This window comes from Hallella multisaccharivorax DSM 17128, from assembly GCF_000218235.1.
Taxonomy (GTDB): Bacteria; Bacteroidota; Bacteroidia; order Bacteroidales; family Bacteroidaceae; genus Prevotella; species Prevotella multisaccharivorax.
Genome location: NZ_GL945017.1, coordinates 794,340 through 1,025,025, shown reverse-complemented (window position 1 = coordinate 1,025,025; position 230,686 = coordinate 794,340). Strand labels below are relative to the sequence as shown.

Genomic DNA, 230,686 nt, shown 5'->3' with positions numbered 1-230,686 from the left:
TCTTCCAAACTAAAGAAGAAGCACAGGAATATCTCAAAAAGGTGAATGATGTAAGCTATATTAAGGAATATATCACGGCAGGCGATGCTTGGTTCAAGGATATAAACGGTGCTCCTAAAAAAGAAGGCGAGGCTTACTCTGTAGGTCCGGATGGCATCGTAGATTCTTATGATATGACTTATTTGGGGAAATCGCTTCCCGGATATTTCTATGGTTTCAATCTCTCTGCTAATTGGCATAACTTCAGCTTTTTTGCCCAGTTTAGTGGAGTGGGCGATGTACAAAAGGTCAATCCTGTAAAATCAAGCTTCTTGATAACGGGTGCCTCAAATACTCATACGACCGATGCACTAAACTATTGGAGGGAGGATAACAAAAATGCACTGCTACCACGCTTGGATGCCCATTTTGCCTGCAGTCCAGGCCGCATAGCCTGGATAGAAGATGCGGATTATCTGCGTCTGGCCAATATACAATTGGGTTACACACTTCCACAGAGTGTGTACAAATGCACCAATTATATTGTCAAGAATTGCAATCTTTATTTGGGTATTTCCAATCTCTTTACCATTACAGGGTACTCTGGCTTGGATCCGGAAGATGACAATAATCCCGCTCCACGCATTTACTACATGGGATTGAATCTGACTTTTTAATACTATATATTATGAGCAAATTTCATTTAATTAAAAATATAAAAGTATCTGTTTTCCTCGGGCTTGTTTGCATGCTCATGTCCTGCAACGGTTTCTTGGAGGATGGAATCGATACCATCTATCAAGAAGATAATTATTTTGAAAATCAAAATAAGGTGGAAAGGGGAATCGGTGCTATTTATGCTGAAGTGGGAGAAATCTTCGGTCCACATTTTCAACAAGGTGTATTTGCAAAAGGACCATTAAGTGAACTTATGTTTCTTCCTGGTGATAATATAACATCAAGTAATGATAATGGCCGAGATTTTGATGGCTTTTATCTGACGACCGACAATGGTATTATTTGGAGCTACTGGTCTATTTGTTATGCCATTTTGAACAGAGCCAATTTTATGTTGGACAAATTAAGCGATCCTGACACAGAGGCTGTTTGCACGACCCCAGGATATGCAGATTGGTGCAAGGGAGAATGCTATTTTATTCGTGGCTGGGTAAATATGATGCTATGGAATCATTTTCGGAAAGCACCTAATCAAAATATGCGTATTAAGAGTCTTAGTACATCTTCGCTACCGCCTACCGTCGGCTTTGAACTTCTCGATCAGGCTATTACTGATTTGAAACAGGCAGAACAACTTTTGCCAAAATCTTGGGACGAAAAAAACAAGGGGCGTGTATTCAAGAACTCTGCACGAGGAATGTTGGTTAAGTGTTATGTTTTGCGGGCAAACTATGCCAAGTTATATAATGGAGATGCTCAGCAAGATTATAAGAACGCTATCAGCGCGTTCAATTCAATGGATGAAACGACCACTATTGTGGGAGTTCCATTTGGAGACAATTTCGACTATCGCTCAGAGAATAATGCAGAATCTCTATTTGAATATCAGGCAAGTACAAATCCGTCAGAATCAGACAATCCATGGTTGGATGGTAATATTGGCTATGGTAGTGGTCCAATAGGCATAACAAATATAGAATTTTACCAAACATATTATGTTTATGGATGCATGTTTGGTCCTAGTGACAAATTAATTAAGAGCTTTGAAAGCGATGATCCGAGAAAAGTAGAAACACTACGCTCCTCATCCATCGGAGTGGATCCACAATATAATTGGCTGACACCTTCAGATTGGGGAAATAATTTTAATGGCTGGCAATTTGTGAAATACATCAATGGTGCCCGTCGAGGTCCGCTTGATCCCGATTTTGGAATTACCTCTTGTAATAATCCGCGTATCCTGAGGTTTGCCGATGTAAAACTTCTTGCAGCCGAAGCGTATTTAGAAACAGGAGACGAGGCATCTGCCCGTAGACAAGTGAACGATATTCGTAAGCGTGCAAGGCTTTCTACGCCGGACGGGACAGAGGCTGCGGTTCCAGCGGATTATACCCGTACCATTACAATGGATGATATCATGGATGAACGTCTAAAAGAGTTAGCCGGCGAACCCTTCATACGATGGATGGACCTCTGTCGGTGGCACGCTGCCGGCTTCATCAATCTGGATGAATGGGCAAAAGCCCCTGTAGAAAAATGGGGATACTCATCTACCAAGTCCAAACTCCAGTTTGAATCTTCCACACACCTGCTATTCCCTATTCCCTACGCAGAGATGACAAGCAACTCTCTAATGATGGGAAGCGGTAATAATCCAGGATATAACTAAATAGAAAAGTCTTGTAATTATCTATATTTGGGAAAAGAGAAAGTAATTGTTTTAAATAACTTTAAAAATAATCTTTCTCTTCTTCCCTGCTATTTACATAAAAGACTTTTAAAAAATATAGTAAATAAACCTATATTTTAGCAAGAACCATTATTAAATAAAAAGACATGAAAAAGCTGATTTTGTTATGTATTCTATGTGTAAGTACAGTTTTTAATGCGAAAGCCCAGAAATGGGAAAATCTTGCGGATACCCCTTTAATGGGATGGAGTTCTTGGAACTGTTTTGCTGATAAAATCGACGAAGAAAAAATAGTAGGCATCATAGATGCCGTAGTGTCTTCCGGACTTAAAGATGCTGGCTATGTCTATGTAAATATTGATGACTGTTGGCATGGAAAGCGCGATGCCAACGGGTTTATAACAGTTAACGAGCAGAGGTTTCCCCATGGCATGAAGTGGCTGGCAGACTATGCGCATGCCAAAGGGCTGAAATTAGGTATTTATTCATGTGCAGGATATCAAACCTGTGCAGGACTTCCAGGGAGTTATGGACACGAATATCAGGATGCTTTACAATATGCACGCTGGGGTATAGATTTTCTGAAAGAGGATTGGTGTAATACCCCCGATCTGAATCCAAAGGCTGCATATCAACTCATGAGTGATGCCTTGAGAACTGCCGGCCGGCCTATTTACTTTAATCTATGCGAATGGGGACGCAACCAACCTTGGCATTGGGCCAGAGACATGGCACACTCATGGCGAACTACGGGAGACATAGGCGTAGGCTTTGCGGAACTCATAAAACACTATGAGGAAGGTGCCTGGAGACCTAATACCGTCATGAAGAATCTGGAACTTACAGACACACTTCGCCAATATGCAGGACCTGGGCATTGGAATGATCCAGACATGCTGGAAGTAGGTAATGGTATGACACAGAGTGAAGACCGCGCGCATTTCACAATGTGGTGCATGTTGGCTGCTCCTCTTGTATTGGGAAATGACATTCGCACGATGAGTGATGCAACCAAAGGAATTGTATTAAACAAAGACATGATTGCCATAGACCAGGACAAACTGGGGGTGCAAGGGCTGCATTTCTGCGATACGCAAGGACTTGCCCTCTGGTTTAAGCCTCTTGCCAACGGAGACTGGGCATTCACCATTCTTAATGCAACGAAAAATGATGTAAGGTTTGGTCTCAATTGGCAGGAATTTAATCTTACAGACTCTCAGGTTTCTAAAAAAAGCACGAACTTCAATACCACAGTTTATCGGGTGTACAATCTATGGAGCCACAAATTTGAGGGGAAAACAAGTAAAAAGAACAAGATTGAGCGGACACTTACCATACCCTCGCACGATGTGGTCTCTTATCGTCTCATGTTGAATCAATAATATTGGTATCTATGAATCTTCGTATAAAAATATCTACCATGGCATTCTCCTTTACTTTCCTGGCATTTGCATCAATGCCTAGGGAGGCAAAGGCGGATATAGTTATATATCCATCGGAATTCGTCGGATCAATTAAATTAATGAATGCCATCAACAATGGCCCCGTCAAAGCGGGGAGTGAGCAGACGCGCGGTAACTTCGATGCTTACCGAGCAGCCCATATCCCGTATGCAAGAACGCATGATGCATCATTCTGTGCTGCCTATGGCGGTGAGCATTCTGTCGATATCTCGGCTATATTCCCAGACTTCAACAAAAAGGTTACGGACGAAAAAGCTTATGACTTTACTCTTACTGATTTATACCTAAAGTCCATTCAAGATGCCGGTACAGGCATATTTTTCCGGCTGGGTCAAAAGATTGAGCATGCGCCGAAGAAATATTATATCTTGCCTCCTAAGGATTTCAAAAAGTGGGCACAGATATGTGAGCATATCATCCGTCATTATACTGAAGGCTGGAATAATGGCTATAAGTGGAATATCAAATACTGGGAAATATGGAACGAGCCCGATCTCGACTACGACCATGATGCCTGGAAAACAAACCCTAAAACCTGGGGAGGTTCCCAGGCCCAGTTCTTCGAGTTCTACAAGACGGTAGCCCTGCATCTCAAGAAAAGCTTCCCCCACTTAAAAATAGGAGGACCCGCACTCTGCTACAATGACAAATGGGCTGAGGCTTTCTTGCAATATATGCAACAGAATAACATTTCTATAGACTTTTTCTCTTGGCACAGTTATTCACGCACACCTGAAGAAATAGCTAATAACGCAGATAAAAAGAAACAGCTTCTCATAAAATACGGCTATGGCAACTCAGAATCTATTTTGGATGAATGGAACTATGTAAAAGGATGGACAGCCGACTTCCCCTATACCGTCAATGTAATCAAGGGACAAAAGGGTGCGGCCTTTACAGCAGGTGTCATGAATGCCTGTCAACAGAAGCCTGTAGACATGTTGATGTATTATGACGCACAGCCAACCATATTCAACGGTCTTTTTGATCTCTACTCCTTTGCCCCGAACCAGTGTTATTATAGCTTCTATGCATGGAACAAACTCGTTGAGTTCGGACAACAAGTAAAGGCTACGGGCGACTACGATGATATCTATTTCACGGCTGCCTGTAAGGATGGCAAGATCCGGCTGATGGTAGTCCGATATAACGACGACGACAATCAGACGGCCGCAGAAAAGGTAACCGTCCGCTTAGCGTCAAGAGCCATCCGTCAGGCCATAAGCCATGTTACCGACGGAGTCCATCTCTACACAGAAGTACCTGTGGATATTAAAGACGGGACAATAGAACTTTGGATGGAAGCCAACTCTTTTACGCTGCTCGAGTTAGAATGATAGTTTCTATCCCTTGAACTAAGGATAAAGAATGAAGATGATATGCGTGTCATTGGAATACTAAAAATTCCAGAACCCACATGCGCACACTCTACCGTACTTCATATATAACATTGATTCTATAATGCACAGCAAGAATATGGGAATATCCGGAAGAGCCTTTCTCCTCTTTCTTATGATACACCCTTCTATCACTATGATAGAAATCTCGTCGCATCCAGTCCAAGCCGACATATTGTCGCACGAAGATCGTGTCTATGACTTGGTCGGACAGATGACACTGGAAGAGAAAATATATGTACTCGAAAGTGATTTCTTCTATAGGGGATGCGAACGACTGGGAATCCCCCGCATTGAGACTGCCGACGGCCCTTCCGGAGTTGCGTCATGGGGACTTAAAGGCCGGGCTACAGCATTTCCATGCCAATTAGCTCTGGCCGCCTCATGGAATCGCAGCCTGGCTCGTCATATCGGGAGTCTGTATGCAAAGGAATGGCGCGCCAGAGGCATCAATGTGTTCTATGGTCCGGGAGTGAACATCTACCGATCGTCAAAAGACTCCAGGAATTTTGAGTATATGGGAGAAGACCCTTATCTTGCCTCGGAAATGGCTGTATCGCTTATTAAAGGAATACAGCAGGGAGGAGTCATCGCAACCGTCAAGCATTTCGTTGCCAATGATCAGGAGTTTGATCGGTATAAAGTGAGTAGTGAAGTAGATGAGCGGACTTTGCATGAAATCTATTTTCCTCCCTTTAAGGCAGCTGTTCAAAGAGCGGATGTAAAGGCTGTTATGATGGGATACAACCTTGTGAACGGCATTTATTGTGCCCAAAACAGATATCTGATGAAAGACATTCTTAGAGATTCCTGGGGGTTCAAAGGAACGATTATGTCAGACTGGGGAGCTACTCATGCTGCATACGAATCCGTTGAAGCGGGATTGGATATGGAATTGGGAACCTTCGATTATCTGAACAAGGAAAAACTCCTGCCACTTATAAAATCCGGGAAAATAAGAGAAAGCCAGATTGACTCTATGGTAACCCATATCTTCCTGCCCTGTTTTGAGCTGGGCATCTTTGACCGGAAAACGGTGAAGGACACATCGATTCCCACATTTAACGAGGAGGCAAACAAAGCTGCTTACCAAGAAGCGTGTGAAGGAATCATTCTCCTTAAGAACGAAAAAAACATACTTCCTTTGGCTTCACCAAAGACAATTGCCGTCATCGGCCCTAACGCCAATCCGAATATCGTTGATGATAATGTATACGATGTAAAAGGAGCATCTTATGGCGGAGGTGGAAGCTCTAAGGTAAGCCCCTGGTATGTAGTCAATGACATGGAAGGTATTCGCCGTGCTTTTCCGAATGCGAGGATATTATACCACGAAGGAGTCTCTAATGCCTATAAGCGCAACTTGTTCAAACACTCTTCTTTCCAGACACAAGAAGGCCGTCGTGGGCTTACGGGATCTTACTACATGCTGGATGAACAAAATCCTGAAAAGGTGCTTAAGCCAAGCATTCAAAGAGTTGATGCAACCATTAACTTCAACTGGGCGGAAGGCTCCTCTGATGTCAAGGCCTTGGGGAAGAATTACAGAATCCAATGGGATGGGTATATCGCTTCGGAAAAAGACGACTCGGTGGTATTCCTCGTGGATGCTCAAGGCGGCTACCGACTGACCGTCGACGGCAGGATTGTCATCGACGAGAGGAACTCGCAGTCGTTTGCCAACAGATATGTAAGGGTTGCTTCCAAAAGAAATGAGAGGATATCCGTCAGACTGGAATATTGGAACCAGAATTCCAATCCTGCAGAGATTCGTCTCGCATGGGACTACGCTTCCTCAGTAGACACTTCCGAAGCGATCAGGATAGCTTCCAAGGCAGACTATGTAATATTCTGCGGAGGACTCGATGCCAGCCTGGAATTCGAAGGAACAGATCGTCAATTTGAGCTTCCATATGGGCAGGATGAATTGATTAATTCCCTAACTAAAGTCAATCCCAACATCATTGTCGCCCTTCATGGAGGCGGAAGTCTTAGAATGACGCCCTGGATAGACCATGTGGCGGCGGTTATTCATTTGCTCTATCCCGGGCAAGAAGGCGGAACTGCATTCGGCGACATTTTGTCTGGCAAGGTAAATCCTTCGGCCAAGTTATCATTTACCATAGAAAAGGAATGGAAAGATTCTCCTGCCTATGGCAACTATGATGAAACGCGAAAAGAGCGGAAAGTCTACTATCGTGAAGGGATATTTGTCGGCTATAGGGGTTATGAGCATCAGGGGATAAAGCCCTTGTTCCCGTTTGGACATGGACTTTCATACACTAATTTCGACTATTCCAACTTGAAGGTTCAGGTTATTGACAGGAAAAACGGATGTGTAAAGGTAACCATGGACATTACCAATACAGGCCAGAGGGATGGTGCCGAAGTGGTGGAACTATATGTACACGACGCAAAAAGCAAGCTAAAGAGACCTTATAAGGAACTGAAGGACTTTGAAAAGGTATTCCTGAAACCCGGTGAAACGAAATCTATCGAGATGAACTTGTGCAAAGAGGCTTTCGAATATTATGATCCGGACCTGCACAAATGGGTTCTGGAACCGGGCGTTTTCGATATATTAGTAGGTTCCTCATCAGAAAATATAAGATTAAAGGGAAATATTCGTTTATAAATTTAAAAACAGTTGATATGAAGAAAAACATGAAAGGTGCGATGCACAAATGTCGGATATGCCTATGCTTGTGTCTACTGTTCGCTACATCGGCTATAAACAGTCAAAACATTATCCCGTCGCCGGTAAGCCAGAAATCATTGGGAGGAAAGATTAGGGTCAAGAGCATAGATGCCAAGATTGATAAATCGCTCAACCTCCCGGCAGAGGGATATTCTTTGAAAATTAAGGGTAACAAGGCTATTATCCGGGCAAAAGACTACCAAGGATTAGTTTGGAGCAAGGCCACCTTAAAGCAATTGGAAGATGAAAAGGGAATGACCCCACAGACTTCTATCATTGACTATCCAGCCTTCCCTATCCGCGGCTTCATGCACGACACGGGAAGAAACTTCAGGTCTGTGGCACAGTTGAAAAGGGAACTTGACCTATTTTCATTCTATAAACTGAATGTGTTTCACTGGCATCTGACCGACAATCCGGCCTCGCGCATAGAATCCAAGGCGTTTCCACAGCTCAACGATCCTAAATACCAAAGAAAAGACCGCGACCAAGGCAAGTATTATACCTACGACGAGATACGCGATGTCATAGCCTATGCCAAGGAACGGGGCATCACCGTCATTCCCGAAATCGATATGCCGGGGCATAGCGAATACTTCACGAATGCCTTCGGCTTCCCGATGGCATCCAAGGAGGGTATGAAGGTATTGGAGACATTGGTCAAGGAGTTCTTTACCGAGATCCCCCGGGCACTCTGCCCGTATATTCATTTCGGGTCAGACGAAATCACGATCGCTCACCCTGACGAGTTCATGGCCTTCTGCGAGCGGGTGGCAAAGCAGAATGACAGGGAAGTCCTGGCATGGAACCCGGGTCTGGAAGGCTCCGGCGAGGTCATCTATCAGGTATGGAGAGCTGCCGTGGGAGAAGCCATTGAAAAGACGGGATGCACCCATCGCTATATCGATTCGTACATGGGCTATCTCAATACAGGAAACCCGATATTCAACCTGTACAAATGTTTCATGCACACTCCCTGTGGCGTTGAGAGGACCGACGGCAAGGCCCTTGGAGGCATTCTGTGTCTATGGAATGATGTGCGGGTGGCGGACAAGAGCCTGACCTTCCCCCACAACGGCATGCCGGAGGCCCTGCTCCCTTTCTCCGAGAGGTTCTGGAGAGGGGGCAAAGGGGTGTCCGTGGCAGAAGAAGACCTGATACCTGGCCCGTCGACGAGCCTTTGGAAGAAGATGCATGACTTTGAAAAGAAGATGGCATACCATCGAGACAGATTCCTCAAAGACTGGAATGTAAGATGGGTTGGCAGTCTCGATGAACACTGGGAGGTGAGCCTGCCTGAGCGCAGGGGCACCAGCATCGATTCCATGAAGTGGGTAGACGCATGGGGAGGTGTGGTAGATATAAAGGCTTTGGCCCGGAAGCATCATGTGGAAATACTCCCCACCATGGACGCATGGATGAAGACCCGCATCTTCAGTCCTAAAGACACCGTGGTTTACGCATGGGTGGGATTCGAGACCCCGGCCCGTTCCAGCAGGATGTCCGACGGCATAGGCTATCAAGGACAATGGGAAGCGCAGGGGAGACTCTTCGTGAACGGAAGAGAAATCTTTCCGCCGGAGCTCTGGAACGAGCCGGGCAGATATCGCTCATTTGAGCATACATGGCACACACCGCTTAACGAAATGCCTTACACTAACGAGCAGTTGTTCTGGATGAGGAAACCTGCCGGCATACCCTTGAGAGCCGGCGAGAACACCATCCTGCTGTATTGCCCGCGGGTGTTTCCGAATGAGACATGGTTCGTTAGCTTCATCCCGCTGTCCATGGATGCCTCCGGACATGTATCAGAAGTGAAAGGCATCAGCTTTTCAAAGAACCGCCATTAAACTCCCGAGAGGTTGAGAGCATTGTAAGTTAGAGATCATAATAACGATTTAGGTGAAGCCTGCAGGCACAATGAACTGAAGCAGGTACTTGTATTTTTAAGTTGGATATCTCGTCGGGATGACGAGCGCTAATAAGCGTTGGGATCCCGGGAACATGCTTTTCTCCCGGGAATCTTTCTACACTGCCCTGGGATAAGGCGACTTGAACTGCATTTAAGTAGGGTCTACTAATTAAATGCAAACTTCTGACTATTAATTGTTCATAACATAACGTGAGTTCGATGAATTTAGAACAGAGTAAGTTGACGGTCAATGGAACGTTCAACAGCAATGGAGGGCTTCTTTGGGGAAAAACAATATGCAGCCAAGGCCGCCAGTGTATTGACCACGAAGTTCTCGACGCTTCTGTGCCTCGAATGCTCAACCTGGGCAATGTTCTTCAACTCATCATTGACGGTTTCTATGATGGCTCTCTTTCTAAGCAGGAGCTTGTCGGACACGCTCATCAAGGCTCCCCTCATGTTGTTCTTCAGTTTGGTAATCAGTTGTATCCCGTCCACAAAGAGTCGCTGGAACAAGTCCTTGCCGATATATCCTTTGTCACCGGCAAGTTTGCCATAAAGCACATCCGCGAATGCCTTGGAGTCCAGCGGTTTCCTGTCGTCTACATCACCGGGTGTAATCATGAAGCTTAACAACTCGCCTTTCTCATTACAGATCAGATGAAGTTTGAAGCCGAAGAACCACCCCATGGAGCATTTGCCCCTTTGGGCTATTCCCCTTGAAAGTCTTGTGTATGTGTATACGCTGGTTGCGGCATACCCGAAGCGGTGTGCTGTCCACAAGGCTGATTCCCGTGCACTTGCCCAAAAGTACTTCCTTGATAAATATGGCCAGAGGTATGGCCACCTCGTGCTCAAGTTCGACAAAGTGGTTATGGGAGACTACTTTTGGGAACAAATGCCTCAGGTGCTTGCATACATGCTGCAAGTAAAAATGCTTCAGGCAGCGGTAACCCGAACCATGGAACAGAATCATGATAACCATTACCTCCCCGCCTTCGACAATGTCGAATCGCGATGATATTTGCGCTTATTCTGGGGCTGTATCGTGTATTTTTTCATCTGGGCGTCAAAAACTTTGCAGAAATCATCTGCCATACAATAAATTTCAGTAACTTTGTCCTCGGTGATTATAGCGATTTTTGTCTGTATTTCTTAGTATTTCAACACTATAAAGATGCAACGAATTTTGCTAATCACCAAATTTATAAGTACTTATAATTCATCGAACTCACGTTAATATGGAAGAGACGACAAAACATATAATAGCCGATCTTATCTTCCGCAGTCTTACGGGTGAGGCTACCCCGCACGACGATGATGGACTCAAGCGCTGGCTCTCCGCCTCATCGGAGAACGAGCGTCACTTCAGGCAGTTGAAGGATCTGTGGACTTCGAGTGAGGCTGTCGGCAGCCTGACGCGCTACGATGCTGAGAAAGCCTTCGAGAAGTTCTCGACGCACGTCATGGCAGACGGTGGCTTTTCTCAGGCAGGCTCGGTGCGATCCCGTGACAGTGATATTGCCGAGCCTCTTGCCCCCAGGAAGAAATCATGGCTCCATGCGCCGGTCTGGATACGCTGGGCGGCAGTTATTCTTGTCGTAGCAGGCTGTTGCTGGCAGTTCTACAAGCATGGACAGCTGGGCGTAGAACAGCAGTTGTCGCAGGTCTGCGTAGAGGCTCCCGTAGGTTCGCAGGCCATCGCAACTCTACCCGACGGCACGCGTATCACCCTCAATGCTGGAAGTCGGATCACCTATTCGCAGGGCTTCGGCATCAAAGACCGAGACGTCGCGCTGACGGGTGAAGGATTCTTTGAAGTAGCCCATCAAGGGGAGAAACCGTTCACCGTCACAACAGCGGACATCAGCGTCCGGGACATCGGCACAAAGTTCTGTTTGGCTGATTATCCTGATGACAACGAGGCAACAGTGGTGCTGACCGACGGCACAGTTGAGCTAAAGAACAAGTTTTGTTCCCACAGCGATCCCGTTGTGATGAAGAACGGACAGCGTGCCGTTCTTTCGAAGCGTGACGGTAGGTTGCTTGTTACCGACGATGCTGACGAAAGCGACATGGCGTGGATGACCCATCAGCTGATCTTAGATGGCAAGTCGATCTATGACATCGCCAGAGAGCTCGGGCATGGCTACAACGTGAAGGTGACGGTGGCAGACGACCGGCTCTCCATGTACCATTTCTTCGGATGCTTCGATACAAGCACCCAGTCGCTCCAGGAAATTCTCACGGCCTTGAGAGGTACAGGCAAGCTAAGCTATAGGATCAATGGGAGAAACGTAACCCTCTATTAATGTTACACATTGCAAAAGTAACTCTGTTATAGGAACAGAGCCTATATATAAATTTATAACCAATCTAAACTAATACCTCCTATCATGAGTAAGAAAAAGACTTTTCTTGTCGCACTGATTCTGTCTTGCAATTTAGGGATCTATGCACAAGGTGTTTCGCTTCATCTTCGCAACGTCACTGTTGCCAAGGCCATGACGGAACTGAGAAAGCAAACCGGTTATTCCTTTGTCTATAAAGGCTCCGACCTCAACACCTCGCAAAGGGTAAACGTGGACGCGGAAGATGTGCGTCAGGCAGCCGAACAGATTCTCGGCTCTCAGAATGTCACTTACACTATCCAGGGTAAGAGCATTGTTGTCTCTGCAAAAGGCAAGCAGAGCCAGGGTCATCCCCAGAGCACAGTGAACAAGGCCGGACGCAGCACCGTCAGAGGCCGCATCACCGACGCTAGCGGTGAGCCTATCATCGGTGCAAGTGTGAAGGTCAAAGGCAGTGACACGGGGGCTGTGTCTGACATCGACGGCAACTATTCTATCTATGCAAGTCCCGGCGAGGAGCTTGTCGTCTCCTATGTAGGTTTTAAGACGCAGAACGTGAGAGTGGGACAGAAAGATGTTGTCAACGTCACCATCACCGAAGACAATAAACTTCTCAACGAGGTTGTTGTAGTGGGCTATGGAACGCAGAAGAAAGTGAACCTCACAGGATCTGTCTCTTCTGTAGACTATTCCAAAGAAGCCCTTTCGCGTCCTATCACATCTACCGCCCAGGCCTTAGAAGGACTCTCCGCCGGTGTGTCGGTCATGCAAGGCTCCGGCCGACCTGGTTCAGAGGGCTTCGGTGTGAGCATTCGGGGAACAGGAACGCTCAACGACTCGTCACCCTTGGTTTTGGTCGATGGCATGGAAATGAGCCTTGCCGATGTCAATCCGAATGACATTGCTACTATCTCCGTGCTGAAGGACGCCGCCTCGTGCGCTATTTATGGAAACAGGGGTGCCAATGGTGTTATTCTTGTGACGACAAAGACAGGATCCGACGGAAAGGTACAGGTGACCTATTCAGGCAAATTCTCGTTCAACTCTCCCTCACGCCTTGTCAGGTGGGTGAGCAATTACGGTGACTACATGGAGTTTGTCAATGAAGCCAGCACTAATCTGGGCCAGGGACTGAAATATTCCCAGTCGACCATTGACACCTGGCGCGCCGCTGAAAAGGATCCTAACGGAATAGCTGAAAGTGGGTATCCTAATTATGTAGCGTATCCTAATACCGACTGGTATGACGAGATCTACCAGACAAAATTGATGCATGAGCACAGCCTCTCTATCAACGGCAGTGAGAAGCGCACGAAATATAATATTGGCCTCACCTATCTTGACAATCCGGGAATGATTGTCAATACAGCGCTCAAGAAGTACAATATCAACCTGAATATCATCTCGAAGATTACCGACTGGATGGAAGTGGGCGCTCACATGTGGGGCTACCACGACGATCAGGACCGAAGCGATGTAGGCAATCTTACGGCTTGGTCTTTCCTTAAGTCAGTGCCGGGCATCTATCCTTATTATGATGGCAAATATGGTGGCATTGAGACCAATGAGGAAGATGGAGCCACAGGGAATCCCTTGCTGAACATTAATGGACAGGGACCTTCCTATTATAAGCATAATCGTTTGCTGAGTACGGTTTACGGCCAAGTAAAGTTTCTTCATGACTTTACTTTCAAGTCTCTGTTTGGTTATGAATATTTCTATCAGCGGCATAAATACACTGAGGGCAATACCGGCACTTACAGTTTCAGCAGAAAGATGGAGGTAAACATTCCAAGCAGCCTTGACCAGAAATACACTTATCTCTACCACAGTTGGGCAAACAACTGGAAGTGGACATCGACACTCAACTGGGGTCATACCTTTGGCAAGCATGATGTCTCGGCACTTGTCGGATTTGAGGAAGGCCGCGATTTTAGTGGCAGCGAGGATACATCCAAGCGTGGCTTGCTCGATATGTCAATAACCGCCATGGACGGTGCCACGGAGATGCGTAACATTGCCGGAAGCGATACGGAATATAAATACCGCTCCTATTTTGGCCGTGCCAATTATGCCTACGACAGCCGTTACCTTTTGGAGCTGGACTTCCGTGAGGATGGATCATCCCGTTTTGCGCCGGGCAAGCGTTGGGGTTTCTTCCCGTCAGCTTCCGCCGCATGGCGTATCTCGGAGGAGCAATTTACCAAAAACTCTTTCCTTCGTGTCTTTGACAATCTGAAGCTGCGTGCTTCGTATGGTAAGCTCGGTAATGCTTCCGTAGACAATTACGCCTATCAGTCATGGTATGAGACAGGCTACACGGTGATGGGTGGCAGGAAAAGCCCACGCTTCTATCTTAACCAGCTGCCGAATATTGACGTCACTTGGGAAAAGACAAAGACGTTCGATGTCGGTCTTGATTTTGCAACGCTTAACCAGTGTCTCACCGGAACGATTGATTATTACGACAAATATACGGAGGGCATTCTCATCAGTCCTTCCATCGGTCTGACTTATGGTGACAAGACGGCTCCGAAGATGAACCTTGCCGAAGTAAGCAACAAAGGTATTGAAGCGACCTTGAGCTGGCAGGACCGCGCTGGAGAGTTCACGTATGGTGTATCCGTCAACGGCACTTGGAACAAGAATAGAGTTGAGAAATACAAAGGTGCGTGGATTCATGGTAAAGGTACCAACCCTAATGATCCTTCAGACGAAAGCTATTACAACAACATCGGTGAGGTTTCATCGGGAGGCCGGCAGCGCATCGTAGAAGGCCATCAGATCAACGAGTTCTACCTCCGCCGCATCTATCATGGCAACGGCTCTTACTTCAACAGCGACGGCAGCGTAAACATTAACGGTGGACCTAAGGACGGTATGATCCGCACCGAAGAGGATATGAAATGGCTGAAGGCTATGGTAGCCGCCGGCTATAAGTTCATGGGCAAACAGAGCATTGGCAAGAACGGTATCTGGTACGGCGACTATATCATGGAAGACCATAATGGCGACGGCGTTTACGGTGGCAGCAATGATGAGTCGTTTATGGGTAAATCCGATACACCTAAGTTCTACTTTGGTCTCCAGGGACATGTAGAATGGCGCGGCATCGATTTCTCAATGAACTGGGGCGGAGCTACAGGCTTCGCTACATGGTGGCGTGAGATAGGTCAGAACTCTTCCAGCGTTGTCTTCGGATTGGAGATCCCAAAAGATGTAGCCTATGATCACTATTTCTATGATCCGGAGAATCCTACGGATGCACGTACTAATCTCACATCGGAGAACCCGCGTTTGACGCTACAGAACCCTGACCAGACAGACAGTCAGGAGAACGATTTCCGCCTTTATAGCTGCAACTTCCTCAAGCTCCGTAATCTTACCATCGGTTATACCTTCCCCAAAGAATGGATGAAGAAGATTTATGTTGAGAACCTCAGAGTCTATTTCTCGGGTGAGAACTTATGGACCATTACAAGCTTCCCGGGTCTGGATCCTGAAATGCGCGCAGGTGCAGGCTATACCACCATGCGGCAGATTTCTTTCGGACTAAATGTTACGTTCTAACTATTAAAGTGGCAAAAACGATGAAAAACAATAAATTCACTATATTTTGCGGAATTGTTTTGGGTGGCTTGACCCTTAGCAGTTGCCAATCTGACTTCTTGGATACGGTTCCGACAAACCGCGTGAGCACCAAGAATGTCTGGAAGACAGAGAACCTTGCCAACAGTGTTGTCAATGGAGCCTATGAACGTTTCTACTACGAGCTCATTGGCAATGAAGGCAAGGGCCTTGACGAATATACAGAGATTTGCGACCTTGACGTCAACTGGGCTTCCAACGATTGCCCGTTGGCATTAGGCACGGCAACATCGTCCTCGGGTATATTTGAGTTCTGGTGGAGATGTTTCTATGAGGAGATCTACCGTACAAGCAATGTTATCCAAAACATAGATAAGGTTCCTGACATGAGCGACAGCGAGAAAGACCGTGACAAGGCTGAGTGTTGTGTGCTGCGTGCCTGGGCTTATGCACGTGCCAATGCGTTCTGGCGTGGCGTACCTGTCTATACTGAGCCCGTGGCTTACGGTGAGGCTACAAAGCCGCGCAGCTCTGAGGGAGAAGTGTGGAAGCAAGTAATAGAAGACTGTACGACCGCTATCAATAGTGCCAACTTGCCTGATAAATATTCGACAAGCGATGCCAATTACGGTCGCGTGACAAAGGGGGCAGCCTATTATCTGCGTGGGCAGGCCTATCTGTGGCTGAAAGACTATGGCAAGGCAGAATCTGATTTCCGTGCTGTCACGAAGATGGGATACAGCCTTTATCCTGACTATAAGGCTATGTTCAAAGCAGCAAACGAGAAGAACGACGAATACATCTTCCAATATCAGTACACAGACGATTCCGGACTGGGCAACTGGCTGTCACAGTGCTATGGCAACCGTGTGACGGTTGACAATGCCTGGAACAATTATATTCCGAACCCGAAGTTCGTGGACAGTTACACTTGGGCCAATGGTAAGCCTTTCGATATGGACGATGTCATTCCCGGATATTCAAAGATGGATCCGGTAAGGCGCTCGGTTTATTTCCTCCGCGACAGCTTAGGGGTGACTACCAATCACTTGCAGAGCAACTACAAGAAAGGCTATGAACAGATGAAGGAGTACGGCTCCGACATGGATAAGTATCTGCCTTACGGCAATGAGGCGCGAATAAAAAAAGTTTATGAAGGCCGTGATCCTCGTATGGGATACAACTTTATCTTGCCTTACTCCGGCTATGTAGGTGGCTGTACTGCAAACAACTATACTTACTACCTGCGCTGGCCTTATTTCGGCTCAGACAACTCCTATCCTTTCGACCTGCGTACCGATACTAACGACAAATATTATTACATGTGGCGCAAGTTCGTCATTGAAGGTCGTGAGAGCAAAACGATATGGGACAGTGATATAGACATTCCTGTCTTCCGCTATGCCGGTGCACTGTTGAGCCTCGCAGAAGCTTTGAATGAGCAGGGAAAGACTGACGAGGCCATTACATACGTTAATCAGGTGCGTGCCCGCATTCCGGGGCTTGCTCTGCTCAACAGTAACGAATACACCAAAGTGACCGGTAAGGAGAACATGCGCAAACGTATCCGGGACGAATGGGGCTGGGAGTTCGCAGGCGAGATGTGCCTTTACTTCAAAGAGCTGCGCTGGGGAACCTGGGCCGACAAGAAGTTTGGAACAAACCGCGGGTCAGCAACCACCAATACACTTAATGGCGCCAATGGTATGACAGAGATATGGGGCAGCAAGCGTTACACGCTCATCTGGCCTGGTGACTATTGTGAGAAATGGGCTGTGCCGCAGTCGGAGATAGAACGCAACCCTAATCTGACTCAAAATGACAAGTGGAACTGAATGGTCTTAAATCATTGGCAGATAAGATGAATATTCTTTCTAAGACATTTGTTGCCGTCCTTTTAAGTGTGGGGTCTTGTGCAGCCACGGCTTGTTCTATGACCCCTATTACAGGAGTCACGGAGCACAAGACCTACAAAAATCCCATTATCAACACCAGTCTCCCCGACCCCACTGTAATCCGGGCACAGAACGGTTGCTGGTACCTCTATGCTACGGAGGATATCAGGAACACCCCTATTTACAAGTCGAAGAACCTTGTTGACTGGTCGTTTGTGGGCACTGCTTTTACGGACGAGACACGTCCGAAGTGGAACCCCAAGGGAAATATCTGGGCACCCGACATCAACTGTATCAATGGTCAGTATGTGCTTTATTACGCCAAGTCGGAATGGGGCGGCGAGTGGACCTGTGGTATCGGTGTGGCCACGGCTGCCAGACCGGAAGGCCCCTTTACGGATCATGGGTGCATGTTCACAAGTCAACAGATAGGCGTTCAGAACTCTATTGATGAGTTCTACATTGAAGACAATGGGCACAAGTATCTGTTCTGGGGGAGTTTCCATGGTATTTATGGTATAGAGCTGTCCGAAGACGGCATATCGATAAAAGCTGGTGAAAAGCCGCGGCAGATAGCCGGCAGCTTCATGGAAGGGACATATATCCACAAGCATGATGGTTTTTATTATCTCTTCGGTTCCGCAGGCACCTGCTGCGAGGGAGCAAAGAGCACGTATCGTGTCACTTACGGCCGTTCGAAGAATCTCTTTGGGCCTTACGCGGACAAGCAGGGACAGAGCTTGATGGATAACCATTACGAAGTGATGATTCATGGGAGTGATATTGTTGCCGGGCCTGGCCACAATGCTGAGTTCATTACAGATGACCTCGGACAGGACTGGATCATCTATCATGGCTACAAAAGATCTGACCCTGATGCCGGACGCGTGGTATGGATGGACAGAGTGGAATGGATTGACGGCTGGCCTCACGTTGCAGGGGACCGCCCGTCAACAGTCTCAGAACGCCCCGCGGTGGGTAATATTCTATTAGCTGATCCTACTGTCTTCAGAGATAATGACACTTATTACCTTTACGGCACATCTTCTCTTAATGGGTTCCTCGTCTATCAGTCGAAAGACCTGAAACACTGGGAGGGACCGTGCGGAGCATCCGACGGTCTGGCTCTGAAACGTGGAGATGCTTTCGGAACGGCAGGCTTTTGGGCTCCGCAGGTGTTTAAGGTAAAGAACAAATACTTCATGGCTTACACCGCCAACGAGCAGATTGCCATTGCCGAGAGCGAGAGTCCGTTGGGTCCGTTCCGGCAGAAGGAACCAGCCCAACTACCTGCCAATAGGAAGGAGATTGACCCGTTCGTGTTCTTCGACAAGGGTAAGGCTTATCTATACCATGTGCGCTTGCAGGACGGCAACCGTATTTTTGTTGCTGAACTTAATAAAGACTTAAAGTCGGTGAAGGAGAATACCGCCCGAGAGCTTATCCGTGTCAACGGCGATGGATGGGAGAACACATCCAAGGGCAAGTGGGGCGTAGCAGAAGGCCCTACGGTTGTCAAAGAAGGTAAGACGTACTATCTGTTCTATTCTTGTAACGATTTCCGCAGTCCTGATTATGCAGTTGGCTATGCTACGGCAGATAATCCGCTTGGTCCTTTTGTCAAGCATGATGAGCCTATCATCACACGAAAGCTCATTGGTGAGAACGGAACGGGTCACGGTGATTTCTTCATCGACAAAGACGGTAAGATGGAATATGTGTTCCATACTCATGCCAACAGTTCGCAAGTCAGTCCACGTAAGACGGCAATTGTACAGTTGCAGTTTGATGGGAAGGACTTTAAGATTGTTGAGGGAACGGCCCGTTATCTGAGAACTGACGAATGACCCGTAGCTCAATGACCGAGACGTTGAAGACATTTACAAAAAACAAAAAGTCTTACTAACAGCAAACTAGGGAAAGGAAGAATGAGGCTTACACACCTATCTCTCCTTGTTCTGAATTATATATTTAAATTAAAGTTAAACATTGTCTAATCATAAATTGTATGATATCATTAGGAAATAGCTTAAAAGAAAAGATTACGGTCTTTGCTCTCTTGATGCTAGCATGTTTAGGCGTGCAGCCTGTTATTGCTAAGAAGAACGCGAAAGAAGTCGTAGCAAGCCGGTGGACGGAAGCGAAAGCTAACGGCTGGTATGCTCAACTTCCTTGGATGTCTGGCTGCGACTATATTCCGGCCACAGCTATCAACCAGATAGAGATGTGGAGCAAGGGCACTTATGATCATCCTCAGATCGATAAGGAGCTAGGTTGGGCAGAAGAACTTGGCTTCAAGACCATGCGCGTCTTCCTCAGCAGTGTCGTCTATGCACACGACCCACAGGGATTGAAAGACCGCATGAATGACTTCCTCACCATCTGCGACCGTCATGGCATCCGTCCGCTCTTCGTCTTCTTCGATGACTGCTGGAATGCCGAGTCTAGCTATGGCAAGCAACCGGCACCGAAGCCAGGCATCCACAACTCCGGCTGGGTACGCGACCCGTCAATGAGTTTGCGCAAAGACACGGTAACGCTCTACAAGAATCTCAGTAAATATGTGAAGGATATCCTCACGACTTTCGGCAACGATAAGCGTGTGCTGATGTGGGACCTTTACAACGAACCGGGGAATAGCGATCAGAAAATAGCATCACTGCCGCTGCTGCGCAAGGTCTTCGAATGGGCACGCTCTGTCAACCCCTCGCAACCATTGACGGCAGGTATCTGGAACCTCAGCATGGATTTTGCACCCCTCAATGCTTTCCAACTGGAGAATTCGGATGTCATATCCTACCACAATTATGATCCAGCTTATAAGCACAGTGAGGAAATAAAATATCTGCGTATTCTCAATCGTCCGCTTGTCTGCACGGAATATATGGCACGTAGAAACGGTAGTCTATTCTCTTCCGTCATGCCTTTACTCAAAGCCAACAAGATTGTGGCTATCAACTGGGGATTCTTATCAGGCAAGACAAATACCATATTCGCCTGGGATACACCGATTCCAGATGGTCACGAACCAGAGCTATGGTTCCACGACATCTACCGCCAGAACAAGACCCCATTTGATCCTGAAGAAATAAGACTTATCAAGGAACTGAATTGGAAATAAAAGCTGTCTTACTGTAATCTTTTCGTGGCCGCGTTACGATGGCATTAAGACTTAATGTCCCTATTTCGTCAATTAACGAAAGACAAGTTACTCTATCATAGTCTTTTCCGTGGAGTGCTGGAGGCCGACATGTTGTCTGTCCGTGGGGGCCACGGACGATGGAACGGTCCTGAGACAGGAAACTTCAAGCATGGCAGCCATATCTTCGAAGGATGGAACCAGAAAGAGGATGCACGGCTCACCATGGGCGTCGGTACCGTTTATAAGGACATCGGATGGCTGCAAGTCTTCCATCCAACTGAACAAGGTGATGCCAGAAAATACTATGGCATAACGAAAGTAGGATCGGACATCGACGACCAGGGGGTCAACTTCATGCCCTCTATCGCAATCTCTAAATCTGCCTTTGCAGTACCAGTGATGAACGAGGCACCCAGGGCGCAGGAAAAAGACATCAATGTCCTTCTTCAAACTCAACAAACGGATAGTAACACCATCAACAAGAAGGCTCAAGACGTTGTCGGCTCTCTATTATGATGCTAACGACAACGTGCTGAAAGTGCTCACCCCCACGGGATGGCGTTCAATAGCTTTCGAGAAAAGGTCCAGCGTCTTTCTCTCCGGCATTTTGTCTGACCAGGGAGAAAGCCTTGACGGCATAAGTCTGAAGGACGGAACTACCGGGGCAGAGAAGGCAGTGCATGGGCAGGACTTAGTGACAACCGTAAATACAGACCACGGGGACAGGCCACGCTCTATGGCTGTCCGAATAGGCGGGACACCAGTTGACTGTGATTATGACGCTTTGACAGGAAGGCTCGTCGTTCATGGTGATAACATAAACGGTGACATATATATCTACCGGGGAGTAGATATAAAGCTTAATGGGAAATTGGAGAACCCCGGCTCTGCACTTACACTGGGGAGTCGCCTTGCCATCTGGTCTGATTGTTTCGGCAAGGGAAGAGGGTGCTATCACAGAGAAGCGACCATCCGACTGAAGGTCTTACTTGGAGCGCATGTCTCTGAGCCAAAGGTTTATAAAGGACATGACAAAAAGACATTGTTGAAACAGGGTACTGGCTATTCCCTTTCGAAATTATGCAGAGCGGTGATAAATGGGGCGAGAAACAAAGGAAAAGAGCCAAGTTGCTGTTCGACATGCATCCGAAGATAAAGGAAGCATACTGGCATGTGTGCAGTTTGAGAGCCATCTTCAGAGACAAGAACCTTACAAAGGAGGCTGCAAGAATAAAACTGCATGAGTGGCATCAGCGAGTCGCTGACTCCAACCTGCGTGAAATCAAAGCTGCCAGGGATGCCATCAAGTACAAAGAGGAAGAAGTTCTCAACTACTTCAACAACAGATCAACCAATGCTTCTGCAGAGTCTCTCAACTCAAAGATGAAAGGCTTCAGAGCACAGATAAGAGGTGTGCAGGATCTTCCTTTCTTCTTGTTCAGAGTTGCAACGATCTTCGGATAATGATGTTAAACTATCCACGGACTATTGCAACTGAGCCGAACTTTGTCTCGCAATTTTCAGAAAACTCGTATTTTGGCTTCATCTTCTCCATTTTGGATTAAACAGACCTATGGACCTTGTAGTCCTAAGAATTACCTGATGTTTTTTCAGTGAACACTAATTAAAGTTTCCCACCCCTCTGTTTAGGGGCTTTCAGCCGTTCGAAACGTCCGAATAGCTAGCTTCCCCTTGTTTTTAACAGAGACTTAAAATGTGTTTATGCTACATTTTCTCTTAATCGTTTCGCCTCTAAGGCTCCGGCCATAACTTCGAAATCTGTACCTCGCTTTGGATCGTTTACAATTATCTGTGTCAGTTCAAGGATGCTATGCTATATCCAAGCACTTCTCCAAGAGTGTCCGGTAACTTCTCCAAACATGCGAGCACTCGTTTCCAAAGGGTCAAAGCCATTATATCGTCTTCCATTTCAGCGAACAACTCGCCCATGGTTTCATAATCAGACATTCGCTTTTCTAAAGCCATCACCGTATATGTTATGTAGCAAAGAGCAGCGTCAGCAATCTGCCCGTTGAGGTTTCGACCGGCATATGTCCCAAGTCCAAGACATTGCTTGGTTTCCCGATTGACAACTTCAATATTCCAACGTATCTGGTAGAGTTCAAAGGCGCGTATGAACGGCATTGAGGTATCTGTGGTTAGCATGATATTCCATCTCTCATTATGTCCGTACTTGATAAGGAAAATTCTGATGGGAAGACTGCCCAAGTATCCTCGAAGCGCTATGTATTGGCATTTATACTTGCGGCAGATGTGTGTATGTTCTCTGCTGTATAAGGCAACCAATTCCTCTGCGTTATGCTTCCTGCCATTGACCATATATTTGGTGGCGCCCATTTTTGCCAGGCCCACATAGTGTATAGCACCGTCAGCAATATTCCTTATGGATGTGATGAAGTCTTCACAGGCAAACCAACTGTCTGCCAATGCATAATGCGGATGGAGACCACATTTCCACATGCGTTTTACCATCTCTATAGCGCAGTCCAACTTACTCATGCTGCATTCCTGTTCTCTTTGGTAATCAGGATTGTCCTTCTCATGGTGTATAGAGAACCTGCGTCTGAACTGCTTCTTTCCAATTCCACCATCACCCTTCCTGCCGGGCTCTTCGTGTAGTGAGAAGTCAAAAGGCAATGTGGATTTATCATCAAAGAATGTGCACAAGAGCAGCTTGTAGCCGAGAACGTAGTCTCTCTTTACATGGTCAAAGACCTTCGTTATATGCTCCATAAACTTTCCGCTCTTTTCCAGTGTGGTGTCATCAATAATCACGCATGAGTTCTCATCTTCAGTTTGTATACCGTTCTTTCGAAGAACGCACATAAAGCGGATTACTGTGTAGTTCATAAGCCGGCGCCAGTCCATGGAAGGGCGTTCCAGCATGCAGTAGTAACAGTTCTTGCCGGTCTCAAGGAGGCCGTAGAAACCTTTCTTATACGTAGAAACCTTTCTTATACATAGAGTGTATGGTCTCTCCGTTGATTCAGAAAAGACACAAAGAGAAAGAATGAGCTGTACTGCCGATATACCATCGTGTTTTCTCTAATGACAAACGGCAGAGCAGATGACCAAGCCCAAATTTGGAGAATAGGTTGAGAATAGGTTGAGAATATCAGTGCTCATCTTACTTTTAACACTCAAGAGTTTGGAGATCTCACTGAAATTGCTTAATTTTGTATCCATAACAGTTCCTCTTTAATTTATTGGTAATTAATGTAATTGGACACTACAAAGTTACTAAAAATTATCGAGAAACTGTTATTTCATACCACTTTATATGGGGTGGGAAACTTTCGTAATTAATATTGAACATGAAGAAAACGATTGTTCTCCTCCTATCAATGGTGTTTGTGTTACCGTCTTGCTCACAAGAATTTCTGAAGTGGGCAGCAACACCACCTATGGGATGGAATTCTTGGGATTGTTATGGTCCCACAGTAACAGAAGAAGAGGTCAAGGCAAATGCCGACTATATGGCAGACCATTTGAAATCTTACGGTTGGCAGTATATAGTAGTAGACATCCGATGGTTTGTTGCCAACACAAAACGACACGGATACAATGAAAAAGACCCCATCTATAACGTTGACATGTACGGAAGGTATATGCCTGCAGAGAACAAGTTTCCATCTTCTGCCTTAGGAAAAGGATTCAAGCCTCTTGCTAATTATATTCATTCCAAGGGCCTGAAGTTCGAAATTCACATCATGCGTGGACTGCCTAAAGCAGCGTATATCCGAAATACGCTCATAATGGGTACTAAAGGCATCACTGCCAGGCAGATAGCCACCACAGACGGTCAATGTAAATGGCTGCATGACAACTATACTATCTTAGCTTCAAAGCCTGGAGCCCAAGAATATTATAACTCTATCATGGAGCTCTATGCCTCTTGGGGTGTAGACTTTATAAAGATTGATGATCTTTCTGCTCCTACATATCATGAAGATGAGATTGATCTGATCAGAAAAGCTATTGACAGGACAGGTCGGCCGATGGTATTGAGCGTGTCTCCCGGTGAAACACCTATCGCCGCTGCGAAGCATGTGGATAGTCACACTAACATGTGGAGAATGGTGAATGATGTTTGGGATGTATGGAGTGATGTGACACATTTAATGAAGGTGGCTACAGCCTGGTATCCATATATTGGTGGAGGCTCCTGGCCAGACTGTGACATGCTTCCGCTTGGACATCTTGCTATTCGTGGTGAACGTGGTGACGATCGAATGACTAAACTGACCAAAGACGAGCAATATAGTCTCATGTCTTTCTTTACCATCATGCGTTCTCCCTTGATGTATGGTGGAGATTTGCCTACAATGGATCCATTTACGCTATCTCTTCTTACAAATAAAGACGTTCTAAGGATGCACAATGAATCTACCGGTACACGACAACTGTTCCTTACAGATACAAAACTCGCTGTTACATCTAAAAATGAAAATGCGGGAGAAACGTATCTTGCACTATTCAATATTGGAGACAATGAAAATGAAAAATTGAGTGTACAACTATCTACCCTCGGTTTGAAAGGTTCATATAACGTAACTGATATGTGGGCTAATAAAAAGATGGGAAAGGTTAAAGGCTCGTTCAGTTATACGCTTAAACCACACGCATCCATTCTTGTGAAGCTATCACGATAACGAATAAGCATTAGATCTTCTCCTTAAGACAAGGGCGGCCAAAAGGCCGCCCTTGTCTATCCCATAGTGTAGAGGCCGCGCTTAATACCTTTATACCGGCCCACACGAAATGTTTGACCAATGATTTATCGGTTGGATCATTTTCTTTGGAAGGGCATGAAGCCCTTCCCTGCACTATCACCCAACCCTATGTATTTTGACTACTTTTTTACTTACCACCTACACCTTTTGCGTTAAATAATTTGTAATCTGTAAGTTAGGGCATATTTCACCTACACCCTGCCTACACCGTGGGGGTGTAGGCAGAGTGTAGGTAATTTTGAAATAAAGAGGCTGACAAACAGCTTGTTATGAGGAAAAGGGTGTAGGTGAAAAGTAAGACTATTAAAACTTTTATCACATCGTGATGTCACAGTGATCAACATGCAATTGCACTGTAACCATCATATGATTGTACAGGAAATCATCATGTTCAGATAGTAATCCTCCCCCGGGGTCCTTATCAACCCGAAAACCGTACGATTCCCGTTAAAAAACACATTTTAAACATTATATATTAGGTACTTTCGTCAATTAGCACTAACTTTGCAAATCAATTGTGCATTGGAGAGTGCAAGGCACAGTTGGCAAGAAAGATATATAATTAAAAAATAGAAATAAGACAATGAAAGTATCATTCGATTGCCCCGATAAGATAAACGGCCTGCTGACCGTCACCATCGAGGAGGACGACTACAAGAACGACGTTGAGAAAGAACTTAAGAATTACCGCAAGCACGCCAATGTACCAGGTTTCCGCCCTGGTCAGGTGCCGATGGGTCTCATCCGCCGTCAATACGGCAATGCCGTGAAGATGGACGTGGTGAACCACAAGCTCTCCGACGAGGTGAACAAGTACATCCAGGACAATAAGATCAGTATGTTGGGTATGCCGATGGGATCTGAGAAGCAGAAGCCCGTCGACTTGGAGAAGGAAGCTCCCTACACCTTCATGTTCGACATCGCCGTAGCGCCCGAGTTCGACATCGAACTCACCGACAAGGATACAATCGACTATTACGACATCACGGTTGACGATAAGCTCATCGACCAGCAGGTGGAAGGTTTTGCCTCCCGCTTCGGCAGCTACCAGAAAGCTGAGGAATACAAGGAGGGCGACGTGCTCAAGGGCGACCTGCGTGAGCTCGATGCCGAGGGTAATACCAAGGAAGGCGGCCTCAAGGTGGAGGGTGCTACGGTGATGCCCCAATACCTCAAGGACAACGACCAGAAAAAGTTGTTTGAGGGTGCCAAAGCCGGCGATATCATCACTTTCAACCCCCACAAGGCTTATGCCGGCGGTGCTGAGGTGGCCACGCTTCTCAAAGTAAACCGGGAGAAAAAGGATGAGTATCAGGGCGAATTCAGCTATCAGATCACCGAGGTGCAGCATTTCGAGAAGCACGCTGTAAACCAGGAGCTCTTTGATCAGGTCTTTGGAAAAGATGAGGTGAAGGACGAGAAAGCCTTCCGTGAGAAGATTCGCGAGGGCGTAAAGCAGCAGCTCACTACCGACGAGGACTTCCGCTTCCTGCAGGATCTGCGCAAGTATGTCGAGGAGAAGGTTGGTCAGCTCACTTATCCTGATGCTCTGCTCAAGCGTGTACTCAAGGAGAACAACAAGGACAAGGACGATGAGTTCATCAATAAGAACTATGAGGCAAGTCTCAAGGATCTCACATGGAGCCTGGCTAAGGACAAGCTCGGTGCTAAGGTTGGCATCAAGGTCAACGACGACGACGTGAAGAACGTTGCTCGTGAGATCGCTCGTGCTCAGTTCGCTCAGTACGGCATGCAGAATGTCGGCGACGAGTATGTTGACAACTACGCTAATGAGTTGCTCAAGCAGAAGGGTACTACTAACCAGTTCGCTGAGCGTGCGCTCGACGAGAAGCTCGTAGCTGCTCTCAAACCCGTCGTGAAGCTCAACCACAAGGAGATCTCTCTCGAGGACTTCAACAAAATGGTGACAGCCGAGCAGGCCTAATCCTCTGACAAATCATCTTCCCATTAATCTTCGAAAGAAGTGTCTATATGGTTAACAAATCCCGTCTGCATGTCCCGTATGTAGACAGGATTTTTTACTTTTTAAGCTCTATCCTGAACGTCGTTCCCTTTCCCGCGACGGAGCCTTTGACCCAGATCCGGCCATGATGATATTGCTCCACGATACGTTTTGCAAGGCTTAGACCAAGCCCCCAACCTCGTTTTTTGGTTGTAAAGCCAGGATTGAACACCGACTTAAGATGCTGTTTACTGATGCCTTTACCTGTGTCGGAGACTTCGATGACGACCTCTTCCGGTGTCTGAAAGACAGCAATAGTAATCGTTCCCGGACCCCCGTTCATGGCGTCGACGGCGTTTTTACACAAGTTTTCTATGACCCATTCAAAGAGTGCCTCGTTGATATTCACCGTCTCTTCGCACTCAGGCAACTTGGAAATAATCGACACAGAGTGACTCGTACGGCGGCTGATATAATCAGTCACGTGGGCGAGAACCTCAGAGAGGCGCGCAGGTTTCAGCTCCGGCTCAGAGCCTATCTTGGAGAATCGTTCGCTGATGAGCTGCAAACGGCGCACGTCCTTGTCGAGCTCAGGGATAAGATCATCATTGGGATACTCTTCACGAAGCACCTCCGTCCACGCCATCAGACTGGAAATAGGAGTACCCAACTGATGGGCTGTTTCCTTAGAGAGCCCCACCCACACACGGTTCTGCTCAGCACGGTTTGAGGCAATAAGGGCAAAAACAGCCAACAGAACAAAGATGAGAACAATGGCAAGTTGAATATATGGGAAGATAGTAAGCCTTCGGAGGATAAGCGATTCCTCATAGCACACATTAATATAATGTCGTCCATCCGCATCAAGAGAGACTCTGATAACATGACCAGAAGCTATACTATTCAAAGCAATCTGTCGCACCTCGCTCAGGCTATCACGGTGATTATCAGCATGAAGACGTACATTTCGGAAATCAGTGACCGTACCATTCTGATCAAGTAACACCACTGGGATAGACTCGTTCTCGTTGAGAACCTTCAGCACGAGACTCATGTCCGTATACTCATCAGCGTTGTTGAGAGACTTCATTGCTGCTGCCCACACCTCCATACGGTTACGCTCCTCGCGCTTTAGATCATTGGTAAGCCGGTTGGAGACAAAAAGAGAGCAGACGACTACCACGATAGCCGACAACGTTAATATAAATTTGATTTGACTGTTTCGTCCACTCCATTGCATACAGTAACTACAACGTAACATTACACATTTTATTGCGTGGTAGCGTTTGTTAACACTGTATAGGAAACGCATTTTACATATTTTCCTAACTCAAAGAGAGTAGTTATAAAAGATTTTACTTAATTTTGCATGCACGTGATAGACATCCAAACAAAGAATCTACAATGGCCAGTCCTCCCAAACCCTCACATAACAATGAGACACTGTTGATATCTGAGCTATCTATAGGATCAAAGAAAGCTTTTGATACTATATATCAGATGTATGCCAGTCGTCTCTTTGCTTTCTGTCTCCGCTATACAAAATCGACCTTTGACGCAGAGGAAATCGTGGAGAATACATTTGTCAGACTATGGCTGAATCGTAGAAATCTCAAACGAAAAGATAGCATAAAGCCTATACTATTCACCATTTGTCGCCATGAACTTATCGACATCTTCAGAAAACGCATCAAAACTCCAGAGTATGTTTCTTATTTAGAGTGCAAAGAGCAAATGGCTATAGAACAGACTGACAGCCATTTGGAATACGATGAGTTTGTGAAACGGATGAATCAAGCCATCGATAAACTCTCTCCTACCCAACAGAGGGTTCTCAGACTATCGAAGTTGAGAGGGCTAAGAAATGAGGAGATCGTGGCCGAGACCGGCTTAAGCATGCAAACCGTGAAGAACCAACTCTCTTTGGCACTGAAACGACTTAGAAAAGAATTGGGGGGAGCGGGAATGATGTATTTTATCTTTTTTGAGGTACTTTCGATAGAATAATTCGTCTACCTTTAACGTCCATTCACAACGATTGAAATGATGAAAGAGATCATAAAGAAATATGCCAATAATATATTGACCCCTTCTGAAGTGTCTGAGTTACAGCAACAGCTCGATAAGATGTCTGATATCGAGATTGCGTACAATCTGCAGGAAGACTGGTTTTCGAAGGCTGCTGACCAAATCTTTGTTGACGACAGTAGCAGGCTGAGAAAAATGAAACGAGTAATTGACGAGAGGCTGTCTACCTACAGTCAAACTCGGGGGATTGCAAGTACGAAGTCCCATAGATGGTCAATCGCACTTCTCAAATGGTTCAGCTTGGCAGCAGCCATACTTCTGCCATTGATGCTATTTTCTACTATTTATTTTTATCAACAGATGACAGCAGAATCCAGAAAGACTGTAACGTTTCTGACACAGCGGGGAGAGAAAGCTTCCATCGTCTTGCCTGATGGCACGAAGGTGACAATGAACCACAACAGCCGCTTAGTGTATCTTCCTGCCAGATTCGGCACCAATAAACGCGAAATAGCTTTTGATGGAGATGCATATTTTGAAGTCACCCATAACAAGAAGGCACCCTTCATGATCCGTCAGCAAGAACTGTCTGTGCAGGTTCTTGGCACCAATTTCTGCTTGCGAGCCCGTAAGAGTGACAAAATGGCTAAATTGTCGCTCGATAAAGGGCTGGTCTCACTAAAAGCTGAGAGAACAGGCGAAAGCCAACTTGTAAGACCTGGAGAAATGGCAGAATTGACCTATAAGACCGGGCACATCACCATCGCTCCCAAAGCGGATAAGGCAGACATCAGCGCATGGAGACGCGAGGAGATGAAGTTTAAAGATGCTTCACTTCAGACCGTTATCCATGAGCTTGAAGAATGCTACGATGTCTGTTTCTCAGGTATGCCATCGCATCATACTGATCACTTCACCGGTTCCTTGCCAACCCATTCAATGGACAGTGCCTTGCGTATTCTAAAAATAGCCTACGGATTCAATTATAGCATAAAAGGAAATGTAGTTATAATAAATAAGTGAAAAAATAGTAATCCTTTGGTACTTTTCCCTATCTGCTACGTCTACCCTATTGACTTATCAAAATAAACTAAAAACATTATGAAAAGAACGGGAACTAAGTATCTACTCATGGTATGCCTCTTGTGCCTGTGCTCTACTCTGGTGCAAGCGAAAGGTACCAATGTAACGGTATTTGTATACCAAGCTACTCTCCGCCAACTGTTTACCCGAATCGAGAAACAGACTATCTGGCAATTCTCCTACCGTAGTGAGATGGTAAACAAGGCACCTCGTGTTACCTTGCAATTTAGCAATGCACCTGTCAGTAAAGTGCTGGATGCTGCCTTGGCAGGAACCAATTTATCGTATGAAATTGTTCCACCTTCGACTATTGTCATTCATGCTCGGCAAAACACAACTGGAACTCCTGACGTCCATCAGAAGGAAGAGAAGAAAGATACACGTCATTATACTGGAACTGTCGAAGATCCTACTGGAAATCCTATAATCGGGGCAACAGTTACCGTCAATGGCAAGCCGACAAGCATCACCAATGCTAACGGTGAGTTTGTCTTTGACGCACCTCAGGGAAGCAGCGTAAAAGTGTCTTATCTCGGTTATGCAGACCGTCAGCTGACGGTAGGAGAAAATAATCGCCTCCAGGTACAACTCGAAGAAGCGGCCCATTCACTAAGTGATGTGGTGATTGTGGGATACGGCTCACAAAAGAAAGCCAACCTGACAGGCTCCGTCACGACAGTAAAGATGGACGAGGCCCTTGGAGACCGCCCCTTGACCAAAGCCAGTGATGCATTACTGGGCGTAGCACCCGGATTGCTGGCTGATAGTAACGGCAATGCACCCGGACAGAGCCGCTCGTTCCAGATGCGTGGAGCCTACTCTATTGGTTCCGGTTCTGCCATCAGCCCACTTGTCTTGATTGACAATGTCGAGGGATCAATGGATATGCTGAACCCTGAGGACATTGAATCCGTGACGGTATTGAAGGATGCTGCCTCCGCTGCTATCTATGGAGCGCGGGCTGCCGGCGGTGTCATTCTGATTACGACTAAACACCCACAAAGCAACAGCTCCTTCCGCCTGAACTATAATAATAACATTGCATTCAGCAATGCCATCAACCTGCCAGAGCAAGTGGATCTAGATACCTATCTGCAGGCTTACTCGGAAGCTGCAGGCGACCAATTCTGGACGCTTGGTTCCCCAAGTGTCAGGCGCTGGCGCGAACTGCTCACACAATACCAAAGTAATTCTTCCGGCATGCAGGTTTACGGTGACGGCTTATACAAGGATACGGATGGTGCCATCTACTATCTACATGAGCATGACCCTTTCAAGAAGATGATGGAAACCAGCTTTCAACAGACCCACAATATCTCGGCCTCAGGAGGCACAAAGAATATCCGCTACAGACTTTCGGCAGGCTATACTTTTACCAATGGTGTATTGATAACGAATAAAGATCAGTTTGTCCGTAAAAACATTAACGGCTTTATCTCTGCTGATGTCACTTCATGGCTAACCCAAGAGGCTAATATCTCTTACGCACGAAATAAGAACACTCTACCTGCCTCTGCACTGGATGCCATCTATTCTACTCGTCTTCCAACCTATTACCCAGAGGGAACAATGCCCGCGGAAATTGAGGAACAGAGCTCCGGTGTGCCCTTCTTCACTTCTTACAACCAGATACAATGGTCAAATACATCAAGGTCCATGACAAGCAATCCAAGGATTTCCCTCAAGACCATTCTGAAACCAATCAAGAATCTAGAGATTGATCTCGAATACACCTTTGACCGGAAAGATTATGACTACTCATGGTATACCGGATCACAGAAATATACCACCGTGCAAGGAGGCGTAGACACTACTCCCACTGTTGATTATCTGACAAAACTAAAGAATACGACAAATTATAATGCGCTCAATATCTACGGTACCTATCGTTGGGAGCCGATAAAAGATCATCATTTCAAGTTTATGGCAGGCTTCAACCAGGAGTCCAGCTCTTTTGATGAAATCTCCGCGACCTCTTATGGTCAGGCCGTCATTGGGGTTCCGTCCCTGGGAGGCGGTACATCCACGCTTATAGCAAAGGACAGTTACAGAGACTACTCTGTACGTGGTGGTTTCTTTCGCGTCAACTATGATTACAACTCTCGCTACTTGTTAGAAGTGAATGGGCGATATGACGGATCCTCCAAATTTCCAAAGAGCAATCGCTTTGGATTCTTCCCTTCCGTATCAGCTGGTTGGAATGTTGCTGAAGAAAGCTTCATAAGACGCACACGTACTTGGCTTGATGGTTTGAAACTACGCGTTTCTTATGGCATGATTGGCAACCAGAATATCTCTCCATATGCTTTTATCCCCACGATGAGTATCAATAATAAATACGGAGGCTGGCTCATTAATGGACAATACACCACAGCAGTGTCGACTCTTCCCGATCTTGTGAGTACTGATTTTACATGGGAAAAGGTTCACACATTAGACTTTGGTCTTGATGCCGTTGCCCTCAACAACCGCCTAAATTTCACCTTTGACTGGTATCAGCGCAATACCGACGGAATGTTGGCTCCCGGTGTACAACTACCTGCCGTGATCGGTGCTGATGCGCCCTACGAGAACACCGCCAACATGCGGACAAGAGGATGGGAGTTCAGCATCGGATGGCGTGATCATATCGGTAAGTTTAACTATAATATCAGTTTTAATCTCTCTGACTATACGTCTATTATTACAAAATATGATTCCAACGAGTCGAAGCTCCTCTCCAGCTATTACGAAGGAGAGCAATTAGGTGAAATCTGGGGATTTCTCTTCGATGACTTCTACACGATTGACGATTTCACCGACTTAAAGAGCTGGAAACTCAAAGATGGCATTTCCAAGCCCGACGGAGTGAATCCGCGTCCGGGTGACATTAAGTTCAAGAATCTAAAGGATGACGAACGCGGCACTAATATGATAACAATTGGCGATAACACATTGGCCAATCCAGGTGACCGCGTCCGTATCGGCAACTCTTTGCCGCGCTATCTCTTTGGCCTGACGTTGGGAGCCTCCTACGAGGGATTCTCCTTCAGCATGTTTATACAAGGAACTGGTAAGCGCGATGCATGGATTGCCAACACCTTGACCTTCCCCATGTATTCTGACTATAAATTCATAGGATTGTATAAGGGGCTGGAAAACTACTGGCGTCCTAAAGACAAAGCTAACGGTGATTACACCTGTGCTAATCCCGGAGCAAAATATGCTCGCATTTATGGGGACTATGCCAATATGAGCTCTAACTACAGAGTATCAGATCGTTATTTGTCAAATGCTGCATATCTCAGAATCAAAAATGTGACACTATCCTATGCATTTCCCAAGAGTATTGTCGATGTCTTGTCTTTCTACCAACTGAGACTCTTCTTCAGTATTGAGAACTTAGCTACTTTCTCTTCACTAAAAAAAGGTATCGATCCGGAAACGCTCAGTTGGAACTATCCTTCTCGTAGGACGTTTTCTTTCGGTGTGAATGTCACTCTTTAATTCTATATTTATAGATACACTTCTATAAACTATCAATGATAAAATAGGAAGAACAATGAAAACGAAATATTTGCTAATATTACTGATGGTCATACCATTACTATCCTGTAATGACGGTTTCCTTGAGAAAATGCCCAAGACTGACCTAACCGAGAATAACGCCTTCACATCATATGACAACTTTAAGTCATTCATGTGGCCTTGCTATGCCATCTTTACCGACGGTACCATAGGTACATCCTTGGCATCCTGGGGAGAGTATGGCCAATATCGGAGCGATATGGATGCCGGTTACCTGGAGTCAAAATACTCCACCGGCTTCAACCGCTTTGCTTTTCAGACAGTGGCAAGTGTAGCATCAGGTAATGGCTGGAGCTTCTCCAACTACATCCGTAGGACAAATATCATGCTTTCTCACTTAAGTAACAACAACATGACGGTTGCAGAGCGTAATCACTGGAGGGCTGTTGCGTATTTCTTTCACTCTTACTGGTATGTAGAACTCGTGAGTCGCTTTGGTGATGTGCCATGGGTGAACACTGTTCTGCAGGCAAATGACAACGCCGCATATGGTCCAAGGATTAACAGAAGGACTGTAACCGACTCTATCATGGCACGTTTAAAATGGGCTGAAAACAACATTGGAGATTTCAAAGCCAAAGACGGAGTCAATACCATTGACCGCGAATGTATCCTTGCCCTGATCTCCAGATTTGCACTGCGTGAAGCCACATGGCAGAAATACCATGAATTAGGCGACTATGAGTCATTACTGAGAGAGTGTGTAAGAGCTTCGGAACTATTAATGAACGAATACCCTATACTCTATAAAGGAACCGATGGACAGCCAGCTGCAGGTTATGGTGAGATGTGGACCACTGACGACCTTAGCAAGATTCCTGGTGTCATTCTCTACAAACAATATGTGCCAGATCTGAGTCAGCATGATATGAGCTATATTGAGCGCACCTCATCACACTATGTAGAGATGAATAAGAATACTGTCAACCTCTTCCTAATGAAGAATGGACGACCTGTCTCGAATGTTGCTTCCGGTTACCATGGTGACAAGACAATGTATGACGAGTTCCGCGACCGTGACCCGAGACTCTATCACAACGTTCTGCCTCCATATAAAGTGGCAGCGGGGCAAGGTTCTGAAGGCTATCGAACTTGGCATTTTACAGATAATGTCACTGACCGCGAATACATCAATATCATGGGGAAAAATGAGAGCTGTAGCAATCCTGGCGTTGGCATGAAACGCCTGCCAGACCAGAATTGGGGAGCGAACCTGGTGCCAGAGATACCAAGACTGGGTACTGGTTCATTTGTCAGTTGCCGTTCAGGATATTACTTTTGGAAAAATACAGATAACTGGGAGAAGAATTTCAACAATGGCGCTTTGAATGTCTCCGACAAGCCGATCTTCAAAATTGAGGAGGTACTTCTCAATGAGGCAGAGGCCAAATATGAGTTAGGTGAATTTGACCAATCCATTGCTGACAGAACCATCAATAAGTTACGTGACCGTTCAGGAGTAGCTCATATGGTGGTAACAGACATCGACGATAGTTTCGATCCGGCACGCGGGCGCTGGTATCCCAAGGGAGATGAAAAGGGTAAATTGGTTGAGCCTGTCCTTTGGGAGATCCGCCGAGAGCGCATTGTTGAACTGATGGGCGAAGGCTTTGGCTTCTATGATGTACGCAGATGGAGGATGGCACCCTGGTTTCTGAATCGTCCGACTGTCGGAATTCACACAACGAAAGCACTGGCTAAGTCTGCCGGGCTGACGCTCTATAATGAAAAGACTGGCACCTCAGACGGCAATAGTGGAAAGTTGACCGATGGTAATGTCTTTCTCTTTAATAATCCGGTGGCTGAAGGCAAAGGATGGCTGGAGAAGTATTATCTCTACCAGATCCCAACGACGGAAATGGTTCTCAACAGTCAGCTCAAACAAAACCCAGGGTGGGAATAGACTATCAAATCAAATAATAATGAATACCCGAATACCGATTCTTTTAGGGGCCTCCATGCCCCTTGCCGCTGTGGCCGGCATACGACACAAAGTACAGACACAGCGTCCGAACATCATCTTCATCATGTGCGACGACATGGGCTACGGCGACTTGCACTGCTATGGACAGCCCTACATCTCGACTCCTAACATTGACCGACTTGCCAATGAGGGCATGCGCTTCACGCAAGCCTACGCTGGTGCCCCAGTGAGTGCGCCCTCACGCGCCAGTCTGATGACGGGACAACACACAGGACACACGCTGGTGCGCGGCAACAAGGAGTACTGGCAGGATGCGCCCATGGTGAGTTATGGACAAAACAAGGACTATGCACGAGTGGGACAGATGCCTTACGACCCACGGCACATTATTTTGCCGGAGGTAATGAAGGCCGCGGGCTACCGTACAGGACTCTTCGGCAAGTGGGCAGGAGGTTATGAAGGATCCTGCTCTACACCCGACAAGCGGGGTATCGATGAGTTCTATGGCTATATCTGCCAATTCCAGGCCCACCTCTATTTTCCTAATTTCCTCAACGAGTACAGCCGCAGCCAGGGTGACACGGCTGTGAGCCGTGTGGTCTTGAAGGATAACATCCGTTGGCCGATGTCGGGACCAGACTATTTCAAGCGGACGCAATACTCTGCCGATCTCATTCATCATAAAGCGATCGATTGGATTGGCAAGCAAGACGACAGCCATCCTTTTGTGGGCTTCTTCACCTATACCCTGCCACATGCCGAGTTGGCACAACCAGACGACTCGCTGTTAGAGGGTTACAAGCGGCGATTTTTCATCGACAAAACCTGGGGCGGACAGCCTGCCTCACGCTACAATGCCGTGGAGCATACCCATGCTCAGTTCGCTGCCATGATCACGCGCTTAGATACATACGTCGGGGAAATCATAGCTGAACTCAGACGGAAAGGGCTCGACAAAAACACCATCGTCTTCTTCACCAGCGACAATGGCCCGCATGAGGAGGGTGGCGCCGACCCCGCATTCTTCGGACGTGACGGTAAACTGCGCGGACTGAAACGTCAATGCTACGAGGGCGGTATTCGCATCCCCTTCATCGTTTGGTGGCCAGGACACGTTGAGGCCGGAAAGGTTAACGACCATCAGTTAGCTTTCTACGATATAATGCCGACCTTCTGTGAGTTAGCCCACATGAAGAAAATCCACAGCTTCGACGGCATCTCCTTTGCCCCTACGCTCTTAGGACGTACCGGACAGCGGCGGCATCCCTGGCTCTACTGGGAGTTTAGCGAGACTGACCAAATGGCCTTACGCATGGGCAACTGGAAGATGGTTGTAGTGAAGGGCAAGCCGCGACTCTACGACTTGCATACCGATCTGCACGAGGATCACGACGTAGCGGATTTGCATCCCGACATTGTCAAGCAAATGGTGATCATCATTCTGAGCCAACACCAAAAGAGTCCAGACTACAAAGTGACACTTCCGACACCATAATCATCACAGGAGGGTACGCCAAAGTTTTAACTTTTGACACACCCTCAACAAAATCAATTATATTTGCATTGCTTATGTACAAACATTTGATTTCAGAGCAAAGCTACACAATTTCCGTGATATTACAAAACGGAATGAATAGAAGATTCGCACTTGATAGTTGAATCCACCTATTTCCTTCTTGATCTGGAGCGTTCCTTCGATACAATGAGCCACGGCAAGCTCATAGAAGTACTCTCCCGAACAATATGGGAGGGGAGAGTTGCATCGCCTATACACATATATATCTTCGAAGCGGTGTGTGATGGTAAGCGAATTGTTCGTGGAGAGCAAGAAAGGCACGCCGCAAGGCAACTATTTAGAAAGCGATGTTAAGCCCAACCTCCACCGTAGTGTAAGTTTTCCTGATAGGGACGATAGGATCTGTGTCATAGATGAGGCGGTAGGCACCATTGATGCCAATTTTCGGTGTTATGTTATATTTCAGGTCTACAGCGCCTCCGAAGCGTGCTGCCTTGAAGTAGCTGTCAGGTTTAGCCTGATGGATGGCTGTGGTTGTCAGCTCCCAATGGTCACCTAGATGATGCTTACAACTGACAGACAGATGAGTCTTTATACTACGGCTGTAAGCGTGAAGCTGAGCCGGGGCGGGAGAGGGGTCTTCCCACTTCTCAAACTCGTAAAATAGTCCGACGGCGGCAAACATGAGAAACTTCTCTTTGTTTACCAGCCTGTGGCGTGACTGTAATCCCATGGAAATCTTGTACTCCATGCCACGGCTCTCGGCCCACTGTGACTCTGCATAAGGATAAATCTCAAAGGCATGACTTAGTAAATAGCGGTATTCAGCGTGTACGTAGCCGCCGCTTACCGTAACCTTCTTGCCATAGGTAGAGAACTCCAGTTTGTTGATCAGGTTAACGACACGCCTGTGCTTGATCAGCAGGTTGAGATTGGCTGTATTCTTGAGTGTGAGCACGTTTTCCTTTTCTGTCTTGAAGTCTAATACCGGTTGCAGTGATCCCTGTATGGTTTTCGTACTGTCTATATTCATCGTCATATTCTCCGAAAAGAGCATCTGTGAATAAGTGGGAAGATGAAATAGAAATGCCGATAATAGGACGAAAAGTAATTTCTTTTTCATGGGTTTTCGTCTTCTTGGAAAGTATACTCTTATAACCTTTACGAACAGGCACTCTCACCTGTCCGTAAAGACATAATAATAAGGAGAACCGGCAAACTTGTCTGTTCTCCTACCTGAACATGATTATCACACGCTGTTATTTGTCAATGATTTGAACTCCTTTGTTCAATTTATCAATCTGGGCCTGGAGCTTGACCATCTTCTTTTCCATCTTACTCATATTCTTCTGGCTCTTGGCAAGTTTCTTATTGACGGATTTTGTCTCCTCAAGTTTCTTCACCGTATCCTTTGCCTGCTTTACAGTGGTTGAAGGATCGGATGTCGTGAAATCTGCCGTGGCAGAATTTGCATCGGCGTTGACACTGGCAGCCTTGTCGCTGAGGGCATTGTAGGTAGCTTTCTCTTTCTCGTAGTCAAGCTGAAGCTTATTCAACTTTGCTGTTAAATCGAGCACCTTCTGTTGCTCCTTCAGATTGTTGACCGTGGCAGCGTTTTGGGAAGAGCCAGTGATAACTGACATAGCCATTATTCCCATCAATAATAATCTTTTCATATTTTAAATCTATTTAGAATTGCGCTGCAAATATACATATTTATTTTGAATAAACAAACATTTATCCTTGTTTTTTAAACTATCTCACTAAAATAATCAGGGGAAATAGTCAGGAAAGTCAAAGTGACCCAGCCGTCAGGCCCCGCCTTCCCTCACGTCCGGCCGGCTTTGGGTGGACTTAAATAGAGCCGGCTGTATTTCTGAACCTGCAAAAAAATATATTTTTATTGCTCTGAAGACGGAGCTACCCTAATGTGGTAGTACGGAGAAGGATGACTTCTTTAGCTTGTTTCCTTGTATATATTAGTCGGAAACATTAATTTTGCACCAATTTGTCTTATATAATAGACAGATAAATTAAAATTAAAAAAGATGATTGAATTGTTGCAGCCCTATTGGGCTATTGCCGTAAAGCTTATTACGGGAATGATTGGAATTCTGGCTTTCCTGCGCATAACAGGCAAAGCGCAGATGGGACAACTGACACCGCTCGACACAGTGAGCGCTTTCGTAATCGGCGCACTGGTCGGTGGTGTTCTGTATAATCCGGATATGACAATATGGCATCTTATCTTTGCCCTGGCAATCTGGACGGCATTCAACATGCTTGTCCGCTTTGCCATGCGTTCGTCGATGTTGCGCCATCTTATTAAAGGAGAGAGTGTGTTCCTCGTGAAGGATGGTATCATCAACTTCAAGAATTTCAAACGAAACAGTCTTGAAATGGAACAGTTCCGATTGATGTTAAGGCAGAAAGGAATCTTCTCCATGTTCGATGTCGAGGATGTACTGTTTGAGGCAAATGGTGCCGTTACGGTACTTTCGCCAGGTCAGACTACATATTCCTTCCTGCTCGTCAATAATGGAGAAATCGTAGAGAGCAGCCTTGCTCAGTGTGAAAAGTCACAGACGTGGGTGGTTCGTACCATCAAGCGCAACGGCTTTGACGGTCCATCAAAACTGTTCTGCATGGAATGGACACCCCGAAAAGGTTTTTACTTTGTTACGTTTGAGGGACATGTAAAGCGTGGGAAAGAAGAGATAGATGCAGATGAAATCGATCCTGACAACGCACAGGTATAGTCCCTCCATGACCATTATACTGAAAGGTAAGTCTGGACTGATTATTACAATACAAGACCTCTGTAAAACTCTTCTGTGAGATTTTTTTAAGGAATGCAACTTATTGATGGTCCATTTTATACTGTTTCGAAGTAAATAGAGTTTTGCAGAGGTCTCGGTACAGGAAAATCCTTTCAGCTCTGTTCAGTTCACCACCTGGCCCTGCCCAGCAAAAGTGGTGGGAGACCGGTGAGCGGCTCCCGTTGTCCAGGTACGTATCAATCCTGCTGACTCTCCACGACTTTTCCGTCAAAGAGGCGGATGATGCGATGGGTCTGCTCAGCGTCATGCTCATTGTGGGTTACCATAACAATAGTGGTACCTTCCTGGTTGAGCTCTGTGAGCAGCCGCATCACCTCGGCACCGTTTTTCGAGTCGAGGTTACCGGTAGGCTCATCGGCAAGGATGAGCTTCGGACCGAAGACCACGGCGCGGGCGATGGCGACGCGCTGCTGTTGTCCGCCCGAGAGCTGATGAGGGAAGTGCTTGGCGCGATGCGAGATATTCATGCGCTTCATCACTTTCTCCACTTTCTTCCTGCGCTCGCTCCTGGGAATGCCGAGGTAGGTCAGTGGCAGGGCAATATTCTCCTCTACATTGAGCTCGTCGATGAGGTTGAAGCTCTGGAACACGAAGCCTATCCGCCCTTTACGCAGGGCCGTGCGGTCGTTCTCCTTCAGCGATGCCACCTCTTTGTCACCAAGCCAGTACTGGCCGCTGGTGGCGTTGTCGAGCAGACCGAGAATGTTGAGCAGCGTCGACTTGCCACAGCCCGACGGTCCCATGATGGCGACGAACTCACCGTCGTTCACCTCAAAACTCACTTTGTCCAATGCGATCGTCTCCACCTCGTCGGTGCGGAACGTTTTTGATAAATCCTTTACTTTAAGCATATTCTTACTTTTTTATATCGTTCTTTTGTTTATTCGTCTTTCAGGTATTTCACCGGGTTGTCATTCGCCACACGATGGCAGTTCAGCATCATGGTCACCAATACGATGAGCAGGATAACGATCATCACAATCAGGAAGATCCAGGGCGAGAGCGTGATGCGCTGCGTGAAATTCCGCAGCCACTGGGCAGCAATCATCCATGCGCCGACAGCCCCCACTGCCACACTCAGCGCAGCCAAAGGCAGCATGTTCCCGATGAACATCCGCAGGATGTTCGTCACCGTGGCACCGTTCACCTTTCTGATAGCAATCTCTTTGCTGCGGCGGCTCACCTCGTCGCTTGTGTAGCCCACAAGCCCAAAGAGGGCAATGATGAGCACCACAAGTCCACCCACAAGGATACCATTGCGGAAGTTCTTCTGCTGGGTGTACTGATTGCCGTATTCCACGGCATAGCTTCTCACATAGATCTTCTTGCCGGGGAACATCCGCTCGGCTTTCTCCTGCATGCGTTGTATCAAGTCAGGTGTGAGGTTGTTGGTCTTGACCAGCATATTCTCCTCCGTGTGAGGACTGTAGAACAGCATCGAGGGCCTGTTCATATCGTCGGCATGATTGACTCCACCGAGCTGTATGTCGTGATACACGCCTACAATGGTCATCGCAGGATGGAGCGAGTCGCAATGCTCAGTGATGGAGATGTGCTTGCCCACCACGCCGTCTTTCCAGTGCGCCATGGTGGCAAGTTTGCGGGCAAAGGCCTGATCCACCATCACCTGCCAGTTACTGTCGGATCGGTCGGTGAAAAAGGTGCCTTGCACGATGGGCAGATTCATCAACCGGAAGAAGCCTCCGTCCACACTGTAAAGGTCGGTAGCGTTGAACCGGCTCTTCGGACTGCCTGGCAGCATGACATCGTTGCCGGATCCGAACCACTCATCGATAGGCAGCTGGTGGGCAGAGGCAGTGAGCTGCACTTCCGGCATGCGGCGGAGCTCGGTCAGCAGGTCGTGCCGCTGGTCAGCACTCACACCCTGCACATTGATGATGGCGACATTGCTGTAGTCATAGCCGGGATTGAACGTTAGCACCTTATTATATTGCAGGTTGATCACTGCCAGCAACGAGAGCATCAATCCCACAACGACAAACTGCACGGCAAGCAGTCCCAACTTCCAGTGACGGCGGTTCTCCTGCCAACCTCTGAAAGCGGCTGTCACCAGCGTATGGTTGTAGAGCCAGCCCGGTACCAGGCCGCCCACAGCAAGGACGGCAACGATGATGAGTACGAGAATCCACGAGCCACGATTGAAGAGCAGGATGGTGACGGGTGCTGAGAGAAATGCTCCAATGCTGCCCTTGCACAGCAGGACCAGCACAGCAGCGAGGATGACGGAAAGACCTACATGCACAGTGGCCTCCGTCATCATCTGGCCATAGATGTTCCGTCGCTCGGCACCGAAGCATTTTCTGACCGCCATCTCACGGCTGCGTCCCACGATATTGCTGATGACGATAAGCAGATAGTTCATCACCGAAGAGAACAACAGCACGAAGGCCACGATGCAAAGTATCCACTTCATCATCTTCACGTAAGGGTCACTGGTGTAGTTGTCGTTCAGCGTCTGAAACGTATAGTTGAACTTCACGCCGGCTTTCTGCAGCTCCTTCACAGGCAGGTTGTCCTGCATCATCTTCTGCACGTAGGGCTGCAGCTCTTCGGCATCATGTCCTTTTACCAGTCGGATATAGGAGTGATAAGAGTCGTTTCCCATCCAGTTGTTGCGCCCGTCGTAGGAGAACTGTCCGATGGAGCAGAGCGACAGCAAGGCGTCTTGTCCGTGCAGCGAGGAGCCCCAGGGGAAAGCTTCGTAGACCCCGGCGATGGTGAAGGTCACGCCCGGCGTGTCATCGATGGTGAAATGACGGCCTACCACATTACCGCCGATACGCTTTGCGAGGTCGGAGCTGATGAGCACCTGGTTTTTCGTCGACAGAGCCTGCTTGGCATTGCCCACGAGGATGCGGCGGGGGAAGACATCGAAGAAACAGCTGTCGGCAAGGGTCAGGCCCGACTGCAGGGTGTGCTGATCGTCCATGCGCAGCTGCGTCTCGTCGCCCCAGCAGTTGAGGTAGCGCGTGGCTGCCTCCACCATCGGTGCATAGCGCTTCACGCCCGGCGCAATGGCACCCGAGGTCTGGTTGTACTGCTGCATGTCGGCCATGTCGGCATTTTTGAAGTTTTCCCGAATGATATAAGTGCGGTCGGCATCGGGGAACCACGTGTCGAAAGTTTGTTCATAATACACCTCGGCAATGATGACGAGGCTCACGGCAAGGCCCAGACCCAAGCACACAATCTTTGAAAAGTTGTGTTGACCCCGTCGACCAAGATGGATAAGCGTATTGATAAATGTATACATATAGATGGAAAGAATGGATTTGTCTGTTCATTGAATAATAATCACAGCATGACCAAGGCGTGGTCATCACATGACCACGGCGTGGTCATCATGTGACCAAAGCGTGGTCGCCTCCTTATTCCTGCTGTATATTTTCTGCCGGATTACCTCTGGCAGCCTGCCACGTCTGTATGGCGACGGCGGCATAGCTGACGAGGAAGACGATGGTGGCAGAGACCAGGATCCATGGCCACCACACGATGCGGTGGTTGTACTGGCTGATCCAGCTGCCCATCTGCCACAGGTAGAGCGGCACGGCAATGATGAACGCCAGACCCACATAGCTCATAAACTGGCGGATGAACCGTCGGCTGACCTCGCCGCTGGTGCTGCCGAACACCTTGCGCACGGCTATCTCGCGACGGCGCGACTCAATGTAGTAGGTCGACATGGCGATGAGCCCGAGCATGGAGATGACCACGGCGATGGCGGAAAAGAGTTTCAGAATGGTCGCCACACGCGTCTCCGACTGATAGTCTCGGGCTATCTGCTGGTCAAGATAAGGCGTGTCGAGCTCCAGGTCACCATGAAAAATCTTCTTGAACAACCACAGGATGCTCTCATAGGCTGTCACAGGATCGCCTTGTACCTGTATGGCAGTGCCCCACTGCTCATAGCGCAGACTGTCGCCGTAGATGGCGATGGACAGCGGATGCTGCTCCGAGTCGAGCGTGCGGATGGTGAAGTCGGGCAATATGCCACTGACATTCTCTCGTCTATTACTGTTTACATAATAGAACCGGCTGTTCAGTGGCAGGCCTTCCTCGGCAAGCAACTGTCGGTTGACATATTCATCACCCCCTAAACTGTCCTTCAATCCAGTCAGATGGGTGGCTTTCAGACCAAAAAGTTTCATGAAATGCTTGTCACCATAGATAGTCTGTAAAGAAATGCTTTTCTTGCCATAGGTGAACATATTGTTGTTGCCCCCGTCGTAGGGCGTACCGGCGCATGCTGCGGCATCAACCACCTGTGGCAGTTGGCGTAACCCGTCATACCAGGCATCCACGTTCTTATGGTCGGCTTGGATGGGCACATAAACGATGCTCTTCGTGTTGAATCCCCTGTCGGCGGTAATCATGTGATGAATCTGCCTGGACATGCCAAAAGCCATGGCGATGAGCACAATGGTAGCTGTGTTCTGCACCACGATGAAACTCTTGCCCCACCATCCGCGTGTGCGGAAATGGAACGTACCGCGCACGATGTTGATCGGCTTGGCGCGTGAGATGACGGCTGCGGGCAGCATACCGGCGATAATGCCCAAGACCACCGTAAAGAGCACGAGGGCAAGCACGGCGAGGGGCGAACAGATTAGAGACAGGTCTAAGTCAGTATCGAGGAGCTGTGCAGCGTATGGGGCTGCCACCCACGACAAGACAATGGCAAGCACCATCGACACGCCGCAGAGCAGCATGCTCTCGGCGATGAGCCGCCATACCACGTCGCGTCCCCGTGCGCCCACGAGCCGCCGCATTGCCATCTCGCGTGCCCTGCGGTCGCTGATGGCATTGGTCAGGTTGACATAGTTAAACACGGCAAAGAGCAGAATGACCAGTCCCACAACAAACAACACGTTCACCAAAGTAGGATCACCCAACCGGAAGCTCGCCACACCGTCAAACTTTGTGAAATAGTATTTGCTGAAGGGTGTAAGGGAAGTATGCACCGAAATACTCATATCGGGCTTGAAAATCCAGAAAAACTGCCGCTGATAACTGTCCATGTCGGCGGTCTTGTCCTCTAAGTGTGCGCCCTCCCGTTGCAGGAACAGCAGCTCGGTGCCTGTGGCATTGTTCAACCCCTCAGATGTCTGTGCAGGATTGACAGACGTCATGTGTTCAAAACGCACGATGATATCTGCCTGGCGAATGCTGCTGTGCCCGATAGGCGCGATGACACCGGTGATTCTGAATCGGGAGTTGCCAACCCACTCCAGGCGTTTGCCCATGGCACGCTGTGGTGACCCGAAGATGCGACGGGCGAAATCGTCGGTCACGACGGCGCTGTTGCGGTCGGCAAGTGCTGTGCGGGCATCGCCTAACACCATCGGGATGTCGAGCAGGGAGAAGAATGTGCTGTCAACGAAAAGCATAGGATAGCTGTGAGCCTGATGTCCATTGTCCAGGAAAGAACCCTCGTATATCCCCTTGCCGCCATAGATGGCACAGGAGCTCTCTATCTCGGGATAGCGCGACTTGAAATATTTCTGCAGCCGCCAATGACCACCACTGGAGCGTTCCACAGCACCGTCCTGACTCATGTCCATGCCATAGACCAGGAGACGGTCGGCTTTAGGGTACTGACTGTTGACATGGTATTCCTGCCAGGTGTACACGCCGATGAGGATGACGAACATCATGGAAAGGCTCAGACCGAAGACATTGATGGCAGTGTAGGCCTTATTGCGCGAAAGAAAGATGAAATAACTCTTTAAGCTCATAACTTATCTCAATATTAACTCCTTGTAATCCTTATAACTCTCATAGCCACTCACGATGACGCGCTCGCCGGGCTCCAGACCTTCGAGCACCTCATAGTACTGCGGGTTCTGCCGCCCGATGCGGATGTTGCGTCGGTAAGCCTTCTTGCCGTCCTTGTCGAGCACGTAGATCCATTGTCCGCCGGTGACACTGTAGAAAGTGCCTTTGGGAATGAGAATGGCACGTTTTGAGGCACCAAGCTGCAAGTCGACATAGCAGGTCTGTCCCGTGCGGAGGTTGGCAGGACGCTGTCCGCTGAAGACGAAGTCGATGCGGGACCGTCCGTCCTTCACTTCGGGATAGACTTTCTGTACGGTGAGCACATATTTCCTGCCGTTCTGCTCGAAAGTGCCCGTCAGTCCCGGATGCACACGGTCGATATAGCTCTCGTCAACCTGCGCCTGCACCTTGAAGCCGCTGAGGTCGTTGATGACACCGATCTTCTGTCCGGGCGTGATGCTCTGTCCCAGTTCGATGTCAAGCTGGCCCACCTCACCGTCAATGGCAGAGCGCACCTCGAGTTTTGCCTTGCGCGCCCTGACGAGCTGCACGTTCTTCTGCATTGAGGCAAGGTTGTCCATCATCTGCTCCATCTGCGCCTTACGCAACTGGGAACTCTTCGCCAGTCGCTGACGGATGAGCGTATTGCGCTCCTGCGCCAACTGGTAGTCCTCCTTCGCCTTGAGCAGGTCCTCACGCGAGTTGAGCTGTTCGTTCTGCAGCGCCTGCTGATGGTTGAAAGCGCGCCGTTTTGCCTGCACGTCGATGGAATACTGGGCAGCCTCATTACGATTGTTGAGCTGGTCCTGTGCCAGGGAGAGTTGGGTGTTGCGTAACATGTCCTGCTTCTCAGCCAGCTCGCTCTCGGCATTGAGAATCTCCAGGTCAAGACTGGAATTACTCAGCCGCACGATGACGTCACCTTTATGCACGTGGGCGCCCTCCTCCACCACTTTCCCAGTGACCACACCGCCCTCCTCAGGCGACACCTGCACCACCTGGATAGGGATGACACTGCCGTCAACACTCACGTAGTCGTTGAACTGCGCATCCTGCACCTCGCCGATACTCAGACCCTTGCGGTCCACTTTCAGCGAGGACGTGAAGTTGCTGAGCCCCAGGGCAGCCAGTGCTCCGACAAGCACGATGCTGCCGGCAATCCATGCCCAGTACCTTCTGGGAATGGCGTACTTCTTATGTTCAATCTTGATATCCATAGTCATGTTGTTTTATCGGTTGGCATATTTATTGAAGGACAGCAGGGTGGTGATTTCCGCACGGAATAACGGCTGCCCTTCATAATACGCTACCAGCCGTTGTTTCATGGCATACAGCAGTTGCATCTGCAAGAGTTTGATTCTCGACTGCAACAGGGTCTGCGAGGCAGCATGCAGGTCGAAGGTGGAGAGCATGCCTTCTTCGTATTTGCGGCGGGAGAGATAATAAGCCAAAGAGTCGGCATCAACCTTCTTCTTCATCTGCGCCACCTCCGAGCGATAGCCGTTGCAGTCGGCGGTAGCCTGAGCAAAGTCGTCGTTGAGTTTTCGCCGCGCATCGTCCACGTCGAGCAGTGCTTTCTGCCACTCGCTCTTCGCCCTTCGCGCGGAACGCCAACGGCTCGGAGTAAAGATAGGTATAGAGAGTGAGAGGTAGACGTATTCGCCTAAATTATTGCGGAACTGCGATCCAAATCCGTTGGCAGTGCCTCTTCCCTGAGAGATATTGCGGTAATAACTTGTCTGGAGTCCGCCTCCGAAGGTGAGGCGCGGGAGAAGGTCGGCACGCTGGAGCTTCCAGGCATACTTCAGGTCCTCGGCATGCTGCTCCGCTATTTCCACGTTGTGGGGACCGTGCGGTGTGGCGTCGTTGGAAAGAAGCTTGCTGTTTTCTGCAAGCAGTTGGCCTGTTGTCAGCGGAAGGATACCAGGCTCACACCCCGCGAGACACAACGTGTCAGTGGTGGGGTAGTTCATTTCTGCCTTCAAAGCCAACAGGGCAAGATGCGCCTGATTCTTCTGATGCAGGAGACTGTAATCGTCTTCTGCCACTTGGCTCTCCACCTGTACCACGTCAGGACGTGACTTCTCGCCGAGCTCGAAGAGGCGCCGGGTCTTGTGGAGCAGCGCCTGACTGTCGTTGAGCTTCTCCTCAGCGAGCACCACGCTCTTCTGTGTGTAGACAGCGTCGACAAACTTTGTCATCACGGCGATGGCTTTGTCGTCACCGGCTTTCTGCAACGTTGTCTCTGCCTGTGCCCTGGCGTTCTTAGCACGGTGGAAAGCATTGATGGTCTGTCCACCATCGAAGAGCGCAATGCTGGCTTCAACCGTATAATAGTTGTTGAATGTCGTGATGGTGTTATAGGTGTTGGTCTCCGGATCAATGTTACGTCCCCAGGCATACTGTCCGCTGACCTGTCCCTGCACCGTGGGCAGGAAGTCGAGCCGTGAGGTCTTCACGTCATCGCCGCTCTGCTGCCGGTCTATGCATGCCCGCCTAAGGTCGTTGGAATGAGTGAGGGCATAAGAGATGCAAGAATCCATACTCCATGTCTGCGCTATGGCAGGCATACGTGACATAATCAATAGTACTATGAGAATCTTCTTCATACACTATTTATATACCAATGCCGTGCCAAAAACATAAGTTATTAATTTATAGACCATTACAATTAAATCGCAGATGAGTAAGTGTCTAATTCTTGGACAGTTGCTGTTTGATTATTTGACACGGAGGCCTTATGACGATTGACGCCTAACGAAGAAGAGGATCATTCTCTTTATAAAAATAACCTTCATGTAACTCACCTTTATGTAACTTTTCGTATTTTTGCAGACATGAAACACGGAACCATATTGGTTGTCGACGACAACCGTAACATATTGACCACTGTCCGAATGGTCTTAGAGAACACCTTTGATAAGATTGTCTGCATTGCCAACCCTGGGAATATACCTGCTCGGCTACAAGAGGACAAGCCCGATGTGGTACTGCTCGACATGAACTTCCAAAGTGGTATCAATACGGGCAATGAAGGTATCTTCTGGCTGCATGAGATCAAGCGCCTGCGTCCACAGACACAGGTTATTCTCTTTACGGCATACGCCGATATTGACCTTGCCGTACGCGGTATGAAAGAGGGTGCAACTGATTTTATCGTCAAGCCGTTTGACAATGAGAAGCTCATACAAACCTTAAAAGCAAGCCTCCCCTCTCATTCACCTAAGAGAGAGGAAAAAAATAACCTCACCCACTCAGATGGCAAAATGTTTTGGGGAAAGTCCCCCGCCATGCAAAGTCTGAGACTCATGGTAGAGAAGGTGGCACCAACAGATGCCAACATTCTCATAACAGGTGAAAACGGCACCGGTAAAGAGGTATTGGCACGAGAGATACACCGACTGTCTAAACGCTACATTTCTTCCTCCCCCGTCGGGGAGAACCGGAGAGAGACCTCTTTCCTCCCAGTAGACATGGGGGCCATCTCCGAGACTCTCTTTGAGAGTGAGCTCTTCGGACATGTCAAAGGTGCATTCACCGACGCCAAGAATGACAAAGCCGGTAAATTTGAACTTGCCAATGGCGGCACGCTCTTCCTTGATGAGATAGGTAATCTCAGTTTTGTCCTCCAGGCCAAGCTGCTGACAGCTCTACAAAGACGCTGCATCGTACGAGTAGGTGGGAGCAAGGAGATACCCATCAATGTCCGTCTTATCTGTGCAACAAACAAAGATCTCAACCAAATGGTCGCCAAGGGTGAGTTCCGGGAAGATCTGCTTTATCGTATCAACACCATACATCTTCACCTTCCGCCTCTCCGTGAACGGAAAGGTGATATTGCCACGATGGCGCACCTTTTCCTCAACAAATACGCTACGTTGTACAATAAGCAAGGCATGCTACTCTCCGAAGCTGCCGCCAACGAAATTGAGAAAATGACATGGGCTGGAAACATCCGTGAACTACAGCATGCCATGGAGAAGGCCGTCATTCTTTGCGATGATAATGTCATTCATGCTAAAGACCTTACAAGACAAGAACATATTGGAGACTGTGATTCAAAGGACATGCCTGTCTCGGAAACAAGCTCACTGGCTGATATGGAGCGACAAATGATCGCAAAGACTATCAGAGATTGCCAAGGCAATCTCTCACAAGTGGCGTCCCAACTCGGTATTTCAAGACAGACACTGTATAACAAGATGAAAAAATACGAAATCTGATGATAACAGAAATGGTACTCACCATCGCTCTCTCAGGGTCGTTAGGCCTGAACGTCTGGCTATGGAGGAAGAGGCGAAAGGACGAAAAGAAAACCAGATTCTTATTGGAAGCTATCGACAACGGTGATTACAACTTCCGGTTCTCACAGGAAAGCAAAAATAAAAACGACCGCCAGATGAACACTTATCTGAACAAGATAAGAGATATCTTGAGCCATGCACGTGAAGAGCAGATAGAAAAGGAACGCTTTTATGAATACATACTGGACAGTGTGGACACCGGAATTCTCCTTATCGATGAGGAACATGGATACGTCAGACAATGCAATCAAGCAGCAAGGAAAATGCTGAAACGTACTTCCATCACTTATGTAAAGCAGATAGAGGACAACCTGAGACGCTTCTCCACCAGACACTCTTACACCATACTTAAAGGGAAACGAATGCTAATCATTGGTTTCAATGACATTCATGGAGAATTAGTCAATCAGGAAATAGATGCATGGATCAAACTTATTCGTGTTCTAACCCACGAAATCATGAATACCATCACTCCTATTATATCACTGTCCACAACTTTACTGCCTCAAAGTAAAGGAGAGATGAAGGAGGGACTTACAGTAATCAACAAAACAAGCCGAGAACTGATAAGCTTTGTAGAAAATTACCGCAAATTTACACATGTCCCGCAGCCGCAACCTAAAATATTCTACCTAAAAGCTTTCCTGAACCGACAAATACAACTATGTGCTACAATGTTAAGCACAGAGACGGATGCAGATGAGATAATTCGGCTTAATGTCAGACCAGAGAAATTAATGGTCTACGCGGACGAGACGCTGATTGCTCGTGTAATAAGCAACCTATTGAAAAATGCTCTGGAAGCCACCTACAACAAACAGAGAAAAGAGATTGTCATTAATGCCTTCTCTGATGAAAATGAAAATGTAATCATTGATATCACGGATAATGGAGAAAAGATAGACCCAGAAATAGCCGCCCATGTTTTCGTGCCCTTCTTCACAACGAAAAAGACTGGTAATGGCATCGGCCTGCCCCTTTCACGACAGATCATGCGCGCTAACAATGGTATGCTGGAATTAGCTGACAATGACTCTGGCAAAGTAACATTCAGATTGACCTTCATGTAGAAGAATGCAGTCAATAACACATCATTGAAGAAATGGAATCACTATAACTGACAACCAAAAGAGCCCAGTGAACATTTCTGTCCTCTGGGCTCTTATGAAAGGAGGCAGCTGCCTACTCTCCCGCATTGCATTGCAGTACCATCGGCGCAAGCGGGCTTAACTTCTCTGTTCGGAATGGGAAGAGGTGGGACACCGCCGCAATAACCACCTGATGTGTCTTACGCCATCGCTGACGTGTGTAAGGTGACATAATCGGCAAGCAAAACTGTACCGTCACACAGGGATGCGGCCTGAAGGCCGCTCCGTATACCGGGACTCTCCGCCCACGGAAACATACAAACATACAGTTGAAAACATGAGCCTGATTCGAAAGACATCGGGCTATTAGTACGGCTCGGCTTTGACATCGCTGTCTTTACACCTGCCGCCTATCAACGTCGTCGTCTGCGACGACCCTCTATGGAGCTCTCATCTCGCGGTGGGCTTCGCGCTTAGATGCTTTCAGCGCTTATCCCATCCGGACGCAGATACCCTGCCATGCGCCTGGCGGCACAACAGGTAAACCGGAGGTCCGTCCGTCACGGTCCTCTCGTACTAGTGACGGAACCACTCAAAACTCCTGCGCCCACGATAGATAGAGACCGAACTGTCTCACGACGTTCTGAACCCAGCTCGCGTGCCACTTTAATGGGCGAACAGCCCAACCCTTGGGACTTTCTCCAGCCCCAGGATGTGACGAGCCGACATCGAGGTGCCAAACCACCCCGTCGATATGAGCTCTTGGGGGGGATCAGCCTGTTATCCCCGGAGTACCTTTTATCCTTTGAGCGACGGAGTTTCCATACACGTCCGCCGGATCACTATGCCCCAGTTTCCTGCCTGATCGGCGTGTCTGCCTCCCAGTCAGGCGCCCTTATGCCATTACACTCCTTAAAACCGGTTACCAATCGGTCTGAGGGCACCTTTGGAAGCCTCCGTTACGCTTTTGGAGGCGACCACCCCAGTCAAACTACCCACCAAGCAGTGTCCGCACTTCAAGCGCGTTAGACCTCAGACAGCCAAAGGGCCGTATTTCAAGGATGGCTCCAAAACCACTCGCGTGGCTCTTTCTCAGCCTCCGGCCTATCCTACACATCGGATGACCAAGGTCAGTGCTAAGCTATAGTAAAGGTTCACGGGGTCTTTTCGTCCCATCGCGGGTAATCGGCATCTTCACCGATACTACAATTTCACTGAGATCATGGTTGAGACAGCGTCCGGATCATTACACCATTCGTGCAGGTCGGAACTTACCCGACAAGGAATTTCGCTACCTTAGGACCGTTATAGTTACGGCCGCCGTTTACCGGGGCTTCAATTCAAACCTTCACCTGACAAAGCAGGATGAGCTCTCCTCTTAACCTTCCGGCACCGGGCAGGTGTCAGGCTGTATACTTCATCTTACGAGTTCGCACAGCCCTGTGTTTTTGGTAAACAGTTGCCTGGACCTATTCTCTGCGCCTCATATCGCTATGAGGACCCTTTATCCCGAAGTTACAGGGTCAGTTTGCCTAGTTCCTTAACCATGAATCTCTCAACGCCTCAGTATGCTCTACCCGTCTACCTGTGTCGGTTTGCGGTACGGGTTGTCCTACGGTTAGGCTTAGCGGATTTTCTCGGGAGTCTGATTACCGGCGCTATTGGATTCCACCGAAGAGGAATCCATACTATCAAGTTCGGCTCAAAGTCCGGATTTGCCTGGACCTCTCATCACCTACACTCTTCAACGGGGACTTCCGTCGCCCCGCGGCCGTGCCACTGCTCCGTCTCCACTTCGCCCGTAAGACAAGTGACGGAATATTAACCGTCTCTGCCATCGGATGCGCCCTTAGGCTTATCCTTAGGACCCGACTTACCCCGGGATGACCAGCATTGCCCGGGAAACCTTAGACTTGCGGCGGGGGCGAATCTCACGCCCCTTAGCGTTACTTATACCTACATTTGCGTTTCCAATGTCTCCAGGATCGCTCACGCACACCATTCGACAACATTGGAATGCTCCCCTACCGATACTTTTATTATTTGCTATCCCGCGCCTTCGGCGTCCCGCTTACACCCGATTATTATCCATGCCCTGACCCTCGACCAGTGAGCTGTTACGCACTCTTTGAAGGAATGGCTGCTTCCAAGCCAACTTCCTGGCTGTCACCGGGACTGGACTTCGTTAGACTGACTCGGCGGAAACTTCGGGGCCTTAGACGGCGGTCCGGATTCTTCTCCTCTCGGGGACGGACCTTAGCACCCGCCCCCTTACTGCATGGATGCAGAAACAAAGCATTCGGAGTTCGGAAGGACTTGACAGGCGGTGAAGCCCTCGCGTCCTATCGGTCGCTCTACCTCTTTGTCTTATCTCCACACGCGGCACCTAAATGCCTTTCGGGGAGTACGAGCTATCTCCAAGTTTGATTGGCCTTTCACTCCTACACACACCTCATCCAGAAGCTTTTCAACGCTTATTGGTGCGGACCTCCATCAGGTGTTACCCTGACTTCATCCTGGACATGTGTAGATCACTTGGTTTCGCGTCTACCACCTCCAACTTAACGCACGATAGGTGCGCCCTGGCTAAAAATAAGCCAAAACCGCCCTCTTCAGGCTCGCTTTCACTACGGATGCGTGTCTCATGACACTTATCCTCGCTGGAGACGGTAACTCGTAGGTTCATTATGCAAAAGGCACGCCGTCACTGCTAATGCAGCTCCGACCGCTTGTAGGCGGATGGGTTCAGGATCTCTTTCAACCTTCTTCATCGAAGTGCTTTTCACCTTTCCCTCACGGTACTGGTTCACTATCGGTCTCATTCGAGTATTCAGCCTTGCCGGATGGTCCCGGCAGATTCACGCAGAATTCCTCGTGCTCCGCGTTACTCAGGATACCGCTATGCCTCCCTTAAGCTTCGGATACAGGATTATCACCTTCTATGACGCCGCTTTCCAGCAGCTTCTCCTCACCCTTAGAGTACAATGGCGCGGTCCTACTACCCCAATGATGCGGTGACACATCACCGGTTTGGGCTCTTCCCCGCTCGCTCGCCACTACTGGGGGAATCATTAACTTATTTTCTCTTCCTGGAGGTACTAAGATGTTTCAGTTCCCTCCGTTAGCCCCGGTCCTATAACGACCGGTAAGTCCGAAAACTTGGGTTGTCCCATTCGGATATCCGCGGGTCAAGGGTCATTTGCACCTCACCGCGGCTTATCGCAGCTTATCACGTCCTTCTTCGCCTGAATGAGCCTAGGCATCCACCATCCGCCCTTTCTTACTTTCGAGTCATCTTCCGTCCCATTGCTGAGACTTCAGATGCCGCTCATACTTTCAGCTGTATTGTCTACAGATTAAGTCTCTGTGTAAACTTTTTATTCTATGCAGGCAGTTACAATGTAACTGCGTACACAACTACTACAGTTTTGCTTGTGTCAATATGTCAAAGATCTGTCTCAAGGTAAAAAGCAAGGCACAAAAGAACTCACGTCCTCACTGCTCTCACTCTCCCTCAACGTGGAGAATAACGGATTCGAACCGTTGACCCCCTGCTTGCAAAGCAGGTGCTCTAGCCAGCTGAGCTAATCCCCCGTAGGGAATGAAATAAAGAGTAGTCCCAGGCAGACTTGAACTGCCGACCTCCACATTATCAGTGTGGCGCTCTAACCAACTGAGCTATAGGACTGTCATGCAATTCGCATTGCCGCTCTTCTAAATCATTTAAAACAGATAGCGTAGACAAGAAGCTCCAGGGAAAGGAAACATTCCTGCTTCAAAAAAAGCGTCTCTCCAGAAAGGAGGTGTTCCAGCCGCACCTTCCGGTACGGCTACCTTGTTACGACTTAGCCCCAATTACCAGTTTTGCCCTAGGCCGATCCTTGCGGTCACGGACTTCAGGCACCCCCGGCTTTCATGGCTTGACGGGCGGTGTGTACAAGGCCCGGGAACGTATTCACCGCGCCATGGCTGATGCGCGATTACTAGCGAATCCAGCTTCGTGGGGTCGGGTTGCAGACCCCAGTCCGAACTGAGGGCGGATTTAATGATTCGGGATACCTTGCGGTAACCCTGCTCGCTGTACCACCCATTGTAACACGTGTGTAGCCCCGGACGTAAGGGCCGTGCTGATTTGACGTCATCCCCACCTTCCTCACACCTTACGGCGGCAGTATCTCCAGAGGGCCCAGCACTACCTGATGGCAACTGAAGAAAAGGGTTGCGCTCGTTATGGCACTTAAGCCGACACCTCACGGCACGAGCTGACGACAACCATGCAGCACCTTCACTGAAGCCCCGAAGGGCAGCTCCATCTCTGAAGCCTTCCTCAGCAATTCAAGCCCGGGTAAGGTTCCTCGCGTATCATCGAATTAAACCACATGTTCCTCCGCTTGTGCGGGCCCCCGTCAATTCCTTTGAGTTTCACCGTTGCCGGCGTACTCCCCAGGTGGGATGCTTAACGTTTTCACTTGGCCACATACCCTAAAGGGGCATATAGCGGGCATCCAGCGTTTACCGTGCGGACTACCAGGGTATCTAATCCTGTTCGATACCCGCACTTTCGAGCATGAGCGTCAGTAGCGCTCCCGTCAGCTGCCTTCGCAATCGGAGTTCTTCGCCATATCTAAGCATTTCACCGCTACACGGCAAATTCCACCAACGTCGTGCGTACTCAAGTCAAACAGTTCGCGCTGCAGTGCGGATGTTGAGCAACCGCATTTCACAACACGCTTATCTGACAGCCTGCGCTACCCTTTAAACCCAATAAATCCGGATAACACCAGAACCTTCCGTATTACCGCGGCTGCTGGCACGGAATTAGCCGGTCCTTATTCATGCGGTAACTGCAAAAACATACACGTATGCTCCTTTATACCCGCATAAAAGCAGTTTACAACCCATAGGGCCGTCATCCTGCACGCTACTTGGCTGGTTCAGGCTCTCGCCCATTGACCAATATTCCTCACTGCTGCCTCCCGTAGGAGTCTGGACCGTGTCTCAGTTCCAATGTGGGGGACTTTCCTCTCAGAACCCCTACTGATCGATGACTTGGTGGGCCGTTGCCCCGCCAACTATCTAATCAGACGCATCCCCATCCTAAGGCGATAAATCTTTGCTCCTTTTCAGATGGCCTCATAGGAGCACATAAGGTATTAGACCACATTTCTGCGGATTATCCCTTACCTCAGGCCAGGTTGGATACGCGTTACTCACCCGTGCGCCGGTCGACGACAGCAGAAGCAAGCTCCCGCTTCGTTTCCCCTCGACTTGCATGTGTTAGGCCTGTAGCTAGCGTTCATCCTGAGCCAGGATCAAACTCTCCATTGTAAAATTGTCTATAATGGGTAATGTGTAATGTGATCAAAACACACTACCGTTAGTCTGTTCAGGACGCTTATCCTTTATTGAAGTCGGAAGTAACTAATCAAAATTGATCGGTTCGTTTCTTTTACCCAAGTCATACACAACACCTTCTATATTGCTATATAGCTATATATAATAATGTGTACGACTCGCTTCTTGTACTACTTCTCTGTCTATGTAAATCTTCTCAAAGAACTCTTATCTTTTGTTGCCAACCGGCGTATTTCCGGAAAGCGAGTGCAAAGGTATAGACTTTTACAATACCTGCCAAATATTTCTCCAACTTTTTTGCAAAATTGTTAGGTAATTGATTTATATCAAGGATAGAGATGGCTTTGAAAGGGGGATGGGGTTAATGGGGTTAATGGGATTAATGGGGTTAATGGGATTAATGGGGTTAATGGGATTAATGGGATTGATGGGAATATTCTGGGGAAAAAAGAAGAAGGCACAATGCTGAACGGGCACTGCCATTACAATGAAATGGTGATGCGATTAAACCGTAATCGCGATGCGATCTCACTGTAATGGGACGGCCATTGTTATTGAAACGCATTGGCTGACGTTCGACAAACAATCGTACGGTGTCTTGAACGGATTTAGCTTGTCACGTTCTGACCTTCATAAGAAGTAAAAGACTATGACAAGAAAAACAAAAGTAGCAAAATTCCCGTTATCGGTGAAGTTAGGAGCTATTCGTGACTACTATTCCGACGGCTCGTCAATAACAGCTGTCGCCCGTAAGTGGAACATCGTTCGTACGACTTTATCTAATTGGCTCAAGAGTTGCCCAGTTGATGCAAAAGAGTTATCTTTGCCAATGGAAGTGATAGACCAATATAGAATGAAGCACGCAGAACTGACGAATGAAGAGATCCTTCAAAAGCGCATCTCCGATCTGGAGCAAGCCTTGGCATATGAGAAGATGCGCAGCCGTGCCTTCGAGAAGATGATAGAGATTGCGGAGAAAGAAGAAGGTATCTCAATATTAAAAAAAAGGTGGTGTCAAACAGTAGAGGCGCTGCGGAGTGAATATCCCGATGTTACAGTCGAGACACTCTGCGGACTGTTTGGCAGGAAACGCCAGTGGTTCTACAAGAACAGAGGCAAAGTGATTTCTGAGCGTCAGCGTAGGAAGCTGATATGTGCTAATGTGGAATACTATCGTTGGTTATGTCCCCGTATAGGCTGCGTAAAGCTCTACATTATCCTAAGGGCGGAGTTGGGTGAAGAAATTACTCATGGCCGAGATGCCTTTCTACACCTTCTTGCAGAGGAAGGATACATCTTGCCTAAGCTCAAGCGTAGGTATACGACGGATTCTGACCATCCTTATCATAAATATCCGAACCTCATACAAAGCGTTGATGCTAAGTATGTTAACCACATATGGGTAGCTGATATTACATATATCTGGATAGTGGGTGATGTCTTGTATCTCCACTTGGTAACAGATGTGTACTCGCATGCGATAATAGGATGGTGCCTATCTGAGACCTTGGAGGCAGAGAATACTGTTAAGGCCTTGGAGATGGCCATACAAACGGCTGGGGGAGATAACCTCTGCGGAACGATACACCACTCTGACCGAGGTTCCCAATACGCTTGCTACGCATATGTTGATTTGCTGAGGAAACATCATATTCAGATCAGCATGACCGAACGGTATAATCCGACGGACAATGCTGTTGCAGAGAGACAGAACGGTATCCTCAAAACGGAAAAACTGTATTTGGAGGATATGTTTCTTAACTATGAGCATGCGAAGCTTGGGATAGAGAAAGCCATAGCGTTTCATAACTATCAGCGGCCTCACATGAGCATAGGTATGAAGATTCCGATGAACGTATATCGCTATGAAGAGCCCGGCAAGAATTTATGGAAGAAGACCAACGGCTGTTCTTGTCCGGATGAAAAATAATCCGTAACTTTGGCGAGCCGGAAACAAGGTGAACGACGGTTTTACGCCATCAACACCAAACGTCCGTCGGGGCATCGGGCCCCGACGAACGTTGCCGGAAAGCAAGGCTCACTCAGGTATTATCCATCTTCCCCTGTCAAAACGGCTATGACAAGCCAATCAGTAAGGCAAGGTCGAAGATGACAAGCAAAATAGTAAAGTTGACTAAATATTGACAAGCAATTCAGTAAACCTGGTCGAACTTTGACAAGCGATTTCAGTAAAAGACACGGCTTCGATAAACAATTGTACGACGTTCGATAAACAATTGTACGGCGTTCGATAAACAATCGGTCAGCGTACGACAAACGATCGGCTGACGTACGATGGAAAAGGTAAGCCCTACCGTTTCTTAGCCTCTCTATACTCAGCCGGCCTCACTCCAAACTGCTTCACGAAACACTTGGTAAAATAAGAGGCACTGTTGAAACCGACCAGGAAACTGATCTCTGATACGGAATATTTATCATCAAGGAGCATCTGCGCAGCTTTCCTAAGACGTATCACCTGTATCATCTCATTAGGTGTCGTGTCGGTGAGCGACTTTATCTTTGCAAACAAGCCCGAGCGGCTCAGTCCCAGTTGCTGCGCCACGAAGTTGACATTCAATGCCGGATTATTGACGTTGTTCTCAATGATCTTCTCCATATTAGTCAGAAGACTACTGTCGAGTGCATTACCTGCGATATTTGCAATCGGCTCTTCTGGCGATCCTGCAAACTCTTCCATCAGTTGCTTCCGTCTTGCCGTCAAATTTCGGACACAGGCATCAAGATAGCGTATGGAGAACGGTTTCCCAATGAAGGCATCAGCTCCGATGTCCATACCCTTCACCTTACTGTCGTCATCCGTCTTAGCCGTGAGCATGATAAAGGGGATGTGACTGGTTTTCGGGTTCTGCCTTATTTTCTTGCAGAGCTCCTCACCGTCCATGTTAGGCATCATCCAGTCGCTGATAATCAATGAGACATCGTATTTATTGAGTAACCGAAGAGCCACCACGCCATCCTCCGCCGTCAGCACCTGACAACGGTTCATGAAGTTATGTTTCAGATATAAGAGCATATCTTCATTATCCTCAACGATAAGGACGGTCTGCTTGGCAATGACATCCTCAGAGACAGATGCCTCAACATTTTGCATATCATCCACCACCTCAGGCTCTGACTTTTCCTCCGTACTTACGCCCGGTTGGGAAGTGGGGAGTGTTACACAGAAAAGAGAGCCTTCTCCGACCTGCGACATCACCTCTACTGTGCCTCGATGCGCCGCCACAAGACTGGATACGATACTAAGTCCGATACCCGTTCCCGGCTTGTTGTCTTTTGCTTGATAGAAAGGATTAAAGATACGCTGCTGCTCCTCTGAACTGATTCCGCAACCATTATCTTCAACCTCAATGACAAACTTATCCTGTCCTATCCGACACGAGAGACGTACCCAGTCTTTTGTATACTTTGTGGCATTGGTCATGAGGTTACTGATAATCTTCGTCAGCCCTTCAGCATCGACAGCTGCGACGAAGTCCTCTTCCGGATATTCCACTTGAAGCGTTGCCCCATTCTGCTTAAGTGTCGGTTCAAAGCGCTCAGCCACCGCCTTCATGACGTCTTTGATATGGCAAAGTGTGAACTTCACCTTCAGTTCCTTTTGCTGAACCTTGTTGAAGTCGAGCAACTGATTGACAAGTCCTAAAAGCCGTTGTGCATTGCGGTCAATGACATCGAGTGTAGACGCCACAGCAACATTATCACCTACTGTGCGTCCTATCTTCTGCCACTTGTTCTTGAGCGTTTCCAATGGTCCGATGATGAGCGAGACCGGTGTACGTATCTCATGGGCAATCATCGTAAAGAAGTGCAACTGTGCATCGCGCATCTCTTTTTCCTTATGCTCATTCATCTCTTTCAGTTTGCGCTGATGCAATCTCTCGGCCCTTTGCAACCGCATGTGCACATAAAAGTAGATGACGGCAAAGAAAGCCAACAGATAGAACAGTTTAGCCGGGAGCGACCAATAGAATGGCGGATGAATCACAATCCGCAACGTTGCTTCCTTTGAAGACCACAGACCATCATTGTTTGAAGCCTTCACACGGAACGTGTATTCTCCAGGCGGGATATTGGTGTAGACTGCCTTATGTTCAGAGCCAACGTATATCCAGTCCTTATCAAATCCTTCCAAACGGTAGGCATACTGATTTTTCTCCGGAGAAACATAACTCAGCGCAGCAAAATGAATGGTGAACATATTGTCTTTGTGGGATAAACTGACATGATCGACATAGTCCAATGCTTCCGGAAGCTTGTTGGAGCCCGCTTTTACATCTTTGTTATAGAGTTCCAACGCTGTAATAAACACATTAGGGATGCATCCATTTTCCTTTATCTGATAAGGATAGAACATGCTGACGCCATTGACCGAGCCAAGCCAGATGCTGCCGTCAGCCGACATCATCATAGCATTGCTCTGGAAAGGCCCTGACAACAGGCCATCCTCACGGTTGAAGACATGAAGTCTGCCATCCGGCAGGATATGAACAAGTCCTGTAGAAGAAGACAGCCATAACTCGCCTTGGCTGATGACAAGTCCTGTAAAGACAGCCGAATCCGTCTTTACAGGTATGCGCCTGAATCGGTCAGCCTTAGGATCATACATACACAGTCCATCATCCGTAGCAATATAGAGATTGCCATTAGAATCCTCACGGATGGCATTCACGAAGTTGTTACATAACGAGGAAAAAGCCGAAGACACCAGATAATGCTTCCATTTTCCGTTTCTCCCGAGTTTCCATAACCCATCGCCCTGCGTAGCAAACCACACATTGCCGCTTCTGTCTTCTTCGATGTCAATGACTGTACCACCCGTAGGCCGCACGATAGAGAACTTATCCGCGACTTTATTATACAGACTGATACAGGTCATCGTACCCGCCCATAGATTTCCTTGACGGTCTCGGAGGAGAGAATAGCAACTGGACGATGTGCCACTTTTATCCACGACATAGGTTTTTAGGACACCTGTCTGCCTGTTCAATCTGATCAGACCGCGGCCGTAAGACCCGACCCAAAGTGTATTGCCCTCAGCCAATAATCCGTGGACATTATAGGTGGCAAGCGCTGCCTTACCCGGGAAATCAACAAATGTTTTAAGCCGTGGGGCAAAACAGTTTAAGCCTCCGTCATCCGTCGCAATCCATATATGGTGATCGTCATCCTCGCAGAATCGCCCTACAACATTACCATGGAGCCCATTATCACTTGTAAGTGTCAGGAAGCGATTGTCCATCGGTGAATAGTAGTTGACGCCACCATAGAAGGTACCGAACCAGCAGCCGCCCTCTCTGTCACGTACTATACTATAGACAAACCGACCCGCAGCGCCTGGGATATTGAAAGCATTGCTGATCATCGACCACTGATTATCGCGAAGGTCATATTGCATCACGCCCTCGTCGCAGCCCAACCAGTATTCATCCGGCGAGGCCCGATAAATAGTATGGATATGAGTACCCAAACCAGTCAACAAAGGATTTGTCAACTGACGCGTTGTTCCATCAGGAGAAACAAGGAAAAGGCCTTCTTTCCAAGACCCCACCAACATTTGTCCATCTTGGGCCTCAGCCATACACATCCCGTCAAACGCATCTTGTCCTTTGAGACGAAACAACTCAAAGGATCCTCTTGCACGGTTCAACCTGTAAAGCCCCTGCTTGCGAGCCATCAGCCAGACCTGATTCCCACCGTCAATAAACACAGAGACCAGGGAGATACCTTTCTTGAAATTGTAATGTTCACATCCTCTAAGATCTTTGCGCACACAAAAGACTCCATCATTCAAGGTCGCCACCCAGATGTTTCCATCAGCATCGATATCGAACACCATGACATGGCCACGGACCATCGGATGAAGCGTACGAAACTGTTCCGTACGAGCATTCAAAAGAAAAGCGCCATGGGATGTACCAACCACCAGACCATACTTCGAGACAGCCAGCGTTCCTACATATTGGTCGTTCTGCACTTGAGGTATCCTTAATGGTCTAATACTATAACCATCGTACCGGCAGAGTCCATTGTCGGTTCCAAACCAAATAAAGCCTTCTTTGTCCTGCACGACAGAGCGCACGGTGTTGGAAGGCAGTCCGTTCTCCATACTGATATTACGGACTGCCATTCGTTGGGCAAAGCTGCAAACCGGCAGGAGCAGCAAAAGAAGAGCGGCTAAGATTCTATTCATCTCTTACTTTCCGCTATTGGATAGATCGACATCCAAAGGCATGATATCGTTAGTTTTCCTCTTGCAAACTTACTGTTTTTTATCCGAAAACAAGCTGTTTTCGATGAAGAAATCACTTATTTCTTGGATAATCTCACCATCAACACGCCATGAGCGGGAATGACAGCCTTCGTGCGTTCTGCCGTTGTGCCTATTTCTTTATGCTTCCACAAGTCTCTGATGGCATAAGTGTACTGGTGCATATCCACTTCATTGGCAAAGTAAATGGTGTTTGCATGCCAGTTGTAGTCGAGCTTCCACGGTGTCTCCTCACGGTTCATGAAGCAGACGGCAAGCTCGCCACCTTTTAATGGCTTTGCCCAAATCTCATGGCTTCTCTCTCACATTGTACCCGAACTTAATCACTTATTCAACGATAAAGTTGACATTGATCGTAACCGTATAGACCTTTCCGTCTTTCATATACTGAAGCTCAAGAACCTCCGGGTAAGTCTCACCTGACTTTATCGCACCGGGCATAAAGCCGACCTCCAACTCATTGATGCTGTTGAATTTCGTATAAGTACGGGCTTTGTCGCCCCAGTTCTGTTGCTTACCCGTGGCATCGCACCAGAATCCGGCATACTGTCCGCCGCAGTTGTCCGTTGTGGCCACCGACCCATCGGGTTGCTTGAGCTGCATGCGGATTTTTCCTTCCGTGAGATCAGCAGTACTCTTAACAAGGTCTTTGGCGATATCATCCGGCATCAGACAGAATGCATAAGGGATGGCGGCATTGTCGACATAAGCCAGATTATATTTGGCAAACTCATAGCCAGAGCTTGCATTGCCATGAACATTGATGGTAACCGTGGCATTCGACGGCTTCGCATTGGGATCAATGTTGATATCCACGACTTCAACATACTTGTTGACATCGGCACCTTTCAACGTAATAGTGTAAGGCCACTGCTCGTCCTTGCTCTCGTCTGTGTTCCACGGGCAACGATCATACTGTCCGGGTGCAGCCTGGATAACAAAGTAGAGCTCTGATGCTCTTTCCGGCACTGTGTATTCAGCAGAGCCCTTGTCGCCAGCGCCGGCCGTACCGCCATACCACATGGTGGAATAGACGGGCTTGCCATTGACGACAGCCACATATCCACAGCGATAGTTAGAGGTCTTGTTCTCCTGCTGGTTATAGGTCTTTGTTGTACCCACGACCTTACTGTCACCATCAAGAATCTCACCCTTATCGCCTTTGACAAGCGCGCTTCCCGGCTCAAGAGCCTCTACGTTAATAGACACGGTCTTGCCTGGCGTAAAATCTTTCAGACGAATGATATTGAAGCCTGTCGTTCCAGGGCAGGAAGCATATCCGACCTGATATTTCTGGTCGCCTACCTTATAGAGATCTGTATTGTAGTTACCTTTCAAATTGTCGGGGACGACAACATCTTCGCTGGTGTTATGTGCAAACTTGAGATCATAGTAGACCATGTGCGAGGCATAATAATAAAGATCAGAATAGAGCTGGTTCTGGTCATTGTTACAGAACAGACGCTGATAGGTCTGCAAGGGATCTTCCGGATACTCACTCTCCTGCCAGATACGACCATAAGCATCAATGCCATACTTCTCCACAAAGACATGCTGCAGGAAATAGCTGCTATATCGCATGAACTGATGGTTGAAATGACGATGATAATTCTTCTTCCATCCATCAATCTCATAGTTAAACATCTCCTGAGGATAGTCGAGATGCGCCTGCCACTGTGCACACTGCTCCCAATAAGCACAGCCTCCAGCACCATTCTCACCAAAGCCATAACAGTAACCATGATGCATATCGTCGGCAGCTCCCTGCTTGTTAATCTTGTCAGCATAAACCTGGTACTGGAACGAGTGACCTATCTCATGAGCGATTGTTGAGCCCACGGGCTGACAGGTTGAAGGATTGACCCACAGCGCACCAATCTTGTTGTCATAACCGGAGCCGGTAGCGAGCCACTCGTCCTGATAGATGAGATAGATCTGCATTTTATAGTCGTCAAGCATCGACTTGCCTTGACCGAGGGTCGACATCTTCAGCATGTTGACATTGGTGTTGAAGAATTGCTCTGCCTTATTAAGCAGATCATCCACATCGACACGCATCTTGGCCGGTACTTTATCTCCGTTAGGATCATCGCCAAACTCAGGTGACCAGAATACGAAGAAGTGTTGGCTCTGCTTCATACGATGCCAGCTATAATAAGAGTCTTGGCGAAGCATGTAATCGGCTCCATTCTCAAAGTGAGGATTACCGGAAGAAGGACAGATATACTTGTTATAGTCAGGGATATCAGAAGGATTGAGCTTCACCACCTTATAGTTCTGACCTATCGTAATACTTTGAGCATTACCTTTCTCCGTTGTGATGGTCAGCGTAGCCTTTCTCGAGTTGGTCAGACTCTCGTTTTCATCCAAGTGGACGACAATTACTGTGTCGTTGACAGAGCCTGTATCCTTAGGCAAGGTAGCCCATCCCGTGCCGGCCACTGAATCGGTTGTGATCGTTGCTTTCCAGTTCTGATCACTCTTGAAAGGAATAGACAGATCCTGTGCGTTGGCCTCAACGTTATAATCGGAGGAGCCAAAGGCAACTGTTCCTTTGTATCGAGGATCATAGTCGGGCAAAGACACCGACATGTCGTCTTCGGCACAACCCGCCATGAAAGGCACAGAAGCACCCAGCATGAGCAGAGCCGCAAAGACATGTACATATTTTCTGATGTTTAGTTTCATGTTTCGATGATTTTAGAGGTAGATGTACATTTCTGCACATCTACCAGATTGTTAGTATGTGACTTTACTCGAACGTTATTGTGAAGTTTATCGTCAGCGTCTTATCGCCCTTCGACTGCTTCAGAACGACAGAGAGCGGAAGCACTGTGCCGGAAGCCGGAGCTGAGTTGCTGAGACGGCCGATGTTGAAACCACCTCCATTCTCGTAATAGTCCTTCTTTTCATCGTCATAGATGAACGGCTCCATGAAGAGTGCGAAGTCGTCTTTTCCCCAATTGACAATCTGAATCTTCTGATTGAGCCAGTAGCCTGCGCCATTGGCTGTATACTTACCCGGGCCACCAAGAAGAGCGCCGGTAGAGCTCATGATATACACATCGTAGACCGCATTCTCAGTATCAAGCCCCTTCGCAATGTTGTAAAGGTTGGTCTCGCCAAAGGCGAATTCGATGTTCTTTGCTATTGAACTGAAATTGAACGGCGCAACTGCATAGTCGCCCTTAGGCACTGTGATAGGTACATCCACCACACTGGCATCGGTGACATTGACGAGTGTCTGACAACGGAAGTTTATCGGGAAACTGGATTCTTCTGTCTTTACGAAGCCACAGGTGACGGGAATGATACCAGCTGCAGCCTTGTCGGTCAGCGTCAGTCTCAGTTGCTTATCATCTGGGGTAAACTGCATCTTGATAGCTGCCAGCGAGTCGGTTGTAACGATGCCGTTGGCAGAAAGCAGCCACGTGTTATCGCCGCCATTGGCAGGTGTTTTGTCCCATACACGACGATTGGGGTTGATCGGATAGAAACGGACGGAACCATTGCTGAGTCCGCTGATGGCCTCGTCAAGGCTCATTCCGAGCTGTTTCTGTATGTTGTCGGCGTAGCCAGTAAGATCGACGGTGACAACTTGAGTGCCAGCCTCAGCCTGTGCCATCTTCACACTTGCCATGGACATATTCTCGTCGGAGCCCTTCAGAGGCACATTCTCCTGATCGCTATAGACATGTGGGGAACTGGCATCCTCATAGTCATCGCTGCAAGAAGACAAGGTTCCTACAGCAAGAACCGCCATCATTGCGAATAAAAATATCTTTTTCATAAATATCTATCTTATTATTGAATAGCAATCGATTTATTATTTCCTTCACTGATGGTCACGGATTAGTTATACCCAGCGTTCTGCTTCAGCTTGGTGTTTGCCTGGAGATTATCCTTCAGAATAGGGAAGATATCAAGGTGATGGTCCTGCGCATTGGTGTTAGCACTCTTACCGAACCATGACTTGCCATTGAAGACATTGCATCCGTTGTTCATCTTAAAGCGGATGAGATCCTGACGACGATGATGCTCATAGACGAACTCCCATGCAAGGTCATCGAGAAGTCCGCCGAACTGGATATCGCTTCCACCCTCATGAGTTTCAACCTTCTGCATGTTCTTCAGTTCACCTGTCTCCTTGTCGTATTCTCCTTGCGTCTCCCGCAGTCCATAGTCATAGACACTGGGGCCCTTCAACTGTTCCACAGTGCGAATAGCTTTTTCAGGATGATCCTTGAAGTCACGCTTACGGCACATTGTGATGATGTCGGCAGCTGTCTGCTCGGTCTCACCATTGTATCCGCCAAGACGCAGCAGGCACTCTGCCTTGATAAAATAAGCATCAGTGAGGCGGAAGAACGGTACGTCATCATCATTGACACTGTTCTCACCCGACTGTATCTCGTACTTCTTCAGACGCGCGCCCTGCATGGAAGCAGCACCTGGCTTCTCGATGGCATAGACATCAACAGTATAATTGAGTGCCTTGCCGTTGATATAAATCTGCTTGCCATCCTTGATACTCTTCTGCGGTCCCCAGACCCAACAGTCGGTCTTTCGTGTATCGTCGGCATCATAAGTGGCGAAAAACTGAGGGATGCATGCTGAGCCATTCCATCCATCACGCTTCGTGCCAAAGATATCCTGTGAGCCGGAGAGGAACCATTTACTATAGTAGTTTGTCCCCATTCCTGCATACTTACTGTCATAAACAAGCGCGAAGATTGTCTCCTTACTGCTACTGACGCCTCCTACTTTAGCTTTGAAAGGAGTGAGATAGTCGTCATCGAGCTGATAGACACCGCCGTCGATGACCTCGTTAACCTCTTTGTAAGCTTTCTCGTAGAAAGTCTTATCCTCCGGTTTCGTCGGGAACCAGGCGTTGCGGTTAAGATACATCTTAGCAAGAACCATGCAGGCCGTCCAGTAGTTCATCTGTCCGAGTTCATTGGTCTTCGGCAGGAACGGCTTTGCCTCATTGAGCTCGTTGACAATGAAATCATAGGTTGAGTCAGGAGCTACCTGTGAAGGCATGTAGCCACTTGGCACCTTCAGCGTAGTCTGCACGGGGATGTTGCGCCAGAGGTCGAAGAGAACATAATAGAAAAGAGCACGATAGGCACGGAGCTCTGCCTTACTCTCATCATTGGAAGAGATGTTCGCATCGTCGAGGAGCTGGTTACAGGTTGTGATACCCTGATAGCATGACATCCACGGACGATAGAGATGGTTGATCGTACTATTGAACTCGTGCTTATGCAGTGACACGTATTGTGCACCCCATCCGGAGGTCTCATAGCGGAAAGGAGTCATGATCAGGTCGCAGCACTCTTCGCTGATATCCTGATAACTCTCCCAGCCATTGTACATATCACGCAGACGGTCATAGATGACACCATACTGCGCTTGTATCTGATCCTTCGTGAACGTGGTATTGCCCGGCAGCTCACTGTACACGGTCTCTGTAAGATCGGTACAGCTCGTCATCGACACTGCGCCCAACGCTATGACTGCAGCAATAATACTGCCTTTGATTATATTTCGTTTCATGATAGTAATGCTTTAGAATGTTACGTTGACGCCCAAGGTGAAAGTACGAACCGTAGGATATTTATCACGGTCGTCGACACCAGCATAGAAGAAGTTATCACTTCCCAGTTCTGGGTCCATGCCCTTATATCTGGTGATGGTGAACACATTATAGACAGTACCATAAGCGCGCAGGCTCTTGATATACTTGTTTGCCTCAGGAGTCCATGTGTAGCCAAGTTCCAGCGTAGAGAGCTTGAAGTAGTCGCCATCCTCTATATACCAACTGGTCACGACCTGTGACTGTGCACCGGAGAGAGGGCGAATGCCACCGATAGCATCGTTGGCAGACTTCAGTTTGTTGTAAGCATGAGCATTGTTCTCATAGAAAGCACGCTGTTGGTTGATGATCTTGAACCCGAACTGTCCGTTACATTGCAACTGCAGATCCCAGCCTTTGTAGCGGAAAGTATTGTTCCATGCCATCGTGACCGAAGGAATACCGTTGCCCATGTACTCGTACCAGTTGTCATAATCGTTGCGCATATCTTGATAGAAGTCGGCTGTCTGCCCGGTCTTAGGATTGCGGATGATGAAGAGACCATTCTTTTCGTCGACACCGACAGCACGAAGACTCCAGATTTGTCCAAGCGCCTCGTCTACTGCCACACGATGGGTATATTGTGAGATAGGATCGCCGATGCCCTGCAACCACTGTACGTTATCGGTCTGATAGAGGTCATTGGACAAGCTAAGCAACTTATTACTATTATGCTGTAAGATCACCTGAGAGTTCCATTCGAAATCTTTAGTTCTAATAGGAGTTCCCTGAACCATGATCTCTATACCCTGGTTGCGCATCTGGCCGACGTTGGCCCATGTGTGATCGTAGAGGTTTGGCGGAGAAGGAACGGCATATTGATACAACATATCAGAAGTCTTCTTATTGTAATAGTCGAAGCTGCCACTCAGACAATCATCGAAGAGGCTCCAGTCAAGGCCGATATTGAACTCGCTCGCTGTCTCCCACTTCAGGTCAGGATTAGAGTTGTTGACGGCTTTCAAGCCTTTGTGCCAGGAACCATTACGATAATAGTTACCACCCGAGTAGGTATAGCGTAGCATAGAGAGATAAGACTCGCCCGGAATGACACCTGTCTTACCCCAACCTGCACGAAGTTTTAAGTTGCTCAACCAATCCTTGGTGGACTTCATGAAACTCTCGTTCATGATGTTCCAGCCGAGAGAGACAGAAGGGAAGGCGCCCCACTTGTGGTTATCACCGAACTTTGAGCTGCCTTCATATCGCAAGCTGGCAAGGATGTTGTAGCGGTCGGCATAGCCGTAACTCACACGGCCGAAGAAGCCAATGAGTTTGCTGGAGACCTTCGATGAAGACATGTTGGCCTTACCATCGGTGAGGTGCGTACCGGCACTCATGTTGAAGTATTGGAAGTAGTCGTCCGGGAAGTTACGGTTGGTCATTGAAGCATCATCATAAGTTTCGTCGGAATAGCTGTAACCGACAAGTCCCTCAAAGCGGTGCTTCTTTGCCCAGTTAGCCATATATTTAGAGGTAAGCTCCAGATAGTTGGATTCATCCGTGTAACTTGACTGAGTAGCAACACCAGAATAGGTACCTTTCTGATTAATACCGTTCATGGAGTGATTGCTTGTGTAATAGTAACCACCGCGATTGATAGCCTGGTCACGTGAGAGCATGAGATTGGTTTGCCAGCCTTTGATCGGCTCAAAAGTTATATTACCCGTGAACTTCACGCTCTGAGTTTTATTCTCACCCGATTGCTCTTTCTGTAATGATACGGGATTCCAATATTGCAGGAGCTGTCCCTCATTATAGGAGCCGTCGCTGTTCCAGATTGGCGATGTCGGGTTGCGGATGACAGCCTGCCGATAGATGGTCGTAGCATCACTGACATCATATTTATACTGCTCGGCATTCACCTTGATGTTGATCTTCAGCATGTCGTCAAACATCCAGTGACTCATGTCGAAGTTAGCACTCAACGACTCGTTACCCGTTTTCTTCATCACACCTTCTGCATTGCGGTAAGTGAAGTTACCAAAGTAAGAGGTCTTGGCATTGCCACCACTTACGGAGATGCTATGGTTATGGGTTACGGCAGTACGACTAACGGCCTTGAGCCAATCGGTATCGTAGCCTTCATCATTGAAGTTCGTTTTTCCGGAGCGTACATCTGAGGCATCCATGAAGTCAGCCTTCTTTGCCCAGCCGGAAAAGGATATATAGCCATTATAAGTTACTTGTGTCTTCTGCTCGCGCTGACCTGTCTTGGTCGTGATGATAATGACACCACCCGCACCACGCGTACCGTAGATAGCAGCTGCGGAAGCATCCTTCAGCACATCAATAGAAGCGATATCCTCTGGAGGAACACTGCTCAGCGAGCCTGGCACACCATCGACAAGAATAAGAGGAGCCGCATTGCCTGAGACGGTGGTGATACCACGCAGACTGATCTGAGTGGTCTGTCCTGGGTCACCTGACGGGCGCGTGACCGTAAGGCCGGCAACTTTACCTTTGATAAGGTCTCCTGCATTATTGAAGCTTCCAGCATTGAAATCCTCCGGCTTAACACTGACGACAGCGGAAGTGACATCCGCTTTCTTCTGTGTACCATAACCGATTACCACAATCTCGTTGAGTGACTTGAGATCTTCCGAGAGCGTGATGTCTCCGCCCTTAGAGTCTTGTGAGATAAAACCGACGTAGGAAATGGAGATGGTAGAGCCACGCCTGACGTTGAGAGAATAATGACCATTCAGGTCAGTAATGGTTCCATTCTTTGTGTTGCCCTTTTCAACAACAGTCGCACCAATAATAGGTTCACCTTTAGCATCTTTTACCACACCTCTTACTGTGACTGTGCTCTGCTGTACCGCCTTTTCTGACGATAATCCAGCATTTCCAGCCATAGCAGGCAATGTGCCCCCTGCTGAGAGGAGCAAACACGTCAAGGCTTTGACATAGACGGTACTATGTAAGAAGCCGAATGGTTGTTGTGCCTGTTTCATACTTTTATATTTTAAGGTTTATAATCCGTTTCGTATGTGCAAAATTGATAAAAATTATCACTCGCACCTACAAAAATCGTGTATTTGAATGAAAATATCGTCCAAATGGACGATATTCCCCTATCTATCATTGTCCGATGGCAGTCTTGAGTCTTTTCACGGCATTATTGATCATATCCTTCGTGCCGCTGCCATCCGTGACATAACGCATCACCATCTTGCCATAAGCTACAGCATCCTTGAGTGCTCTCGATGAGGAGTCATCCGGCGTGCCAGCACGACGGAGTACGGCTGAGAGCGGTTGCAGGTCCTCCATCTCTGCGAGATTGCTGGGGCGCATGGTGTTGATGGCTTTGTTAAGAGAAGCAGCCACCGTTTCCACCTCATTTGCAGAAACGTTTTTCTTTCCTTTCTTGACCACACTCTGTGCATCGGTCATTGCCTGTTGCAGACGCTCATAGCCATGGGGAGCCCACGCATTCTTCTCGGATACTCGCTCACCGGCAATGTCCAGAAGACTCTTCAGCTCGGTAAAGTCGACGACTTTAGTTTTCTTTGTTGTCGTACCACTGTCTACCAGGCGATAATAATGAGTAGAGTTCTCATTCCGATAATAGTCGGGCAAGAAAGTCATGCCGTTGATACTCAACGAGGGTGCTTTAGTATTATTGAGCACTAATGTCTTTCCTTTAGCGTTTATATCAGAGATATTTAAGGTTGCTTGTTTCCAGGTTGTGGCATTGGTTCCCGTCATACACAGTGGGCCATACATCACCACTCCTGTCCAGGCAGACTTCAGTGGTATACCATCGGCACTCGCCACCTTAGCGGGGAGCTTGTCGGCGCCATACTCGATATGCGTTGAGAACGGCATGATGATCTCTAATCGGTCGCTGACCGTCCAGTGGTGTCCGGAAATGGTCACGTAAGAGCTTGGCTGATAGTGGTGCTGCACGGGCTTACCATTGAGGAGGATCTCAAAGCCACGCGTTGCCCAGTATGGCACGCGCAGTTTCAGCGTGAAGTTACCTTCGCCTTTCGTCAAACGAATCACAGAGCGCTGCGCCGGCCATGTGCAATCTTGCTCAAGTGTGATACCCTTGTCGCGCCATTGCAACGTGGTGGGCATATAAAGGCATACCCAAAGTGTGCTGTCGTTGTGGAAATAAGCTGCTTGCTGATATTTAGTATGATTCTCAGAACCCGTGCCACCACAACAGGTCGACTGTGGTGTCTCATTGCCAAACGGCTTCGTAGCATTGAGACCGACAGCATACTGATAGGTCACCGCATAATGGTCGGGATCAAGCGAGCCGACGATCTGATTATACAATCCGCGCTCATAATAGTCCATCAACTCAGCATCATCGGGGTTGTATACATTGAGATCCTTTGTAAGTTTCAGGAGATTATAAGTGCAACAGGTCTCGTTAAGGTTGGGGTTCGCCATCGCCTCTCCTTCCTGCATACCATTCGTCGCCATAGACAGCACCTGCGTGTAAGGCTGACGGAACATCTCACCATTGCCGACGCCTCCCGTGGCATACATGTAACGTCCCTGCACAAGATGCCAGAAGTTGTCGGCTACATTATAATAATGTATATCGTGATTGCTCTTGTAGGAACGCAGTGCACCCACAATCATTGGGATGTGCTGGTTGGCATGGCGTGTACGGATATCATCGATGTTCTTAGCCAATGGCTCATAGAACTTCGGTGCGTCGAAGCACTGAGCCGCCTCAAGCAGTCGCGCCTTGTCCGTGGAATTTGACACCATCTCCGACAGACGGGAGAGACTCTCCTGCATACCGCCCACCTCGCCAGCGATGTACATATCCCACATTTCGTAGCGGTTGCCAGGCTTGGCACGCCGTTCTTCCTGCGTACCATCAGCCTTGACATACGTACGATAATGCATCCGGTTCCATACCCACAGGCCCATGTCCTTGGCTATGAGTAGCGCTTTGGCTGCAACTTCCTTGTCATCGAAGAGTGTGGCAATATCGATCAGGCCGGCAAGCTCCTTATGTATCGTATAATAAGGTGCCCACACCCAATCAGAGTTGTTGTAAGGCCGGTACATCTCTATCAGAGCACAGTGCTGGGATGGGATGGCATTGATATAACCATAGCCATATTTCTCGGGATGTTTCTTATACTCATCAAAGGCCGCCCATGTTCCTTTCATATTCTTCAGTTCACTCTCCGGCGCAAAGTCGCGCGCTTCCCAGTAGCGACCCAGAGAGTCGTTCCAAACAAAGGTCTTCTCCTGACAGGCACGGAGCTCATTGACCATCCGTGTGATGTTCTTCTTGAGGATTGCTTTCTGCTGCGGATCTTTCGTCACGGCATAAGCCTGGGCTATGGCAGACATGTAATGCCCGGAGCCATGGCCTTTGAGCTTCGTATCGGGCGAATCCCATCCGTCAGCAACCTTATAGCCTTCTGTCGACATGTTGTAAGTGTCACGGTAGTTATAAAGTTGTTGTGTCACATCCCAAGAGCAGATGGCAGCGATAGCCTCATCACGGTTGTGTGTCAGCCGGTTGTCGCCATTGATGGTCACGTCTGAAAGTGGAAAGGTTTGAGCTATCTCCTTCTTCTCTTCATTGGCAGGCATCGAAACGACCTTTATCTTTGCCGTGATGGGATAGCCATTGTCGGTAGTCTCATCACCTATTATATATCCTTTCAACTCATAGCTACTACCCATGGGGTGAATGGCGCTGTCGGCCTCAGCCTGTTCAGTAGAGAGCGGTGCATTCATCCATCTCACCTGCCGCCATTCAGAAGAACCATTCTTATAGGTCACCCACACACGATTGGGCAACTGTGGGACTTCACCTACCGGACAGTTGATCTTCACGGGTGCGACACTCTCAATGGTTTTAGCTGATGCCTGAGCAGTTAAGGTCAGAGGTGCCGCGATGGCTACAACTATGATGCGTTGAGAAATCATATTCGAGTATTTTTAGTTTTCCGACGCAAAGTTAAAGGTTTCGACCTTTTCACGCTACCACTATCCTCCAAAAGGATGAAAGAATCGTCCAAGACCTGCTAATAAGACGATTCTTTCATCTTTTTAGACGATAGTGACGTTGACACATTATTATATTGTCTACTTTTGCATTGTAAACCCATAAAACAACAAGAATCGATGATAACCTCAAAGAAACATCATAAGCTCACCGTGTTCAAAGCACTTCTACCGATGGTCTTGATTGGGGCATTCCTACCCATACAAGCTCAGATAGCGAAATACAATACTCCCGGAGACGGCAACCCCGTTTTGCCGGGCTACTTTGCTGACCCCACGGTAAAGAAGTTCGGCGACACCTATTATATATATGCCACAACAGACGGGAGCGGTGCAGGCTTTGGTCCTGCACAACTCTGGCAGAGCAAGGACTTCCGCAATTGGACGCTCATGCCGATGAACTGGCCCGACAGTCACTGGATATGGGCACCCGACGTGATGTATAACCCTCAAAACAAGAAATACTATTATCTCTATTGTCAGCCATGCAAACTCCATCTCGGCATCAGTGACACGCCGCGTGGTCCTTGGAAGAATGTCTTAGGAGAAAGTGAGGCCGTGCTCGTGCCTGACCGTTTTGTGAAGAACGCCATCACCCTCGATGGTCAGACCTTCCAGGATGATGACGGCTCGGTATATATGTATTGGGGCACATGGGGAATCTATAAAGGCTTCGGCTGTGGAGCAGGACGCCTCAACCCCGACATGAAGTTGTTCGTTGAGACAAAGCTCATTCCCAACACAGAGATAAAGAACTTCTTTGAGGCTCCCTTTGTCTTCAAGCGCAATGGCATCTATTATTTCATGTATTCCTGTGAGCACTGTGAGGATGCCAGCTATCATGTGGAATATGCTACGGCCAATCATCCACTCGGGCCCTACACATGGCATGGCACCATTCTGAAGACCAATGAAGACGGCACAGTTCACGGACCTGGACACAACAGTGTGCTGGTGGAAGAAGGCAAGTATTATATTGTCTATCACCGACACGATAACCCCCACTCTAACCGCGGCTTCCATCGGCAAGTGTGCATCGACCGTATAGAGTTCAATGCCGATGGGACCATCAAGCCTATCGTCCCTACCCATGAGGGCACCTTCCACAATACAAAGAATGTCTTAAAGTCAAAGAACCTTGCCTATGAGGCCAAGGTCACAGCGTCCAGTTATTATGACAATAACTTCCGCCCCGAATATGCTGTAGATGACAATAACGGTACGCAGTGGAAGCCCTACTATCTCGACCAACCGGCATGGCTGCAGATAGACCTCGGCAAACCTAAGACCATCCGCACGATATGGACACAATTCGAATATGGCACCCAGTTTTATCAGTATCTCATCGAAATTTCTAATGATGCTATTCATTGGAATGTGTTCTCTGACAAGCGACAGAACCGGCTCGCTGGCTCACCGATGGTAGACTTTGGCAATGCTAAAGCCCGGTACGTACGTCTCACCTATACAGGTGGAGAGAAGCGAGGATTTGGAGGCGCTATTTGGAACATCAAGATCTTTGCTGATACAGAGGCCAGTTGTCCACAACAATGGATTGGTATGACACCTGCTGACTTCAATGGCAATGAATGGAAGAACCATGAAGGCATGCTTGGTGGCAGCATGAAAATCGTTCAAGGCTCCACTCTCCGCACACAGGAAGGTGGTCGAGATGCCGTGACTCTGCAACCGGGAACCATAATGAAGATGGATTGTGCCCTTCTCGGTAACAATAGAGAGCACTCACTTTCTGCCATGGCGTATGAGAATGGTACATGGAGACAAATTCAAGAAGACAATCCGCATCTTCGTCTTAAAGAAGGTGTCTTGGAAATCGCTGCCGATGAGAAGCCTTTCACCATCTCCAATCTTCGCTATTATAACTGGGAGCAGTCTCCTGCAGAGAAGGCTTTTGATGCCGTCAGCGACATCAGACGACCCGAACCAGCCTACGACAAGGAGCAAGGATTGGTTGTCGATCTCAATGCCGACTGGTACAACGAAGATGATGCCATAGCATACCTGAAGAATGGATCTCCACAAGATACCGCTCTTAAAGGAGAGTTCGAGATTCAGAGCGATACTGCAGCCATCGTCAAAGTTATCAATGGCAAGAAAGCCTTTGCTTTCACGGGTAAGGAATGGTACCGATCCAACTTCATGTTGCCTGCCACACTCCGTGACAATGCCCCTTACACAATGGAAGCATGGATTCTGAATCCAGAGATAGCCGAGAACGAATGTGCCGCCGATTTCACCAGTTCTCACGACGAATTGGAGAAGCTGATGCTGAACAATGGCACCGAGCCGCGATGTGGCATTGTCAATCATTATGGTTGGTATGAGGATGTCGGCAATAAGGAAGAGAAGAACCTCGCCGGCCGGTGGCAACATATCTATGTTTGTTTCGACGGACGTATAGAGCGCATCTATATCAACGACAGGCTTATCTCAGAGAAGGACATCCAATTGCTTGTCAAGCCCTCTCAATTCATCCTCCTTGGTCGCAATGCTGAAGGAGCTTGGCCTTTCACCGGATACCTTCACGTTTTGAGACTTTGGGACAAATACATACCCATTGAGAATAAAGAGTGGTGAAAGTACACTCATATAGAATTGTTTTATTAACTTTGCAACAGAAAAGCATACATAAAAACTTCAATACTGTATGAAGAAAACAATCATCACACTCACGCTCGCAGTGACGGCTCTTCTTCCTGCCACCGCCCAGCAGAAGATCAAGTCGGCAGGCTATCCCATCACACCCGTACCTTTCACCTCGGTGAAGGTATGGAACAACACATTTTGGGGACAACGCTTAGAGACTTCAAGAAAAGTCACCATTCCTCTCGCATTCAGTAAATGTGAGAGCGAGGGACGATACAAGAACTTTGAGCGTGCTGCCGAGAACATGAAGCATTCGTCGGACAAATACAATGTGGCGAAGCTCATGCCTTACTCTTTCGATGACACCGATCCTTATAAGACCATCGAAGGAGCGAGCTATATCCTCCAGACTTATCCCGACAAGAAACTGCAACACTATGTAGACAGTATCATCGATATTATCGGGACTGCCCAAGAGCCGGACGGCTATCTCTACACGGCCCGCACACAAAACTATATCCACCCTCACCCATGGTCAGGACCGAAGCGCTGGAGTAAAGAGGAAGACTTGAGTCATGAACTTTATAACCTCGGTCATCTTATCGAAGGAGCCGTGGCTCACTGGCAGGCAACCGGCAGCCGCAAGCTCCTTGACATTGCTTGTCGCTATGCCGACTGCGTGTGCAAGGAAGTGGGACCTAATGCCCGACAGGCTTGCGTAGTGCCCGGACATCAGATCGCAGAGATGGCTCTCTGCAAACTTTATCTTGCTACAGGCCGCAAACGTTACCTCGATGAGGCAAAGTTCTTCCTCGACTATCGAGGCAAGACTGCGGTTCGCAACGAATATTCGCAAAGCCATGAACCCGTCCTCGAACAAGACGAGGCTGTCGGTCATGCAGTACGTGCGACATACATGTATGCAGGCATGGCAGACGTGGCAGCGCTCACCGGTGATACGGCATACATCCATGCCATCGACCGAATCTGGAACAACATTGTGTCAAAGAAGCTCTATATCACCGGCGGCATCGGCGCCACGAGCAACGGAGAGGCCTTCGGCGCCAATTACGAGTTACCCAACATGAGCGCCTACAATGAGACGTGTGCCGCTATCGGCAATGTGTATGTGAACTATCGTCTTTTCCTTCTCCACGGTGAGAGCAAATACTTCGACGTACTGGAACGTACGCTCTACAACGGCCTCATCGACGGTGTGAGCATGGACGGCGGCGGCTTCTTCTACCCCAACCCATTGGAAAGCATGGGGCAGCACCAGCGCCAGTCGTGGTTCGGCTGTGCCTGCTGTCCCAGCAATATCTGCCGTTTCCTCCCCTCGCTCCCCGGCTATGTCTATGCCGTGAAAGACCGTAATGTCTACGTCAATCTCTTCCTCAGCAACTCGTCCAGCCTCGTCGTTGGCGGTAAGAAAGTATTGCTGAACCAAGACACCCGCTATCCTTGGGACGGCGACATTACCATCAAGATCGGCGAGAACAAAGCCGGCACCTTCGGACTGAAGATCCGCATCCCTGGTTGGGTGAAAGGGCAGCCCGTACCCTCCGACCTTTATTACTACACCGACGGCAAGCTTCTCGGCTATGCCATCACCGTCAATGGCAGGAAAGCAGAGGGCACTGTCACGTCTGACGGTTACTTCACGGTGTCACGCCAGTGGAAGAGCGGCGATGTGGTTCGTGTTCACTTCGATATGGAGGTGCGCACGGTCCGTGCAAACAATCAGGTAGCAGCCGACCGCGGACAAGTGGCCATCGAGCGCGGACCCGTCGTCTATGCAGCCGAATGGCCCGACAACAAGTTCAACATCATGAACGTACTCGTCAACCAACACCCTACCTTCACCACGGGCACCATGCCTTATGCCACCTTCATCGCAGACTCACTGAAGAACAAGCTGACGCAATACCAAGGCCAGTGCATCGAGACGCTCACCACACCCGCGCAGACGCTGACCTTCGGTGAGGACGGACGGCTCGCCACAAAGGATGTGAGCCTAAAGCTCATTCCTTACTTTGCCTGGGCTCACCGTGGCAACGGCAACATGAAGGTATGGCTACCGCAGGACGTATCGGCAGCACGTCCCACCACACCCGCCACACTCGCCTCTCAAGCCAAGGTGGAGTTCTCCGTCAAGCTTGGTGCCAAGGGCAGCGTCAACGACGGGCTCGTACCGCAGAACGCCGACGACCGCACCATACCCTACTGCCACTGGTGGCCTAAGACAGGCACGACGGAATGGGTGACCTACACCTTCCCTGAGACGAAGGCTGTGCAGACGGCCACCGTCTATTGGTACGACGACCAGCCCTGGGGCGGATGCAGCGTGCCCACCTCATGGCAGATTCTCTATCAGGACGCTCAAGGCAACTGGCAACCCGTAAGCGGTGCCGACGCCTATCCAGTAAAGAGAGGCGCACCATGCATCGTCAACTTCACTCCCATCAAGACAAAAGCATTGCGACTCCAATTCCAGATGCCTGCCGACAAGTCGTGTGGCATCTTCGAGTGGAGCGTGAAATAGCAATCCCCAAAGTATAAAGACTTTTGTGAGAAACCCTTTTTATATCTTCAAGCTCAAGCAAGAGGAGCGGTGGCCAGCCTTGGCTGCCCTCCTTTATGTTGTTTTCTGGAATGTGCTGGTCATCAGCAAGTACGCTGACAAGTTCTTTGCCCTGAGTGACAACTACCGCAAGCTATTCCTCAAGTTTCAGGTCTCTGGCTTCGACCCCATCTCCTACATCGTCATCTCGCAGTGGGACACTGGCTACAACATCTACCGTCACCCGCTATTAGCCTTTTTCATGTTCATCCCCAACCAGATCAACCAGGGCCTCATGACGCTGACGGGCACTAACTGGGCCGTAGTCATCATGGCGTTGATTCTGACCTTCTGTGCCTTCTACAGCTTTGTACTGCTGGTGCGTATCTTCCGCGAGATTGTAGGGCTTCGTCGTCTCGACGCGTGGCTGCTGGGCTGGCTGACGTTCTCCTTCGGCTATGTCATCGTAGGCATAAGCGTGCCCGATCATTTCTGCCTGTCGATGTTCATACTCATCCTCACGCTTTACGTCGCCGGCCGGAAGCTGAAAGCCGGACATCCCTTTACCAAATGGCAGACCATTCTCTTCTTCATCGTCACCGCAGGCATCTCTCTCAACAACGGCATCAAGGTATTTCTCGCCAACTGGTTTGTCAATGGCCGCCGCTTCTGGCGGCCTGCTTACCTGCTGACAGCTGTCATCATCCCCTCGGCCGTGATCTGGCTCGGCGCACGCGCCGAATGGACCCACTTCGAGAAACCCAAGTACGTCGCACGCCAGGAGGCTAAGGCCAAGAAGAACCATGCGCAGCGGGAACGGATCCTTGCCGCCTTCCGCGACACCACCTCGCTACGTGATTCTGCAGCTATACAAAAGGCTTTCAGCAACATGATGAAAAAACGGATGATTGCCAAATACCATAGCGACCATCAGAAGCCCTGGAATGCACACACCGGCAAACCCATCAACAAGACCGAGTTCGGGCGGTGGACCGATATCTCCACGCCGCGCTGGACATCCATGGTGGAGAATATCTTCGGCGAACCGATACAGCTTCACGACGATCACCTGTTAGGCGATGTGCTGCGCAACCGCCCTGTCATCGTTACCTACCACCATGCCATTAACTACATTGTAGAGGCATTCGTCGTCGGGCTCTTCCTCCTCGGCATCTTCTGCGGGCGCAAATCACGCTTCCTCTGGCTGGCACTGTCGTTCTTCAGCTTCGACCTGGTAATCCATTTTCTCTTGGGCTTCGGCCTCAACGAGGTCTACATCATGTCGCCTCACTGGCTCTTTATCCTCACCATCGCGATGGCCTACGCCCTGAAACAGTGGGAGGACACACGCTGGCGCATGCCGCTACAGCTGTCAGTCACCACGCTCACCCTCTGGCTCGTGCTGTGGAATGGCCGGCTCTATGCAGGATACCTCGTGTAGACAACAGCAGATACGGACAGAAGCGGAATCGGCTTTTATGCCTCGCATCACCTACATGGCAGGGATGAGTGACCCACCTGTATCCGTAGGCCAGTATGAAGCCCGTTCTCAATAAGTGGGAAATCCTCTCTCTGTTGGAAAGTTGCTTTGTCCATGATGAAGCAAGCGTATGGACCATCTTTCAAGTCTTCAAGACTCGTGTGAGGATCCTGCAAAGTGCTTGTAAGCGGCCTCCATGTCCTGGACCACTTCCATGGTGCCAGCATAGTTGCCGTCGGCATCACGTACAGCCATATAGTTAACAAGTACATGCCTGCCGTTTTTCACCATCCAGATAGGTACCTCCTTGCGCTTTCCATTGCGGAGATCGTTGATGATGCCACGGACCATAGGCTCAATCTTCGGCGGATGGCAAGAAAAGACTTCCCTGCCGAGAGCCGAGGTAGGACGTTTGAAGAGCTTCGGTCCCTCATTGAAGAAACGGTTGATATTGTTGTTGTCCACAAACGTAATCTCTATGGGCAGTGTGTTGAGCACTGCACGCAGCTCATTCAGCGTGAAAGTGCCACCGGGCAGCACCACCTTGTCGTCAGCCATTGCCTGTCGGGTGTTTTCCATGGCATAATCGTCTCCGTCCTTCCATGTGGTGTGCGCTACGCCAAAGATCACGTCATAGTCCTTGCTGTCAAGGTAGATCTGTTTCCACTCATCGTCCTTGAAGTTAGCAGCGCAAAGCGGGAAGAGGATGTTGTTCTCCTTATAGACCATCTCTACGGCACGGTTCAGCACGTTAGCGGCACAGTTGAGCCATTCCGCTTTGTTTTCCGGCTGACGGATCAGCTTGCCGAACTCTGCCCTGATCTCGTCGTCGAGGGTCCACATCACCTGTGACGGACCGGCAATACCATATTTTTCTTTCAGCATCGGATAGAGCAGGTCTCCCTTCTTGGCATAGTGCACCGCCACCTGCGCAGCTTCGCGCACGCCGTTCACGATATGAAGGAAAGCCTCCCCTACAGCGGCTTTCTCACCATTGTTCATAGCCTGCTGCAGATCGCCGAATCGCCCTGAGATCCTGCCCACAAGAGCTTCGAGGACATCGTTCTCCTTGTAGAGGACGTTGAGCGGATGGCCTTCCATCGCTCTGAAGCCCGTTGCACGGTCGCGGTTCTCCTTAGCCTGTGCCAGGGAGTGCACTTCCTCGTGTGCGTGCTCGTCGTAATTCTCGATGCCGAAACGACTTTGGTACATACGGCGGCGGGCCGACTCTTCCACCTCTTTCTCTGCATTGGCGATCTTCTCCTCACGGGTGTTGCCATGGAAAAGGGCAGAATGGACATCGCATAGCTGTTGAACCTGCCGGAGGGGCGTGCCTTCCGCAAGCATCTCTTGCTCGGCTTCCATGATCTCAGAAGCTTCAACATCCTTAAAATTCCTCGCAAACTCAGCCCTTACCTTGTTCAGGTCCTCACCGCTGTTCAGCCGTTGCAGATAACTCTTCAGCAGTGCGCGGCGCTCGGATGGGTCTTTTGGCGCTGTCTCCCTCTCGCTGGCCTCCACGGTGTCGGCGCCGGTCACGGGTGGTGTACCTATAAGTTCGAAACCGTTCTCCTGAAGACGTGTGAGGATGTCGAGAATGTCAACGCCTTTGATCTTTGCGCCACGGGGAATAGTCATCAGTCGGCCAGCGGAGTTACGAATGGCTGAGCTTCTGATTTCCTTAAAGCCAAGGTCTGCCATGATATTGATTATTTCCGGATATTCACTTGTCAGTTCATACACGGTCTTGTTGAGGTCTATCTGTTTTGCCATCATCTTGATATAATTAAAATTTCATTTTTCCGGGTACAAAGGTAATCCATCGGAGAATTGGTTGGGAATAACAAATGTGACCGTAATCTCATATTTATTAATCTTTAACGGGCGTGATCTGATCCGCCTTTACACTGTAGACACAAAATGAGAAGACTGTCTCAATCGCCCTTTCCATCATTTTCCTTGCTGTTTGTGCAGTGATGAGGCCGCAAATCCGTAACTTTGCGGGCAGTTATGAATAATCCATTCCGCGTCTTCAAGATCAAACGGGAAGAGCGATGGCTCGCCGTCATCGCCCTTCTGTTGTTTACAGCGCTCAACGCCCTGACCGTCGGGAGCCACTGGGCCGACTATACCAAGCCTCTGCCGCATGGCGGTTCGTGGACCCTCTTCACCTCGCACTTCGAGATGTCGGGCTACGACTGCTGGTCGTGGCTGACACTCACCGAGGGCCGCGTCGACTTCAAGACTATCCGGCATCCACTTTATCTCACCATCCTCTATCCGCTCTACTGGCTCAACACCTGGCTGATGTCGCTCACTGGCATGAACCTTGCCACGCTGATGATTGCCTTGCTCATCGTGGTCAGCGCCACCTATGCCGCCGTGTTTTTCTTCCGCATTTGCCGCGAGCTGCTGTCGCTGAGCCTCAGCGACGCCTATCTGCTTACGGCACTGCTGTTCTCGTTTGGGCACGTCATGGTGCCCTGCATGGTGCCCGACCATTTTGCCATCACCCTGTGCCTGCTTCTGATGACGCTCTATATCATGGGGAAAAAGATGGAGAAAGGTAGGACAGCGGGAGCCTGGCAAGGCTTTCTTCTGGCCCTTTGCTGCGGCGGTGTGTCAGCATCCAATGTTACGAAAGTCTGGATCGCTGCACTCTTCGCCAATGGCAAACGCCTATTCCAACCGAAATTTCTATCTATAGCCATCGCCTTGCCGATAGCCGTCCTGCTGACAGTCAGACAGATACAATACTACACCATTGAGCGACCGCTCAAAGAAAAAAATGAAAAAGTGGTGAAAGCCAACAAAGAAAGGTTCAAGTCTATTACCATCAGAGAGGCGAAGAGCCAGCAATGGAAAAACCAACACGACATGAAGAAAGCCGGCGACAGCCCCCTGCTGCAGCTATTCGACTTCTCTACGCCACGTCTCGAGACACTCACCGACAACTATTTCGGTGAAGGCTTCCAGCTGCACGAAGACCATTGCTTAGAGGATGAACTGATCCACCGGCCTGAATTCATCAGCTACCATTTCTGGGGCAACTATGCCATGGAGGCGGTCATCGTGTTGCTGTTCATTGGTGGCATGGTGTTTGGCGTGCGCCACAAGCTCTATCTCCTCACCCTGTCGTGGTGGGCGCTCGACTTCACGCTCAACATCCTCCTCGGCTTTGGTATCAATGAGGTCTATATCATGACATCGGGATGGGCCTTCATCATCCCTATCGGATTGGGTTATCTCCTGAAAAGCATATCAGGTAAACGGCTGACGGCCACGAAAGCTATCGTACTGTTCACCGCGCTCTTCCTTTGGACGTGGAATCTGCGGCTGATTGTCGGCCATCTTCTTTCGCTCTGACTTCATCAATAAGACGGACAAGGCGGTCGCTCTTGCCGCTGACAATCTTCCTGCAAAACATCTTGCCGGATGCGACCAGCCTGTCGAAGTCGCCCTCGTCCAGGATTTTGATTTCGTGCGAATAGTCGATGAAGGTCAATGGGGTAAGATCCTCCAGTCGCTCCACCGTCGGGGGCGTAGGAAGTGCACGGTCACGGAAAGCCGTATTGAAGACTATGGTGTGGATAAAGGTCTCGTCAGGCCCGAAGAAATCATGGAAAAATCCTCTGTAAGCCTTATCCTTATACCAATGGCTAAGCACAGATTCTGCCAGGTCTCTGGTGATGGCCCACCACGAGGAGCCTTTGTAGACATGATACTGCTGTCCTTGGGCCATGAAACTTAAAGGCTTACGGATACCTACGGCATAGAAGATCTCACGAAGTGCCACTCTCAGCTTGCTGCCTAAACTGCCGTACCTGAAATAAAGATGGTTGAACGGCCGGTGATGACGGTACAATTGGCTCCGCTCGCCTTGTTGGTCGAGACGGATACCGTGAATGAACTCGATGCCCTGGTAGCGGCTGAAGAAGTTGAGAATATGCGCATTGCTCCACAACGGATAGTCGAGACCACTCACACTAACGAAATAATCGTAGTGGTCGGAGCTCTCCACGGCCTCCCGAAGCAGCACGATCTGACTCTCCATCTGACTGTAACTGCCCCACATCACATTGATACGCCGACGGCAGAAATGCACATTCGGCAACTGATCAATCCCTGTAAACGACGAGAGATCACTCTTGGCGTCGATGTGTACAAAGAAACCGGAGCCCGAGGGGAGGCTCAGAATCAACCTCCGCAACTGGGCAGGGTCGTTGTGCGCAGTAATGAGAAATGCCAACTTCATGTGGCAAAGGTAATGAAAAAATAACGATTGCCGAAAGGTTATATTAATAATAATGTGTAACTTTGGACATCCACATCGAACACAAAGTTTCATACAACCCACAAGAAAGACGCTTCCGAATGAAGATATCTGTCATTGTCCCCATATACCGTGTAGAGAAATACATCGCACAGTGTGCGCAGACCCTGTTTCGCCAGACTTACAGGGATATAGAATACATTTTTGTTGACGACTGCTCGCCCGATAACAGTGTAAGCATCCTGAAGGATACCGCCTCGAAATACAGCGTAACCTCCTTCCGCATCATCCGCCACGACTGCAACCGTGGCTCAGGAGCCGCACGGCTGACGGGCTTAGCGCATGCTGATGGCGACTTTGTGGCGTTTGTCGACAGCGACGACCTCCTGCCCGAGCATGCTTTTGAGGCCCTCGTCAAACGGCAGGAAGAGACGGGAGCCGACCTCATTGACGGAGCAACAGACAGTTTTGCAAACGACATATTCTATGACCGGCAACAGCCCTACAAAGGAAAGCACTATGTGGAAAAGCTTATCCTGCAGAATGTAGTGCCGCATCATCTCTGGGGACGGCTGATTCGCCGGACCCTCTTCACGCAGCATGACATCCAATTCAGAGAAGGCGTCAACCAGGCCGAAGACTACAGCGTGATTCCACGGCTGGCTTTCCATGCCCGAAGAGCGTGGACCGACGAACTCGTCTATCATTATCGCCAAGACAGAGAAGGCTCTTTTACCGACCATATCAGCCGCCGGCATGTAGCGTCATTCCTTGAAGCCCACCACATAGTGGTGTCATTCTTTAAAGACAAGGGCCGCAACTATCTGTATCCACTGCACGTCGGGCTCATCAATGCCTCCTACCGCGCCGTCAAGGCTGGCATCAGCGAGGAGGATGTCTGTCGCGCACTCGACTACCAGCCAATGGGATTTTTGTTCAAGACCGCAGCTTTCTTTCTCGCCCGACCATCGACAACCGCCCTGGCACGCATAGAATATCTGATCCTGAAACGGTTGTATCTGACGGTAAAGTCATGACTTCCGCTTTCCCATCTTGCTTTTCGCGAAGGCGAGACACTCGTCAAGGATGGCAGCATGGACCAGTTTCATCACCACAAAATAGATAACAGTGGCCACAACAATGCGAGCTATCAGCAGCAAAATATTGCTCACAAGAAAGGACGTGAGCCAATAAGTCACCACCATGGTCAGTGCCGCAGCCAGACAGAAGGGCATAATGTCCATGAAAGTCTCACCGAAAGTCACGCCCGTCAGGCGGTGTGCGATGCCGTGCCACACCACTAACCACAGAATGAGAAAGGCTGAATAGGCACCCACCATGACAACCATCCCAAAGGAATGCAGGGCCACGATAAGCACAATCTGCAATACGATCTGCAGCACATTGCACCACATGTACATGTCGGAGCGCCCGTTGCTGATGGCAAGATTCTGGTATAACGTGTAGAAAGGGAAGAAAGCGCCACTGACACACAGTATCTGCAAGAGCGGCACGCAGCTTTCCCACTTCGGTCCGACGGTCAGCAGAATGAGCTCATGAGCCACCAAGGCCAGTCCCAGCATGGCTGGAAAAGCGAGGAAGGCTGTGAAACGCATCATCTTGCGAAACACCAGACGCTGACGGTCACGCTCATCCACGATGCTCACCATGACCGGTTGAGCGATCTGCCCCACCGTATTGGCAACCAAAGAGTTGGCCATAGTATCCCACTTGAACGCCTGAGAGAAATTACCAACAGCATGCATAGGATAGAGCCTGCCGAAGATGAATGTGAGGATATTGCTGCTCACAGTGTTGATGATCTTGGTGACAAGGATCTTTACCGCAAACGAGAACATCCGTCTGACAGGCCCAAAATCGATACGCAGACTGGCCAAGCGCGGCGTATAATAAAACCGGCAAAGATTGAGAATGGAGATGTAAGCCACCTGCTGCCAGGCAAGGCTCCAATAGGCATAACCGTTGAGAGCCAACGTAATGCCAACCAGTCCGGAGCCCACGAGGGCAATAATGGCACACACAGCCAACTCGCGATTCATCATTTTCTTGATCATATAGGCGTTGCTCGTGATGCCCAGGGAAGCGATGACAAACGACAGGAAGACAAAACGCGACAGCCAAGTCAGACGGGGCTCATGGAAATAAAGAGCGATGAGCGGTGAACAGGCAAACAGAATGAGGTATATCGTCAGGCTTACAAGTACGTTGAACCAGAAGACTGAGTTGTAGTCGTTGCGCGTTGGTTGCTTCAGGTTGACCAGTCCCTGCGTGAACCCGCTGCTCTGCAGGTCGCCGGCGATTGCCGTAAAGATGGTCAGCACACCGACGATGCCATAGTCGGCCGGTGTGAGCAACCTGCCCAGCACAATGCCAAAGACGAGATTCAACACCTGAGTCGTCCCACTATTGAGCGCACCCCATAGTAATCCCGTGGCCGTCTTTTCCTTAAGCGATTCTGACATCTTCTTTCATTATTACGGTGCAAAAGTAATGAAAAAGGTTGTCATTCCTATTTATTATGCTTACTTTTGCGCCAAAAACAAGGAATCTCATGACAGTCACTCCAGAGTTGCAGCCTGAATGGAACCGCATCATTACAGATATCCTACGTGAATTCATCGACATCTGCCAGCAGCAAGGCTACACCTATTATGTCTGTGGCGGCACAGCCATCGGCGCTGTACGCCATCATGGCCTCATCCCCTGGGACGATGACATCGACGTGTTTATGCCACGTCCCGACTACGACAAGTTCTTGACCTTTGCCAAGGACTATCGTTCGGACCGCTACGAACTGCTCACGCCCTATACCACCAAGGACTATCCAATGTATTTTGCCAAGCTCTGCAACAGACAAACCTCGCTGATTGAGAATGCCGATATACCCAGTCTGTGGGGACTTTATATTGATATCTTCCCGCTCGACGGTGCGTCAGCCGACCGCGACGAAGCGGTGCGCGACCAGCATAGGCTCCGCCATGAGATGAACAAGCTGGAGGCCATCTCCACCCACGCCTCTTTTGGCGCCTATTTGTCGCTTTTGAAGGACCCGCATTCGTGGGGACGATTTGTCCGCAAAACCATCGGTTTCATGGCGCGAAAGCCTTACCGCCATTGGATCATCCAGCGCATGGAACGCATCTGCCGTCACTACGACTTCAGCTCATCCGCCAATGTGATGGCTTATTGTGGCAGCTATGGCAATCGTGAAGTGTTTCCCAAACAATGGCTTGAAGGCACGGTGTCAATGCCTTTCGGGCCGCTCACCGTCTGCCTCTTCAGTGGCTACGATGGCTATCTACATCAGCTCTACGGCGACTACATGCAATTGCCGCCAGTGGAGAAGCGTGTCAGCCATCACACAAAAGCCTATTTCAATCTGAAGAGAAGAATCAGCCAAAAGGAGTTCGACGATATTCTGCAACACCGATAGCAGTACGGAGGCGGTCCCGTGGCAGCCCCTAAAGTAATGCCCTGCTGATGATTAGAAGGTTAGGACAGTATTTGTGGTGGCTCACAAGGACCACCCCGCACAAGATTGACAGCTGCTGTGCAGGGGCCGTGCCCTGTGCCGGCCCACAAACAATGTTCCAACCAATGTATTAGACATCCCAACCAAGGGAAAGTGGTCAAGCATTATTTTAGGTGGCCCACAGGGGATTGATGCTCCACTGGTTCATAAAAGCATATTGAGGTCAAGCATTATTTTAGGTGGCCCACAGGGGATCGATGCTCCACTGGTTCATAAAAGCATATTGAGGTCAAGCATTATTTTAGGTGGCCCACAGGGGGCCACCCTGCACCGATACCGTGAGGGTGTGACGCAATCCCTCGTCAAGGGTAAACAAAGGCCTCCATCCTAACTGCTGAATTTTTGATGTATCAAACGTGGCCCGCGTGATGGGCGTAGTGTTTCCACGGCCTATTTCCGACGGGATATCGAGCACCACTCTCCGGCCCGCTATCGTCGCGACCTTCTCGGCCAACTCCCGAATAGTGACATTACTTTCAACGTCGGCCACATTGTAGGCGTTGCTGCGCTTGCCATCAAGCAGAAGCCGGAGAATGGCATGGGCGGCATCGATCACATAAAGCCACGAACGATACTGCCGACCCTCGCTCTTCAGCACAATGTCCTCGCCCCCAACGACATTCCTGATAAACTGTGCATAAACGCGGTTATCGCTCTCGGTAAAGCCCGGTCCATAGGTATGGCACAGCCGCGCTATGACGACATCCTGCCCATACTCCTCCACATAAGCCACACAAAACGTCTCAGCCGCACGCTTTGACGAGGGATAGCAGGCACGCGCCGTAGCACAGTCGACATAGCCGCTACTCTTCTCGTTGAACGGCTCACCGTTACCCTCACCATAGATCTCACCCGAGGAGAGATAAACCATACGCTTCATGCCATGCGTCGTGCCGTACTCCATCAAGTTGCACAGCCCCTGCACGTTGGCCTTCATCACCTCCACCGGATGGCTCTTAAAAGCTGCGGGGCTGGCATTACTGGCCGCGTCGATGATAAAATCAAAGTTTGGGCCGTCGGCTTCAATGGGCTCTGTGATGTCAAGTAAGCCCGCAGAGAACCCTGTCTGGTCAAAGTAATGGCCGAACTTCGCCTCCAGACGTCTGGCGCTCCGGCCCCATGCGCAGACCTCGTAGTCACGACGCGGGTTGGCCATCAGCACGTCGACCACGCAACTGCCGATGAGTCCCGTGGCACCCGCCACGAGAATACGAGTGCCCCGAAGCGCACTCAGGTCCAGTCCGCGGTCATAAAGCGAGCGGACGTCCTTCTGATAGTCGTTTATTTCAGCCATGACTCCGGTTGTATCCTCATCAGCGCCTTGAGAATCTCCAAGTCCTCAACAGTCGTTATCTTGATGTTCTTTTCTGATCCCGGCACAATGTGCATCTCACGTCCACCCAGTTCAGCCATCAGCGTGCACGAGGCCACGGAGTTGGTGATGCCTTTCTTCTTCGCCTCCTCATGGGCCGCAATGATATTGCCTAAGCGGAAGGTCTGTGGGGTCTGCGTGCGCACGAGCTTGTCGCGCGGAATACTCACCGTGGACGAGAAGCCGTCATCGCTCTCCAGGATGGCTTCACGGCACTTGATGCCGGTGATGGCGTATCCGTATTGCTGACACGTGGCGATGTTGTTGGATATGATCTCCTGCGAGAGCAGCGGGCGCACGGCATCGTGCACCAACACCAAGTCGCCATCCTGACAACCTGCCTCGCGAAGCCCGTAGATACCATTGTGAATCGAGTCCTGCCCGTTGCAGCCACCCGAAAAGATCCATTTCAACTTCGTGATGTTGAATTGGTTGGAGTACGACTGCAGCACCGTCTCCCAACCAGCAAGACACACCACCGCAATGGCCTGGATATCAGGATGAGACTGAAAAGCCTTCATCGTGTGAATAATGATCGGACAGTTGTCCACGTGCATAAACTGTTTGGGGATGTCCTGCCCCATCCGGTTGCCAGAACCTCCGGCTATGATCAATGCAATGTTCATGTAAGTGTTTTCGTTTGTTTTATTCCTTTTCCCATTACACCGTAAAGGCAATGCGTCTACGCCGAAGCATAAATGCAATGCCACAGCTTATTTGGCAAAGATAATTATTATCTTCCAATTATTATCTTATAATAATCATCTTATAATAAAGTTTAACGCCACGCGCCTCATGCACGCAGCATGCGCATGGCATTGAGCACGCAGAGTACCATCACGCCCACATCGCCGAAGACAGCCACCGGCATGGCCAGGCTGCCTAACAGTCCTGTAGCCACGAGGACGAGGATGAGCACCTTCACGGCAATGGCAAACGTGGAGTTTTGACGGGCATTGGCGATGGTGCGACGGGCGATACGGATAGCCGTGGCGATCTTAGAAGGCTTGTCGTCCATGAGTACGACATCGGCGGCCTCGATGGCCGCGTCGGATCCGAGCGCACCCATGGCAATACCTACATCAGCGCGAGCCAGCACGGGAGCGTCGTTGATGCCGTCGCCCACAAAGGCGAGAGTCGTGCCCTCCGTTCGCTCATTGAGCAGCCTCTCCACCTCGGTCACCTTATCCTGCGGCATGAGCTCAGCATGGTATTCGTCCAACTTGAGGTGTCCAGCCACCGACCTGGCCACGGCCTCGTGGTCACCCGTGAGCATCACCGTACGCCTCACGCCAAGCCGCTTCAATCCGGCAATGGCCTCGCGACTGTCGTCTTTCACCCTATCGGCGATGATGATGTGCCCTGCATACACTCCATCGACCGCCACATGGATGGTTGTACCTACGATGTCCTTGCATTTCCTGCATTCCGCTACCTTCGCGCCCACCGCTTCCATGAGCCTGTCATTGCCCACACTGACAGCGTGACCGTTGACCGAAGCACGGATGCCCTGGCCGGCAATCTCCTGCACATCCTCAAGACGACAACCGTCGGCAAGGAGGTCACCGCCACGAGGCGTACCGTCATTGTTAAGTGTCAAGTCCTTGAAGGTAGCGCCGTCAAAGGCCGCACGCAGAGCCGAGGCAATGGGATGCGTGCTGTAACTCTCAGCATGAGCGGCAAGATGAAGCAGGTCGTGGGCGTCAAGCGTCTCGGGATGAATGGCGGTGACGGCAAAAACACCCTTGGTCAGCGTGCCCGTCTTATCAAACACCACTGTGGATAGCTTGGCAAGAGCGTCCATGTAGTTACCGCCTTTGATGAGGATACCCTGACGGGAAGCCCCACCAATGCCACCAAAGAAGCTAAGGGGTACGGAGATAACGAGCGCACAAGGACAGCTCACCACCAAGAAGCTCAGGGCACGATAGCCCCAGGTGACCAGCCCCTGTACATAACTGTCGTAGAAGAAAGGCGGCAGAAAGGCCACGGCAAGAGCAAGGAAGACCACTATAGGCGTGTAGACACGTGAGAAGCGACGGATGAACGTCTCACTCTTCGACTTGTTTTCCGACGACTCCTCCACAAGTCGGATGATCTTTGATGCCGTGGAATCGCCAAAGCTCTTCGTCACCCGAATCTTCAACAGTCCGGAGACGTTGACGCATCCGCTCAACGCATCGTCACCGACACTGACGCTCCGCGGCACGCTCTCACCCGTCAGCGCCACGGTATTAAGGCTCGACGAGCCCTCAATGATTTTTCCATCCATAGGCACTTTCTCACCAGGACGGACAACGACCGTCTCACCGACTTTCACATCCTTAGGATCGACAATACTGACCATCCCCTCACGCTCCACGTTGGCTGTGTCAGGGCGGATGTCCATCAGGGCCTTGATGGAATGTTTGCTCTTGTCCTCAGCATAATCTTCGAAGAGCTCGCCCACCTGGAAGAAAAGCATCACAAACACCGCCTCGGGAAACTGCGGCTCGGCACTGGGCAGGAAGCCGATGAGCAGCGCTCCGACGGTGGCCACACACATCAGGAAGTCCTCGTTGAACGGGTTTCGCTCTTTAATACCTTCCTCCACTGCCTCGCCCATCACATCATAAGAGATGAGCAGGTAGGGTATGAGATACACAAGGAGCTGTGCCCAGACAGGCATCATAAACGTTTTCGTCATCATCCATGCAACAAAGAGCAGCACAGCTGCAACAATAATGCGAGTTAAAAGTCTTTTATCCATCTGTCTCTTTCATTAATTTCCGCGGCGAAGTTACAAAATAATCATTGCAACCCAGTTGCAAAAAAGCGCGACTCTGAACAGGCTTCGGTGCCGCCCTATCAGGAAAAGAGTATACGGAAACGCATGAAAGATAGCCCGTCAACGATGATAACAAAGCAAACTTGTGTTAAATATAATGTTAAAATAAGGATTTAATTTTGAACCGAAACCTATTTTTTATAATTTTGCTTCGAAAGGAAATAGGAGACCTATATTTGAAAAAACAACTATGATGGACAAGATATTCAAAGACGAATACGATGTGATTATCATCGGCGGTGGTATTACCGGAGCCGGAACGGCACGGGACTGTGCACGCCGCGGAATGAAAGTCCTTCTCGTCGAGAAACGCGACTTCACCAACGGAGCCACAGGCCGTAACCACGGCCTGCTACACAGTGGTGCCCGCTATGCCGTCACTGACCAAGAGTCGGCGCGCGAGTGCATCAAAGAGAACATGACGCTCCGCCGTGTGGCTCGTCATTGTGTAGAAGAGACCGACGGTCTCTTCATCACGCTGCCTGAAGACAGTCTTGACTATCAGAAGAATTTTGTTGACGCTTGCCGCAGCGCCGGTATCCGTGCTGACATCATCTCCCCCGAAGAGGCCAGGCGCATTGAACCTGCCGTCAACCCCGCGCTCATCGGCGCCGTACGCGTGCCCGATGCCTCCATCGATCCTTTCCGCCTCACCACAGCCAACATCATCGATGCCAAACACCATGGCGCAGAGGTCTTCACCTACGAAGAGGTCATTGGCTTCGTCATAGAGAATGGCGTGATGAAAGGGGTGAAGTTACGCAACAACCGCACAGGTGAGGAGGCCGAGGTCCACTGCCGTCTCGTCATCAACGCTGCCGGTATCTGGGGCCAGCCCGTGGCACAGTTGGCAGGCATCAAGATAAACATGTTCCCCGCCAAGGGCACCCTGCTCGTCTTCGGCCACCGCGTCAACCACATGGTGCTGAACCGCTGCCGCAAGCCCGCCAACGGTGATATTCTCGTCCCCGACGATGCGGTGTGCGTTATCGGCACGACGAGTGACCGTGTGCCGTTCGATCAGATTGACGACATGCGCGCCACACCCGAAGAGGTGGACCTGATGATCCGTGAAGGCATACACCTCGCGCCGAGCCTTGCTACGACACGCATCATCCGTGCCTATGCCGGCGTGCGTCCGTTGGTGGCAGCCGACAATGACCCGTCAGGGCGAAATATCAGCCGTGGCATCGTGTTGCTCGACCATGAGAAACGCGACGGACTGAAAGGGTTCATCACCATCACGGGCGGCAAGATGATGACTTACCGTCTCATGGCAGAGAGAGCCGCCGACCTCGTCTGCGAGAAGCTCGGCATTGACAAGAAATGTGATACGGCCGTAGTGCCGTTGCCCGGGTCGGAGGAGAGCGACAGTGAGATAAAGACGGAGATGCACAACGACATCTTCAGCGACCCCGTGGCATCGACAAGCCGCTTCGCGGAGATAGGCCGCCATGGCACATTCACCAAAGAAATACCTCATGAAACGATAGAGGACCGCGCCCTCGTCTGCGAGTGTGAGGAGGTGAGTGTCGGCGAGGTGAAGTTTGCCATCGACAAGCTCCACGTCCATAATCTCATCAACCTGCGCCGCCGTACACGTATCGGCATGGGTACCTGCCAAAGTGAACTCTGTGCCTGCCGCGCCTCTTGCGTGCTCTGCCAGCTTGGTCATACAGCGCCAAAAGATGCACTTAACGATCTCAGCGCGTTCATACAGGAGCGCTGGAAAGGCATGCGGCCCGTGGCCTGGGGCGACACGCTGAAAGAAAACCAGTTGACACTGAAGATCTATCAAGAACTGTGTGGACTAAACGCTTGACAAAATGAAATTTGATACTATTATAATAGGTGGCGGACTGAGCGGCCTGACGTGCGGTATCGCTCTCGCCAAAGCAAAAGAAGGAAAGAACATCGCCGTGGTCTGTGCCGGCCAGAGCAGCCTGCATTTCAGCTCCGGCTCCTTCGACCTCGTGGGTTATCAAGAAGGAAAGGAAGCCGGCGACCCGCTGGAGGCCCTCCGGCAGCTGCCTGATTCGCATCCTTACCACAAGGTAAGCGACCCCGAATTGCTGGCCGGCGAGGCACGTAAACTCCTCGAAGAAGCCGGCATCAAGATGATGGGCGACAACCACAGAAACCACTATCGCCTCTCGCCCATGGGAAAACTCATTCCCGCGTGGCTGACGATGGACGGGCTGTTTACCGCAGACAGTGCCGAGGAGATGCAGGGCAAGCACATCTGCCTGGTCAATATCACTGGATTTCTCGATTTCCCCGTGCTTTATATCGCCGAGGCGCTGCGGGGGTATGGCGCGGAAGTGAGCTTGTGCACCGTCACCACCCCTCTTCTGGAACGTACTCGGCAGAGTCCGTCGGAAATGCGCGCCACCAATATCGCCAGCTATCTCGTTGACGATGAACACGTGAGGGAGGTAGCAGAGAGATTGAACGGCATGCTCCCCGCAGGGACCGACCTGCTGCTTTTGCCCGCCATCCTGGGCGTTGCCAACGATCACGCTGCCAAACTCTTGCAACAGCTCATGCCCACAACGACCCGTTTCGTAGCCACCATGCCACCTTCCGTGCCCGGTACGCGTGTGCAGACGCTGCTCCGGCAATATTTCCAAAGGCTCGGCGGGACCTTTCTGCCCAACGATACGGTCGTGAAGGGCGAATGGGAAGGGAGGCGGCTCGTGAGGGTCTATACAAAGAATTTGGCAGAGACAGCCCTTGAGGCCGACAATTTCGTCATTGCCGCCGGCTCATTCCTCGGAGGCGGTATGGCGTCCAACTACGACGGCGCCTTCGAGCCCATTTTCCATTTCGATGTAGAAAGCAGCACGAAGAGGCCGGAGTGGTTCGCCGACAATCTCTTTGACCGACAGCCTTACCAGTCTTACGGCGTGAAGACCGACAGCCGGCTCCGGGTACGGAAAGACAATACCCCAGTGGACAATGTTTATGCTATCGGCTCCATCCTCTGTGGCAACGACCCGCGGATGGCAACGTCTACGGGCATCGATCTGCTTACGGCCCTCACTGTGGCATCGTTTATCTCCTCACCTGCCACATCGTCTGTCACATCGTCTGATAAAATAGATAACAGCTATGCAAGATAAGATTCAGCTTTTCAATCTCAGCGTCCACGACTACGAGCAATGTCTGAAGTGCAGCATCTGCACCGTCTATTGCCCAGTCTCCACCGTGGAGCCTGAATATCCCGGCCCCAAGCATGCCGGCCCCGACTTGCTGCGCTATCGGCTGAAAGACCCTGACTTCTTCAACGAGACACTCAAGCTCTGCCTCAACTGCAAACGCTGTGAAGTGACTTGTCCGCACGGTGTCAAGGTCGGCGATATCATCCAGGCGGCCCGCATCGAGTACAGCACCCACTCACCAAGCCTGCGCGACCGCATGCTCGCCAACACCGACTTCGTCGGCTCTATGGCCACACTGGTGGCACCGCTGACCAACTTCTTCCTCGGACTGAAACCTGCCAAGGTGGTGCTCGACAAGGTAATGAGCATTGACCGGCACCGGCAGTTCCCTGCTTATTCAGGGACGAAATTCGAGACATGGTTCCATCGTCATGCCGAGGCTGAACAAGAAAGCTACAGCCGCTTCGTAAGCTATTTCCACGGATGCTACGTCAACTACAACTTCCCGAAACTCGGTCAGGACTTTGTCAAGATCATGAACGCCTGCGGCTATGGCGTCCATCTTTTGGAGAAAGAGAAATGCTGTGGGGTGGCACTCATCGCCAACGGTCTCTCCGGCCAGGCGAAGAAGCAGGGTGAAGTCAATATCTCGTCCATGCAGAAAGCCGTGGAGACGCACAACGAGGCAGTGCTCACCACCAGTTCAACCTGTACTTTCACCATGCGTGATGAATACAAAGACTTGCTGAAGATAGACAACAGCAAAGTGCGCAACCACCTGATGCTCGCCACCCGCTTCCTCTGCCAGAAGATTGACGAGGGCAAGCTCAAGCTCGCCTTCCGCAAGGATTTCCATAAGAAAGTAGCCTACCATACCGCCTGTCACATGGAACGGATGGGGTGGGGCATCTATTCTATCCAGTTGCTGAAGATGATACCGGGGCTCGATCTCACCATCCTTGAGAGTCACTGCTGCGGTATCGCCGGCACCTATGGCTTTAAAAAGGAGAATTATGAGCGCTCACAGAAGATTGGAGCACCGCTCTTCAACCAGATTCGTGAGGTCAACCCCGACAGTGTCGCCACCGACTGTGAGACCTGCAAATGGCAGATTGAGATGTCGGCAGGCTATCCCGTCGATAACCCCATCTCGCTCATTGCCGAGGCGCTCGATGTGGAAGAGACACGTAAGCTTAATGGAAAATAACCATTACTCTGATATTACATCATACTGATTAACAACTTAAAAACTTTAATTACTATGCCAAAATACATTCTTGCGCTCGACCAGGGGACAACCAGCTCACGCGCTATCGTTTTTGACCACAATGGTCAGATCTGCAGCGTTGCTCAGAAAGAATTCACCCAGTACTTCCCTAAGCCGGGCTGGGTGGAGCATAACCCTAATGAAATCTGGTCGTCAGAGGCCTCCGTCATTGCCGAGGCCATCTCGGCCATCGACATCAACGGCCTCGACATCGCTGCTATCGGCATCACCAACCAGCGTGAGACGACCATCGTGTGGGATGTGGATACGGAAGAACCTATCTACAACGCCATCGTCTGGCAGGACCGTCGCACGGCAGAGTTCTGCGACAAGCTGAAAGCCCAGGGGCTTGTTGATAAGGTCCGTGAGAAAACAGGCCTCATCATTGATGCCTATTTCAGCGGCACAAAGATCAAATGGATCCTCGACAACGTACCCGGTGCCCGCGAGCGTGCAGAGAAAGGCAAACTGCGTTTCGGTAATGTCGACTCATGGCTTATCTGGCGCCTCACACGCGGTGAGATTCACTGCACGGATGTGACGAATGCCAGCCGCACCATGTTGTTCAATATCCATACCCTCCGGTGGGATGATGACCTGCTCAAGCTTCTCGACATTCCCCGTAGTATGATGCCGGAGGTGAGGTCCTGCTCAGAGGTCTACGGTCACACGAAGACTACCATCTTCGCTCATGAGGTGCCTATCGCCGGTATCGCCGGTGACCAGCAGAGTGCCCTCTTCGGCCAGATGTGTCTCACGCCGGGATCTATCAAGAACACTTACGGCACAGGATGCTTCGTCATGCTGAACATCGGTGACAAGCCTTTGCTCTCCAAGAACAACCTGCTCACCACCGTGGCGTGGAAGATCGGTGATAAAGTGAAATATGCCCTTGAAGGTTCTATCTATGTGGGCGGCAGCGTCGTTCAGTGGCTGCGCGATGGCCTCGGATTCATCAAGAGCAGTAGTGAGATTGAGGAGCTTGCCTCCTCTGTGCCCGACAGTGGCGGCGTAATCTTCGTACCGGCTCTCACCGGTCTTGCTGCTCCCTATTGGGATCAGTACGCACGCGGCACCATCGTAGGCATCACCCGTGGCACGACACGTGCTCATATCGCCCGTGCAGCTCTCGACGGTATTGCCTTCCAAACTTACGACATTGCTCAGGCTATGGCTAAGGACATGGGTGCTCCGCTGACAGAGTTGAAAGTCGATGGCGGCGCTTCGCGCAACAACCTACTCATGCAGTTCCAGGCTAACCTGCTCGGCATCCCGGTGGTACGTCCGAAGATTACGGAAACAACAGCTCTCGGTGCTGCTTACCTCGCAGGTCTCGCAGTAGGTTTCTGGAAAGATATCGACGAGATTAAGAGTCAGTGGCAGGTGGAGCGCACCTTTGAGCCTGTGCCTGAGAACGACGAGATCAAGGCTGCCAAGAACGGATGGGCTGATGCTATACAGAGAACACTGACACATAAATAAAGACAGAAGCCCCCTGTCCAAGGGGGAGTGGAACTAAACAACAATTATAATATCAACTCTAAAACTAAGGAAAAATGGATCCTGGATTATTGCATAATTGTGCCCTTGAGTTTATCGGTACCCTCGTAATGATTCTGTTAGGCGACGGTGTATGCGCCGGTATGGGTTTGAACAAGTGTAAAGGTAAAGGCGGCGGCTGGGTCGTCATCACCTTGGGCTGGGGTCTCGCTGTCATGGCGGGCGTATTCATCGCCCACGACTCCGGTGCTCATCTGAACCCGGCTGTCAGCTTCGGCCTTGCCGTTGCCGGTATGTTCCCATGGGCTAACGTCATTCCTTATGTCATCGCTCAAATGTTGGGTGCATTCCTCGGTGCCGTACTCGTTTGGATTGTTTATAAAGACCACTTCGACGCTACCGATGATCCCAATGGCAAGCTCACTATCTTCTGCACCATGCCAGCTATCGAGAACAAGCCGCTGAACTTCCTCCAGGAGGCTGTCTGCGCCTTTGTCCTTGTCCTGCTCATTATCTGCATCAGCACTTACACAGGCGGTGTCAACGTCGGTGGTAACAGCGCATGGCCTGTCACGATGGTCATCGTCTCCATCGGTATGTCTCTGGGCAGTGTCACCGGATACGCCATGAATCCTGCCCGTGATCTTGGTCCGCGTATCGCTCACGCTATTCTCCCTATCAAGGGTAAGAGGGACAGTGGCTGGGGCTATAGCTGGGTGCCAATCTTTGGCCCGTTGGCCGGTGCTGCCGTTGCAGCATGGGTTGGAATACTTTTTTCGTTCTGCTGATATTAAGCAATTGTTGAAGACAAAACATGGCTAAGCCATACAAATATCTAACCATTTAACACTTAACATTATGAGGAACTTTATGAAACGATTGACATCAGCATTATGTATGCTGTTCGTCGTAGGGATTCTTGCCTCAGTGGCACAGACCTACAAGTACCAGAAGATTCAGGGCTGGAGCGATGTTACCAACGCTAAGTTAGAGAACTTCATGATCTCTACCATTCCAATGAACATCCGAAAGGTCGCAGTCTTCGACTGCGATGGCACACTGTTAGGGCAGGTTCCCTACTATCTTGCAGAGGAGTCGCTCTACGACTATGCAGAGAAGAACTACAAAGGAAAGACCGACAAGGTATCCAAGGAGAAATACGCCCTTGTGAGCAAGATGATAAACGAGGATGCGATCTCCCGTGAGCGCGACCGTGTGAAATTCCTCTCCGGTCTGACTCCGGAGGAGGCACAGCGCATCGGTGACGACTGTTTCCATGCTAAGTATCAAAATAAGTTTTATCCGCAGATGAAGGCTCTGCTCGCCAACCTTCGCAACTTCGGTTTCGAGACATGGATTATCTCTGCTTCTCCAGAATTGCTGTACCAGCGGTTCTGCGTACAAGAGCTTGGTTTCCAGGAAGATCGCGTTATTGGCGTAAAATCGCCCGTTAGCAGTGACGGTAAAATCACGGATCAGATCACTTTCCCGTCTCCTCAGGACAATGGTAAGGCAGAGTGTGTCTACACCTTTGTAAAGACGCGTCCTCTCTTTGCCGCAGGTAACAGTCGTGGTGATATGGAGATGATGAACACTTCTGTAGGTCTGAAGCTCATGCTCAACCCGGACGATACAAAGCCTAACAAGGATATGAAGAATATGACTGCTAAGAAATACTGGGAACAGGATCCTAACTGCATCATAGAAAACACACGTGATGTTCCCGAGGATGGCATTGACTGGACTTGCAAGAAGTTGGGGGTAAAAACAAATGCTACTACCAACGTTTCTGATCCTGCTGTTGTAACTTACTAAGTTAAGATAATCCTAATTGAACATTGTAGACTGTCTGAAGTAATTTCAGGCAGCTTGCACTTACACATTAAAGAAAATCAGAATATGAAAAATCATAGTATTATATTAGGTATTGCCATTCTTGTGCTGCTTCCAGGGTCTCTTTTTGCCCAGATCAAGCGTTCACAAGACTTCAAGAACAGATACAAGCTTGAAGAGTGTGTCATTCTTAGCCGTCATAGCATCCGTGCCCCGCTTTCCACAAAAGGAAGTCTGCTCGAGCAGGTAACCACCCATGAGTGGACTCCCTGGACAGCCAATGCCAGTGAACTGACATCTCGCGGTGGTGCCTTGGAGAACCAGTTCGGGCTCTATTTCCGCAAATGGGTCGTTGATGCCGGCTTGTTCCTGGAGAACGCCACGCCATCCACAGACGAGCTGAACGTCTATGCCAACAGCATGCAGCGCTGCATTGCAACAGCACATTACTTTATTACTGCATTCCTTCCTGTAGCTAATGTGCAGGTCAACCACCGCTTTACCCCCAGCAAGATGGATCCAATCTTCTTCCCGAGATTGACAAGGATGAGCGAGTCCTTCCGCAAAGAGGCACTCAAGGAGATTGCTGCCATGGGAGGCAAAGAAGGTATCGTCGGGATCAATAAGAGCCTGAAGAAAGCTTATGAAATCACAGCCAACACGCTTGACCTCAAGGATTCTCCTGCCTGCAAGAGCGGTAAGATCTGTGCATTTGACAACTACAATACTGAGATTATCCTTAAGAAAGGTAATGAGCCTAACATGAAAGGTTCTCTCAAAGATGCCAACACATGCTCCGACGCTTTCATCCTTCAGTACTACGAAGAGCCAGATGCCAAGAAGGCTGCCTTCGGCCACAACCTGACCTTGGACGACTGGGTTCAAATCGCTAAGATTAAAGATGTATATGGCGACGTGCTTTTTGCAGCTCCTATCGTAGCCGTCAATGTTGCCCACCCGTTACTTACATATATGTATGACGAACTGAATGCAAGCAACCGCAAGTTCACATTCCTCTGCGGCCATGACTCCAATATCTGCTCCGTACTTAACGCCTTAGGTGTACAGACGTACGAACTACCCAATTCCATTGAGAAAAAGACTCCTATTGGCAGCAAAGTGGTCATTGAGAAGTTCAAAGGTGCTGACGGCAAAGAATACTGCGACTTGAATCTGACATATCAATCTACAGACCAGCTCCGCAACTTGTCTGAGCTTAACCTGGACAACCCGCCCCAAATCTTCCCACTTACCCTTACTGGTCTTCAGAAAAACAGTGATGGCTTGTATCTGCTGAGCGATGTCAACGCACGCTTTATGCAGGCTATCAGAGCTTACGACAAAATCGAAGACAACGAGTAACATTTTATCATTAACACTTAACTTGCATTTTTACGAATATTAGATTATTATTCATGGCAACAGCAGCAACATGTTGTTTTACTGTTGCGTCAGCACAAGACAACTCGGATAAGCTTACCATCAAGACCACAGGCCGTGCACTGTTTGATGCCGCTACCTACGGCCAAAACGACCAATCGAAGGAGCAAGACGGCGAGATGAACGACGGTGTCGGTGTTCGTGACATCCGTATCGGATTGAAGGGTTACTACAAGAATTGGTACTTCCGTGGTGAACTCTCTTACACAAACAACAAGGTTTCCGCAAAGGACATTTTCCTGAGGTACAGCTTCAACAACAACAATAACCTGCAGGTCGGTCACTATACCGTTCCTTTCGGTCTGTCTTCTGCTTACAGCTCCTCAAAGAAGGAGTATATGGATGAGCCAGAAGGCAACGTCTTCCAGGTCGGCCGTCGTATCGGTATCATGCACACCCTCTACAACCACAACTTCTGGGGTGCATACGGTGCCTTCGCTGACAACTCTGCTCTCACGCAAAGTACGGACAAATCTGGCAAGCAGGGCTACACCCTTGCCGGTCGTTTTGTATGGCGTCCTATCATGAACGATGACTATGGTTTCCATGTAGGTTTCAGCGCAAACCACGTAGGTGCCGAGTCAAATTCCCTTAGCCATAGGCATATCGCATACAGCAAAACTTATCTGACATCCGTAGACAAACGTAAAGCTACAAATATCGACGTTTTGGATGCCCGATGGGAGAACAAATTCACCGCCGAGTTCCAGGGAATCTACCGCAACTGGCAGTTGGCCAGTCAGTACTACTGGTCACACATCGGCCGTGATAACGATCAGAGCTATAACACCAACGGCTTCTATGTATCTGCCCGTGGTATCATCGTCAACCCAGCCAACTACAAATATAACTATGCCGGCTCCGGTGTCGACAACCCTTCAGACAAGAACTTGGAGCTGATGCTTGGTTATGGTTTCCTGAATCTGAAAGATGGAGATGCCTTAAGCAAATACAAGACAACCGAAGAGCTTACAGCCGTTGGTCTTGCCAATGCCGCACGCATGTCTGATGTCAGTGCCGGTCTCTCTTTTTTCTGGAACAAATATGTGACGCTTCGTCTGAACTATCACTACATCCACTCACACACGTGGAACCAGCCCGATGCTAAAGTTGTCAACGTGCTTCAAATGCGCGTACAATACATGTTCTGATTTCTGTTAAGTAAAAGCGGGTGCGTGACATCATGTCATTCACCCGCTTCATATTATGAATATCCGCAGTTCCTTTTTGAACCTATAGACAGAGGAGACCTGTCCCCTCCGACAGAGACTGGACATAACTATATTCTGAACAAATGGCAAAATAATTTAAATCACAACAAAACACTTTATCACTATGAAGAAAAACTTATTTGTAAGTATCACCATGCTGTTCATTGGCTTGACAGTGAGCGCCCAGGACTACAAGAAACAGTCGTTCATTCCGGAGGCCGACATGCCAGATGCAGGCATCTATCTGCCGGCACCACCCGACACAGCCTCTTACCAGTTCGATTACGACTTCCGTCAGTATCTATGGGGACGCAAGATGAGAGAGGACAAGGAACGCGCAGCTCAGGCAAAGTTCGATGCGAACTTTGATGTTGATTCCGTCCTTGTCGGCTTCGCACCAGCCTTCGGTATGCTGATTACTCCAGAGAAAGCCCCTGAGACCTACAAGCTCATCTGCATGGTGGGTATCGATGGCAATCACGCCGTTGACCGTGCCAAGGCAAAGTATATGCGCAAGCGTCCGTTCGCACAGTTCCATGAGCACACATTGCAGCCACAGTTCGAAGCAGAGCTGATCAACAACGGTTCTTACCCGTCAGGCCACACCTGCCGTGGATGGATTTTCGGTCTGACACTGACCGAACTAAACCCATCACGTGGCAATGAGATTATGACCCGTGCCTACGAGTATGGACAGAGCCGTGTCATCTGCGGTTATCACTACCAGAGTGACGTTGATGCAGGTCGTCTCTGTGCAAGCGTAGGCTATGCAGCCGTCCACTCTTCAGAGGCTTTCCAGAAGCAGATGGCGAAGGCAAAGAAAGAGATTGCCAAACTGCTGGCAGCAAAGAAATAAATAAGAATGATTATCCACAATCATCTAAATTAACATAGTTTGCACTGTCAACATTGCCCTTGGTATGCATGGATTCTGGCCCTCAGGCTCATGGCATCGTCGCTGGGCATGGAGCCTGTGCAATGAAAGACAAGACGATGGCTGGAAAGGTGCCCCCATGGGTGCATATCCATCAGCGACGTCAAATGCGGTGTTCTTGACACCTGCCATGACATGAAGGAGGAGTTCCTGTAACTCTACCTCAATGAGTTCTGCTACAAGTCCAACCGGAGATATTTCGGATTCCACTTGTCCGACAGAGTGGAATTCTGTATATGTACTTATAGGGTAAGTTTTTGGAATTGAATTTATTGATTTGGATGATTGCGGATATCCATTTTTATAAAAGAACGGTTTTTGAAGTCTCTTACCTTCCTTATCTGAAGGACTGTATAAGGGACACATCGATATTCCGTTCTTTGAACAGGTCGACAATTTGGGGCCTGGAGAAATCGACGGGAGTGACATCAGTAGCGTGGAGGTTAAAGGAACGCAATACCGGTACGTGCGCTTTGTCACAACAGTATTCCCCAACTCCTCAAACAATGAGCATGGCGAAGGCTATGACCCATGGGCAGATTCGGACTCTCATTTCTCATTTACAATTACAGGAGCAACCGGCGAGACACAACTGATGTTTGTCGGTGGCGAACAATGGGGAAGTGGTAAAGGCAAGAACCGGGTGCTTGTCGACAATGTCACGGTTGTCAGAACAAAGAGATAAAAAACAAATAAAAAAACAGATAAATGAAACATCTAACAGTATTTGCCGTCGTGGTTCTTTTTGCCATGACAGTTTCTGCACAGACCAAAATCGTAGCCCATCGTGGCTATTGGGACTGTGCCGGGAGTGCACAAAACTCAGTCACTTCTCTTAAACTTGCCGATAAAATAGGGGTGTATGGCTCAGAGTTTGACGTGCACCTGACTAAGGACAATGTCATCGTCATTCATCATGATCCCACTGCCAAGACACCATCCGGAAAAGAGCTTGATATCCAAACCAGTACCTTGAAGGAACTCAGGAAAGTGAAACTGAAAAACGGAGAGAAGATCCCTACCCTTAATGAGTACCTTGAAACCGGTAAGGATTTGGGATGCAGGCTCGTTCTTGAGATTAAGAAGCAGAAGATGCAGAGTCATGAGGACAGCCTCGTTCGCGAGACAGTAGATATGGTCAAGGCTAAAGGTATGGAGAACCGCATGGTATGGATTTCCTTCAGCGGGAAAGCATGTGAGTTGCTCCGCCTGTTACTGCCCAACGCCAACATACAGTACCTCAATGGAGATTGGGATCCGCAGACAGTCAAAGCAAAAGGTCTCAACGGCATCGACTATAACGAGAAGGTATTGGCATTACATCCGGAATGGATTAAGGAATGTCACGACCTCGGACTCGTCGTCAATGTGTGGACAGTGAATGACCTCAACGATATCGACCAGTTCATCAAAGCCGGCGTAGACATCATCACGACTAACAAACCTGTGGAAGCGCTGAAACTGTCTAAATAATATCTGACTCCGCTATAAAAAGTAGCTTTTAAAGTTCAACATTCCGGCATTACAGGATCTCGGAATCCGATTCTGCCGTTAATTCTAGGTTGATACTTGAAGTCATTTGTAAGGCTTTCGCATCTTTATATGAGCTCTTATAGACCCTAATACAGGATCTTATGAAGATCCACTCGATCTTTGACTTATTTTGCTGTCTGGAGAGACATTTCCGCATCATAAATGAAGAGCCTGTGCATATTAATCCATACACATCGTAATGTTGGTTGAGTACCCTTTTACTTTCTTGCCACCTTTGCTGCGGGTATGCGGCATCTGTGTCATTAGGGCTCTGTATGCTTGTGGATGAGATCCTGGCCTTATCACGCAATACGACATTGCCATCCTTATCTACTTCATACTGCTCATTAAAGACCCTGCGGAGAAGCACCGTTTCCTGGTCTGACTTTGCGTCAAGGAGGTGCTTGATGACGATGCCAAGATCCAGCAAATACTTGCCCATCGTTTCTGTGTCGGTACGATAGACGGTCTTAGCTGCATCCTCGCCAAGGAAGTCACAGGCACGCTGCCGTATCATCTGATCGCTGATCTGTGCTATGTCATCAGCAGTGGCGCTCATGACCAGAGTCTTGTGTATGATTTCGTAGCGAGAGTACCATGCGATGTTACTGCTAATGAGTTTACTGACCATACGTACTACACGACTGGAGACCTTGTAAGCCTTTACCTGTGCAGCAGTGAGTTCCTTGAAGCATTGCCCAAAGAGATTCACATGATCTGCACTCGTATTCTCGTACTCGCATATCTTTGCCCGAAAGAGATAATAGGATACCGGTGAAGGTCACTCATCATCCAAGTTGAAAAGCCCAAGAGCCTTGTGCCATAATAAATTGTAGCGGCAATTCTCGAACAACTGCTCATCAGAGCAACCTGCACCTTCCTTGAGAATGTTCATGGCAACAAGCTGACGAATATGTTTGGTGAGAGCACCAAATACCTTGGTGGTATATAACGGCCGGAAGACTTCCTCTTCTATCCTGGATGTGACATTGTGATAAAACTTACTTTACCACGCCAAATTGTCATCATACTGCTTGCTTTCACGCTTGCACATGAGAGAGGATGGGGTTGAAAAGAGGCCCAATTGCTTATCTGTATTTGACTTCTTGAACATTTATAACTTCTTGAATGACAATACAAATTTAGCAAAAATTCTCCAGATTACAAAATTCCAAAGAGTGATATTTGAAGTAATAACGAGACATTAACAATGGTCGGATTGCCGACTTTTTAGAGTGAACTCATAAATTAAAAACTGATGAAACAGAAACATCATTACAGGCAAAGACCGATGGCCTTGCTCCTGCTCTTGTTGGGGTGCAGCCTGGCGGTCACACAGGTCAAGGCCGAGCCTGGCAGCAAGTCGTCGGCAACTAAAGTTTGGGGAATCCATGAACCAGCGCAAACTTCAAAGGGCGTTGTCAAGGGATTCATTGGCGATGAGAACGGCGAGCCTGTCATCGGAGCCACCGTAAAAGAGAAAGGAACCACTAACGGAACTATTACCGACGCCGAAGGAACCTTCACGCTGAACGTCTCTTCCAACGCCGAACTGGAGGTATCTTATATCGGGTTCAAGAGTAAGAATATCAGGCTGAAAGGGCGTACGTTCGTCGCCATATCACTCATTCCTGACGACAAGGTTCTTGACGAGGTAGTAGTTGTAGGTTTCGGCAAACAGAAGAAAGAGTCGCTGGTGGGTGCCGTGCAGGCCGTGAAACCCGAAGATTTAAAGATAACTTCGAGCAGCCTCACAACATCTTTCGCCGGCAATATTCCCGGCATCATCGCGCGTCAAACCAGCGGAGAGCCCGGCTATGACAACGCAGAGTTCTACATTCGCGGCATATCGACCTTCGGTTCGAACAAGAGTCCGCTTATCATCCTGGACGGCGTGGAGATAAGTACCACCATGCTGAACAACATTCCACCCGAGTCTATCGAGTCGTTCTCAGTACTGAAAGATGCTACGGCCACGTCACTCTACGGTTCACGCGGTGCAAACGGTGTCATCATCGTGAACACCAAGCACGGCACTCTGTCTGAAAAGATGCAAATTGACGTACGGCTTGACAACACATTCTCGTCGCCTACCCGCATACAGGATATCGCCGACGGCGTTACTTACATGCAAATGTATAACGAGGCCGTGTACAACGATTCAAAGGCAGTGGGCCAGCCCTACACACCCTACTACAGCAACGACCGCATAGAAAAGACGCGCTCACGGGCCAATCCTTACCTTTTCCCTGACAACAACTGGTACGACATGCTGTTCAAGAAAATGGCATCGAACCAAAACCTCAACCTTAGCATCAGGGGTGGAAGCAAGCTCATCACCTACTTCCTTAACGCAGGCATCTTCTACGAAAACGGCATCGTACGCAAACCCACCGAGAGTCAGGCTCTCGACGTGACCATGCGTAACAAAAAATACCTCTTCCAAAGCAACGTTACAGCCAACATTACCCGCACGACAAAGATTCAGCTGAACATGAATACCCAGCTCTTTTATAATCATGCGCCGCGGGAATCGATTACCAACCTCTTTTATTATACCATGCGTGTAAACCCTGTAGGTTTCCCCGCAACGCTGCCCGCGGAAGCGGGTGACAGCTTCGTGCGCTACGGAATGAACACGCGGCAGGGCGTGGGAGGCCTGCAAACGAACCCCTATGCCTTGCTAAGCACAGGAGAAACTGAACGCAACTACGTCTACTCTACGACGGCGTTCAACATTGACCAGGATCTGAAGTTCATCACCCCTGGCCTGAAAGCCAGTGGCATGGCATCGTTCTACAACTATAGTTTCAACTGGCTTGACCACTGGATTGTGCCGTTCTACTATAAGGTCTCTGACGACTATCAGCTGGATGGCAATGGCAATTACGTCTACTCTACGGAATCAATCGGCAACCCTGGACAACCATACCTGCAATCAAACTCGGGGCGTGACCCTACGCAGACGGTGTGGTCGCTGCAAGGTAAACTCGATTACGCCCGCACATTTGGCAAGCACGACGTGGGGGCCACGCTGGTCTACCACATGAAGGAAACCAAGCGCGTGAAGGACAGTGGCAACGAATACGACCTTCTGCCATACCGCGAGCAGGGTCTCGCCAGCCGATTGACCTACGATTATGACCACCGATACCTGATGGAGGCCACGTTTGGATACAATGGTTCCGAAAACTTCAGGAAAGGCAACCGCTTTGGCTTCTTCCCCGCTATAGCGTTAGGCTGGACGGTTTCAAACGAACCGTTCTTCAAGTCCCTCAAGGAGGTAGTGCACAACCTGAAGATTCGTGGGTCGTATGGCCTCGTAGGCAACGACGCACTCTCCAGCCGTTTCCCGTACATCACGACGGTCAACATGTCGTCTGGCGGCAGTTGGTGGGTGGGTGACAAGTACTCCAACATCGGCGTGCCATGGGTAACCACCTACGGAAACGAACTGGCCACATGGGAAAAAGCCAAAAAGTTCAACATCGGCATGGACTTGAACCTCATGGGATGCGTCGATTTCAGCATCGATTACTTCACCGAACACCGCACGGGAATTTTCATGCAGCGCAAATCTATCCTCTCTGTCGCTGGATACGGCAGCAACCGTCCTTACGCCAATATTGGCGCGGTCAACAACAAAGGCGTAGACATGAGTCTAGTCTATACAAAAGTATTCAACAAGAATTTCACCGTAAAGGTGAACGGAAACTTCACTTATGCCCACAACGAAGTGACCGACGTGGACGAGCCCGTGAACGTTCCTGCCTATTATTCGAACCTGGGACACCCCATCAACCGCATACGCGGACTGGTTGCCGACGGCTTATTCACCTCACAAGAAGAAATAGACAACGCTCCCAAACAAGAGTTCGGAGCCTACACCGTAGGCGACATCAAGTACAAAGACCTGAACGGAGACAACAAGATTGACCTGAACGACGTCACGACCATCGGCAATCCGACGATACCTGAAATCATTTATGGTTTTGGCGCAACGGTTAGATACAAGAAACTTGACGCTACATTCATGTTCCAGGGTGCGGGCAAGGTAAGCCTCATGATGAGCGACATTCATCCGTTTGTCGACGGTTCGGGCGACGGATACGGCATAGCACAATACATCGTAGACGACCATTGGTCAGAGGTTAACAACAACGCGGCAGCCGCTTACCCACGCCTGTCAACCACCTTTGTCAACAACAACGTGCAGGCCAGCTCCTATTATATGCGCAGTGGCAGCTACATGCGACTGAAGAACGCCGAAGTGGGCTACACGCTTTTCTCCTGGCTTCGTGTATACGCCGCGACCACAAACCTCTTCACACTTTCGCCTTTCAAGACATGGGACCCCGAGATGGGCGGCGGAAATGGGCTGAAATATCCGCTGCAACGCACGTTCAAGATAGGCGTACAGTTCCATTATTAATCCACTATTCAAAAAGAATCCACAATCATGAAGCATAAACATATCCAGTTTCTTGCGACAGCAATGGCAGGTTTCATGCTTGCCTCGTGCAACTTCCTCGATGTGGTGCCGGAAGGCAGCGCCACAACAGAGGACATCTACAAGACACAAGTCCAGGCCGAAAAGATGGTACTGGGCTGCTATAGAGAGATTCCAGACTACTTCCAGCCACAACAATTTCCCGATGTCACAGGCTCAGACGAGATGGTTATTGGGCACCGAGGTACCACAAGATGGTTCCATTACAAGAGCCTGATGAACGGCGACGAATCGTCAAGCAACACGTATTACGGCCTGTGGAGCAACACGGCAACAAGCTATCCCACCGGTGCTGTCAAGAAAGACATTTGGGGAGCCGTACGCTATTGCTACAACGTCATCAACAATCTTGATAAGGTTCCCGACATCACAGAGGAGAACAAGAAAACGTGGAAGGGAGAAATGCTCTTCCTCATTGCCTACTATCACCAGATTATGCTCGAGTATTACGGCCCCATTTTCCTTGTCAAGGAGGAGAACAGCCCCAATATGCCCTCCGACCTCACGCGTTCACCTTACGATGAATGCGTTGACTTTATCGCACAAAAGTATGACGAGGCAGCCAGCCTGCTGCCTGCCGTGCGCCCCAGCGGCGAAAAAGACCGCGCCACGTCAGCCGCGGCCCTAGGGTTCAAGGCCCGCCTGCTGCTCTATGCGGCATCACCGCTGGTCAACGGCAACAGCCAGTACTACGCCAACTTCAAGAACCCTGACGGCACACCGCTGATGAACCTGACCTATGATAAGGAAAAATGGAAGAAGTCCATGGATGCGGCAGAGCAGGCCATCAAGCTGAGCGAAGCCAACGGATACAAGCTTTACGGCGGAACCGCAGCCGACGCGGCACAGGGGAAAAAGAACTATCATGAGGCCTTCGTGGGCGGAAACTCGGGCTCTTTCAACAACTGGGACGAGATACTTTTCGGCCTTGGCAGCCAGGGCACAGTCTCTTACTGCATCAAGAACATGGCCCCGCGCGTAGAGTTTACCGCCTACAGCTCAAAGGGATTCCGTGGTTACATGTTCCCTACGTGGAGCTGCGCCACACGCTTCTTCACCGACAAAGGACTGCCCTGGGAGGACGACCCCGACACCAAAAACCTGAAACCCGAGACCCTTGAGGCCGCGCCCGACTACCCTACAGAGCAAACCTCGTGCTACAACGTGCACCGCGAGCCGCGCTTCTATGCGTCAATAGGCTTCGACCGCGGGAAGTTTGAGGTGCAAAACGGCACCATTATGCTGCAATGCCGCCGTGGCGAACCGCAGCAGGACGACGGCGTAGAGAGCCACGAATACCAATGCGACAACGGCCTGTACTGCCAGAAATGGATATCGAGCAAGGACTACTACAACAAGACACAAGACAAAATTACCTACAACAGCTGGGTATTTCCGTATCTTCGCCTGGCCGAACTTTACCTCGATTACGTAGAGGCTGACTTTGAATATAACAAGACGCTGAGCGAGAAGAGCCTCACCTATCTGAACAAGATTCGTGTGCGGTGCGGACTTCCCACCTTCCAACAGTCGTGGAGCTATGCGGGAGGCATCCCTACCGACGAAACCAAGCTGCGCAGCGTCATTCACGACGAGCGTTCCAACGAATTGGTGATGGAAGGCCGTCGCTTCCACGACATCCGCCGGTGGAAGATTCTCGATAAGGTTCTTTCACAAAAAGAGAAATCCTGGAACATTGCCGGCAAAACCGCAAAAGACTATTATCAGGTAACCGAAATGAACGACGGCTCCTACATTGACCGCTCAAAGATTCAGGCACCCAAGAGCTATTGGCTCGCCATTCCTATCGACCAGGTACAGATTGACCCCAACTTAGTGCAGAACCCGGGATATTAAGATGCCAGTTCATCAGCGCAAGCTGCACCTGTACCCACATTCACAGCCATCCTTCAGCAGGCCGAAAACCTCTGAAGGGTGGCTTTTTACATGATTACAACGCCCGCGCCACACTGTGCCCAGCCAGCACACACACAAAGCCCACGACCAGGCTGCCAAAGGTATACAAGGCCAACCACCCAAAGTTATGGTCTCCTGCCAGCGCCGTACCTTCACTGATAAAGGTGGAAAAGGTTGTAAAGCCACCACAGAAGCCCGTGGTTAGAATAAGCCTTGTTGATGGAGACATCCAGTCTCCGCCATGGTTCAGCCCCGAGAAGAAGCCGATAAGCAAACAGCCCAGCACGTTCACCACAAACGTACCCAGCGGGAAAGGCAGCGTCGTCCACGTCTGCACCACTTTCGAAACCACAAACCTTGCGCCGCCTCCTAAGAAGCTTCCCGCGCCGACAATAAAGAAATCTTTCAGCATAACTGACAAGCAAACAGAATAAACAAAACCTGACAAGCATCATTTCTAAACCCGATTATATTCAATCGACAGGTATCAAGTGCCGTTGGTCTCAGGAAAGTGATAACGGAGACCCTAACGGGCAATACGCTGACTATTACATCCGGAGTGACACCGTTTTCCCGCCAAAGAGCGGAAGGATATTAATCTGCGCAATAAGGAGGGATACCCTCAGTGTGTGCTTATCTCAGAATGGGGCAATCCACAGAAGTCGATCCCCGCAGGGTCCAACATCGATTTTGAGATCTTCCTTCCTGACGTGATTCCGTATCGGCTGCTATCCATCGGATAAGATAGGATAGAAGTCTTATTGCCAAGTCGTGAGCTCTACCCACGACTCTCCGTCCCCCTGCAGTGTGACGCGTGCTTTCTGATAATCGGTGTGGGCTGCCTTGTAGGGATTCGTTAAGAAAGTCTGTGGATTGACGGCAACAAGCGGGAAGCAGCTGTATTGTATCTGAACGCTCAATCTGTGGCCGGGCAGCAGCACGTGCGCAATGTCGGGCATAGAGAAAGAGAGCGAGAAGTTTTTACCTGGAATTATTGGTTCCGGTTTTAAGAAAGAGTGTCGGAAGCGAGCGGGCATCACTTCTCCACGGACAAGCATCTCATAGCCATCAGGCCGGACATCGATGAGCTTTACGATGACATCAAGGTCAGTGGCAGAGGTGTTGAGCGTAAGTCTCACTTTGACGGGTCCCATGAGGTGGAGCGTGTCTTGTATTGCCGGCCGGACAAATGTAAGCACATCCTTGCGTTGTGTTGCAAATCGCTGGTCCGCAGCCATATAGGAGCGATCGCGATGGCGGCTCCTTATATTGTTATAATAGGGTACGGGATTTTGTGGGTCAGACATTACAGTTCCTCCCTCGAGTTCTATTCGCCTGTGATGCACTCCCCTGGGAGGCCAGCTGTTGAGATGTAGCCATTGACTTACAACATTGCGGTCTTTCATCACCTCCTCACGTGTCTCGGCCGATGGAAGTACGGTCACTGGAGAGGGTCTTTTCCCTTTATTTTCCAGATAATAGGCAAAGAACGGGTACTCTATTTGGTTGATAAAATAGGCTGCCGTTCCTTTGCCAAACCAGGCACCATCAAGATGCTGATAGTTGCCGTTACCCCAAGCGTGGTGATACCATGGGGCTTCGACGAGGAAAAGCGGAGTTCTGGATGAGCGGCACTTGATCTGTCTCCAGGTGTTCCATGCACCAAAGTTGTCCTCTGCGTCGTAGAGACCACCTACAATCATCACAGCCGGCTTAATCCCTTTTAGCTTATGTGTAGAGCAATGCGACTGCCAATAACCATCATAATTGGGATGATTGACAATATCAGTCCACAAGGAACCTTTCTCCAATACCGGCTTCAGAATATCAGTGATGGGACGATGATAAAACACATTCACCGTGGTGTCGACCTGAGCCAGGGGAGGAAGAGCTCTGGAAGATGGACCCGTGCGCATTCTGAAGAAAGATGCCCCGAAATTGTAACTGTCCATGAGCATCAAAGCACCGTTGTGGTGAATGTCATCGCCCATGAACCAATCGTTAACGGGGGCCTGGGGTGATGCGGCTTTTATTGCAGGATGCCCGGATCGGGCAGCCATCAAGGCGTAGAAGCCTGGGTAGGAAGTCCCCTTCACGCCCACACACCCGTTTGTGTGACAGTGGGTGAGGAGCCAGTCCACCGTATCCCACGAGTCAGAGGCTTCATCCGTCTCCCCGCCTTTCTTGTTTGGTAGATATGGTCTCGATTGTTCGAAGTGTCCCTCGCTCAGATAGGTTCCCCGAACATTCTGCCTGACAAGTATATAGCCATGATTGAAATAGATGCTGTCCAAACCGAACTGTTTACTGTTGAAAGTGTCGTCGTTATAAGGCGACAGCGCATAGGGCGTTCGCATCATAAGTATAGGTGCCTGGGGATTGTCAGTCGGTTCATAAATCTCTGTATAGAGCCGTACCCCATCACGCATGGGAATAAGAATATGACGCTTGGTGTAAGTGAAAGAAAAGGCACCAAGAGTCACTGCATTTAATAATGTGAATATTAATAGAAGCTTCTTCATCTTTTTCTTCTTCAATAGGATACCGACAGTTGCGAGTTTTTTCAAACTATTGTTTAATAGGGTATTGGTTTCATAGAGTTTCTACATATGTCGGCTTAACTCCATGCCCCTTCCCATACTCCTTCACCATCAATCTTGTCATTCTTCCGGTAGTTCCAGTCTTATTTTGCCTGACTTGCTTTTAGCCAGCCTATATTTTGGGGAAATAGAAAGAAGACTTGTGGCCGACAGTTATAATTCTTTCGCGATTCTGGGGAACGCCATAATTAATGGCATTCAAAATTTTGTAGTCGATGAGAGAGCCCACCTCAAGTCTTGTCAAATGGCATTCCCCCGAAAGGTTACGGTTGTATGTGTCAACTGCCGAAGGCACACACTCATAGCCTATTGTCTTGTAACCTGCCGATTCAAATCCCAGAGATAACCCACCACAACCGGCAAAAAGATCAAGGACAATTTCCCGTTCGCTCAATTTGGGTTTCAGTTTGTCGTTAATGAAATCTACGTAATCACTCATATGAGTGCAAATATAACAACTTTTTTTGATCATCCATAATAATTTCCCTGTTTTTTATTTTCGGATTGCATGGGGGGCGCAATTGTAACAGGTGCCAAACCTCACACAGAGTCGCTGAGATATGATGAGCCACTGAGGTTGTGCTTTTGAAACGCAGAGATTTTGGGAGAGGCCTTCGGCCTTGGGGAGCCTTTGTGGTACAGCCCCCCTGTGAAAGGCCTTCAGGCCTCTCACTGCCATTGCCGTCGGACAGCAAGCCGGGGTTGTAGAGGAAAGCGAAAAAAGTAAAAATGAGAACAGAAAAACAAGAAAAACTTAGTTTACTATTCATTTTTTTGTTATCTTTGCATAAACTTTAGCTGCGCTCGGCAACTTGCGAGCAAGCTCACGTTACACTCGCCGGCAAAAGTTTTGCTAAAACAAAGACATGGTATGATTGACAAGATAACACAATTTGGCAATGTGCCTGTAAGCACTGCAACCATAGCCTCACTGTTCCCTGACAGAAAGGCAGGCAACCAGAAGGTACGTAGGCTTGAACTTGGACATCAAATAATCCGTCTCAAGAAGGGAATGTACGTCGTTGACCCGAAGATAAGCAGAATGGCTCTCTCTATGGAGCTCATCGCCAACCATCTCTATACGCCTTCCTATGTGTCCATGTCTACTGCACTCCGGCATTACGGACTGATTCCAGAGGCAGTCTATCTCACACAGTCGATGACCATCAAGCACGCACGCACCTTCGACACACCGATTGGGAGGTTCGACTATAAGTCCATCAGCCGCGAAGCCTTTCCCATTGGTCTTACGAGCATCAACCGTCAGCAATATGCGTTCGTGATGGCAACACCGGAAAAGGCACTGTGCGACCTGATAGCCAACTCACCCTTGGTGAACCTGAGATACCACAAAGACGTCGAAGTGTATTTAGAGGAAGACATCAGAATGGAAATGGAGGATCTGCGCAACATGGACGTTTCCATCTTCGAACAATATGCGCAAGTTGGCAAGAAAGCCGCGTCAATAAAGACTATTATCAAGTATTTAAGAAGATGAGTAACAATCTCTACGAGCAGATGCTGTCTGCATATGACATGACAACTGAGCAACAGCAGCGCAATGCCATTTTTGAGGCCAACCAGCAGGTCATCCTTGCAGGGTTGGCTGATGGCGGCTTCTTCAATCATGCCGCTTTCTATGGAGGCACCTGCCTGAGAATCTTCCATGGACTGCAACGTTTTAGTGAGGATATGGACTTCTCTCTTCTGGCTCCGGAAGAGGACTTCGAGTTTACGCAGTATTTCCAACCCATCATTGATAAGTTCGCTATGGTGGGACGCGACGTAGAGATCAGGAAGAAAGACAAGAAGCATTTCGGCAAGGTAGAGTCCGCCTTTCTCAAGGACAATACAGATGTCTATGATGTCACCTTTCAGACCGAGAAATCAGTCAAAATCAAGATAGAAGTCGACAAACAGCCACCCATGGGTTTCACCACGGAGCAGAAGCTGCTTCTCTTGCCTCAGTCCTTTATGACCCGCTGCTTCACACTGCCAGACTTGTTTGCCGGTAAAATGCATGCCTTGGTATACCGCGCATGGAAAAACCGGGTGAAAGGCCGCGACTGGTATGACTTCGAGTGGTATATCAGAAACAGAGTTCCGCTTGATTTCAGACATCTAAAGGAGAGAGCCATGCAATTCAATAATGAGAAGATAAGCCAAGACTCTTTTTTAGACAAGTTGAAAGGACGTCTCGCCACCGCTGATATAGAGCAGGTAAAAGCCGATGTGCTGCCGTTTATCAAGAGACCCCAAGAACTAGAGATCTGGTCGAATGACTATTTCCTGCAGCTGGCTTCAATGATTGTGTTTGAAGCATGAAAAGGGTAACTATTCAGCTGGTCGGGAATCTGTCGCATTTAAAAAGAGGTGACAGGTGTCAAGTCTCACGTAGAGTCGCTGAGATATGATGAGCCGCTGAGGTTGTGCTTTTGAAACGCAGAGATTTTGTGAGAGACCTTCGACCTTGGAGAACCTTTGTGGTACAGCACCCCTGCGAAAGGCCTTCAGGCCTCCCGAAAAAGCTCGGAATCTCAGAATCATAAGAGTTTCTCTGCGGCTCAATAATCTCCGCACTTCTGCGTAATGAAAGGATGGACCGGCATCCATTCAAATCTGTCAACCCGGAGGAACTATCATGTGTGAGTGTATCCGTTAGCCTGTAAAAATAGCCCCACTACTTTTTGCGGGCAGCTGAATAGTTGCACCATGATTATTATATTGTTAATAATATATATAAAAAATAGGAAAAGGCCTACATATGAAGAGAAAACATCTATCTTTGTAAGAAACTTATAAAACGACCAACGATGACCAAGGAAGAACGGCATGGTGCTATCTTGGACTGTTTGCTCAAACAGGGATCGGTCTTAGTGACTGACTTGGCTTCCCGCTTAGAGGTCTCATCTGTTACCATCCGAAAAGATCTCACGGAGTTAGAAAAGGAGGGTAAACTCTACCGCAGCCACGGTAAGGCGATTCTTATCAATCCTTTCATCAATAACAGAACCGTCAGTGAAAAAGAGAAGCTTAACACAGAGGAGAAGCGACTCATCGGGATAGAGGCCGCAAAACTCATCACTCCTGACGACTCCATCGTGCTGGCCTCCGGTACGACTATCCATGCCCTGGCAAGGAATTTGCATCCGACAAGCAGGCTGACTGTAGTCACCGCTTCCTTACAAGCGGCTGAAGCTTTAGCGCCTCTTGACAATGTAGAGCTCATCCAGCTCGGTGGCATCGTTCGTCATACCAGTCTCTCCGTGGTAGGTAAGTATGCGGAAATGATTCTTTCCGGATTCTCGTTCAGTAAGCTCTTCTTGGGCGCTGATGGCATCAACCACGAGTTTGGTCTGTCGACTACAGACATGCGCGAAGCAGAGATTAACCGAGTCATGATGAAAGCCGCTCAAAAGACCATTGTGCTTGCTGACAGTACCAAGTTCGGTAAAAGAGGCTTTGCCAAGATCTGCAACGCTGAAGATGTGGACATGATCATCACCGACAACCGGCTGCCCCTACCTATACGTGAGCAGATAGAGGCTATGGGTATAGACCTGATCATTGCAAACGAATAGGACTCAAATCATTCATTTAATAGATAAAGTTATGAAAGTACCATCAGAATTTGATTCTATCAGGCCTTACGAGCCTGAGGAGCTGCCTGAGGTTTACGACAAGCTCCTTGCCGATGAACAGTTTCAGCATATCTTGGCTTACGTCTACCCCAATGTTCCGATGGAGACTATAGGGAAAAAGATGCATGCATGCAAGACGAACCTTGACTTTCAGCGTGCTTTCTGCTATCCCATATTACAAAAGCTCATCATCGAACAGAGCACGGGTATCGACATGGATATCTTCAACATTGACATCCACAACCGCTACACTTTCGTGAGCAATCACCGTGACATCGTGCTCGACTCCGCCTTTCTCGACAAGCTATTGCTTGACACTGGATTCAGCACCACATGCGAGATCGCTATTGGTGACAATCTCCTGCAGCTCGACTGGATCAAGGCTTTGGCGCGCATCAACAAGACCTTCACCGTGGAGCGGGCACTGAAATCGAGTGAGATGCTCCGTGCCAGTAAGCGCATGTCGGAATACATGCACTTCGCCATCGCACAGAAGCATGAAAATGTCTGGATTGCGCAGCGCCAGGGACGTGCCAAAAACTCCAATGACCTCACGCAGTCCGCCATCCTCAAGATGATGGCCATGGGTGGAGAAGGCACCATCATCGACCGGCTGACGCAACTACACATCGTACCACTGTCCATCAGCTACCAATATGACCCGTGCGACTATCTCAAGGCACGTGAGTTCCAGCTCCGTCGTGACCTGCCTTACTGGAAGAAATCTCCAGGCGATGACCTCGAGAGCATGAACGTGGGTATCCGCGGATACAAGGGTCATATCCATTATTGCTGTGCTCCTTGCATCGACGAATGGCTGCAGACCGTAGACCAAGACCAGCCACGGAACAAGATGTTCGACCAGATTGCAGAGCATATCGACCACGAGATTCACTGTAACTATCATCTCTATCCGCAGAACTATGTGGCTCTCGATATGATTCAAAATACTAAGATGTACACCGATAACTACACGCAGGAAGAATACGATAAGTTTGAAGAATACATTATCAGCCGTCTCGCCCTCATCAATATCGACCATAAGGACGAGGCTTATCTGCGCCGCTGTCTGCTCACACAATATGCTTATCCTACCCGCAATTACCTTACGGCCACAGAGTCGACGGGAAGGCTTAAACAGTTCTTCAGCAAGTTCAACTTTACGAAATAAGGTGTCAAGGACTCTTTCTTTCATCTTCCTTTTCCCGCTTCTTGTCGCCTGCACCAACAATGTCTACGAGACCGGTGATGCACGCTACAGCTACTTGCGCACCGATTTCGTAGAGGGAAAGACCGACCATCAGGCGCGCATCACGTCGGCTATCACTGATGACGGCACCAGCCTGACTTTCACGCAACCACTACAAGTCAACTGGAAGCTGACGCCCAACAGCCTGTGCCGCACCATGCTTTATTATAATATGTATGCCAATGGCACCGACTCTACCACCGTGGAGCCTTTGTCAGCAGAGATGGTCTATACGCTCAATCCCGTGAAAGTCCCTGCCAAGTCCACCATTCACACCGACCCCGTGAACTTCATCAGTGCATGGAAAAGCAAGAATGGTAACTATCTAAACTTCTGTGTGGGCATCAAGACAAGTTCATCCGGTGACAAGAACAGGGGGCAGACGATAGGAGCCGTGCTCGACAGCGTCGTAGAAAGAAGCGGGAAGCCCGTCTATTATATCAGGTTCGTACACGATCAGGGCAGTATCCCCCAATATTATACGGTAGATACTTATGTCAGTATCCCCACAAAAAAAATGACAACCGGCAGCGGCGTGCGATTGTCATTGAATACTTACAGCGGATGGATTGTCCGCGAATTCACGTGGTAAGCATCAGCCCTCAAGCCCTTCAAGCACGCGTTTGAGCACCACCTCGGCAGAGATCTCACGGTTGGCAGCCTCAGGAATGACGAGGCTGCGGTCGCTCTCGATGACCTCATCGGTCACGATAAGACCACGACGAACAGGCAGGCAGTGCATGAAATAACCATTGTTCGTCCACGACATGTGCTCCTCGTCGATGGTCCACGACATATCCTTAGATAGTATCTTGCCATAGTCAGCAGGACTCTTCACACCCGGGCAACTCCAGTTCTTGGCATAGACAAAGTCGGCGTCTTCCAATGCTTTATGCTGGTCGTACTCGATCTTAGCTCCTTTCGTGAACATCGGGTCAAGCTCGTAACCCTCAGGCTGCGCAATGACGAAGTCGACATCGGCTGCATTCATCCACTGAGCAAACGAATTTGGCACAGCCTGAGGCAGCGCACGGCAATGGGGAGCCCATGTCATCACGACCTTCGGACGGTCATGTGTACACTTGGCAGCCGGATTACTCTGCAGCTCCGTCCATTTCTCATGAATGGTGATAAGGTCAGCGAAAGCCTGCAAAGGATGAACCGTTGCTGTCTCCATGGCTACTACGGGACGGCCCGAATATTTCACAAACTGATTGACGATAGTCTCGGCATAGTCATAGTCACGGTCCCTGAGCCCGGCAAACGAGCGCACGGCAATAATGTCACAGTAACAGCCCATCACGGGAATAGCCTCAAGCAGATGCTCACTCTTGTCACCATCCATGATGATACCCCGCTCCGTCTCCAACTTCCATGCCCCGGCATTGACATCGAGCACGATGACGTTCATGCCGAGGTTCATCGCAGCCTTCTGCGTGGAGAGGCGCGTACGAAGAGAGTTGTTGAAAAAAATCATCAGCAACGTCTTGTTCTTACCCAACTGCTGACAGCCAAACCGATTCTCTTTCACCTCCAATGCTTCCTTCAAGGCAGCATCCAGGTCTCCAATGTCTTGTACGTTGAAAAATGTACGCATATCTTTATAACGTTGAATGTTAAACATTAAATGTCAAGTGTGGAATGGTATTAAACACTCCACATTTCACATTCTGATCTGTCCTTTCCCCTCAATCAGCCATTTGTAGGTCGTTATCTCCTCTAAGGCCATCGGCCCGCGTGCACCAAGCTTCTGTGTGGAGATTCCTATCTCCGCACCCAAACCGAACTGTGCACCGTCAGTAAAACTCGTCGGAGCATTGACGTAGACACAGGCGGCATCCACCATCTGTTCAAAGCGTCGGGCATTGGCTTTTTCCTCCGTAACGATACTCTCACTGTGTCCGCTGCCATAAGTGGCGATATGCCGTAGCGCCTCATCGAGACTGTCCACAGTGCATACACCCATCTGCATGCTAAGCCATTCTGTGTACCATGTATCAGGGTCATTGACCTTCTCTAACAGTTCTGCAGGATAGTGTCCTTCAAGTGCCGCATAAGCACGGCTGTCAGCATGAAGCTTCACACTTTTGGGTGCCATAGGAGCAACAAGTGCCGGTAGATCCTGCAAACGGTGACTGTTGATTAATAAGGTGTCGAGCGTGTTACAGACTGTGCATCGACGCGTCTTTGCATTGTCAACAATGCGTCTGCCCATCTCCAGGTCGCCGCTCTCATCGAAATAGCAATGCACTACACCGGCACCCGTCTCGATGACCGGCACCTTTGCTGTGTCGCGCACAAAACTGATAAGCCGCTTGCTGCCACGCGGGATACAAAGGTCAATATAACCTGCCGCCGTGAGCATCGCCCCCGTGGCCTCATGCGTTGCAGGCAAGAGCTCAACGACATGCGTATTGACACCATATCTGTTAAGCACCTCATGGATGACTGCCACGGCAGCCCGGTTTGTACCGTCGGCCTCCTTTCCACCTTTCAGCACAGCAGCATTGCCACTCTTGAAACAGAGCGAGAAGACATCGAACGTTACGTTAGGCCGTGCCTCGAAGATCATACCTATGACGCCGAAAGGCACGCTGACACGTCTCAGATGCAGGCCGTTGTCCAGCGTCTTGTCTTTCAGCACGCGGCCGAGCGGTGAAGGAAGGGTAGCCACGTGCCGCATATCACCGGCTATCTCCCGCAGCCGCTGAGACGTCAGGAGCAGACGGTCGTAGAAAGCATAGTCCTCACCAGCCTTTCCCAAATCCTCGGCATTGGCTTTCAATATCTCGTTTTGATGGACATCTATTGCATCGGCAACGGCATTGAGAATCCCATTGCGCTGCTCATCGCTGAGAAGCACCAGCATTTTCGATGCCTCCTTAACGGCTTTGAATGTATCTTTCAAAATCATTATATATTCTTTCCCTATGGTTGTCTTCTGCTTGCAAATTTAACGAAAATGATGGAGATAAGGAAACAATTATCACATTATTTTGCCGATAATATGTATTCCTGAAAGAATATTTCATATTCTTACATAACGGATGTTTAAAACGCCATTATAGATTTTATTACAAGAAATTGTCGTAACTTTGCATTTGTTATGCCAGCGCTTACAGAGACATCTTTCGAGAAGATCTTTCGTCAGTTGTACGAGCCTCTCTACTATTATGCCTACGACATCCTTGGCGACAGTGACCAGTCCAAAGATGTAGTAAGCGACTGTTTTGCCTCTGTCTGGCAACGGCACCGCGACATGGAAGCCTCTACCATCAAAAGTTATCTCTATGTTTGCGTCCGCAACCGTGCCATAGACCTGGCAAAAGGCAAGGGAATGTTACAGGCTTCTCCCATCAACGACACGCTTCTGAACATTGATGACGACACCGAAGCCTTGATTCAAGAACAAATCATCGCCTTGCAACACGCCTTGGAGAAGCTTCCACCCGGCAACCGCAAGATCTTAGCCGCCCGATACGAGCAAGGCATGAGCATCCAGAAGACAGCCGAAGCGTTTGCCATGAGTATTGACGGTGTGAAGAAAAGCGTATACCGCAGTCTGAAGACACTCCGGAGTCTATTAAGGGTTAAAAAAGAGTAACGATTGTCCACTCATTATATTATATAGAGTATAAGATAGAGAATAACGGGAAATACGTTTAGAAACAAAGATTCAAGAATGGGATAAAGATGAGCGAGAAAAGCAAGAACATATTACGCAAGGCGCTTCAGCGCGGGCAAGCGCCCAAGCCGGATATAGACGAAGCCTGGCAGAATCTCTCTGCCCGGTTGCACCTTGCATCTCCTACCGCAGAAGAGGAAGAGCATAATACACCCAAACTCCAATGGGTAAGCTATACCCTGAAAGGCATAGCAGCTGTCGCAGCGATTTTCCTCATCATCCGTCTTTTGTTCCCAAGTGTCCAGTTATCGACATCCCATACCTCTCCAAAAGTTCATTCCCCGATAGCCCAACGAGTGAAGACAACGACGGCCCATCGAGGCAGCTCTCTTCCCCAAACACAGTCATCGACGAGCTCGCCTAACGCCACAACCTCTTCTCCGGCAATCAACATAAAGACGGCAAGAGCCGAGATACGCCACGCTCAGCTCCCCGACGGATCTTCTGTATGGTTGAATGCAGAGAGCAAGTTGGCATATACACCGTTGTCCAATGGTACAAGGAAGGTTATGCTGCAAGGTGAGGGTTATTTTGAGGTTAAGCACGATGCGCAGCATCCTTTCATCATCGATACGGAAGGCATCACCGTCCGAGACCTCGGCACCGCTTTCAACATCCGTTCTTATTCCGGGAGACCCGTCTGCATAAGTGTTGTCAGTGGAAGTGTGAGCGTCATGGCAAACAACAAAGATTATACTTTACTGCACTCCCGGCAGTTAACCATCAAGAACACAGGCTGCGAATTGTCCACCGTCGATACCTACCCTCTAACTCAATGGAAAGAGGGACTGTTCTATTTCCACCAGACAGCCTTGAAAGATGTCATCCGCGAGATAGCACGCTGGTATGGAGTGAATGTCGTCATTGAGCAGACAGCCAACATAAACATGCAGATACATTTTGTCGGAAGCAGAAAGGCGACACTCACTAAGACCTTGCAAGACCTTGACGATATCGATGGCGTTCAAGTGGAGCTATGCGACGGAGCAATCACTGTAAGATAACTTTTTTCACATTTTCTTCTCTTTTTATGTCCACTTTTTACTATTTTAAAGTAATAAGTGAAAAGGCGTAAGTTAAATCATCAAATAAATAACAGTGTAAATGAAGAGAAATCGAAAGAAAGTATTGCTTCTGTTGTGTTGTCTGTTTATATTCGTCATGCAAGCTGCAGCCCAGGGAAAGAGAGTGACGCTCAAAAACAACGCCATCTCCTTGCCAACGGCGCTCTATGAGATGGAGAAGCAGAACGGTTATTACAAAATCAACTACAACTATTCCGATTTGAAGGACATTCAGGTCTCTGCTGATATCAACGACCTTGATGTCCCCGCGGCCGTCAACCGTCTCATCGCCGGTAAAGGTCTGACGGCTGTCGTCAGAGGACAAATCATCACCCTAAAGAAAGCACAGGCCGATAAGCCGCTACAGAATGGAGAAGTTTGTGGTGAACTCTTAGACGACAATGGCGAGCCTCTCATCGGGGCCAGTGTACGCATTGCAGGAACTTCGCTCGGCACCATCACGGATCAGAACGGACACTTCCGACTGAGCGACGTGCCGGCTGGTTCCGTGATAGAATACAGTTATCTCGGCATGAAGACTTTGCGTCGCAAAGCGAGTGCGGGCTCCGTGAAGATCATTCTCCAGCACGACGATCACACGCTCAACGATGTCATCGTTACCGGTTATCAGACCTTGAAACGTGAAGATGCCACCGGCGCCTTCCAACAGATCACAGAGAAAGATCTGGACAACCGTTATACGGGCGACGTGACAAGTAACCTCGAAGGCAAGATCGCAGGACTCGTGAAATACGACAATGGCGTAACCAATCAGATAGCTATCCGTGGTATCAGTACGCTCTCGGCAAGTACCTCCCCACTGATCGTTGTCAACGGTCTGCCTATCTCTGGCAGTCTTGAGGACATCAACCCCTACGATATCTCTTCCATCACCGTGCTCAAGGATGCCGCTGCAGCAGCCATCTATGGCGCGCGTGCCTCCAACGGTGTCATCGTCGTCGTGACAAAGAAAGCTACGAAAGAAAAGCTGCAGGCCGACTTCAACGCAGACCTCAATATCTCGGAGAAATCTGACCACAGCAACTTCGGCTATGCCTCGGCAGCGGAAGAGATTGAACTGATGGATGACAACTTCAACTATCTGTTCAAGAACGACGAAGACGCCTTCAACAGTCTCAAAAGCAGTTTCGACAGATATAAAGGATGTGGTTATTCTCCGATGATGCAATTGTTGATGCATCACTATAAAGGTACCATTTCCGATGACGACTTCACTGCTACCAAGAACAAGTGGAGCACACACAACTATAAGAAAGAATGGCAAGACCTGATGCTGCGTCACCAGATAATCCAGCAATACAACCTTGCTCTACGTACGAAAGGCAAACATCTCAACTCCTCTATCAGCGTCAACTTCAAATCGGACAACACGGGGACGACAGGCTTATACGACCGTACGCTCACGGGCAACTATGACGGACTGCTGAATATAACCTCATGGATGAACATGTCTTTCGGCCTCTATGTAGAGAGCGAGCGATCAAAGAGCCGCATGGATATGTTCGGTTTAGAAGGCATCAACTCTTTCAACAACTACGAGACGATGTGGGCGGAAGACGGCACAGCGCTGGCTCGCAAAGGTGTTGTGGATCTCAACGAACCCAACCTGAGCAATAGCAGCTACGGACTGAAGAGCGAGGCTTTCGTACTTCAGGATGAAATCCATCACAACTTCCGCCATACGCGCAGTACATTGCTCCGTCCTTACGTGAAACTGGACGTTCACCCTATTGACGGTTTGGATGTCAGCGGACAGTTCCAGTACGAGGACCGCTATACCAAACGGGAAGGGCTCTATGATGCCGACTCCTATACCATGCGCCACCTCTACAACCTCTATACTTATAAAGGCAAGCATTATCTGCCCGGGGGCGGACTGCTCGACCTCTATACCTTAGACGGTGGCTATTATACCTTCCGCACACAGGCAACCTATAACCACATCTTTACTGAGAAGCATGCCATTGAAGGAGTCGCCGGTTTCGAGTTTCGTCAGACGCACAGCCGGTCTACAAGCAATGAGCAGGTCGGTTATGATGATCAGACGCAGACTAACTCCACCTACATGACCAACCTCTATGATATGTACAAGCTTCAGCATTCCGACATCTCGGATGCTTACTCTCCTACCGGCTATAGAATCAATGATTTCTCTTCATCAGACTATCTCCACAGGTTCTATTCCTATTATTTCACGGGCAACTACATTTACGACAGTCGCTACAGCTTGTCAGCCTCTTATCGTGTCGACAAGGCAGACCTCTTCGGCAGCGACCCAAAGTTCCGTGGACGTCCGTTGTGGTCTGTAGGTGCAGGTTGGAATATCAACAATGAGAAATGGATGAAGGACATCTCGTGGATAAACATGCTGAAACTGCGCGCCAGCTGTGGTCTGACCGGTAACATCAACAGCAACTACACCTCTTACCTGACCGCAAAGATCTCAACCGAGTATATATACGGCGGCAAAAAAGCCACCTTAGTCACACCGCCTAACGATCAGCTGCGCTGGGAGAAGACGGCATCCTGGAATATCGGTGCCGACTTCAGTCTCTTCAACAACGGGCTGCGCGGCTCTCTCGACTATTACCTGAAAAACTCATCGGATGTCCTTTCAACGACGGATGTTGACCCGACAATCGGCTGGGACGAGCTTACCATCAACAACGCCAAGATTCGCAACCAAGGTGTGGAGCTACAGTTGACTGCTGACATTCTGCGTGCTCGCCGCCGTGAGGATTGGGGCGTGGGCGCTGACTTCTCCATTGCTTATAACAGCAACAAGGTGACAGCCATCAATCATGAGATCACGAGTGGCTACGAGGCCCTCAAGAGCAGTACCTATCATCTCAACAAGCCTGTTCACTCTCTCTACAGTCTTCGCTATGGCGGCATCGCTCTCGACGAAGATGGCAACCAACAGTGTTACTTCATCAAGACAGACGGTACCAAGATCGCCGCAGCCACCTATGAGAGCAGTTTTGAGGCTGTCGACGCCGTTTACAGCGGATCACTCGATCCCAAAGTGAGCGCATCGCTGACGCCAACCATCACCTGGCGCGGCTTCTCACTCTCAGCCATGATGGTTTGCTATCTCGGTCATTACATGCGGATCAATGCCAGCGACTGGACAATCCAAATGAGCAGCGAGTACACTGAGCCAGTCTACAGCAGCATGCTCAACTACTGGCACAGCAGTGACCCCACGGCTTATCTTGCCAGCGGACGTCCTGCCTACAACATGCGCATGTATGACGATGACCCGGCGTCCTTCGATATCAACGTGGTGCATGCCGACTATATGAAGATGCGCACCCTTGTCCTCGGTTATACGTTCCCTCCTGAGCTCTGCAAGCGGATCGGTGTTGGTGGTCTACGTCTGCGCGTGCAGATGAACAACGTTTTCACGTGGGCGCGCAACTCCAAGAACATCGATCCTGAGGGTGTAGACCCATATAGCGGTCAAACACTGGTGCGCACACCGAGAAGCTACACGATGAGTCTGAGTGTCAATTTCTAATATTATTCAATGCTATTCAAGATGAAAATAAAATATATTCTTCTGTTTCTTGTCACAGTCCTCGCATTGTCAGCCTGTGATGACCAACTTGATATCACGCCGAAGGGCAAGACTATCCTTGAGAAGACCACCGATTTGGAGAAACTGCTGAACAGTAACTGGGATCTCGGTGATCCGGACCCCCTCTGCATGGTTGTCAACGAGTGCTACCCAAGTAAAGTTCCTATAGCACTCTCGCAGACGAACACGCTCAATTATGCCTTGCTCACATACAATGAGACCATAGACCGGGCCAATCTGACGGCCACTGATGAGATCTATTCCAGTGCCTATCAATATATCTTCTATGCCAACACCATTCTGAGCAAGGCCGATGCTTCAAAGGGGGATGACACCACGAAGACACTCATCAAGGTGGAGGCACATATTCTCCGTGCCTATATGCACTATATCCTTGTCAACATCTATGCTCCACAATACGATGCCGCCACTGCAAGTCAACAGACAGGCGTGCCCTATCGGGAGGATATAGACACACACTCGCAACCTCAGAAACTCACGGTTGCCGAAGACTATGACAAGATCCTCGCCGATCTCTCAGACGACTATATCGCAGCCCTACCCGACAAAGCCGAGGAGATCCGCGGCAGCAAGGCCTGGGGCTACGCCGTGAAAGCCAAAGTGCTCATGCAGATGAAGGAATATGACAAGGCGCTCCCCTATGCCTTAAAAGCATTGGAATATAACGGTACAATCGCTGACCGTACGTCTATCATCTCAAGTAATGAATGGGTGATTAATGAAATCGATCCCAGCAATATTATGTATATCAATCACGGTATGGGAAAGCCTTGGGGAGAATACCTCACGAAGGAGACGGTAGCAGAGTTTGAGGATGGCGACATCACCATCAACGATGCACAATGCTATGGAGATCCACTGTGGAACAGCTATTATGGCGAGATGCTCAGTGGCGTCGAAGGCTGTCTTGAATGTCAAAGTTATGACCTTCACTGGAACAACTGGGGAATCACCTCTGACCGCATGTATTACGCGGTTGCCGAGTGTTATATCCGCACCGGACAGATACAGAAAGGCCTCGACCTCATCAATAAAGTGCGGAAAAAGCGCATCGGACCAGACGCTTACAAGCCTTTCATCGCCTCAACAGAACAGGAGGCGATGGCACTGCTGCAAAGGGCTAAGTTCATTGAGTGCCTCGCTACCTACGACAACTTCTTCGACCGGAAACGTTGGAACACCGAAGCAGACTATAAGGCTACGCTGAGCCGGCACATCACGCTCAAGCAGAGTGGCAAAACAATGGAATTCTCCATTGCCCCGGACTCCAAGCTCTGGATCTTCCCGTTCCCGCTCAATGCGACACGTCACAATTCGAATCTCACACAGAACTATTAATAATGAAAACAATTTTTTCTTTTGCAGCTGCCGGACTCATTATCGCGGGTCTGGTGGCTTCGCAAACACTGAAGGCACAGACTGTAAGAGGCTGTATCGCAGATACAGCCCTGAACAAAAAGATGTATCTGTGCTACAATCCCGAGCGTGGCGGCAACCGCTACGACGGTGATGAGAAACGTGTCAAGGCGGATGCTAAAGGCGCCTTCTCTGTTTCCGTCGACAACTTAGGTAAGATGGACTTCTGTCCGGCTTACCTTGTATTGGCCGATGGCAGTGAGTGGGACTTCTTTCTCCAAAAAGGAAAAGACATCAATATCTCTGCCAAGCGTGATGCGAAAGGGCAACTTTCATTGGACTATCAAGGAACCAATGCTGACGCCTCCCGCTGCCTGCGTGACTATGAGAAAGCGTATGCGTTCACCGACTTCTTCGCTTACCCCGGAAAGCAACCTAAAATTGCTCCCGAAAAGCGTGAGAGCACGCTCGACAAGCGTTATCAGACGCTCGCCGACGCTATCAAGAAGATCAAGAACGACTCTTTGCGCTGTTTCATGACGCAAATCAACGAAGACCGGCATGACAACTACCTCTGCCGTCTGCTGCCGAAGAACAACACCCGTCGCAACAGGGCTTTGAAAGAAATAGATGCGGTGGGTCCCAACAACTGGATAGGGCTTTATAACAATATCCCGCAGAGTTTCATCCGTGAGCACATGGACACAACGGTTCACGCACAATGGGGCGGAGACCAGACAACTTACGGACTGGAATATCTCCGGGTCATGAAGAAGTATATCACCAATCCCTATGTGAAGCACCGGCTGCTCATCGACTGTGCGATGGAGACCATCGATTATGGCAAGGACTTCAAGAACATCGACGATTTCTGGAAACCGTTTGCTGAATATGCTACCGATGACAGCGTTGTTATAGCAGCCTACGGTAAGAAGGTGGCTGCCATGAAACAGACAAGACCGGGCATGAAAGCAAAAGACTTCTCTTTCGAGGATGCACAAGGCAATCAACATCGTCTTAGTGAGCTTCGCGGAAAGGTGGTTTATATTGATGTGTGGGCTACTTGGTGCGGCCCTTGCAAGCGTGAGATTCCATATCTTGCCAAGCGTGTAGAAGAATACAAAGGCAACGACAAGGTGATGTTTATCTCCATCTCTGTGGATGAGAACCGAGAGGCTTGGCTGAAGATGATAGGGAACGACAAGCCACAGTGGGCACAATATCATGTCAGCGAGGATCAAAATGAGGCATTGTCCGACGCCTATGGCATTACCGCCATTCCCCGATTCATGGTCATCAAAGCAGATGGAACGATCGGTGACAGTGACGCTTTCCGCCCCAGCGACACCGACTTCCACAAGAAGTTAGATCTGTTCTTATAATTACTCCATGTACAAATAGTCGTAGTGGATAAGCGGCTTGACATCATGAACACCTATCACTTTCCGAGCCTCAGCTGCACTGTATCCGCTACATCCCAGGGCGATCGTCTCTCCCTTGGAATTGACCACATCGATGATGTCGCCCTCCTCGAAGTCACCTTCCACAGCCGTCACACCGACAGGCAACAGACTCACAGCCCTGTCGCCTTTGAGTGCTTCCTCTGCTTCGGCGTTGATGACAACACGTCCATGGGCAAAGCTCTCGCTGTGCGCAATCCATTTCTTGATACGTGAGGTGGAATTCGGGTTAGGCCGAAACTCCGTATGCATCGCTTCCTGGGGATGCTCCGCAAGCTCCACAAGGATGTTGTCGGCCGTACCGTTGGCAATGATTACCCTGATGCCTTCGTCAGCCACCTTGCCGGCAATCTTCAGCTTTGTCACCATGCCCCCACGCCCGAAATTACTTTTCGTCTCCTGCACATACTCACTGAGATCACGGTCATAGCTGACCACCGGAATGACGCGTGTCGTGGGGTCCTTCGGGTCTCCGTTGTATATGCCATCGACATTGGTGAGGATGACGAGTGTCTGCGCGTTCATCATCGATGCCACAAGTCCTGCAAGCTCATCGTTGTCGGTAAACATCAACTCGGTGACACTCACAGGATCGTTCTCGTTGATGATGGGCAGCACGCCATTCTCCAGCATCACGGCAATGCAGGCTCGCTGGTTGAGATACTCGCCCCGTGTGGAAAAGCTCTCCTTCATGGTGAGCATCTGCCCGATGCACACGCCATACTCGCGGAAGAGATCGTAATAGAGACCGATGAGTTTCACCTGTCCGATAGACGAGAATAGCTGCCGCTGCTGCACGCTGTCGAGCTTGCGGCTGGCCGACAGCTCCCCCCTGCCACAGGCAAGTGACCCTGAGGACACAAGGATGGGCTCATAGCCATGTTTCCGGAGCCACACTATCTGGTCGACAATAGCCGAGACACGGGTCACGTTGATATTACCGTCGGCGCGGGTCAGCACATTGGAGCCCACCTTCACAACAATTCGTTTCTTCATCATCTTAGTTCAAACAGCCTTTAAAGCCCTGTATCACGGCATTGGTGAAGCCTGCCTGCTCCATGGCATTCAAGCCCCGGATCGTCATGCCACCAGGGGTCGTCACCTTGTCTATCTCTGCTTCGGGATTGCCTCCATTGGCATTCAGCAAGTTGATGGCGCCCTGCATGGTCTGCACTACGATGTTCTTGGCATCGTCGGCCTCGAAGCCAAGCTCCACGCCCGCCTCAGAGGCCGCGCGAACAAAGCGCATGATGTAGGCAATGCCGCAGCCGGAAAGTGCCGTGCCGGACGACAGAAGGCTCTCCTCAACAATGTGCGTCTTACCCACACTGTTGAAAATGGCTTCGACCTGAGACAGATGCCGGGACGATTGCGGGGCTGGACTGAGGAAAGTCATGGACGCTTTCTCGGCGATACCGATGTTGGGCAGAGCCTGCACGATCTCCGGCACCTTGCCATCCTTCTCTAACCACTCGCTGAGCTGGACTATGGAGACACTCGCCGCCATATTGACAATGACCTGACCGTCATAGTCAAGAGAGTCCTTCAACTCATCGACAACAGTCTTAACCACTTTGGGCTTAACGGCGATAGTGATAAAGTCGGCATCAGTGACGGCTGCCTTATTATCGGTGGTCACGCTGGCTCCGAGCTGTTTGAAACGTTGCAGTTTATTCTCGTGCGGGTTGGCAACGGTGATGTCCTCAGCCTTAAACAAATCGCCTTTGAGAAGTCCGGCGGCAAATGCACCGCCCATCTCACCGGCTCCAATAATTGCAATCTTCATAGTGATATGATTTAGGAATCCGTGTTTTCTGAGTGAGCGGCAGGCGCTCCTCCGCACAGATTCCGGGAAAAGTTATAACTCATCGAGCACTGTCCGCAGACGAGTGATGAAGTCGTCAACATCCGACTTGGTGATCATGAGCGGAGGAAGGATGCGGAGAACATTATTGCCTGCGCACCCCGTAAAGACGTGCTGCTCATGAATCAGGCGCGGGCGCACCTCCTTATGCGGCACGTCAAGCACCACTCCAATCATGAGACCGCGCCCACGAACCTCTAAAATATGATTGTTGTCCTGTTGTAAAAGTCGGAGTTGATCAATGAAATAGGTACCCACCTCGTGAGCATTTTCCACAAGATGATCATGCTCATAGACATCGAGCACGGCAAGAGCTGCAGCGCATGCGAGATGGCTGCCGCCAAAAGTAGTGCCTAATTGACCAATGATAGGTGGGAAATCGGGCGATATGAGTACACCCGACATCGGCAGACCATTGGCTATGCCTTTCGCCACAGTGATGAGGTCGGGTCTGATACCAAGCCACTGATGGGCAAAAAACTTTCCGCTGCGGCCATAACCACACTGTATCTCATCACAGATAAGCACCGCATCATATTTTTTACAGGCCTTAGCCAGACCTTGTGCGAACTCGGGAGTAGCCATGACACAACCGCCAATACCCTGGATACACTCAAGGATGACGGCACACACATCACCCTTGGCGAGCTCCTCTTCCCATGACTTGAGATCGTTCATGGATAAGAAAGTGACCTGGCGGTTGTCGTTGATGGGTGCAAGATAGTTCTTATTGTCGGTCACCTCCACGGCAAGTGATGTGCGGCCATGAAATGAATGGCGCACAGCGAGCACACGGCGACGGCCGTTGTGGAAACTGGCGAGTTTCAACGCGTTCTCATTAGCCTCTGCGCCACTGTTGACAAGAAAAAGACTATAGTCGTCATAACCGCTGATCTTTCCCAATCTCTCGGCAAAACGCTGCTGTAAGGTGTTGATGACGCTGTTGGAATAGAAACCGATCTTTTGCACCTGATCATAGATGGCCTCGATATAATGCGGATGACTGTGACCAATGCTGATGACGGCGTGACCACCATAAAAGTCAAGATATTCCTGACCGTTGTCGTCCCAAACATGGGCACCTTTGCCGCGGACGATATTAACATCGAAAAGTGAAAAGACTTTGTAGGGTTGCATAAAAAAGTATAAGATAAATATTTAGAATCAATGATCGCGCAGCCTTTACGGTGTCCAGCCGTCAGAACGCTGACGCTTTCAGCCGCAGTCCGGCCCGCTCATCGATACCAAACATAAGGTTCATATTCTCCACCGCCTGCCCTACGGCACCTTTTAGAAGATTATCGACGCACGCGGTAATAAGGAGCTTATCGCCCTCCTTGTCGCAGTGGACAAGCGCCTTATTGGTGTTGACCACCTGCTTGAGGTCGAGGGCTTTATCAACATAATGTGTGAAGGGCTGATCTTTATAGAAATCTTTGTAGCCTTCTACGATGGTGTCGAGTCCGACATCAGTACGCACCACCTCTGTAGCAAAGATGCCGCGGGCAAAGTCGCCACGGAAAGGAATGAAGTCGATGGAGACCTCGAGATGGCCCTGCACTTGGGTGAGACTCTGTCTGATCTCGGGTACATGCTGATGATGGAAGGCTTTATAGACGCTCATGTTGTTACTGCGCCACGAAAAGTGAGTAGTGGCGCCCGGCTTCACACCAGCACCTGTTGATCCTGTGATGGCATTGACGGTGACATCGTCATTCAGAAGGCCCATTTTCGCGGCAGGCAGGAGACCAAGCTGAATGCAAGTGGCAAAACAACCTGGGTTGGCGACATGCATTGCTGATGCGATCGCCTGACGGTTGATCTCTGGAAGCCCGTAGACAAAGTCGTGCGCTGCTGGCGTTGGGTGCTGCGTCCGAATCACTTTCTCAGGCGCGAGACGGAAGTCCTGCGCCAAGTCGATGACCTTGACATGCGTAGGGATGTCGTGTTCCCGCATGAATGCTTCGCTCTTGCCATGGCCGAAGCAGAAGAACACCACGTCAACCGCATCAAAAGGCAACTCTGACGTAAACCTGAGGTCGGTATCACCGTAAAGCCCTTCATGGACATCAGATAAGAGATTACCGGCGTTACTCTCGCTGTTAGCGAAAACAATCTCGGCCTGTGGATGATTGACAAGCAAGCGAATAAGCTCACCACCTGTATAACCGGCAGCGCCCAATATCCCGACTTTAATAACAGATGTCGTATTGTTTTGCATTACTCATTCCCCTTTTCTTTCCTCATCAACGGGATGAATGCCATAGTAGACTTTCAGCGGAGTGCTGAGAATCTTGATGAATCCCTTGGCATCGTCGGCTGTCCACCCATGATTCATCTCGCCATACTCGCCGAGTTTCGACTTCGTGAGGTCGTCGTCGCTGTCCACGCCCACCGTCTGCAAGGTGAAAGGACGGAGCTTGAGAATGGCGGTGCCATTGACATGCCGCTGCGAAGAAGTAAGAAAGGCCTCCATATCGGGCATCACCGGCTCCAGATATTCACTCTCATGGAGGAACATGCCATACCAGTTGGCAATCTGATCCTTCCAATACTGCTGCCATTTGCTCAGTGTTGACTTCTCTAACAGACGGTGTGCTTCAATGATAATCTTAGGTGCCGCAGCCTCAAATCCCACACGACCCTTGATACCAATAATAGTGTCTCCCACATTGCAATCACGGCCTATGGCATAGCTTGCACCAATCTCCTCAATCTTCTGAATAGCTTTCACCTTGTCTTCGAAGTGCTCACCGTTGACAGCATCGATTTCTCCTCTCTTGAAAGTGATGCGCAGTTCAGCCTCGGGCTCCTCAGCGGTAACATGTTTCAAATAAGCACACTCCGGTAGTCCTTGTGCAGGATCGAGAAGCTCACCGCCACAGATACTCGTCCCCCATATACCGACATTGTAACTGTATTTCAATTTCGTGAAGTCAGCGAAGAATCCATGGGCGTTAAGGTAATCGACCTCTTCCTTACGGGTGAGCTCCTTGTCACGGGTAAGTGTAATGATTTCCACTTTCGGCGCCAACACCTGGAAAGTCATGTCGAAACGTATCTGGTCATTACCGGCTCCGGTGGATCCATGCGCAATGGCATCGGCGCCAATCTCGTTGGCATAGCGCGCGATGGCAATGGCCTGGAAGATGCGTTCCGAAGAAACCGAAATAGGGTAACAGTTATTACGCAGCACATTGCCGAAGATCATGTATTTCAAGCTCTTCGCATAATACTCCCGCGTCACGTCGAGAGTGACATATTTCACAGCGCCAAGTTTATAGGCATTCTCTTCATTCCTCTTCAATTGCTCCGGCGAGAAACCGCCAGTATTGGCGCAAGCCGCATAAACCTCCCAACCTTCCTGGGAGAGTTTCATCACCGTATAACTGGTATCAAGACCGCCACTGAAAGCGACCACCACTTTCTTCTTTGCCATAATCTCTTCGTATTTATTCCTTGTTTATTTTATTCCGTCAATCTTCCTGATTCTCTCCAGTACACTGTCCGGTATGCGCGCAGGCAGATGCTCAGCCGGATCGAAGAGCATTGCCGTACAAATGCAGTACTGCCGGTTGGTGCGATGCAGAATGTCTGAATTGATACAGCCTTCACATCCTCGCCAAAAGGCTTCGTCGTCAGTGAGGTCACGAAAAGTCACAGGGAGGTAACCGAGCTGCGTATTCATCTTCATCACGGCTGAACCGCTTGTCAAAGAAAAGATCTTGGCATGTGGCCATCTCACTCGTGCAAGGGTGAAGGTAAGATTCTTAATACGCTTGGAAAGTCCTAACCCGCGGTAATCGGGATGCACAATCAATCCAGAGGTAGTGACATAGTGCTTGTTACCCCATGTCTCGATATAGCTGAATCCTGCAAAATGATCGCCATCGAGAGCAATTACCGCCTTTGCCTCGCGCATTTTTGTTGCCACATACTCAGGCGATCGCTTGGCAATACCTGTGCCACGCACCTTGGCGGCATCGGCAATCGTCTTGAGAATGGTATCCACATACTTAATATGGCTGTCATCGGCCACCAATACTTTCACATCTTTCATATTGAAGTTCTTGTATGGGTCACCCTTAACCATTAGAGAATCAAGTTTTCGCGCAAAGAGTCCATGATGGCATTGTGATCGGCTCCCTCCTTAACAGCGATGAAGATGGTATCGTCGCCGGCAATAGTTCCCATTATCTCAGGAATGTCACTGTTGTCGATATTAAACGCGATACTGCTGGCATATCCTGGCCGCGTATGGATAACGCCGATGTTTCCTGAGAAGTTGATACTCTGGAAACCAGAGATTGTCATCATCTCCGTAGCTTTGAGAGGAGTATGAACACGCCTGTACATCGTCTCATTGGGCAACACGTAAACGTATTGTCCGTTCATGCTTGCCGCCTTTGCCACCTTGAGCTGCTTGAGATCACGGCTTAACGTGGCCTGAGTGATATAATATCCCTCATCCCGAAGCTCACTCAGCAAGTCCTCCTGACTTCCAATTTCCTTGCTCGAAAGCAGCAATTTGATGGCCTCTAAGCGCTGACTCTTTACGTTCATATGCATATTTATCCTATATATGGATGCAAAATTAGCATATTCGTTCCATATATGCAAATATTTATGTCGATAATTTAGGTAGTAATGATAAATTTCAAAGTATAATGGAATATTATTGCATACTACTATAATATAGATACAATAATGGGGCGAACCATCATGGCCGCCCCATCTTCTCATAAACGAGAAAGAAAGTTTAGTTGTTGCTTCTTCCGAAAATCCTAAGAAGATACAGGAAGAGGTTGATGAAGTCGAGGTAAAGCGAAAGCGCGCCAAGCAGTGCCACCTTCTGTGAACCCTCGTCCAACCCAGGCTGCAAAGCGAGCGCACGCTTAATCTGCTGGCTGTCCCACGCCGTCAATCCCACAAAGAGTACAACACCGATGTAGCTAAGTGCCAGATCAAGCATAGCACTATGAAGGAATAGATTAACCAGTGTAGCAATGATGAGACCAAAGAGCGCCATCAGAAAGAGATTGCCAAACTTCGTTAGGTCTGTTTTCGTCATGTAGCCGTAGAGAGCCGTTGCTCCAAAGGTTGCCGCAGTGATAAAGAACACTTTGGCAATGGTTACCGTAGCGTAGACCATGAAAATGGCCGACAGGGTAACACCGTTAAGCGCAGAGTATATAATAAATAATGTGGTGGCGGTTGACAGCGAGAGCTTGTCGATGCGCGCTGTGGTGTAGAATACCAAACCCAGCTCCGCGATGAACAGCACCCATATTGACGCGCTGTTGCCATAGACCATCCGCATCATTGTCGGACTTGTGGCTACGCCCCATGCGCAGAGACCCGTGATGACAAGAGCCATCGTCATCCAGAGATACACCTTGCGCATTAAGGCCGGGAATGCCGCAGACCGAGACAGGTCGCGCTCCATATTGCGCGTGGCATCCTGTGAGTTGATGAGCTTTTCCAAATCTTGTATTTCCATCTTATAGTCTTATTTAAGTGTTATCATTTTCAATTCCCGACATTTTTGATGACTTGTTGCAAAAATAGTCGATTATTTTTAAATGGACAAGAAACATGCCATTTTTTTTCATTATCATTCATGGTAGATGTCCTTCCGTTTCAGCTCTACCACCTTGCCTAACCTGCCAAGCCGCCTCATATCAAGCTTTTTCTTGTTACCCACAATGATGATGGCGCGCGGGGTTGTCCGCACATGCCTGTCGTAGAACTGCTGAAGATCGCGTGCGTTCAAAGTGTCGAGTGCGCCCACAATGTCGGCATCAGGGTCACGGACGTAGCCATGGAGCCTGTATGAGGCAATGGTAGATCCAATTTGCCTATAGGAGGGGAAGTTGTTGTTGACACTATTCACGATGGCAAGGCGCGCGGTTTCCACAGCCATAGGACGCAAAGGCATGTACATCAACAAGGAATCGAGCAGGAGAGCTGTCGTAGTGGCCTTGTCGGCCTGTGTACCGATGAGCGACACATAGCCGCAAGGCTCACCGCCACGCGTCAACAAGTCGGGGAGCAACACACTGCCATGGGCGGAATAAGCCAGCGACCGGAACTCGCGAACTTCCTGAAAAAGCACCGACTGCATGCCACTGCCAAAATAATTGCCCCATAGCAGGAATTGCGCACGATTGGCAGGAGTGGACATGGGCGCTACACACTCATAAGATCCCACAATGGTTTGCCGGGCTGAAGGGTTGTCGAAGAGATAAACCGTGTTTTCGTCTACGGGCAAAAGTTTACGTACTGCAGGTTTCCACGGATGGACAGGATGTAGCACCATGTTTCTTTTTATGATGTTTTCAACTTCTTTAGTATCCCTACTGCCACAATACACCAGGTCGGTCTGCCAATGTTGCAGTTGGCGGAAGAGACTGACAAGACTGTCACCGCTCATTCTTTCCAGTTCCCGCGATGAGAGCCGTGAGAGATAGTCAGAGCTCGAACCACGCATAAGTTTCTGCATCACGGCCCGGGCAATGTTACTGTTTTGCTTGAAGAAAGTACGTCCGCCGATCTTCTCTGACTTCACGAGCGCTCTGAACTGTCTACGGTCAGCCTTGGCATGAGCAAGGAACTCGCCAAGCAACCCCATGGCTTCCCCCAGATAACGGTCTATACCTGTAAGGGTGAGCGTGACGTTTTCAGACGAGGCCTCAGCCTCCAACGTAGCGCCATAGCCCCGGAGAAGTCCGGCAAAAGCATGTTTATCATAGCGTACAGTACCGATATCGTTGAGGTAGTCGGCCATGGCGTCAAGACGACGGTCATCGCGCACACCCCGCCGATAAATAATCCGCAGCGTGAAGATATCATTTCTTGGGTTTGACGTTGTGTAGAGGTTGACAAGAGGCGCCAACGGGATGTGAGCAGCATCCTTGTCAAAATCGATAAACCTTGGCAGCGTCTTCTCCACCGGTTCGCGCGCTATCCGGCTGGCGAAAGTAGACTGCCGCCCCGCGTTCTTCGGTTCAACAGGCTTATAACCTGGCTGCTTCAGACGCTCTTTCGGATAGCTTCCGAATTTCTTTGCAATTCTCAAACAGTCGTCACCCAAGTATTTTCCAGCCACCCGCATGACGTCAGCTCGTGTCACTCCGTCAATATTGTCTCCTTCCGCCTCCACGCTTTGCCAGTCGATACCGTGTGAGAACGCATTGATCATGGCTTTGCTTCTGCCGTTGATTGTCTCCAAACAGAGCTCGGCGTTGCGTTTGAGTGTGAGTTTGGCAGCACGGAGCGCGTCGTCTGTGAAGTCACCTCGGCGCAACTTGTCGATCTGCACGAGACAGAGATGGTCTGCCTTCGTCCGGGAACCGAAAGGCAGACGCGGCACATAGCCAAAGCCCCACGCCGAGAAATCTTTGAAGTCATAGCCCATACCCGCTGCGAAGAGCAAACGACCAGAGACCATGAGCGAGTCGATGAGTCCTGTACGGTCGTCGTTAACGAGCATGGAAGTCATCACCTTAAAAGCTGAATAGTCTGCATTCTTCTCTCCGGGGGCTTTCCATGCTCGTCCTCCAATCTTGACGATGGGCACCGGAACCTTAAGACGGAGCAGCGGCATATGAGTGAAGTCGCGCAGGCTTGCAACCGGTGAGGGTGCGGGCTGTCGGTGCGAAGCGGCGCGAAGGGTGCCGAACGTCCGCTCCAACAGGGGTCTCAAGCTGTCGGTACAGAAGTCGCCACAAAGCATCAGCCCCATGTTTTCCGGTATGTATCGCTCACGGAAAAAACGCATCATCTCTGTCAGACGCGGATTTTTCAAGCTGTCGGTAGCGCCAATGATGGGGTAAGCGTACGGTGTCCCCGCCAAGGCTATCTGCTGGGCTTTCTCCGCCGTAGAGGCAAGGAGGTTGTCGGCATACATATTCTTCTCTTCATAGACCGTCTCAAGCTCGCCCTGGAAAAGACGGAAGACGGGGTCTTTGAGACGCTCAGCGTTGAGTTCGCACCACTGACGCATATACTGTGGCGAAAATATATTGTGGAAGACGGTCTCATCGAAGGAGGTGTAAGCGTTGAGCTCCGTTCCCCCAAAGCGGCTGATCAGCTGACTGAACTCATTGGGGATGGCGTAGTCAGCAGCATGGAGGGAAAGATTATTGATGTGTCGCTGGATAGCGAGGCGCTCAGAAGGATTGACGGTGGCAGCCAGCCGGTCGTACTGGGCAGCAATGCTGTCAAGCCACGGCTTCTCACGAACGTAGTCGATAGTGCCAATCTTCTGCGTGCCCTTGAAGAGCAGATGCTCAAGATAATGGGCGATACCGCTGTTGGGACAGTCCTTGGCACCTGCCTTGACAACGACGGCACCAAAGACTTTTGGCTGTGTGTGGTCTTCGCTAAGCCATACCGACATGCCGTTGGCGAGGGTGAAGGTGGTCACTCCCTGCTTGCGCTGCCCTGCAACAGCAGTGAAAGGGAGAAGAAGAAAGAGAAAAAGACAAAGCTGTTTCATAATACTCATAATAAATAATCAAGTCGGCGGGGGCGAGGACGCCCCCAAACAGAACCCGCTGGAAGACACAGCCCCACCTGGTAACCCGGCAGGAACGGTCTGCTGCGGCTGCCCGCGCCCTGAATAGACACACTACGGTCATTCCGCCATGGCCGCCCTAACTAACGTTTAAGAAAGAAGCGGACGAGCAGGAAGTTGACAGGCACACAGATGCAAAACATCGGGATGGGTGCCACCTGCTTTGACAAACCGAACCAGAGAAAGAGGTTGAGGGTGAGCATTTGCAGCGTATAGTTGACCACATGGCTGAACAGAAAGCCGGCACCACGTCGCGCGTTGGCCTTGACACGGAAAGTAAACTGCGTGGAAGCAAAGAAGTTGAAGACAAAGCTCAACACATAGCCGACAGTCATGGCCACCGTGGACCAGAGATGGGCATCGCCTTGCGTGGCACGGGCTGGGATGAGCTGTATCAGTCCGTAGTAGATGGCATACTGTAGCAGGGTGGCCGTAACACCAACGATGGCAAAGCGAATGACTTCACCCACCTTACCCGACATCATGGCTTTCATCTGCATAGGCAAGCATTTCCTTGTCGCCCCGGCTGTCGCCGTAAGCTGTAATGAAATAGTGTGACCGTTCGCTGTCCAAGTCTGGCAGTGCTTCTTTGAGCCTGCGCACCTTCTCCGGACCATAACAGTTGGGCGTCAGAAAGCGCCCTGTAAGCCTTCCGCCTGCAGTCTCAACACGCGTGCCGACGACGTTGACCAGCGGAGTAGGATCAAAGAATGGAGCAACCCAGTTGTCCACACTCGCGCTGACAATATAGACGGGGCAACCTTTGGCAATGGCATTCTCCATCACGCTCCAGATCTCCTGCCTGATGATCCGCGGCTTTGCAGTTGCCGCAAAACGACGGCAGAGCTCCCCGAAGGCCTTCTCTTCCATGCCCTTGAAGCAGCGGGAGAAGAGCCGCTCCTTGGTACGGCCATTGTCGATGAGCCGCAACTTCATCAGTACAAGGCGCGGCAAGAGAAGGAAAAGACAGCGCAGAAACCACACCGTGCCACGGGCAAAGCAGATGAAAGCGATGAGCGTATCACGCGTGGTGAGCGTGCCGTCAAAGTCGAAGACAAAAACTCTCTTATCCGACATAGATGATGATAATGAAAGTAATCAACCACGCCAGCACATCAAGCTGGATAAACCGGTCGTGAAGAATGACATGAGTAGGATTGCCGCTTTTCTTGTCAACGACAGCTATCTGGAGATAACGCAGCAGCCCCAACAGCACGTAGATACTGGTGAGGTAGAGATCGCCGGAGTGGAACCGCTCCGTGGTCTCAGGACTGACGGTGTACATGATGTAGCACACAAGGGTGACTGAGGCCGTGATGGTGAGCGCCTGATTGATGAAAGTGGAATTGTACCGGCTGGTATTCCTCCGCGGAGCCTCCCCCGTGAGCTCCATGCGCAGCACGTCGTCGCGCCGCTTGGCGAAGCTCATGAAGAGGGCGATGAGAAAAGTCATGAGCACAATCCAACTGCTTAGTCGGATGCCCGTGGCCGCACCACCTGCCTCCATGCGCAGCACGAAGCCGAAAGCCACCACGCACACGTCGATGATAGCGTACCGTTTAAGCCACATGCAATAGACGAGGTTGAGAAACCAGTAGAAAACGATGATGGCGGTGAGCGCCAACCTGTTGGTAGAAGTCCACACGCTGCCGCACACTACAAGGCTCAGCAAGAACATCAGTGCCATGAGCCCATAGGCCTGTCTCACGGTTACGGCTCCGGAGGCGATGGGGCGGTGACATTTCTCCGGATGGCGGCGGTCATCGGCCACGTCGTAGATGTCGTTGAAGCAATAGATGCTTGAGGCGGCAAAACTGAAGGCAAAGAAAGCGGCAAGGCCTTCAGCCAAAGCGCCGAGATGGAAGAGTGCACCGCCAAAAAGGATGGGCGCGAACACGAAGAAGTTCTTCATCCACTGAGCTGGGCGGAGAAGCCTCAGCAGGGCAGTTGTCTTTTTCGTCTTTTTAAAAGAATTGTCAGCCGAACCGGTCATATCTGTTATTTCTACTTGCAAAAATAATCAATAAAAACTATATTACCAAACGGGCAACGCGATTACACTGTAAAGGCGATGCGATTACACCGTAAAGGCAATGCGATTACACTGTAAAGGCAACGCGATTACACCGTAAAGGCAATGCGATTACACCGTAAAGGCAACGCGATGGTATAGGTTACTTCAATCGATTGTATATCAAACATTTACAGAATATTATTTTTCAGGATTTCGCACGCAAGCACGCTCAATGGCTCCCACGATAAGATTCACTACTTTACTCAGCAGCCATGCCAGAGGCAGTGTGGCGGCAATACACACGAGGAAAGTGTGCCAATAGCCCCACGACTTGGGCAGATAGTCGAGCACAAAGTGCAGATGGATGAGATAGCACTCCAGACTCAACGAGCCCACAAAGGACAATGAGCCGTTGAACCATCGCGGCGTGCGCCGCAGCACGCGGTTACAGATGAGGATGAAGGTGATGGTCAGCGGGATGTAAAGCATGCGCTCCACAAAAAGTGGGAACTGCCCGTGGCGCACCTCCTCAAGAAAGAAGCACGAGGCAAAGGTCATGACAAACATCAACAGGAGCATCCAAATGCCCTCTCCGTCGATAGTGCGCTTCTGTCTGACCATCTCGCCCATGTTTATGCCAATAAAGAAGATCGGCATACGGCTCCAAAAAATCTCTATATGACCCACAGCACGGTGAATGGGCGTGACCCACTCTACGAGAATGCACCACATGATCATCACCACAGGCAGCCAACGGTAAACAGGATGGCGGCGGATGAGCGCCATATAAGGCGGTGCCAGAAGATACAGCATCATGATGGCGGGGATATACCAGAAATTCAGCTCATCGTGAAGCCAGAAATTCCAGTTGAAACCTATCTCACCCACGAGGTTGAAGAATGAGGCGGTATCGTGGACGTGGAGGCGCGGGATATAATAGAGACAGGCAATGATGAGCCAGGCCGGATAGATGCGGATGAGACGGCGGAAATAAAAATACCGGTAGCGTGGTGTCTTCACCCACGAGAACCACAGTCCGACGCCGCTGAGATACAGAAACATGTCGACTCCAAGGTTGCCCATGCGGCGCAGTCCAAAGAAGATATCTGAGCGGGACAAATCTACATGGAAGAGGATGATGATGATCATGGCGATGCCCATAAGCGCACCGCGGAAACGAGAAATGTTGACAAGCTCAATATCAGGTATTTTCATAAGTGATCAAGATGTAAAGTCAGGGGGGCCGACCTACAACTTGGGGCTGGGAATGTGGCGCATCAACTTCATGATGAACCAGGCAGCCCCCAGACTGGCAATGGCGTAGAGCAGCAGCCCCGTATAGATATCGCCTTGACGCGAGATAGGAATGAACACTTTTCTGATGGCCGGATGGATGACAAAGAGCGCCGCCGAAATGTTGCCCATCCAGCTCAACACATAAACTACGCCACGACGAAGCCACACCAGCGGCAGTCTCATGATGGTCTTGACAAGATAAACCGACGCATAACATATCAGCAACGGCACGAAAATCCACATGTAAAACGAGCCCGACGCCGACACAATGAAAAACGAGCACGCCACCCAACTCATGAATAAGGCACCAAAACTTAGCCTTACCAGCATGATGCGTTCACCATATCGCGCGAAGAGCAGTCCCAAACCGAAAGGAAGCATCCCACCCATGAAGTTGTAGCGCCAATAGTTGATGGTCTCGCCCTCAGGGTTCATGAACAGCTGCGCACCTGTGCACACTACCATCAACCCCACAGTCCATCCCCAATGGCGGTGATAGAGCAGCAGGCGGTAGACGATGTAGAGCTGGAGCATGAGCCCGAAAAACCAGAAGGGTCCCGGCCAGATATTGTCGTCGGGATGCAAATAGAAGTTGTTGACCATCAGCAGCTGGCCGACGACTTGTCCCATCGTGTAGTGCCACGCTCCGGGCGTGATGGCATCGATAATGATAAAGCAGATAAAGCCCACGATCATCATCTTGAAGAGCTTGAGATAGTGGTAACGGATGAAAGGAAGAGCACCCACCCGCTTCTCGTCGAGCGTCGGCCTTGGCAGCCCTCCATACTTCTGTTCAAGGCCAAAAGCACTGAGGAAAAGAAAGATCGGCACACCGTAGTGGCCGAAAAAAGAGAACACATGGGCCGGGAAAAGCCAGTTGATGTAGGTTGCGCTCTGCGTGAACCAGTCAACATTGTGCTTGAAAAACTGATACTCATTTTCCTTCACCACGGGGTTGAGCCAGTGACAATAGTTGTGCAGGAAGATGCCAAGAATGGCGATACCTCTTAAGATGTTGCACTCGTAGCGTGTGAGCAATTCGCCGTTATGGCGAGGCGAGACTTCACTGTTATTCTTCATCTTTGAAAATCAATCTTTTTCATTTTAGCCTTTTACCTTTGCTCTTTTGCTTTTTCTCCAATTCCGATTTCTCGTTTCTCATTTTCAACTCATCGTAGTCTACGCTGTTTTTCAGGATACGCGGCCGCGTCTCATCGTATTCGGGCGAGAGAAGGTTGTACTCTGCATGGTAGTCCCTTGACTGAATGCCTGCAAGCCAGACGAGCATGTGTGGCAACGCATCCGTCATGAACCGCCGGTTCTTCGCGTCCTTAACTGCTTTGAACACTTCCGGCTCTCTGTGGGCATACTTGCGCGAGCACCATATCCAGAACGGCACCTCAAACTCGTAGTGGGCCAACGGCCAGTCGACCGCCGCGGCGTGGTTGCGGCAGAGAATGTCTCGGCCAGGCTCATAAATCTCTTCACCGTGGTCGGGCATGTAGACAATAATGGCATCCTTATTCTCGAAGCGCTTGACGATCTGCGTGACGATGGAGTCGTTGTAAAGGCACGCATTGTCATACTCCGCTATCATACGCCGGCGGTACTGGTCACCCGCAAGATCTGGGCGCAGCACCTTGTAATCGTCGGCCTTCCACTTGGCACGGTCTTTGGGATAACGTGTGTTGTAGCTCACATGCTGCCCTATAAGGTGGAAGATAATGAGGTTCCGACCTTTCAAGTCAATCTTCCCCTCTTTCAGAAAGGCGTCATAGTCGGACAGCAGTCCATCGTCAAAGGGGTGGAGCTGGGTGTTGCGGAGATCAAACTGAGCCTTGCTGAGCACAGGATCGTTAAGGAAGAATCCACCCGAAAAGTCGTAAACGGCCTGTCCGGCAGCAAGAAGGAACTGGTTGGTAAGGAAGGTGACCTTATAGCCCGCCTTGCGGAAGAGCTCCGGGAAAAGCGGATAGTCACACCACTCCCCTTTTTGCCCCACGACATGCATGGATAATACGTTTTTGAAAACGAAGCTCGTAAGATTCCAACACGACACCACATCATTGAATTTTGTCAGCCATCCGCTCCTCTCAAGCTTTTTCTGCCTTGGCGTATCTTTCTGCGGATAACCATAAAGCTGACAGTGAGCTTTACTGTAACTCTCACCAATGATGAGCACAATGGTCGGCGAGCGGAATGAGCATGAGCCTACACGTACCCGCTGAGAAGCCGCCACGCACTTGTCCACCTGCCGCGAGGCTAAGTGGTTGCTGTAGATGGAGAAGGCAAGCCGGTAGATAGGCAGATAAGTATTTCCATGATCGGGATCGGTAAGGATATGCTCTATAGAGCCGATGGTGTCGGCTGTCATCATCTTTGCCAGCCCCCGTTTGTTTCCCCAACTGGTGAAAAGGCTCCACACTAAAAGGGTCATCACGATGACACCGCACTCCGGATAAAGCATGTAGCGGCGGGAAAAGCGCAGGAAACCGAAGTTCACATGGGCGCGTAATTTCGGATAATCCACATGAAACAACCGGCAAAGCGGCTTGCGGAAGTCAATCACGACATGGACTGCAATGAGCAACACGATCCAGGCCACTGGAGAGGACAGCGTGTCGAGCGTAAGATAGGTGGAAAAAAACTCGCCGGCCTCGCGGCTGTCGGTCTCTCCCACAAGCATCAGCATTGAAGGGGAGATCACTGAACCGAACTTCCAAAAGCAGAAGACATCGGTCAGAGACACACTGTAAAGGACAACGTAGAAGGCCAGACGCACCCAACGACGCACCTTGCACGGGATGACAGCCAGTACCACACAAGCCACATAAAGGTCAAGAAAGAGCTCCAGCCACAAATTGTCGTAGACCTCAGCTCCCTTGCTATGGGGAAGCGTGAGAAAAGCACACAGTACACCCAAGGCGTACATAGTGACGAAAAACACTCCATTCTTAAGCAAGGGCAGCATGAACAGCCGCGCTACCCGACGAATCAATCTCATCTCTATTGTTGTTCGCTTTAATTCTTTGCAAAAATAGTATAATTAATCGTGATGGCAAAGTGTAAGTGGAAAATTAATTTGTATTTTTGCCGAAAATATCACCGACGCAATCGGTGAAAACACTCAGCTATGGATTACACACTCAACATCAGGGGACGACTGCTATCGCTTTCTCACCCTGTCGTCATGGGAATACTCAATTGCACGCCTGACAGTTTCTTTGCCGGAAGCCGCAAGCAGACTGAGAAGGAAATTGCCGAGCGCGCCAACCAAATCGTGACTGAAGGAGGCTCCATCATCGACGTGGGAGCGTTCTCTACCCGTCCGGGAGCCGATGAGGTGAGCCAAGACGAGGAGATGCAGCGACTGCGGCATGCCCTGCCCATCGTCAGGCATGAGCAACCCGACATCGCTGTCTCTGTGGATACCTACCGGCCAGAGGTGGCAAAGATGGCCGTGGAAGAATACGGTGCCGACATCATCAACGATGTCTCTGAGGGCGGTGTCACCGGTATCGTAGACAAGCCACTGGAAGAGCATTACGACGTGGAGAGCGATGAGAAATTCAAGTCATATCCCGCTATTTTCCGCATGATGGGCCGCTTGAAAGTGCCGTATATTCTGATGTCCGTGCAGGGCAATCTGCACGATATGCTAATAAACTTCTCACGTGAAGTGCAGCAACTGCGCGACTTGCACGTGAATGACATCATTCTCGACCCAGGCTATGGCTTCGGAAAGACGCAGGAAGAGAACTTCAATATTCTCAGCAACCAGCGAAAGCTCGAAGTCATGAGGCTGCCTATCCTCGCCGGGCTCTCACGTAAACGGCTCATCTGGAAGAGCCTTGGCATCACTGCCGACGAGGCACTCAACGGCACCACCGTCGTCAATACCATTGCCTTGCTCAACGGAGCCAGCATTCTGCGCGTGCATGACGTGGAAGCGGCCGTGCAAGCAGTAAGGCTCGTCACCCTCTCCAAATAACAAACAAACCATTAATACCCAACAGATGTTCTTCTCTTTCGGTATAAAAGACATCATCGACATTGTCACTGTTGCCCTGTTGCTTTACTATTTCTACCGGTTGATGAAAGAAAGCCGGTCGCTGAATGTATTCACGGGCATCATTGTCTTCGTCATCGCATGGCTCTTCGTCTCCCAGGTCTTGGAAATGCGGCTTCTGGGGAGCATTATGGACAAGCTTGTTTCCGTAGGAGTCATCGGACTCATCGTGCTCTTCAAAGATGAAATCCGCAAGTTTCTATATGAAATCGGCGAACGTCAGCGTGCGAGGAAGTTCATCAACTTCTTTTTTCGCCACGGCAACGAGCAGCAAGCCGACAAGGAAGCCATCATGCCCATCGTCTGGGCATGCATGGACATGGCCAAGGGCAAAGTGGGAGCACTCATAGTCATTGAGCGAGCCACGCCTCTTGACGATATCGTGCAGACCGGCGAGCTCATTGATGCCGATGTCAATAAACTGCTTATCGAAAACATCTTCTTCAAGAACTCGCCCCTCCACGACGGTGCCATGATCATTTCCAAACGACGCATCAAGGCTGCAGGATGTATCTTACCCGTCAGCCACAACATGGATATCCCCAAGGAATTTGGGCTTCGCCACCGCGCTGCACTTGGCATTTCACAAGCCTCCGATGCCATTGCCGTCGTCGTCTCCGAAGAAACGGGCCGCATTAGCGCTGCCATCAAAGGCAACTTCCGCCTGCGCCTCTCAGCAGAAGACCTTGAAAGCCTGCTCACAAAGGAAATGGTGATTAAATGATACAAAATGAATCAATATGAGAGAAGTGTGAAAAATATCCTTGTGTACAAGCTACATAAGGATATTTTTTTGTAATTTTGCAAAGTCTGCATGGCAATGACACAACACATCATCAATTAGTTTTACAGTCATCATTTACAATATTAATTATTATATAGTCATTTTACAATGAGCTTATTAGAAGAAATCGTGGCGCGCGCCAAAGCTGACAAGCAGCGCATCGTACTTCCTGAGGCTGAGGAAGAGCGCACATTGAGAGCAGCCGACCATGTGCTTGCCGACGAGATTGCCGACATTATCCTCATCGGAAACCCTGCGCACATCAGGCAGGAAGCCAAAGAATGGGGATTAAAAGACATTGACAAGGCAACGATTATCGATCCGCTCCACTTCAGCAAGACGGAGGAATATGCCGAGAAGCTCGCTGAGCTTCGTAAGAAAAAGGGCATGACCGTCGACCAAGCTCGTGAGCTCATCACTCACAACAACCTCTATTTGGGATGTATGATCATCAAGAACGGCGACGCCGATGGTCAGATCAGTGGTGCATTGAGCACTACCGGTGACACGCTACGCCCCGCCTTGCAGATCATCAAGTGTGCTCCCGGCATCACTTGTGTCAGCGGTGCCATGCTGCTGGTTACAAAATCGCAGTACGGCAAGGACGGTATCGTCGTCATGGGCGACGTGGCAGTAACCCCTAACCCCACAGCTGACCAGTTGGCACAGATTGCCTATACCACGGCACAGACTGCCAAGACCATCGCTGGCATCAATGAGCCGCACGTGGCCATGCTGAGCTACTCTACAAAAGGATCAGCCAAGGATGCCATTGACAAGACTACCGGCAAGAGCGTTTATGTCATCGACAAAGTTATCGACGCCGTAAAGATCGCCCGTGAAAAGTTCCCAGACCTGCAGGTCGATGGCGAACTGCAAGCCGATGCCGCCCTCGTGCCCGCTGTAGGACGGAAGAAAGCCCCACAAAGCAACATCGCAGGACGTGCCAATGTACTTGTGGTGCCTAATCTTGAAGTAGGCAACATCGGCTATAAGCTCGTGGAACGCTTAGGCGGCGCTACCGCCATCGGCCCCATCCTGCAGGGAATCGCACGTCCTGTCAACGATCTCAGTCGCGGCTGCTCTGTTGACGACATCTACTATATGGTCGCCATCACCAGCTGTCAAGCACAAGACGCAAAGAGACAATAACCTTCTCTCCTATCCCTTTTCCTAAAAACGGGGAAGGCGTTCATGAAAAGCACAAACATTCATATAATACAAGAAAAATGAAAATACTTGTTCTGAACTGTGGTAGTTCAAGCATCAAATACAAGCTCTACGACATGACCAACGAGTCAGTACTTGCGCAGGGCGGCGTAGAACGTATCGGCATCGAGGATGCCTTCATCAAAGTGAAGCTCCCCAACGGTGAGAAGAGACAGATCATGGCTGACCTTCCCACACACAAAGAGGGTGTAGCGCTTGTCTTCAAATGTCTCCTCGACCCAGAGATCGGCGCTATCAAGAGCCTCGACGAGATTGGAGCCGTGGGCCATCGCATCGTGCAGGGCGGCGATCTCTTCGAGAAGAGCTGTATCGTGACACCAGAAGTGGAGAAAGGTATCGAGAGCCTCATCGACCTCGCGCCGGTGCACAATAAAGGCCATTTAGCAGGTATCAAGGCCGTTGACGAACTCATGCCCGACGTGCCTCAGGTGACCGTGTTCGACAATGCCTTCCACTCCACCATGCCTGACTACGCTTATCTCTACGCTATCCCTTACGAATGGTACACGAAATACCACGTGCGCCGCTACGGTTTCCATGGTACCTCTCACCGTTACGTGTCTCATCGTGTGTGCGAGTTCCTCGGTGTGGACATCAAAAAGCAGAAAATCATCACCTGTCATATCGGCAATGGCGCTTCGGTAGCAGCCATCAAGTACGGCAAAGTCATCGACACGTCTATGGGACTGACGCCTCTGGCAGGCCTGATGATGGGCTCACGCTCAGGCGACATCGACCCCTCCGCTGTGTGTTACATGATGGAAAAGAGCGGCATGACGCCGCATGATATGTCGGAATACCTCAATAAGCAGAGCGGTGTCCTTGGTGTGGCAGGCATCTCCAGCGATATGCGCGACAACGAGAACGCTGACAACGAGGGCAATAAAATGGCACACCTCGCACTGCAGATGTACAACTACCGCATCAAGAAGTACATCGGAGCCTATGCTGCGGCCATGAACGGTGTCGATATCATCGTGTGGACCGCCGGTGTGGGTGAGAATCAGGAAGGCGTACGCTGGGATAGCTGCCAGGGACTGGAGTACCTTGGTGTAAAGATGGACAAGGAGCGCAACCATGTGCGCTCAAAAGAGCAGATTCTCTCAGCCGATGACTCCAAAGTGAAAGTCGTGATGATCCCCACTGACGAAGAGATCGTTATCGCGCGCGATACCTTAGCTTTGATCAATGGAAGGGAGCCTTCTGACTTCTAAAGCGTTCCCAACAATACCAACTACAAGCCGGCTGTTGTCCAAAAGAAGGACAGCAGCCGGCTTTTATTAGTATGCTCGGCATGAGTATTGTCTAACGGGTGCAAGTCCCGAGTAAGCCTTAATAGCGGGAATTACATAGCCAAAGGCAAGGGCGTCCATCGTGAGGTGGAATCTGAAAGAAGCCGGCGGCAAACATCTGACCTAACGAACAGAAACTTCATACAAGGCATATGACCGTGGGTAAGGTTGCTAAACAAATCAAAGCCCTATAGCTATTCGGAACGGTTGGTGTAAATGAAGTGGGTATAAGATGGAAAGACAATGCCCTTATCCGAGGAGGTCTCACGGACACTTCAAATAGTTTTTTTTTACGAAAGAAGTGGAGTAAAGCTTGCCGTGAGAAGTCAGCAGACGCCATAGTAGTGCAATACTCGATAACGTTGCATGAAGGGCTGAACCTAACAATCAAGCGATAGTAATTGAAACATACCTCATGAAGGAAAGAATGCAGAAAACATTATCCCAAGTTAATGGCTGCCCCCAAAGAGATAGGTCGGAAACCGAATGGTATGGGGGAGTGCAGACCTACATGTGGATGTGTGAAGACAACATCGTGGAAGTACCATTCGACAAGGAACACCTTTTCGAGCAAATCCTTAGCCCTTCAAATCTCAACCGAGCCTACAAGGCAGTTATGAGAAACAAAGGCTGTGGTGGTATCGACAAGATGTCGTGTGAGCAGTTGCTCCCATGGCTATTGACCAATAAGGACTTGCTCATCCGTTCCTTGATGGACGGCTCTTACCGTCCAAACCCAGTGAAAAGGGTAGAAATACCCAAAGACAATGGCAAGATGCGCCTGTTGGGAATACCTACAGTAGTAGACCGTTTGGTGCAACAAGCCATAAACCAAGTATTGACCCCCATCTATGAGAACCAATTTTCCAAGACGAGCTACGGCTTCCGTCCGAGAAGAGGATGCCATGACGCAATACGAGGAGCGCAAAGTATAATTAATGAAGGCTACATATATGTAGTAGACCTTGACCTTGAACGCTTCTTCGATACCGTGAGCCATAGCAAACTCATAGAAATTCTCAGCCGTACGATAAAAGACGGCAGAGTGGTCAGTCTTATACACAAATATCTCCGAAGTGGTGTAATGAACAAAGGCTTGTTTGAAGCGAGCGAAGAGGGAACTCCCCAAGGAGGACCGCTAAGTCCGTTGTTGAGTAACATCATACTCAACGAATTGGACAAAGAACTTGAACGCAGAGGGCTTCCCTTTGTACGCTATGCCGATGACTCGATGATATTCTGTAAGTCCAAAAGGGCTGCAATGCGAGTGAAGGAGTCTATAACCCGATTTATAGAAAATGTTCTATATCTCAGAGTCAACAAGGAAAAGACCGTAGTGTCGTATGTACGTGGAGTGAAATATCTGGGCTACTCCTTTTATGTGATGAAAGGCAAATGCCAACTCACTGTGCACCCAAAATCCAAAGCCAAGATGAAGTCAAGGTTGAAAGAACTGACAAGTCGCAGCAATGGATGGGGATATGCCAAGAGAAAGCAAAAGCTGAAAGAATACATAAGAGGGTGGGTTGGCTATTATCACCTTGCCAATATGAAGCGTCTCTTGCTTGAAACAGACGAATGGTTAAGACGTAGAATACGCATGTGTATATGGAAAGCTTGGAAGAAAGTCAAGACAAAAGTGGCAAACCTCATTAGATGTGGTATTAATAAATACCAAGCATACGAATGGGGTAATACTCGTAAGGGTTATTGGCATATAGCTAATAGTCCTATTTTAGCAACTGCAATAAGTAACAACAATCTACGTGCAGCAGGGTATGCTACTTTAATGGGGACGTATCTCGAATGGCACCCCAAAATAGGAACCGCCGTATGCGGGACCGCATGTACGGTGGTGTGAGAGGTCGGAAAACGAAAGTAGGAAGAAAACTACTTCGTTTTCCTCCTACTCGATTGTATTCATTCACTAAATATCTCGGTGAGCGAGCAATATCTCATTGACTTCACAAGACAAGACTGACCAAATAGAGCGCAATGGGGATGGTGACAAAGGCGATACCAATGAAGTCGATGATAACACCGGACTTGATCATCTTCGTAATCGGCACGTAGCCAGAAGCGTAGACGATGGCATTGGGTGGAGTTGACACCGGCAACATGAATCCAAGTGATGCTGACAGAGCCACGCCCACAGCCACCGGCACCGGACTGAAGCCTGCTGCCACAGCGGCACCGATGGCCAACGGGCCTACCATGTTGGTGGCGGCAGTGTGGGATGTCAGCTCAGACATAAGCAGCGACACCACACAGAAGACGGCGATGAGCGTCAACTGTGAGGGTTGACCGCCCATCCACGAAACGATGTTGTCGCCTATCCATTGCGATAAGCCACAACTGTACATCATGCCACCCATAGCCAGACCACCGCCAAAGAGCAGCAATGTACCCCATTCAATACCCTCCACAGCCTGTTTCCACGAGATGACCGGACGCGACTTGCCTTCCTCATTCTTGCCACCAGGGAGGAAGAATAGCACCAGTGCACCCAACATGGCCGCAATGGCTTCGGGGAAGTGATGGTTGTAAGTCTTCAGTACCGGACTGCTGCTGCCCAAGACCATGCTCAGGATGCCGGGAGTCACCCAAAGCACCACCGCCAAGATAAAACCAACCATGGTGTTTTTCTGCGCCAATGTCCACTTGCCGAGAGCCTGCCGCCTACGCTCCACAAACTCGTGGGCGCCCTCAATGCGCTTCACGTCAGCGGGAAACATCTTGCTGAGAATAAGGTAGGCAATGACGAAATAGATGATCATGGCCACGAAGCCCCATATCATCCACTGGAAGAAGCCTACGTTGATATGGCTCATTTCATCAAGAAACCCTAACATGATGATGTTTGGTGGCGTGCCGATAGGAGTCAGAACACCGCCAATGGAGCAAGCATAGGCTGTCATAAGCATCAGTCCGGTGGCATATTTGTAAGTCTTGAGATTAATGGTCTTACCCTTTTCCGCCATCATTTCACGAATGGCCTCCAACAGTCCAAGTGCGATGGGGAACATCATGGCGGCTGTAGCGGTATTGCTGATCCAGCCTGAACAGAGCATGCAAGCCAGTCCGATGGCAAAGAAAATGCGCCGCAGACTGTCGCCCACCCACCTCATGGACACAATACCATAAGAGATGCGCTTGTCAATGCCATTGACCATCATGGCCTTGGCAATAATGAATCCTCCCATAAACAAAAAGATGGTAGGATTGGCAAAAGCGGCAAAGGCCTCCTTCATCTTCACCACGCCAAAGATGACACAAAGCGAGGGCCCTACCAACGATGTGACGGGAATGGGCACCGGCTCCGTGATCCACCACAGGCAGACCAGTGTCATGATGGCAAGCAGCCTGTGTGCTTCAGGTGACAGCGAGCTGATGGGCGTGAGCCACACCAACAGAGCGCAGATAGGTCCACAGATAGCACCGATGAGCCGACGACGACGATCAAAGGTCGAATTACGCTGCTGCTCCTCAATGGCAGCAACATGGGGCAAAGGGTCTTTGGCTTTCATATAAACATCTTAAAAGGTTATTGTCAGGTAGAATCAGCAGGCAGAATCATTGATGAGTTCAAAGTCTCGACTCGCCCTCAACATATTCCTCCAGGAAGAGATGCTCACCGTCGAAGACTGCATAGGAGAATTGCGTAATCCAGTCGCCGAGGATAAGCATTCTGGGCGTATGTCCTTCCACGCGTGGCAGGTTCAGATCGAGCTCAATATGGCGATGACCGTAGATGTAATAATCGATATTGGGATGGTGCTGCTCATACTCCTTGGTCCACAACACCAGAAATTCCTTATTCTCACCCATATAAGGCGGCTCCTTTCCGTCGGCCCGCTTCAGCCGGCTGTGCTTGGCCCAGTCAAGTCCGAGCTGCATGCCCCAGCGCGGATGAATGGCAGAGAAGAGCGTCTGGCACGTACGGTTGTGGAACATCCTGCGCAGCAACTTGAACGACCCGCTGTTATCACCCAGGCCGTCGCCGTGAGCCAGATAGAACACCTGGCCGTAAATCTCGGTGGTGAGCGGCTGATAGTGCATGGTCACGCCGCACTCTTCCTCCAAATAGCCGTAAGCCCAGATATCATGGTTGCCTGTGAAAAAGTGTACCTCCACGCCCATATCAGTCAGCTCCGACAGCTTGCCGAGAAAACGCGTGAAGCCTTTAGGCACCACATATTTATATTCATACCAAAAGTCGAACATATCTCCGAGCAGATAGACAGCTGCTGCTTTCTCCTTGATAGAGTCAAGAAAGCGCACCAGTCTTCGCTCCTGCATCCGGCGATGGGGTATTGCCAGCGACCCGAGATGCGCGTCAGAAATGAAATAGACGTTCTTTCGCATAACCTCTTTCGTTTAATGTTACCGCATTGCAGCAACTTATCCGGCTACTCAAATCCAAGCTCCACCCGTGCCTCTTCCGACATCATACTTTGGTCCCAGACGGGTTCAAAGACAAGGTTGACATTGGCAACCCTCACACCTTCCACACTCTCTACCTTAGAGCGCACATCCTCAAGGATGAAGTCAGCGGCAGGACATGAAGGCGCCGTGAACGTCATGTCAATGTTCACTGTGCCATCTTCCTGAAGGTCAATCTTATAGATCATGCCCAAATCGTAGATGTTTACGGGTATCTCGGGGTCGTAGACCGTCTTGAGTACGTCTACGATACGCTCCTCGATCGTTGTTTTCTCTTCTTGTGTCATTGATATTGGTCTTTGGTGCAAACTTACGAAGAAAAACTGAAAACCACAAGTTTTTTTACGCAAAAAAAACGCTTATAGTCTTCCTTGTTCACGGTAACTGTAATAGGCTCCGTCGGTGATGATGACATGGTCAAGAAAATAGACGCGCATGATCTCACAGGCTTTTCGGATGCGCTCGGTGAGCTTGTCGTCCTGTCTTGAAGGGCTCGTGTTGCCACTGGGGTGATTGTGGCAGGCCGCCATGACAGTGGCGTTGTTCAGGAGAGTCTCTCTCATGATGACACGTATATCGACAGCTGTCTCCGTGATGCCGCCGTGGCTGATGCGCACCTCCTTGATGAGCTTGAAATGCTGGTTCATCAGCAGGATGTGAAACTCCTCCACGTCAAGGTCTTGCAGTCGGGGATGCATATAGTTGTACACTGCTGCCGCCGACCTGAAGTCCTCACGCTCCTCCGCCTTCTCCCTTGCCCGGCGACGTCCTAACTCGCAGGCTGCCAGAATGGTGACAGCCTTAGCCGGACCGATGCCCTTGAAGCGCTCCAAATCCTTGACGGTCAGTTTTCCAAGACTGTTGAGATTGTTGTGGCATGAAGCCAGCACCACCTTCATCAGCTCCACGGCACTCATCTCCGGAGTGCCCGATCCGATAAGGATGGCCAGCAGTTCAGCATTCGAGAGCGCCTCAGGGCCCAGACGCTCCAGGCGCTCACGCGGGCGGTCTTCCGCTGCCCAGTCAGTAATGGTCAGGTTCTGCATAGATTGAATGATTAAATAGGGGCAACGCGATTACACCGTAAAGGCAATGCGATTACACTGTAAAGGCAATGCGATTACACTGTAAAGGCAATGCGATTACACCGTAAAGGCAATGCGATTACACTGTAAAGGCAATGCGATTACACTGTAAAGGCAATGCGATTACGGTTGAAAGGCAATACCCTTGATGAAAGAGAACGCCTCCTCGCCGTCGTTTGCTGCCGGCTTGATGCCCAACAGGCGGCAGACGAACGGATAAACGGCCGTATTGTCGAGCTGTCCAAGGTTCACTTTTCGGCAGAGGCCTGGTCCCCAGGCCCTGAACACGGCCTGCATATCGCTGTACATCGGATCGAAGCCATGCGTGCCGCCGTCGTGGGGATGGCCGTCATCGAAGAGCCAGCCCTCATCAGGCAGCACCAGCACGTCACCGATATTGGCATCAGCCTGATAGTGAAGATACTGTGGTATGTCTGCCTTACGCCATGCGTGCAAGTGCGGCACCTTGGCCAAAGCGCTCACGATACTGTCCTGCTGCCATCGCTCCGGCGCGTAGACATTGCAGGGCAAGTTGCCCTCCAAAGACACATACCAGTTTTTATGAAGATAGTCGGACGGGTGGATACAGCGTGAAGGAGTGAACCAGGTCATGCCGTGGTCGGAGACCACCACGAGGTTGACGTCGTCCTTCATCCCCGCCTTGACAATGCGCTTCCACAAGGATTCGAGCAGCGAGTCCATCGCTTCCACGGCATGCTGCACCTGGTGCGACTGCGGTCCAAAGTCGTGGCCACTGGCATCAGGCTCCTCAAAATAAGCCATGATCAAGTCGGGCGCGTCTTTCTTCCTCAGATAGGCAAAGATGCTGTCTGCACGCTGGGCGAAAGTCATGTGCGGCTTCTCGTCGTAGCGGTGCCACACGTCGGGATATTTCCCATTCACAGCAACATCCGATCCAGGCCAATAGAAAACAGCCGTATGCAGGCCCTGTCGCTGGGCCGTGAGCCATAACGGCTCGCCATGATAGAAGCGCGGGGCGAACTTCGTCTTGGAGTTGCCCAACGAGAACCGCTCGCCTGTCGCCCTGTCGCGAAAGCTGTTGGCGATGATGCCATGACGCTCCGGACGCAGCCCCGTAGCAAGCGTATAGTGATTGGGGAAGGTCTTCGAGGGGAAGGAAGGAATGAGCGTACAGCTCACGCCATCAGCCGCCATGCGGTCAAGAAAAGGCGTGGCGTAGTATTGAGGATAATCCCATCGGAAGCCGTCGAAGGAGATGAGGACAGTGGTGCGACGACATTGGGAAGGCATGGAAATCATGAGATAACAAACCAATGACATCAGGCATGAATGTATTCTTTTCGACATAAAAAAGGCGATTACTATTATTTATGTACAAAATTAAATAAAATAGCCGTAACTTTGTAACGCAAAACACACAAATTCACGCCTTATCATGAAAATATTTCCCCATGCTCTCGCCGCATATCTCATCCTGCTAACGACATCGTGCACAGGCCTGTTCTCATCGGTTTATGATGAAGCCAGAGGCACGGACAGTCCGCTGGACAAAGAGTCGCAGCTCTACATGGACGCCACAAGTTGGCAGAACTGGTACTATATCTCTTTCGACTCCCTGGAGATGCTGCGTGAACAGGGCGACATGACTAAGCTGAAATATGCGCAAACCCACTTCACTCCCTACCCCATCCCTATGGATCCCACCGGAGAGAAGACCACCACGCATCCGGCCAAAGGCACTACGGGGCTTTACACCTACTGGTATGATGTGTTCGGACAAGGCTTGTCGGTCAACGAGTACAGAGCCTTCACGCCGACAGCCCCACAGTCCGAACCCGGCCAATGGGACATTGCCATCCATTATGCCGACGCGCGCACCAACGGTGGTGCCGTGCTCAGGACCAGCTACACCAGTCTCGATGACCTGCCAGCCTCCTCTGCCGACTTCTCCGGCATGGCGTTCACGCCCGACGAGTGGTCAGAGAACAACGTGTGGGCTGATCAGTCAGAGGAGCTCAACAAGCTGCTCGGCTGTCAGGGCATCAAAATAAACAAGGTGCTCTCGTCATGGCTGGAAGTGGAGATTAAAGCCATACCCCCCACCTTCACGCTCGACTCGCACGTCTATCTCATCCGCCTCAAGAGCGGACGCTATGTCGCCGTGCAGCTGCAGAACTATCTCAGCCCCGACGGCGGGAAGGGATTTCTCACCATCAACTACAAATACCCCTACTAACCTCACCGTTAGGCCACTATGAACAAGACAATATATGCATCCTTCCTCATGGCAATGACACCGCTTGCCCTTGCTGCTCAGACCGATACACTGATTACCGCCGACGATCTCAACCAAGTGGTTGTCACCGGTACACGTACGCCAAAGACGCTGCTCAACACGCCGGTGCTCACCCGCGTCATCAGTCATGCCGAGATAGAGAAGGCTGATGCCACCACCCTACAGGACGTTCTCAAGCAGAATATCCCCGGCGTGGAGTTCTCCTACTCCATGAATCAGCAACGCCATATGAACTTTTCCGGCTTCGGTGGACAGAGCATGCTCATCCTCGTCGATGGTGAACGGCTGGCCGGAGAGACCATGGACAATGTCGATTTCGACCGTCTCACCTTAAGCAATGTAGACCACATCGAAATCGTGAAAGGCCCCGTCTCCGCACTCTACGGCAGCAATGCCAGCGGGGGCGTTATCAACATCATCACCAAAACCAACGACAAGCCCTTCCGCCTCAACGTCAACACACGATTAGGCAAGCACAATAGCCAGCGATACGGACTCACTTGGCAGCAGGGTAACCACAAATGGGCCAACATTTTCGACTTCAGCCGGACCAGCAGCGACAACTATGACGTGCAGAGCGCGGCCAATCCCATGACCCGTGTCTTCGCCACCATCTACGGTGACAACACCTACAACTTTAAGGAACAGCTTGCTTTCCGGCCCGTGAAGGACTTCAAGCTCAGCGGACGGGCCAGCTATTTCTATCGGCAAACAAAGCGGTCGGCCGACACTCCGGAGCGATACCGCGACTACAGCGGCGGGCTCCGAGGAGAATGGCAGGCAGCCAAGAACGACTATCTCTACGGCAGCTACTCCTTTGACCAGTACGACAAATCGAACTTTCAGAGTTCAAGCAAGCTCGACATACGCTATTACTCCAACGTGCAAAACGCTTTCCGACTGCTCTACAACCACACTTTCGCCAAGGGAAACATTCTCACCGTGGGCTCCGACTACATGTACGACTACCTGAAAGACAACCGTCTCGGTGAGGGAGCGCACCATCAGGACAGCTTCGACGCCTTCGCGCAATACGACGGCGAGCTCAATAAGATCTGGGAAATTGTGGCAGCCCTGCGCTACGACTATTTCTCCGACGGCACTTCACTGCAGCGCCTCACCCCTAAACTCAGTGTCCGACACACGCCGCTCAAAGGCCTCAACGTGCGTTTCGGCTACGGCATGGGCTTCCGTGCACCCTCACTCAAAGAGAAATACTATCAGTACGATGCCGCCGGTATTTGGCTCATCCAAGGCAATCCCAACCTCAAGCCTGAGTATAGCGACAATTTCAACCTCTCGCTCGAATACCGTTGGCACTACCTCGAGTTCCTGCTCAACGGCTATCACAACCACGTGAAGGACAAAATCGCGTCGGGCGTGCCCTACTATGCCTCACCGTCTGACCGCACGCCTACGCTGCCTTACGTCAACCTCGCATCCCATTCGGTCAACGGATTCGAGGCCTCCGTGAAAGGACACTGGCGTAACGGACTCTCCGCAAGCATCGCTTACGCCTACACCGACGAACGCATACCCAACGACAAAGACGGCAAAACCGCCAACAATGAGTATATTCCCGCACGCAAGCACGCCGTCAATCTCCATGCTGACTGGGAGCATAACTTCAGCAAATGGTACGGTATCAATGTCATGATTGACGGAAAGGCCGTGTCTGGCGTAGACAACGTGGAGTATGTCAACTACTACGACATCTCCCAGGGCACGGCCACAGTGAGCTATCCCGCCTACACCCTGTGGAAACTTCTGGTGAGCAACCGTGTCGGAAAAGCCATAAAACTCAACCTCACTGTCGATAACCTGCTCAACTACAAACCAAAGTATTATTATCTCAACGCTCCGCTCACCGATGGTACCAACTTCATGGTCGGCCTCTCAGTGGACATCGACAAGTTGCTGTAAGCGGACGTTGAAGGGATTCAAAAAAGAAAACAGCCATCGTTTGAATACAGTTAAACTGCTGCTGTCATTCCAAACGATGGCTGTTTTCATTGTCAACCCATGATCTTCATGTCCTCATCAACGGTAGAGATCGTACCGAGGCCGAAGCCTTCCTGCAATACTTTCAGCACGTCAGGAGAAATGAAGGCAGGCAGCGTGGGACCGATATGGATGTTCTTTACGCCAAGGCTCAACAGGGCAAGCAACACGATGACCGCTTTCTGCTCATACCATGCGATGTTGAAGGAAATGGGCAGGTCGTTGATGTCGGCCGCACCGAAGATCTCTTTCAGCTTCAAGGCCACTACCGCCCAAGAATAACTGTCGTTGCATTGTCCGGCATCAAGCACACGAGGAATGCCGTTAATGTCGCCGAGCGGCAGCTTGTTATATTTGTATTTGGCACATCCCGAGGTCAGGATGACGACGTCCTTGGGCAGTGTCTGGGCAAATTCTGTATAATAATTGCGGCTCTTCATGCGCCCGTCGCAACCACTCATGACCACGAACTTACGGATAGCGCCACTCTTCACCGCCTCTACCACCTTATCGGCAAGGGCAAATACCTGGTTGTGAGCGAACCCTCCCACAATCTCTCCATGCTCTATCTCCTCAGGCGCGGCACAATGACGGGCCATCTCAATCACCTCGGAAAAGTCCTTATGGCCGTCGGCCTTCGTGGCGATATACTTCCAACCCGGATAACCAGTAGAGTTGGACGTAAACACACGACCGGCGTAGTTGGCTGTCGGTGAAGGCGGCACGATGCAGTTGGTAGTGAACACGATTGGTCCGTTGAAATGGGCAAATTCTTCTTTCTGCTTCCACCAGGCATTGCCATAATTACCCACGAGGTGCTTGTATTTCTTCAGCGCCGGGTAGTAGTGCGCCGGCAGCATCTCTCCATGAGTATAGACATCGATGCCGGTACCCTCGGTCTGCTCTAACAGATCAGCAATGTCGTGCAGGTCGTGCCCGCTGATGAGGATGCCGGGGCGCTTGCCCACACCGATGTTCACCTTGGTGAGCTCAGGATTGCCATACGCCGAAGTATTGGCCTTGTCGAGCAGAGCCATCACGTCCACGCCATACTTTCCCGTGGTGAGCAACAGTTGCAGCAGCTCACCCTGTGTGGCATGGGGCGATGTGATGCCTGCTAATGCCTCTGTCATGAAGCGGATAATGCCTGCATCACGCTGACCCAGACGGGCCGCATGCTCATAATAGGCAGCCATGCCTTTCAGTCCGAGGACGATGGTCTCCTTAAGCGAGCGGATGTCCTCGTCTTTTTCGCGCAGCACAGTCTCCCTGTTACCTTCTGCCTCATAGTCGGCCTTCTCGCCGCCCCACCTGACTTCCTGGCAGTCAGGGAGACTGAGACCACGCTCTGCAGCCACATTCAGCAGACGCTTCTTGATGGCGATGCCCGTGTCAACCTTGGCAAGCAAGGCAGCATCGTCGAAGTTGGCATTGGTAATAGTAGCAAAGAGCGCGTCGATGATAAAGTCGTCGACAGTCACATCGTCTTCTGCACCACTCTCCAAAAGCGAGTGATAGATGGTGCCCACACCACGGACCACGCTCAACAGCAAGTCCATCCAGCGGCTGGTCTCCGGCAGTTTACCACATACACCACGTACAGTACAACCCGTTCCCTTTGCCGTTTCCTGGCATTGAAAGCAAAACATATTTTCCATTCTTTTTTCTTGATGATAGTTTTTATTCGTTGTTGTGGATGCAAAGGTACGGTAAATCGAGTAGGAGGAAAACGAAGTAGTTTTCTTCCTACTTTCGTTTTCCGACCTCTCACACCACCGTACATGCGGTCCCGCATACGGCGGTTCCTATTTTGGGGTGCCATTCGAGATACGTCCCCATTAAAGTAGCATACCCTGCTGCACGTAGATTGTTGTTACTTATTGCAGTTGCTAAAATAGGACTATTAGCTATATGCCAATAACCCTTACGAGTATTACCCCATTCGTATGCTTGGTATTTATTAATACCACATCTAATGAGGTTTGCCACTTTTGTCTTGACTTTCTTCCAAGCTTTCCATATACACATGCGTATTCTACGTCTTAACCATTCGTCTGTTTCAAGCAAGAGACGCTTCATATTGGCAAGGTGATAATAGCCAACCCACCCTCTTATGTATTCTTTCAGCTTTTGCTTTCTCTTGGCATATCCCCATCCATTGCTGCGACTTGTCAGTTCTTTCAACCTTGACTTCATCTTGGCTTTGGATTTTGGGTGCACAGTGAGTTGGCATTTGCCTTTCATCACATAAAAGGAGTAGCCCAGATATTTCACTCCACGTACATACGACACTACGGTCTTTTCCTTGTTGACTCTGAGATATAGAACATTTTCTATAAATCGGGTTATAGACTCCTTCACTCGCATTGCAGCCCTTTTGGACTTACAGAATATCATCGAGTCATCGGCATAGCGTACAAAGGGAAGCCCTCTGCGTTCAAGTTCTTTGTCCAATTCGTTGAGTATGATGTTACTCAACAACGGACTTAGCGGTCCTCCTTGGGGGAGTTCCCTCTTCGCTCGCTTCAAACAAGCCTTTGTTCATTACACCACTTCGGAGATATTTGTGTATAAGACTGACCACTCTGCCGTCTTTTTATCGTACGGCTGAGAATTTCTATGAGTCTGCTATGGCTCACGGTATCGAAGAAGCGTTCAAGGTCAAGGTCTACTACATATATGTAGCCTTCATTAATTATACTTTGCGCTCCTCGTATTGCGTCATGGCATCCTCTTCTCGGACGGAAGCCGTAGCTCGTCTTGGAAAATTGGTTCTCATAGATGGGGGTCAATACTTGGTTTATGGCTTGTTGCACCAAACGGTCTACTACTGTAGGTATTCCCAACAGGCGCATCTTGCCATTGTCTTTGGGTATTTCTACCCTTTTCACTGGGTTTGGACGGTAAGAGCCGTCCATCAAGGAACGGATGAGCAAGTCCTTATTGGTCAATAGCCATGGGAGCAACTGCTCACACGACATCTTGTCGATACCACCACAGCCTTTGTTTCTCATAACTGCCTTGTAGGCTCGGTTGAGATTTGAAGGGCTAAGGATTTGCTCGAAAAGGTGTTCCTTGTCGAATGGTACTTCCACGATGTTGTCTTCACACATCCACATGTAGGTCTGCACTCCCCCATACCATTCGGTTTCCGACCTATCTCTTTGGGGGCAGCCATTAACTTGGGATAATGTTTTCTGCATTCTTTCCTTCATGAGGTATGTTTCAATTACTATCGCTTGATTGTTAGGTTCAGCCCTTCATGCAACGTTATCGAGTATTGCACTACTATGGCGTCTGCTGACTTCTCACGGCAAGCTTTACTCCACTTCTTTCGTAAAAAAAACTATTTGAAGTGTCCGTGAGACCTCCTCGGATAAGGGCATTGTCTTTCCATCTTATACCCACTTCATTTACACCAACCGTTCCGAATAGCTATAGGGCTTTGATTTGTTTAGCAACCTTACCCACGGTCATATGCCTTGTATGAAGTTTCTGTTCGTTAGGTCAGATGTTTGCCGCCGGCTTCTTTCAGATTCCACCTCACGATGGACGCCCTTGCCTTTGGCTATGTAATTCCCGCTATTAAGGCTTACTCGGGACTTGCACCCGTTAGACAATACTCATGCCGAGCATACTAAAAAAGCGGACAGTGGTAACGATTGTTACCTCTCCCCGTTAATTAGAATTAAATAACCATTGAAAAGAATACTCACTTAGAGAGCGGAAAGATCTCATGATTGCCCCCACCATCACTTTTGACACATATTGCATGGGATTTAAAGAATTATTGAGTAGCTTTGCATTCCTGTTAGTTCGCGTTCGCTTTATGAATCCTGATCATTTCTTCTCCCTATTGGCGCGCTGGTATGAAAACCATGGGCGTGACCTGCCCTGGCGGCATACCCGCGACCCATATGCCATCTGGCTCAGCGAGATCATTCTGCAACAGACACGCATCAGCCAAGGCATGGCCTACTGGCAACGCTTCATGGAGACTTGGCCGACAGTTGAAGGACTTGCCGCTGCTTCCGAGGACGAGGTGCTGAAACTGTGGCAGGGGCTCGGCTATTATTCCCGGGCGCGTAACCTGCACTATGCTGCCCGACAAATTGTGGCATGGGGACATTTTCCTACGACGCTCCCGACAATCCGGCAACTCAAGGGTGTGGGCGACTACACCGCTGCCGCCATCGCCTCGTTGGCCTTCGGCATAAAAGCCGCGGCAGTGGACGGCAATGTCTACCGCGTACTCGCACGACTGTATGACCTCCACACTCCCATCAATACTACGGCGGGAAAGAAAACATTCACCGCACTCGCCAACGAACTTATCCAAGCAGCTCCGTCCTCCGCTCTGTCTCCACTTGGCGGAACCATAAGTGGGGCAAGCCTCTTCAATCAGGCTCTCATGGACTTTGGCGCCACACAGTGCACGCCTCTCTCACCGGCCTGTTCAGACTGTCCCTTTGTCGAAGAATGTGAAGCCCGAAGAGCCGACAGCGTCAGCACGCTGCCTGTAAAACAGAAAAAGACGGTGGTAACCACCCGACACATGGCTTATGTCTACATCCGTTGCCAAGGCTATACTGCCATTCACCGCCGTGGATCCGGCGACATCTGGCAGGGTCTCTGGGAGCCACCCATTTTCGAGGACGCGCCATTGCCTGCCTGGGACGGTCGTCTCACGCTGTTGGCTTCCGGCGTGCGTCATGTGCTGACCCACCGCATTCTGCTTGCTGACTTCTACCTATTGGACACCACGGTGCGGCCGCAACTGCCCGAGGAGTATATCTGGATTCCGGAAACGCAACTGTCCCGCTATGCGGTGCCGAGATTAGTAGAGAAGATTTGGAACCTCTTATAGACTAAGAAAGATCCTCCGGCACGTGCCAGAGCATCGTACGGCACGTGCAGGAGCATCGTACGACACGTGCCGGAGAACTGTACGGCACGTGCCGGAGAAACGTCCTACACGTGCCAGCCTTTTTAGTTTCTTCTTTTGGCTGTCTGTCTGTTGGGCTCCCAACCATTGATGGCAGAGTAAAGATCGAAATGGATAAGACAAGAGAAATACTGCCGTTCCTATGCTCTTTCCTGGATAAAATATCGGGGACGGTGCTTCACCTCAATATAAATTTTACCGATATACATACCCGTGACACCAAGTGCCGTAGTAATGATACCGCCAATAAACCACAATGAGACGAGCAGAGAGGTCCAGCCTTGCGTCGTCTCACCCTCTGCATGACGCACAATGGCAAAGATGATCATGACAAAAGAGATGAGTGTCATGGTCAGACCAACGAAAGTAATGAACTTCAGTGGTGCAATGGAAAAGGATGTAATGCCTTCGATACTGAACGCCAACATCTTTTTCAATGGATATTTCGATTCTCCGGCTGTGCGTGCGCGCCGGTCGTAATAGGTGTAGCCCTCATTGAAACCGAGCTGCCTGACCATACCGCGGAGAAAAAGGTTGCGCTCAGGATATTGCATGAGTGCCTCCACGGCGCGGCGTGTCATCATGCGGAAGTCGGCATGATTGTAGACAATCTCCGAATCCATGCTCTTCATGAGTCTGTAGAAGACCTGCGCCGTGAAACGCTTGAACCACGTGTCGGTCTCACGTTTCCGACGTACACCGTAGACGATGTCCGCACCTTGGCCGACCTGCCGCGCCATGTCGATGATGGCATTCTCATCATCCTGCAGGTCAGCATCGATGGAAACGACGGCGTCGCTGGTTGCTACGCTCTCCTGCATGCCCGCCCATAGGGCATTCTGATGGCCTTCATTGTGTGAGAATCGGATTCCACTGACATAGTCGTGCGCCTGTGCCGCCTCAGCGATAAGCTCCCATGTGCGGTCGTGGCTGCCGTCGTCGATGAGCAGAAGCCGAGCTTCGGTGTCGGCTTCCATCCGTAACCGGTCAATCAGCACGGCAAGCTTGTCAAGCGTCCAAGGCAGAACCTCTTCTTCATTATAACAAGGTATGATAATGGTCAGCTTCATGTTATTCATCAGTTTACGACGAGATAGCCTAATGCTCCCGTCGTGGTGGCGCGGTATCTGATCAGTCCTTTCCCCGAGTCGTTGATACAGTTGCCGCCCGTGTTCATATTGTATTGCCGCTTGCAGTGGGCACAGACAGCCAAGCCTGCTGCCGTCATCGTGAGCGGATAACTCTTCATGGGAGTAGCATAGTAGTTGAAGCAGTTAGGACACTGCGCGTCAAAGGCATAGAAAATGTAGCCGCCCGTGTCCGTGGTGGAGAGGTTACCGTAGCCGACAATGACGCCGTTGTTCATCCCAATTCTGCTGAAGAGCCCCATTTCCATTTCTTTGGCGTTGAGTCTGCTCCGGCTGCTCCCGCCCTGATTGGAGGAGAAGACAAACGATCTCGACGACGCCTCATAGCCAATATGGCAGAATACGCCCGGCGAAGCAGAATTCATAGCCGAGGCAAGTGTGGCGTCCTGGTGTGTCGAGTTATCTATATAAATGCCCAAACGCAGTTTGCTAAAAGTGTCGTTGTCGCTGCTGCAAGCGACAAGAGCACCCGCCAAGAGCGCCAAACTAACGATCCAACAGCTTCTTTTCCGCATCAGTGACCTTATCAAAATGGAATGATCCGAGTGTCTGCTTCATCAAAGCCTGTATCTTGTCATTGCAGAGGTTGCCGATGGAGCCCTCATGGGTGTGGTGGATATTCTTGTCAGCGACAAACTCGCCAGCCTCGATCTCCAGCCCTACTTTCTTATAGGCGTCGCGGAAAGGCATGCCGGCAGCAGCAAGACGGTTGACTTCCTCGACGGAGAACATCGGATCGTACATCCGGTTGTCAAGGATATGCTCATTCACTTCCATCTTGTTGATGATATACGCCGCCATACGCAGACAGTCGTTGAGCTCGTCGAAGGCTGGCAAAAACGTCTCCTTGATGATCTGTAGATCACGGAAATAGCCCACGGGCAGATTGTTCATGATCATCATGATCTGCTGTGGCAAGCTCTGCAATTTATTGCTCTTCGCGCGTATCAGCTCAAAAACATCAGGGTTTTTCTTATGTGGCATGATGCTCGATCCTGTGGTGCACTCTTTGGGAAGCTTTACGAAGCCGAAGTTCTGACAGTTGAACAGACAAGCGTCAAAAGCCATCTTTGCCAACGTACCCGCCACGGTAGCCATGGCGAACGCCACATTGCGCTCCATCTTGCCGCGTCCCATCTGCGCGTAGACGACATTGTAGTCCATGGAATCAAAGCCGAGGAGATCGGTTGTCAGTTGCCTGTTGAGCGGAAAACTGCTTCCATAGCCTGCAGCTGAGCCGAGCGGATTGCGATTGGTCATGCGCCAGGCAGCCTGTAGATAGAGCATGTCGTCGGCCAGACTCTCAGCATAGGCGCCGAACCACAGCCCGAAACTTGACGGCATGGCAATCTGCAGATGGGTGTAACCCGGCATCAACACATCTTTATATTGGTTACTTTTCTGGATGAGCTCATCGAAGAGTACCTTGACATTGCCAACAATCTCCATAAGTTCATGTCGGGTAAAGAGTTTCAGGTCTACGAGCACCTGGTCGTTGCGCGACCGCCCGGAGTGAATTTTCTTACCAATGTCGCCGAGCTTGCGTGTAAGCATGAGCTCCACTTCAGAGTGGACATCCTCCACGTCTTTCTCAATGACAAAGCGGCCTTCCTCGCATAGATGATAGATATGCTTCAGCTCAGCCAGCAGTTTCAACAGTTCTTCTTTGGCCAGCAAGCCGATGCTTTCAAGCATCGTGATATGCGCCATCGAGCCGAGCACGTCGTATTTGGCGAGATACATATCCATTTCGCGATCGCGGCCAACAGTGAACCGCTCTATCTCTTTGTTGACCTCAAAGTTCTTTTCCCAGAGTTTATTGGACATATCTTTATTCTTTGAGAAGTTCAGAAGTATAGGAGTTTAGATGTCCAGAAATACAGGAATGCAGAAGTTCTAAAGTGCAGAACTTCAACAATCCAAACGCTTATGCTTCTTAACTTCTATTCATATTTTATAGCTTGCAACGCATCGGCAATCTTTTCAACACCCTGTTGCAGTGGCTTTTTCACCATCGACGCCATAAAAGGATTGACATCAGACCTGATGGTGAGCTTCATCTTGCAGGTCGTATCTGACACTGGAAGAACCTGAATCCAAAAGTTGAAAGGCAGTGGACTCTCCGCCGTCTCAAACTTAATCATCTTTGGTTCCTCGCGGTCTGCGATGACGAGTTTCACACTTCCCATCTGTGTGGATATCGTGATGCTGTCATTATCAAACTGCAGATCATTAACTTTATCTTCGGGTATCTTATCACGTACTTTGTCGATATTGCTGAGATTGCTCAGCATATTGTAAACCGACTGTTGCGAATAAGGTATCTCACGGATGGAACTTTCTATCTTTGTGCTCATTCTTTTGTACTTTCTTGTGTACTTTCTTTAATGCTTTTCTTATAACCGCTATACATGCCTATCCGTATGCCTACCATGGAGAATCCGGTCAAGAGAGATGACTCGATACTTCCACTCTCATGAAATGCCCGCACGTCCATATAGATACTACAGCCAAGAATGCTGAAGGCAACTATTGCTATAGCGATTCTAAACACATCCATGTCAGTCTGTATCGGCTCTTATTTCCTCCACTCTGCCGGATTCTTCCGCCATTCCTTGAGCACCTCAATGTCGTCTTTTGAGATATAACCTGTCTCAGCGGCAATCTCAATGGTGTGCTCATAGTCGCCAAGAGTGATGAGCTTGAGGCCTGCATCCTTGAATGCTTGCTCAGCCACGGGGAAGCCATAGGTGTAGCTTGCCACCATCCCCACAACCTCAAAACCTGCCTGTCGCAATGCCTCAACGGCCTTCAGCGATGAGGATCCTGTGGATATCAGATCCTCTATCACCACCACTTTGGCACCCTCTGGCAGACGTCCTTCTATCTGGTTCTTCGTGCCATGGTCCTTCGGTTTCGGCCGCACATAGGCGTAAGGCAGCTGAAGCAAGTCGGCCACTGCCATGCCCATGGCTATGGCACCTGTAGCCACGCCGGCCACTGCCCTGGCTTCGGGGAAGCTGGCTATGACAGCATGCGTGAGCTCTGTCTTGACAAACGCACGCACCTCAGGATAGCTCAGCACGAGACGATTGTCGGTATAGATAGGGGAATTCCAGCCCGAAGCCCACTGGAAAGGCTCGTTGGGCCGCAGCTTGATAGCTTTGATGCCAAGCAGTTTCTCCGCGAAAGCATGTTTCAAATCGTTCATCATGATAACGTTATTATTGTTGCTTTGTTTTCTTTTACTTTGTTGGCAAAGATACAGCAAAAGTGTGACATAGCAAAAAAAAGTGTGTGCTTATTCGGAGAAAAGGCTTACATTCTCATTCTTACTGTATATTCTTTCACCGGCAAAGCCAATAGAAGCGACGCTGATCCTTACTCTCTCAGCTTTTCCAAGCACTTTGGCCAAGGCTGAGACCGTGGCGCCCGTGGTGACGATATCGTCCACAATGAGCACGTGGCGCCCTCTCAAGCTGTCGGCATTGAGAAGCTCAAAGGCGTCCTCCACATTCTCAGCGCGGCTCCATCGGTCTATCTGTGTCTGACTTCCATGAAAGGAAGTTCTCCGCACCACATTGTTTACCGCAGGCAACCCCGTAGCATCACTGATGCCTTGGGCAATCATCTCACTTTGATTGAATCCGCGTTGACGCTCGCGCTTCTTGGCAAGCGGCACCGGCACTATGAAGTCAATGTCATCGGTAAATCCCGCCGCCTTCATGCGTTTGCCCATGAGCACACCTAACTCCACGCCCACATCGGGCTTGTTATAGTATTTCAATTGATAGACTGCCCGCGCTGAATGAGCGTGCGGCTCGTGGTACATCAAGGCATAAGCCTTCTCGAAATGACGGATGATTCCCCAAAATGTCCGGGCCATTGCGTTGTCGTAAGGATGGCTGAGAAAATCGGTAAAGGGCAGATGCATCATACAGACGGCACAAAATACATCCTCTTCTTCCGCTAACCGTCGGCCGCAACCGCAACAGGTTCGCGGCGCCATAAGGGCAAGGAAGGCATGGGCAAACCTTAGAGACATAGTTTGATTTCATCCAAATCAAACCCTCGTCCGAGGGCGAACTTGATGAGTTTCATCTGCCGTTCATAGTCGCTCTCGGCTTTAATCGTCGGTCGTTTGGCATCGAGCAGAGGCCTCAACACCCTGACATAGACTTCCTGCGGCACGGCATCGAGCACGGGCGCAGAGACACTCTCGGGGATGTGCTTCATCCACAGGGCCTGCTCTATCTTGCGACGTCCCCAGTGGTTACAGGCTATCTTATCGTTGACAAACGCCTTGCAATAGCGCACGTTGTCGATATACTGGTGCCCGACGAGATAATCGATATTCTCACGAATGGCCTCGGCATCGAGGCCCCAACGCCGCATCTTGTCTTCCATGTCGCCGGTACAGTATTCTGCTTTGGCACACAGCGCCGCAAGTCTTGAGAGGGCTTTCTCCTTGCTTAAAGGTTGCTTTCTAAACATCTTTATAGTCGTTTGGGGGCTTACGAAGCCGCAGGTTTCATGCATTTGACCAACCGCTGCTTGCCAAAGCGGTCGTCGGCAACTATGATTTCGGTAAAGCCTTTCTGCCGCAACATCCGTGTGATGGCTTCAGCAAAGAGCGGGTTGATTTCGAAATAGAGCTTTCCCAACGGCTTCAGCGTCTTGTCAGCATATTTAGCAATGGCGCGATAGAAGCACAAAGGGTCATCGTCAGGTACAAAAAGCGCAATCCGCGGCTCATAGTCGAGCACGTTGGTCTCCATGCCTGTCTTCTCCCTTTCCATGATATACGGTGGGTTGGAGACGATGACATCCCACTCTCGTGGTTGCTTGACGGAGGGCTCACCCGCGTTGGTCGGATCGGCCATCTTGAGGATATCCCGCCTGAGGAAGTTCACGTCGGCATGGAGCTGTGCCGCATTGGCCGAGGCAATCTTCAAGGCCTGGGCGGAGATATCAATGGCCGTCACCGTGGCATCGGGCAGATCCAAAGCCAGCGTGACGGCGATGCATCCGCTGCCTGTGCCCACATCCAGCACTGCCAGAGGCAGCTCGTTGGCTGCACTCGTAGAAGGATGGCTGTCGTCTGCCACCATCCGGCAGAGGTCTTCTGTCTCCGGACGGGGGATGAGCACGCTCGGCGAGACCGCGAACTGACGGCCACCAAACCATGCCTTGCCAAGGATATACTGCACCGGCTCCCCATTCCTCAGTCGGCAGATCATGGCATCAAGCCGCCGCTGCTCCGACAAAGACAGGGCATCGACAGTGCCCATGGCGATGTCGGTCAGCGTCAGGCCATAGAGCCCGTCGAGTAACAAACGGACGATAGCCTGAGCCTCACTGGCACTGTAAATGGGCAAAAGACGGTGCCAAAGAGCGGAATAATTGAAAATATTACTTTCCATTACCGCAAAGATAAACATTTTTAGGGAATTTAGCTATCTTTGCACAAGAAAAGTTTGTCAATCAACAATACGAGTGGATATGACTTTACAGGAAAAAGACGAAAAGATGATGCGCCGCTGTCTCCAGTTGGCTTCTAACGGCCTGCTCACCACCAAGCCCAACCCGATGGTGGGTGCAGTGATCGTGTCAGCTGACGGCCGCATCATCGGCGAAGGCTTCACTTCTCCTGTGGGTGGGCCTCATGCCGAGGTGAATGCCTTCGCATCGGTCAAGGCTGAAGACGAGTTCTTGCTCAACGAGGCCACCATCTATGTCTCGCTGGAGCCCTGTAGCCATTGGGGCCACACGCCACCGTGCTGCGACCTGATCATCAGCAAGGGGGTGCGCCGCTGCGTCTGTGGCTGTGTCGATCCCTTTACCAAGGTGCAGGGCCGGGGCATCCAACGCATGCGGGAAGCGGGCATCACCGTCACCGTAGGCGTTCTCGAAGAGGACTGCAAAGCCATGAACCGCCGGTTCATGACGTTCAATGAGCACCGCCGACCCTATATCATCTTGAAATGGGCACAGACGGCCGACGGCTTTATCAGCGGCAGAGACGGGGCCCCGATAAACATCTCCACACCTTTCACACTGATGCTCAGTCACAAGCTCCGCGCAGAGAGCGACGCTATCCTCATAGGGCGCAACACTCTGGAGACCGACCATCCGCGGCTCAACGTCAGGCAGTGGACGGGGCATGACCCCGAACGCATCGTGCTCTCCCACTCATCTGTTGGCGTGCCCGGAGACTTCGTCTGCCTGGACAACATCGACACAGTGATGGAACGTCTCGTCAGGGAGCAGCGGCAGAGTCTGATTGTCGAGGGCGGCGCGCAGACCCTGAAGGCCTTCCTCGACCGCAGGCTGTGGGATGAGATACGGGTCGAGACCTCGCCACTCTTAGCTGGAGTGGGCGTGCGGGCGCCGCTGCTTCCCGATGGCATTGAATTGGCCAGTCAGGAGCGCTATGACGACAACCTTATTAGCCTATACCGCAAGGCTTTTCCCTCTACACCGTAATGGCGATGCCTTTACACTGTAATGGCGATGCCTTTACGCTGTAATCGCGATGCCTTTACACTGTAATGGCAATGCCTTTACACTGTAATGGCAAAACGACTCAACCGCAGTCGAAAAAAAACAAGAAAGCAAGTAAGAACAAAGAATACTGACTTGATAAAAGTATCAAGCACAAATCATCATGAAACTGGAAAGAAATCACACGAAATCGGTGTATCGCACCATCCGCGATTATGCCATCATCACCATCGCCATGCTCATCGGTGTGGTGGGTCTTTACCTCTTTCTCATCCCCAACCACATCACTATGGGCGGCACCGTAGGTATTGCAGAGATTGTTTATTGGGGTACCGGCATTCCCACTCAGTACACCTATTTCATCATCAACGCTACGCTGCTCATCGCCGCACTGAAGGTACTGGGCTGGCGTTTCTGCGTGAAGACCATCTATGCGGTCATCGTTTTCACCTTGGGCTCGACGGTCATCCAGTGGCTTGGTGCCATGGACGTCCACCTGCTCGCCGACCAGAAGTTCATGGCATGCATCGTCGGCGGCGTGTTCATGGGCACGAGCGTAGGTCTGGGCCTCTCAGCAGGCGGCAGCACAGGCGGCTCCGATGTCGTAGCGGCTATGGTGCATAAGTACCGCGACGTTTCCCTCGGACACATCATCCTCTTCTGTGACCTCACCATCATCACCTCAAGCTACGTCGTGCTGCGTGACTGGGAAAAGGTGCTCTACGGCTATGTCCTACTCTTCATTATCTCGTTTTGCGTCGACTATATCGTCAACTCGCTGCGACAGTCGGTGCAGTTCTTCATCATCTCTGAGAAATGGCAGGAGATCGGCGAGGCCATCAACAAGATTGCAGACCGTGGTTGCTCCACACTCAACGGCAATGGATTCTATTCAAAGCGCGACATCAAGGTCATCTTCTGCATTGCCAAGAAAAGCGAGTCATCGTTCATCTTCGACCTCATCGATGAGATCGATCCCGATGCCTTTGTGTCACAGAGTGCTGTCATCGGCGTCTACGGACAGGGATTCGACCGCGTGAAGGTGCGGAAGAAGATTAGCCTGGAAGAGATTAAAAAGGAGATAAAGGCTTGAAAAATACGTTATATCCCATTTATTCAGTAATTTTGCAGCTGCAAACGAGTAATAGAATATAAACGTTTATATAGAAGATATGGCATTAAAATGTGGTATCGTGGGATTGCCCAATGTGGGCAAATCCACGCTTTTCAACTGCCTGTCAAGCGCCAAGGCACAGGCAGCCAACTTCCCATTCTGTACGATAGAGCCCAACCTCGGCGTGATCACCGTGCCCGACGAGCGCCTGACCAAACTCGCTGAGATTGTGCATCCGGGGCGCATTGTGCCGGCAACGTGCGAGATCGTCGACATTGCCGGACTGGTGAAAGGTGCCTCGAAGGGTGAAGGGCTCGGCAACAAGTTTCTCGGAAACATCCGTGAGTGCGATGCCATCATCCACGTCATACGCTGCTTCGACGACGACAACGTGGTGCGTGAGGGCGGTACTCCCGTGGACCCCACGGCCGACAAGGACATCATCGACACCGAGCTACAGCTCAAAGACCTCGAGACCATCGAGGGACAGCTGGCTAAACAGGAGAAAGTGGCGGCCACCGGCAACAAGGATGCCAAGGTTCTCGTCGACGTGCTCCACGCTTACAAAGAGGTCCTCGACCGCGGAGAGAATGCGCGCACGGTGACCTTCGACTCCAAAGAGGAGCAGAAGGCCGCACGCGACCTCTTCCTGCTCACCACCAAGCCCGTGCTCTACGTCTGCAATGTAGACGAGGCCTGTGCAAAAACCGGCAACAAATACAGCAAAATAGTGGAGGACATCGCCGCAGGAGAGGGTGCCGAGGCTATGGTCATCGCCGCAAAGACGGAGGAAGACATTGCCTCTCTCGACACCTATGAAGAGAAGAAGCTGTTCCTCGACGACCTCGGACTGGAGGAGAGTGGCGTCAACCGACTCATCAAGAAAGCCTATCATCTGCTCAACCTGCAGACATTCATCACCGCCGGAGAAATGGAAGTCAAGGCTTGGACCTTCCACAAGGGCTGGAAGGCACCGCAGTGCGCCGGTGTCATCCACACCGACTTTGAGAAAGGATTCATCCGTGCCGAGGTCATCAAGTACGACGACTATATCCAGTATGGTTCTGAGACTGCCGTGAAAGAGGCCGGAAAGCTCTATATCGAAGGCAAAGATTATGAGGTGCAGGACGGCGACATCATGCACTTCCGCTTTAACGTTTAATCTTTCATAACATGATGAACTTGCTCTATATCGTTTGGAACCCATCGGAAGTCATCTTCCACATTGGCTCTTTCGGCGTGCGCTGGTATGCCATGTGCTGGCTCGCGGGCCTGCTGCTCGGCACGATACTCATGGCTAAGCTCTATAAGGATGAGAAGATTCCTGACGAAAAGTTTGACCCACTTTTCATATACATCTTCGTCAGTGTGCTCATCGGCGCTCGCCTTGGTCACTGCCTTTTCTATCAACCCGACTATTTTCTCTCCTCGGGAAAGCATATTGTGGAGATGTTTTTGCCCATTCACTTCATGGCCGACGGCTCATGGAAGTATACTGGATATGAGGGTCTGGCCTCACACGGCGGCGTTATCGGCATGATTATTGCCATCTTTATTTACTCCTACCGTAATAAAGTCAATGTGTGGACGGTGTTCGACAACATGGGTATCTGCTCATGCGTCACGGCAACCTTTATCCGACTGGGTAACCTTATGAACTCGGAGATCATCGGTAAGGTCACCGATGTGCCCTGGGCCTTTATCTTTGAGAAGGTGGATAAGTACCCGCGCCACCCCGGTCAGCTCTACGAAGCCATCGCCTACGCGTGCTTCTTCCTTCTCATCTATGCACTTTATAAGAAGCATCCCGAGAAAGTAGGCAGTGGATTTTTCGTGGGATTGTGTCTCACGCTGGTGTTCACGGCACGTTTCTTCATCGAGTTTGTCAAGGATATACAAGAGCCTTTCGAGGCCGGCATGCCGCTCGACATGGGGCAAATCCTCTCCATTCCCATCATCATTGTGGGCATAGCCTGCATGATAGGAGGCAAATGGATGAAGAAAATCGGCGCGAAAGTCAACGATAAATAGTGCAGTGCAGTGGCCGCCCAATGTGGCGGGCACTACCGCAGGGTACACTGCAAAAAATTCGTCGCTCCTTTGCACTTTTCAAATAATTATCCTTACCTTTGCAACGAAATAGCATGCGACCATGCTATTTCGTTGATGGGCTCTGATAGTTCAATGGATAGAACGGAGGTTTCCTAAACCTTTGATCTGGGTTCGATTCCCAGTCGGAGTACTACATCATCAGCTATAGGGCAAAACTACTTCATTGTGGCTTTGCCTTTTTTCCTTTTACAACAGCCGATGAAAGAGCAGCGCCATGTGAAACAAATATTAATCAAAAGCCGTAAAAATAAAATAATTAAACATGTCGGCTCTACTCAAATATTTGCTATCTTTCAAGGCGACGACAACTATGCCTATCAACAGGTATCATATAAGTTAACGGTCAATCGGAAAGCACCTGAAAACGAAGTCTACTACCAAGGTTTTGAAAAATATCTGTCGTGTGGAGGCAATGTCGATTTTGCATTACCCTTTTACATGCCGGATATTAATTCGGACCAACAAGGCCGTTTTTGGGAAGGCTACCAATGTATTTGTGTCGTTGATAATTATACAGTCAAAGCCCTGTCTCAATTGGGACTGAAGAATTGTCGGCTCAATTTCATGTTAGCACCAAGCCTCGATCCTGACTATAAAGCACAGGTCACTGCCAAGGCATATTTATCAAATGGCAGTACTCTGAAATCACAAATATTCACACCTGAACAAGGCAAATGGAGCTCTTTTTCTATTCCTCTTACCAGCGAACAGCCCATAGACAAGGTTGAATTCTCTGGCAGTTACTTCTTCCTTGATGAGATTTCGCTTGTCTCCGAGGACGTTGTGACGATTGGAAACACAGGATACGCTACATTATATTATAGTGACCGCACGCTAAAGGTGCCGGAAGGTGTCACCGCATACACCATGAAAATTCAAAACAATGAAATAGTGCCGAGCCAAACCTACAACAGCGGCGAGACATTACCCAAGGCCACCGCCGTGGTACTGAAAGCCGTACAGGGCACATACAACTTGGCGCGGTCGGCCGAGACAGGTGTCAGCGATCCCAACAATCAACTCAAAGGCAGCGACACCACGACGCTGATACAAGGCAACGCCAGCGATACCTATTATCTGCTTTCAAGGGATGGAGACAACGTGGGGTTCTTCTGGGGCGCGGATAATGGCGCACAGTTTACAAATGGAGCCCACAAAGCCTATCTCGCCCTACCGGCAACCGACGGAAAACAGGCAACAGCAAAGCCTTTCTACCTGTTTGACAAAGCCAACACTACCACATGGATACGACGGATGGCAGGCGACAATGACAGTCCATGCTATACACTTGACGGCCGTCTGGCATCGCGCACATTCAAAGGTATCATAATTAAAGACGGGGAAAAACTGCTAAAGAAATAAGTTCAAAACTACCAAAGATCCTTTTAATAAAACCTGCAGAGATGGAAAATAAGCTGAAATACATCACTCCACGCATAAAGATACATATCTGTCAAGACGATAACCGCCTTTTAGCAGCATCAAGGGATGCACCCACGATCACTTTTCAGACTTACCATAAGGTTGAAGAAGAACAGTTAGCCAAGCCGTTCGGCGATGTTGAGGAGCTGGAGACGATATCCGGTGCTGTATCTCTTTGGGACGACTAAAGGTGGAAAGGACAGCTTCTCACTGTCTTATTCCTTCAATCGGAAGCGGTAGACATAGACCGTATCTTTGAAAGTGGAGGCGCGATGCGGTGTCCGCATTTGTTCTGTAAACAGATAATTCTTGCAGAAAGAATCGCTAAGCAAGGCTTTCTTTTGCGCAGGCACAACGACAATGCCATGTTTTGGCCGGTCAACACTGAACTGCCGGAGACGGTCGCCCAAATAAAAATCGATGCCATAGAAGCGCAAGGCATCATCGCCTACTTTGGGATGGCTGATTTCGGTGAGCGCATATATCGGTTCGTCTTTGGCCACACGCCCCACCTGCAAAGCGAGTGGACGCAGACTTTTACAATTCATCGCTGTAGGTTTATAATAGCCATCAAAAGCCATAAAGACGAGCAGGGTCATCACTGTGGAGATAAGAACCGGCCGACTCGTAATGAAACCTACACGACGATGAAGCAGCACCATCAATCCAAGGCAGGCAGCCAACAGCGGCAACAGTGAGAGGACAATGTCGCCAAAGCCCATTGCTCCATCTGACAGGGCATGAAGTATCTGCGCATTCTCCCAAGCATGCTTGCCGTGGAAGAGGCTGTCGCCCACCATGCCGGCTCTCACCACGACCAAGACTGCCGTCAGTACAACAGCCGTCAATGACAGAATGCCGATATAGAAACGGATGGGGAACAGCGAATGCTTCACAAACCAGGAAGCATACTCCATCATCAGCATAGCCATAAATGGATAACACGGCAGGAGATAGACCCCACGCTTGCTCTTGGGAATACAATAGAAGAAAAGAATGAGCAGAAACGAAAGCCAGGTGAAGACCTGAATGGCATCAGCCTTCCGTAAGCCCGCCACCATGCGGCTCCAAAGAGAGAGCCCGTCTGCTTGAGCCTTCAACAGACCAACATACCGCTTCCAAGGCAGGAAGAAGAGAGACACGACCATCGGCAACGTCCAGGGAAGCCAGCCGGAAAACAGCATCGTGAGGTTGTAGTACCAGGGATTGTCGTGAGTGACCTCCTTCATCTTCCCCAAAAAACGCCCTACATTCTCGTCCATGACAAGTGCAAGGAACTGGTCGCCGCCCTGACGATAAGCCGCCCAATACCACAGAGCGGGCAACACGACAGCAAGCAAGGCAGAGAAAAACAGCTTGTAAACCGTTCTCCATACGACAGCCACGCCGAGCTTCTCTTGTTGCCACGCCATGAAAAGCATAAAGATAAACATCACGAAGCAAGGCAGAACGATGCCCACCGGACCTTTAGTCAACGTGCCACCACTCATACAGAGAACAGCCAGCCACGGCAGATAGCGACAGCCTTTCTCCCACCAAATGTACATCGCATAGAGCGAACAGACCACAAACATCGTCAGCACCATGTCGACACGACAGTTGGTACCCGCCCTGTGCACTTCGAAAGCCGTAAGCATGAGCATAGCGGCAAGGAAACTCAGATCACGGCCTTTGCGCTTGGCAAAGAACACGGCGCCCGCTCCTAACATAATGATAAGGGCAAGAGCAGATGGCAGACGCGACGTAAACTCGCTGACATGCCCTGCCAGCATTGAGAAAACGGCGATGCACCATTGGAAGAATGGTGGCTTGTAAGGAATGTCGAAACCATTGTTGACCGGTAGGATCCAATTATGTTGGTTCAGCATCGACAAGGCCACAACGGCCTCACGGGGCTCGCCTTTGGTCGTAAAATCAGTGTTACCGAGAAATGGTAACAGCACCACGGCAGAGACTACCACCACCGACCAGAATACAAAACGATATCTCTTGTCCATCTTCCTTTGTTCAATTTCTTTTCCCATATCATTCTCCAAAAGGCAGGGAAAGGCTCACAAAATGAATTATTCCGCAAATTTACCGCTTTTTTATCGAATAACATTACCTATCACCAGAGATATGTATTAATTTTGTAACATGAAACGTTTTCTTAGGTCGGTCTTGTGGCTTTTGGGCATCCATGTCACGGCTTTATTGGTTTTCACTCTCTTTCGTCTGGTGGAGTTCATTGCTCTCCACGGCCAGATCACGCACCCCGACATCAGTCCGGCAGGGGCTTTCATCCGCGGCCTGTGGTTCGACAATGTCATTGCCTGCTACATCATGGTGGCACCACTCGCCGTGGTGCTCATTGCGGGCATCGCCGGATGGAGCCACCACTGGTTCCGGCGAGGCGTCACGCTGTGGCTGGCCGTCTTCTACGCCATCGCCTTCATGCCTTCAGCCGCCAACACACCTTACTTTGCCTATTTCTTCAAGAACATCAACTCCAGTATCTTCGGATGGTTCGGCTACACCGCCACGACAGCAGGCATGCTCGTCGAAGAGAAGGGCTATTGGCTCTACATCGCGCTCTACATCGCGCTCACAACCGCTTTCATCTGGGCGTTGCTCCGCATGGAGCGTGTCTACGCCAAGTCATTAAAAGGTCTTCCCACTGACCGGCGCCCTGTGTCTTATGCCCTTCGCTCCGTCTTGACGCTTGCGCTCATCGCCCTCTGCATCTTCGGTATCCGCGGGCGGCGGGGTTATAACCCCATCAAGGTGAGCGAAGCGTACTATTGTGACGACCCGTTTCTCAACCAGTTGGGCATCAATCCCGCCTTCAACCTGCTGACCTCGGTGCTCGATGACATGCGGCCAGAGAACAAGGAGCTGCACCTCATGCCTGCACACGAGGCCGTGGACGAGACCCGGCAATGGCTTGGTATCAGCGGGAAAGCGGACAGCACACAGGTGCTTCACCGCTTCATCATCAATGATTCCACGCACCGTGAGCCCACCAGCAAGCCCAATGTCATCGTCATCCTCATGGAGTCGATGTCGGCATCGCTGCTTCGCGAGTTTGGACAACCACTGCCACTCACCCCCACACTCGACTCACTCTATCAGCATTCACTCGCTTTCACCAACTTCTACAGTGCGGGCATCCACACCAATCACGGCATGACGGCCACGCTCTACAGCTTCCCCGCCCTGATGTTCCGCAACCTCATGAAGGGCACGGTGACGCCACACCGGCAGGGATTGCCCACCGTACTGAAGGGTCTGGGCTATGAAAACATGTTCTTCATGACCCATGAGGCGCAGTATGACAACATGAAAGCCTTCTTCACCACCAACGGTTACGACGACATTTACTCGCAGGAGAACTATCCCAAGAGTGCTGTGGTCAACAGTTTTGGCGTGAGCGACCACTTCGAGTTCGGCTTCGCACTCAACAAAATCAATGCTAAAGCCCAGCGTGGCAAGCCATTCATGGCAACTATTCTCACCATCAGCAACCACCCACCCTATATCATTCCGGCGTGGTTCAAGCCACGTACGAAGGATCCCGAAACGCAAATTGTGGAATATGCTGACTGGTGCATCGGCGACTTCCTGCATAAGGCCGCCAAGGAGCCATGGTTCAAGAACACCATCTTCATTATTCAGGCCGACCACGGAAAGATGGTTGGACAGAGCGATGCCGAACTGCCTGTAAGCTACAACCACATTCCGCTTATCATCTTCGGCAAAGGCATCCACCCCATGAAATACACGGGACTGGGCCAGCAAGTCGACGTCATGCCGACGCTGCTTGGACTAATGAAAGTGAACTACCCCTACGACGGCTTCGGCGTAGACCTGCTCCGGCGGCACCGTGACCGTGTGTTCTATTCGGCCGATAATCAGATTGTGGCGCGCGACACGGCCCGCTGCTTCGTCTACAACCCACGTATGGGCAAGGCTTTCTACTACGATGCCTTGCCGGGCTGGAAACTCCGCGAAAGCCGTTCCACACCCGCCTTCAAACCCCTGCGCCGCTATGTCTACAGCATGGAGCAAACGGCACAGTTCATGCTCGACAGGCAGCGATAGTAAGACGGGAAGAGCATCCTCTCAGTCTACAAAACGGATGCCAGGTCTTCACACGATAGAGAATTCTCGCCACGCCCTGCTTGCATTCCGTAGGATAATAGAGTGTGAGCACGTACCAGTGGCCCGCACGGCGGACAGAGTGCCGGTAATACTCATAACCGTCCATTCCCTCCATCATTCCCGAATCAACCAACTCATAAACATTCCCCTTCTGTGCGTTGTCAGGCTTTACCTCAGCCTCCAGCACGAGATTGGTATTGTTGCGGTAGACAAAGCGTACATGTCCAGGCTTGCCGTCAGACAACGCTTCCTTGGTGAAGAAAGAAGGATAGAGAAGCGAATAACCATAGTCGGGGTTCACATAAGTCAGGAACTCTGCAAACGGCATAGCGTCCTCCAACTGTTCGGGAAAGCTCCGCTCATCCGCCTTGTACAGAAAGAATGAGAGAACGGTGCCGCTAAGAAGCAACAACAGGAAAAAAATCAAGATCCTCCGCATGGCTATTCACTATATGTGTAAATACAGAAGCAAAATTAACCGTTTTGTACTAAACACGCAAAAAAACTCTCTGACAATTGTCTGACAATTGCAATGCCATCGTTCGACAATTGCTTGACGATCGTGCGACAACTGTCGAACGATTGTGCGGCAACTGCTTGACGATCGTGCGACAACTGTCGCACGATAATAACAGAGAGAAAGGCGGCTTATTTTATGCAGCCTCAGCTTTTCAGGCTGGGAATGTTTACAATTTCAGCAAAAAGTAGTATCTTTGCGGCGAATTGTTCAAAGAGTAATTCCCTACCCTCTAAATAATCCCATCATACGATTAGGCACAATGGAAAAAATAGAAACAAAGAACTTGATTATCGGCTTCGGCAAGGCTGGGAAGACCTTGGCTGCCGACCTGGCAAAGCATGGAGAACCCGTCATCTTAGTTGAGCGTGACGAGAACATGTATGGCGGAACCTGTATCAACGTAGGCTGCATACCTTCGAAAAAACTCATTACCGAAGGGCTCCAACATGCCGACTGCACCGACAAGGACGCTCTCTTCGCCCAAGCCATGCAGCGTAAAGACGCCCTCATCGGCGCGCTGCGCAATGCCAACTATCACAAAGTGGCCGACCTGGAACACGCAAAAGTGGTGCACGCCACAGCATCGTTCACAGGCAGCCACACCGTAGAGCTTACCCAGGGAGACCGTAAGACAGAGGTGACAGCCGAGCACATTTTCATCAACACGGGCACGGCCTCCAACCATCTACAAATAGAAGGCGCAGGCGGAAGCCGTATTTATTACAGCACTGAGATGTTGTCGCTTGACAAGCGGCCCCGCAGACTGGTGATTGTAGGCGCAGGATATATCTCTCTTGAGTTCGCATTCATGTACCAAGCCTTTGGCAGCGAAGTGACAGTGCTTGAGGCAGGCGACACGTTCCTTGCCCGTGAAGACCGCGACATAGCCGAGGAGATGTTGCGTGTGATGACGGCCCGTGGCATCAAGGTGGTTTTAGGTGCACACACCGAACGCTTTGCCGAGGTTGTCGACCATACCACTGTAGTCACCTCAAAGGGTAACTTCGATGCCGATGCCATTCTCGTAGGCATAGGCCGGCACCCCGAAACCAAGAGCCTGCATCTCGACAAGGCCGGCATTGCCGTTGACAGCCGTGGCTACATCGTGACCGATGATCATCTGAGGGCTGCTCCAGACATCTGGGCTATGGGCGACGTGGCAGGCAGCGCACAGTTCACCTATATCTCGCTTGATGACTATCGCATCGTGGCCGACCAACTCTTTGGCGACGGCAGCCGCACACGCGCTAACCGTGGTGCCGTGGCTACAAGCGTGTTTACCACGCCCACTCTGTCACACATCGGCCTCACTGAGCAGCAGGCACTCAAGCTCAACCGTCACGTCACCGTGAAACGCATGCCAGCTGCAGCCATTCCTAAAGCCAAAGTATTGGGCATGACCGACGGCCTGCTCAAGGCAGTGGTTGACGCCGACACCGACGAGGTGTTAGGCGTAACGCTCTTCTGTGCCGAGTCGCACGAAATCATCAACCTCTTCAAGATAGTCATTGACAACCATATTCCCGCAGCTTATGTCAAGAGCATGATATTCACCCACCCAACCGTTGCCGAAGGGCTGAACGATCTTTTCGCTTGAGGAGGAGCGGGGTGGTTTGTATCACATGAAAGTGAAAAGGCTGTACCCTCGTGTAAGAGCCGGCCACAGCGAAAGCTACCTGCTCTCGCTTATCGTTGTCCTCGCAATGGTTTTTGCCGCGACAACGCTCAGAGAAAGAACCCTGATCTATCCTCCGATGGCCGCGCTGGCCACGGGGCTGATCATCGCTGAGCGCAGTCCGTGGAAGGTACGTCTACGGCACATACCCGTCATTCTGTCGCTGACGTCCCTTGCGGGTACTGTGCTCGCCAGACTTCTGCCCCACTTCCCCATCGTTGCCCTTTCTGCAGGGATACTGTTCACAGCGGGCCTTCTCACAGCTTTCCATTCAACTTTTTTTCCATCATTGGCAACCTGCCTGCTGCCCATTGTGCTACACTTGCAATCGTGGTACTATCCCGCTTCCGTGCTGGCACTCTCGGCCCTGATAGTGTTGCTGAACAAAGCCGTCGTCACCGGTTGGCAGTCTTATGCGAACACATGGTCACCCCAAAGATCCGTTTCTGTTTCTTCAATGAAACAGTGGGCATTCTTTTGGATTGGGGCACTTCCGGCCCTGCTGTGTGCCGTCGCCACCCATACCATGACCCTTATAGCCCCGCCGCTCATAGTGGTCTTTGCAACACTTTGCCAGCCTGGCGATCAGCTCCACAGGCATCCGTCCCGCATTCTCACCACCGTTTTTCTCGTGTCCTGCTACGGTGCCGCCGGAAAAATTCTGCTGGCCGGCCAACTGCATGTCCCACTGGCTGTAAGTGTCGCCCTGTCGTTAGCCGGCGCTCTGACGGCGATGAGGCATATCAAGCTCATGATGCCCCCCTTGTCAGCTCTTAGCGTACTGCCGTTCGCCATACCGAGCAGCTCGTGGTCTTATCCTGTATGGACGTCCTTAGGCACGGCTTATTTTCTGCTGCTCACGCAGACGAATGCCCGACTGTTCACTACCCATCACCCATCTGGCCAGAATGAAGAGACTTCTATCTGGTCAAAATGAAGAAACGTAAAAGTAAACTTACGGTAGATCTACTCTGTCAAAAATCAAGGTATATCTATTTGTAAAAGTTCCTTTTGTAGGCTTCAAACTCTCCCTTGCCCAGCACGCAGCGTTGCCACCAAGCCTTGATGAAGCCGCATCCATAGCCCATGAGCTGCGTGAAAGCCGCGCGGATGGAGAGCAGTCCAATGCGTAGACTGTGATTCTGCAGACTGGAGTCAACAAAGATAAGCAAGGAATAAAACAATAATGGCAACAGCGCGGCCAGGCTAATCACACCACCCAGAGGCGGGTCGCAGGCACGCAGCACGGTGTATCCGAGGATAGGACCAGCGATGAAGACGGCAAGAAGGAGGAAGACGCCCACTGTGAACACCATCGGCAGAAGGTGGACCAACTTGAGGCTCTCAGGGTATTTCTTGTAAAGATTGATGCGCGCGATGCCGCTGTTGAACACTTGTCGCCAGAACTTTCGGAAGTCAGTGCGGCGCTTATGGTACACCCACGCGCCAGGGAAGAGGCGGCAGCGGCATCCTGCCTTGAAGATACGGATGGAGAAATCGATGTCTTCGCCAAAGCGCATCTTGGAGAATCCGCCGAGCTTCTCATAGACATCGCGGCGCACGCCCATATTGAACGAGCGCGGATAAAACTTGTCAAGCTTCTTCTTTCCGCCCCGAATGCCGCCCGTGGTAAAGAAACTTGTCATGGAATAAGAGATGGCTTTCTGCGTCGGAGTAAACGTGTCAGCAGCGCGGTCCGGTCCTCCGAATGCCTCACAAGGCTTCAGCCGCAACTCGTCGTCGACGGCCTGGAGATAGCCTTCCGGCACCACCACGTCAGAATCGAGTATGAGCACATACCTTCCTGCGGCACGCTCCACGCCGTAGTTGCGACTCTGGCCCGGCCCACTGTTAGGTTTCATGAAGTATTTGATGTCGAGCCGGCCCGCGTATTTGTCGCAAACGGTCTTGCAGGGAGTGGACGAGCCGTCCTCTACAATGATGACCTCAAAGTCAGTAAAAGCCTGATGTGTCAGGCTGTCCAACAATTCATCCACCTCGTCAGGGCGGTTATAGACCGGAACGATAATGCTGTACTCCATAAAAAGGGAGAAAAATAAGAAAGGAAAAGGGTAATATGAAGAAGAAAGAAAAAGGTAAAAAAGCAAAAGGAAAGACTGTATCAAGTCATACAGCCATTGTTCCTCTCTACTTTTTTACCTTTTTACTTTTAAATTACTTCTTCTCGGTTACGCGGCTCACGTAGCTTCCGTCTTCAGTGCTGATCGTAATGACGTCACCCTCATTGATGAAGAGAGGTACGCGCACCTCAGCGCCTGTTTCCAGTATGGCGGGCTTGGTGGCGTTGGTAGCCGTATTGCCCTTCACGCCAGGCTCAGAATGAGTGACCTCCAAGTCGGTCTTGGGAGGCATCTCGGCAGAGAGGATTGCGCCGTCATCGGCAGAAATCTGCACGTCCACAATGTCGCCCTCTTTCATAAACTCACCGCCAGTGATGAGATCGCGGTTGATAGGGAACTGCTCGAATGTCTCCTGATTCATGAAGATGCAACCTGTTGCGTCCTCATAAAGATACTGGTAGGGACGATGCTCCACACGCACGTCTTCGAGCTTGAAACCAACCTGAAAAGTACGATCCAATACACGTCCGTCGGCAACATTCTTCAGCTTGGTGTTCATCACGGTGTTGCCCTTGCCCGGTTTACGGTGCTCGAACCAGATGCACTTCCAAATACCGCCGTCCATACGGATGCAAGTACCCTTCTTGATTTCCTGTGAATTAATCATGATATAATTGTATGTTTACTATATTATTATGCGTCGTAAGCGGCTGCAAAGTTACTAAGAAATCAGAAAAAAACATCGAAAAGTAGTATAATTCTTTGTCATTTCGATTTTTATGAGTAATTTTGCAGCCCGAAAGGGTTTAATATGCCCTTGAGAGAAAGCGGACAACAAATTAAAAATACGAATAAAAGATGAAAAGAACATTTCAGCCGCACAATCGCCGCCGTGTGAACAAGCACGGTTTCCGTGAGCGCATGGCCACCAAGAATGGTCGTCGCGTTTTGGCTTCCCGTCGTGCCCATGGCCGCAAGAAGCTTACCGTCTCTGACGAGAATCACGGAAAGTAAGCTTCTCCTCACAACGTCAGCACGCAGCAGAAGGCAGACAAGGATGAAACCTTTGTCTGCCTTTTGTGTTGTTGAAAATGGATATGGAAGTCATTTATACTGTGCGGACGAGATAAAAAACGCTTTTTCTTTTTGCTTTCCAGCCTTTTTCCATTACCTTTGCGCAAAATAGCGACTGATACCAATTAATAAAGATGTCAATTTCAGAGTTTATAGGCAAATTCAAAAGCAAGATGCTTTGGGGCAATCTCTTTGCGATGGCATTGGTCATCGTAGGGCTTGCTGTTGGATTCAGGTTTGCCGTTGACATCTATACCCATCACGGCGAAGCCGTCACCATTCCCAACCTCACCCATCAAAAGTTTGAAAACGCTGAAGAAGTGCTGTCGCAGCTTGGCCTTAACATAGTAGTGAGCGATACCGGCTACATCAAGACACTGCCACCAGGGTGTATTCTTGAACAATATCCCGCACCGGGGGAGCGCGTCAAGCCCGGACGCACGGTCTTTGTCACCATCAACGCTACCCAAACTCCAACTATCTCGCTGCCCGATGTCATTGACAACTGCTCGCTCCGTGAGGCTATGGCCAAGCTGACCGCCATAGGATTCAAGCTCAACCCGCCACAGTTTATTCCCGGAGAGAAAGACTGGGTGTATGGCATCATCGTCAACGGAAAACATGTAGTCTACGGCGACCGCATCCCTGTGGACGCGCGGCTCACCATACAAGCCGGAAACGGCATGCGCAGTGCAAGCGATTCTGTGAACTATATTGACCCCACCTTCAATACAAACGATGACAACAGTGAAGATGTGGATGAGTTTGAAGAGGTGAACACGCCTGACCAGGAGGATCACTCCCAAAAGAAGGACGAGCCTGATAAGGATCCTTTCACACCGGTGGAATAACAAAGCAAATCCTATGACTGACGATCTGATCTTAGACGACGATATAGAAGAGGTGCAAGGCGACGAGTCAGCAGAGCCAGGACAATATGAGCACTGGCGCATGACAGTGGACACGGGCCAGCAGCCCGTCCGCATCGACAAGTTTCTGGCCGAGCACATGCAGCACTCCTCACGCAACCGCATACAGACCGCAGCGGAAGCAGGGTGCATTCAGGTCAACGGTGAGCCCGTGAAGAGCAACTACAAGGTGCGCCCCAATGATGTCATCACCCTCATGCTCGACCGTCCTAAGCACGACTCTACCATACACGCCGAAGACATTCCGCTCGACATCGTCTACGAGGACGACGACGTGCTCGTGGTCAACAAGCCCGCAGGCATGGTGGTCCATCCGGGTGCAGGCAACTTCAGCGGCACACTCATTAACGCTGTGGCATGGCATCTGCGCAACCTCAAGACGTTTGATGCCAACGACCCCGCCGTAGGGCTCGTGCACCGCATCGACAAAGACACCAGCGGACTGCTTGTCGTGGCTAAGACTGCAGATGCCAAGACATCGCTTGGAAAACAGTTTTTCCACAAGACAACGCACCGAACCTACAACGCTCTCGTATGGGGGAACCTACAGAAAGACATGGGACGGATTGAGGGCAACATCGCCCGCGACCCAAAAGACAGGCTGCGCATGAGAGTGTTTGCACCTGATTCGGGTATCGGAAAGCCTGCTATCACCCATTGGCGCGTGCTGGAGCGCTTCGGTTACACGACACTCGTGGAGTGCGTATTAGAGACAGGAAGAACCCACCAAATACGCGCACACATGAAAGAAAGAGGCCATCCGATCTTCGGCGACGAGCGTTATGGCGGTACCGAGATACTGTGGGGACAGCGCAGCTCTACTTACAAGGCATTCATCCACAACTGCCTGGAGCTCTGTCCGCGACAAGCACTCCATGCCAAGACCCTCGGCTTCGTGCATCCGCGCACCGGCAAGCAAATGGACTTTGACTCTCCATGGCCCGAGGATTTCAATGCATTGATAGAAAAATGGAGAAAGTATATTAATAGCAAATGGAAAATTTAAAAAGAAACATTGCCATCGTTTGCGGTGGCGACTCTTCAGAGCACGACGTATCACTGCGCTCGGCTCAGGGACTTTACTCCTTCTTTGACAAGGAGCGCTACAACATTTATATAGTAGACATCAAAGGCACCAACTGGCACGTCAGCTTCCCCGACGGCAGTGTAGCACCCATTGATAAAAGCGACTTCTCTTTTATCGGGCAGGATGGCAAAGCCGTGGTCTTCGACTACGCCTATATCACCATCCACGGCCAGCCAGGTGAGAACGGTATGATGCAAGGCTATTTCGACCTCATCCATCTGCCTTATTCCACATCCGGCGTCTTAGTAGAGGCCATGACTTTCGACAAGTTTGTGCTCAACAATTATCTTCGCGGCTTTGGCGTCAACGTCGCCGACAGCGTTCTGCTGCGCCGCGGTGAGGACTACGATCCTGTTGCCATTGAGAAGCGTCTGGGCATGCCGTGCTTCGTCAAACCTGCCGCTGACGGCTCCAGCTTCGGCGTCAGCAAAGTCAAGAACGCCGACCAGCTCGCCCCCGCTCTGCGCGTAGCCTTCATGGAGAGTAGCGAGGCCATGGTGGAGAGCTATCTCAAAGGCACTGAAATCTCACAGGGTATCTACAAGACGAAAGAGAAGAGCGTGGTGCTGCCAGCTACAGAAGTAGTGACACAAGACGAATTCTTCGACTACGATGCCAAGTATAACGGCAAAGTACAAGAGATCACTCCCGCGCGTCTCACGCCCGAGACCGCTAAGGCCGTAGCCGCCGAGACCAGCCGCATCTACGACATTCTGCACGCCAACGGCATTATCCGCATCGACTACATCATCACCAAGGATGCCGACGGCAAGGACAAAGTCAACATGTTGGAGATCAACACCACACCGGGCATGACTGCCACGAGCTTCATTCCCCAGCAAGTGCGCGCTGCCGGACTGGACATCAAGGACGTCCTTACCGATATCGTGGAGAACCAGTTCGCATAATTGAATAAGAGGAACCGCTGTTAAATGGACATCAAGCAATTATACGCTATCTATCAGAAGCACCTAATGGTGACGACCGACAGCCGTGACTGCCCTATGGGCAGTATTTTCATCGCACTGAAGGGCGCGTCGTTTGACGGCAACAAGTTTGCGGCAGCGGCCTTGCAGAAAGGCTGCAGCTACGCCGTAATCGATGAGAAAGAATACGCTGAAGATGGCGACGACCGCTATATCCTCGTGAAAGACTGCCTGACCACCTTCAAGGAGCTGGCGCGCGAGCACCGCCGACAATTCGACATCCCCGTGGTAGGCATTACCGGCACCAACGGCAAGACGACGACCAAAGAGCTTGTCTCTGCCGTGTTGGCCAAGAAATACAACGTGATGCACACCGAAGGCAACTTCAACAACGATGTCGGTGTGCCCAAGACTCTACTTCGTCTTGGCAAGGACCATCAGATTGCCGTCGTGGAAATGGGGGCATCGCATCTGGGTGACATCAAAAAACTCGTGGAATATGTAGAGCCCACGTGCGGACTGATCACCAATGTCGGCAGGGCTCACCTCCAGGGTTTCGGCTCTTTTGAAGGCGTTAAGAGAACCAAAGGTGAACTGTACGACTTCCTCAAAGCAACTGGTGGTCTCGTCTTCCTCAATACCAGCAACAAGTATCTCGTGGAAATGGCACGCGAGCGCGAGCTTGACCGTATCATCAGCTATGGCCTGGATGAGCGCGCGCAGGTGCAGGGCCGAGTGACTGCATCCGACCCGTTCATCACCATAGAGTGGAGATGCAGCGGAAACGACAACAACTTTCCTGTCTCGCTCAATGAATGGCACACGGTGAAGACCCGCCTCATCGGATCCTATAATCTCGACAATGTGCTGGCAGCTGTGACCACAGGCCTGCACTTCAACGTGAGCGAGGCGCAGATCAACCATGCCATCGAGAGTTATGAGCCGACCAATAATCGCTCCGAACTGGTCAAGACCTCCGACAACACGCTCATCGTTGACGCTTACAACGCCAATCCCACCAGCATGGCAGCGGCACTCGACAGCTTCGGGAAGATTTCGACCGACCTACCCAAGATGGCCATCCTCGGCGACATGCGTGAACTGGGAGCCGTCAGTGCGGAAGAGCATCAGAAAGTCGTTGACACGCTTAGGGAAAAAGGATTCAACGACGTGTGGCTCGTCGGAGAAGAGTTTGCCAAAACACAGTGCGACTATCGGAAATATAATAATGTAGAGGAAGTGAAGCAGGCCATCGCCACCGCCAAGCCTACAGGCAAGTGCATCCTGGTGAAGGGCAGTAACGGCATCCGGCTCTTTGAACTTCCTGCATTGTTGTAAGCATCCGCTGACAAAACAAGCGCTCGCTTCTCAGCTTACCGACGGCAGCAGCAGGACTGAAACTATTCTCTTCTGTCACAGCCAAATACTCATCACATTGTGACCACAGCGCCATCGCAACGCGTCTACGCCGTAATCGCATTCCCTTTACGCCGTAAACGCAACGCGTCTACGGCGTAATCGCAATGCCTTTACACCGTAATCGCAATGCCTTTACACCGTAATCGCAATGCCTTTACGGCGTAATCGCGATGCGATAAAAATAATCCATCAAAAACGTTAGGATGATATTGAAAAAGTTCCTCGGCTTCGATGCCAAGGCCATGCGTAAAAAGACGGAAGTCGTGGCGGGAGCCACCACATTCCTGACGATATGCTACATCCTTGCCGTCAACCCTACTGTTCTCGGCACGACAGGCATGGACCGAGGTGCTCTCTTCACGGCTACGGCCATCGCCTCTGCCATCGCCACTCTGTTGCCCGCCTTCATGGCCAAGCTTCCCTTTGCCTAAGCACCGAGTATGGGGCTCAATGCATTCTTCGCCTACACCCTTTACAGGCCATGGGCTATACGTGGCAGCAGTCACTCGCCATCATGCTTGTGGAAGGTATCGTGTTTCTGCTCATCACCTTTCTCAATGTGCGCGAAGCCCTCCCTGCTTTCATCACCATGTTATGAGTTGCGCTTGGCATCTATCATGCTCTTCAGTCCGTCGCTGTAACCGGACACCACTTGTCTGGCAAACATCTTGCGGCTGTCTCGCAAGACCGCGAGATCGTCCTCGGTCAGTATCTTGGGTGAATGGCCCCGACCTACATAGGTCAGCGGCATGAAAGCCTCTTCGCTATTCCATTTGCCCTTGACCAGCCCGCATTGAGAAGCAAAGTCGGAGTTGAATGCTACCGTAGGAATAAATGTCTCTATAGGGCGATAGCTTGTGCTGAAATAAGTCTTGAGATGCCCGTTCCCCTCCCATTGCTCCACAATGAGTCTTCCCAGGTCGGGCGTAATGGCCCATGAGGTGCTGCCTTTAAACAGGGTATAGGTCTTTTCCGGACAATGGATGCGCAGTGTCTTGTGCACATGGCTGCCAGTGAGCACACGGCGCGCCAGAGTCCTCACACCACTCTTCAGCGTGCCACAGCGCCAGATATGATCGTTGAACAGCTGAAAGTCGGTATAGCGATAAGCGGCATGGCCCTGGCCGGGCATGGCTATGCCACTGAGAAACTGCCGGTCTTTGGCATCAGAGAAGAACTCTATGATGCGCTCATTACTCCACAGAGGATAGTCGAGCCCATCAATAGCCACCAAATAATCAGCATTGCTTTCCAACGCCTCCTTGATGAGAGCTACCTGTACCTCCACCTCATTAAGACTGTAAGGAATCACTCTGACCCGCTGCGTAAGAAAGTGAATGTTCTCGCCCTCAAGCTCCTGCTGAAAGTGCTGCACGTCGCGGTGACGGTCCACATGGATATAATACTGCGCATCCCTTGGCAGACTGGCCACAAGGTCGCGCAGATGCCGCGCGTCCTTCTGGACGTTAATTAAAAATGCAAGTTTCATAAGCTCTCTCCTATACTAACTATTTAACCAAAGCATTCTCCGCATTATTCAACCCTGAGATACCGGTAACGAATGCCTTTGCCGAACCAAAGCGCAGGTGAAGGTCAAGGCGAACAGGAACATGGTTATCATCATCCGTAATGAAGAAGTCCACAATCTTTTTCCATTTGTTCTCATCATCATCCTTGTCCATGTAGGCCAGTTTCAGGCAACGGTAGGTATGGCCGTTGTCAGCCTTCACATTGACAATGCCCTGGAAGCGCACCTGTGCCGGATAAACCTTTCTGCCGTCGACAATAGGGAAGTTGACGGCAAATCCTTTCTTCCATCCTGTAGGGTTGAAAGAGCGCGCGCGCATGAAGATACTCATCATATCAAAGACACACTCACTGAGAGTGTGCTGCGAGCTGACCCTGCTGCCATCGTGTTTGAGGCGCTGCTGCTTCACATGACACTTACCGTTGGGATAAGAATAGTAGATTTCGTCGACAGTGTAGCGCTTGCCCTCGCGTGCACCTTTGCGATAATAGAGCGGCGCCAGGTCAAGTGTATTGTAACAAAGGAGGGTATCACGCATGACAAAGAAATTGTCAGCACGCTTGTTGGTCCGCGTAATCAGACTGCTCTTATAGGCTGGGACTCCACGAAAATGAGTTTGGTCAATGTCGAAAGAAGCATTGCCGACCTTTACCCACACAAATTTCCAATTGAAGTAGAGATTGTAGGATAATCTCTCACCTGACTTAAACGCAGTGTTACGAAATGTGCACTGTGCGGATGCTGACATGGCGATGAATGTCAGCAATGTGAGAAGAGATATTTTTAAGTGTTTAGATAACTGCATCATGGCTGTTTATCATTTTTGAATCATTGTCTTATTTAGGAATATATTGCAGACCGAGCTTTTTAGCCCTGTCAAGATTTCGGTGCTGTATAGTCTTCTGCTTGTCGGCCTTCTGCTTGGTAATGGCACCTGGCTTCTGTTGCCACAGGGGGCTGCCTGTGGGATTCCACGCCAATGTCATATCCCACTTCTCCCTGCACTCAATCAGCTCAGGATCGTAGTATACTTCTTCCGGCTCCATGCCTTTAGAATAGTCGCCAGTATCCCATCTGTGGTTGTTGTTGGCATCAACAATCACGCGCATATAATACTTTCCGGCCCTCAGATAATAAAACTCAGCCTGCCCGTTGTCAGTATAGACTTCCTTCACCATCTTTCCTGAATTATCAAGCAACTGTGCAATAATGTGCTTTCCCTGCATGCCTTCAATCGTCATGAGTAAGGAAGCATAAGCGTCATTGGACCGCACCTTGAGACCCCGTTTCGTTTTTCCGGCCACGTCTCCATAGATGGAAGCAAAAGCCATGCTGTCCGCCTCCAGGCTGTATTCCATAGCCGGTTTCCACTCTGCCTTCAGCCGATAGGTCCGGTTATCAACGCGTTCGAACTCATATCTTTCAGCATACCATAGCGAATCCTTCTCCGAATGGGAAAAGAGATGGACGTGTGCGGTATCGACAGGCATCAACGGTACTTCGGCCTGAATGGTCACATTCTGGTCCGGATCCATCTCACCCGAAGGCGTAATCGTCAGCTTCAGTTCTTCACGGGGCATAATGCTGTCGTAAGACACGCCTTTCTTTTTCTTCTTTTCCTGCTTCTTCTGCCAGTCCCTGAGCTTTTTTCCCGCATCCTTAAGACGTTTGGCATACGAAGTCTTGGCAATGAGTTGAAGTGTATCTACCTGTTCACGCAACACCCCTGCAGTATCAGTGATGTTGTGTGTAATCTGCATTTTCAAGGTATCCTGATTGACAAGCGCCGTATCGCGAAGCCAGTAGACAAGCGTATCGCGATGCTCGGAAGCCTCGATAAGGAAAGCTTTGTCGGAATTGAAGTTCAGTCCCTTGATTTTAGGAAGCACACTGTCGCCGTAGCTGTAAAACAAAGAAAAGTGGTTGGCTTGTGTGCGGTCGCTCTTTAACAGATACCTGTTGGTAAGCTTCTCGATAAAGGCACGCAGGCAGATGTTGTCAGGAAGAAAATGCGTATAGCTCTCCACATTGATAGAAGCAATGTGCAGAGAGTCGGTCCAAATGGTATCCTGCCGGGTATCTGGCTTGAAGGATGGTTCTATAAAGTCACTGTTAAAAGCTATCATTTCGCTTTTCTGACTGAACCGATAATTGCCGTCAGCATCTTGCAAGGCATAGACACGGTACTTCCCCGGAGCTATGCCTTTGATGGTAAAATGACCACGCGAGTCGGTTCTCGAGACACGCATCATCGGCTTTTTCTGAAAAGCAGAATCGGAGAGATCGTTGTACAGACCCACGAGAATGCCTTTCACCGGCTCCAAGTCCTCTGCTCCGAGCACATAACCCGACACCTGAAGTGTGTCGATATGGTCGCCCGTAGAGAAAGTATAGGCATAGTCGCCGAGCGGATTACCCTCGTTGTTATCGCTGATAGCGTTGGAAAAGTCAATGGTATAGGTGGTATTGGGCCTGAGAGAGTCCGCCAACTGAATCGCAATACGCTTGCCTTCGCCCTTGATCTCAGGTGCTTCCAACTGGGGTGGCGACACGACAACATTTTCTGTGGGGTTGTCTATCTTGATGAACTCATCGAAATTGATGTAAATTTTCTTCTTGTTGACATTGGTTGCTCCATCGGCAGGCTCTGCGCCGATGACCCTTGGCGGAGTCTCATCAAACCATCCGCCATCAGGATTGCCCATGCGGGCACACGACTGGAAAAGCAGAAGGACAAAAAGGCAAAAAGGCAATAAAGAGACAAGTCCTTTCATTACCGGCCTTACTTTCCCCGTATTTAAATGACAAATGCTTCCCATTGCTTTTACAACTATTACAGCAATATTCTTTTTACTTGTTTAGTTTTTATCCTATTACCTTTTTCACCTTTTTACTTTTTTACCTTTCTGAGCCATTAAGTTCCAACAACTCGTCCATATTTTTCCTTGAGTTGCTCAATCGTGGCACCTTGTGTTGCCCTCCGAGCTTACCCTTGGCCTTGAGCCATTCCTCAAAAAGATGCGGATGAGCCTTCACTACTTCCAAGTGCTGTAAAGTGACATCATGGAAACGTTTGGCCTCATAGTCGGAGTTAATCTCCTGCAATTTACTGTCAAGACAGTCGGCAAACTTTTTCAAATCATCAGGATCTTTGGAAAACTCTATCAGCCACTGGTGCCGGCACTTAGCGTTCTCGTCCATATAAACAGGTGCAGCAGTGTACTCAAGAATCTGAGCACCGGTCTGCTCGCAAGCGTAAGCCAGTCCCTTCTCGGCATTATCCTGAATCAATTCCTCACCGAAAGCGTTGATGAAATACTTTGTCCGGCCGGTGATAACGAACTTATAGGGCTTCTTCGACGTAAACATCACGGTGTCGCCAATCATATAGCGCCACAGCCCACACGAAGTAGAGATCACCATGGCATAGTTCTTACCCGTCTCCACGCCTTCGAGCGGGATAACGGTAGCATTGGGCTTGTCCACCTCTTCCAACGGTATGAACTCATAATAAACACCATAGTCGAGCATGAGTAGCATGGCATGGTCGCTGGGATCATCCTGAATGCCGAAGAATCCCTCCGATGCATTGTACGCTTCCATATAGTGCATCTTCTGCGAAGTAATAATTTCCTCATACTGTTTCCGATACGGTGTAAAGGCAATGCCGCCATGGAAGAATACCTCTAAATTAGGCCACACATCCTCGACGTGCTTCTTTCCCGAGACCTCCAAGACTCTGACGAGCACGCTGAGCATCCACGAAGGTACGCCTGAGATGTTGGTCACATTCTTGTAAAGGCACTCATGGGCAATGCGGTCACGCTTGAGCTCAAAGTCGCACAGCAATGCTGTGCGCTTCTTCGGCACACGGAAAAGATTGGCAATGGGGTTGATATTCTCAATGAGAATGGCAGAGAGGTCGCCCACCAAAGAGCCCTCAACATTGTAATTAGGTGAATGACTCCCCCCTAAAATAAGTGATTTACCGTCGAAGAGTCTGCTCTCGGGATGGTTGCGCAGATACAACGCCACCACGTCAGCGCCGCCTTTATAATGGATATTGTGAAGCCCCGCCACAGAAATAGGGATAAACTTCGACTTGTCATTAGTGGTTCCCGACGATTTGGCATACCATTTCACCAGCCCTGGCCACAGCACATTCTGCTCACCATGGCGCATACGGTCGATGTCGCCCTTGAGTTCTTCATAAGTATTGATGGGTACATTCTTTACAAAGCCTGTGTAATCCTTGATATTCTCAAACGCATGTGCACGGCCATACTCAGTATCCATGCCTTTGGAGACAAGGTAACTAAGGACCGACCGCTGCAATTGCTCCGGCTCTGTATAATGTCTATCAAGTTCTTTTTGCCTTGGCAAAAAGAACTTGCCCGCTATCTTTGTAAGACTCATTTCTGCAAAAACTATCCTTTTATGGACTGCAAATTTAAGCCAAAAGTACGACAACAGCAAAAAAAAACATACTTTTATGGCAAAACGATGCCTAAATGTTGTAACTTTGCGTATAATAACAAAAAAGCAATATAACAACCTTTAATTCTTATGATGAACATCAAGCACATTATCGCATCTCTGTTGCTTTTGCTCACGGTGGTCGCCACTGCCAGAGCTCAAGCGCCAGACATGACGGTTCCTGTGGACACTGCTTTCCGCATTGGCAAGCTGCCCAACGGACTGACTTACATCATCCGCCACAACAATTGGCCAGAGCATCGGGCCAATTTCTACATTGCACAGAAAGTTGGCTCTTTAGAGGAAAATGAGGATCAGCGCGGTCTGGCCCACTTCCTTGAGCACATGGCTTTCAACGGTTCAGACCATTTCAAGGGCAATGACCTCATTGAGTGGTGCCGTTCAAAGGGCATCGAATTCGGAGGCGACCTCAATGCCTACACTTCCATTGACCAGACTGTATACAATATCGATAACGTGCCCACCAACACCGTTTCCACGCTCGACTCCTGCCTGCTTATCCTGCGCGACTGGTCGTGCGGGCTTTCGCTGGAGCAGAATGAGATTGACAAGGAGCGCGGCGTCATCCATGAAGAGTGGCGTCTCCGCACATCAGCTCAGAGTCGAATGCTTGAACGAAACCTTGAGAAGCTCTACCCAGGATCGAAATACGGTAAGCGCTATCCCATCGGACTGATGTCAGTCGTCGACAACTTCAAGCGCAAAGAGTTGGTTGACTACTATCATAAATGGTATCATCCCGACCATCAGGGCATCATCGTCATTGGCGACGTAGACGTGAACCGTACTGAGGCCGAAATCAAGAAGCTTTTCAGCAGCATCAAGAACCCACAGAATGAGGCCCAGATCATTGAGGAACCCGTACCCGACAACGCCAAGCCCATCGTCATCATCGACAAGGACAAGGAGTTCCAGCAGTCCGTCGTCTCACTGATGATGAAGCACGATCCCGTGCCCGACTCTCTCAAACAGCAGCTGACTTATACGCTCTCACAATACGTGAAGGGAGCTGCATTGGGCATGCTCTCCACCCGCTTCTCCGAGGCTGCACAGAAGGCTGACTGTCCTTTTGTGGACGCATCGGCCAGCGATGACGACTATATTTTCTCTAAGACAAAAGCTGCCTTTGACGTGTCCGTGACCCCGAAAGACATGAGCAAGACTGCCGAAGCACTCAAGGCTGCACTCATCGTCGTGAAGCAAGCCGCTGACTATGGCTTCACTCCTACTGAGTATGCGCGCTACAAAGAAAACATGCTCTCTTCGCTTGATAAGATGTGGGAGGGCCGCGACAAACGGTCCAACGCCTCTTTCTACCAGCAGGCTTTGGGATGGTTCCTCTCCAATGAGCCCATGCCGTCGATTGATTTCAATTATCAGCTCATGAAGCAGATTGTGCCAGCTGTCCCATTGGAGGCTGTCAATAAAGTGCTGCCGGAGCTCTACTCAAAGAGTGACAGCAACCTCGTCATCCTCAACTTTAACAACGAGAAAGAAGGTGCCGTCTACCCCACTGCTGATCAACTCTTAGGTGCCGTGCAGAGCGCACGTGAGGCTAAAGTCGAGGCGTATGTGGACAACGTGAAGAACGAGCCCATCATGAAAGCGCTGCCCAAATCTGGAAAAATAAAGAAAGAGGTGAAGAGCAAGAAGTTCGACTACGATATCCTTACGCTCTCCAACGGCGTAACCGTGCTCCTGAAGAAAACCGACTACAAGAAAGACCAGGTCACCATGTCCGGAGAGGGCGGGTCAGGTTCCGGCAACTACGGCAAGGCTGACTTCGCAAACATCAACACATTCAACGATGTGATCGACAACAGCGGCCTTGGCGACTTCTCGTCCATAGAGCTTGGAAAAGCCCTCGCCGGAAAGATTGCCAACGCATCGCTCACAATGGGCTCACGCCGCATGTCGATCAACGGAAACGCAACACCTAAAGACGTAGAGACCATGCTCCAGCTTACCTATCTCTACTTCACCAACATCAAGAAAGATCCCGATGCTTACAACAACCTCATGCAACAGTATGAGGTAAGTTTGAAGAACCGCGACCTTGACCCGCAAACGGCCTACGCCGATACCATCACAAAGATAATCTACGAGAACAACTGGCGTCAGCAGCCATTACTGGCGAAAGATCTGAAAAATGTGTCCTATGACCGCATCCTCGCCATGGCCAAGGAGCGCACAGCCAATGCTAACGGCTGGGTGTTCGAGATCATCGGCAACTTCGACGAGGCCACCATCCGGCCGCTTGTATGCCAGTATCTCGGCGCTCTGCCTTCAAAAGGCAAGAACCCCGCAGGACAGCGCACAGTCTATCCTACAAAGAAGAACGTTGACAAGACCTTCATACGTAAGATGGAGACACCGAAGTCTTTCGCCCAGATGGTATGGTTTAACCCCTCACTGCCTTACACGCAGGAGCGCAGCATCGAGGCTGACATCGCTGGTCAGGTGCTCTCTATGGTCTACCTCAAGCAGATCCGTGAGGAGGCAAGCGCCGCTTACACCTGTGGTGCACAGGGGGGCATGAGCATTGCTGATGACGGCTACCATATGGCTCGGCTCATCGGCTACTGTCCAATGAAGCCGGAGAAGAAGGATGTGGCTGTCAAGATCATGGACCAGGCCGTGAAGGACCTCGCCGTAAAGTGTGACGCCGAAATGCTCGAGAAGACTCAGAAGCTCATGCTTAAGCAGCACGACAGCGCCCTTAAGACAAACGGCTATTGGAGCGGCATCATCTGGAACAACTACACCATGAACCGCGATGAAAACAGCGAATATGTCCATCTCGTCCAGGCTCAGACACCTGAAAAGATCTCCGCTTTCGTCAAGGAATTCCTGGCCGGTGCCAACAAGGTCAGCGTAGTGATGCTGCCCAAATAAGTCGGGATAGCATTTAATTTCACATTCTTATATCAGCGGCTCGTCTCTGTTGGGATGAGCCGCTTTTATTGTTGATTGAGACATGGTCTGCTCACAGACATTCGCATTTTTATCATTTTCATAAATCACTGAATAGCAATAGCTTGCAAATTTTATTTTCACGGCGTTGCCTTTACACCGTAATCGCGTTGCCTTTACACTGTAATCGCATTGCCTTTACACCGTAATCGCGTTGCCTTTACGCCGTAAAGGCGACGCGATTTGCACGCTATACAATCGAGGCTTCAGCAACCCTTGTTTAGATGGGCACCACCATTAATTTCCCATAAACTCTTTGCCATTCCATAGAATAGTCGTAACTTTGCAACGATTATATACAACATGTTTACCAATTGTGGAAGAATTTGGCTGCTTGCAACCACACAAAAAAATGCTAAAACTGCGAAATGTCCCTCAAATTTCACGGTTACTTGCGTTCGTTTCCACGTAAAGAAAGTAATGCAATTATGAGTTATTTATTTTCTTCAGAATCTGTTTCCGAAGGGCATCCCGACAAGGTTGCCGACCAAATCAGTGACGCACTGCTTGACCAGTTTCTTGCTTATGACCCACAAGCCCATTGCGCCATCGAGACCTTCAACACCACCGGACAGGTCATCATCATGGGCGAGGTGCGCTCTACAGAGTACATTGACCTGCAGACCATTGCCCGAAAGACCATCAACAAAATAGGCTATACCAAGTCAGACTACCAGTTTGACGGCAATTCCTGCGGCATACTCACGGCCATTCACGAGCAGAGCGACGACATCAATCGCGGCGTTTCGCGACAGGAAGAGGATGCCCAGGGTGCTGGAGACCAGGGCATGATGTTCGGCTATGCGGTCAATGAGACCGAGAACTACATGCCTGCTACGCTTGACTTGGCACACCTCATCATGCGCACATTGGCCGATATCCGCAAGGAAGGCCGGCTGATGACTTACCTCCGCCCCGACGCCAAGAGCCAGGTGACCATTGAATACAGCGACGCCGGTGTGCCACAGCGCATCGACACCATCGTGGTATCCACCCAGCACGACGATTTTATCAAGCCCGCTGACCATACCTTCAAAGCTCAGCAGAGAGCCGACGAGGCAATGCTCCGGCAGATCTACGACGACGTGAAAAGCATTCTCATCCCCCGCGTCAAGGCACAACTCGGAGAGAAAGTACTGACGCTTTTCAACGACGACATCAAGTACTACGTCAATCCTACAGGCAAGTTTGTCATCGGAGGCCCTCATGGCGACACCGGGCTCACCGGCCGCAAGATCATCGTCGACACCTACGGCGGCAAGGGTGCACACGGTGGTGGAGCTTTCTCGGGTAAGGATCCCTCAAAGGTGGACCGCTCCGCAGCCTACGCTGCCCGCTATATCGCCAAGAACATGGTGGCGGCCGGCGTAGCCGACGAAATGCTTGTACAGCTCGCTTATGCCATCGGCGTGGCTGAGCCCGTCAGCGTCTACGTGGACACCTACGGCAAGAGCCATGTCAACATGAGCGACGGTGAGATAGCCCAAAAGGTGAAAGAGCTGTTCGATCTGCGGCCACATGCCATTGAGCGCACACTGAACCTCCGGCAACCCATGTACTTAGAGACGGCGGCCTACGGACACATGGGCCGAAAAAACGAAGTGGTGGAGAAGACCTTCACCTCCCACTATCATCAGACAAAGACCATGAAAGTGGAGCTCTTCACGTGGGAGAAGCTCGACCAAGTGGACAGGATAAGAAAGGCCTTCGGACTCTAAGATATTCCGCTGGCCTTATCACTGAAAGGATAAAATGATTTCTGAGCAAGATTCAGCACAAGTATCAACAGCGACTGAAGCCGCACATCAACATGCGGCTCAGACGCCGCACAGCGGATGGCATTCGCCTGCGCAAATCCTCTCGTGGCTGCCTAAGACAGCCACGCCATGGCAACAGGACTCGGCGATAAGGGCGAACTTCAAGTTTGTAGAGAAAGACTGGCTGCACATGCCCAACCCCATGCGTACGCCCACAACGAAGGCCGACCCGAAAATCACCGGCAACTTCACCAAGCCTCTCTACCACACCCATTCGCTCGTACAGCCTGATTCTATCTACCGCCCCGAGTATGCCGTCTATCGACGCGGGGTGGCAGGAGATCCGGTGCCATACACCATCGCTGGCGACTCCATCATAACCTCTGTGCTGCTCTTCTGCTTTATCATTGCCTCCATTGCCATCGCCCAGGCCAGGCACTTCCTTGAGCGACAGCTTAAGAGCTTCTTCCGCCCCCCCCGCGAAGGCACCACTGTCATTACGGAGACCAGCAACGAGATGCGGTTTCAATTCTTCCTTGTGGCACAAACTTGTCTGGTACTTGCGTTAATACTCTTCATCTCGTCGCGTAGCATGGCCCAGGAGTCCCTGTCCATTGTCCATTATCAGGCACTCGGCCTCTTTACGGGTATCTTTGCCGCCTATCTTTTGGTCAAGTTTCTGCTTTACAGCATCGTGGACTGGGTCTTTTTTGATAAGAAAAAAAATATACAATGGATGAAGGCTTTCCTCTTCATCATAGCCGCAGAAGGCATCCTTCTCTTCCCCATTGTACTGCTGTTGGCCTACTTCCACCTAAGTGTCAGCAGTGCATCCATTTACACTCTTTCCGTTATTCTTATTGCCAAGTTACTGGCTTTTTATAAGATCTATACCATCTTTTTCAAACATAATACTGCCATTCTGCAAAGTTTTTTATACTTTTGTGCTCTTGAAGTAATGCCATTGGGCATCCTATGGGGTGTCTTGATGATGACAGGCAGTTATTTGACAACAATTTTTTAGGACAATAATTAGTACATTATTTAGCATTCAAAGCAAGATGATAAAGAAGATTCTGATATCCCAGCCAAAGCCGTCAAGCGAGAACTCTCCCTACTTCACATTGGAGAAAGAATACGGAGTGGAGCTGATCTTCAGGCCATTCATAAAGGTGGAAGGGCTCACAGGCAAAGAGTTTCGCCAGCAGAAAGTCAGCATTCTCTCGCATACTGCTGTTGTTTTCACATCTCGACATGCCATAGATTTTTTCTTTCAACTGGCAAAAGAGCTGCGACTCACCATACCCGAGGACATGAAATACTTCTGCGTCACGGAGACCATCTCTCTTTACATCCAGAAATACGTGCAGTATCGCAAGCGGAAAGTGTTTTTCGGAACGACCGGCCACATCGACGACCTGATCCCACAGATGGTGAAGCACAAGAACGAGAAATACCTTGTGCCCCTGAGCAGCGTCCACAATGACGACATCTCCAAGATGCTCGCGGCTAAGAACCTGCAGTTCACCGAGTGCGTGATGTATCGTACGCTCTCCGATTCCTTTACTGAAGACGAGATCCAGCACTTCGACTACGACATGCTAATCTTCTCTACCCCCACCGGCGTGAAGTATCTCACCGAAGCCTTCCCCGACATGAAGGAAGGCCAAGTGAAGATTGGTGTCTTCGGTCCTGCTACAGCTAAAGCCGTCAAAGACGCACATCTAAATGTGGACCTTATGGCAGGAACGCCCGAATATCCTTCAATGATCAATGCGCTGAGAGATTATCTTGAGACAGAAAACGGCAAGCAAACCTAAGGTTGGCAACACATGAGCACGGGCAACACCTTACCCAAGACAGAGCGGATCCACCACAAGAAGCTCATCGATAGTCTCTTTGGTGGCGGCAAGAGCAGAAGCATGACCGTATTTCCGCTCCGTCTGGTCTATATGCCTATGGAGGGGAGCGATGACAACCAAATGCTCGTGTCCGTGCCTAAACGCTGTCTGCACCGTGCCAACAAGCGCAACCGAATCAAGCGACAGGTAAGAGAAGCCTACCGACTGAACAAGGGGCTCATCAGCAGCAAGCCCTTAGCACTCGCCTTTATCTGGCTCGACAGCAAGCTGTGGAGCTCTAATGAGGTGACACAATGCATGGTGAGCCTGCTAAAAAGAGTGGAGGAGAAACTTCATGAAAATGATTAAGCGCATCATAGAAGCTGTTACGCATGCCCTGTCGTGGTTGCTCGTGTTGCCCATCATTTTTTATCAGAAATTCATCACGCCCTACACGCCACCCTCCTGCCGCTTCACCCCCACCTGTTCGGAGTACGCACGCCAAGCCATCCTCAAGCACGGGCCCATCAAAGGCTTAGCTTTGGCGATATGGCGAATACTGAGATGCAACCCGTGGGGAGGCAGTGGATATGACCCAGTGCCATAAGCAACAATCCCTGAAACACCTATATACATAGATTAATCCAACGGTCTCGCCCGTCAGCAAGAGAGAGACATTAAAGAAATAACATCATTCATGAAAAACTTTGTTGAAGAACTGAAATGGCGCGGCATGCTCGCACAGATGATGCCGGGGACGGAAGAGTATCTGCAGTCCCACCTCGTCTCAGCCTATCTCGGCACTGATCCTACTGCCGATTCACTTCATATCGGTCACCTCTGCGGCATCATGATGCTCCGTCACCTGCAGAGCTGCGGCCACAAGCCATACCTTCTCGTAGGCGGTGCAACAGGTATGATTGGTGATCCCTCAGGGAAAAGCCAGGAGCGTAACTTGCTTGACAGCGACACACTCTACCACAATCAGGAGGCCATCAAGAATCAAGTGTCTAAATTCCTCAACTTTGACGGCAATGAACCCAACAAAGCTGAGCTTGTCAACAACTACGATTGGATGAAGAATTACAAGTTTCTCGACTTCGTTCGCGATATTGGCAAGCACATCACTGTGAACTATATGATGGCAAAAGACAGTGTGCAGCAGCGCCTCAACGGTACGGCCCGTGATGGATTGTCGTTCACAGAGTTCACCTATCAACTGTTGCAAGGCTACGATTTCCTTTATCTCTACCAGCACCACGGCGTGCGCCTGCAGCTCGGAGGCAATGATCAGTGGGGCAATATGACTACCGGCACAGAGCTCATCCGCCGTACATTAGGCAATGACGCGGAGGCATTCTGCCTCACTTGCCCCCTTATCACAAAGGCTGACGGCAAGAAATTCGGCAAGACTGAGAGTGGAAACGTCTGGCTTGACCCCAACCGCACTACACCGTACGCATTCTATCAGTTCTGGCTCAACGTCAGCGACGATGATGCCGAACGCTATATCAAGATCTTTACCGACCTTGATCAGCCTACCATTCAGCAACTTACCGAAGAGCACAAGCAAGACCCGGGCCGCCGTATACTGCAGCGCCGTCTGGCCGAAGAGGTGACAACGATGGTCCATTCAAAGGAAGCCCTCGACATGGCCATCACAGCGTCAAACATTCTCTTTGGCAAAGCGACGAAGGACCAGTTGGCAAGCCTCGACGAAACAACGCTCAATGATGTCTTTAAGGACGTGCCCCACTACGGTTTGCCAAAGGCTGAGCTCGGAGGAAAGGCTATTGATCTCTTCTGCACGGACGGATTCGACATCTTCCCCTCCAAGGGCGAGATGCGTAAGCTCGTCAAAGGTGGCGGCGTGAGCCTGAACAAGGAGAAGCTCACGGCTTTCGACCAAGTGATTACAGCCGAGGATCTCATCGACGGTAAGTATCTTCTCTTGCAGAAAGGCAAGAAAAACTATTTCCTTATTACCGTAAAGTAAGACGGATTCCGCAACAATAGCAGATTCTCCGTTAATACATATACAATCGAGTAGGAGGAAAACGAAGTAGTTTTCTTCCTACTTTCGTTTTCCGACCTCTCACACCACCGTACATGCGGTCCCGCATACGGCGGTTCCTATTTTGGGGTGCCATTCGAGATACGTCCCCATTAAAGTAGCATACCCTGCTGCACGTAGATTGTTGTTACTTATTGCAGTTGCTAAAATAGGACTATTAGCTATATGCCAATAACCCTTACGAGTATTACCCCATTCGTATGCTTGGTATTTATTAATACCACATCTAATGAGGTTTGCCACTTTTGTCTTGACTTTCTTCCAAGCTTTCCATATACACATGCGTATTCTACGTCTTAACCATTCGTCTGTTTCAAGCAAGAGACGCTTCATATTGGCAAGGTGATAATAGCCAACCCACCCTCTTATGTATTCTTTCAGCTTTTGCTTTCTCTTGGCATATCCCCATCCATTGCTGCGACTTGTCAGTTCTTTCAACCTTGACTTCATCTTGGCTTTGGATTTTGGGTGCACAGTGAGTTGGCATTTGCCTTTCATCACATAAAAGGAGTAGCCCAGATATTTCACTCCACGTACATACGACACTACGGTCTTTTCCTTGTTGACTCTGAGATATAGAACATTTTCTATAAATCGGGTTATAGACTCCTTCACTCGCATTGCAGCCCTTTTGGACTTACAGAATATCATCGAGTCATCGGCATAGCGTACAAAGGGAAGCCCTCTGCGTTCAAGTTCTTTGTCCAATTCGTTGAGTATGATGTTACTCAACAACGGACTTAGCGGTCCTCCTTGGGGAGTTCCCTCTTCGCTCGCTTCAAACAAGCCTTTGTTCATTACACCACTTCGGAGATATTTGTGTATAAGACTGACCACTCTGCCGTCTTTTATCGTACGGCTGAGAATTTCTATGAGTTTGCTATGGCTCACGGTATCGAAGAAGCGTTCAAGGTCAAGGTCTACTACATATATGTAGCCTTCATTAATTATACTTTGCGCTCCTCGTATTGCGTCATGGCATCCTCTTCTCGGACGGAAGCCGTAGCTCGTCTTGGAAAATTGGTTCTCATAGATGGGGGTCAATACTTGGTTTATGGCTTGTTGCACCAAACGGTCTACTACTGTAGGTATTCCCAACAGGCGCATCTTGCCATTGTCTTTGGGTATTTCTACCCTTTTCACTGGGTTTGGACGGTAAGAGCCGTCCATCAAGGAACGGATGAGCAAGTCCTTATTGGTCAATAGCCATGGGAGCAACTGCTCACACGACATCTTGTCGATACCACCACAGCCTTTGTTTCTCATAACTGCCTTGTAGGCTCGGTTGAGATTTGAAGGGCTAAGGATTTGCTCGAAAAGGTGTTCCTTGTCGAATGGTACTTCCACGATGTTGTCTTCACACATCCACATGTAGGTCTGCACTCCCCCATACCATTCGGTTTCCGACCTATCTCTTTGGGGGCAGCCATTAACTTGGGATAATGTTTTCTGCATTCTTTCCTTCATGAGGTATGTTTCAATTACTATCGCTTGATTGTTAGGTTCAGCCCTTCATGCAACGTTATCGAGTATTGCACTACTATGGCGTCTGCTGACTTCTCACGGCAAGCTTTACTCCACTTCTTTCGTAAAAAAAAACTATTTGAAGTGTCCGTGAGACCTCCTCGGATAAGGGCATTGTCTTTCCATCTTATACCCACTTCATTTACACCAACCGTTCCGAATAGCTATAGGGCTTTGATTTGTTTAGCAACCTTACCCACGGTCATATGCCTTGTATGAAGTTTCTGTTCGTTAGGTCAGATGTTTGCCGCCGGCTTCTTTCAGATTCCACCTCACGATGGACGCCCTTGCCTTTGGCTATGTAATTCCCGCTATTAAGGCTTACTCGGGACTTGCACCCGTTAGACAATACTCATGCCGAGCATACTACAAAAAGCCGCATACCCGTGTTGGGCATGCGGCTTTTTTATCTTTCAGAAATTGCTTAGAGCTCGAACTTATAACCCAGCGTGAACTGGAAGACACTGTTCTTAGCATCATTGTTGTCCCATACCTTTGTCAGGCCCCAGTTGTAGCGTGCGTCGAGCACCACGTTCTTATACTCATAGGAAAGACCCACAGGGATGGAGAAATCAACTGACTTTGCATTCAGTTCAACAGTCCCTTTGGCATTACCTACAGAGGTATTGGCAACAGTCTTGCCCTTGCTGTTCACATTGAAACCAGGCTGAACACCGAGCTTCACAGCCAGTCCGGGAACGACATAAACGTTGGCCATGATGGGAACGTTGATATAGTCGAGCTTATTGGTGTACTTGAGAGACTGCTTCATGACAGTCTTGTCGTACTTATTACCCTGCTGAGAGTAGATGGCACCAAGGCTCAGAGCGAAGAGATCAGAAACCTGATACTCACCCTCAAGACCAGCAGCCAGACCAATACGGTTGTCGTAATTGTCACTCTTGGTAAGAGAAGCAACGTTTACACCTACCTTCGGCTGCAGTGTGAAAGAACCAACTGCATGCTGAGCGAATGTTGCTGTGGATGCTGCAAGGAGCATCAGAGCGGAAGCTAAAAACTTTTTCATAGTCTTGTCTCCTAAAAATTAAATTGTATTATTTAATATATATGTTGTTATTCCTTTACGAACAGAGTTTGCAACTCTTTTATTATAACGACGCAAAGTTAAGGCCAAAGTTACACGTTGCAGGTGGGAAAAACCCTATTTGTAGGTAGAGTTTTCCCTAATTGACACTATTCTTGTTTTATATCAAGGGTAAAGATGACAAATTGGCGGACATGAAAAAGGTGGGCCACACACTGTGACCCACCTGTATTCAAGTGACATACCTTTTACTTATTCAGCTTCCACGTCGCGCCATCTTTAGTGTCCTGTACCACGAATCCGGCGTCGGTGAGCGTGTTGCGTATCTCATCGCTCGTGGCCCAGTCCTTAGCTTCCTTAGCTTTCTGGCGCATCTGCAGCACAAGATCCACGATTCGCCCGTAGGATTTCTCCCGCTCGGGACTTCCCACGCCACGGTTCGACTTGAGTCCAAGAATGTCGAAGGTGAAGAGGTTCATCGTGTCAGAGAGCTCCTTGAGGTCCTCGGCAGAGATCTTCGCCTTGTGGTCGAGCAGCGTATTGATGAGATGGCATGCCTCGAAAAGCGCGCTGATGACAAGCGGTGTCTGCAGGTCGTCGTTCATGGCATCGTAGCAACGCTGGCGCAGCTCACCGACAAAGTTGCGCACCTCAGGCTGCGAGCCTTTTGCGGTCTGTATGCGGTCGAGATTGGAGATGCCGTCTATGAGACGTTCATACCCCTTCTGTGCTGCCTTGAGCGCGTCGTTGCTGAAGTCCACTGTGCCGCGATAGTGGGCCGAGAGGATGAAAAAGCGGATGGTCATCGGCGAGTAGGCCTGATCGAGCGACGGGTGATTACCGGTAAAGAACTGCTCCAGCGTGATGAAGTTGCCGAGGCTCTTGCCCATTTTCTGCCCGTTGATGGTAATCATATTGTTGTGCATCCAGTAGCGCACCATCTGGTCGCCCTGCGATGCCACAGCCTGCGCAATCTCGCACTCATGGTGCGGGAAGATGAGATCCATGCCTCCACCGTGAATGTCGAAGTGGCTGCCGAGATATTTCCGCCCCATAGCCGTGCATTCGCAGTGCCATCCGGGGAAGCCATCACCCCACGGACTCGGCCACCGCATGATGTGCTCAGGCGTGGCGCGCTTCCACAAGGCGAAGTCAGCCTGGCATTTTTTCTCATCGGTACCGGCGAGATCACGGCTCTTATCAATGATGTCGGTGAGATTGCGGCCTGAGAGAATACCATATTTATGATCTTTATTGTATTTCTGAATGTCAAAATACACCGACCCTTGGCTCTCATAAGCGTATCCGTTACTGAGGATTTCCTTCACCAACTGCTCCTGCTCAATGATGTGTCCCGTGGCGTGCGGCTCTATCGATGGCGGCAGCGTGTTGAGCAGTTCCATGGCTTTATGGTAGCGGTTGGTATAGTACTGCGCAATCTCCATGGGTTCCAGCTGCTCCAGCCGCGCCTTCTTTTCAATCTTGTCGTCGCCCTCATCGGCATCGTGCTCAAGGTGCCCCACATCCGTAATATTGCGCACATAGCGCACCTTATAACCTAAATGGCGGAGATAACGGAAAAGCACGTCGAAGGTGATGGCCGGACGCGCATGCCCCAAATGCGGGTCGCCGTAAACCGTAGGACCGCAGACGTACATGCCCACACAAGGAGCATGCAGTGGTTTGAAGAGCTCCTTCTGACGTGTGAGCGTATTATAAACCAAGAGGTTCTGTGTCATCGCTTTATTCTTAAGATGTAATTCTGACTGCAAACTTACACTTTTTTTCCCGGAAATCAGCTTCTTTGATACGTTTTTTATTATCTATCTCACGACGTCATAGGGAAAAGCCTACCGCCAATTAGGTTTTTTCCCCGATATGGAATAAGAATCATTACTTATCTTTGCTGATAGATAATATATTCATATAAGTATTAATGTAAGACTGTAACCATGAAAAAAACATTTATTTTTCTGCTCGCTCTCATCTCCACACTGACGGCCTCAGCACAATACTACCCCAACGGCAGACCGATACCCCCACGTCATCGCTACGCGTATCAGCATGACCGACACGACGCTTACACCCCCTTTAACGACACTTACGTCGGTTTCCGCCTTGGCATGACCACTGCTACAGTCCATTCCGACGCCGCCATCCTCGACGGCAGCGACCCAAGGACGGGCCTGGACATTGGTATAGTGGCCGGCACACGCCTCACCTACAAGGTACCGCTCTATTTCGAGAGTGGGCTGTCCTATACGGAGAAGGGTGGCAAAGGCAACTACAAAGGCAGCAAATTCACTTACCGCCTCGAATATTTAGAGCTTCCTCTCGTTGTGAAATACAAGTATGCCTTGACTCCCGACATCGCGCTTGAGCCTTTTGCCGGCGGCTATCTCGCTCTCGGCGTGGGTGGAAAGATCAAGGACTTCGGCGAGCGCGAGGCTTATTCGAGCTTCAGCGGCGATGAGAGAGCCAGTTTCCGGCGCTTCGATGGCGGCCTGCGCTTAGGCTGTGGAGCGAGTTTCAACGCGCTCTATCTTGGGCTGAGTTACGACGTCGGCCTTGCCAATGTGGGCCACTACGACTTTGAGGACACACGGACGGGATCACTCAATCTCAACATAGGCGTTACCTTCTAAAACGGCTCTTGCAGGTATCCCGTCTGAAAGCCTTATCCATCGCATCGCCTCTACACCGTAATGGCATCGCCTTTACACTGTAATGGCATCGCCTCTACACTGTAATGGCATCGCCTCTACACTGTAATGGCATCGCCTCTACGGTGTAGAGGCGATGCCATTACAGTGTAGACGGAAGGCCCTTATTTCACCTTTGTCTCATTCCCGCGTTTTGCACGCCCTGAGATCGTTCTCAAGCTGCGTGACCTTGCTTGCTCCCACGATAACACTCGTCACCCCCTGCTGTTCCAGCACCCACGACAAAGCCATCTCGGCGAGGCTCTCTCCTCTTTCCGACGCCTCAGCATTGAAGTTGCGAAGCCTCTTAAGGAGCTCAGGCGTGAGTACGTCCTTCTGAAGCGATACGCTGTGCGCCATGCGGCTGTCAGATGGAATGCCGTCAAGATAACGGTCGGTGAGCAACCCCTGTGCCAACGGTGAGAAGCTGATGAAACCGATGCCATGGCTGTGACAATAAGACAGGATGCCCTCATCAATCGGTGAACGGTCAAGAAGGTTGATGCGGCCCTGATAGATGAGCAGCGGCGTGTCGTGTTCACGAAGGTACCGGTCGGCCACCTTCAAGGCATCCAATGGCCAGCGGCTGATGCCGACATAGAGAGCCTTACCCTGGCGCACAATGTCGACCAGTGCCTGCAAAGTCTCCTCCAACGGCGTCTCAGGATCGTAACGATGACTATAAAACAGGTCGACATAATCGAGATGCATACGCCGCAAGCTCTGGTTGAGGCTCGCCATGAGATACTTGCGAGAGCCCCAGTTGCCGTAAGGCCCGGGCCACATGTCGTAGCCGGCCTTGGTGGAAATAAACAGCTCGTCGCGATAAGAGCGGAAGTCATCGTCCATCAGACGCCCCATCGTCTCCTCGGCTGTGCCATAAAGGGGACCGTAGTTGTTGGCCAGATCAAAATGATTGATGCCGTGATCGAAAGCGTAATGCGTCAGTTCGCGGCTGCGTTCATAGGGGCCCGTACTGCCGAAATTCTTCCAGAAGCCAAGGCTGATCTTTGGCAAGAGCACGCCCGAGTGGCCACAGCGGCGATACATGTGTGCATCATCGTATCGACGGGGAGATGCGAGATAAGGTTGCTTGATATCCATATTTGTTTTTGTTATATGCCGCGTTTCACTACGACGGCAATAGTTTTCAGTCTCACATAGTTATCGCTCAGATACATGAAGCCACCGTAAGGATTGTCGGTACCCCACGAGCTTTTGGCAATGAAGAAGCGCCGTCCGTCACGGTCACGGGCCAGTCCGCACAGCTCCATGCAATGGTCGTCGGTGGTCTGGAACCGCTCGAAGGCCCGCTGACGCTCCTGCTGCGTCACTTTATGGTCTTCGTCGGGCAGGATGGCGACGCCTTTGCTGAAGCTGAAGCCTGGCTCGGAAACGTCGCCCTCCCAGCACACGGGATGGCCACGGCGCAGGGAATTGATAACGACAGCCATCATCCGGTCTATCGGCATATTGTAGAAAGTGTCTTGAAGGCAATTGTCGGGCGACTCCAAAACAAAGGAGCTTCCGAAAGGATGATGGGTAAAGCTTGTCAAGGCAGCGTAGTCGCCCTTGAGATAGACGCTCTCCGCAAACTGCTGTGGCGTATACCCTATGCCAAGCATAAAGAGAGACGGCGGAAGAAAGCCTATTGTCCTGTCAAGATTGTCACCGATCCGCTGGTTAAGCTTGTTGAGGCTTGGCGACGCCTTTGCCGTGAGCATAGCCATACGTGTGAGAGAATTGTAGCTGACGCCTTCAAAGGGATGGTAGCTGTCGTAAGGCTCCATGCCGTAACGCTCTGTCAGCCTCAGTGCCGTTGTCGCCATGCCGCGCATCGACACCTTCGCCATGCCGCGCGTGAGGTAGTAGGTGCGGGCCTGATCCTGCAGCCACAACCTCGCGGGATAGTCGGGGGAAAGATTCACCGAGTCGCCTTTCTGCAGCCGCTCCGTCTCAATCGTCGCAAGCATAGCGTAAAGCCAGCAGAGCGGACCGCGGCCCTGGTCTTTCACAGGGGTCGTCTTCAATACCACCTCATTGTGAAAAGCCTTTCTGTTAGAGCCTTCTTCAGAATGGCCCGTGCACGCAAGGAGGAGAAAGGAGAGCATCAAGAATAAAAAACAACACTGTCGCTTCATGGTCACAAAATTAATTAATAATTGACATTTCTTACCCATAAAATGACATTTTTCTCATTCAGTGACAACAAATATCAAATAAATTGCTTATATTTGCAGCATGAATACATAAAAACTGAAAGTGCTATGATGCAAGAACTCATTGATACTCTCTGCGATGAACAACACACCTTAGTTGTGCTTCACGAGGGGCGCATTCGCACCTTTGACGGACAGGGAGTCCGCCATCTGTACAATATGATTAACGAGGAGCCAGAGCTGCTCTACGATGCCAAGGTAGCCGTTAAGGCCGTAGGCCGGTCTGCAGCAGCCATGATGGTAGAAGGAGGCGTCATCGAGGTCTACGCCGAGTATATTTCCCAGCAGGCTTACGACACGCTGAAAGAAGCAGGCATCAAGGTCAGCTTCGAAAAGAAGCTCAACCATCAGGACTTTCTCAACGTGTGGAGAAAGCTTGGCGAACTGGAAGCCATTCCAGCCTGAACGAAAAAGCGTCATAGGGCATTTTGATGCGCACACAGGGCAGATCTATAAGAGACAAGACTTTTTTAGCTCTGTCAGCAGCTGTTTTTATGCGTCATGATGTCAAGCACCATGTCGTCGGTAGGATTCATGGCCTCTTTTCCAATGGACGTAAGATTGCGGATGCTCTTGTCCACGTTGTCGTCCACAATGCCTTCGGCCGCAGTCACTTGCTGATGCTGCATGGACAGCAGCGCCGAGAGTAAAGCCGACGACACACCCGAACATATCTTAATGCTGCAAGAGGGTTTCGCACCGTCGCAGATCATGCCCGTGAGGTTAGCGACCATGTTCTGAATAGCCGCGCACACGCGGCTGTAGTCGCCTCCCATGAGATAGACAATACCGCAACTGGCTCCCGTGCTGGCTACCACGCATCCGCAGAGAGCCGACAACGTGCCAAGACTCTGCTTGATATAAATAGCCGTGAGATGAGAGAGCGTCAAGGCTCGAATAAGTTCTTCCTCCGTGTTCTCATTCTCTTTAGCAAAGACCACCACGGGATTGGTGGCGCAGATGCCCTGATTACCGGAGCCACTATTGCTCATCACCGGAATCATGGCACCACCCATACGTGCGTCGCAGGCCAAAGCCGTCATAGAAATAATGTGAGAAAAGATCGTATTTCCAAAGATGCCGTGACTCAACGGACGGTCGATGGTCTTGCCAAGACAATGCCCATAGTTGCCCTTCTTACTTTCCTCCGCGGCGTGGATGTTGTAATCACGCGCCGAAAGCATGAAACGGATCTCGTCGATCGGCGTTGTCGTGGCAAATTCCCACACGGTTTTCATGTCAAGTTTCAAGCATTGCCGTACCTCCTCTGCGTCAACACACTTGCGCTTGTCAAGCAGCACCTTGCCGTTACGCTCCTCATAAACAAAATTGGTATGGCTGCCTGAGATGATGGCTGTGGCCGTGTCGTCACCACTCTGGCATGTCACTTCAATATAAAGCTTCTCCGTGATGCGCTCTTTCAGCTTGATATCGATGCGCTTAGGGTCGCTGATGTAGTGCTTTCCCTCTTCTAAGGTTTCCGGCGTAAGGTCCTTGATGACCTCCAACTGATACTGGCTCTTGCCGACGATGGCGCCAAGGGCAACAGCGATGGGCAGGCCTATCATGCCTGTACCGGGGATACCCACCCCCATCGCGTTCTTGAGCATGTTGCCGCTGAGCAACACCCGAATGGAATCAGGACGCTTGCCTAAATCCTCCGCGGCACGAGCTGTACACAGTGCCACGGCCATCGGCTCTGTACAACCCACAGCCGGCACCACTTGCTGATGGATCAACTGGATGATCCGGTTTCTTTTCTCCTTCTCAAGCATCGTTTCAATGTCTCTTTTCTTTGTATGCGTCGAGCCCTTTGTTGAGGAAATCAAGATAGGCAGGGATGTCCTCCTTGTAGGAGAACGACCCCGAGAGCACGTTGCCGTTATTGTCGAGGGTAACATAGAAAGGCTGCGCGTTGGCGCCGAACTTATGGCTCTGCAAGTAACTCCACTTGTCGCCCACAGTGCGCAGAGTACGTTTCTGTCCGTTAAAGAGCGTCACCTCAATAGGTTGTGGCAACTTGGTCTTGTCATCCACATAGAGCGAGATAAGCACATAGTCTTTTTCCAGCTTCTGTGCAACGGAAGGATCCGTCCACACAGCTGCTTCCATCTTGCGGCAGTTGACGCAACCGAAACCCGTAAAGTCGATCATCACCGGTTTGCCCTGCACTTTGGCGGCAGCCATACCAGCCTCATAGTCTTTGTATTGTGCTTCAACGACATGGTTGTTGAGATTGAAATCCTGTGTAGTGATGGGAGGGGCAAACGCCGAGACAGCCTTGCAGGGAGCGCCCCACAGCCCAGGAATCATATAGATGGCAAAAGCAAAGGAGCACAGCCCCAGCATGATGGCGGGCACAGACATAGGCTTCTGCAAGTCGCCGCCAATGGCATCCTGCCGGAATTTAAGCCAACCCACAAGATAAGCACCCAATGCAAAGAAGACGACAATCCATAGAGAAAGGAACACCTCACGGTCCATAATGTGCCAGCCATAAGCGAGATCGGCAACCGACAGGAACTTCAACGAGAAGGCAAGCTCCACAAAACCCAGCACAACCTTGATTTGATCCATCCATGATCCGCTTTTGGGGCTTTTCTTCATCAGTGCGGGGAACATGGCGAAGAGTGCGAAAGGCACAGCCAGAGCGATGGCAAAACCAAACATACCGATGGCAGGAGCCAGCCAATCGCCCGAGGTGACCGTCTGAACCAGCAGGAGACCAATGATGGGAGCCGTGCAGGAGAAGCTCACCAACACAAGGGTGAAGGCCATGAGAAAGATGGAAAGCAAGCCCGTTGTGCTCGAAGCCTTGTTGTCTACCTTGTTGGCCCAACTGTCAGGGAGCTTGATTTCAAACCATCCAAAAAAGCTCACGGCAAAGACCACTAACAGCAAGAACAGGAAAATGTTGAAGATAGCGTTGGTGGAGAGTGCGTTAAGCGTTGACGGACCAAAGATAGCGGTCACGCCAATACCCATGGCCAGATAGATGACAACGATGGAGATGCCGTAGATGACGGCGTCGTGCACGCCCCGCTTCTTATTGTCTTTGGAACGTTTGAGGAAGAAACTCACCGTCATCGGGATGATAGGCCAGATGCAAGGCATCACCAACGCCAGCAGACCACCCACGATTCCCATCAGGAAGATGTAGAACAAAGAGTGGTTGGCAATGTCATTGGTGCCGCCAAACTGCTGCAACTGATTGACGACCGGCTTCCACAGCGCGTTCTTCTCGCCTTGCGAGAGTGTCGCTGCCGTTGCTGCATTGGCCTGAGCCAATGAGTCAGCCTTCATCGAATCAGCCCTGGCAGCGGCATCAGGGACTGCCATCGTGGAGGCATCATCATTCATAGCCGCCCCCGCAGCCGTGGCATCCGTACCCACAACATTTCTTTTTGCAGCTGCATCATTGGCCACTGCCGGACTCTTGCCGCCCTTCTTGAAGTCGACACTCGTCGGCGGCATACAGGTTTGATCGTTGCAAGCGCCATATTCAAGATAAGCGTCAATCTTATAATCGGGTTTGGTGAACTTCACCTTCTGCACAAATTCCACACTTCCCTCGAAATAACGGAGCGTCATCTCGAAGAGCTTGTCGTAGTTCTTTATCTCATGGCCACGCGGCTGGAGCTTGCCAACCAGTTCCACTCCGTCGAGCTTGTTGACATTGAAAGTAGCAGAGATGGGGCCGTCAGCACCCAAACCAGTGCTGTAGACATGCCAGCCTTTATTGATTTTTCCCAAGAATACTATCTCACCTTCTGCCGTGTTGTTCGTCTTCAACGTAGCAGTGAACTTGACAGGGTCCAGCATTTGGGCGTTGGCCATGATGGTGACAAGCATCATTAGGGCCAGGGTTATCAGTTTTCTCATCTTTATAAATCTTTTTACTTTTCAGTTATTGTCTTCTCATTCCCTAATACGCCATGGAGGCAAAAAGTGGTATCGCTCCTTTTAATTATTGATATTTTTTAACCTACATGACGCCAATCCATCGTAAAATGTCGTTAAGATTGGCGACAATCATCAGCAGGACAAGCAAAGTGATGCCCACATATTCGGCCTTGATGAGGAATTTCTCAGACGGTTTGCGCCTCGTGATGATCTCATACAGCAGGAAAAGCACATGACCACCATCGAGTGCGGGAATAGGTAGGATGTTCATGAATGCGAGAATGATACTCAGGAAAGCCGTCATCATCCAGAAGAGATGCCAGTCCCACTGATTGGGGAAGAGCGAGCCTATCGCTCCGAAGCCACCCAGGCTCTTGGCTCCGTCGGCCGTGAACACGTATTTCATATCGCTCACATAGCCTGAAAGCACGTCCCAGCCATACCTTACACCGGCAGGAAAACTCTCAAAGAAACCATAGCTGATATGCGTCATCTTGTTGCGATAGAGGTAATCGGGACCTCCGACCGCAAAGCCTAACTTGCAGTCGGATGTGAGCAAGGTCTTGACAGTATCGCGCTGAGACTGAGCCTTCTCAATGACCAGTGACACAGTGCGTAGCCGCAGGCTGTCCTTATGAGAGCTTGTTGCTGCCAGCTGATCACTAATGACGCCCAAGACTTCCGTAAACTCATTGTAGGAATCTATGGCCTGACCGTTGACCGACAGAATCTTATCGCCCTTGCGCATGCCTATCTTCCAGGCCGGCGTCTCCACCGAGTCCTTGCTGTTTTCCGCCACTGGCATCCGCTGTAGCACAGTATCAGCCACAGCCGGTACAAAAGGACGGACAAACTGTGGTGTATTTTTCAGCATGCCCAGCAAGTTGATGTCACCAGGAAGTGCAACACGAACCTTCTTGCCACCACGCATCACATCACACCACTGTGCAGTGGAAATATCGCGGAAGACATCGGCGTTGAAATCCTTAAACGGTCCCTTCTCCGTGCCAAGAAGAATGTCATGATCCTTGAAGCCATACGACTTGGCCTCCTTGTTAAACTTCATTCCCATCGACATGTCGGCCACACGGACATAGCTTTCACCCCAATGGAACATGATCATCGAATAGATAAACAGGGCGAGAACGAAGTTGACCGTCACTCCCGCCACCATGATGATGAGCCGTTGCCATGCGGGCTTGGTGCGGAATTCCCATGGCTGAGGGTCCTGTTTCATCTGTTCGGTATCCATGCTTTCATCGATCATGCCCGCAATCTTGCAGTATCCGCCAAGGGGTAGCCATCCCATGCCATACTCTGTGTCGCTGTTACGGGGTTTGAAACTGAAGAGCTTGCCACTCCATTTGCCAATAGTGACATCAAAAAAGATGAAGAACTTCTCCACCCTTACGCCGAAAAGTTTTGAGGCGAGCATATGTCCGCCCTCGTGCAGCAACACGAGCAGAGAGATGGAGAGAATGAATTGTAATAGCTTTATAAGGAATACTTCCATATCTTGCCTTTGATTTCTTCCAGAAAAATGATAATGGTTATTATTGTATCAGAGCCTGGGCAATGCGCCTTGCCTCGGCATCGGTCTTAAAATAAGTGTCGAGATCGGGAGTCTTATCATATGTAGCCTGCCGCATAGTCTCTTCAATGATATCGGCCATACCCAAGAAAGAGCACGCTCCACGACGGAAAGCGGCATTGGCTACCTCATTGGCGGCATTGAGAATACACGGCATGTTACCGCCTTGATGAATAGCCTCGTAGGCCAATCTCAGACATGGGAACTTCTCCACATCAGGCTTGAAGAACTCCAACTTCTGGGTCTTGAAGAGGTCAAGACGGTCGCCTTGCAGAGAAAGTCTGTTGGGAAAAGAGAATGCATACTGTATGGGCAGCCGCATATCAGGTACCCCAAGCTGCGCCTTTACAGCGCCGTCCCTGAACTGCACACCGCTGTGCACGACACTCTGCGGATGGATGAGCACCTCTATCCGGTCAGCAGGCACGCCGAAAAGCCATTTGGCCTCCATCACCTCAAAGCCTTTATTCATGAGCGAAGCAGAGTCTATGGTGATCTTCGCCCCCATCTTCCACGTGGGATGACGCAAAGCATCGGCAGCCGTCACCGTCAGCAATTGCTCATGTGTGAAGTTGCGGAAGGGTCCGCCAGAACACGTGAGCAGGATTTTATCCACCTCGTTCATCTCCTCTCCTACCAGGCTTTGGAAGATGGCGGAGTGCTCCGAATCAACGGGCAAAAGGTCTACATGATATTGCTGCACAAGGTGGAGGATAAGCTCTCCGGCCACAACCATGGTCTCCTTATTGGCCAGACAGATTTTCTTGCGTGCCTTGATGGCGCGAATAGTCGGCTCAAAGCCCGCAAATCCCACAAGTGAAGCCAGGACCATGTCGATGGGACCGGCCTCGACAATCTCGCACAAGGCCTTGTGACCGGCATAGACTTTGACATCCGTATCGGCGAGCTGCTCCTTCAGTGCAGCATAATGGGACTCATCGGCAATCACCACGGCGGCGGGATGAAACTGTCGAGCCTGTTCGGCCAGCTTTTCAACGCTATCGTTGGCTGTCAGCGCATAGACCTCATAAAGATCGGGATGCTGGCTGATGACATCAAGAGCCTGAGTGCCTATTGAACCAGTTGAACCGAGAATACATATTTGTTTCTTCATCGTCATTATTATGTCTTACGGGAATGGATAGCTTCTACAATGACAAAAGTCCTTCGGGAATGGTTACGGTAATGCTTTGATGCTTCTTATCTATTGCCTTGACCAGTTCATGGCTGGCCGGAATCAACAAATCTCCGCTTTCTGTTGATACAACGAAAAGCAGGTTGACCGTTGAATCGTCAATAGCTTTCACAGTGCCGACAAGCTGGCCGGTAGACTCGTCAACAATCTTAAAGCCAACCAATTCGGCCTGTGAGGCTACCCCGTCGCTGCTGTCAGATCCTTCTCTTGGGAAATAGACCTCACACCCTGTCAGCGCGGACGCCTGTTCAAGTGTATCGATACCTTCCAGCTTTACCAAAGCTACGACATCTGAGCTGAAGCGATATTCTTCAAAGAAAAAGGGTACCAACAGTCCGTCAATCATAACAAAGAAAAAGTCTGCATTCGTACGATCGAAGACATCATCATCGAAAGTAAAAGCTATTTCCCCTTTAATGCCGTGCGGCTTGCCAAGGCTGCCAATGCGGAACACATCACCAAGCTTAATCATTGACACGCTGAATGTGAGCTCCAAGCTCATTGAGCCTCTTCTCAATATCCTGATAACCGCGGTCGATCTGCTCAATATTTTCAATCCGACTGGTGCCTTTGGCACTCATGGCAGCGATAAGCAGCGCGATTCCCGCACGTATATCGGGACTTGTCATACGGCCTGCACGAAGCTGAATGTGATGGTCCTGACCCACCACAACAGCGCGATGGGGGTCGCAGAGAATGATTTGAGCGCCCATATCGATGAGCTTATCGACAAAGAAAAGACGGCTCTCAAACATCTTCTGGTGGATGAGCACCGTACCGCGAGCCTGTGTGGCCACGACCAGCAGCACTGAGAGTAGATCAGGAGTAAGCCCTGGCCACGGAGCATCAGCAAGCGTCATAATTGTGCCGTCAAGGAAAGAGTCGACGATGTAATGAGCCTGGTGAGGGATGACCAAATCGTCATCTTCAACCTTGATCTTCACGCCGAGACGACGGAAAGCGTCAGGAATAGGACCGAGATTGCGTAAGGATACATCCTTGATGCGCACGCCATTGCCCACCATCGCCGCCATGCCGATGAACGAGCCCACCTCAATCATGTCGGGAAGGATGCGGTGAGTGGCCCCGTGCAGACGGTCGACACCCACAATGGTGAGCAGGTTACTGCCAATGCCCGAAATGTTGGCGCCCATCTGATTGAGCAGATGACACAGTTGCTGAATATAAGGCTCACAGGCAGCATGATATATAGTGGTGGTGCCTTTTGCCATGATGGCTGCCATGATGATGTTGGCAGTGCCGGTGATCGACGCCTCATCAAGAAGCATGTACGTGCCTTTGAGCTGGTAACCATGAATCTGATAGACATTGCGAACTGCATCGTAAACGAACTTCGCACCTAAACTCTTGAACCCCAAGAAATGTGTATCGAGCCTGCGACGCCCTATCTTATCACCGCCCGGCTTGGCAATCGTTGCCTTGCCAAAACGTCCGAGCAAAGGACCGTACATCAGCACAGAGCCACGGAGACGGGCGCATTTCTGCACAAAATCAACACTGTCGAGGAAGTCGAGATTGACCTCATCAGCTTGAAAAGTATAGTCGTAACAACCATTTTGCGTAACCTTCACACCCACATCTTTCAACAACTTGATAAGGTTGTTGACGTCGAGGATGTCCGGCACATTGGTAATACGCACAGGATCACTGGTGAGCAGTGAGGCACATATCACCTCTAAGGCCTCATTTTTCGCGCCCTGCGGGATGATGGTTCCCTCAAGCTGATGACCGCCTTCAATGACGAATGACTCCATAGGCTCCTGTTATTTCTTCTTGCGTTTCTTTCCACCGCCATTGTTGACAGAAGCCATGCCGCGCATGTCCACACGCTCAAACTTAAAGTGACTAAGGTCGAGCTGTATCTTTCCGTCGGTAAAGCGCGCAAGATCGTCAGCCACTTTCTCGTCATCGCTCAGCCCATGTCCCCATTGCATCAGGTCGCGCTTCATCTGGTTGGCTGTAATAGCCGCCAGCTGATCGCGCTCTTTACCGGGCTCCATGGTCTTAAGCTTTGCGAAGAGCTCAAACACCAATTTGCCGTAATGGCGGGCTGGAATGTCGCTCATCTCATAGTGGATGGGCTGCGGCTTCTCACTCATCACCTTTACCTTCGACACATCGACCGGCCAGTCAATATCAAGCTTGAAATCGCTGATCAATGCCAGCTGATCCCACAGCTTCTGCCGGTAGTTGTCGGTCTGAAGCACTTGCGGACTCACCAGCTCCATGGTGTCAATAATGGTGTAAGCGCAGCGCAGGCGTTCCTCGCGGTCGGGAATCGTCATGCAGTGGTTCACCATTTTCTGTATCTCGCGCCCATATTCGGGAAGCACGAGCTTCTCACGCTGTGTGTTATAGTCTAATCCTGGGATATTCATGATAAAGTCTTTCAATGGATGATGAACAAGAACTACAAGAGTTTACGCGGCAGTTTGGCCACAAAATCCTTCAGATAGAACGGCACGAAATAGGCCACATCCTCGAATTTTTGCTCCGCCATGCGCTTTTCAGCAAGCGGCATCATGTTCTTGGCCAGCGGCTCTATGCCGTCGATGAAGCGCGCATTAGGATGTTTGATAACGTCTTTGCACTTTCTGGCTCCGTTGCCGAAGAAATACACAGGACCTTTGTCAAGCCACTCGTTGTAGGTGTCAGCCTCCACCACGTCAGCGTGAATGGGGCGCACCTCATGCAGCGAACGGTCGAAGATCTGGACATAGACCTCCATACGGCGTGCGTCGAGCATAGGACAAAGCAGCGCATTCTCCTCCGCAACCATCTCGCGCAGGAGCACCGGCACACAGAGAATCTCCAACGTGGGCACACCAAGGAGCTTGAGCCCACGACCGTAACAGATGCCCTTAGCCATGCTCACGCCTATGCGAAGACCTGTATAACTGCCTGGCCCGCAGCTCACGGCAACAGCATCAAAAGGGATGGCATGGTTGTCGGTAAACGACAGAGCCTCGTTGATGAATGAACCTAACCGCTCGGCATGATTGGGTCCTGAGTGATCCTCCTTCTCAAAAATGCAAGCACCGTCCTGACTCACAGCCACCGAACAGACATTGGTACTCGTCTCTATATTCAATATACAAGACATATGATACAAGTATAATGATGACATTATTCTTAATAAAGTGCAAATTTACTCCTTTTTCCACCTAATTTCGTACTTTTGCAGAAATTTAACGCACAAATAAGTATGATACTCTCTATGACGGGCTACGGCAAATCCGTAGTGGCTTACAAAGACAAGAAAATCAATGTTGAGATCAAGTCGCTCAACAGTAAAGCCCTTGACCTCTCTGTACGTATCGCTCCACTCTACCGTGAGAAAGAAATGGAGATCAGACAGTATATAGCCAAAGCGCTGACACGGGGAAAAGTGGACTTCGCACTGTGGACGGAAAAAGACACCATCGTGGATGCCACGCCGATAAATGCTGCGCTTGTAGAGGATTACTACCGCCAGCTGAAGGCTATTTCGGAAAAAACAGGCATTCCTGAGCCCGCCGACTGGTACAACTCGCTGCTGCACATGCCCGACGTCATGACGAAAACCGACACCGAGGTGCTCAGTGATGAGGAATGGGAAGTAGCGAAGAGGGCCATCAGACAGGCCACTGACAATCTCATTGCGTTCCGAAAGCAAGAGGGCGCCGCCTTGGAAAAGAAATTCAACGAGAAGGTTGACAATATCGAAAAACTGCTCTACAGTATCGAACCTTATGAAAAAAGCCGCGTGCCAAAGATTAAAGACACTATCATCAAAGGCCTGGAGCAGATTCCTGAAGTGAAATACGACAAGAACCGGCTGGAGCAAGAACTCATCTATTATATTGAGAAACTCGACATCAGCGAGGAGAAACAGCGGCTCTCCAACCACTTGAAATACTTCCGCGAGACCATGGCCGAAAACCAGCCCAACGGAAAAAAACTTGGATTCATTGCGCAAGAGATGGGCCGTGAAATCAACACCACTGGCTCGAAAAGCAACCAAGCCGAGATGCAGAACATCGTCGTGAAGATGAAAGATGAGCTGGAGCAGATCAAGGAGCAGGTGCTCAATGCTTTATAAACATGTAAATTCTTTCAAACAAACATGAATGCAACCGGAAAACTGATTATATTCTCCGCTCCCAGCGGCTCAGGCAAGAGCACCATTGTGCAGTGGCTGATGAAAGAGCATCCTGAGCTTAGGCTTGCTTTCTCCATCAGTGCCACCACGCGTGCGCCACGCGGTACAGAGAAGAACGGGGTAGAATACCTCTTCCTCACACCCGAGGAGTTTAAGGCAAAAATTGACAAAAACGAGTTTCTTGAATACGAAGAGGTCTACAAAGACCGCTTCTACGGTACCTTGAAGCCGCAGGTAGAGAGCCAGACAGAGCAAGGAGAGAATGTCGTCTTTGATGTCGACGTCAAAGGCGGATGCAATATCAAAAAACATTACGGCCGCCGTGCGCTGAGCATCTTTATCCAACCACCATCGGTAGAGGAACTACGCCGCCGTCTTGTCAACCGTGCCACCGATGCCCCTGAGGTGATAGAGCAACGCCTGGACAAGGCTTCCTATGAACTGACCTTTGCCAAAGAGTTCGACTATATTGTGGTCAACGACAACCTTCAAACTGCCGAGGAGGAGACTTACCGCCTTGTCAGTGATTTTCTCAAAGCATAAGGACCATGGACAATGTCCTTGCGCATCCCCGTATCGGCATTTTCGGTGGCAGTTTTAACCCCATCCACGTGGGCCATATCGGTCTGGCAAGGCAACTGTTGAGCCTTGCAAGCCTTGACGAAGTGTGGTTTTTAGTCTCGCCGCTCAATCCCTTCAAGAAGGCGGCCACTGACCTGCTCGATGACGAGAAGCGCCTGCTCATTGCCCGCGAAGCCCTGGAAGGTGAACAGAAACTCAAGGTTTCCGACTACGAATTCCACTTACCAAAGCCTTCCTACACCTGGAATACACTTCGCCATCTGCAAGCCGATTATCCCACATGCCACTTTGTTCTCGTCATCGGGGCTGACAATTGGCTTGCCTTTGACCATTGGGCGCACCCCGACTACATCCTTGCCAATTTTGAAATAGCTGTTTACGCGCGTCCCAATTGCGTCATCGACCCAGCCGCCTTGCCACACAACGTCCGGTTTTTCAAGACGCGGCTTTATGATGTCAGCAGCACCGCCATCCGGGAAAACATCAAGAACGGACTACCCATCTCTGGGCTGGTTCCCGACCACGTCGAAGGCCTCATCACAGAATCTTACCGGAAATAATGACGTCCTGCACGTGCCGAACGATACTCCTGCACGTGCCGAACGATGCTCCTGCACGTGCCGAACGATGCTCCTGCACGTGCCGAACAAAGCTCCTACACGTGCCGAACGATCTCATGATGATCTTATCAAGAGGAAAAACAAACTGGATATTCACTGTATTTATTTGCACAATTGCCTGAAAGGCAATTTTATTTCTATGCGATAGAGGTGGTTTTCCCTCGGATTTTGCTAACTTTGCAACAAAATAGAAAAAAGTATCTGAATCCATGAACATTGAAAAAGAGATAAACTCGTCGGTGCTTGCTGCCGTGAAAGAGCTCTACGGGCAGGATGTGCCCAAAAAGATGGTGCAGCTGCAGAAGACGAGACCCGGCTTCGAGGGCAACCTTACCTTGGTGGTTTTCCCCTTCCTGAAAATGTCGCACAAGAAGCCACAAGACACGGCACAGGAGCTTGGAGAGGAGCTTATGAGTCATTGCAAGGCCGTTTCCGCTTTCAACGCCGTGGGCGGATTCCTGAACCTTGTCATAGCTCCTGAGGCATGGCTGGGACTGCTCGACGACATCGACCGCGACCCGCACTATGGCGAGAGAGCCGCTACGGAGAGCTCGCCACTCGTCATGGTGGAGTATTCTTCGCCCAATACCAACAAACCGTTGCACCTCGGGCACGTGCGCAACAACCTTTTGGGCTGGAGTCTGGCCAAAATTCTTGAGGCTAACGGCAACCGTGTCGTAAAGACCAACATCGTCAACGACCGTGGCATCCACATCATGAAGTCAATGCTCGCCTGGATGAAATGGGGTAATGGCTGCACGCCTGAATCAACAGGTAAGAAGGGCGACCACCTCATCGGCGACTTCTATGTGCTGTTCGACAAGCATTATAAAGAGGAGTGCGCCGAGTTGGAGAAGAAATTCATGGCCGATGGCATGTCCGAGGACGATGCCAAGAAGAAGGCTGAACAGGAAGCGCCGCTTATCAGGCAAGCTCACCACATGCTCGTGAAGTGGGAAGCCGGTGACAAGGAGACTCGTGACTTATGGGCAAAGATGAACGCATGGGTCTATAAAGGATTCGACGAGACCTATAAGGCGCTCGGTGTTAGCTTCGACAAGATCTATTATGAGAGCAATACGTACCTCGTAGGCAAAAACAAAGTGATGGAAGGTCTCAAGAGAGGTCTCTTCTATCAAAAAGAGGATGGTAGCATCTGGGCTGACCTCACGGGCGAAGGCCTCGACCAGAAGCTCCTCATCCGTGCTGATGGCACCACGGTCTACATGACACAGGACATCGGTACCGCTGAGATGCGCTTCAGCGACTATCCCATCGACAAGATGATCTATGTGGTGGGTAATGAGCAGAACTATCATTTCCAGGTGCTCTCACTGCTGCTCGACCGCCTCGGCTTCAAGTGGGGCAAGGATCTCGTCCACTTCTCCTATGGTATGGTAGAGCTGCCCAACGGCAAGATGAAAAGCCGCGAAGGTACAGTAGTCGATGCTGATGACCTGGTGGCTGAGATGATCAGCGATGCCCGCAAGACCAGCGAGGAGCACGGACAGTCGAAGGAATTCTCTGAGGCAGAGAAGCAGGAGATTGCCCGCATCGTGGGCCTGGGTGCGCTGAAATACTTCATTCTCAAGGTCGATGCACGCAAGAACATGCTGTTCAACCCTGCCGAATCGATCGATTTCAATGGCAATACAGGGCCCTTCATTCAGTATACCTACGCCCGTATCCAGTCGATACTGAGGAAGAGCGGCGGCTGTGAGACGCCCGTGGAGACTTCTTATGCTCCCAACGTCAAAGAGGTGGAGCTGATACAAAAGTTGGATGCCTTCAAGGCTGCCGTTGCCGACGCAGGTCAGAACTACAATCCTGCCGGTATCGCCAACTATACTTATGAGCTTACGAAGCTTTTCAACCAGTTCTACCACGACTACAGCATTCTCTCTGCTGACACTGATGCAGAAAAGGCTTTCCGTTTGAAGCTCGCGCGCAACGTAGGCAAAACCATCAAAAATGCCATGGAACTCCTTGGCATAGAGGTGCCGGAAAGGATGTAAAAGCTTATGAAAGGTGAACTTGTAAATCCGCCTGACAACCGCCACGATACCGTACTCCCTTTGCCCGATGAGGTAAGTGGGAGCGCATGGGCAGTGGATGCCGGTTGCTCTGGCAATCCCGGACCGATGGAATATCAGGGTGTAGACCTGGCCACAGGCGTGCAGGTATTCCATTTTGGCCCATATTATCCGGACGGGTCGACAGTCTATGGTACCAACAACATCGGGGAGTTCCTGGCTATTGTACATGCTTTAGCTTTGATGAACCAGCAGGGCATCACCGACAAGGCCATCTATTCCGACTCTTACAACGCCATTCTATGGGTGAAGAAGAAGCAATGCCGTACCAAATTGGAGCACAGCGAGCGTACCGAACCGCTCTTTACACTGATTGCGCGGGCAGAGAAATGGCTCAGGACTCACCCTGTGACCACTCCCGTCATCCAATGGCAGACCCGCCAATGGGGCGATATCCCTGCTGACTTTGGAAGAAAATAGCCAGTGACCGCAGGCAAACGCTGTCAGCTCTGAACCAGAAAACGAACAATGAAAGGCCGTTAAGGAAGAACTCCTCAACGGCCTTTTATGTTGTTGTATGAATATCGGTAGCTTAGTCGGCAGACAGTGAGAAACGCTTGAAGGCTACGACCTTTAGTCCCTTCTGCTGCTTGTTGAGCCACTGAGAGACACTCTCTTTGGCTGCGCCCTCATCGCCGAACTGGAACTCCTGGTCCACCAAGCAGTTCTCCTTGAAGAACTTAGCCATGCGGCCCTTGGCGATATTCTGGATCATCTGCTCCTTAAGGTTAGCGGCAGCAGTCTCAGACACTTCCTTGCGGAT

At 50.0% G+C, this 230,686-nt stretch carries 171 protein-coding genes, 3 tRNA genes, 3 rRNA genes and 6 pseudogenes (2 of these 183 only partly in view); 94 read left to right on the top strand and 89 right to left on the bottom strand.

All coding sequences use genetic code 11. From position 1 onward, the window contains the following. From PREMU_RS04585 to PREMU_RS04560, 6 genes are all read left to right on the top strand, one after another. Positions 1–656 carry the final stretch of a TonB-dependent receptor gene (locus PREMU_RS04585; protein ID WP_007573484.1) on the top strand. The gene continues 2,788 nt to the left of window position 1, outside the view, so only the last 656 of its 3,444 coding nucleotides appear in the window; its start codon lies off the left edge, out of view; its stop codon occupies positions 654–656. Between the two features lie 11 nt (positions 657–667). Next, positions 668–2,326, top strand: coding sequence for a RagB/SusD family nutrient uptake outer membrane protein (locus PREMU_RS04580; protein ID WP_007573482.1), 1,659 nt, complete (start codon positions 668–670; stop codon positions 2,324–2,326). Between the two features lie 167 nt (positions 2,327–2,493). Then, entirely contained in the window at positions 2,494–3,729 is a 1,236-nt protein-coding gene (locus PREMU_RS04575; protein WP_007573480.1) for a glycoside hydrolase family 27 protein, read from the top strand. Between the two features lie 140 nt (positions 3,730–3,869). After that, the gene (locus tag PREMU_RS04570) at positions 3,870–5,147 is read left to right on the top strand and encodes a GH39 family glycosyl hydrolase (RefSeq protein ID WP_040557999.1); all 1,278 of its coding nucleotides are present in this window, start codon (positions 3,870–3,872) and stop codon (positions 5,145–5,147) included. Positions 5,148–5,343: 196 nt separating this feature from the next. After that, the gene (locus PREMU_RS04565; RefSeq protein WP_223918557.1) at positions 5,344–7,842 is read left to right on the top strand and encodes a glycoside hydrolase family 3 C-terminal domain-containing protein; all 2,499 of its coding nucleotides are present in this window, start codon (positions 5,344–5,346) and stop codon (positions 7,840–7,842) included. A 17-nt stretch (positions 7,843–7,859) separates the two neighbouring features. Then, entirely contained in the window at positions 7,860–9,755 is a 1,896-nt protein-coding gene (locus PREMU_RS04560; RefSeq protein ID WP_007573476.1) for a family 20 glycosylhydrolase, read from the top strand. A 287-nt stretch (positions 9,756–10,042) separates the two neighbouring features. Here PREMU_RS04560 and PREMU_RS04555 read toward each other — a convergent pair. After that, positions 10,043–10,951, bottom strand: a pseudogene (locus PREMU_RS04555) (IS982 family transposase). A 107-nt stretch (positions 10,952–11,058) separates the two neighbouring features. On the opposite strand from PREMU_RS04555, the gene PREMU_RS04545 reads away from it, so the two are divergent. From PREMU_RS04545 to PREMU_RS04515, 8 genes are all read left to right on the top strand, one after another. Beyond that, a complete protein-coding gene (locus tag PREMU_RS04545) occupies positions 11,059–12,129 on the top strand; it encodes a FecR family protein (RefSeq protein ID WP_007573475.1) in 1,071 nt (356 codons plus the stop codon). An 84-nt stretch (positions 12,130–12,213) separates the two neighbouring features. Then, positions 12,214–15,738 (top strand): TonB-dependent receptor, encoded by a 3,525-nt coding sequence (locus tag PREMU_RS04540; RefSeq protein ID WP_007573474.1) that lies wholly within the window; start codon positions 12,214–12,216, stop codon positions 15,736–15,738. Positions 15,739–15,758: 20 nt separating this feature from the next. Further along, positions 15,759–17,591, top strand: a complete 1,833-nt coding sequence (locus PREMU_RS04535) for a RagB/SusD family nutrient uptake outer membrane protein (RefSeq protein ID WP_007573473.1) — start codon at positions 15,759–15,761, stop codon at positions 17,589–17,591. 26 nt (positions 17,592–17,617) lie between these two features. Next, complete coding sequence (locus PREMU_RS04530; RefSeq protein ID WP_007573472.1) at positions 17,618–19,498, top strand: family 43 glycosylhydrolase; 1,881 nt, start codon at positions 17,618–17,620, stop codon at positions 19,496–19,498. A 161-nt stretch (positions 19,499–19,659) separates the two neighbouring features. Continuing rightward, positions 19,660–20,772 (top strand): cellulase family glycosylhydrolase, encoded by a 1,113-nt coding sequence (locus PREMU_RS04525; RefSeq protein ID WP_007573470.1) that lies wholly within the window; start codon positions 19,660–19,662, stop codon positions 20,770–20,772. A gap of 54 nt (positions 20,773–20,826) precedes the next feature. Then, positions 20,827–21,309, top strand: coding sequence for a hypothetical protein (locus PREMU_RS04520; protein WP_007573468.1), 483 nt, complete (start codon positions 20,827–20,829; stop codon positions 21,307–21,309). Next, positions 21,230–21,949, top strand: a complete 720-nt coding sequence (locus tag PREMU_RS14900; RefSeq protein ID WP_169311310.1) for a hypothetical protein — start codon at positions 21,230–21,232, stop codon at positions 21,947–21,949. The genes PREMU_RS04520 and PREMU_RS14900 overlap by 80 nt, the downstream gene beginning before the upstream one ends. Then, on the top strand, positions 21,934–22,257 hold the full coding sequence (locus PREMU_RS04515) for a transposase (RefSeq protein WP_244863864.1): 324 nt from the start codon (positions 21,934–21,936) through the stop codon (positions 22,255–22,257). The genes PREMU_RS14900 and PREMU_RS04515 overlap by 16 nt, the downstream gene beginning before the upstream one ends. 375 nt (positions 22,258–22,632) lie before the next feature. On the opposite strand, the pseudogene PREMU_RS04510 reads toward PREMU_RS04515, so the two are convergent. Beyond that, positions 22,633–24,000 (bottom strand): annotated as a pseudogene (locus PREMU_RS04510) (IS4 family transposase); the annotation flags it as partial. 128 nt (positions 24,001–24,128) lie between these two features. Between PREMU_RS04510 and PREMU_RS04505 the strand changes: the two are divergent. Both PREMU_RS04505 and tig read left to right on the top strand, forming a co-directional pair. Further along, the gene (locus PREMU_RS04505; RefSeq protein ID WP_007573466.1) at positions 24,129–25,466 is read left to right on the top strand and encodes a glycoside hydrolase family 27 protein; all 1,338 of its coding nucleotides are present in this window, start codon (positions 24,129–24,131) and stop codon (positions 25,464–25,466) included. Positions 25,467–26,130: 664 nt separating this feature from the next. Then, entirely contained in the window at positions 26,131–27,492 is a 1,362-nt protein-coding gene (gene tig / locus PREMU_RS04500) for a trigger factor (protein ID WP_007573464.1), read from the top strand. 94 nt (positions 27,493–27,586) lie between these two features. Here the strand turns inward: tig and PREMU_RS04495 are convergent, their stop codons facing one another. Then, positions 27,587–28,750 (bottom strand): sensor histidine kinase, encoded by a 1,164-nt coding sequence (locus tag PREMU_RS04495; RefSeq protein WP_007573462.1) that lies wholly within the window; start codon positions 28,748–28,750, stop codon positions 27,587–27,589. Positions 28,751–28,914: 164 nt separating this feature from the next. Here PREMU_RS04495 and PREMU_RS04490 point away from each other — a divergent pair, with 164 nt between their 5' ends. From PREMU_RS04490 to PREMU_RS15955, 6 genes and pseudogenes are all read left to right on the top strand, one after another. Continuing rightward, entirely contained in the window at positions 28,915–29,517 is a 603-nt protein-coding gene (locus tag PREMU_RS04490) for an RNA polymerase sigma factor (RefSeq protein WP_007573461.1), read from the top strand. 36 nt (positions 29,518–29,553) lie between these two features. Then, positions 29,554–30,561: a FecR family protein gene (locus tag PREMU_RS04485; RefSeq protein WP_007573460.1), complete on the top strand. Its 1,008-nt coding sequence runs from the start codon at positions 29,554–29,556 to the stop codon at positions 30,559–30,561. A 78-nt stretch (positions 30,562–30,639) separates the two neighbouring features. After that, on the top strand, positions 30,640–34,107 hold the full coding sequence (locus PREMU_RS04480; protein ID WP_007573459.1) for a TonB-dependent receptor: 3,468 nt from the start codon (positions 30,640–30,642) through the stop codon (positions 34,105–34,107). A gap of 55 nt (positions 34,108–34,162) precedes the next feature. Beyond that, complete coding sequence (locus tag PREMU_RS04475; RefSeq protein WP_007573458.1) at positions 34,163–36,091, top strand: RagB/SusD family nutrient uptake outer membrane protein; 1,929 nt, start codon at positions 34,163–34,165, stop codon at positions 36,089–36,091. Positions 36,092–36,146: 55 nt separating this feature from the next. Beyond that, positions 36,147–37,607 carry an arylsulfatase gene (locus PREMU_RS04470; protein ID WP_050796355.1) on the top strand — a complete coding sequence of 487 codons (1,461 nt, stop codon included), beginning with the start codon at positions 36,147–36,149 and terminating at the stop codon, positions 37,605–37,607. A 180-nt stretch (positions 37,608–37,787) separates the two neighbouring features. Then, a pseudogene (locus PREMU_RS15955) lies at positions 37,788–37,968 on the top strand (group II intron reverse transcriptase/maturase); the annotation flags it as partial. Here PREMU_RS15955 and PREMU_RS04465 read toward each other — a convergent pair. Together PREMU_RS04465 and PREMU_RS04460 are read right to left on the bottom strand one after the other, a co-directional pair. Continuing rightward, positions 37,966–38,751: a DUF481 domain-containing protein gene (locus tag PREMU_RS04465; protein WP_007573456.1), complete on the bottom strand. Its 786-nt coding sequence runs from the start codon at positions 38,749–38,751 to the stop codon at positions 37,966–37,968. The pseudogene PREMU_RS15955 and the gene PREMU_RS04465 overlap by 3 nt on opposite strands. Positions 38,752–38,887: 136 nt before the next feature. Further along, positions 38,888–39,304: a hypothetical protein gene (locus tag PREMU_RS04460; RefSeq protein ID WP_007573455.1), complete on the bottom strand. Its 417-nt coding sequence runs from the start codon at positions 39,302–39,304 to the stop codon at positions 38,888–38,890. A gap of 372 nt (positions 39,305–39,676) precedes the next feature. Here PREMU_RS04460 and PREMU_RS04455 point away from each other — a divergent pair, with 372 nt between their 5' ends. Next, entirely contained in the window at positions 39,677–40,387 is a 711-nt protein-coding gene (locus PREMU_RS04455; RefSeq protein ID WP_007573454.1) for a DUF421 domain-containing protein, read from the top strand. A gap of 257 nt (positions 40,388–40,644) precedes the next feature. Here the strand turns inward: PREMU_RS04455 and PREMU_RS04450 are convergent, their stop codons facing one another. The 5 genes from PREMU_RS04450 to PREMU_RS04430 all read right to left on the bottom strand — a co-directional run bounded on the left by PREMU_RS04450 (position 40,645) and on the right by PREMU_RS04430 (position 48,873). After that, entirely contained in the window at positions 40,645–41,319 is a 675-nt protein-coding gene (locus PREMU_RS04450; protein WP_007573452.1) for an ABC transporter ATP-binding protein, read from the bottom strand. A 29-nt stretch (positions 41,320–41,348) separates the two neighbouring features. Further along, complete coding sequence (locus PREMU_RS04445) at positions 41,349–43,676, bottom strand: ABC transporter permease (RefSeq protein WP_169311309.1); 2,328 nt, start codon at positions 43,674–43,676, stop codon at positions 41,349–41,351. Between the two features lie 181 nt (positions 43,677–43,857). After that, a complete protein-coding gene (locus PREMU_RS04440; RefSeq protein ID WP_007573448.1) occupies positions 43,858–46,224 on the bottom strand; it encodes an ABC transporter permease in 2,367 nt (788 codons plus the stop codon). A gap of 3 nt (positions 46,225–46,227) precedes the next feature. Continuing rightward, positions 46,228–47,481, bottom strand: a complete 1,254-nt coding sequence (locus tag PREMU_RS04435) for an efflux RND transporter periplasmic adaptor subunit (RefSeq protein ID WP_007573446.1) — start codon at positions 47,479–47,481, stop codon at positions 46,228–46,230. 12 nt (positions 47,482–47,493) lie between these two features. Next, positions 47,494–48,873: a TolC family protein gene (locus PREMU_RS04430; RefSeq protein WP_007573444.1), complete on the bottom strand. Its 1,380-nt coding sequence runs from the start codon at positions 48,871–48,873 to the stop codon at positions 47,494–47,496. A gap of 228 nt (positions 48,874–49,101) precedes the next feature. Between PREMU_RS04430 and PREMU_RS04425 the strand changes: the two genes are divergently transcribed. Next, complete coding sequence (locus tag PREMU_RS04425) at positions 49,102–50,487, top strand: sigma-54-dependent transcriptional regulator (RefSeq protein ID WP_007573442.1); 1,386 nt, start codon at positions 49,102–49,104, stop codon at positions 50,485–50,487. Next, positions 50,487–51,638, top strand: a complete 1,152-nt coding sequence (locus PREMU_RS04420) for a sensor histidine kinase (protein ID WP_007573440.1) — start codon at positions 50,487–50,489, stop codon at positions 51,636–51,638. The genes PREMU_RS04425 and PREMU_RS04420 overlap by 1 nt, the downstream gene beginning before the upstream one ends. 99 nt (positions 51,639–51,737) lie before the next feature. On the opposite strand, the gene rrf is transcribed toward PREMU_RS04420, so the two are convergent. The 5 genes from rrf to PREMU_RS04395 form a co-directional block, all read right to left on the bottom strand. Next, positions 51,738–51,850: ribosomal RNA gene (gene rrf / locus PREMU_RS04415) — 5S ribosomal RNA — on the bottom strand. A gap of 152 nt (positions 51,851–52,002) precedes the next feature. After that, a 23S ribosomal RNA gene (locus PREMU_RS04410) occupies positions 52,003–54,946 on the bottom strand. Positions 54,947–55,176: 230 nt separating this feature from the next. Beyond that, positions 55,177–55,250, bottom strand: a tRNA-Ala gene (locus tag PREMU_RS04405). Positions 55,251–55,270: 20 nt separating this feature from the next. Continuing rightward, positions 55,271–55,344, bottom strand: a tRNA-Ile gene (locus PREMU_RS04400). Between the two features lie 108 nt (positions 55,345–55,452). Then, positions 55,453–56,984, bottom strand: a 16S ribosomal RNA gene (locus PREMU_RS04395). The 16S, 23S and 5S rRNA genes sit together here with 2 tRNA genes alongside, the layout of an rRNA operon. A gap of 343 nt (positions 56,985–57,327) precedes the next feature. On the opposite strand from PREMU_RS04395, the gene PREMU_RS15225 reads away from it, so the two are divergent. Together PREMU_RS15225 and PREMU_RS04390 are read left to right on the top strand one after the other, a co-directional pair. After that, positions 57,328–57,480: a hypothetical protein gene (locus PREMU_RS15225; protein WP_169311308.1), complete on the top strand. Its 153-nt coding sequence runs from the start codon at positions 57,328–57,330 to the stop codon at positions 57,478–57,480. 180 nt (positions 57,481–57,660) lie between these two features. After that, positions 57,661–58,941 (top strand): IS3 family transposase, encoded by a 1,281-nt coding sequence (locus PREMU_RS04390; RefSeq protein ID WP_007573439.1) that lies wholly within the window; start codon positions 57,661–57,663, stop codon positions 58,939–58,941. Positions 58,942–59,322: 381 nt separating this feature from the next. Here PREMU_RS04390 and PREMU_RS04385 read toward each other — a convergent pair whose 3' ends face one another. The 7 genes from PREMU_RS04385 to PREMU_RS04355 form a co-directional block, all read right to left on the bottom strand. After that, the gene (locus PREMU_RS04385) at positions 59,323–63,222 is read right to left on the bottom strand and encodes a hybrid sensor histidine kinase/response regulator transcription factor (protein WP_007573437.1); all 3,900 of its coding nucleotides are present in this window, start codon (positions 63,220–63,222) and stop codon (positions 59,323–59,325) included. A gap of 116 nt (positions 63,223–63,338) precedes the next feature. Further along, the gene (locus PREMU_RS04380; RefSeq protein ID WP_169311326.1) at positions 63,339–63,587 is read right to left on the bottom strand and encodes a hypothetical protein; all 249 of its coding nucleotides are present in this window, start codon (positions 63,585–63,587) and stop codon (positions 63,339–63,341) included. A gap of 40 nt (positions 63,588–63,627) precedes the next feature. Continuing rightward, a complete protein-coding gene (locus PREMU_RS04375) occupies positions 63,628–65,988 on the bottom strand; it encodes a DUF6055 domain-containing protein (protein WP_007573436.1) in 2,361 nt (786 codons plus the stop codon). 64 nt (positions 65,989–66,052) lie between these two features. Further along, positions 66,053–67,090: a DUF4859 domain-containing protein gene (locus tag PREMU_RS04370; RefSeq protein WP_007573435.1), complete on the bottom strand. Its 1,038-nt coding sequence runs from the start codon at positions 67,088–67,090 to the stop codon at positions 66,053–66,055. Between the two features lie 62 nt (positions 67,091–67,152). After that, positions 67,153–68,859 (bottom strand): RagB/SusD family nutrient uptake outer membrane protein, encoded by a 1,707-nt coding sequence (locus PREMU_RS04365; RefSeq protein WP_007573434.1) that lies wholly within the window; start codon positions 68,857–68,859, stop codon positions 67,153–67,155. A 12-nt stretch (positions 68,860–68,871) separates the two neighbouring features. Beyond that, the gene (locus tag PREMU_RS04360; protein ID WP_007573433.1) at positions 68,872–71,895 is read right to left on the bottom strand and encodes a SusC/RagA family TonB-linked outer membrane protein; all 3,024 of its coding nucleotides are present in this window, start codon (positions 71,893–71,895) and stop codon (positions 68,872–68,874) included. A gap of 127 nt (positions 71,896–72,022) precedes the next feature. After that, positions 72,023–74,854, bottom strand: coding sequence for a beta-L-arabinofuranosidase domain-containing protein (locus tag PREMU_RS04355; protein ID WP_007573432.1), 2,832 nt, complete (start codon positions 74,852–74,854; stop codon positions 72,023–72,025). A gap of 252 nt (positions 74,855–75,106) precedes the next feature. On the opposite strand from PREMU_RS04355, the gene PREMU_RS04350 reads away from it, so the two are divergent. From PREMU_RS04350 to PREMU_RS04340, 3 genes are all read left to right on the top strand, one after another. Continuing rightward, entirely contained in the window at positions 75,107–77,530 is a 2,424-nt protein-coding gene (locus PREMU_RS04350) for a family 43 glycosylhydrolase (RefSeq protein ID WP_040558607.1), read from the top strand. A 70-nt stretch (positions 77,531–77,600) separates the two neighbouring features. Continuing rightward, positions 77,601–80,081, top strand: coding sequence for a glycoside hydrolase family 127 protein (locus PREMU_RS04345; RefSeq protein WP_007573430.1), 2,481 nt, complete (start codon positions 77,601–77,603; stop codon positions 80,079–80,081). A 25-nt stretch (positions 80,082–80,106) separates the two neighbouring features. Next, positions 80,107–81,540, top strand: a complete 1,434-nt coding sequence (locus PREMU_RS04340) for a DUF6080 domain-containing protein (protein ID WP_007573429.1) — start codon at positions 80,107–80,109, stop codon at positions 81,538–81,540. A gap of 189 nt (positions 81,541–81,729) precedes the next feature. On the opposite strand, the gene PREMU_RS04335 is transcribed toward PREMU_RS04340, so the two are convergent. Further along, complete coding sequence (locus PREMU_RS04335) at positions 81,730–83,355, bottom strand: DUF438 domain-containing protein (RefSeq protein ID WP_223918554.1); 1,626 nt, start codon at positions 83,353–83,355, stop codon at positions 81,730–81,732. Between the two features lie 234 nt (positions 83,356–83,589). Here PREMU_RS04335 and PREMU_RS04330 point away from each other — a divergent pair, with 234 nt between their 5' ends. Then, complete coding sequence (locus PREMU_RS04330; RefSeq protein WP_007573427.1) at positions 83,590–84,945, top strand: DUF6080 domain-containing protein; 1,356 nt, start codon at positions 83,590–83,592, stop codon at positions 84,943–84,945. On the opposite strand, the gene PREMU_RS04325 is transcribed toward PREMU_RS04330, so the two are convergent. Continuing rightward, positions 84,881–85,834, bottom strand: coding sequence for a beta-1,6-N-acetylglucosaminyltransferase (locus tag PREMU_RS04325; protein ID WP_007573426.1), 954 nt, complete (start codon positions 85,832–85,834; stop codon positions 84,881–84,883). The two genes, PREMU_RS04330 and PREMU_RS04325, sit on opposite strands and share 65 nt — an antisense overlap. 119 nt (positions 85,835–85,953) lie before the next feature. On the opposite strand from PREMU_RS04325, the gene PREMU_RS04320 reads away from it, so the two are divergent. Continuing rightward, on the top strand, positions 85,954–86,889 hold the full coding sequence (locus tag PREMU_RS04320) for a glycosyltransferase family 2 protein (RefSeq protein WP_007573425.1): 936 nt from the start codon (positions 85,954–85,956) through the stop codon (positions 86,887–86,889). Here the strand turns inward: PREMU_RS04320 and PREMU_RS04315 are convergent. Then, positions 86,884–88,335, bottom strand: a complete 1,452-nt coding sequence (locus tag PREMU_RS04315; RefSeq protein WP_007573424.1) for a lipopolysaccharide biosynthesis protein — start codon at positions 88,333–88,335, stop codon at positions 86,884–86,886. The two genes, PREMU_RS04320 and PREMU_RS04315, sit on opposite strands and share 6 nt — an antisense overlap. An 89-nt stretch (positions 88,336–88,424) precedes the next feature. Between PREMU_RS04315 and PREMU_RS04310 the strand changes: the two genes are divergently transcribed. Continuing rightward, positions 88,425–89,306, top strand: a complete 882-nt coding sequence (locus PREMU_RS04310; protein WP_007573423.1) for a LicD family protein — start codon at positions 88,425–88,427, stop codon at positions 89,304–89,306. A 340-nt stretch (positions 89,307–89,646) separates the two neighbouring features. Here PREMU_RS04310 and PREMU_RS04305 read toward each other — a convergent pair whose 3' ends face one another. From PREMU_RS04305 to PREMU_RS04295, 3 genes are all read right to left on the bottom strand, one after another. Beyond that, complete coding sequence (locus tag PREMU_RS04305) at positions 89,647–90,699, bottom strand: NAD-dependent epimerase/dehydratase family protein (protein WP_007573421.1); 1,053 nt, start codon at positions 90,697–90,699, stop codon at positions 89,647–89,649. Continuing rightward, entirely contained in the window at positions 90,687–91,403 is a 717-nt protein-coding gene (locus tag PREMU_RS04300) for an IspD/TarI family cytidylyltransferase (RefSeq protein WP_040557992.1), read from the bottom strand. Before PREMU_RS04300 ends, PREMU_RS04305 begins: the two co-directional genes overlap by 13 nt. A gap of 167 nt (positions 91,404–91,570) precedes the next feature. Further along, the gene (locus PREMU_RS04295) at positions 91,571–93,526 is read right to left on the bottom strand and encodes a heavy metal translocating P-type ATPase (RefSeq protein WP_007573417.1); all 1,956 of its coding nucleotides are present in this window, start codon (positions 93,524–93,526) and stop codon (positions 91,571–91,573) included. Between the two features lie 271 nt (positions 93,527–93,797). On the opposite strand from PREMU_RS04295, the gene glpA reads away from it, so the two are divergent. The 12 genes and pseudogenes from glpA to PREMU_RS04240 all read left to right on the top strand — a co-directional run bounded on the left by glpA (position 93,798) and on the right by PREMU_RS04240 (position 106,423). Next, positions 93,798–95,426 carry an anaerobic glycerol-3-phosphate dehydrogenase subunit A gene (glpA, locus tag PREMU_RS04290; RefSeq protein ID WP_040557991.1) on the top strand — a complete coding sequence of 543 codons (1,629 nt, stop codon included), beginning with the start codon at positions 93,798–93,800 and terminating at the stop codon, positions 95,424–95,426. A gap of 4 nt (positions 95,427–95,430) precedes the next feature. Then, the gene (glpB, locus tag PREMU_RS04285; RefSeq protein WP_007573413.1) at positions 95,431–96,726 is read left to right on the top strand and encodes a glycerol-3-phosphate dehydrogenase subunit GlpB; all 1,296 of its coding nucleotides are present in this window, start codon (positions 95,431–95,433) and stop codon (positions 96,724–96,726) included. Next, entirely contained in the window at positions 96,716–97,972 is a 1,257-nt protein-coding gene (gene glpC, locus PREMU_RS04280) for an anaerobic glycerol-3-phosphate dehydrogenase subunit GlpC (protein ID WP_007573411.1), read from the top strand. The genes glpB and glpC overlap by 11 nt, the downstream gene beginning before the upstream one ends. A 54-nt stretch (positions 97,973–98,026) precedes the next feature. Next, positions 98,027–99,514, top strand: a complete 1,488-nt coding sequence (gene glpK, locus PREMU_RS04275) for a glycerol kinase GlpK (RefSeq protein ID WP_007573409.1) — start codon at positions 98,027–98,029, stop codon at positions 99,512–99,514. A 74-nt stretch (positions 99,515–99,588) separates the two neighbouring features. Continuing rightward, complete coding sequence (locus PREMU_RS04270) at positions 99,589–100,320, top strand: MIP/aquaporin family protein (protein WP_007573407.1); 732 nt, start codon at positions 99,589–99,591, stop codon at positions 100,318–100,320. 70 nt (positions 100,321–100,390) lie between these two features. Continuing rightward, positions 100,391–101,347: an HAD family hydrolase gene (locus tag PREMU_RS04265; RefSeq protein ID WP_007573405.1), complete on the top strand. Its 957-nt coding sequence runs from the start codon at positions 100,391–100,393 to the stop codon at positions 101,345–101,347. An 84-nt stretch (positions 101,348–101,431) separates the two neighbouring features. Beyond that, complete coding sequence (locus PREMU_RS04260; RefSeq protein WP_007573403.1) at positions 101,432–102,727, top strand: histidine-type phosphatase; 1,296 nt, start codon at positions 101,432–101,434, stop codon at positions 102,725–102,727. A 53-nt stretch (positions 102,728–102,780) separates the two neighbouring features. Continuing rightward, positions 102,781–103,956 (top strand): porin, encoded by a 1,176-nt coding sequence (locus tag PREMU_RS04255; RefSeq protein WP_007573401.1) that lies wholly within the window; start codon positions 102,781–102,783, stop codon positions 103,954–103,956. A gap of 184 nt (positions 103,957–104,140) precedes the next feature. Next, positions 104,141–104,872, top strand: a complete 732-nt coding sequence (locus tag PREMU_RS04250; RefSeq protein ID WP_007573400.1) for an acid phosphatase — start codon at positions 104,141–104,143, stop codon at positions 104,870–104,872. A gap of 89 nt (positions 104,873–104,961) precedes the next feature. Further along, positions 104,962–105,217 (top strand): annotated as a pseudogene (locus PREMU_RS15540) (IS1595 family transposase); the annotation flags it as partial. 130 nt (positions 105,218–105,347) lie between these two features. Next, positions 105,348–105,635 carry a hypothetical protein gene (locus PREMU_RS04245; protein WP_040557989.1) on the top strand — a complete coding sequence of 96 codons (288 nt, stop codon included), beginning with the start codon at positions 105,348–105,350 and terminating at the stop codon, positions 105,633–105,635. Between the two features lie 23 nt (positions 105,636–105,658). Next, a complete protein-coding gene (locus PREMU_RS04240; protein ID WP_007573398.1) occupies positions 105,659–106,423 on the top strand; it encodes a glycerophosphodiester phosphodiesterase family protein in 765 nt (254 codons plus the stop codon). 49 nt (positions 106,424–106,472) lie between these two features. Here PREMU_RS04240 and PREMU_RS04235 read toward each other — a convergent pair whose 3' ends face one another. Beyond that, on the bottom strand, positions 106,473–107,195 hold the full coding sequence (locus PREMU_RS04235; protein WP_040557988.1) for a hypothetical protein: 723 nt from the start codon (positions 107,193–107,195) through the stop codon (positions 106,473–106,475). Positions 107,196–107,264: 69 nt separating this feature from the next. Next, positions 107,265–107,459 (bottom strand): transposase, encoded by a 195-nt coding sequence (locus tag PREMU_RS16055; RefSeq protein WP_473234634.1) that lies wholly within the window; start codon positions 107,457–107,459, stop codon positions 107,265–107,267. A gap of 282 nt (positions 107,460–107,741) precedes the next feature. On the opposite strand from PREMU_RS16055, the gene PREMU_RS04230 reads away from it, so the two are divergent. Then, positions 107,742–110,915, top strand: a complete 3,174-nt coding sequence (locus PREMU_RS04230; protein ID WP_007573396.1) for a SusC/RagA family TonB-linked outer membrane protein — start codon at positions 107,742–107,744, stop codon at positions 110,913–110,915. A gap of 27 nt (positions 110,916–110,942) precedes the next feature. Continuing rightward, positions 110,943–112,850, top strand: a complete 1,908-nt coding sequence (locus tag PREMU_RS04225; protein ID WP_007573394.1) for a RagB/SusD family nutrient uptake outer membrane protein — start codon at positions 110,943–110,945, stop codon at positions 112,848–112,850. Between the two features lie 94 nt (positions 112,851–112,944). Here PREMU_RS04225 and crcB read toward each other — a convergent pair whose 3' ends face one another. The 3 genes from crcB to PREMU_RS04210 form a co-directional block, all read right to left on the bottom strand. Further along, positions 112,945–113,322 carry a fluoride efflux transporter CrcB gene (gene crcB, locus PREMU_RS04220; protein ID WP_007573393.1) on the bottom strand — a complete coding sequence of 126 codons (378 nt, stop codon included), beginning with the start codon at positions 113,320–113,322 and terminating at the stop codon, positions 112,945–112,947. A 346-nt stretch (positions 113,323–113,668) separates the two neighbouring features. Further along, the gene (locus PREMU_RS04215) at positions 113,669–115,432 is read right to left on the bottom strand and encodes a CocE/NonD family hydrolase (RefSeq protein ID WP_156803959.1); all 1,764 of its coding nucleotides are present in this window, start codon (positions 115,430–115,432) and stop codon (positions 113,669–113,671) included. A 190-nt stretch (positions 115,433–115,622) separates the two neighbouring features. After that, positions 115,623–115,949: a DNA cytosine methyltransferase gene (locus PREMU_RS04210; RefSeq protein ID WP_007573388.1), complete on the bottom strand. Its 327-nt coding sequence runs from the start codon at positions 115,947–115,949 to the stop codon at positions 115,623–115,625. Positions 115,950–116,381: 432 nt separating this feature from the next. On the opposite strand from PREMU_RS04210, the gene PREMU_RS04205 reads away from it, so the two are divergent. From PREMU_RS04205 to PREMU_RS04185, 5 genes are all read left to right on the top strand, one after another. Further along, on the top strand, positions 116,382–117,008 hold the full coding sequence (locus PREMU_RS04205) for a type IV toxin-antitoxin system AbiEi family antitoxin domain-containing protein (protein WP_007573383.1): 627 nt from the start codon (positions 116,382–116,384) through the stop codon (positions 117,006–117,008). Continuing rightward, positions 117,005–117,835 (top strand): nucleotidyl transferase AbiEii/AbiGii toxin family protein, encoded by an 831-nt coding sequence (locus tag PREMU_RS04200; RefSeq protein WP_007573381.1) that lies wholly within the window; start codon positions 117,005–117,007, stop codon positions 117,833–117,835. Before PREMU_RS04205 ends, PREMU_RS04200 begins: the two co-directional genes overlap by 4 nt. A gap of 488 nt (positions 117,836–118,323) precedes the next feature. Next, a complete protein-coding gene (locus tag PREMU_RS04195) occupies positions 118,324–119,091 on the top strand; it encodes a DeoR/GlpR family DNA-binding transcription regulator (protein ID WP_007573380.1) in 768 nt (255 codons plus the stop codon). A gap of 31 nt (positions 119,092–119,122) precedes the next feature. Then, entirely contained in the window at positions 119,123–120,322 is a 1,200-nt protein-coding gene (locus tag PREMU_RS04190) for a 1-acyl-sn-glycerol-3-phosphate acyltransferase (RefSeq protein ID WP_007573379.1), read from the top strand. A gap of 1 nt (position 120,323) precedes the next feature. Further along, positions 120,324–120,992 carry a NigD1/NigD2 family lipoprotein gene (locus PREMU_RS04185; protein WP_007573378.1) on the top strand — a complete coding sequence of 223 codons (669 nt, stop codon included), beginning with the start codon at positions 120,324–120,326 and terminating at the stop codon, positions 120,990–120,992. A gap of 3 nt (positions 120,993–120,995) precedes the next feature. Here the strand turns inward: PREMU_RS04185 and PREMU_RS04180 are convergent, their stop codons facing one another. Next, on the bottom strand, positions 120,996–121,997 hold the full coding sequence (locus PREMU_RS04180) for a Rossmann-fold NAD(P)-binding domain-containing protein (RefSeq protein ID WP_007573377.1): 1,002 nt from the start codon (positions 121,995–121,997) through the stop codon (positions 120,996–120,998). 66 nt (positions 121,998–122,063) lie between these two features. Further along, on the bottom strand, positions 122,064–123,314 hold the full coding sequence (locus PREMU_RS04175; protein WP_007573376.1) for a glutamate-5-semialdehyde dehydrogenase: 1,251 nt from the start codon (positions 123,312–123,314) through the stop codon (positions 122,064–122,066). 192 nt (positions 123,315–123,506) lie between these two features. Between PREMU_RS04175 and PREMU_RS04170 the strand changes: the two genes are divergently transcribed. From PREMU_RS04170 to PREMU_RS14085, 5 genes are all read left to right on the top strand, one after another. After that, entirely contained in the window at positions 123,507–124,004 is a 498-nt protein-coding gene (locus PREMU_RS04170) for an RNA polymerase sigma factor (RefSeq protein ID WP_007573375.1), read from the top strand. Between the two features lie 89 nt (positions 124,005–124,093). After that, on the top strand, positions 124,094–125,089 hold the full coding sequence (locus tag PREMU_RS04165) for a FecR family protein (protein WP_007573373.1): 996 nt from the start codon (positions 124,094–124,096) through the stop codon (positions 125,087–125,089). A gap of 100 nt (positions 125,090–125,189) precedes the next feature. Then, the gene (locus PREMU_RS04160) at positions 125,190–128,690 is read left to right on the top strand and encodes a SusC/RagA family TonB-linked outer membrane protein (RefSeq protein ID WP_007573372.1); all 3,501 of its coding nucleotides are present in this window, start codon (positions 125,190–125,192) and stop codon (positions 128,688–128,690) included. A 21-nt stretch (positions 128,691–128,711) separates the two neighbouring features. Next, positions 128,712–130,109 carry a RagB/SusD family nutrient uptake outer membrane protein gene (locus PREMU_RS04155; RefSeq protein ID WP_169311307.1) on the top strand — a complete coding sequence of 466 codons (1,398 nt, stop codon included), beginning with the start codon at positions 128,712–128,714 and terminating at the stop codon, positions 130,107–130,109. A 2-nt stretch (positions 130,110–130,111) separates the two neighbouring features. Beyond that, positions 130,112–131,509, top strand: coding sequence for a TlpA family protein disulfide reductase (locus PREMU_RS14085; protein WP_007573368.1), 1,398 nt, complete (start codon positions 130,112–130,114; stop codon positions 131,507–131,509). On the opposite strand, the gene proB is transcribed toward PREMU_RS14085, so the two are convergent. The 15 genes from proB to PREMU_RS04075 all read right to left on the bottom strand — a co-directional run bounded on the left by proB (position 131,510) and on the right by PREMU_RS04075 (position 148,343). Beyond that, entirely contained in the window at positions 131,510–132,583 is a 1,074-nt protein-coding gene (gene proB, locus PREMU_RS04145; RefSeq protein ID WP_007573366.1) for a glutamate 5-kinase, read from the bottom strand. Positions 132,584–132,587: 4 nt separating this feature from the next. After that, a complete protein-coding gene (proC, locus tag PREMU_RS04140) occupies positions 132,588–133,373 on the bottom strand; it encodes a pyrroline-5-carboxylate reductase (RefSeq protein ID WP_007573364.1) in 786 nt (261 codons plus the stop codon). A 72-nt stretch (positions 133,374–133,445) separates the two neighbouring features. Continuing rightward, the gene (locus PREMU_RS04135; protein ID WP_007573362.1) at positions 133,446–134,588 is read right to left on the bottom strand and encodes an aspartate aminotransferase family protein; all 1,143 of its coding nucleotides are present in this window, start codon (positions 134,586–134,588) and stop codon (positions 133,446–133,448) included. A gap of 61 nt (positions 134,589–134,649) precedes the next feature. Beyond that, a complete protein-coding gene (argC, locus tag PREMU_RS04130) occupies positions 134,650–135,672 on the bottom strand; it encodes an N-acetyl-gamma-glutamyl-phosphate reductase (RefSeq protein ID WP_007573361.1) in 1,023 nt (340 codons plus the stop codon). Between the two features lie 3 nt (positions 135,673–135,675). Further along, positions 135,676–136,890 (bottom strand): argininosuccinate synthase, encoded by a 1,215-nt coding sequence (locus PREMU_RS04125; RefSeq protein WP_007573359.1) that lies wholly within the window; start codon positions 136,888–136,890, stop codon positions 135,676–135,678. Positions 136,891–136,914: 24 nt separating this feature from the next. After that, positions 136,915–137,511 (bottom strand): GNAT family N-acetyltransferase, encoded by a 597-nt coding sequence (locus PREMU_RS04120; RefSeq protein WP_040558600.1) that lies wholly within the window; start codon positions 137,509–137,511, stop codon positions 136,915–136,917. A 32-nt stretch (positions 137,512–137,543) separates the two neighbouring features. Next, positions 137,544–138,014 (bottom strand): arginine repressor, encoded by a 471-nt coding sequence (gene argR, locus PREMU_RS04115; RefSeq protein WP_040558599.1) that lies wholly within the window; start codon positions 138,012–138,014, stop codon positions 137,544–137,546. A gap of 196 nt (positions 138,015–138,210) precedes the next feature. Further along, positions 138,211–138,951, bottom strand: a complete 741-nt coding sequence (locus PREMU_RS04110) for a Bax inhibitor-1/YccA family protein (RefSeq protein ID WP_007573353.1) — start codon at positions 138,949–138,951, stop codon at positions 138,211–138,213. A 114-nt stretch (positions 138,952–139,065) separates the two neighbouring features. Beyond that, positions 139,066–141,951 (bottom strand): M16 family metallopeptidase, encoded by a 2,886-nt coding sequence (locus PREMU_RS04105; protein WP_007573349.1) that lies wholly within the window; start codon positions 141,949–141,951, stop codon positions 139,066–139,068. A gap of 161 nt (positions 141,952–142,112) precedes the next feature. Beyond that, positions 142,113–142,529, bottom strand: a complete 417-nt coding sequence (locus tag PREMU_RS04100) for a GtrA family protein (protein WP_007573347.1) — start codon at positions 142,527–142,529, stop codon at positions 142,113–142,115. Further along, positions 142,501–143,106: an HAD family hydrolase gene (locus PREMU_RS04095; protein WP_007573346.1), complete on the bottom strand. Its 606-nt coding sequence runs from the start codon at positions 143,104–143,106 to the stop codon at positions 142,501–142,503. Before PREMU_RS04095 ends, PREMU_RS04100 begins: the two co-directional genes overlap by 29 nt. Beyond that, entirely contained in the window at positions 143,096–144,022 is a 927-nt protein-coding gene (locus PREMU_RS04090; protein ID WP_007573344.1) for a decaprenyl-phosphate phosphoribosyltransferase, read from the bottom strand. Before PREMU_RS04090 ends, PREMU_RS04095 begins: the two co-directional genes overlap by 11 nt. Positions 144,023–144,241: 219 nt before the next feature. Then, positions 144,242–145,258, bottom strand: coding sequence for an acyltransferase family protein (locus PREMU_RS04085; RefSeq protein WP_007573343.1), 1,017 nt, complete (start codon positions 145,256–145,258; stop codon positions 144,242–144,244). Between the two features lie 33 nt (positions 145,259–145,291). Beyond that, entirely contained in the window at positions 145,292–146,419 is a 1,128-nt protein-coding gene (locus PREMU_RS04080; protein WP_007573342.1) for an acyltransferase family protein, read from the bottom strand. Positions 146,420–146,438: 19 nt separating this feature from the next. After that, positions 146,439–148,343: a phosphoethanolamine transferase family protein gene (locus PREMU_RS04075; protein ID WP_007573341.1), complete on the bottom strand. Its 1,905-nt coding sequence runs from the start codon at positions 148,341–148,343 to the stop codon at positions 146,439–146,441. A 129-nt stretch (positions 148,344–148,472) separates the two neighbouring features. On the opposite strand from PREMU_RS04075, the gene folP reads away from it, so the two are divergent. The 5 genes from folP (at position 148,473) to ltrA (PREMU_RS04050) (ending at position 154,575) form a co-directional block, all read left to right on the top strand. Next, positions 148,473–149,330, top strand: a complete 858-nt coding sequence (gene folP, locus PREMU_RS04070; protein WP_007573340.1) for a dihydropteroate synthase — start codon at positions 148,473–148,475, stop codon at positions 149,328–149,330. 25 nt (positions 149,331–149,355) lie between these two features. Next, positions 149,356–150,132, top strand: a complete 777-nt coding sequence (cdaA, locus tag PREMU_RS04065) for a diadenylate cyclase CdaA (protein ID WP_007573339.1) — start codon at positions 149,356–149,358, stop codon at positions 150,130–150,132. A gap of 168 nt (positions 150,133–150,300) precedes the next feature. Beyond that, entirely contained in the window at positions 150,301–151,344 is a 1,044-nt protein-coding gene (pta, locus tag PREMU_RS04060; RefSeq protein ID WP_007573338.1) for a phosphate acetyltransferase, read from the top strand. A 77-nt stretch (positions 151,345–151,421) separates the two neighbouring features. After that, complete coding sequence (locus PREMU_RS04055) at positions 151,422–152,636, top strand: acetate/propionate family kinase (RefSeq protein WP_007573337.1); 1,215 nt, start codon at positions 151,422–151,424, stop codon at positions 152,634–152,636. Positions 152,637–153,129: 493 nt separating this feature from the next. Then, a complete protein-coding gene (gene ltrA / locus PREMU_RS04050) occupies positions 153,130–154,575 on the top strand; it encodes a group II intron reverse transcriptase/maturase (protein ID WP_007572400.1) in 1,446 nt (481 codons plus the stop codon). A gap of 103 nt (positions 154,576–154,678) precedes the next feature. Here the strand turns inward: ltrA (PREMU_RS04050) and PREMU_RS04045 are convergent, their stop codons facing one another. From PREMU_RS04045 to PREMU_RS04025, 5 genes are all read right to left on the bottom strand, one after another. Continuing rightward, entirely contained in the window at positions 154,679–156,241 is a 1,563-nt protein-coding gene (locus tag PREMU_RS04045; protein ID WP_007573335.1) for an SLC13 family permease, read from the bottom strand. 58 nt (positions 156,242–156,299) lie between these two features. Further along, positions 156,300–157,079 (bottom strand): UDP-2,3-diacylglucosamine diphosphatase, encoded by a 780-nt coding sequence (locus PREMU_RS04040; protein ID WP_007573333.1) that lies wholly within the window; start codon positions 157,077–157,079, stop codon positions 156,300–156,302. Between the two features lie 44 nt (positions 157,080–157,123). Next, positions 157,124–157,444, bottom strand: coding sequence for a metal-sulfur cluster assembly factor (locus PREMU_RS04035; RefSeq protein WP_007573331.1), 321 nt, complete (start codon positions 157,442–157,444; stop codon positions 157,124–157,126). Positions 157,445–157,516: 72 nt separating this feature from the next. Then, on the bottom strand, positions 157,517–158,203 hold the full coding sequence (gene radC, locus PREMU_RS04030; protein ID WP_007573329.1) for a RadC family protein: 687 nt from the start codon (positions 158,201–158,203) through the stop codon (positions 157,517–157,519). A gap of 162 nt (positions 158,204–158,365) precedes the next feature. Beyond that, positions 158,366–159,544, bottom strand: coding sequence for an alkaline phosphatase family protein (locus tag PREMU_RS04025; RefSeq protein ID WP_223918552.1), 1,179 nt, complete (start codon positions 159,542–159,544; stop codon positions 158,366–158,368). A 115-nt stretch (positions 159,545–159,659) separates the two neighbouring features. On the opposite strand from PREMU_RS04025, the gene PREMU_RS04020 reads away from it, so the two are divergent. Both PREMU_RS04020 and PREMU_RS04015 read left to right on the top strand, forming a co-directional pair. Then, a complete protein-coding gene (locus PREMU_RS04020; protein WP_007573325.1) occupies positions 159,660–160,460 on the top strand; it encodes an HmuY family protein in 801 nt (266 codons plus the stop codon). Positions 160,461–160,478: 18 nt separating this feature from the next. Beyond that, a complete protein-coding gene (locus tag PREMU_RS04015) occupies positions 160,479–162,443 on the top strand; it encodes a TonB-dependent receptor plug domain-containing protein (RefSeq protein WP_007573324.1) in 1,965 nt (654 codons plus the stop codon). 92 nt (positions 162,444–162,535) lie between these two features. On the opposite strand, the gene hcp is transcribed toward PREMU_RS04015, so the two are convergent. Beyond that, positions 162,536–164,179 carry a hydroxylamine reductase gene (hcp, locus tag PREMU_RS04010; RefSeq protein WP_040557986.1) on the bottom strand — a complete coding sequence of 548 codons (1,644 nt, stop codon included), beginning with the start codon at positions 164,177–164,179 and terminating at the stop codon, positions 162,536–162,538. A gap of 109 nt (positions 164,180–164,288) precedes the next feature. Further along, positions 164,289–165,736: pseudogene (gene ltrA / locus PREMU_RS15830) on the bottom strand (group II intron reverse transcriptase/maturase). Between the two features lie 614 nt (positions 165,737–166,350). Here ltrA (PREMU_RS15830) and PREMU_RS04000 point away from each other — a divergent pair. Then, a complete protein-coding gene (locus tag PREMU_RS04000) occupies positions 166,351–167,388 on the top strand; it encodes an A/G-specific adenine glycosylase (protein ID WP_040557985.1) in 1,038 nt (345 codons plus the stop codon). Between the two features lie 218 nt (positions 167,389–167,606). On the opposite strand, the gene PREMU_RS03995 is transcribed toward PREMU_RS04000, so the two are convergent. The 8 genes from PREMU_RS03995 to prmC all read right to left on the bottom strand — a co-directional run bounded on the left by PREMU_RS03995 (position 167,607) and on the right by prmC (position 174,037). Next, the gene (locus PREMU_RS03995) at positions 167,607–168,536 is read right to left on the bottom strand and encodes a glycosyltransferase family 2 protein (RefSeq protein ID WP_007573318.1); all 930 of its coding nucleotides are present in this window, start codon (positions 168,534–168,536) and stop codon (positions 167,607–167,609) included. Positions 168,537–168,544: 8 nt separating this feature from the next. Beyond that, positions 168,545–169,129, bottom strand: a complete 585-nt coding sequence (locus tag PREMU_RS03990; protein ID WP_007573315.1) for a hypothetical protein — start codon at positions 169,127–169,129, stop codon at positions 168,545–168,547. Further along, complete coding sequence (argH, locus tag PREMU_RS03985; protein WP_007573313.1) at positions 169,101–170,441, bottom strand: argininosuccinate lyase; 1,341 nt, start codon at positions 170,439–170,441, stop codon at positions 169,101–169,103. Before argH ends, PREMU_RS03990 begins: the two co-directional genes overlap by 29 nt. Positions 170,442–170,557: 116 nt before the next feature. Further along, a complete protein-coding gene (locus PREMU_RS03980) occupies positions 170,558–170,971 on the bottom strand; it encodes an SRPBCC family protein (protein ID WP_007573311.1) in 414 nt (137 codons plus the stop codon). A gap of 221 nt (positions 170,972–171,192) precedes the next feature. Continuing rightward, positions 171,193–171,825 carry an orotate phosphoribosyltransferase gene (gene pyrE, locus PREMU_RS03975; RefSeq protein WP_007573309.1) on the bottom strand — a complete coding sequence of 211 codons (633 nt, stop codon included), beginning with the start codon at positions 171,823–171,825 and terminating at the stop codon, positions 171,193–171,195. Between the two features lie 90 nt (positions 171,826–171,915). Continuing rightward, a complete protein-coding gene (locus tag PREMU_RS03970; protein ID WP_007573307.1) occupies positions 171,916–172,659 on the bottom strand; it encodes a ComF family protein in 744 nt (247 codons plus the stop codon). Further along, complete coding sequence (locus tag PREMU_RS03965; protein ID WP_007573305.1) at positions 172,650–173,108, bottom strand: regulatory protein RecX; 459 nt, start codon at positions 173,106–173,108, stop codon at positions 172,650–172,652. Before PREMU_RS03965 ends, PREMU_RS03970 begins: the two co-directional genes overlap by 10 nt. A 20-nt stretch (positions 173,109–173,128) precedes the next feature. Continuing rightward, positions 173,129–174,037 carry a peptide chain release factor N(5)-glutamine methyltransferase gene (gene prmC, locus PREMU_RS03960; protein ID WP_040557983.1) on the bottom strand — a complete coding sequence of 303 codons (909 nt, stop codon included), beginning with the start codon at positions 174,035–174,037 and terminating at the stop codon, positions 173,129–173,131. Between the two features lie 79 nt (positions 174,038–174,116). On the opposite strand from prmC, the gene ribD reads away from it, so the two are divergent. The 7 genes from ribD to PREMU_RS03925 all read left to right on the top strand — a co-directional run bounded on the left by ribD (position 174,117) and on the right by PREMU_RS03925 (position 179,954). Beyond that, a complete protein-coding gene (gene ribD / locus PREMU_RS03955; RefSeq protein ID WP_040558595.1) occupies positions 174,117–175,100 on the top strand; it encodes a bifunctional diaminohydroxyphosphoribosylaminopyrimidine deaminase/5-amino-6-(5-phosphoribosylamino)uracil reductase RibD in 984 nt (327 codons plus the stop codon). Between the two features lie 181 nt (positions 175,101–175,281). Continuing rightward, positions 175,282–176,211 carry a YitT family protein gene (locus PREMU_RS03950; RefSeq protein WP_007573300.1) on the top strand — a complete coding sequence of 310 codons (930 nt, stop codon included), beginning with the start codon at positions 175,282–175,284 and terminating at the stop codon, positions 176,209–176,211. A 79-nt stretch (positions 176,212–176,290) separates the two neighbouring features. Continuing rightward, on the top strand, positions 176,291–177,394 hold the full coding sequence (gene ychF, locus PREMU_RS03945; protein WP_007573298.1) for a redox-regulated ATPase YchF: 1,104 nt from the start codon (positions 176,291–176,293) through the stop codon (positions 177,392–177,394). Positions 177,395–177,405: 11 nt separating this feature from the next. Next, positions 177,406–178,263, top strand: a complete 858-nt coding sequence (gene lgt / locus PREMU_RS03940) for a prolipoprotein diacylglyceryl transferase (protein WP_007573296.1) — start codon at positions 177,406–177,408, stop codon at positions 178,261–178,263. Positions 178,264–178,402: 139 nt separating this feature from the next. Beyond that, a tRNA-Arg gene (locus PREMU_RS03935) sits at positions 178,403–178,474 on the top strand. 86 nt (positions 178,475–178,560) lie between these two features. Further along, positions 178,561–179,706 carry a hypothetical protein gene (locus PREMU_RS14080; RefSeq protein WP_156803955.1) on the top strand — a complete coding sequence of 382 codons (1,146 nt, stop codon included), beginning with the start codon at positions 178,561–178,563 and terminating at the stop codon, positions 179,704–179,706. 41 nt (positions 179,707–179,747) lie between these two features. Continuing rightward, complete coding sequence (locus PREMU_RS03925) at positions 179,748–179,954, top strand: hypothetical protein (protein ID WP_007573292.1); 207 nt, start codon at positions 179,748–179,750, stop codon at positions 179,952–179,954. A 27-nt stretch (positions 179,955–179,981) separates the two neighbouring features. Here the strand turns inward: PREMU_RS03925 and PREMU_RS03920 are convergent, their stop codons facing one another. Beyond that, positions 179,982–181,763: an ArnT family glycosyltransferase gene (locus PREMU_RS03920; protein WP_007573290.1), complete on the bottom strand. Its 1,782-nt coding sequence runs from the start codon at positions 181,761–181,763 to the stop codon at positions 179,982–179,984. Positions 181,764–181,902: 139 nt separating this feature from the next. On the opposite strand from PREMU_RS03920, the gene PREMU_RS03915 reads away from it, so the two are divergent. Then, the gene (locus tag PREMU_RS03915; RefSeq protein ID WP_007573288.1) at positions 181,903–183,846 is read left to right on the top strand and encodes an LTA synthase family protein; all 1,944 of its coding nucleotides are present in this window, start codon (positions 181,903–181,905) and stop codon (positions 183,844–183,846) included. Here PREMU_RS03915 and PREMU_RS03910 read toward each other — a convergent pair. Continuing rightward, complete coding sequence (locus PREMU_RS03910) at positions 183,824–184,345, bottom strand: hypothetical protein (protein ID WP_007573286.1); 522 nt, start codon at positions 184,343–184,345, stop codon at positions 183,824–183,826. The genes PREMU_RS03915 and PREMU_RS03910 overlap by 23 nt on opposite strands. Before the next feature lie 340 nt (positions 184,346–184,685). On the opposite strand from PREMU_RS03910, the gene PREMU_RS03905 reads away from it, so the two are divergent. Continuing rightward, positions 184,686–186,023: an FAD-dependent oxidoreductase gene (locus tag PREMU_RS03905; protein ID WP_007573284.1), complete on the top strand. Its 1,338-nt coding sequence runs from the start codon at positions 184,686–184,688 to the stop codon at positions 186,021–186,023. A gap of 147 nt (positions 186,024–186,170) precedes the next feature. Here the strand turns inward: PREMU_RS03905 and PREMU_RS14885 are convergent, their stop codons facing one another. From PREMU_RS14885 to efp, 4 genes are all read right to left on the bottom strand, one after another. Continuing rightward, complete coding sequence (locus PREMU_RS14885; RefSeq protein ID WP_156803954.1) at positions 186,171–186,413, bottom strand: hypothetical protein; 243 nt, start codon at positions 186,411–186,413, stop codon at positions 186,171–186,173. A 142-nt stretch (positions 186,414–186,555) separates the two neighbouring features. Then, on the bottom strand, positions 186,556–186,783 hold the full coding sequence (locus PREMU_RS14880) for a hypothetical protein (RefSeq protein ID WP_156803953.1): 228 nt from the start codon (positions 186,781–186,783) through the stop codon (positions 186,556–186,558). A gap of 310 nt (positions 186,784–187,093) precedes the next feature. Then, positions 187,094–188,143: a glycosyltransferase gene (locus PREMU_RS03895; protein WP_007573280.1), complete on the bottom strand. Its 1,050-nt coding sequence runs from the start codon at positions 188,141–188,143 to the stop codon at positions 187,094–187,096. A gap of 133 nt (positions 188,144–188,276) precedes the next feature. Further along, positions 188,277–188,849 carry an elongation factor P gene (efp, locus tag PREMU_RS03890; protein WP_007573278.1) on the bottom strand — a complete coding sequence of 191 codons (573 nt, stop codon included), beginning with the start codon at positions 188,847–188,849 and terminating at the stop codon, positions 188,277–188,279. Between the two features lie 191 nt (positions 188,850–189,040). On the opposite strand from efp, the gene rpmH reads away from it, so the two are divergent. The 6 genes and pseudogenes from rpmH to PREMU_RS14435 form a co-directional block, all read left to right on the top strand. Continuing rightward, positions 189,041–189,196 (top strand): 50S ribosomal protein L34, encoded by a 156-nt coding sequence (rpmH, locus tag PREMU_RS03885; RefSeq protein ID WP_004378018.1) that lies wholly within the window; start codon positions 189,041–189,043, stop codon positions 189,194–189,196. A 194-nt stretch (positions 189,197–189,390) separates the two neighbouring features. Beyond that, the gene (locus PREMU_RS03880) at positions 189,391–190,107 is read left to right on the top strand and encodes a PASTA domain-containing protein (protein WP_007573274.1); all 717 of its coding nucleotides are present in this window, start codon (positions 189,391–189,393) and stop codon (positions 190,105–190,107) included. Between the two features lie 13 nt (positions 190,108–190,120). Continuing rightward, positions 190,121–191,191, top strand: a complete 1,071-nt coding sequence (locus tag PREMU_RS03875) for an RluA family pseudouridine synthase (protein ID WP_007573273.1) — start codon at positions 190,121–190,123, stop codon at positions 191,189–191,191. Beyond that, on the top strand, positions 191,179–192,180 hold the full coding sequence (locus PREMU_RS03870; protein ID WP_007573272.1) for a D-alanine--D-alanine ligase: 1,002 nt from the start codon (positions 191,179–191,181) through the stop codon (positions 192,178–192,180). Before PREMU_RS03875 ends, PREMU_RS03870 begins: the two co-directional genes overlap by 13 nt. Before the next feature lie 24 nt (positions 192,181–192,204). Next, on the top strand, positions 192,205–193,536 hold the full coding sequence (locus PREMU_RS03865; protein WP_007573271.1) for a UDP-N-acetylmuramoyl-tripeptide--D-alanyl-D-alanine ligase: 1,332 nt from the start codon (positions 192,205–192,207) through the stop codon (positions 193,534–193,536). Positions 193,537–193,820: 284 nt separating this feature from the next. Continuing rightward, positions 193,821–194,191, top strand: a pseudogene (locus PREMU_RS14435) (solute carrier family 23 protein); the annotation flags it as partial. An 18-nt stretch (positions 194,192–194,209) separates the two neighbouring features. On the opposite strand, the gene PREMU_RS03855 reads toward PREMU_RS14435, so the two are convergent. The 4 genes from PREMU_RS03855 to PREMU_RS03840 all read right to left on the bottom strand — a co-directional run bounded on the left by PREMU_RS03855 (position 194,210) and on the right by PREMU_RS03840 (position 199,561). Continuing rightward, the gene (locus PREMU_RS03855) at positions 194,210–195,106 is read right to left on the bottom strand and encodes a beta-1,6-N-acetylglucosaminyltransferase (RefSeq protein ID WP_007573270.1); all 897 of its coding nucleotides are present in this window, start codon (positions 195,104–195,106) and stop codon (positions 194,210–194,212) included. 19 nt (positions 195,107–195,125) lie between these two features. Continuing rightward, positions 195,126–195,953 carry a DUF3108 domain-containing protein gene (locus PREMU_RS03850; protein ID WP_007573268.1) on the bottom strand — a complete coding sequence of 276 codons (828 nt, stop codon included), beginning with the start codon at positions 195,951–195,953 and terminating at the stop codon, positions 195,126–195,128. A gap of 28 nt (positions 195,954–195,981) precedes the next feature. Further along, a complete protein-coding gene (locus PREMU_RS03845) occupies positions 195,982–197,964 on the bottom strand; it encodes an Ig-like domain-containing domain (RefSeq protein ID WP_007573266.1) in 1,983 nt (660 codons plus the stop codon). A 79-nt stretch (positions 197,965–198,043) separates the two neighbouring features. After that, complete coding sequence (locus tag PREMU_RS03840) at positions 198,044–199,561, bottom strand: GH3 auxin-responsive promoter family protein (protein ID WP_040557980.1); 1,518 nt, start codon at positions 199,559–199,561, stop codon at positions 198,044–198,046. 153 nt (positions 199,562–199,714) lie between these two features. On the opposite strand from PREMU_RS03840, the gene PREMU_RS03835 reads away from it, so the two are divergent. From PREMU_RS03835 to tyrS, 7 genes are all read left to right on the top strand, one after another. Further along, a complete protein-coding gene (locus PREMU_RS03835) occupies positions 199,715–202,537 on the top strand; it encodes a M16 family metallopeptidase (protein ID WP_040558592.1) in 2,823 nt (940 codons plus the stop codon). Positions 202,538–203,043: 506 nt separating this feature from the next. Then, positions 203,044–204,333 (top strand): methionine adenosyltransferase, encoded by a 1,290-nt coding sequence (metK, locus tag PREMU_RS03830; RefSeq protein WP_007573260.1) that lies wholly within the window; start codon positions 203,044–203,046, stop codon positions 204,331–204,333. Positions 204,334–204,367: 34 nt separating this feature from the next. After that, a complete protein-coding gene (locus PREMU_RS03825; protein ID WP_007573259.1) occupies positions 204,368–205,396 on the top strand; it encodes a DUF4271 domain-containing protein in 1,029 nt (342 codons plus the stop codon). A gap of 37 nt (positions 205,397–205,433) precedes the next feature. Next, positions 205,434–206,192, top strand: coding sequence for a uroporphyrinogen-III synthase (locus PREMU_RS03820; protein ID WP_007573258.1), 759 nt, complete (start codon positions 205,434–205,436; stop codon positions 206,190–206,192). 12 nt (positions 206,193–206,204) lie between these two features. Further along, entirely contained in the window at positions 206,205–206,582 is a 378-nt protein-coding gene (locus PREMU_RS03815; protein ID WP_007573257.1) for a ribonuclease P protein component, read from the top strand. Continuing rightward, positions 206,569–206,820: a membrane protein insertion efficiency factor YidD gene (gene yidD / locus PREMU_RS03810; protein ID WP_040557979.1), complete on the top strand. Its 252-nt coding sequence runs from the start codon at positions 206,569–206,571 to the stop codon at positions 206,818–206,820. Before PREMU_RS03815 ends, yidD begins: the two co-directional genes overlap by 14 nt. Positions 206,821–206,910: 90 nt before the next feature. Next, a complete protein-coding gene (gene tyrS / locus PREMU_RS03805; RefSeq protein WP_007573255.1) occupies positions 206,911–208,209 on the top strand; it encodes a tyrosine--tRNA ligase in 1,299 nt (432 codons plus the stop codon). Between the two features lie 99 nt (positions 208,210–208,308). Here the strand turns inward: tyrS and ltrA (PREMU_RS03800) are convergent, their stop codons facing one another. From ltrA (PREMU_RS03800) to cysS, 3 genes are all read right to left on the bottom strand, one after another. Further along, positions 208,309–209,754 (bottom strand): group II intron reverse transcriptase/maturase, encoded by a 1,446-nt coding sequence (gene ltrA, locus PREMU_RS03800; protein ID WP_007572400.1) that lies wholly within the window; start codon positions 209,752–209,754, stop codon positions 208,309–208,311. A 481-nt stretch (positions 209,755–210,235) separates the two neighbouring features. After that, a complete protein-coding gene (locus PREMU_RS03795; protein WP_007573254.1) occupies positions 210,236–210,838 on the bottom strand; it encodes a porin family protein in 603 nt (200 codons plus the stop codon). A 266-nt stretch (positions 210,839–211,104) separates the two neighbouring features. Next, entirely contained in the window at positions 211,105–212,595 is a 1,491-nt protein-coding gene (gene cysS, locus PREMU_RS03790; protein ID WP_007573252.1) for a cysteine--tRNA ligase, read from the bottom strand. A gap of 213 nt (positions 212,596–212,808) precedes the next feature. Between cysS and PREMU_RS03785 the strand changes: the two genes are divergently transcribed. Continuing rightward, the gene (locus PREMU_RS03785) at positions 212,809–213,501 is read left to right on the top strand and encodes a porin family protein (RefSeq protein ID WP_007573251.1); all 693 of its coding nucleotides are present in this window, start codon (positions 212,809–212,811) and stop codon (positions 213,499–213,501) included. A gap of 198 nt (positions 213,502–213,699) precedes the next feature. On the opposite strand, the gene PREMU_RS03780 is transcribed toward PREMU_RS03785, so the two are convergent. Further along, positions 213,700–214,662: an aldo/keto reductase gene (locus PREMU_RS03780; RefSeq protein ID WP_007573249.1), complete on the bottom strand. Its 963-nt coding sequence runs from the start codon at positions 214,660–214,662 to the stop codon at positions 213,700–213,702. An 11-nt stretch (positions 214,663–214,673) separates the two neighbouring features. After that, positions 214,674–215,699, bottom strand: a complete 1,026-nt coding sequence (locus tag PREMU_RS03775) for a C1 family peptidase (protein WP_040557978.1) — start codon at positions 215,697–215,699, stop codon at positions 214,674–214,676. A gap of 126 nt (positions 215,700–215,825) precedes the next feature. Between PREMU_RS03775 and PREMU_RS03770 the strand changes: the two genes are divergently transcribed. Further along, entirely contained in the window at positions 215,826–216,182 is a 357-nt protein-coding gene (locus tag PREMU_RS03770) for a DUF1893 domain-containing protein (RefSeq protein ID WP_007573245.1), read from the top strand. A gap of 74 nt (positions 216,183–216,256) precedes the next feature. Here PREMU_RS03770 and PREMU_RS03765 read toward each other — a convergent pair whose 3' ends face one another. From PREMU_RS03765 to tsaB, 8 genes are all read right to left on the bottom strand, one after another. Next, a complete protein-coding gene (locus PREMU_RS03765; RefSeq protein WP_007573244.1) occupies positions 216,257–217,552 on the bottom strand; it encodes an L-cysteine desulfidase family protein in 1,296 nt (431 codons plus the stop codon). 4 nt (positions 217,553–217,556) lie between these two features. After that, the gene (locus PREMU_RS03760) at positions 217,557–219,659 is read right to left on the bottom strand and encodes a protein-disulfide reductase DsbD family protein (RefSeq protein WP_007573243.1); all 2,103 of its coding nucleotides are present in this window, start codon (positions 219,657–219,659) and stop codon (positions 217,557–217,559) included. A gap of 103 nt (positions 219,660–219,762) precedes the next feature. After that, on the bottom strand, positions 219,763–221,193 hold the full coding sequence (gene rseP / locus PREMU_RS03755) for an RIP metalloprotease RseP (protein WP_007573242.1): 1,431 nt from the start codon (positions 221,191–221,193) through the stop codon (positions 219,763–219,765). Positions 221,194–221,233: 40 nt separating this feature from the next. Then, a complete protein-coding gene (locus PREMU_RS03750; protein WP_007573241.1) occupies positions 221,234–222,385 on the bottom strand; it encodes a 1-deoxy-D-xylulose-5-phosphate reductoisomerase in 1,152 nt (383 codons plus the stop codon). Between the two features lie 34 nt (positions 222,386–222,419). Further along, positions 222,420–222,938: a ribosome maturation factor RimM gene (rimM, locus tag PREMU_RS03745; protein WP_007573240.1), complete on the bottom strand. Its 519-nt coding sequence runs from the start codon at positions 222,936–222,938 to the stop codon at positions 222,420–222,422. Next, on the bottom strand, positions 222,931–224,241 hold the full coding sequence (gene murA / locus PREMU_RS03740; RefSeq protein ID WP_007573239.1) for a UDP-N-acetylglucosamine 1-carboxyvinyltransferase: 1,311 nt from the start codon (positions 224,239–224,241) through the stop codon (positions 222,931–222,933). Before murA ends, rimM begins: the two co-directional genes overlap by 8 nt. A gap of 9 nt (positions 224,242–224,250) precedes the next feature. Continuing rightward, entirely contained in the window at positions 224,251–224,865 is a 615-nt protein-coding gene (locus PREMU_RS03735) for a DUF4290 domain-containing protein (protein WP_007573238.1), read from the bottom strand. 32 nt (positions 224,866–224,897) lie between these two features. Then, positions 224,898–225,590 (bottom strand): tRNA (adenosine(37)-N6)-threonylcarbamoyltransferase complex dimerization subunit type 1 TsaB, encoded by a 693-nt coding sequence (tsaB, locus tag PREMU_RS03730; RefSeq protein ID WP_040557977.1) that lies wholly within the window; start codon positions 225,588–225,590, stop codon positions 224,898–224,900. A 102-nt stretch (positions 225,591–225,692) separates the two neighbouring features. Between tsaB and PREMU_RS03725 the strand changes: the two genes are divergently transcribed. The 5 genes from PREMU_RS03725 (at position 225,693) to PREMU_RS03700 (ending at position 230,343) form a co-directional block, all read left to right on the top strand. Continuing rightward, complete coding sequence (locus PREMU_RS03725) at positions 225,693–226,568, top strand: YicC/YloC family endoribonuclease (protein WP_040557976.1); 876 nt, start codon at positions 225,693–225,695, stop codon at positions 226,566–226,568. Between the two features lie 24 nt (positions 226,569–226,592). Next, positions 226,593–227,171: a guanylate kinase gene (gene gmk / locus PREMU_RS03720; protein ID WP_007573234.1), complete on the top strand. Its 579-nt coding sequence runs from the start codon at positions 226,593–226,595 to the stop codon at positions 227,169–227,171. A gap of 5 nt (positions 227,172–227,176) precedes the next feature. Further along, complete coding sequence (nadD, locus tag PREMU_RS03715; RefSeq protein WP_007573232.1) at positions 227,177–227,770, top strand: nicotinate (nicotinamide) nucleotide adenylyltransferase; 594 nt, start codon at positions 227,177–227,179, stop codon at positions 227,768–227,770. 269 nt (positions 227,771–228,039) lie between these two features. After that, the gene (gene argS, locus PREMU_RS03705; RefSeq protein WP_007573230.1) at positions 228,040–229,845 is read left to right on the top strand and encodes an arginine--tRNA ligase; all 1,806 of its coding nucleotides are present in this window, start codon (positions 228,040–228,042) and stop codon (positions 229,843–229,845) included. A 6-nt stretch (positions 229,846–229,851) separates the two neighbouring features. After that, positions 229,852–230,343 (top strand): ribonuclease H family protein, encoded by a 492-nt coding sequence (locus PREMU_RS03700; RefSeq protein ID WP_007573229.1) that lies wholly within the window; start codon positions 229,852–229,854, stop codon positions 230,341–230,343. 112 nt (positions 230,344–230,455) lie between these two features. Here the strand turns inward: PREMU_RS03700 and tsf are convergent, their stop codons facing one another. Further along, a protein-coding gene (gene tsf, locus PREMU_RS03695) for a translation elongation factor Ts (protein WP_007573228.1) crosses the window boundary here: on the bottom strand, positions 230,456–230,686 show its end. It continues 774 nt past the right edge of the window; only the last 231 of its 1,005 coding nucleotides appear in the window; its start codon lies off the right edge, out of view — the gene reads right to left on this strand; it ends in the stop codon at positions 230,456–230,458.

Excerpts from the sequence above, each read along its gene's own strand:
- murA (WP_007573239.1), bottom strand. The coding sequence starts at position 224,241 with ATGGAGTCATTCGTCATTGAAGGCGGTCATCAGCTTGAGGGAACCATC.
- PREMU_RS04305 (WP_007573421.1), bottom strand. The coding sequence starts at position 90,699 with ATGGCTGAAATAAACGACTATCAGAAGGACGTCCGCTCGCTTTATGAC.
- PREMU_RS04045 (WP_007573335.1), bottom strand. The coding sequence starts at position 156,241 with ATGAAAGCCAAAGACCCTTTGCCCCATGTTGCTGCCATTGAGGAGCAG.
- ltrA (WP_007572400.1), bottom strand. The coding sequence starts at position 209,754 with ATGAAGGAAAGAATGCAGAAAACATTATCCCAAGTTAATGGCTGCCCC.
- PREMU_RS04295 (WP_007573417.1), bottom strand. The coding sequence starts at position 93,526 with ATGGATAAAAGACTTTTAACTCGCATTATTGTTGCAGCTGTGCTGCTC.
- glpA (WP_040557991.1), top strand. The coding sequence starts at position 93,798 with ATGGACAAGATATTCAAAGACGAATACGATGTGATTATCATCGGCGGT.
- PREMU_RS04520 (WP_007573468.1), top strand. The coding sequence starts at position 20,827 with ATGTCCCTATTTCGTCAATTAACGAAAGACAAGTTACTCTATCATAGT.
- pta (WP_007573338.1), top strand. The coding sequence starts at position 150,301 with ATGAGCTTATTAGAAGAAATCGTGGCGCGCGCCAAAGCTGACAAGCAG.
- PREMU_RS04435 (WP_007573446.1), bottom strand. The coding sequence starts at position 47,481 with ATGGATATCAAGATTGAACATAAGAAGTACGCCATTCCCAGAAGGTAC.
- PREMU_RS03950 (WP_007573300.1), top strand. The coding sequence starts at position 175,282 with ATGAAACTGGAAAGAAATCACACGAAATCGGTGTATCGCACCATCCGC.
- PREMU_RS14900 (WP_169311310.1), top strand. The coding sequence starts at position 21,230 with ATGTCCTTCTTCAAACTCAACAAACGGATAGTAACACCATCAACAAGA.
- PREMU_RS03995 (WP_007573318.1), bottom strand. The coding sequence starts at position 168,536 with ATGAAGCTGACCATTATCATACCTTGTTATAATGAAGAAGAGGTTCTG.
- PREMU_RS03980 (WP_007573311.1), bottom strand. The coding sequence starts at position 170,971 with ATGAGCACAAAGATAGAAAGTTCCATCCGTGAGATACCTTATTCGCAA.
- PREMU_RS04570 (WP_040557999.1), top strand. The coding sequence starts at position 3,870 with ATGAATGCCATCAACAATGGCCCCGTCAAAGCGGGGAGTGAGCAGACG.
- PREMU_RS04190 (WP_007573379.1), top strand. The coding sequence starts at position 119,123 with ATGAAAGTACCATCAGAATTTGATTCTATCAGGCCTTACGAGCCTGAG.
- hcp (WP_040557986.1), bottom strand. The coding sequence starts at position 164,179 with ATGGAAAATATGTTTTGCTTTCAATGCCAGGAAACGGCAAAGGGAACG.
- PREMU_RS04310 (WP_007573423.1), top strand. The coding sequence starts at position 88,425 with ATGACAGTCACTCCAGAGTTGCAGCCTGAATGGAACCGCATCATTACA.
- PREMU_RS04125 (WP_007573359.1), bottom strand. The coding sequence starts at position 136,890 with ATGGCAAAGAAGAAAGTGGTGGTCGCTTTCAGTGGCGGTCTTGATACC.
- proC (WP_007573364.1), bottom strand. The coding sequence starts at position 133,373 with ATGAAGATTGCAATTATTGGAGCCGGTGAGATGGGCGGTGCATTTGCC.
- PREMU_RS04575 (WP_007573480.1), top strand. The coding sequence starts at position 2,494 with ATGAAAAAGCTGATTTTGTTATGTATTCTATGTGTAAGTACAGTTTTT.
- glpB (WP_007573413.1), top strand. The coding sequence starts at position 95,431 with ATGAAATTTGATACTATTATAATAGGTGGCGGACTGAGCGGCCTGACG.
- PREMU_RS04255 (WP_007573401.1), top strand. The coding sequence starts at position 102,781 with ATGGCAACAGCAGCAACATGTTGTTTTACTGTTGCGTCAGCACAAGAC.
- PREMU_RS04545 (WP_007573475.1), top strand. The coding sequence starts at position 11,059 with ATGGAAGAGACGACAAAACATATAATAGCCGATCTTATCTTCCGCAGT.
- PREMU_RS04035 (WP_007573331.1), bottom strand. The coding sequence starts at position 157,444 with ATGACACAAGAAGAGAAAACAACGATCGAGGAGCGTATCGTAGACGTA.
- PREMU_RS03870 (WP_007573272.1), top strand. The coding sequence starts at position 191,179 with ATGGAAAATTTAAAAAGAAACATTGCCATCGTTTGCGGTGGCGACTCT.
- crcB (WP_007573393.1), bottom strand. The coding sequence starts at position 113,322 with ATGCTGAAAGATTTCTTTATTGTCGGCGCGGGAAGCTTCTTAGGAGGC.
- PREMU_RS04100 (WP_007573347.1), bottom strand. The coding sequence starts at position 142,529 with ATGCAGATGAAAGCCATGATGTCGGGTAAGGTGGGTGAAGTCATTCGC.
- PREMU_RS04560 (WP_007573476.1), top strand. The coding sequence starts at position 7,860 with ATGAAGAAAAACATGAAAGGTGCGATGCACAAATGTCGGATATGCCTA.
- PREMU_RS04515 (WP_244863864.1), top strand. The coding sequence starts at position 21,934 with ATGCATCCGAAGATAAAGGAAGCATACTGGCATGTGTGCAGTTTGAGA.
- PREMU_RS04465 (WP_007573456.1), bottom strand. The coding sequence starts at position 38,751 with ATGAAAAAGAAATTACTTTTCGTCCTATTATCGGCATTTCTATTTCAT.
- pyrE (WP_007573309.1), bottom strand. The coding sequence starts at position 171,825 with ATGAACGATTTGAAACATGCTTTCGCGGAGAAACTGCTTGGCATCAAA.
- PREMU_RS03865 (WP_007573271.1), top strand. The coding sequence starts at position 192,205 with ATGGACATCAAGCAATTATACGCTATCTATCAGAAGCACCTAATGGTG.
- PREMU_RS03750 (WP_007573241.1), bottom strand. The coding sequence starts at position 222,385 with ATGAAGAAACAAATATGTATTCTCGGTTCAACTGGTTCAATAGGCACT.
- PREMU_RS03770 (WP_007573245.1), top strand. The coding sequence starts at position 215,826 with ATGATGCAAGAACTCATTGATACTCTCTGCGATGAACAACACACCTTA.
- PREMU_RS04525 (WP_007573470.1), top strand. The coding sequence starts at position 19,660 with ATGATATCATTAGGAAATAGCTTAAAAGAAAAGATTACGGTCTTTGCT.
- PREMU_RS04090 (WP_007573344.1), bottom strand. The coding sequence starts at position 144,022 with ATGACCGGTTCGGCTGACAATTCTTTTAAAAAGACGAAAAAGACAACT.
- PREMU_RS04495 (WP_007573462.1), bottom strand. The coding sequence starts at position 28,750 with ATGCAATGGAGTGGACGAAACAGTCAAATCAAATTTATATTAACGTTG.
- prmC (WP_040557983.1), bottom strand. The coding sequence starts at position 174,037 with ATGGAAAGTAATATTTTCAATTATTCCGCTCTTTGGCACCGTCTTTTG.
- PREMU_RS04110 (WP_007573353.1), bottom strand. The coding sequence starts at position 138,951 with ATGGAAATACAAGATTTGGAAAAGCTCATCAACTCACAGGATGCCACG.
- PREMU_RS04315 (WP_007573424.1), bottom strand. The coding sequence starts at position 88,335 with ATGTCAGAATCGCTTAAGGAAAAGACGGCCACGGGATTACTATGGGGT.
- rseP (WP_007573242.1), bottom strand. The coding sequence starts at position 221,193 with ATGGAAGTATTCCTTATAAAGCTATTACAATTCATTCTCTCCATCTCT.
- PREMU_RS04300 (WP_040557992.1), bottom strand. The coding sequence starts at position 91,403 with ATGAACATTGCATTGATCATAGCCGGAGGTTCTGGCAACCGGATGGGG.
- argC (WP_007573361.1), bottom strand. The coding sequence starts at position 135,672 with ATGCAAAACAATACGACATCTGTTATTAAAGTCGGGATATTGGGCGCT.
- PREMU_RS03895 (WP_007573280.1), bottom strand. The coding sequence starts at position 188,143 with ATGGAGTACAGCATTATCGTTCCGGTCTATAACCGCCCTGACGAGGTG.
- PREMU_RS04330 (WP_007573427.1), top strand. The coding sequence starts at position 83,590 with ATGAATAATCCATTCCGCGTCTTCAAGATCAAACGGGAAGAGCGATGG.
- yidD (WP_040557979.1), top strand. The coding sequence starts at position 206,569 with ATGAAAATGATTAAGCGCATCATAGAAGCTGTTACGCATGCCCTGTCG.
- PREMU_RS03780 (WP_007573249.1), bottom strand. The coding sequence starts at position 214,662 with ATGGATATCAAGCAACCTTATCTCGCATCTCCCCGTCGATACGATGAT.
- argH (WP_007573313.1), bottom strand. The coding sequence starts at position 170,441 with ATGTCCAATAAACTCTGGGAAAAGAACTTTGAGGTCAACAAAGAGATA.
- ribD (WP_040558595.1), top strand. The coding sequence starts at position 174,117 with ATGACTTTACAGGAAAAAGACGAAAAGATGATGCGCCGCTGTCTCCAG.
- PREMU_RS03970 (WP_007573307.1), bottom strand. The coding sequence starts at position 172,659 with ATGTCTCTAAGGTTTGCCCATGCCTTCCTTGCCCTTATGGCGCCGCGA.
- gmk (WP_007573234.1), top strand. The coding sequence starts at position 226,593 with ATGAATGCAACCGGAAAACTGATTATATTCTCCGCTCCCAGCGGCTCA.
- PREMU_RS03795 (WP_007573254.1), bottom strand. The coding sequence starts at position 210,838 with ATGAAAAAGTTTTTAGCTTCCGCTCTGATGCTCCTTGCAGCATCCACA.
- PREMU_RS04225 (WP_007573394.1), top strand. The coding sequence starts at position 110,943 with ATGAAGCATAAACATATCCAGTTTCTTGCGACAGCAATGGCAGGTTTC.
- PREMU_RS04080 (WP_007573342.1), bottom strand. The coding sequence starts at position 146,419 with ATGAAGAATAACAGTGAAGTCTCGCCTCGCCATAACGGCGAATTGCTC.
- tyrS (WP_007573255.1), top strand. The coding sequence starts at position 206,911 with ATGAAAAACTTTGTTGAAGAACTGAAATGGCGCGGCATGCTCGCACAG.
- cdaA (WP_007573339.1), top strand. The coding sequence starts at position 149,356 with ATGTTCTTCTCTTTCGGTATAAAAGACATCATCGACATTGTCACTGTT.
- PREMU_RS04250 (WP_007573400.1), top strand. The coding sequence starts at position 104,141 with ATGAAGAAAAACTTATTTGTAAGTATCACCATGCTGTTCATTGGCTTG.
- PREMU_RS04365 (WP_007573434.1), bottom strand. The coding sequence starts at position 68,859 with ATGAAACGAAATATAATCAAAGGCAGTATTATTGCTGCAGTCATAGCG.
- PREMU_RS04165 (WP_007573373.1), top strand. The coding sequence starts at position 124,094 with ATGAGCGAGAAAAGCAAGAACATATTACGCAAGGCGCTTCAGCGCGGG.
- ltrA (WP_007572400.1), top strand. The coding sequence starts at position 153,130 with ATGAAGGAAAGAATGCAGAAAACATTATCCCAAGTTAATGGCTGCCCC.
- glpC (WP_007573411.1), top strand. The coding sequence starts at position 96,716 with ATGCAAGATAAGATTCAGCTTTTCAATCTCAGCGTCCACGACTACGAG.
- PREMU_RS03835 (WP_040558592.1), top strand. The coding sequence starts at position 199,715 with ATGAACATCAAGCACATTATCGCATCTCTGTTGCTTTTGCTCACGGTG.
- PREMU_RS03850 (WP_007573268.1), bottom strand. The coding sequence starts at position 195,953 with ATGATGCAGTTATCTAAACACTTAAAAATATCTCTTCTCACATTGCTG.
- PREMU_RS03765 (WP_007573244.1), bottom strand. The coding sequence starts at position 217,552 with ATGCTTGAGAAGGAGAAAAGAAACCGGATCATCCAGTTGATCCATCAG.
- PREMU_RS04375 (WP_007573436.1), bottom strand. The coding sequence starts at position 65,988 with ATGAAACTAAACATCAGAAAATATGTACATGTCTTTGCGGCTCTGCTC.
- PREMU_RS04480 (WP_007573459.1), top strand. The coding sequence starts at position 30,640 with ATGAAAAGAACGGGAACTAAGTATCTACTCATGGTATGCCTCTTGTGC.
- PREMU_RS04160 (WP_007573372.1), top strand. The coding sequence starts at position 125,190 with ATGAAGAGAAATCGAAAGAAAGTATTGCTTCTGTTGTGTTGTCTGTTT.
- PREMU_RS04535 (WP_007573473.1), top strand. The coding sequence starts at position 15,759 with ATGAAAAACAATAAATTCACTATATTTTGCGGAATTGTTTTGGGTGGC.
- argR (WP_040558599.1), bottom strand. The coding sequence starts at position 138,014 with ATGAACGTAAAGAGTCAGCGCTTAGAGGCCATCAAATTGCTGCTTTCG.
- PREMU_RS14880 (WP_156803953.1), bottom strand. The coding sequence starts at position 186,783 with ATGCAGTTGGCCGGCCAGCAGAATTTTTCCGGCGGCACCGTAGCAGGA.
- PREMU_RS04195 (WP_007573380.1), top strand. The coding sequence starts at position 118,324 with ATGACCAAGGAAGAACGGCATGGTGCTATCTTGGACTGTTTGCTCAAA.
- cysS (WP_007573252.1), bottom strand. The coding sequence starts at position 212,595 with ATGACACAGAACCTCTTGGTTTATAATACGCTCACACGTCAGAAGGAG.
- ychF (WP_007573298.1), top strand. The coding sequence starts at position 176,291 with ATGGCATTAAAATGTGGTATCGTGGGATTGCCCAATGTGGGCAAATCC.
- PREMU_RS04175 (WP_007573376.1), bottom strand. The coding sequence starts at position 123,314 with ATGATTTTGAAAGATACATTCAAAGCCGTTAAGGAGGCATCGAAAATG.
- PREMU_RS04335 (WP_223918554.1), bottom strand. The coding sequence starts at position 83,355 with ATGATGGCAAAACAGATAGACCTCAACAAGACCGTGTATGAACTGACA.
- PREMU_RS03820 (WP_007573258.1), top strand. The coding sequence starts at position 205,434 with ATGATAAAGAAGATTCTGATATCCCAGCCAAAGCCGTCAAGCGAGAAC.
- PREMU_RS04240 (WP_007573398.1), top strand. The coding sequence starts at position 105,659 with ATGAAACATCTAACAGTATTTGCCGTCGTGGTTCTTTTTGCCATGACA.
- proB (WP_007573366.1), bottom strand. The coding sequence starts at position 132,583 with ATGAAGAAACGAATTGTTGTGAAGGTGGGCTCCAATGTGCTGACCCGC.
- PREMU_RS04355 (WP_007573432.1), bottom strand. The coding sequence starts at position 74,854 with ATGATTTCTCAACGCATCATAGTTGTAGCCATCGCGGCACCTCTGACC.
- lgt (WP_007573296.1), top strand. The coding sequence starts at position 177,406 with ATGATGAACTTGCTCTATATCGTTTGGAACCCATCGGAAGTCATCTTC.
- PREMU_RS04265 (WP_007573405.1), top strand. The coding sequence starts at position 100,391 with ATGAGGAACTTTATGAAACGATTGACATCAGCATTATGTATGCTGTTC.
- PREMU_RS04260 (WP_007573403.1), top strand. The coding sequence starts at position 101,432 with ATGAAAAATCATAGTATTATATTAGGTATTGCCATTCTTGTGCTGCTT.
- PREMU_RS03815 (WP_007573257.1), top strand. The coding sequence starts at position 206,205 with ATGAGCACGGGCAACACCTTACCCAAGACAGAGCGGATCCACCACAAG.
- PREMU_RS14885 (WP_156803954.1), bottom strand. The coding sequence starts at position 186,413 with ATGGGCAGCAGGCAGGTTGCCAATGATGGAAAAAAAGTTGAATGGAAA.
- PREMU_RS04385 (WP_007573437.1), bottom strand. The coding sequence starts at position 63,222 with ATGAATAGAATCTTAGCCGCTCTTCTTTTGCTGCTCCTGCCGGTTTGC.
- PREMU_RS04505 (WP_007573466.1), top strand. The coding sequence starts at position 24,129 with ATGAAGAAAACGATTGTTCTCCTCCTATCAATGGTGTTTGTGTTACCG.
- argS (WP_007573230.1), top strand. The coding sequence starts at position 228,040 with ATGAACATTGAAAAAGAGATAAACTCGTCGGTGCTTGCTGCCGTGAAA.
- PREMU_RS04390 (WP_007573439.1), top strand. The coding sequence starts at position 57,661 with ATGACAAGAAAAACAAAAGTAGCAAAATTCCCGTTATCGGTGAAGTTA.
- PREMU_RS04470 (WP_050796355.1), top strand. The coding sequence starts at position 36,147 with ATGCCCCTTGCCGCTGTGGCCGGCATACGACACAAAGTACAGACACAG.
- PREMU_RS04170 (WP_007573375.1), top strand. The coding sequence starts at position 123,507 with ATGCCAGCGCTTACAGAGACATCTTTCGAGAAGATCTTTCGTCAGTTG.
- PREMU_RS04085 (WP_007573343.1), bottom strand. The coding sequence starts at position 145,258 with ATGAAAATACCTGATATTGAGCTTGTCAACATTTCTCGTTTCCGCGGT.
- PREMU_RS03775 (WP_040557978.1), bottom strand. The coding sequence starts at position 215,699 with ATGAAGCGACAGTGTTGTTTTTTATTCTTGATGCTCTCCTTTCTCCTC.
- PREMU_RS04200 (WP_007573381.1), top strand. The coding sequence starts at position 117,005 with ATGAGTAACAATCTCTACGAGCAGATGCTGTCTGCATATGACATGACA.
- PREMU_RS04565 (WP_223918557.1), top strand. The coding sequence starts at position 5,344 with ATGATAGAAATCTCGTCGCATCCAGTCCAAGCCGACATATTGTCGCAC.
- PREMU_RS04420 (WP_007573440.1), top strand. The coding sequence starts at position 50,487 with ATGATAACAGAAATGGTACTCACCATCGCTCTCTCAGGGTCGTTAGGC.
- PREMU_RS04135 (WP_007573362.1), bottom strand. The coding sequence starts at position 134,588 with ATGCAACCCTACAAAGTCTTTTCACTTTTCGATGTTAATATCGTCCGC.
- PREMU_RS04460 (WP_007573455.1), bottom strand. The coding sequence starts at position 39,304 with ATGAAAAGATTATTATTGATGGGAATAATGGCTATGTCAGTTATCACT.
- PREMU_RS04360 (WP_007573433.1), bottom strand. The coding sequence starts at position 71,895 with ATGAAACAGGCACAACAACCATTCGGCTTCTTACATAGTACCGTCTAT.
- PREMU_RS03965 (WP_007573305.1), bottom strand. The coding sequence starts at position 173,108 with ATGTTTAGAAAGCAACCTTTAAGCAAGGAGAAAGCCCTCTCAAGACTT.
- PREMU_RS04580 (WP_007573482.1), top strand. The coding sequence starts at position 668 with ATGAGCAAATTTCATTTAATTAAAAATATAAAAGTATCTGTTTTCCTC.
- PREMU_RS04345 (WP_007573430.1), top strand. The coding sequence starts at position 77,601 with ATGAAGAAAACAATCATCACACTCACGCTCGCAGTGACGGCTCTTCTT.
- PREMU_RS04095 (WP_007573346.1), bottom strand. The coding sequence starts at position 143,106 with ATGTCGGATAAGAGAGTTTTTGTCTTCGACTTTGACGGCACGCTCACC.
- PREMU_RS03910 (WP_007573286.1), bottom strand. The coding sequence starts at position 184,345 with ATGCGGAGGATCTTGATTTTTTTCCTGTTGTTGCTTCTTAGCGGCACC.
- PREMU_RS03825 (WP_007573259.1), top strand. The coding sequence starts at position 204,368 with ATGATTTCTGAGCAAGATTCAGCACAAGTATCAACAGCGACTGAAGCC.
- PREMU_RS04180 (WP_007573377.1), bottom strand. The coding sequence starts at position 121,997 with ATGCGTACATTTTTCAACGTACAAGACATTGGAGACCTGGATGCTGCC.
- efp (WP_007573278.1), bottom strand. The coding sequence starts at position 188,849 with ATGATTAATTCACAGGAAATCAAGAAGGGTACTTGCATCCGTATGGAC.
- metK (WP_007573260.1), top strand. The coding sequence starts at position 203,044 with ATGAGTTATTTATTTTCTTCAGAATCTGTTTCCGAAGGGCATCCCGAC.
- rpmH (WP_004378018.1), top strand. The coding sequence starts at position 189,041 with ATGAAAAGAACATTTCAGCCGCACAATCGCCGCCGTGTGAACAAGCAC.
- PREMU_RS03875 (WP_007573273.1), top strand. The coding sequence starts at position 190,121 with ATGACTGACGATCTGATCTTAGACGACGATATAGAAGAGGTGCAAGGC.
- PREMU_RS14085 (WP_007573368.1), top strand. The coding sequence starts at position 130,112 with ATGAAAACAATTTTTTCTTTTGCAGCTGCCGGACTCATTATCGCGGGT.
- PREMU_RS04230 (WP_007573396.1), top strand. The coding sequence starts at position 107,742 with ATGAAACAGAAACATCATTACAGGCAAAGACCGATGGCCTTGCTCCTG.
- PREMU_RS03925 (WP_007573292.1), top strand. The coding sequence starts at position 179,748 with ATGGAAAATAAGCTGAAATACATCACTCCACGCATAAAGATACATATC.
- PREMU_RS03845 (WP_007573266.1), bottom strand. The coding sequence starts at position 197,964 with ATGGGAAGCATTTGTCATTTAAATACGGGGAAAGTAAGGCCGGTAATG.
- PREMU_RS03725 (WP_040557976.1), top strand. The coding sequence starts at position 225,693 with ATGATACTCTCTATGACGGGCTACGGCAAATCCGTAGTGGCTTACAAA.
- glpK (WP_007573409.1), top strand. The coding sequence starts at position 98,027 with ATGCCAAAATACATTCTTGCGCTCGACCAGGGGACAACCAGCTCACGC.
- PREMU_RS04020 (WP_007573325.1), top strand. The coding sequence starts at position 159,660 with ATGAAAATATTTCCCCATGCTCTCGCCGCATATCTCATCCTGCTAACG.
- rimM (WP_007573240.1), bottom strand. The coding sequence starts at position 222,938 with ATGATTAAGCTTGGTGATGTGTTCCGCATTGGCAGCCTTGGCAAGCCG.
- nadD (WP_007573232.1), top strand. The coding sequence starts at position 227,177 with ATGGACAATGTCCTTGCGCATCCCCGTATCGGCATTTTCGGTGGCAGT.
- PREMU_RS03760 (WP_007573243.1), bottom strand. The coding sequence starts at position 219,659 with ATGAGAAAACTGATAACCCTGGCCCTAATGATGCTTGTCACCATCATG.
- PREMU_RS04485 (WP_007573460.1), top strand. The coding sequence starts at position 29,554 with ATGATGAAAGAGATCATAAAGAAATATGCCAATAATATATTGACCCCT.
- PREMU_RS04210 (WP_007573388.1), bottom strand. The coding sequence starts at position 115,949 with ATGAGTGATTACGTAGATTTCATTAACGACAAACTGAAACCCAAATTG.
- PREMU_RS04155 (WP_169311307.1), top strand. The coding sequence starts at position 128,712 with ATGAAAATAAAATATATTCTTCTGTTTCTTGTCACAGTCCTCGCATTG.
- PREMU_RS03915 (WP_007573288.1), top strand. The coding sequence starts at position 181,903 with ATGAAACGTTTTCTTAGGTCGGTCTTGTGGCTTTTGGGCATCCATGTC.
- PREMU_RS04370 (WP_007573435.1), bottom strand. The coding sequence starts at position 67,090 with ATGAAAAAGATATTTTTATTCGCAATGATGGCGGTTCTTGCTGTAGGA.
- tig (WP_007573464.1), top strand. The coding sequence starts at position 26,131 with ATGAAAGTATCATTCGATTGCCCCGATAAGATAAACGGCCTGCTGACC.
- PREMU_RS03840 (WP_040557980.1), bottom strand. The coding sequence starts at position 199,561 with ATGAGTCTTACAAAGATAGCGGGCAAGTTCTTTTTGCCAAGGCAAAAA.
- tsaB (WP_040557977.1), bottom strand. The coding sequence starts at position 225,590 with ATGTCTTGTATATTGAATATAGAGACGAGTACCAATGTCTGTTCGGTG.
- PREMU_RS04105 (WP_007573349.1), bottom strand. The coding sequence starts at position 141,951 with ATGAAACAGCTTTGTCTTTTTCTCTTTCTTCTTCTCCCTTTCACTGCT.
- PREMU_RS04120 (WP_040558600.1), bottom strand. The coding sequence starts at position 137,511 with ATGAAAGATGTGAAAGTATTGGTGGCCGATGACAGCCATATTAAGTAT.
- PREMU_RS04455 (WP_007573454.1), top strand. The coding sequence starts at position 39,677 with ATGATTGAATTGTTGCAGCCCTATTGGGCTATTGCCGTAAAGCTTATT.
- PREMU_RS04205 (WP_007573383.1), top strand. The coding sequence starts at position 116,382 with ATGATTGACAAGATAACACAATTTGGCAATGTGCCTGTAAGCACTGCA.
- PREMU_RS04540 (WP_007573474.1), top strand. The coding sequence starts at position 12,214 with ATGAGTAAGAAAAAGACTTTTCTTGTCGCACTGATTCTGTCTTGCAAT.
- PREMU_RS04015 (WP_007573324.1), top strand. The coding sequence starts at position 160,479 with ATGAACAAGACAATATATGCATCCTTCCTCATGGCAATGACACCGCTT.
- PREMU_RS03880 (WP_007573274.1), top strand. The coding sequence starts at position 189,391 with ATGTCAATTTCAGAGTTTATAGGCAAATTCAAAAGCAAGATGCTTTGG.
- PREMU_RS04440 (WP_007573448.1), bottom strand. The coding sequence starts at position 46,224 with ATGAGCTTAAAGAGTTATTTCATCTTTCTTTCGCGCAATAAGGCCTAC.
- PREMU_RS03990 (WP_007573315.1), bottom strand. The coding sequence starts at position 169,129 with ATGCGGAAAAGAAGCTGTTGGATCGTTAGTTTGGCGCTCTTGGCGGGT.
- PREMU_RS04475 (WP_007573458.1), top strand. The coding sequence starts at position 34,163 with ATGAAAACGAAATATTTGCTAATATTACTGATGGTCATACCATTACTA.
- PREMU_RS04270 (WP_007573407.1), top strand. The coding sequence starts at position 99,589 with ATGGATCCTGGATTATTGCATAATTGTGCCCTTGAGTTTATCGGTACC.
- PREMU_RS04215 (WP_156803959.1), bottom strand. The coding sequence starts at position 115,432 with ATGAAGAAGCTTCTATTAATATTCACATTATTAAATGCAGTGACTCTT.
- PREMU_RS04320 (WP_007573425.1), top strand. The coding sequence starts at position 85,954 with ATGAAGATATCTGTCATTGTCCCCATATACCGTGTAGAGAAATACATC.
- PREMU_RS03735 (WP_007573238.1), bottom strand. The coding sequence starts at position 224,865 with ATGAATATCCCAGGATTAGACTATAACACACAGCGTGAGAAGCTCGTG.
- PREMU_RS04425 (WP_007573442.1), top strand. The coding sequence starts at position 49,102 with ATGAAACACGGAACCATATTGGTTGTCGACGACAACCGTAACATATTG.
- PREMU_RS04530 (WP_007573472.1), top strand. The coding sequence starts at position 17,618 with ATGAATATTCTTTCTAAGACATTTGTTGCCGTCCTTTTAAGTGTGGGG.
- PREMU_RS04350 (WP_040558607.1), top strand. The coding sequence starts at position 75,107 with ATGGTCTTGATTGGGGCATTCCTACCCATACAAGCTCAGATAGCGAAA.
- PREMU_RS03700 (WP_007573229.1), top strand. The coding sequence starts at position 229,852 with ATGAAAGGTGAACTTGTAAATCCGCCTGACAACCGCCACGATACCGTA.
- PREMU_RS03905 (WP_007573284.1), top strand. The coding sequence starts at position 184,686 with ATGGAAAAAATAGAAACAAAGAACTTGATTATCGGCTTCGGCAAGGCT.
- PREMU_RS04450 (WP_007573452.1), bottom strand. The coding sequence starts at position 41,319 with ATGCTTAAAGTAAAGGATTTATCAAAAACGTTCCGCACCGACGAGGTG.
- PREMU_RS03920 (WP_007573290.1), bottom strand. The coding sequence starts at position 181,763 with ATGGACAAGAGATATCGTTTTGTATTCTGGTCGGTGGTGGTAGTCTCT.
- PREMU_RS04490 (WP_007573461.1), top strand. The coding sequence starts at position 28,915 with ATGGCCAGTCCTCCCAAACCCTCACATAACAATGAGACACTGTTGATA.
- PREMU_RS04000 (WP_040557985.1), top strand. The coding sequence starts at position 166,351 with ATGAATCCTGATCATTTCTTCTCCCTATTGGCGCGCTGGTATGAAAAC.
- folP (WP_007573340.1), top strand. The coding sequence starts at position 148,473 with ATGGATTACACACTCAACATCAGGGGACGACTGCTATCGCTTTCTCAC.
- PREMU_RS03785 (WP_007573251.1), top strand. The coding sequence starts at position 212,809 with ATGAAAAAAACATTTATTTTTCTGCTCGCTCTCATCTCCACACTGACG.
- PREMU_RS04055 (WP_007573337.1), top strand. The coding sequence starts at position 151,422 with ATGAAAATACTTGTTCTGAACTGTGGTAGTTCAAGCATCAAATACAAG.
- PREMU_RS04040 (WP_007573333.1), bottom strand. The coding sequence starts at position 157,079 with ATGCGAAAGAACGTCTATTTCATTTCTGACGCGCATCTCGGGTCGCTG.
- radC (WP_007573329.1), bottom strand. The coding sequence starts at position 158,203 with ATGCAGAACCTGACCATTACTGACTGGGCAGCGGAAGACCGCCCGCGT.
- PREMU_RS04325 (WP_007573426.1), bottom strand. The coding sequence starts at position 85,834 with ATGAAGTTGGCATTTCTCATTACTGCGCACAACGACCCTGCCCAGTTG.
- PREMU_RS04430 (WP_007573444.1), bottom strand. The coding sequence starts at position 48,873 with ATGAAGAAGATTCTCATAGTACTATTGATTATGTCACGTATGCCTGCC.
- PREMU_RS03855 (WP_007573270.1), bottom strand. The coding sequence starts at position 195,106 with ATGAAACTTGCATTTTTAATTAACGTCCAGAAGGACGCGCGGCATCTG.
- PREMU_RS04075 (WP_007573341.1), bottom strand. The coding sequence starts at position 148,343 with ATGAGATTGATTCGTCGGGTAGCGCGGCTGTTCATGCTGCCCTTGCTT.
- PREMU_RS04025 (WP_223918552.1), bottom strand. The coding sequence starts at position 159,544 with ATGTCATTGGTTTGTTATCTCATGATTTCCATGCCTTCCCAATGTCGT.